This window comes from Methylobacterium sp. NMS14P (assembly GCF_028583545.1).
GTDB lineage: Bacteria > Pseudomonadota > Alphaproteobacteria > Rhizobiales > Beijerinckiaceae > Methylobacterium.
This window is the reverse complement of record NZ_CP087107.1, coordinates 115,343-322,500: the sequence shown is the minus strand read 5'-3', so window position 1 is coordinate 322,500 and position 207,158 is coordinate 115,343. Positions and strand designations below refer to the sequence as shown.

Annotated in this window: 201 protein-coding genes and 1 pseudogene (1 of these 202 cut by a window edge); 108 read left to right on the top strand and 94 right to left on the bottom strand. The window is 71.0% G+C overall.

Features of this window, described 5'->3' with window-relative positions; translation table 11 throughout:
• Positions 1 to 497 precede the first annotated feature (497 nt).
• The gene (locus LOK46_RS31355) at positions 498 to 2,882 is read left to right on the top strand and encodes a type IA DNA topoisomerase (protein ID WP_273564795.1); all 2,385 of its coding nucleotides are present in this window, start codon (positions 498 to 500) and stop codon (positions 2,880 to 2,882) included.
• 94 nt (positions 2,883 to 2,976) lie between these two features.
• Here the strand turns inward: LOK46_RS31355 and LOK46_RS31350 are convergent, their stop codons facing one another.
• Entirely contained in the window at positions 2,977 to 3,339 is a 363-nt protein-coding gene (locus tag LOK46_RS31350) for a DUF4186 domain-containing protein (RefSeq protein ID WP_273564794.1), read from the bottom strand.
• Positions 3,340 to 3,405: 66 nt separating this feature from the next.
• On the opposite strand from LOK46_RS31350, the gene LOK46_RS31345 reads away from it, so the two are divergent.
• A complete protein-coding gene (locus LOK46_RS31345; RefSeq protein ID WP_273564793.1) occupies positions 3,406 to 4,164 on the top strand; it encodes a DUF72 domain-containing protein in 759 nt (252 codons plus the stop codon).
• Between the two features lie 61 nt (positions 4,165 to 4,225).
• Here the strand turns inward: LOK46_RS31345 and LOK46_RS31340 are convergent, their stop codons facing one another.
• Positions 4,226 to 5,422 carry an FAD-dependent monooxygenase gene (locus tag LOK46_RS31340; protein WP_273564792.1) on the bottom strand — a complete coding sequence of 399 codons (1,197 nt, stop codon included), beginning with the start codon at positions 5,420 to 5,422 and terminating at the stop codon, positions 4,226 to 4,228.
• Between the two features lie 353 nt (positions 5,423 to 5,775).
• Here LOK46_RS31340 and LOK46_RS31335 point away from each other — a divergent pair, with 353 nt between their 5' ends.
• Positions 5,776 to 6,396, top strand: coding sequence for a hypothetical protein (locus LOK46_RS31335; protein WP_273564791.1), 621 nt, complete (start codon positions 5,776 to 5,778; stop codon positions 6,394 to 6,396).
• Positions 6,397 to 6,525: 129 nt separating this feature from the next.
• Positions 6,526 to 6,819, top strand: coding sequence for a hypothetical protein (locus LOK46_RS31330; RefSeq protein ID WP_273564790.1), 294 nt, complete (start codon positions 6,526 to 6,528; stop codon positions 6,817 to 6,819).
• A gap of 175 nt (positions 6,820 to 6,994) precedes the next feature.
• Here the strand turns inward: LOK46_RS31330 and LOK46_RS31325 are convergent, their stop codons facing one another.
• The 9 genes from LOK46_RS31325 to LOK46_RS31285 form a co-directional block, all read right to left on the bottom strand.
• Entirely contained in the window at positions 6,995 to 7,345 is a 351-nt protein-coding gene (locus LOK46_RS31325; RefSeq protein WP_273564789.1) for a hypothetical protein, read from the bottom strand.
• Positions 7,346 to 7,834: 489 nt separating this feature from the next.
• Positions 7,835 to 7,957 carry a hypothetical protein gene (locus LOK46_RS31320; RefSeq protein ID WP_273564788.1) on the bottom strand — a complete coding sequence of 41 codons (123 nt, stop codon included), beginning with the start codon at positions 7,955 to 7,957 and terminating at the stop codon, positions 7,835 to 7,837.
• A gap of 23 nt (positions 7,958 to 7,980) precedes the next feature.
• Positions 7,981 to 8,190: a hypothetical protein gene (locus LOK46_RS31315; protein WP_273564787.1), complete on the bottom strand. Its 210-nt coding sequence runs from the start codon at positions 8,188 to 8,190 to the stop codon at positions 7,981 to 7,983.
• 336 nt (positions 8,191 to 8,526) lie between these two features.
• Positions 8,527 to 9,039, bottom strand: a complete 513-nt coding sequence (locus tag LOK46_RS31310) for a hypothetical protein (RefSeq protein ID WP_273564786.1) — start codon at positions 9,037 to 9,039, stop codon at positions 8,527 to 8,529.
• A gap of 60 nt (positions 9,040 to 9,099) precedes the next feature.
• Positions 9,100 to 10,929, bottom strand: a complete 1,830-nt coding sequence (locus LOK46_RS31305) for a glycoside hydrolase family 15 protein (protein WP_273564785.1) — start codon at positions 10,927 to 10,929, stop codon at positions 9,100 to 9,102.
• 76 nt (positions 10,930 to 11,005) lie between these two features.
• Complete coding sequence (locus LOK46_RS31300; RefSeq protein ID WP_273564784.1) at positions 11,006 to 11,896, bottom strand: SMP-30/gluconolactonase/LRE family protein; 891 nt, start codon at positions 11,894 to 11,896, stop codon at positions 11,006 to 11,008.
• Positions 11,897 to 11,951: 55 nt separating this feature from the next.
• Entirely contained in the window at positions 11,952 to 12,194 is a 243-nt protein-coding gene (locus LOK46_RS31295; RefSeq protein WP_273564783.1) for a hypothetical protein, read from the bottom strand.
• A 549-nt stretch (positions 12,195 to 12,743) separates the two neighbouring features.
• Entirely contained in the window at positions 12,744 to 13,403 is a 660-nt protein-coding gene (locus LOK46_RS31290; RefSeq protein ID WP_273564782.1) for a response regulator transcription factor, read from the bottom strand.
• A gap of 6 nt (positions 13,404 to 13,409) precedes the next feature.
• Complete coding sequence (locus tag LOK46_RS31285) at positions 13,410 to 14,750, bottom strand: sensor histidine kinase (RefSeq protein ID WP_273564781.1); 1,341 nt, start codon at positions 14,748 to 14,750, stop codon at positions 13,410 to 13,412.
• A 178-nt stretch (positions 14,751 to 14,928) separates the two neighbouring features.
• Here LOK46_RS31285 and LOK46_RS31280 point away from each other — a divergent pair, with 178 nt between their 5' ends.
• Positions 14,929 to 15,834 carry an MBL fold metallo-hydrolase gene (locus LOK46_RS31280; protein ID WP_273564780.1) on the top strand — a complete coding sequence of 302 codons (906 nt, stop codon included), beginning with the start codon at positions 14,929 to 14,931 and terminating at the stop codon, positions 15,832 to 15,834.
• Between the two features lie 180 nt (positions 15,835 to 16,014).
• Here the strand turns inward: LOK46_RS31280 and LOK46_RS31275 are convergent, their stop codons facing one another.
• The 4 genes from LOK46_RS31275 to LOK46_RS31260 all read right to left on the bottom strand — a co-directional run bounded on the left by LOK46_RS31275 (position 16,015) and on the right by LOK46_RS31260 (position 21,068).
• Positions 16,015 to 17,220, bottom strand: coding sequence for an L-dopachrome tautomerase-related protein (locus tag LOK46_RS31275; protein WP_273564779.1), 1,206 nt, complete (start codon positions 17,218 to 17,220; stop codon positions 16,015 to 16,017).
• Between the two features lie 87 nt (positions 17,221 to 17,307).
• Positions 17,308 to 18,438 carry an epoxide hydrolase family protein gene (locus tag LOK46_RS31270; protein ID WP_273564778.1) on the bottom strand — a complete coding sequence of 377 codons (1,131 nt, stop codon included), beginning with the start codon at positions 18,436 to 18,438 and terminating at the stop codon, positions 17,308 to 17,310.
• A 154-nt stretch (positions 18,439 to 18,592) separates the two neighbouring features.
• The gene (locus tag LOK46_RS31265) at positions 18,593 to 19,669 is read right to left on the bottom strand and encodes a catalase family protein (RefSeq protein ID WP_273564777.1); all 1,077 of its coding nucleotides are present in this window, start codon (positions 19,667 to 19,669) and stop codon (positions 18,593 to 18,595) included.
• Between the two features lie 193 nt (positions 19,670 to 19,862).
• Positions 19,863 to 21,068 carry an MFS transporter gene (locus LOK46_RS31260; RefSeq protein WP_273564776.1) on the bottom strand — a complete coding sequence of 402 codons (1,206 nt, stop codon included), beginning with the start codon at positions 21,066 to 21,068 and terminating at the stop codon, positions 19,863 to 19,865.
• Positions 21,069 to 21,170: 102 nt separating this feature from the next.
• On the opposite strand from LOK46_RS31260, the gene LOK46_RS31255 reads away from it, so the two are divergent.
• Complete coding sequence (locus LOK46_RS31255) at positions 21,171 to 21,734, top strand: TetR/AcrR family transcriptional regulator (RefSeq protein WP_273564775.1); 564 nt, start codon at positions 21,171 to 21,173, stop codon at positions 21,732 to 21,734.
• Between the two features lie 86 nt (positions 21,735 to 21,820).
• Here LOK46_RS31255 and LOK46_RS31250 read toward each other — a convergent pair whose 3' ends face one another.
• Positions 21,821 to 22,906 (bottom strand): alpha/beta hydrolase family protein, encoded by a 1,086-nt coding sequence (locus LOK46_RS31250; RefSeq protein WP_273564774.1) that lies wholly within the window; start codon positions 22,904 to 22,906, stop codon positions 21,821 to 21,823.
• A 225-nt stretch (positions 22,907 to 23,131) separates the two neighbouring features.
• On the opposite strand from LOK46_RS31250, the gene LOK46_RS31245 reads away from it, so the two are divergent.
• A complete protein-coding gene (locus LOK46_RS31245) occupies positions 23,132 to 23,743 on the top strand; it encodes a TetR/AcrR family transcriptional regulator (RefSeq protein WP_273564773.1) in 612 nt (203 codons plus the stop codon).
• Between the two features lie 54 nt (positions 23,744 to 23,797).
• Here the strand turns inward: LOK46_RS31245 and LOK46_RS31240 are convergent, their stop codons facing one another.
• A complete protein-coding gene (locus LOK46_RS31240; protein WP_273564772.1) occupies positions 23,798 to 24,244 on the bottom strand; it encodes a type II toxin-antitoxin system VapC family toxin in 447 nt (148 codons plus the stop codon).
• 4 nt (positions 24,245 to 24,248) lie between these two features.
• Positions 24,249 to 24,488, bottom strand: a complete 240-nt coding sequence (locus LOK46_RS31235; RefSeq protein WP_273565221.1) for a type II toxin-antitoxin system Phd/YefM family antitoxin — start codon at positions 24,486 to 24,488, stop codon at positions 24,249 to 24,251.
• Positions 24,489 to 24,754: 266 nt separating this feature from the next.
• Here LOK46_RS31235 and LOK46_RS31230 point away from each other — a divergent pair, with 266 nt between their 5' ends.
• Positions 24,755 to 25,363, top strand: coding sequence for a PAS domain-containing protein (locus LOK46_RS31230; protein ID WP_273564771.1), 609 nt, complete (start codon positions 24,755 to 24,757; stop codon positions 25,361 to 25,363).
• Positions 25,364 to 25,451: 88 nt separating this feature from the next.
• Positions 25,452 to 26,777: a TAXI family TRAP transporter solute-binding subunit gene (locus tag LOK46_RS31225; RefSeq protein ID WP_273564770.1), complete on the top strand. Its 1,326-nt coding sequence runs from the start codon at positions 25,452 to 25,454 to the stop codon at positions 26,775 to 26,777.
• Between the two features lie 84 nt (positions 26,778 to 26,861).
• Here LOK46_RS31225 and LOK46_RS31220 read toward each other — a convergent pair whose 3' ends face one another.
• On the bottom strand, positions 26,862 to 27,137 hold the full coding sequence (locus LOK46_RS31220) for a GNAT family N-acetyltransferase (protein ID WP_273564769.1): 276 nt from the start codon (positions 27,135 to 27,137) through the stop codon (positions 26,862 to 26,864).
• 628 nt (positions 27,138 to 27,765) lie between these two features.
• On the opposite strand from LOK46_RS31220, the gene LOK46_RS31215 reads away from it, so the two are divergent.
• Together LOK46_RS31215 and LOK46_RS31210 are read left to right on the top strand one after the other, a co-directional pair.
• Positions 27,766 to 28,029: a hypothetical protein gene (locus LOK46_RS31215; protein WP_273564768.1), complete on the top strand. Its 264-nt coding sequence runs from the start codon at positions 27,766 to 27,768 to the stop codon at positions 28,027 to 28,029.
• Positions 28,030 to 28,654: 625 nt separating this feature from the next.
• A complete protein-coding gene (locus LOK46_RS31210) occupies positions 28,655 to 28,903 on the top strand; it encodes a DUF6894 family protein (protein ID WP_273564767.1) in 249 nt (82 codons plus the stop codon).
• 88 nt (positions 28,904 to 28,991) lie between these two features.
• Here the strand turns inward: LOK46_RS31210 and LOK46_RS31205 are convergent, their stop codons facing one another.
• Together LOK46_RS31205 and LOK46_RS31200 are read right to left on the bottom strand one after the other, a co-directional pair.
• Positions 28,992 to 30,056, bottom strand: coding sequence for a HoxN/HupN/NixA family nickel/cobalt transporter (locus LOK46_RS31205; protein WP_273564766.1), 1,065 nt, complete (start codon positions 30,054 to 30,056; stop codon positions 28,992 to 28,994).
• Positions 30,057 to 30,282: 226 nt separating this feature from the next.
• Positions 30,283 to 32,400: a TonB-dependent siderophore receptor gene (locus tag LOK46_RS31200; protein ID WP_273564765.1), complete on the bottom strand. Its 2,118-nt coding sequence runs from the start codon at positions 32,398 to 32,400 to the stop codon at positions 30,283 to 30,285.
• Positions 32,401 to 33,282: 882 nt separating this feature from the next.
• On the opposite strand from LOK46_RS31200, the gene LOK46_RS31195 reads away from it, so the two are divergent.
• The 3 genes from LOK46_RS31195 to LOK46_RS31185 are packed head-to-tail and all read left to right on the top strand — an operon-like array spanning position 33,283 to position 36,093.
• A complete protein-coding gene (locus tag LOK46_RS31195) occupies positions 33,283 to 34,317 on the top strand; it encodes an ABC transporter substrate-binding protein (protein ID WP_273564764.1) in 1,035 nt (344 codons plus the stop codon).
• Between the two features lie 13 nt (positions 34,318 to 34,330).
• Positions 34,331 to 35,206 (top strand): ABC transporter ATP-binding protein, encoded by an 876-nt coding sequence (locus LOK46_RS31190; RefSeq protein WP_443192919.1) that lies wholly within the window; start codon positions 34,331 to 34,333, stop codon positions 35,204 to 35,206.
• Positions 35,203 to 36,093: an ABC transporter permease gene (locus tag LOK46_RS31185; RefSeq protein ID WP_273564763.1), complete on the top strand. Its 891-nt coding sequence runs from the start codon at positions 35,203 to 35,205 to the stop codon at positions 36,091 to 36,093. The genes LOK46_RS31190 and LOK46_RS31185 overlap by 4 nt, the downstream gene beginning before the upstream one ends.
• Positions 36,094 to 36,184: 91 nt before the next feature.
• Here LOK46_RS31185 and LOK46_RS31180 read toward each other — a convergent pair whose 3' ends face one another.
• From LOK46_RS31180 to LOK46_RS31165, 4 genes are read right to left on the bottom strand one after another with little or no spacing between them, the layout of a single operon-like run.
• Positions 36,185 to 36,721, bottom strand: a complete 537-nt coding sequence (locus LOK46_RS31180) for a c-type cytochrome (protein ID WP_443192929.1) — start codon at positions 36,719 to 36,721, stop codon at positions 36,185 to 36,187.
• The gene (soxC, locus tag LOK46_RS31175) at positions 36,714 to 37,958 is read right to left on the bottom strand and encodes a sulfite dehydrogenase (protein WP_273564761.1); all 1,245 of its coding nucleotides are present in this window, start codon (positions 37,956 to 37,958) and stop codon (positions 36,714 to 36,716) included. Before soxC ends, LOK46_RS31180 begins: the two co-directional genes overlap by 8 nt.
• Before the next feature lie 23 nt (positions 37,959 to 37,981).
• A complete protein-coding gene (locus LOK46_RS31170) occupies positions 37,982 to 39,331 on the bottom strand; it encodes an LLM class flavin-dependent oxidoreductase (protein WP_273564760.1) in 1,350 nt (449 codons plus the stop codon).
• A gap of 7 nt (positions 39,332 to 39,338) precedes the next feature.
• Entirely contained in the window at positions 39,339 to 40,562 is a 1,224-nt protein-coding gene (locus LOK46_RS31165; RefSeq protein ID WP_273564759.1) for a monooxygenase, read from the bottom strand.
• 493 nt (positions 40,563 to 41,055) lie between these two features.
• On the opposite strand from LOK46_RS31165, the gene LOK46_RS31160 reads away from it, so the two are divergent.
• The 3 genes from LOK46_RS31160 to LOK46_RS31150 are packed head-to-tail and all read left to right on the top strand — an operon-like array spanning position 41,056 to position 44,453.
• Entirely contained in the window at positions 41,056 to 42,045 is a 990-nt protein-coding gene (locus tag LOK46_RS31160; protein WP_273564758.1) for an aliphatic sulfonate ABC transporter substrate-binding protein, read from the top strand.
• A 4-nt stretch (positions 42,046 to 42,049) separates the two neighbouring features.
• A complete protein-coding gene (locus LOK46_RS31155) occupies positions 42,050 to 43,102 on the top strand; it encodes an LLM class flavin-dependent oxidoreductase (protein ID WP_273564757.1) in 1,053 nt (350 codons plus the stop codon).
• A gap of 13 nt (positions 43,103 to 43,115) precedes the next feature.
• Positions 43,116 to 44,453, top strand: coding sequence for an LLM class flavin-dependent oxidoreductase (locus tag LOK46_RS31150; protein ID WP_273564756.1), 1,338 nt, complete (start codon positions 43,116 to 43,118; stop codon positions 44,451 to 44,453).
• On the opposite strand, the gene LOK46_RS32890 is transcribed toward LOK46_RS31150, so the two are convergent.
• Both LOK46_RS32890 and LOK46_RS31140 read right to left on the bottom strand, forming a co-directional pair.
• Positions 44,420 to 44,758 carry a tautomerase family protein gene (locus LOK46_RS32890; protein ID WP_337251979.1) on the bottom strand — a complete coding sequence of 113 codons (339 nt, stop codon included), beginning with the start codon at positions 44,756 to 44,758 and terminating at the stop codon, positions 44,420 to 44,422. The genes LOK46_RS31150 and LOK46_RS32890 overlap by 34 nt on opposite strands.
• A 59-nt stretch (positions 44,759 to 44,817) precedes the next feature.
• Complete coding sequence (locus LOK46_RS31140) at positions 44,818 to 45,588, bottom strand: SDR family oxidoreductase (RefSeq protein WP_273564755.1); 771 nt, start codon at positions 45,586 to 45,588, stop codon at positions 44,818 to 44,820.
• A 102-nt stretch (positions 45,589 to 45,690) separates the two neighbouring features.
• Here LOK46_RS31140 and LOK46_RS31135 point away from each other — a divergent pair, with 102 nt between their 5' ends.
• The 3 genes from LOK46_RS31135 (at position 45,691) to LOK46_RS31125 (ending at position 48,061) form a co-directional block, all read left to right on the top strand.
• A complete protein-coding gene (locus tag LOK46_RS31135; RefSeq protein ID WP_273564754.1) occupies positions 45,691 to 46,140 on the top strand; it encodes a winged helix-turn-helix transcriptional regulator in 450 nt (149 codons plus the stop codon).
• 213 nt (positions 46,141 to 46,353) lie between these two features.
• Complete coding sequence (locus tag LOK46_RS31130) at positions 46,354 to 47,700, top strand: MFS transporter (RefSeq protein WP_273564753.1); 1,347 nt, start codon at positions 46,354 to 46,356, stop codon at positions 47,698 to 47,700.
• 76 nt (positions 47,701 to 47,776) lie between these two features.
• Positions 47,777 to 48,061: a hypothetical protein gene (locus LOK46_RS31125; RefSeq protein WP_273564752.1), complete on the top strand. Its 285-nt coding sequence runs from the start codon at positions 47,777 to 47,779 to the stop codon at positions 48,059 to 48,061.
• Positions 48,062 to 48,587: 526 nt separating this feature from the next.
• On the opposite strand, the gene LOK46_RS31120 is transcribed toward LOK46_RS31125, so the two are convergent.
• The 9 genes from LOK46_RS31120 to LOK46_RS31080 all read right to left on the bottom strand — a co-directional run bounded on the left by LOK46_RS31120 (position 48,588) and on the right by LOK46_RS31080 (position 57,847).
• Positions 48,588 to 49,064 carry an SRPBCC family protein gene (locus LOK46_RS31120; RefSeq protein ID WP_273564751.1) on the bottom strand — a complete coding sequence of 159 codons (477 nt, stop codon included), beginning with the start codon at positions 49,062 to 49,064 and terminating at the stop codon, positions 48,588 to 48,590.
• Between the two features lie 47 nt (positions 49,065 to 49,111).
• Entirely contained in the window at positions 49,112 to 49,864 is a 753-nt protein-coding gene (locus LOK46_RS31115; RefSeq protein ID WP_273564750.1) for an ABC transporter ATP-binding protein, read from the bottom strand.
• Complete coding sequence (locus tag LOK46_RS31110; RefSeq protein ID WP_273564749.1) at positions 49,861 to 50,664, bottom strand: ABC transporter ATP-binding protein; 804 nt, start codon at positions 50,662 to 50,664, stop codon at positions 49,861 to 49,863. Before LOK46_RS31110 ends, LOK46_RS31115 begins: the two co-directional genes overlap by 4 nt.
• Entirely contained in the window at positions 50,658 to 51,680 is a 1,023-nt protein-coding gene (locus LOK46_RS31105; RefSeq protein WP_273565198.1) for a branched-chain amino acid ABC transporter permease, read from the bottom strand. The genes LOK46_RS31110 and LOK46_RS31105 overlap by 7 nt, the downstream gene beginning before the upstream one ends.
• Positions 51,677 to 52,576, bottom strand: coding sequence for a branched-chain amino acid ABC transporter permease (locus LOK46_RS31100; protein ID WP_273565197.1), 900 nt, complete (start codon positions 52,574 to 52,576; stop codon positions 51,677 to 51,679). The genes LOK46_RS31105 and LOK46_RS31100 overlap by 4 nt, the downstream gene beginning before the upstream one ends.
• 34 nt (positions 52,577 to 52,610) lie before the next feature.
• Positions 52,611 to 53,858, bottom strand: a complete 1,248-nt coding sequence (locus LOK46_RS31095; protein WP_273565196.1) for an ABC transporter substrate-binding protein — start codon at positions 53,856 to 53,858, stop codon at positions 52,611 to 52,613.
• Positions 53,859 to 54,076: 218 nt separating this feature from the next.
• Positions 54,077 to 56,461, bottom strand: coding sequence for a xanthine dehydrogenase family protein molybdopterin-binding subunit (locus LOK46_RS31090; protein WP_273565195.1), 2,385 nt, complete (start codon positions 56,459 to 56,461; stop codon positions 54,077 to 54,079).
• Complete coding sequence (locus LOK46_RS31085) at positions 56,458 to 56,985, bottom strand: (2Fe-2S)-binding protein (RefSeq protein ID WP_273565194.1); 528 nt, start codon at positions 56,983 to 56,985, stop codon at positions 56,458 to 56,460. Before LOK46_RS31085 ends, LOK46_RS31090 begins: the two co-directional genes overlap by 4 nt.
• On the bottom strand, positions 56,975 to 57,847 hold the full coding sequence (locus LOK46_RS31080) for an FAD binding domain-containing protein (protein WP_273565193.1): 873 nt from the start codon (positions 57,845 to 57,847) through the stop codon (positions 56,975 to 56,977). The genes LOK46_RS31085 and LOK46_RS31080 overlap by 11 nt, the downstream gene beginning before the upstream one ends.
• Before the next feature lie 98 nt (positions 57,848 to 57,945).
• Between LOK46_RS31080 and LOK46_RS31075 the strand changes: the two genes are divergently transcribed.
• Positions 57,946 to 58,638, top strand: a complete 693-nt coding sequence (locus LOK46_RS31075) for a TetR/AcrR family transcriptional regulator (protein WP_273565192.1) — start codon at positions 57,946 to 57,948, stop codon at positions 58,636 to 58,638.
• A 123-nt stretch (positions 58,639 to 58,761) separates the two neighbouring features.
• Positions 58,762 to 59,190 (top strand): hypothetical protein, encoded by a 429-nt coding sequence (locus tag LOK46_RS31070; protein ID WP_273565191.1) that lies wholly within the window; start codon positions 58,762 to 58,764, stop codon positions 59,188 to 59,190.
• On the opposite strand, the gene LOK46_RS31065 is transcribed toward LOK46_RS31070, so the two are convergent.
• From LOK46_RS31065 to LOK46_RS31020, 10 genes are all read right to left on the bottom strand, one after another.
• Positions 59,187 to 60,410 carry an FAD binding domain-containing protein gene (locus LOK46_RS31065; protein WP_273565190.1) on the bottom strand — a complete coding sequence of 408 codons (1,224 nt, stop codon included), beginning with the start codon at positions 60,408 to 60,410 and terminating at the stop codon, positions 59,187 to 59,189. The genes LOK46_RS31070 and LOK46_RS31065 overlap by 4 nt on opposite strands.
• A gap of 93 nt (positions 60,411 to 60,503) precedes the next feature.
• Positions 60,504 to 61,016 carry a 2-oxo-4-hydroxy-4-carboxy-5-ureidoimidazoline decarboxylase gene (gene uraD / locus LOK46_RS31060; protein WP_273565189.1) on the bottom strand — a complete coding sequence of 171 codons (513 nt, stop codon included), beginning with the start codon at positions 61,014 to 61,016 and terminating at the stop codon, positions 60,504 to 60,506.
• A gap of 5 nt (positions 61,017 to 61,021) precedes the next feature.
• Entirely contained in the window at positions 61,022 to 61,375 is a 354-nt protein-coding gene (gene uraH, locus LOK46_RS31055) for a hydroxyisourate hydrolase (RefSeq protein ID WP_273565188.1), read from the bottom strand.
• Between the two features lie 35 nt (positions 61,376 to 61,410).
• Positions 61,411 to 61,977 (bottom strand): hydroxyisourate hydrolase, encoded by a 567-nt coding sequence (gene uraH / locus LOK46_RS31050; protein ID WP_273565187.1) that lies wholly within the window; start codon positions 61,975 to 61,977, stop codon positions 61,411 to 61,413.
• Between the two features lie 25 nt (positions 61,978 to 62,002).
• Complete coding sequence (locus LOK46_RS31045; RefSeq protein WP_273565186.1) at positions 62,003 to 63,370, bottom strand: MFS transporter; 1,368 nt, start codon at positions 63,368 to 63,370, stop codon at positions 62,003 to 62,005.
• Positions 63,371 to 63,469: 99 nt separating this feature from the next.
• A complete protein-coding gene (locus LOK46_RS31040; protein ID WP_273565185.1) occupies positions 63,470 to 64,207 on the bottom strand; it encodes an aspartate/glutamate racemase family protein in 738 nt (245 codons plus the stop codon).
• Positions 64,208 to 64,432: 225 nt separating this feature from the next.
• Positions 64,433 to 65,929, bottom strand: coding sequence for an NCS1 family nucleobase:cation symporter-1 (locus LOK46_RS31035; RefSeq protein ID WP_273565184.1), 1,497 nt, complete (start codon positions 65,927 to 65,929; stop codon positions 64,433 to 64,435).
• Positions 65,930 to 66,105: 176 nt separating this feature from the next.
• On the bottom strand, positions 66,106 to 67,269 hold the full coding sequence (gene puuE, locus LOK46_RS31030; RefSeq protein WP_273565183.1) for an allantoinase PuuE: 1,164 nt from the start codon (positions 67,267 to 67,269) through the stop codon (positions 66,106 to 66,108).
• Between the two features lie 125 nt (positions 67,270 to 67,394).
• Positions 67,395 to 68,297 carry a LysR family transcriptional regulator gene (locus LOK46_RS31025; protein WP_273565182.1) on the bottom strand — a complete coding sequence of 301 codons (903 nt, stop codon included), beginning with the start codon at positions 68,295 to 68,297 and terminating at the stop codon, positions 67,395 to 67,397.
• 146 nt (positions 68,298 to 68,443) lie between these two features.
• Positions 68,444 to 69,352 carry a LysR family transcriptional regulator gene (locus LOK46_RS31020; protein WP_273565181.1) on the bottom strand — a complete coding sequence of 303 codons (909 nt, stop codon included), beginning with the start codon at positions 69,350 to 69,352 and terminating at the stop codon, positions 68,444 to 68,446.
• Positions 69,353 to 69,441: 89 nt separating this feature from the next.
• Here LOK46_RS31020 and LOK46_RS31015 point away from each other — a divergent pair, with 89 nt between their 5' ends.
• Positions 69,442 to 69,885 carry a PACE efflux transporter gene (locus LOK46_RS31015; RefSeq protein ID WP_012329577.1) on the top strand — a complete coding sequence of 148 codons (444 nt, stop codon included), beginning with the start codon at positions 69,442 to 69,444 and terminating at the stop codon, positions 69,883 to 69,885.
• 72 nt (positions 69,886 to 69,957) lie between these two features.
• Here the strand turns inward: LOK46_RS31015 and LOK46_RS31010 are convergent, their stop codons facing one another.
• Together LOK46_RS31010 and LOK46_RS31005 are read right to left on the bottom strand one after the other, a co-directional pair.
• Positions 69,958 to 71,811 (bottom strand): ATP-binding response regulator, encoded by a 1,854-nt coding sequence (locus tag LOK46_RS31010; RefSeq protein ID WP_273565180.1) that lies wholly within the window; start codon positions 71,809 to 71,811, stop codon positions 69,958 to 69,960.
• Complete coding sequence (locus LOK46_RS31005; protein WP_273565179.1) at positions 71,808 to 72,404, bottom strand: response regulator; 597 nt, start codon at positions 72,402 to 72,404, stop codon at positions 71,808 to 71,810. The genes LOK46_RS31010 and LOK46_RS31005 overlap by 4 nt, the downstream gene beginning before the upstream one ends.
• Positions 72,405 to 73,800: 1,396 nt before the next feature.
• Here LOK46_RS31005 and LOK46_RS31000 point away from each other — a divergent pair.
• The 9 genes from LOK46_RS31000 to LOK46_RS30960 all read left to right on the top strand — a co-directional run bounded on the left by LOK46_RS31000 (position 73,801) and on the right by LOK46_RS30960 (position 82,774).
• Positions 73,801 to 74,565, top strand: a complete 765-nt coding sequence (locus LOK46_RS31000; RefSeq protein ID WP_273565178.1) for a GntR family transcriptional regulator — start codon at positions 73,801 to 73,803, stop codon at positions 74,563 to 74,565.
• Positions 74,562 to 75,329: an ABC transporter ATP-binding protein gene (locus tag LOK46_RS30995; protein ID WP_273565177.1), complete on the top strand. Its 768-nt coding sequence runs from the start codon at positions 74,562 to 74,564 to the stop codon at positions 75,327 to 75,329. Before LOK46_RS31000 ends, LOK46_RS30995 begins: the two co-directional genes overlap by 4 nt.
• Positions 75,323 to 76,138, top strand: a complete 816-nt coding sequence (locus LOK46_RS30990) for an ABC transporter permease (protein WP_273565176.1) — start codon at positions 75,323 to 75,325, stop codon at positions 76,136 to 76,138. The genes LOK46_RS30995 and LOK46_RS30990 overlap by 7 nt, the downstream gene beginning before the upstream one ends.
• Before the next feature lie 64 nt (positions 76,139 to 76,202).
• On the top strand, positions 76,203 to 77,183 hold the full coding sequence (locus LOK46_RS30985; RefSeq protein ID WP_273565175.1) for an ABC transporter substrate-binding protein: 981 nt from the start codon (positions 76,203 to 76,205) through the stop codon (positions 77,181 to 77,183).
• 31 nt (positions 77,184 to 77,214) lie between these two features.
• Complete coding sequence (locus LOK46_RS30980; protein ID WP_273565174.1) at positions 77,215 to 78,231, top strand: SDR family NAD(P)-dependent oxidoreductase; 1,017 nt, start codon at positions 77,215 to 77,217, stop codon at positions 78,229 to 78,231.
• Between the two features lie 65 nt (positions 78,232 to 78,296).
• Positions 78,297 to 78,716, top strand: coding sequence for a PaaI family thioesterase (locus tag LOK46_RS30975; RefSeq protein WP_273565173.1), 420 nt, complete (start codon positions 78,297 to 78,299; stop codon positions 78,714 to 78,716).
• The gene (locus LOK46_RS30970) at positions 78,713 to 79,525 is read left to right on the top strand and encodes a VOC family protein (RefSeq protein WP_273565172.1); all 813 of its coding nucleotides are present in this window, start codon (positions 78,713 to 78,715) and stop codon (positions 79,523 to 79,525) included. The genes LOK46_RS30975 and LOK46_RS30970 overlap by 4 nt, the downstream gene beginning before the upstream one ends.
• A complete protein-coding gene (locus LOK46_RS30965; RefSeq protein ID WP_273565171.1) occupies positions 79,522 to 81,045 on the top strand; it encodes a class I adenylate-forming enzyme family protein in 1,524 nt (507 codons plus the stop codon). Before LOK46_RS30970 ends, LOK46_RS30965 begins: the two co-directional genes overlap by 4 nt.
• A 133-nt stretch (positions 81,046 to 81,178) precedes the next feature.
• On the top strand, positions 81,179 to 82,774 hold the full coding sequence (locus LOK46_RS30960; RefSeq protein ID WP_273565170.1) for an ABC transporter substrate-binding protein: 1,596 nt from the start codon (positions 81,179 to 81,181) through the stop codon (positions 82,772 to 82,774).
• Between the two features lie 59 nt (positions 82,775 to 82,833).
• On the opposite strand, the gene LOK46_RS30955 is transcribed toward LOK46_RS30960, so the two are convergent.
• From LOK46_RS30955 to LOK46_RS30935, 5 genes are read right to left on the bottom strand one after another with little or no spacing between them, the layout of a single operon-like run.
• The gene (locus LOK46_RS30955; protein WP_273565169.1) at positions 82,834 to 83,247 is read right to left on the bottom strand and encodes a VOC family protein; all 414 of its coding nucleotides are present in this window, start codon (positions 83,245 to 83,247) and stop codon (positions 82,834 to 82,836) included.
• A 37-nt stretch (positions 83,248 to 83,284) separates the two neighbouring features.
• Positions 83,285 to 84,319: a biotin-dependent carboxyltransferase family protein gene (locus LOK46_RS30950; RefSeq protein WP_273565168.1), complete on the bottom strand. Its 1,035-nt coding sequence runs from the start codon at positions 84,317 to 84,319 to the stop codon at positions 83,285 to 83,287.
• Positions 84,312 to 85,046 carry a 5-oxoprolinase subunit PxpB gene (pxpB, locus tag LOK46_RS30945; protein WP_273565167.1) on the bottom strand — a complete coding sequence of 245 codons (735 nt, stop codon included), beginning with the start codon at positions 85,044 to 85,046 and terminating at the stop codon, positions 84,312 to 84,314. The genes LOK46_RS30950 and pxpB overlap by 8 nt, the downstream gene beginning before the upstream one ends.
• Positions 85,039 to 85,812 carry a LamB/YcsF family protein gene (locus LOK46_RS30940; protein WP_273565166.1) on the bottom strand — a complete coding sequence of 258 codons (774 nt, stop codon included), beginning with the start codon at positions 85,810 to 85,812 and terminating at the stop codon, positions 85,039 to 85,041. The genes pxpB and LOK46_RS30940 overlap by 8 nt, the downstream gene beginning before the upstream one ends.
• A gap of 26 nt (positions 85,813 to 85,838) precedes the next feature.
• On the bottom strand, positions 85,839 to 87,095 hold the full coding sequence (locus LOK46_RS30935; protein WP_273565165.1) for a Zn-dependent hydrolase: 1,257 nt from the start codon (positions 87,093 to 87,095) through the stop codon (positions 85,839 to 85,841).
• 323 nt (positions 87,096 to 87,418) lie between these two features.
• Between LOK46_RS30935 and LOK46_RS30930 the strand changes: the two genes are divergently transcribed.
• The 5 genes from LOK46_RS30930 (at position 87,419) to LOK46_RS30910 (ending at position 91,761) form a co-directional block, all read left to right on the top strand.
• Positions 87,419 to 88,225 carry an amino acid ABC transporter ATP-binding protein gene (locus tag LOK46_RS30930; RefSeq protein WP_273565164.1) on the top strand — a complete coding sequence of 269 codons (807 nt, stop codon included), beginning with the start codon at positions 87,419 to 87,421 and terminating at the stop codon, positions 88,223 to 88,225.
• Between the two features lie 34 nt (positions 88,226 to 88,259).
• A complete protein-coding gene (locus LOK46_RS30925) occupies positions 88,260 to 88,943 on the top strand; it encodes an amino acid ABC transporter permease (RefSeq protein WP_273565163.1) in 684 nt (227 codons plus the stop codon).
• A 67-nt stretch (positions 88,944 to 89,010) separates the two neighbouring features.
• On the top strand, positions 89,011 to 89,820 hold the full coding sequence (locus LOK46_RS30920; RefSeq protein WP_273565162.1) for a transporter substrate-binding domain-containing protein: 810 nt from the start codon (positions 89,011 to 89,013) through the stop codon (positions 89,818 to 89,820).
• 67 nt (positions 89,821 to 89,887) lie between these two features.
• Positions 89,888 to 90,568, top strand: a complete 681-nt coding sequence (locus tag LOK46_RS30915; protein ID WP_273565161.1) for a GntR family transcriptional regulator — start codon at positions 89,888 to 89,890, stop codon at positions 90,566 to 90,568.
• 26 nt (positions 90,569 to 90,594) lie between these two features.
• Entirely contained in the window at positions 90,595 to 91,761 is a 1,167-nt protein-coding gene (locus LOK46_RS30910; protein WP_273565160.1) for a M24 family metallopeptidase, read from the top strand.
• Positions 91,762 to 92,018: 257 nt separating this feature from the next.
• Here LOK46_RS30910 and LOK46_RS30905 read toward each other — a convergent pair whose 3' ends face one another.
• A complete protein-coding gene (locus LOK46_RS30905) occupies positions 92,019 to 93,104 on the bottom strand; it encodes an acyltransferase family protein (protein WP_273565159.1) in 1,086 nt (361 codons plus the stop codon).
• Positions 93,105 to 93,245: 141 nt separating this feature from the next.
• Here LOK46_RS30905 and LOK46_RS30900 point away from each other — a divergent pair, with 141 nt between their 5' ends.
• Positions 93,246 to 94,256, top strand: a complete 1,011-nt coding sequence (locus LOK46_RS30900) for a glycosyltransferase (RefSeq protein ID WP_273565158.1) — start codon at positions 93,246 to 93,248, stop codon at positions 94,254 to 94,256.
• Positions 94,257 to 94,266: 10 nt separating this feature from the next.
• Here LOK46_RS30900 and LOK46_RS30895 read toward each other — a convergent pair whose 3' ends face one another.
• Complete coding sequence (locus tag LOK46_RS30895) at positions 94,267 to 95,553, bottom strand: hydantoinase/carbamoylase family amidase (protein WP_273565157.1); 1,287 nt, start codon at positions 95,551 to 95,553, stop codon at positions 94,267 to 94,269.
• 225 nt (positions 95,554 to 95,778) lie between these two features.
• On the opposite strand from LOK46_RS30895, the gene LOK46_RS30890 reads away from it, so the two are divergent.
• From LOK46_RS30890 to LOK46_RS30880, 3 genes and pseudogenes are all read left to right on the top strand, one after another.
• The gene (locus tag LOK46_RS30890) at positions 95,779 to 96,795 is read left to right on the top strand and encodes an LLM class flavin-dependent oxidoreductase (RefSeq protein ID WP_273565156.1); all 1,017 of its coding nucleotides are present in this window, start codon (positions 95,779 to 95,781) and stop codon (positions 96,793 to 96,795) included.
• A gap of 160 nt (positions 96,796 to 96,955) precedes the next feature.
• Positions 96,956 to 97,306: pseudogene (locus LOK46_RS30885) on the top strand (nuclear transport factor 2 family protein); the annotation flags it as partial.
• 316 nt (positions 97,307 to 97,622) lie between these two features.
• On the top strand, positions 97,623 to 98,096 hold the full coding sequence (locus LOK46_RS30880; RefSeq protein WP_273565155.1) for a YidB family protein: 474 nt from the start codon (positions 97,623 to 97,625) through the stop codon (positions 98,094 to 98,096).
• A 126-nt stretch (positions 98,097 to 98,222) separates the two neighbouring features.
• Here the strand turns inward: LOK46_RS30880 and LOK46_RS30875 are convergent, their stop codons facing one another.
• From LOK46_RS30875 to LOK46_RS30855, 5 genes are all read right to left on the bottom strand, one after another.
• Positions 98,223 to 98,564, bottom strand: coding sequence for an MmcQ/YjbR family DNA-binding protein (locus LOK46_RS30875; protein WP_273565154.1), 342 nt, complete (start codon positions 98,562 to 98,564; stop codon positions 98,223 to 98,225).
• Between the two features lie 43 nt (positions 98,565 to 98,607).
• Positions 98,608 to 99,144 (bottom strand): glyoxalase superfamily protein, encoded by a 537-nt coding sequence (locus tag LOK46_RS30870; RefSeq protein ID WP_273565153.1) that lies wholly within the window; start codon positions 99,142 to 99,144, stop codon positions 98,608 to 98,610.
• 337 nt (positions 99,145 to 99,481) lie between these two features.
• A complete protein-coding gene (locus LOK46_RS30865; RefSeq protein WP_273565152.1) occupies positions 99,482 to 100,147 on the bottom strand; it encodes a dihydrofolate reductase family protein in 666 nt (221 codons plus the stop codon).
• Positions 100,140 to 100,640, bottom strand: a complete 501-nt coding sequence (locus LOK46_RS30860; RefSeq protein WP_273565151.1) for a VOC family protein — start codon at positions 100,638 to 100,640, stop codon at positions 100,140 to 100,142. Before LOK46_RS30860 ends, LOK46_RS30865 begins: the two co-directional genes overlap by 8 nt.
• Positions 100,641 to 100,651: 11 nt before the next feature.
• Entirely contained in the window at positions 100,652 to 101,443 is a 792-nt protein-coding gene (locus LOK46_RS30855; protein WP_273565150.1) for a VOC family protein, read from the bottom strand.
• 99 nt (positions 101,444 to 101,542) lie between these two features.
• On the opposite strand from LOK46_RS30855, the gene LOK46_RS30850 reads away from it, so the two are divergent.
• The gene (locus tag LOK46_RS30850; RefSeq protein ID WP_273565149.1) at positions 101,543 to 102,235 is read left to right on the top strand and encodes a winged helix-turn-helix transcriptional regulator; all 693 of its coding nucleotides are present in this window, start codon (positions 101,543 to 101,545) and stop codon (positions 102,233 to 102,235) included.
• Here the strand turns inward: LOK46_RS30850 and LOK46_RS30845 are convergent.
• From LOK46_RS30845 to LOK46_RS30825, 5 genes are all read right to left on the bottom strand, one after another.
• Positions 102,222 to 103,475, bottom strand: a complete 1,254-nt coding sequence (locus LOK46_RS30845) for a hydantoinase/carbamoylase family amidase (protein WP_273565148.1) — start codon at positions 103,473 to 103,475, stop codon at positions 102,222 to 102,224. The two genes, LOK46_RS30850 and LOK46_RS30845, sit on opposite strands and share 14 nt — an antisense overlap.
• A complete protein-coding gene (locus LOK46_RS30840; protein ID WP_273565147.1) occupies positions 103,472 to 103,816 on the bottom strand; it encodes a hypothetical protein in 345 nt (114 codons plus the stop codon). Before LOK46_RS30840 ends, LOK46_RS30845 begins: the two co-directional genes overlap by 4 nt.
• Before the next feature lie 104 nt (positions 103,817 to 103,920).
• Entirely contained in the window at positions 103,921 to 105,960 is a 2,040-nt protein-coding gene (locus LOK46_RS30835; protein WP_273565146.1) for a YgiQ family radical SAM protein, read from the bottom strand.
• A gap of 144 nt (positions 105,961 to 106,104) precedes the next feature.
• The gene (locus LOK46_RS30830; RefSeq protein ID WP_273565145.1) at positions 106,105 to 108,417 is read right to left on the bottom strand and encodes a CHASE domain-containing protein; all 2,313 of its coding nucleotides are present in this window, start codon (positions 108,415 to 108,417) and stop codon (positions 106,105 to 106,107) included.
• A 135-nt stretch (positions 108,418 to 108,552) separates the two neighbouring features.
• Positions 108,553 to 109,185, bottom strand: a complete 633-nt coding sequence (locus LOK46_RS30825; RefSeq protein WP_273565144.1) for a phospholipase A2 family protein — start codon at positions 109,183 to 109,185, stop codon at positions 108,553 to 108,555.
• A gap of 273 nt (positions 109,186 to 109,458) precedes the next feature.
• Between LOK46_RS30825 and LOK46_RS30820 the strand changes: the two genes are divergently transcribed.
• On the top strand, positions 109,459 to 109,704 hold the full coding sequence (locus LOK46_RS30820) for a hypothetical protein (RefSeq protein WP_273565143.1): 246 nt from the start codon (positions 109,459 to 109,461) through the stop codon (positions 109,702 to 109,704).
• Between the two features lie 31 nt (positions 109,705 to 109,735).
• Here the strand turns inward: LOK46_RS30820 and bhcR are convergent, their stop codons facing one another.
• The gene (bhcR, locus tag LOK46_RS30815; RefSeq protein WP_273565142.1) at positions 109,736 to 110,584 is read right to left on the bottom strand and encodes an HTH-type transcriptional regulator BhcR; all 849 of its coding nucleotides are present in this window, start codon (positions 110,582 to 110,584) and stop codon (positions 109,736 to 109,738) included.
• Positions 110,585 to 110,772: 188 nt separating this feature from the next.
• Here bhcR and bhcA point away from each other — a divergent pair, with 188 nt between their 5' ends.
• The 4 genes from bhcA to bhcD all read left to right on the top strand — a co-directional run bounded on the left by bhcA (position 110,773) and on the right by bhcD (position 115,230).
• Positions 110,773 to 111,963: an L-aspartate--glyoxylate aminotransferase BhcA gene (gene bhcA, locus LOK46_RS30810; RefSeq protein WP_273565141.1), complete on the top strand. Its 1,191-nt coding sequence runs from the start codon at positions 110,773 to 110,775 to the stop codon at positions 111,961 to 111,963.
• Between the two features lie 11 nt (positions 111,964 to 111,974).
• Positions 111,975 to 112,922: a beta-hydroxyaspartate dehydratase BhcB gene (gene bhcB / locus LOK46_RS30805; RefSeq protein WP_273565140.1), complete on the top strand. Its 948-nt coding sequence runs from the start codon at positions 111,975 to 111,977 to the stop codon at positions 112,920 to 112,922.
• Between the two features lie 13 nt (positions 112,923 to 112,935).
• On the top strand, positions 112,936 to 114,114 hold the full coding sequence (bhcC, locus tag LOK46_RS30800; protein WP_443192925.1) for a 3-hydroxy-D-aspartate aldolase BhcC: 1,179 nt from the start codon (positions 112,936 to 112,938) through the stop codon (positions 114,112 to 114,114).
• Between the two features lie 150 nt (positions 114,115 to 114,264).
• A complete protein-coding gene (bhcD, locus tag LOK46_RS30795) occupies positions 114,265 to 115,230 on the top strand; it encodes an iminosuccinate reductase BhcD (RefSeq protein ID WP_273565138.1) in 966 nt (321 codons plus the stop codon).
• A 353-nt stretch (positions 115,231 to 115,583) separates the two neighbouring features.
• Here bhcD and LOK46_RS30790 read toward each other — a convergent pair whose 3' ends face one another.
• Positions 115,584 to 116,942, bottom strand: a complete 1,359-nt coding sequence (locus tag LOK46_RS30790; protein WP_273565137.1) for an 8-oxoguanine deaminase — start codon at positions 116,940 to 116,942, stop codon at positions 115,584 to 115,586.
• Positions 116,943 to 117,382: 440 nt separating this feature from the next.
• Here LOK46_RS30790 and LOK46_RS30785 point away from each other — a divergent pair, with 440 nt between their 5' ends.
• The 6 genes from LOK46_RS30785 (at position 117,383) to LOK46_RS30760 (ending at position 125,727) form a co-directional block, all read left to right on the top strand.
• Positions 117,383 to 118,774, top strand: coding sequence for a nucleobase:cation symporter-2 family protein (locus LOK46_RS30785; RefSeq protein ID WP_273565136.1), 1,392 nt, complete (start codon positions 117,383 to 117,385; stop codon positions 118,772 to 118,774).
• A gap of 11 nt (positions 118,775 to 118,785) precedes the next feature.
• Positions 118,786 to 121,638, top strand: coding sequence for a xanthine dehydrogenase family protein molybdopterin-binding subunit (locus tag LOK46_RS30780; RefSeq protein WP_273565135.1), 2,853 nt, complete (start codon positions 118,786 to 118,788; stop codon positions 121,636 to 121,638).
• Complete coding sequence (locus LOK46_RS30775; RefSeq protein ID WP_012329913.1) at positions 121,635 to 122,180, top strand: (2Fe-2S)-binding protein; 546 nt, start codon at positions 121,635 to 121,637, stop codon at positions 122,178 to 122,180. Before LOK46_RS30780 ends, LOK46_RS30775 begins: the two co-directional genes overlap by 4 nt.
• Before the next feature lie 8 nt (positions 122,181 to 122,188).
• Positions 122,189 to 123,517, top strand: a complete 1,329-nt coding sequence (locus LOK46_RS30770) for a c-type cytochrome (protein WP_273565134.1) — start codon at positions 122,189 to 122,191, stop codon at positions 123,515 to 123,517.
• A 25-nt stretch (positions 123,518 to 123,542) separates the two neighbouring features.
• On the top strand, positions 123,543 to 124,559 hold the full coding sequence (locus LOK46_RS30765) for a hypothetical protein (protein ID WP_273565133.1): 1,017 nt from the start codon (positions 123,543 to 123,545) through the stop codon (positions 124,557 to 124,559).
• Positions 124,560 to 124,797: 238 nt separating this feature from the next.
• Complete coding sequence (locus LOK46_RS30760) at positions 124,798 to 125,727, top strand: LysR family transcriptional regulator (protein WP_273565132.1); 930 nt, start codon at positions 124,798 to 124,800, stop codon at positions 125,725 to 125,727.
• Positions 125,728 to 125,737: 10 nt separating this feature from the next.
• Here LOK46_RS30760 and uraD (LOK46_RS30755) read toward each other — a convergent pair whose 3' ends face one another.
• The 3 genes from uraD (LOK46_RS30755) to LOK46_RS30745 are packed head-to-tail and all read right to left on the bottom strand — an operon-like array spanning position 125,738 to position 128,504.
• Positions 125,738 to 126,247 (bottom strand): 2-oxo-4-hydroxy-4-carboxy-5-ureidoimidazoline decarboxylase, encoded by a 510-nt coding sequence (gene uraD, locus LOK46_RS30755; protein WP_273565131.1) that lies wholly within the window; start codon positions 126,245 to 126,247, stop codon positions 125,738 to 125,740.
• On the bottom strand, positions 126,244 to 127,200 hold the full coding sequence (gene puuE, locus LOK46_RS30750) for an allantoinase PuuE (RefSeq protein WP_273565130.1): 957 nt from the start codon (positions 127,198 to 127,200) through the stop codon (positions 126,244 to 126,246). The genes uraD (LOK46_RS30755) and puuE (LOK46_RS30750) overlap by 4 nt, the downstream gene beginning before the upstream one ends.
• A 38-nt stretch (positions 127,201 to 127,238) precedes the next feature.
• Entirely contained in the window at positions 127,239 to 128,504 is a 1,266-nt protein-coding gene (locus LOK46_RS30745) for a urate hydroxylase PuuD (RefSeq protein ID WP_273565129.1), read from the bottom strand.
• Between the two features lie 275 nt (positions 128,505 to 128,779).
• Here LOK46_RS30745 and uraH (LOK46_RS30740) point away from each other — a divergent pair, with 275 nt between their 5' ends.
• The gene (uraH, locus tag LOK46_RS30740) at positions 128,780 to 129,133 is read left to right on the top strand and encodes a hydroxyisourate hydrolase (protein ID WP_273565128.1); all 354 of its coding nucleotides are present in this window, start codon (positions 128,780 to 128,782) and stop codon (positions 129,131 to 129,133) included.
• Between the two features lie 59 nt (positions 129,134 to 129,192).
• Here the strand turns inward: uraH (LOK46_RS30740) and LOK46_RS30735 are convergent, their stop codons facing one another.
• On the bottom strand, positions 129,193 to 130,092 hold the full coding sequence (locus tag LOK46_RS30735) for a helix-turn-helix transcriptional regulator (RefSeq protein WP_273565127.1): 900 nt from the start codon (positions 130,090 to 130,092) through the stop codon (positions 129,193 to 129,195).
• Positions 130,093 to 130,257: 165 nt separating this feature from the next.
• Between LOK46_RS30735 and LOK46_RS30730 the strand changes: the two genes are divergently transcribed.
• The 9 genes from LOK46_RS30730 to urtA all read left to right on the top strand — a co-directional run bounded on the left by LOK46_RS30730 (position 130,258) and on the right by urtA (position 138,552).
• Positions 130,258 to 130,839 (top strand): DUF308 domain-containing protein, encoded by a 582-nt coding sequence (locus tag LOK46_RS30730; protein WP_273565126.1) that lies wholly within the window; start codon positions 130,258 to 130,260, stop codon positions 130,837 to 130,839.
• A 163-nt stretch (positions 130,840 to 131,002) separates the two neighbouring features.
• Positions 131,003 to 131,797: an ABC transporter permease gene (locus tag LOK46_RS30725; RefSeq protein WP_273565125.1), complete on the top strand. Its 795-nt coding sequence runs from the start codon at positions 131,003 to 131,005 to the stop codon at positions 131,795 to 131,797.
• Between the two features lie 266 nt (positions 131,798 to 132,063).
• Positions 132,064 to 132,528: an urease accessory protein UreE gene (ureE, locus tag LOK46_RS30720; protein ID WP_273565124.1), complete on the top strand. Its 465-nt coding sequence runs from the start codon at positions 132,064 to 132,066 to the stop codon at positions 132,526 to 132,528.
• Entirely contained in the window at positions 132,522 to 133,205 is a 684-nt protein-coding gene (locus LOK46_RS30715; protein WP_273565123.1) for an urease accessory protein UreF, read from the top strand. The genes ureE and LOK46_RS30715 overlap by 7 nt, the downstream gene beginning before the upstream one ends.
• 10 nt (positions 133,206 to 133,215) lie before the next feature.
• Positions 133,216 to 133,911 (top strand): urease subunit beta, encoded by a 696-nt coding sequence (locus LOK46_RS30710; protein WP_273565122.1) that lies wholly within the window; start codon positions 133,216 to 133,218, stop codon positions 133,909 to 133,911.
• A 10-nt stretch (positions 133,912 to 133,921) separates the two neighbouring features.
• Positions 133,922 to 135,634 carry an urease subunit alpha gene (gene ureC / locus LOK46_RS30705; protein ID WP_273565121.1) on the top strand — a complete coding sequence of 571 codons (1,713 nt, stop codon included), beginning with the start codon at positions 133,922 to 133,924 and terminating at the stop codon, positions 135,632 to 135,634.
• Positions 135,635 to 135,676: 42 nt separating this feature from the next.
• Positions 135,677 to 136,303 carry an urease accessory protein UreG gene (gene ureG, locus LOK46_RS30700; RefSeq protein ID WP_273565120.1) on the top strand — a complete coding sequence of 209 codons (627 nt, stop codon included), beginning with the start codon at positions 135,677 to 135,679 and terminating at the stop codon, positions 136,301 to 136,303.
• A gap of 2 nt (positions 136,304 to 136,305) precedes the next feature.
• Positions 136,306 to 137,142, top strand: a complete 837-nt coding sequence (locus tag LOK46_RS30695) for an urease accessory protein UreD (RefSeq protein ID WP_273565119.1) — start codon at positions 136,306 to 136,308, stop codon at positions 137,140 to 137,142.
• A gap of 177 nt (positions 137,143 to 137,319) precedes the next feature.
• Positions 137,320 to 138,552: an urea ABC transporter substrate-binding protein gene (gene urtA, locus LOK46_RS30690; RefSeq protein ID WP_273565219.1), complete on the top strand. Its 1,233-nt coding sequence runs from the start codon at positions 137,320 to 137,322 to the stop codon at positions 138,550 to 138,552.
• A gap of 89 nt (positions 138,553 to 138,641) precedes the next feature.
• Here the strand turns inward: urtA and LOK46_RS30685 are convergent, their stop codons facing one another.
• The 3 genes from LOK46_RS30685 to LOK46_RS32885 all read right to left on the bottom strand — a co-directional run bounded on the left by LOK46_RS30685 (position 138,642) and on the right by LOK46_RS32885 (position 140,962).
• The gene (locus tag LOK46_RS30685) at positions 138,642 to 139,061 is read right to left on the bottom strand and encodes a RidA family protein (RefSeq protein ID WP_273565218.1); all 420 of its coding nucleotides are present in this window, start codon (positions 139,059 to 139,061) and stop codon (positions 138,642 to 138,644) included.
• 340 nt (positions 139,062 to 139,401) lie between these two features.
• Complete coding sequence (locus LOK46_RS30680; RefSeq protein WP_273565118.1) at positions 139,402 to 140,391, bottom strand: alpha/beta fold hydrolase; 990 nt, start codon at positions 140,389 to 140,391, stop codon at positions 139,402 to 139,404.
• 220 nt (positions 140,392 to 140,611) lie between these two features.
• Positions 140,612 to 140,962, bottom strand: coding sequence for a hypothetical protein (locus LOK46_RS32885; protein ID WP_337251982.1), 351 nt, complete (start codon positions 140,960 to 140,962; stop codon positions 140,612 to 140,614).
• Positions 140,963 to 141,251: 289 nt separating this feature from the next.
• On the opposite strand from LOK46_RS32885, the gene LOK46_RS30665 reads away from it, so the two are divergent.
• Entirely contained in the window at positions 141,252 to 142,106 is an 855-nt protein-coding gene (locus LOK46_RS30665; RefSeq protein ID WP_273565117.1) for an alpha/beta fold hydrolase, read from the top strand.
• A 13-nt stretch (positions 142,107 to 142,119) separates the two neighbouring features.
• On the opposite strand, the gene LOK46_RS30660 is transcribed toward LOK46_RS30665, so the two are convergent.
• The 3 genes from LOK46_RS30660 to LOK46_RS30650 form a co-directional block, all read right to left on the bottom strand.
• Positions 142,120 to 143,055 carry a site-specific integrase gene (locus LOK46_RS30660; RefSeq protein WP_273565116.1) on the bottom strand — a complete coding sequence of 312 codons (936 nt, stop codon included), beginning with the start codon at positions 143,053 to 143,055 and terminating at the stop codon, positions 142,120 to 142,122.
• A gap of 1,481 nt (positions 143,056 to 144,536) precedes the next feature.
• On the bottom strand, positions 144,537 to 144,746 hold the full coding sequence (locus LOK46_RS30655; protein ID WP_273565115.1) for a hypothetical protein: 210 nt from the start codon (positions 144,744 to 144,746) through the stop codon (positions 144,537 to 144,539).
• Positions 144,747 to 145,212: 466 nt separating this feature from the next.
• Complete coding sequence (locus LOK46_RS30650) at positions 145,213 to 146,835, bottom strand: Na+/H+ antiporter (protein WP_273565114.1); 1,623 nt, start codon at positions 146,833 to 146,835, stop codon at positions 145,213 to 145,215.
• A 526-nt stretch (positions 146,836 to 147,361) separates the two neighbouring features.
• Between LOK46_RS30650 and LOK46_RS30645 the strand changes: the two genes are divergently transcribed.
• The 13 genes from LOK46_RS30645 (at position 147,362) to LOK46_RS30585 (ending at position 160,860) form a co-directional block, all read left to right on the top strand.
• A complete protein-coding gene (locus LOK46_RS30645; protein WP_273565113.1) occupies positions 147,362 to 148,699 on the top strand; it encodes an adenylate/guanylate cyclase domain-containing protein in 1,338 nt (445 codons plus the stop codon).
• A gap of 39 nt (positions 148,700 to 148,738) precedes the next feature.
• A complete protein-coding gene (locus LOK46_RS30640; protein WP_273565112.1) occupies positions 148,739 to 149,260 on the top strand; it encodes a hypothetical protein in 522 nt (173 codons plus the stop codon).
• 2 nt (positions 149,261 to 149,262) lie between these two features.
• Positions 149,263 to 149,703, top strand: a complete 441-nt coding sequence (locus LOK46_RS30635) for a DUF421 domain-containing protein (protein WP_273565111.1) — start codon at positions 149,263 to 149,265, stop codon at positions 149,701 to 149,703.
• A gap of 209 nt (positions 149,704 to 149,912) precedes the next feature.
• Positions 149,913 to 150,314 carry an MHYT domain-containing protein gene (locus LOK46_RS32990; RefSeq protein ID WP_443192924.1) on the top strand — a complete coding sequence of 134 codons (402 nt, stop codon included), beginning with the start codon at positions 149,913 to 149,915 and terminating at the stop codon, positions 150,312 to 150,314.
• 512 nt (positions 150,315 to 150,826) lie between these two features.
• Positions 150,827 to 151,453, top strand: coding sequence for a GNAT family N-acetyltransferase (locus LOK46_RS30625; RefSeq protein WP_273565110.1), 627 nt, complete (start codon positions 150,827 to 150,829; stop codon positions 151,451 to 151,453).
• Between the two features lie 404 nt (positions 151,454 to 151,857).
• On the top strand, positions 151,858 to 152,850 hold the full coding sequence (locus tag LOK46_RS30620; protein ID WP_273565109.1) for an MsnO8 family LLM class oxidoreductase: 993 nt from the start codon (positions 151,858 to 151,860) through the stop codon (positions 152,848 to 152,850).
• A gap of 23 nt (positions 152,851 to 152,873) precedes the next feature.
• On the top strand, positions 152,874 to 154,217 hold the full coding sequence (locus LOK46_RS30615; RefSeq protein WP_273565108.1) for an LLM class flavin-dependent oxidoreductase: 1,344 nt from the start codon (positions 152,874 to 152,876) through the stop codon (positions 154,215 to 154,217).
• Positions 154,218 to 154,228: 11 nt separating this feature from the next.
• Positions 154,229 to 155,407 carry a M20 aminoacylase family protein gene (locus LOK46_RS30610; protein WP_273565107.1) on the top strand — a complete coding sequence of 393 codons (1,179 nt, stop codon included), beginning with the start codon at positions 154,229 to 154,231 and terminating at the stop codon, positions 155,405 to 155,407.
• Positions 155,408 to 155,432: 25 nt separating this feature from the next.
• The gene (locus LOK46_RS30605; protein ID WP_273565106.1) at positions 155,433 to 155,969 is read left to right on the top strand and encodes a GNAT family N-acetyltransferase; all 537 of its coding nucleotides are present in this window, start codon (positions 155,433 to 155,435) and stop codon (positions 155,967 to 155,969) included.
• Positions 155,970 to 156,005: 36 nt separating this feature from the next.
• Positions 156,006 to 157,772: an amino acid ABC transporter permease/ATP-binding protein gene (locus tag LOK46_RS30600; protein ID WP_273565105.1), complete on the top strand. Its 1,767-nt coding sequence runs from the start codon at positions 156,006 to 156,008 to the stop codon at positions 157,770 to 157,772.
• Between the two features lie 24 nt (positions 157,773 to 157,796).
• Entirely contained in the window at positions 157,797 to 158,726 is a 930-nt protein-coding gene (locus tag LOK46_RS30595) for an ABC transporter substrate-binding protein (protein ID WP_273565104.1), read from the top strand.
• A 107-nt stretch (positions 158,727 to 158,833) separates the two neighbouring features.
• Complete coding sequence (locus tag LOK46_RS30590) at positions 158,834 to 159,703, top strand: transporter substrate-binding domain-containing protein (protein ID WP_273565217.1); 870 nt, start codon at positions 158,834 to 158,836, stop codon at positions 159,701 to 159,703.
• An 86-nt stretch (positions 159,704 to 159,789) separates the two neighbouring features.
• Complete coding sequence (locus tag LOK46_RS30585) at positions 159,790 to 160,860, top strand: PLP-dependent cysteine synthase family protein (protein ID WP_273565103.1); 1,071 nt, start codon at positions 159,790 to 159,792, stop codon at positions 160,858 to 160,860.
• A 138-nt stretch (positions 160,861 to 160,998) separates the two neighbouring features.
• Here the strand turns inward: LOK46_RS30585 and groL are convergent, their stop codons facing one another.
• The 4 genes from groL to LOK46_RS30565 form a co-directional block, all read right to left on the bottom strand.
• Positions 160,999 to 162,621 (bottom strand): chaperonin GroEL, encoded by a 1,623-nt coding sequence (gene groL, locus LOK46_RS30580; RefSeq protein ID WP_273565102.1) that lies wholly within the window; start codon positions 162,619 to 162,621, stop codon positions 160,999 to 161,001.
• Between the two features lie 35 nt (positions 162,622 to 162,656).
• Complete coding sequence (groES, locus tag LOK46_RS30575; protein WP_273565101.1) at positions 162,657 to 162,947, bottom strand: co-chaperone GroES; 291 nt, start codon at positions 162,945 to 162,947, stop codon at positions 162,657 to 162,659.
• 217 nt (positions 162,948 to 163,164) lie between these two features.
• A complete protein-coding gene (locus tag LOK46_RS30570) occupies positions 163,165 to 163,437 on the bottom strand; it encodes an usg protein (protein ID WP_441012111.1) in 273 nt (90 codons plus the stop codon).
• Positions 163,438 to 163,646: 209 nt separating this feature from the next.
• The gene (locus tag LOK46_RS30565) at positions 163,647 to 165,047 is read right to left on the bottom strand and encodes an LLM class flavin-dependent oxidoreductase (protein WP_273565100.1); all 1,401 of its coding nucleotides are present in this window, start codon (positions 165,045 to 165,047) and stop codon (positions 163,647 to 163,649) included.
• Between the two features lie 531 nt (positions 165,048 to 165,578).
• On the opposite strand from LOK46_RS30565, the gene LOK46_RS30560 reads away from it, so the two are divergent.
• The 5 genes from LOK46_RS30560 (at position 165,579) to LOK46_RS30540 (ending at position 172,442) form a co-directional block, all read left to right on the top strand.
• A complete protein-coding gene (locus LOK46_RS30560; protein WP_273565099.1) occupies positions 165,579 to 167,165 on the top strand; it encodes an ABC transporter substrate-binding protein in 1,587 nt (528 codons plus the stop codon).
• Between the two features lie 19 nt (positions 167,166 to 167,184).
• Positions 167,185 to 168,807, top strand: a complete 1,623-nt coding sequence (locus LOK46_RS30555; RefSeq protein WP_273565098.1) for an ABC transporter substrate-binding protein — start codon at positions 167,185 to 167,187, stop codon at positions 168,805 to 168,807.
• Entirely contained in the window at positions 168,804 to 169,805 is a 1,002-nt protein-coding gene (locus LOK46_RS30550) for an ABC transporter permease (protein WP_273565097.1), read from the top strand. The genes LOK46_RS30555 and LOK46_RS30550 overlap by 4 nt, the downstream gene beginning before the upstream one ends.
• Before the next feature lies 1 nt (position 169,806).
• Complete coding sequence (locus tag LOK46_RS30545; RefSeq protein WP_273565096.1) at positions 169,807 to 170,670, top strand: ABC transporter permease; 864 nt, start codon at positions 169,807 to 169,809, stop codon at positions 170,668 to 170,670.
• Between the two features lie 143 nt (positions 170,671 to 170,813).
• Complete coding sequence (locus tag LOK46_RS30540; RefSeq protein WP_273565095.1) at positions 170,814 to 172,442, top strand: ABC transporter ATP-binding protein; 1,629 nt, start codon at positions 170,814 to 170,816, stop codon at positions 172,440 to 172,442.
• Positions 172,443 to 173,737: 1,295 nt separating this feature from the next.
• On the opposite strand, the gene LOK46_RS30525 is transcribed toward LOK46_RS30540, so the two are convergent.
• From LOK46_RS30525 to LOK46_RS30510, 4 genes are read right to left on the bottom strand one after another with little or no spacing between them, the layout of a single operon-like run.
• Positions 173,738 to 175,375, bottom strand: coding sequence for an ATP-binding cassette domain-containing protein (locus LOK46_RS30525; protein ID WP_273565092.1), 1,638 nt, complete (start codon positions 175,373 to 175,375; stop codon positions 173,738 to 173,740).
• Positions 175,372 to 176,289, bottom strand: a complete 918-nt coding sequence (locus LOK46_RS30520) for an ABC transporter permease (protein WP_273565091.1) — start codon at positions 176,287 to 176,289, stop codon at positions 175,372 to 175,374. The genes LOK46_RS30525 and LOK46_RS30520 overlap by 4 nt, the downstream gene beginning before the upstream one ends.
• Positions 176,286 to 177,218, bottom strand: a complete 933-nt coding sequence (locus LOK46_RS30515) for an ABC transporter permease (protein ID WP_273565090.1) — start codon at positions 177,216 to 177,218, stop codon at positions 176,286 to 176,288. Before LOK46_RS30515 ends, LOK46_RS30520 begins: the two co-directional genes overlap by 4 nt.
• A 4-nt stretch (positions 177,219 to 177,222) precedes the next feature.
• Positions 177,223 to 178,845 (bottom strand): ABC transporter substrate-binding protein, encoded by a 1,623-nt coding sequence (locus tag LOK46_RS30510; RefSeq protein WP_273565089.1) that lies wholly within the window; start codon positions 178,843 to 178,845, stop codon positions 177,223 to 177,225.
• A 555-nt stretch (positions 178,846 to 179,400) separates the two neighbouring features.
• Here LOK46_RS30510 and LOK46_RS30505 point away from each other — a divergent pair.
• The 6 genes from LOK46_RS30505 to LOK46_RS30480 all read left to right on the top strand — a co-directional run bounded on the left by LOK46_RS30505 (position 179,401) and on the right by LOK46_RS30480 (position 184,430).
• Positions 179,401 to 179,604: a hypothetical protein gene (locus LOK46_RS30505; RefSeq protein WP_273565088.1), complete on the top strand. Its 204-nt coding sequence runs from the start codon at positions 179,401 to 179,403 to the stop codon at positions 179,602 to 179,604.
• A 236-nt stretch (positions 179,605 to 179,840) separates the two neighbouring features.
• Positions 179,841 to 180,947 (top strand): ABC transporter substrate-binding protein, encoded by a 1,107-nt coding sequence (locus LOK46_RS30500; protein ID WP_273565087.1) that lies wholly within the window; start codon positions 179,841 to 179,843, stop codon positions 180,945 to 180,947.
• Positions 180,944 to 181,738: an ABC transporter ATP-binding protein gene (locus LOK46_RS30495; protein WP_273565086.1), complete on the top strand. Its 795-nt coding sequence runs from the start codon at positions 180,944 to 180,946 to the stop codon at positions 181,736 to 181,738. The genes LOK46_RS30500 and LOK46_RS30495 overlap by 4 nt, the downstream gene beginning before the upstream one ends.
• Positions 181,735 to 182,520 carry an ABC transporter permease gene (locus LOK46_RS30490; RefSeq protein WP_273565085.1) on the top strand — a complete coding sequence of 262 codons (786 nt, stop codon included), beginning with the start codon at positions 181,735 to 181,737 and terminating at the stop codon, positions 182,518 to 182,520. Before LOK46_RS30495 ends, LOK46_RS30490 begins: the two co-directional genes overlap by 4 nt.
• Positions 182,517 to 184,001, top strand: a complete 1,485-nt coding sequence (locus tag LOK46_RS30485) for an amidase (protein ID WP_273565084.1) — start codon at positions 182,517 to 182,519, stop codon at positions 183,999 to 184,001. The genes LOK46_RS30490 and LOK46_RS30485 overlap by 4 nt, the downstream gene beginning before the upstream one ends.
• 228 nt (positions 184,002 to 184,229) lie before the next feature.
• Positions 184,230 to 184,430 (top strand): hypothetical protein, encoded by a 201-nt coding sequence (locus LOK46_RS30480; protein WP_273565222.1) that lies wholly within the window; start codon positions 184,230 to 184,232, stop codon positions 184,428 to 184,430.
• Positions 184,431 to 184,492: 62 nt separating this feature from the next.
• Here the strand turns inward: LOK46_RS30480 and LOK46_RS30475 are convergent, their stop codons facing one another.
• Positions 184,493 to 185,131: a hemerythrin domain-containing protein gene (locus LOK46_RS30475; RefSeq protein WP_273565083.1), complete on the bottom strand. Its 639-nt coding sequence runs from the start codon at positions 185,129 to 185,131 to the stop codon at positions 184,493 to 184,495.
• 92 nt (positions 185,132 to 185,223) lie between these two features.
• Positions 185,224 to 185,481: a hypothetical protein gene (locus LOK46_RS30470; protein ID WP_273565082.1), complete on the bottom strand. Its 258-nt coding sequence runs from the start codon at positions 185,479 to 185,481 to the stop codon at positions 185,224 to 185,226.
• A gap of 329 nt (positions 185,482 to 185,810) precedes the next feature.
• Between LOK46_RS30470 and LOK46_RS30465 the strand changes: the two genes are divergently transcribed.
• Positions 185,811 to 186,197 carry a hypothetical protein gene (locus LOK46_RS30465; protein ID WP_273565081.1) on the top strand — a complete coding sequence of 129 codons (387 nt, stop codon included), beginning with the start codon at positions 185,811 to 185,813 and terminating at the stop codon, positions 186,195 to 186,197.
• Between the two features lie 224 nt (positions 186,198 to 186,421).
• On the opposite strand, the gene LOK46_RS30460 is transcribed toward LOK46_RS30465, so the two are convergent.
• On the bottom strand, positions 186,422 to 186,715 hold the full coding sequence (locus LOK46_RS30460) for a hypothetical protein (RefSeq protein ID WP_273565080.1): 294 nt from the start codon (positions 186,713 to 186,715) through the stop codon (positions 186,422 to 186,424).
• A 155-nt stretch (positions 186,716 to 186,870) separates the two neighbouring features.
• On the opposite strand from LOK46_RS30460, the gene LOK46_RS30455 reads away from it, so the two are divergent.
• Positions 186,871 to 187,047, top strand: a complete 177-nt coding sequence (locus LOK46_RS30455; RefSeq protein ID WP_273565079.1) for a hypothetical protein — start codon at positions 186,871 to 186,873, stop codon at positions 187,045 to 187,047.
• Between the two features lie 173 nt (positions 187,048 to 187,220).
• The gene (locus LOK46_RS30450; RefSeq protein ID WP_273565078.1) at positions 187,221 to 187,430 is read left to right on the top strand and encodes a cold-shock protein; all 210 of its coding nucleotides are present in this window, start codon (positions 187,221 to 187,223) and stop codon (positions 187,428 to 187,430) included.
• Between the two features lie 37 nt (positions 187,431 to 187,467).
• Here LOK46_RS30450 and LOK46_RS30445 read toward each other — a convergent pair whose 3' ends face one another.
• Positions 187,468 to 187,719 (bottom strand): hypothetical protein, encoded by a 252-nt coding sequence (locus LOK46_RS30445; protein ID WP_273565077.1) that lies wholly within the window; start codon positions 187,717 to 187,719, stop codon positions 187,468 to 187,470.
• 159 nt (positions 187,720 to 187,878) lie between these two features.
• On the opposite strand from LOK46_RS30445, the gene LOK46_RS30440 reads away from it, so the two are divergent.
• From LOK46_RS30440 to LOK46_RS30430, 3 genes are all read left to right on the top strand, one after another.
• Positions 187,879 to 188,547, top strand: a complete 669-nt coding sequence (locus tag LOK46_RS30440) for a spermidine synthase (protein WP_441011774.1) — start codon at positions 187,879 to 187,881, stop codon at positions 188,545 to 188,547.
• Positions 188,548 to 188,755: 208 nt separating this feature from the next.
• Positions 188,756 to 189,016 (top strand): hypothetical protein, encoded by a 261-nt coding sequence (locus tag LOK46_RS30435; protein ID WP_273565075.1) that lies wholly within the window; start codon positions 188,756 to 188,758, stop codon positions 189,014 to 189,016.
• 87 nt (positions 189,017 to 189,103) lie between these two features.
• Complete coding sequence (locus tag LOK46_RS30430) at positions 189,104 to 189,379, top strand: hypothetical protein (RefSeq protein ID WP_273565074.1); 276 nt, start codon at positions 189,104 to 189,106, stop codon at positions 189,377 to 189,379.
• A 51-nt stretch (positions 189,380 to 189,430) separates the two neighbouring features.
• Here LOK46_RS30430 and LOK46_RS30425 read toward each other — a convergent pair whose 3' ends face one another.
• A complete protein-coding gene (locus LOK46_RS30425) occupies positions 189,431 to 189,826 on the bottom strand; it encodes a TIGR02300 family protein (protein ID WP_273565073.1) in 396 nt (131 codons plus the stop codon).
• Between the two features lie 198 nt (positions 189,827 to 190,024).
• On the bottom strand, positions 190,025 to 190,219 hold the full coding sequence (locus LOK46_RS30420) for a hypothetical protein (RefSeq protein ID WP_273565072.1): 195 nt from the start codon (positions 190,217 to 190,219) through the stop codon (positions 190,025 to 190,027).
• 886 nt (positions 190,220 to 191,105) lie between these two features.
• On the opposite strand from LOK46_RS30420, the gene LOK46_RS30415 reads away from it, so the two are divergent.
• Together LOK46_RS30415 and LOK46_RS30410 are read left to right on the top strand one after the other, a co-directional pair.
• On the top strand, positions 191,106 to 191,489 hold the full coding sequence (locus LOK46_RS30415) for a hypothetical protein (protein WP_273565071.1): 384 nt from the start codon (positions 191,106 to 191,108) through the stop codon (positions 191,487 to 191,489).
• A gap of 812 nt (positions 191,490 to 192,301) precedes the next feature.
• The gene (locus LOK46_RS30410) at positions 192,302 to 192,568 is read left to right on the top strand and encodes a hypothetical protein (protein ID WP_273565070.1); all 267 of its coding nucleotides are present in this window, start codon (positions 192,302 to 192,304) and stop codon (positions 192,566 to 192,568) included.
• A 545-nt stretch (positions 192,569 to 193,113) separates the two neighbouring features.
• Here the strand turns inward: LOK46_RS30410 and LOK46_RS30405 are convergent.
• Entirely contained in the window at positions 193,114 to 193,383 is a 270-nt protein-coding gene (locus LOK46_RS30405) for a hypothetical protein (RefSeq protein ID WP_273565069.1), read from the bottom strand.
• A gap of 749 nt (positions 193,384 to 194,132) precedes the next feature.
• On the opposite strand from LOK46_RS30405, the gene LOK46_RS30400 reads away from it, so the two are divergent.
• The gene (locus tag LOK46_RS30400; protein WP_273565068.1) at positions 194,133 to 194,351 is read left to right on the top strand and encodes a hypothetical protein; all 219 of its coding nucleotides are present in this window, start codon (positions 194,133 to 194,135) and stop codon (positions 194,349 to 194,351) included.
• Positions 194,352 to 194,360: 9 nt separating this feature from the next.
• Here LOK46_RS30400 and LOK46_RS30395 read toward each other — a convergent pair whose 3' ends face one another.
• Positions 194,361 to 194,921 (bottom strand): PAS domain-containing protein, encoded by a 561-nt coding sequence (locus LOK46_RS30395; RefSeq protein ID WP_273565067.1) that lies wholly within the window; start codon positions 194,919 to 194,921, stop codon positions 194,361 to 194,363.
• A gap of 238 nt (positions 194,922 to 195,159) precedes the next feature.
• On the opposite strand from LOK46_RS30395, the gene LOK46_RS30390 reads away from it, so the two are divergent.
• The 4 genes from LOK46_RS30390 to LOK46_RS30375 all read left to right on the top strand — a co-directional run bounded on the left by LOK46_RS30390 (position 195,160) and on the right by LOK46_RS30375 (position 199,975).
• The gene (locus tag LOK46_RS30390) at positions 195,160 to 195,393 is read left to right on the top strand and encodes a hypothetical protein (RefSeq protein WP_273565066.1); all 234 of its coding nucleotides are present in this window, start codon (positions 195,160 to 195,162) and stop codon (positions 195,391 to 195,393) included.
• A gap of 782 nt (positions 195,394 to 196,175) precedes the next feature.
• Entirely contained in the window at positions 196,176 to 197,225 is a 1,050-nt protein-coding gene (locus tag LOK46_RS30385; RefSeq protein ID WP_273565065.1) for an ABC transporter ATP-binding protein, read from the top strand.
• Positions 197,226 to 197,307: 82 nt separating this feature from the next.
• Complete coding sequence (locus tag LOK46_RS30380) at positions 197,308 to 198,333, top strand: extracellular solute-binding protein (protein ID WP_273565064.1); 1,026 nt, start codon at positions 197,308 to 197,310, stop codon at positions 198,331 to 198,333.
• A gap of 16 nt (positions 198,334 to 198,349) precedes the next feature.
• Positions 198,350 to 199,975 carry an ABC transporter permease gene (locus tag LOK46_RS30375; protein ID WP_273565063.1) on the top strand — a complete coding sequence of 542 codons (1,626 nt, stop codon included), beginning with the start codon at positions 198,350 to 198,352 and terminating at the stop codon, positions 199,973 to 199,975.
• 427 nt (positions 199,976 to 200,402) lie between these two features.
• On the opposite strand, the gene LOK46_RS30370 is transcribed toward LOK46_RS30375, so the two are convergent.
• A complete protein-coding gene (locus tag LOK46_RS30370; RefSeq protein ID WP_273565062.1) occupies positions 200,403 to 201,170 on the bottom strand; it encodes a Crp/Fnr family transcriptional regulator in 768 nt (255 codons plus the stop codon).
• A gap of 282 nt (positions 201,171 to 201,452) precedes the next feature.
• On the opposite strand from LOK46_RS30370, the gene LOK46_RS30365 reads away from it, so the two are divergent.
• The 7 genes from LOK46_RS30365 to LOK46_RS30335 form a co-directional block, all read left to right on the top strand.
• Positions 201,453 to 202,880 carry an ABC transporter substrate-binding protein gene (locus tag LOK46_RS30365; RefSeq protein ID WP_443192923.1) on the top strand — a complete coding sequence of 476 codons (1,428 nt, stop codon included), beginning with the start codon at positions 201,453 to 201,455 and terminating at the stop codon, positions 202,878 to 202,880.
• A complete protein-coding gene (locus LOK46_RS30360; protein ID WP_273565061.1) occupies positions 202,877 to 203,731 on the top strand; it encodes an ABC transporter permease in 855 nt (284 codons plus the stop codon). The genes LOK46_RS30365 and LOK46_RS30360 overlap by 4 nt, the downstream gene beginning before the upstream one ends.
• Positions 203,728 to 204,567: an ABC transporter ATP-binding protein gene (locus LOK46_RS30355; protein WP_273565060.1), complete on the top strand. Its 840-nt coding sequence runs from the start codon at positions 203,728 to 203,730 to the stop codon at positions 204,565 to 204,567. Before LOK46_RS30360 ends, LOK46_RS30355 begins: the two co-directional genes overlap by 4 nt.
• A gap of 97 nt (positions 204,568 to 204,664) precedes the next feature.
• Positions 204,665 to 205,018: a DUF971 domain-containing protein gene (locus tag LOK46_RS30350; RefSeq protein WP_273565059.1), complete on the top strand. Its 354-nt coding sequence runs from the start codon at positions 204,665 to 204,667 to the stop codon at positions 205,016 to 205,018.
• A gap of 32 nt (positions 205,019 to 205,050) precedes the next feature.
• Complete coding sequence (locus LOK46_RS30345) at positions 205,051 to 206,796, top strand: fumarate reductase/succinate dehydrogenase flavoprotein subunit (RefSeq protein ID WP_273565058.1); 1,746 nt, start codon at positions 205,051 to 205,053, stop codon at positions 206,794 to 206,796.
• A 27-nt stretch (positions 206,797 to 206,823) separates the two neighbouring features.
• Positions 206,824 to 207,057: a 4Fe-4S dicluster domain-containing protein gene (locus LOK46_RS30340; protein WP_273565057.1), complete on the top strand. Its 234-nt coding sequence runs from the start codon at positions 206,824 to 206,826 to the stop codon at positions 207,055 to 207,057.
• A 5-nt stretch (positions 207,058 to 207,062) separates the two neighbouring features.
• Positions 207,063 to 207,158: the 5' portion of a HEAT repeat domain-containing protein gene (locus LOK46_RS30335; RefSeq protein WP_273565214.1), read on the top strand. The gene runs 864 nt beyond the window's last position; only the first 96 of its 960 coding nucleotides appear in the window; it begins with the start codon at positions 207,063 to 207,065; its stop codon lies off the right edge, out of view.

Sequence of the window (207,158 nt, the reverse complement as noted above, 5' to 3'; positions counted from 1 at the left end):
GCCTCGGTTTCACGTCAGCTAGATGCCCGCCCCGGCAGGCCCCAGGGGCGGGAACACCGCGTCGCGCAGCCGCGCGTTCGGAGCCTTCGGGGCGCCGAACGCGCGGCCGTCGATGGCGCGGCGCCGGGCGCAGGCGGGGTTCCGGCGACACGGGGTGCCGGGTTCCAGCCGGCGGCCTTGCCCGGCTCGGACTCTGGCGAGCGCGGACGGGAGCCACCGCGTGAGATGCCGCCGTACGACGGGTCGCGAAGACAGAGCATCCGGGCGTCCACGATGCGCTCGACCGATCCGCGTCGGCTCCGTAGACGGAGTTTCCGTGAATGGCGCCGCCGGCAACCGGTGCGGCGACCGCATCGTGGCCCGAACCGCGCACCCGGGTAATGCGGCGACGCGGCCCCGGCGGCCTCCCATTCCATGACGCCGGTTGCAAGCGGCGACGGACTGGAACAAAATGTGAACTGCCGCCCGGCGCGGCGACAGTCCTATCGGTCAGCGACATGTCACCTCCGAGTTCCGGTCGCACGCTGTTCTTCTTCGAGAAGCCCTCGGCGATGCGCCAGTTGCAGCGCTTCTTCCGCTCCCCGAGCACGGTCTGCGTGGCCGCGGAGGGACACCTGCTGTCGGCCGAGGAGCCGGGCAGCATCCGGCCCGAGTGGAAGCCCTGGCGCTTCGACGTCCTCCCGATCGTCCTCGCCACGATCCCGGTCGGCTACGGCACGAACCGGTCCGGCCAGTCGCACGGGCCGAAGATCGCCGCGATCCGGCAGGCGCTGAGCGGCGTGGACCGCGTGATCATCGCCACGGATCCCGGTCGCGAGGGCTCGATGATCGCCTGGGAAGTCCTCGAGCATCTCGGCTGGAACGGCCGGGTCGACCGGCTCAAGCTCGGCGCGCTCGACGAGGTCTCGATCCGGCGCGCCTTCGCGGCCCTGGCCAAGGACCCCGAGTCGGGCGAGCGCGACTACGCCGCCTACCTCGAAGCGCTGTGCCGGCAGTACGAGGACTATCATCTCGGCCTGAACGGCACGCGGGCAATCTCGCTGCGCCTGCGGCCGCCCGCCTTCCGGGAGCCCTGGCGCTTCGGCGGCGTGCAGACGCCCACCCTCGCCATCCTGGCCGACCTCGAGGAGCGGATCCGATCCTTCGTGCCGCAGGACTTCTTCAAGGTCGCGGTGCACTTGGCCACCGACGCGGGCGCGGAGATCACCCTGTGGCACGCCCCGAAGGAGCGGATCTTCGACGCGGCGATCGCCGAGACGGTCCGCACCGCCGCGGCGACGTGGTCGGGCCCCCTGGCGGTCGCGCACAAGGATGTCCGGCGCGCGCCGCCCCGGCTGTTCTCGAAGGACACCCTCGCGCGGCGCTGCGCCAAACGGTTCGGCTGGGACCCGCAGCACACGGCCGGCGTGGCTCAGGACCTCTACGATCAGGGTTACCTCAGCTACCCGCGCACGGAGTCCGAGCACCTGCCGGAGGGCCAGGCCGGCGATGCCGCCGCGATCGTCGCGGCCGTCACGACCGTCCTGACCGACCTGAGCGCGGTCGTTCCGCAGGACGCCGCGCCGCTGATCCGTCGCGGCCTCAGGGGCCACTACGTCGCGGATCCGGGCGAGCACCACGCCATCGTGCCCCTGCGCAAGGTGCCCGAGCGCGGCCGTCTCGGCGTCGATCAGTTCCGGTTGTGGGAACTCGTGGCGAAGGCCTATCTCGCCGCGCACCTTCCCGACGGTGTCGACGCGCGCACGAGCGTCACCGCGGATGTGGCGACACCGCTGGGCGTGAAGCGGTTCGCCGTCTCCGGCAGCGTCGTGCGCGCTCCGGGTTGGCGCGCGATCTACGGCAGCGAGGCCGAGGCCGAAGCGGATGCCGTGCCCGGCAAGGCCAAGCGCGAGGCGGAAGCCACCGCCACCCGCCTGCCGCTGGTGACCGACGGGGAGGGCGCCTCCGCCGCGACGGCGGACGTTGCCACCGCGATGACCGAGCCACCGCGGCGGATCACCCGAGGCGAATTGCCGGTGGTGATGGGCCGGCTGATCGACCAAGTGGACGATCCGGCCGCCAAGCGCGCCCTGGAGAACCCCGCCAACCCGAACGAGCCGAAGGGTCTCGGTACGGCCGCGACCCGCGACACGATCCTGCCCAAGCTCCTGAAGAGTCGCTACATCACGCTGTCCACGGGAAAGGATCCGGCCATCGAGGTCACCGAGGTCGGCCTGACCTTCATCCGCGCGGTGCGCGGCGTGTTCCCGGCCTACGGGGACCCGGTCGGGCGCGCCATGTTCGAGGCGGAACTCGCCGAGATCGGACGGGCGGCCACGCGTGCCGAGGCCGTCGCGCGCGCGAACGCCTTCCGGCAGCGCACCCGCGCGCGCCTCGACGACCTGATCGCCGCGATCGCGCAGGCGCCGGCGGTCAGCCTCGATCCGAGCCTGATCCCAGCCAGTCAGGGCGACCAGCGGCCGCCGACGCCGGCCATGATGGCGTTCGCGGTGAGCCTCTCCGAGCGGAAGGGCGTGACGCTGCCGCGCGGCTGCAAGAGCAGCATCAGCGTCTGCCGCGCGTTCCTCGACACCCATGCCGGACCGCGCGCCGCGCAGGAGGGCGACGCCGAACACCCCGGCGGTCGGCGGATCCCGAGCGCGGCGATGGTCGGCTACGCGCGCAGCCTCGCCCAGCAGCGCGGAATCCCGTGCCCTCCGGAAGCGGAGACGGATTTCGACGCGTGCCGACGCTTCCTCGACGCGCACGCCGCGCAGCCGCGGCAGGGGAGGGACGACGCGAGTTCCGGAGGGGCGAAGGCCAAGCGGCCCGCGGAGCGCGAGAAGCGGCGGGGCCGGGTGGCCCGGACGCCGCGACCGGCAGCGGCACGCCGCCGGGCCTGAAGCGCCCCGGCGCGAGGGACTGGCTTGCGGCGCTCGACCGCGACGGCGGCTTCGCCCCGTCTCGGTGCCCCGGCCGCCGAGTCCCGGGCGCGCCTCAGGCGGCCTCGGCGTCCTCGGAGCGCAGCCAGCGCGCGATCGCCGCGACCACGTGGGCCTGCTCGGCGGCGGTCAATTCCCGGCCGGTGGGGATCGCGTGCCACTTGGCCAGACAGCCCCGGCAGCAGGTCGCCGTCGCGTGCTGCGCCGTGAAGACGGGATGACCGCGAAAGGGCGTCTGCTTGCCGTCGTTCCTCGGCTCGGCGGGTGCGAGGCGTCGCCGAACGAAGTCCCGCGCGTGGTCCAGGACCGTCGGGAATCCCTTCTCCCGAAGGTAGACCCGATCGGCGGTCGCCAGCCGGAAGCGTCGACGGAGCGCGGATTGCGGGAGACGGTCGAACACCTCGTCGAGCGCTCGCATGCGCGCAGATCCCGGTCTACCGATCGCCGGTCGGGCCGGCCCGACTTCGGCCGCGAGCGGTATTCCATGTATCCATCAGACGCCATCGCCGTCGGGACCGCGGGCTGGAGCCTGCCCAGAGCCTACGCGCCGCGATTCCCAGAGGCGGGCAGCCATCTGGAGCGGTACGGACAGCGCTTTTCCGCGGTCGAGATCAACACCTCCTTCTATCGGCCCCACCGGGTGACGACCTACGCGAAATGGGCCGCGGCGGTGCCGGACGGGTTCCGCTTCGCCGTGAAGGTGCCGCGATCGGTCACGCACGAGCGGCGCCTCATCGGCGCGGACGAGCCCCTCGCGCGCTTCCTCGGGGAGGTCGCGGGCCTCGGGACGAAACTCGGGCCGCTGCTGCTCCAGCTCCCGCCGAGTCTGGCCTTCGACCTCCCCTCTGCGGCGACCTTCCTGACGGGATTCCGGCGGCACTTCCCGGGCGACATCGTCTGCGAACCGCGCCACGCCACGTGGTTCACCCAGGACGTCGATCGCCTGCTCGTCGGCCTCGCGATCGCCCGTGTCGCGGCCGACCCCGCGCCGGTCCGTGACGCCGCCGTCCCCGGCGGCTGGCCGAACCTCGTCTACTACCGGCTCCACGGCTCGCCACGGATGTACTACTCGGCGTACGAACCGCGCGTCCTGTCCCGGATCGAGGAGCGCCTCGGAGAGCACAGGGCCCTCGGCCGTCGCGCGTGGTGCATCTTCGACAACACCGCGGAGTTTGCGGCGATCGGTGATGCCCTCGCCATGCTCGCGCGCGTCGAGACCCGATTGGGATCCGATTCCTGCTGAGCCGCGGAGATCCGAGCGCGTGCGGGAAAGCCGCGCGGCGTTCGGGTGCCGAGGTGCCGGTTCAAGCCGATCGACCGACATAAGCGGCGAGATCGGGCTCGTCCGAGCGCCCGTCGAACAGCTTCGCGGTGGCGCGGCGAATGGCGGGCCAGCTCGCGACGTTCAGGGCCGTGTGGAGGAGGCGGATGCCGATCCGCGTGCGCGGGTTCATGAGTTTCGGCGCCAGTTTGGGGACATTCTGCGCCTTCTCGACATACGGGCGCATGACCCGTTCGTAAGCCGCGAAGGCCGCCGCGACCGTGTCCGTGCGCGCCAGCTCGCCGGCCAGCACGCAGGCGCCGGTGACCGCCAGGGTCGTGCCGATCCCCGCGAGCGGCGTCGCGCACCAGGCCGCGTCGCCGGTCAGCACGACGCGGCCGGACGACCAGCGCTTCATCCGCACCTGGCGCAGGACGTCGAGGTAGAAATCGTCCGTCCCGTCCAAACCCGCCACGACGCGCTCGGCCTGCCACCCGGCACCCTCGAAACGCGCCCGCAGGAAGGCCTTCTGCCGGGCGATATCCCAGTTCTGCTCGCCGCCGGGCGGCTGACGGAGCGTCAGCATCGCGCGCGTGGTGCCGTGCTGGTCCGGCCGCAGCGAGATGCTGCGCCCGCCCGTCGCGTTGAACCAGCGCCACATCCGGTCGTCGTCGGGGGTTCGGGGAATCGTGAAGTAGGCGATGGTCAGATCCATCCAGCGCGGCGCGTTCTCCCCGGGGAAGACGAGCTCGCGGGTCGATGAGCCCACGCCCTCCGCCACGATCACCGCCTCGTAGCGTTCCGTGTCGCCGCCCGCGAAGGTGACGGCGACCGCGTCCCCGTCCTCCGCGACGCGGGCCACGCGGTCGCCGAAGCGGTAGCGGGCCCGCTCCCGGGCCGGCTCGTAGAGAAGGCGGGCCAAGTCGCCGCGCAGGATCTCCATCTCGGCGGTCGGGCCGTCGCCCGCGGACCCGGCGACGTCGAATCGTGCGGCGACCCGCCCCTGATCGTCGATCCAGGCCGTCCCCTCCTCGCCGGTGCCGCTGTCGAGGGCCGCCCGCTCCAGGCCCATCCGGCGCAGCACCGCGCGGCCGACGCCGCGCACATCGATGTTCTGCCCGCCGTCCCGGAAGGCGGGCGCGCGCTCGACGACGGTCACGTCGAAGCCGCTGCGGCCGAGCCACCAAGCGGCGGTGTTGCCTGCGATGCTGGCGCCGGTGATCAGGATGCGACGCGCCATTCGGAAACGACCTCCGGGGGACCCAACACCCTCCGGCGGAACGGGTTGCCACCGCCGCGGCGGCGCGCGCCCGAGCCGCCACGGCGCCGATCCCCTCGACAGGTCCCGCCGCGCGCCCGACATCGGCGCCACGGACGCGCGCGGAACCTGGTCTGGCGGGCTCAGGGCTGACGTGAGACCGGCCGACGCGGGGAGCGCAGGGGATGACAGAGGATCACGGGAAATCCGTCGGCAATCCGGGGGCCGGCGCGCGGTCGGGAGACGCCGGTACGGAGACGCGCGGTCGGGCGTGCCGACGCCGGTGCCCCCGGTGGTGGCCGCGCGGGCCCGACGCGAGCCGGAGAGGCCTGACCATGCGAACACTGCTCGTCGGCGCGCTCGGCGCCTTCGTGATGACGGCGCCGACCTCGCCGCGCGCCGAACCGGTGCCGGCGCTCCTCCGGGACTGGAGCACGGCCAACGGCCTGTGCCGCGGCGGCTCCGGCGACGATCCGCGCACCCGGGCGGCCTGCGAACGGCGCGACGCCCTGGATCGCCGGCTCGCCGCCGCGGGCTGGTGCTACGGGCGCCCAGGCGACGTCGGCGCCCAGCGGACCTGGCAGCCCTGCGACGACGGCGCCGGACAGCCTGCACGGGCCGGGACGGAGACCCCGCAGGGCGCGGCGCGGCGCGCGCTGCTCGATGCCGCCCGGGGCCCCGCCGAGGCCGGGCGCGGACAGCCGGTGCAGTTCGTCGTGCACGCCCTCAACCGCGTCGGTCCCTGGGCCTTCCTGTTCGCGCGGATGCAGCGGCCCGACGGCCGCCCCCTCGCGCGCGCGGCGGACGATCTGGACTCGAACGACTACGCCGCGCTGCTGCGCCAGGACGGGAACGGCTGGCGGGTCGTCGATTTCGCCGTGGGACCGACCGACGTGGCCTGGGACGGCTGGGACCGGCGCTACGGGGCGCCGGCCTCCGTCTTCGCGGTTCGCTGAGGTTCGTCCATGCCGCCTGAACGGAGAGACGCCCGTGCGCCGACGCCTTCGGCTCTTCGCGTTCCGGCCGATCCGGGCCGCTGCTCCGGCGCCGGTGTCGGCTCCCGACAGGGCCCGCAAGGCCCGGGCATGATGGCTGCGCGGCGCTGGCTACGCGCGACGGCGCTCGCGCTGCTCCCGACGACCGCCCAGGCCGCCCTGCCGCCGTCCTGGCAGCGCGTGCGCGAAGTCCAGGCCGTCGCGGAGGCGGCCGCGCGGGTCTTGGGATCGCGCCCGATCGATGCGGTCGAGCGCGTCGACGAGGCGCGCTACCGCGTCCGGGCGGTTGAATGCCGGGTCATGGTCCGCCTCGTCGCCCGCTCCCGGACCCAGCCGGGACCGCAGGCCTTCGACGCGGTACCGGACGTGCCGGACTGTCCCTAGAGCCGTCACGGGCCTCGGACCTGCGCCGCGGCGTCGAGCGCCGCCGGGCACGCGGTCGGAGGCGCGCGGTGAGACCCGCGCGCCGACCGTAGCGGGGCGGCGACCGCGACACGGTCGGCCCCGGAGGGGTCTCGGAGAGGTCCCGGCCGCGCACCCGCGGCGCGGCGGGACCCCATCAGGCCGACCGGCCCGGCGCGCCGGCGTGCATCGCGCCGATCACGGCGAGCAGCCCGAGCAGAACCATCAGCACCGAGTAGTACTGCATCGGGATCCAGAACAGGGTGTGGCGCGGGCGCAGGATCACCGTCTGCCCCGTGCGCGGGTCGAGCAGCTCGCGGCCCGGCCGGCCGTTCAGCCGTGTGCCGAGCCACCAGTTGAAGCCCGCAGCCACGACCCACACGAGGATGACTCCCGTGGGCGTCGGGACGCCCAGGCGGGCGAGCGCCGGATCCAGCAGCACGCTGCCGATGAGGCCCGCCGCCGCGATCAGGGCCGTCAGCATTCCCCAGCCGGACCAGATGATCATTCCCGTACCTTCCCTGTGGTCGCGAGCGGTCCCGCCTCGCGGGCCGCGGCTCGTCCGGCAGGCGCCGGCGCGATGTTGCCGTGGGCGGCCCAGTCCCGTTCTCGCCCGTTCACCGGGACTGTCCGATGCCGAGACCGGTGTGGACCGGCATCCCGCTCTGGCCGGCGAACGCCATCCTGGCCGCGACAGCGGAGGCGCGGATCGGCGGTCGTCGGAGTGCGGGCGCGATCGAGCGTGCACGCACGGATAAGAGGGACGAGGATCGGGACTCGCGCGGTGAGCGTCCGGTCGCGGGCAGGCCCGTCCGCCACGGAGGCCTCGCTCGGTCCGCGCCGATCTTGCGTCTCGCCGCAACGGGGCCGCGCGCGGATCTGGTCGACGGTGCGGGTCATGTGATCGGCGGATCAACTCACGTCATGCAGTGTCGCACGCGACGCCTCGCACGGGCCGCCCCCCGCCGGCAAGTTGAGCTGTGACCCGCCGGCACGGTCACGGGAACGTCTGCTCGGCCATCGCCACGATCCCGACCGCAGGGCTCGCCTGGGCCTCAACGACCACCGCGTCGCTCCCGACCGGATCGGTCGACGACTGTGAGACTCGGTGCGCATCCATCGATATCCGATGATGCCGCCAATCTACTTGGAGCCCGATAATCCGAAAACGATCGCCGAGGTTGCGACCAGGAGCGGCGACCAGAAATGGACCAGGCCGAGGCCGCTCCAGACGGTGAACGTCTCCCGGCAACCCGTCGTGTTCATCGCACATCCCAGGGGGACGAAGTACATGAACCACACGAAGGTCGCGATGACGAGAAGGGTCCCGAGAACCAGCGCGGCGCCCCGCATCGACGACATCCTCGTGCCCCCACCTGTCGGCGCGCGCTCTGCATCGGCCCAGGGCCAGGATCTCATCCCACCCTGCCAGGACTGACGGCGTCTGTCGCGGTGTCGACGCGCGCGTTCGCGATTTTCGAGCGGGAGCTTCGACGGGGACCTCGCGCGATCCGCTCCGGCTCGGACCCCGAGGCGTAGGCCCGCGCTCGCGCCCGCGACCGGTCGGGGCCGGAAGAGCGGTGCGCGGCGGATCCGGCCTGTCCGCTCCCGGTGAGATGCCGCGGAGGCGGTGGCCGGAGGGAGAAGGGCTCAGCCCGGAGCGCTCGCGGGAGCCGGCAGGGCCTAGCGTTACCGCGGACCGCCGCCGCGACGCCGCGCGATCTCGTGCCCCGCGCTGTCGAGGGCACCCGACGGTGCGAGGCCGTCGTTGGGCACGGGCTGCATGCCATCGTGCGCGGTGCGCGTGGTCGGTCGCGCCAGTCCGTGATCGCCGGCGGCCTGCTTCAGCGCCAGCGCCCTGCGGGAGCTCGTGACCAGGCGACCGCGCGCCCGGGCGTTCCGCCTGCGCTCGCTCTCCTTGCTGGCGCGCTTCACCGCGGCCGCCAGCACCGCGGCCTTCCGGCGGGTCCCGGTGTTGTCCGCCGCGGCGCGCGCGCCGGACGGGGCGGCCTTGCCGCGCAGCTCGCGGCGCTGCCGGCGGGAGATATCCCGCGCGCGGTCGCGGCTTGCCCGAAGGCGCGCGACCAGCTCCGCCAAGCCGCCGTCGTCGGCCTCACCGAGCCTGGGATGATGGGAGCGCGCGACGAGATCGGCCTCGTCGACGCTCAGGAGACGGGCTTCGTGACGGCTGGATCGGGACATGGGCACTCCGGGTGACGCTCGAGGGGTGGCGATAGGGGAGGGGCGGGTGGTGCGCGGCGATCAGTCGGGCCCGCCGAGCGTCGGGGTCCGGCGCAGCGCCGTCTCGCGCAGGGACCGGTCGGCGTAGGTGCCCTGCACCGCCGCGCGACCGCCGTGGTCGAACAGGTCGAGCATCAGGGCGCTGTGGATGAAGCCGAGGTGGCTGAACGCCTGCGGGAAGTTCCCGAGGAACGCGCCGTCCGGCGCGACCTCCTCGGCGTAGAGGCCGACATCGTTCTGAAGGGCGCGCAGGGCGTTGAAGCGCAGCCGCGCCTCCGCGTCCCGGCCGAGCCAGAGCAGCGCGTCGACCAGCCAGAAGGCGCAGAGCAGGAACGTGCCCTCGTGGCCGGGCAGGCCGTCGTCGTTCCGGTAGCGGTAGACGAGGTGGCCGTGCCCGAGGCGCTCGATGACGACGTCCACGGTCCGGGCGAAAGCGGCCTCGTCGACCGGGAAGCCGACCATGGGCGCCATCAGCAGGGCGGCATCGACGTCGTCCCCGCCGAGGTATTGCGGGTAGTAGCCGTCCCGGTGGATCCCCGGGCCGTTCACGCAGGCGACGATGCGGTCGCGCTCCCGGCACCACGTCTCGCGCGGGCCGAACAGCCGGATCGCCCGGTCCAGGGCGACCCAGTTCATGATCGCCGCGTGGAGGTAGCGCTGCTCGGGCTTGCGCGGCTCCCAGAGGCCGGCGTCGGGCCGGTGCCAGTGCGCGGCGGAGATGTCGGCCAGCCGGGCACCGTGCCCGTGCATCGCCTCCGGGAGCGTGCCGCCCAGGCGTGTGTAGAGGTAGAGCAGGTCGAGCACCTGTCCGTACGCGTCCGCCTGATGCTGCTCGGCGGCCTCGTTGCCCGCCCGCACCGGCGCGCTGCCCCGCCAGCCCTCGAAATGCGCGATCGTGGCCTCGGCGAGATCGGCCTCGCCCGAGACGCTGTAGAGCGGTCGCAGCCGCCCCTTCGCCCGCGCGCAGAGTTCGGCCACGAACCCGAAGAAGGCCTCGGCCTCGCGCAGCATGCCGAACTTCTTCAGGACGTAGAAGGACAGGCACGCGTCGCGGATCCAGCAGAACCGGTAATCCCAGTTGCGGATCCCGCCGATCTCCTCCGGCAGCGAGGTCGTGGCCGCCGCCACCATCGCGCCCGTCGGCGCGTATGTCAGCGCCTTGAGCACGAGCGCCGACCGGATCAGCTCATCCGCCAGCGGCCCGGTATAGGCGGCGTCCCGCGTCCACAGCACCCAGGCGCTGCGCGTCCGCTCCATCAGGGCGCGCGCGTCCGGCGGCGTGTCCGGCAGAGCGTCGCCGTAGAGGCTGAAGCTCCGCGCCTGCCCGCCGTCCAGGATGAACCGCGCGGCGGCGCCGGCGCCGTCCCGCACGAGCTCGACATCCGCGACGAGGCCCGGGCATCCCGGTGCCGTCACCCGGCCGCCCGCGATCTGCGGCGGCGCGAAGGCCTCGGCGAAGCCCGCCAGCGGCCGGTAGGCGACCACCATCGGGACGCGGCCCGACACGCCGCTGACGTGCCGAACCAGCAGGGGCCGGTGCGGGCCGCCCTCCGGCCCGACCATGAAGTCGTGCAGGGTCACGAAGCCGTCCGGCGTGGTGAAGGTGGTCTCCAGGATGTTGCTGCGGCTCAGGTACTGCCGCGTCGTCTCGTAGCGACCCTCGGGGCGGATGGAGAATTGGCCGCCGCGTCGGCGGTCGAGCAGCCGGGAGAAGGCCGGGTCGGCGTCGAAGCGCTCCAGGCAGGCCCAGTCGATCGACCCGTCGCGGGCGACGAGCGCGCACCCCTCGCAGTTGCTGAGGAGAGCGTAGGCTTCGATCGGCTGATAGGGGCGCTCGCCCGATTCGGTCATGGAATCTCCTGAGGGTTGGGCTTCGACGCCCGGGCCGAGGGGGCGCGAGGGACGGTGTTCGGCCGGACACGCCAAGTCAGGCGCAGAGCCGGAAAGCCGGCTCCAGCAGCCCCCGCGCGCCCACGTCGATCAGGATGGTCCGGCCGTGCTCCGGATCCTCGGCGCGGTCCGCCGCGTCCATGCCCTCGTAGGCGGACGTGACCAGCAGGCGGTCGAGGTCGCGGCCCGCGAAGGTCGGACAGGTCGGCTGCCGCATCGGCACCGAGACGGTGCGGACCCGCTCGCCCGCGGGGCTGTAGGCGTCGAGGCAGCCGGCGCCGAAGCGCGCCGTCCAGATCAGGCCCTCGGCATCCACGGCGGCCCCGTCGATCGCGCCCGCGCCGCCGCGATGGTCGAAATGGATCGCGACCGGCCCCCGCGGCAGCCCGGTCCTCGGATCCAGCGGGACGCGGTGAAGCACGCCGACGTCGGTATCGACGAAGTAGCCGGTGGCGCCGTCCGGCGAGAAGCTGATGCCGTTGGGGATCGTCAGGCCACCGAAGAGGCGATGCACCTTCGTGCCGGCCACGTGATAGATCGAGCCGCGCCCTTTGGTGGCGTCGCGATCCATGGTGCCGATCCACAGCGCCCCGCTCGGATGGACGCGGCCGTCGTTGGAGCGGTTGTCGAGCAGATCCTCCTCGAGGGGGCAGAGCATCCGGATGTCCCCGTCCCGGATCGACCGGACGTAGAGGCCGTCCTCCGCCGAGAGCAGCTGGTGGGCGCCGTCGATCGCCGCGATGTCGCTGACCTGAACGGGCAGGACGTGGACCAGCGCCTTCTGGGCGCTGGCGATCGGTTTCTCGAACAGGCGCGCTTCCAGGATATCGACCCACCACGCCGTGCCGGTGCGCGGGTCGTAGCTCGGTCCTTCACCGAGGTGGCAGCGCACCTGGCTGAGGATGCGGATGTCGTGCGGAGGACGCAAATGATCGATCCCGTTCGTGCCAGTCGATAAGTGAGGCGGACCTGTCGCGGCGGCGTCAGCACTTGTCGCAGACGCTGCCGAGGACCGCGTCGAGGTCCTTCTGCCGCCGTGTCCGCTCGCGCGGGTCGTGCAGCGGCGCGGCCGCCGCGCCGGGCGGCACCGTCTGCCCCACCGACGAGCGGTACGGCGCGTTGATCGTGGTCTCGGGGCCGCCGCCCGTTCCCGTGAACGAGGCTGCCAGCGCCGCATTGATGCAGATGAACGGCGCGACCAGGCCGATGATCGCTCCGCGCGTCATTGTTGTTCCGACAGTCATGGCGAGCCTCCCGCTTCAATCTCCGCTTCGACTTTCCGGCGCTGTGAAACGCGGCCTTCCTCGGGGCGAGAACCGACGACCGACGGGAGATCCGCGAGCGACCACTCGGGCGTCGGCGTACGGTTGCGCCCGCGCAAGTCCGTGACCGCCCCCCCACCGAAGAGCAGCGACGCCGCTGCCATGTAATCGTCGTTTAATCCGCAGTCTCGGCAAAATCTCGAACCGTGACTTGGCACGTCATTTTACAGTGTGAAGGCAATGTAGGTAACGACGTACAATCGCGGGGTGCCCTCACGCACGCACCGGCGCGGATTAAACTCGCCGCGCCGTTCATCGATGGATGTTGGGAAGGATCAACCTTCGGTCAGACAAATCCTCGCGCGCGATCACGCTGCCCGAGATGCTGACCTCAGCGACCGGGACGGGCCGGCCGTCGACCGGCAAGCCGGCCCGGAGGACGCGCTGGCGGCGCACGCGACGGTTGCGGCGCGTGCGCCTTCGATGAAGGTCGGAGTGCACGCATGGCGCCCGTCACGCCCTGCCGGCCAGCTCCTCGGGCGGGGACACGAGCCCGGCGCCCACGGCGATCCAGACGAGGTGTGCATCGGTGCGAGCACCGAGCTTGGCGCGGATTCCGGACAGGTTGTTGTGCACGGTCTTCAGGCTCAGGCACAGTGCCTCGGCCACGGCCTGCGCGGTCATTCCCCCCGCGGTCAGGCTCAGGATCTCGACCTCCCGCGGGCTCAGCGCGTCGACGGCCGCGCGCCCGCCCGTGACGTCGTCCTGGGCGATCGCGTGGGCGATATCGGCGCTCATCGCCCGCTCGCCGCGCAGCACGGCCGCCACCGCCGCCAGCAACTCGCGCGGCGGGCTCGCCTTGCTGACGTAGCCGCACGCCCCCGCCGCGAAGGCTTGCCGCGCGACGACGGCCCCCGTGCGCATGCTGAAGACGAGGATGCGGGCCGCCCCGTCCCACTGGCGGATGTGCCGGATGGCCTCGATGCCGCTCGGTCCCGGAAGCGACAGGTCGAGGATCACGAGGTCCGGCCCGTGCGCCTTGTACTGGCGGTAGGCCTCCGCCGCGCTCGCCGCCTCTGCCGTCACGGCGAGTCCCGGCTGTCGCTCGATCAGGCGGCGATAGCCCTCGCGCACCACCGGATGGTCGTCGACGAGGAGGATGGACGTGGCCATGGCGCCTCAGCCCGCGGTCGGGACGGTCGCGCAGGCGCGGATCCCGCTGCCTGTGCCGGTCATCGTGAAGCTGCCGCCGAGGGCGGCGAGCCGCGCCCGGATGCCGACGAGCCCGCGGCCCGTCCCGGAGGCGGTGCGGGACACATCGCCCTTGCCGTCGTCGTCCAGCGTGAGCGTCACCGGCCGCGCCACGGTCTCCGCCCTGACGACCCGCAGGAAGATCCGGCTCGGCCTCCCGTGGCGGAGGGCGTTGGTCAGGAGTTCCTGCGCGATGCGGTAGAGACTCGCCGACACGGTCGCGGGTATGTCGGTGAGGTCGCCGGCCACGTCGAGATGGAGGGCCGGGCCGGACCTGAGTTGCGCCCGCCAATCCGCCACGAGGCCCCGCAGCGCGTCCTCCAGCCCAGTCTCGGCGAGGTCGGGCAGTTCGAGGCGCGCCAGCGCCCCGCGCAGGCTCTCCCGCATGGTGGCGATCACGGCCTCGATGCCGCGCGCGTCCGCGCGAAGATCCTCGCGATCGTCGGGCGCGGCGAGCTCGATCGCGGCCGCGCGCGCGCCCGCGGCGGCGAGGCACTGGCCAAAGGCATCGTGCAGGTCCCGCGCGAGCGCCTGCCGCTCCTCTTCCTGCACGGTGACGAGCCGTTGCATCAGCTCCGCGCGTGCCGCCTCGGCGCGGGCGAGCCGGTCGGCGAGGTCATCGCAGGCGCGGGCAATCCGATCGAACTCGGCGGCGGCGAAGCGCGGCAGCGGCGACCGGGTGCGGGCGGCGTCGAGGTTTCCCAGCCCGAGCACGATCTGCCCGGCGGGCGCGACGAGGCGCAGGACGGCGAGCCAGTTGAGAAGCAGTGTCGCCGCCGTCAGAGCGAGCGCGAGCCCGCCCGCGAGGCGCACCCGCTGCCAGACACGGGCCGCCGCGGCGGTCGGGTCGGGCCAGGCCGTGACGCTGCCGATCGCGCGCTCCCGATAGACGACGGCGCGGATCGTCGGCGCGGCCCCGGCGTCCGCCGCGAGCGCCGCCCGAAACCACCCGGGGGCGGCATCGAGGCCATCCCAGTCGCCGCAGACGCGCCGGGGTAGCTCGACGCCGAGCTGGATGTCGGCGCAGATCCCCGGCAGGATCGTGAGGATGGCCGGCGCGGGCTGCGGCGGCGCGGCGGGCATCGCGACCGGACCGGCGCTGCCGAGGCCCGGCTGACGCGCGAGCTGCGCGGCGATCCGATCCGCCGAGATCGCGGCCTCCCGGCGCAGGCTCGCGTGTGCCGCGAAGCCGGTCCAGGCGACCGCGCCGGCCAAGCACAGGGTGGCGACCACGAGGAGGCGTAAGCCGAGATGCGCGGGCAGGCTCATGGGGGCGAAACGGCCGGGCTCGAAGCGACGCGCCGATCTGGCACCGGGAACGTCCCGACGCGCAAGCTGGGCCGGGTCAACGCGGGAAGAATGCCCGGTCGCGGGCGGGAGGACATCCCTGGCCCGAGGCCGACCCGGTCCGCAGGATGGCAGCGTCCCGTCTCCCGCGGAGCCCGCCATGGCCCTTCGTCTCTCCCGCCGCGGCCTGCTCGCCGCCTCCGCCCTGCTGCCGCTCGGCCTGCGCGGCCCCGCCGCGGCCGCGCCCGGGCCCTATCGGGTCGGCACTCTCACCGTGACGCCCCTGCGCGACGGGCTGTTCCCGCTGGAGCCGCGCATGATGCCCGCGGTCGAGAGCCCGGCCGGGCGGGCCCTGCTGAAGGGTGCCGGTCTCGCCGCGGACGGTCCGTCGCCGGAGCCGGTCAACGCCTTCCTGATCCGGCGCGGCGCGCGCCACTGGCTGCTCGATGCGGGCTGCGGCACCGTCTTCGGGCCGGGCTTCGACCGGGTGACCGCCGCGCTGGCGGCGGAGGGCGTGCGGCCCGATCAGGTCGAGACCGTCTGGCTGAGCCACCTCCACGCCGACCACGTGGGCGGTCTCCTGACGACGGGCCGGCTGGCGCGGTTCGCGAATGCCGAGCTCGTGGTCCAGGAGCGGGAGGTCGCCTACTGGACGGATGCGGGGGCGCAGGCGTCCGCGCCCGCCGCCCTGCGCCCGATGTTCGAGACGGCGCAGGCCGTGCTCACCGCCTATCGCGATCGGATCCGCCGCGTCTCGGGCGAGGCGGAACTCGCCCCCGGCATCCGCGCGCTGCCGCTCCCCGGCCATACGCCGGGGCATATGGGCGTGCTGATCGCGGACGGCGCGGACCGGTTGCTGATCTGGGGCGACGTCGTCCACTCGCGGCTCCTGCAGATGCCGCACCCGGACTGGACCGTCATCTGGGACACTGATCCGGCGGAGGCGATCGCGACCCGCCGGCGCATCCTCGATCGCGCGGCGGCGGAAGGTCTGGTTGTGACCGGGATGCACCTTGCCGCCCGCGGGCGGATCGAGCGGACCGATGCGGGATACGCGCTGATCTAGAGGATCCGGTTCGCGGCGCCGCGGAGGGGGCGATCGCGGTCGGGCCCGGCCGGTGCCTCGCGGGCTGGGCGCCCGCCCGACGACGATCGCTCGGCAGCACGCGCACGGCCTCCACCGACCTGACCGGTCGAGGGAGGTCTGCGTCGGGAAGATCGGGCGCAGCCGGGGCGGCCCACACCCTCAGCGTGCGGTCCCGGGCGCCGTGGACCCGGTGACGTCGCCCGGCCCTGACCGGATCGCCCAGAGTTCCGTGGGAAGGCTGATCGGTGCGCCGGGCTTGTAGTCGGCCGAGTCCTGGATGTGCGACGTCGTCACGTAGATCGTTCCGTCCGGGCCCTCGCTGAACGTGTCCGGCCACCGCAGCTGCGGGTCCTGCACCAGGGTGGTGAGGCCGCTCCCGTTGCCGGTCAGGTCGCGGACCTTCACGGCGTTGTCCTGCGGCGAGGTCACGTACATCCGGCCGTCCTTGCGGGCGATCAGCAGGCCGTCGGCGGGACCGTTCTCGCCGACCGTCACGATCTTCGATTCCAGCGTCCGGTCGCTGAGCGTCTCGGGCACGAAGGCGGCGGTCGCCCAGCCGGTGAGCGCGTCGGTCGGCAGGCTGTAGAGCGTCTCGCCCTTGATGGCCTGCCAGTACAGCGTCTTCCCGTCCGGCGAGAGGGCGATGCCGTCGGCCGAGAACTCGACGCCGCGACCGTCCGGGCGGCGCAGCGGCTTGCCGTCGTACTGAACGGTCACGCTCTTGTCCGGCATGGTCGAGGCATGGCCGGACAGCACGCGCTTGGCGGACCCGCTGTCGAGATCCACCACGATCAGCGCCCCCTCGGCGCCGGAATCCGTCAGGTAGGCGGTCTTGCCGTCCGGCGCGATCCGCACGTCGTTGATGTAGGAGGCCTGCAGCACCGTGCTGGTGTCGAACGGGATCGTCTTCACGACCCGATTGGTCTTCAGGTCGATGCCGACGAGCTTGGGGCCGTCCTTGACGACGTGCGCCATGGCGGGTGCGGCCGCGTCGACCACCCAGAGACGGTCCTGGCCGTCGGCCACGACGCTCTGCACGCAGACGAAGTGGGTCTTCGGGTCGACCTCGTCCTTCTTGGCGTTGCGCCAGCTGTTCCACTCCGCGTCCGGGTAGGGGACAGGATTGCCGTCCTTCACCTCGGCCACCGAGACGGGCGCGTCCTCGCTCCAGCGGGGAAAGTTGACGAACATGCGCCCGTCGCGGCTGACGGTGATGCCGGTGACCTGATGGGCGAAGCCCGCCACCTTGGTGAGTGTCGCGGGCGCGGGCTTCGTGTCCTGAGCCGCGGCGGGACCTGCCAGCACGGCCGCGCCGGACATCAACGACACGGCCAGCCCGGCGCGAACGCCTCCTGCAAGCTTCATAGCGCGCACTCCATGACGACGATGGGGGATATGCCCGGCCAACGCCTCAGGGCGCGGCCGGGTCCGGGATGCGGCGGGATGACTCCGTCAGCCGCGACCCCACGCCCGGAGGTCCTGGACGAACAGGTCCGGGGCCTCCATGGCGGCGAAGTGCCCGCCGCGCGGCATCGTCTGCCAGCGCGAGACCGCGTAGCCGCGCTCCAACCAGTCCCGCGGCGGCGTGGGCGTGCGCGGATCCGGGTAGGCCGCGAAGGCCGTCGGCACCGTGACGCGCCGCCCCGGCGGCATCCGGCGCACGCTTTCCCGCTGCGCGCCGGCGTAGAACCACGTCGCCGTCGCGAAGGAATCGGTCAGGATGTAGAGCAGGGCGTTGGTCAGGAGCTGATCGTTCGAGAACACCTGCGCGAACGGCCGCTCCCGCAGGTCGGCCCAGTCGTGGAAGCGCTCGACCAGCCACGCCAGCTGCGCCACCGGCTCGTCCGCCATGGCGTAGCCGAGGGACAGCGGCTTGGTGCCCTGGAGCTGCGCGTAGGCCCCGAGCACCTGCTGGCTGGCCGCGGCCTCCTTCTGCCAAGCGCGCTCCGCCGCGCTCTCCGGCTCGGCATCGGGCTGCACCAGCAGGTAGTTCAGGTGAATCGCCTCCAGCGCGCCGGCGTGGTCGAGGCCGAGCCAAGCCGCGACCCCGGCGCCCCAGTCGCCGCCCTGAACCCGGTAGCGCGGGTAGCCCAGTCCCTCGCGCATCAGGCGGTCGAACAGCCGCGCGGCGGTGCGCGCGCCGATCGGCGCGGCGGGTTTCCCCGAGAAGCCGAAGCCGGGCAGCGCCGGGATCACGAGGTCGAACGCGTCCTCCGGCCGGCCGCCGTGGCGCGACGGGAAGGCCAGGGGCTCGATCACCGACCAGAACTCGTAGATCGAGCCCGGCCAGCCGTGGATCAGCAGCAGCGGGCGCCGGCCCTCCGCCTCGCCGACGACGTGGACCGCGTGCAGGTCGAGATCCTCGACGCGGACCAGGATCTGCGGGAAGCGGTTGAGCTCGGTCGCGGCGGCGGCCTCGTCGAAGCCGTCGAGCCAGTGGGCGCGCAGGGCGGCGAGGAAGTCCGGATCGCAGCCGTAGCGCCAGCCGGCTCCCGTCGGCAGGCGCGGCATGCGGTAGGCCCGCACGCGCTCCCGCACCCAGGCCAGCCGCGCCGCGTCCCAGGCGACGGTAAAGTCTCGCATGCATGCCTCCGCTCGAGTCCGCGTCCCGGGATCGCGCCGAAGCCGGCCGTCCCGTGTGCGCGACGCTGATCTGCTTCAACGCGGCCGGGCCGGGACGGTCACGCCGGTCTCGCGGCCGGCGGCGGGACCGCCGCATCCGCGCGCGACGACGCCCTCAGCGCGCGGCGGCCGGCTCGTGGATCGGGCAGCCGTTGAAGCGCTCGCGGAAGGCGGCCGAGTGCCTGTACGGCGCGTTCCGGGCGCGGTTGATGTTGCCGAGCGGCCGGTGCGCTTCGAGACCCGTCCAGACGCTGAACCGCATCGCCTCGTCGACCGCCCGCACGCGGGCCGGATCCCAGCTGTCCTGGGGGCGGACCGTGATCGTGGCGACCCGGTGAAACGGCGCCGCCGCCTCATCCCAGGCGACGGTCGGATCCTCGACGGGCTGGCGCTCCAGGTCGCGGCAGAGCTGCACCCGGAACTCCCACACGCCCTCCGTGCCGGCCATCTCGGACTGTACGGTCTCGCGGATCGCGTTCGGCCGGCCGGAGGCGTCGATCGCGGTGCCGGTGCGCGCGGTCAGCGCCGGCGCGACGGGCCGCAGGGAGAACTTGGCGATGTGGTCGCCGTAGCGGAACGGCGTGACGCTGTAATAGGTCTCACCGAGCGGATCGACGTTGGGCGCGCCGCCGAGGGCGGCGATCGTCGGGCTCTCGACGCCGACGGCCTGGAGCGCCCTGTTGACGCCGCGCAGGACCGTCGAGGCGGCGACCTTCAACCCCTCGGCGCGGTCGGCGGTGCCGGCCAGGAGCTTCAGGCTGCCGAGGAACGTCTCGGCGTTCGGCGCCTGGAAGACAGGTCCGTTGACCATGATGAAGTTCTGGGTCGTGCCCTCCGCGCCCGGCAGACGCTCGCCCGGGACGTCGAGGACCTTCAGGGCGAGGCCGCGCGGCAGCGACACCGCGTCCGGCAGGACGTCGCCGGCATTGGTCGACATGCGCATGTAGACCGCGTGCTCGCCCGCCTCTGCGAACAGGCCCTGGGCCAGCTCAGGCGGGAGGCCGTCCTCGATCCGCAGCACGCCCTCGAGGATCCCGTGGGCCTTGGCGTGCACCGACCGGACGGCGTGGCCGGAATCGTCGGCGACCCGCCGCAGGATCGTGTCGAAGGTCTCGCACAGTCCCGCGATGGTCTCCGCCTCGTTCGGCCTCACCGTCTCGACATCCGGGCCGTAGCGCACAGGTGCTTGCAAGATCTGTCTCCCGATCAGTCCGGACAGAACCGGTGGCGGCGCCCGGCGTTCCGGATTGCGCGGCACTCAATCGCGCGTGAACGTTTTGCGGGAGCTACGCGCTGCGGCGCTTGTCACCGCGTTCCGCGATCCTGCTCGGGGCGCCGGAACCGGACCGGCCGCTTCCGGCCCGCTGCGGCCACGGCACCAAGTATCAGCCGGGCAGGGCGCGTCGCGACGCCATCGCCCGCCGAGCCAGGAACCCGGCCGCGCTCATGGCGACGATGGCGGCCGCGTAGATGTCGGCGGTCGTCACGTAGCCGATCCGGCGCACGAGATATCCGGCACAGATCACCGGCAGGCTGAAGGCCAGGTAGCTCTCGACGTAGTAGGTCGAGAGAAGCTCCGCCCGCTCGCTCGGCTTCGCCAGCGGGACGATCGTCCCGAGGGCACCGAGGAAGCTCGTCCCGAAGCCGGCCCCGCCGACCAGGGTCCCGCCGATCAGGACCGGCACGCTCCCGCCGTGCATGCCGGCGAGCACGATGACGAGACCGGACGTCATGGCGAGCGTCCCGATGGTCAGGTTGGCCGCCGCATCCCTCCCGCGCCGCTGGACGACCGCGAAGGCGCCCGCGACCATCAGGGCCGCGACCATGACGCCGCTCGTCAACGGTGTCCGGCTGCCCGTCGCGGCGACGACCAGCGAGGGGACGATGGAGAGGTAGAAGCCCCCGAGCATCCAGGTCGCGATGTTGGTCGGCGTGATCGCGGCCAGCGGCCGTCTGGCCTGCGGCGGAACCACGACGCGCGGCCTCAGGGCGCGCAGGGCTCCCGTGCGGCGCTCCCCGGTCTCGGGCGTCAGCCAGAGGAGGGCGGCCTGCGCGGCGAACACCGCCCCCAGGATCGCGTAGACGAGGCGGAGCGGGTGCGGGCCGTACTGCACCAGCGCGCTGGTCCCGAGCGCGCCCACCGCCATCCCGATCAGCGGCATGATCGCGTTCACGAGCTGGGCCCGCCCCCGGTCGACGTCGACGAGCGCGGCGCCCAGGGAGCTCGCCGCGATACCGGTCGCCACACCCTGGACGAAGCGCGCCGCGATGAGCCCCCACGCGCCGTTGGCGGTCGTGAACAGGAGCATGGCCGCGAGTTCGAGAAGTAGCGCGCCGAAGATCACCGGCCGTCGGCCCAGGTGGTCCGAGATCGATCCGGCGACGAGAAGCGCCTTGAGGAGGGCCAGCGCGTAGACCGCGAACACCGCGGTCGTGAGCACAGGGGAGAGCGCGTAGGTCTCCTGATAGAACCGGTACAGCGGCGTCGGCGCGGCGGACCCGGCGAGGAAGGTGCCGAGCACCGCCGCGTGGAAGAACAGCGTGCCGCCGCCCGCGACAGCCACAACTTTCAGGTTGGTGTCGCTGGTCATGGGCAACCCTAAACGCTAATCCGTTGCGTTTGATGCGTAGTCCCTTGGCGCCACAAACGCAACATCTTTGCGTTTGTGGCGCCCTAGACGGCAGAGTGCAGGATGACGACGAGGCAGGGACCGCGCCCGGGCGGGCGCAGCGCGCGGGTGCAGACCTCGGTTCAGGCGGCCGTGCGCGAGCTCCTGACCCGGACGGACCGTTCGGAGATCACGGTGCCCCTGGTGGCCGCCGCGGCCGGCGTGACGCCGTCGACGATCTACCGGCGGTGGGGCACGCTCGCCGAGCTGTTCGCCGACGTCGCGGTCGAGCGGCTGCGTCCCGACGCCGAGCCGGCCGTGACCGGCAGCGGCCGGACCGATCTCGAGGCCTGGGCGGAACAGTACGCGGACGAGATGTCGTCCGCGCCGGGGCGGGCGATGATCCGGGACGTTCTGGCCGCGTCGGACGCGAACTGTGCCCAGCGATGCTGCAGCTTCACGCGCGATCAGATCGCGATCATCGCGGATCGGGCCCTGGCCCGCGGCGAGGCCTTCCCGGACCCCGAGGCGGTCCTGGACGGGGTCGTCTCGCCGATCCTCTACCGGATCCTGTTCGGGACCGCGCCGGACCGGGAGCGGATCCTCGAGCTGGTCGAGCGCACCCTGACGACGCGCGAGGCGACCTGACCCGGGGATCGCCGCCCCGGCGCGCCGACCTCGACGGCGAGAACGGGCTCACGGTTTCGGCTCCGAAGGGGGCGATGACCCGCCTGTCAGAGCGGCTGAACAGGGTGCGCGCGCGTCCGGTCCCGTCCGCGGGACGTTACGGAGGGTTGCGCCAGCGACGCGCTCGCGTAGCCCGCGGGCGCGACGGCGAGGATCGGGCTCCAGGTCGAGGACCACGCGCGCAGCGGCTCCGGATCGCCCCGGAAGGCCAGGTCGAGAAAGGCCAGCGTCCCGGTGGCGGTCGCCTCCTTCACTTGCGGGTTCAGGCTCAGACCGCCGGTCAGGGGACGGTCGGTGAAGATGCTGTGCGAGCCGCCCTGGAAGACCGCCAACGCCTTCCGGGGGGTCGCGATCGCCTCGTACACGGCGAGACGGTCGCTGAACGGCGAGGTGCGACCTGGCAGCTGGATGACATCTTCGGTCGCCGTCACGTGCAGGGTCGGGATCTCGACCGCGCCCAGGACGGCCCGCAGGTCGCGCTCGCCGTAGAAGGGCGGCGCCGAGATCACGATGCCGGCCGCGATCCGCGGGTCCCGCGCCTGAAGGGGGTGCCCGTCGCGGATGACGCGCGCGCCGGCCGCGATCAGCGTCGTGTTGGCACCGTAGGAGTGGCCGGCCGCCACGATCCGGCGCGGGTCGATCCGCTCTCCGAAAGCCCCCCCGTCCTGGACGAGGATCCGGTCCAGGGCGAAGCGCAGGTCGCGCGCCCGCGCGATCGCCTCCCGTTCCTGCGCCGCCCGCTCGATCCGGTCGAGCAGGGCCAGGGGATTGCCGGTCCACACGGTGGTGTCGCTGCCGACGTGCTGCAGGTGCAGACTCGCGACCCCGTGTGACGACCAGTGCCGACCGAGATAGCTGTAGCCGGTCCGGGACTGCCCGAGCCCGTGCGAGAACACGACGAGCGGGACGCGCCGCCGGAGCGACGACGTGTTCGGCCAGTACAGGCGTACCGGCACCGGTCGCTGGCGCGCCTCGTCGACCCAGTCGAAGTCGACGGTCCGGACGTCCTCCACGACAGGCTGCGCAGCGGCCGGACGGGTCACACCCGCTGCCAGGGTCCCCAGCAGCATGGCGCCGACCTGACGCCGGTTGTGCGTCGGCCGTGCCGCTGTCGGACTGGAGCGATCAAGCATGGGGCAGGGCTTTCGCGAGAGGAGCCGTGACAGGACGGCCCGCAGGGCTGCGCATCGCCGGTCACAGCGCGCCGGCCAGATTTCGGCCGCCGACGCGTGCGCCAACGGCAACCGAGCCCGCCAGAGACCCGGCGACGCCGTGCAAGAAAATCGCACTCGGTGCAAAAAATATAATTGCACCGCGTGCAACTTTGCAAGTGCGAAATCGCATGCGACAACGCCGGCATGGGAAGCCCGCCACCGAAGCCCGGCAGCCTGCGCGCGCGAAAGCGGCAGGAGACACTGGAACGGATCGCCGAGACCGGCCTGAGGTTGTTCAGCCAGCACGGCTACGAGGCCACGACCCTGGACTCCATCGCCGAGGCGGCCGGCATCTCGCGTCGGACGTTCTTCTACTACTTCAAGTCAAAGGAAGAGATTCTGCTGGATTGGCAGATGCGCGGCTTCGGTGCGTCGCTGCGCAAGGCTGTCCTGGCCCAACCGGAGGGCAAGGTCCCGGTCGAGGTCGTTCGCGACGCCCTGCTGACGCTGTCGACGGGGTTCCGGACCCGGGAGTTCATCAGCATCGACCGCGTCATGCGGTCCAGCGAGTCCCTGAAGGCCCGCAAGCAGGCGGCCTACGGTCTGCACGAGCAGGCCCTGCATGCCGCGCTGATCGAGCGCTGGCCGGATCCGGCCCGCAGCGCCGCGCTGCGCCTCGTCGCCATGGGGTCGCTCGGTGCGATGCGCCTCGCGATCGAGGCCTGGGTCCAGGCGGGCGGAGATCGGGCCGTGGACACCTTCCTGCAGGCAGCCTTCGCGGACCTCACGGCCGAGTTCCGCGCACCGCCCCGATAGCCCCGGGGTCGATCGGCACGCCGTCGCTGCCCAGTGGCGACAGGCGCAACGCCGTCACCGCCGATCGGCTGGCAGCGCCACGAAGGGATCGCACGCGGGAACGCCCAGCGGCGCGAAGTGCCGCACATTCCGGGTGAGAACCGTCCAGCCGTTGCAGCGCGCCGTGGCGGCGATCGCGAGGTCCGCGAAGCCGGGTGCGTGCCCCTGGCCGCGCGCCAGATCGGACAACCCGCCGATGTGGCGCGCGACGGCGAGATCGATCGGGAGAACCTTGGCGGCGTACAGGTGCAGCAAGGTCTCCAGCCACTCCGCCAAACGCTCCGCCTTGCGCGCGGCGCCCTCCCTGCGGCTCTTCGCGATGCCGTCCTCGATCTCGGCGATCGTGACGACGGAGAGGTGGAGCCCGGCGCTGTTCCGGTCCATCCAGTCGATCAGTTCGACGGCCGGAACGGCCTTGGTCGGCGCGCCGGCCGAGAGGACGTTGGTGTCGACGAGGTACACGGCGTCACAGCTCGGAGCTTCTGAGCCCACCGGACGGGGAGGGGAGGTCGTCCGCCGCGACGGGCGCGGCCATGAGCAGGCGGCCGAACGACGGGACGCGGGACAGCCTCTGCCAGTCCTCGAAGCTGAGCAGCACGGCCTCGGGCCGGCCATGACGCGTGATGATCGAGGGCTCGCCCTGCTTGGCCTGGTCGATGACGGCCGACAGCGTTGCCTTGGCGTCCCGAAGCTGAATCTCCTGCAAGGCACCCTCCGTGACCACTGTGGTCATGATGGGTGTTCTGGCTCGGATCGGCAAGTGCGGCTGGCGCGGGCAGCCGGCTCGGCGAGCCGCGTTTCACGGAACACGGCGACCCTAGGAGCTGAGGACGAAGCGAGCGGCCCCCGACAGCCCGTCGCGCGACCCCGTGTCCGGCACGCCACAGTTGTTTGCTATCAGAGCCACACCCCTTGCGGTTGCAGAATTTTGGGACCAACCTATGTTATAGTTAACAGAACACAGGTGCTCGGGTGGCAGCTTTTAAGCCCCTAGACGGGCAAACAACCACGGAAAGCTTCCAGACCGCGCTCGACGCGCTCGACGTCGTCGGCCGCTGGGAATGGGATGCGGGCCTCGACCGGGTGCGCGCCGACGCCTTCGTCGCCCTGGTCTACAACGTCGATCCGGTCGAAGCGGAGGAGGGCGTTCCGCTCGCCCGCTACCTCAACAGCATCCACGCGAACGACCGAGAGCGGGTCGAGGACCTGATCCGGCGCAGTGCTCGCGAGGGCACCCCGTACCTCGCCGAGCATCGGGTGACCTCCGTGGACGGTCAGACGCGCTGGGTCCTGGTGCGCGGCCGCTTCTCCGGCGACCATGTCGGACGGCCGCGGGGCGGCAGCGGCATCCTCCTGGACATCACCCGGATGCGGATGCTGGAGGACATCGCCGACGAGGCCGCGCCGTATCCGGAGGCGACACCCCTGGAACAGGCGGCGGATCACGCCATCGCGGCGATGTACGCGATCAGCGAGCTGGGGGACGCGGAGCTGAAGGTGCGGGCCGACGCGCTGCTGATGACGCTCGGCCGCAAGCTCGCCCTACAGGAGGTCCAGGACCGGCACCGCCACATGAACTGATCGCGGCGCGCCGCCGCCCGATCGATCACGGGGCGGGGCGTCGTCCGATCCTGTCGGCGCGCGGCAGACTGGGCCGCGCGATCGCGCTATGCTGGCGGATCGGCAGATCAGCGCGGCACGGATGATCCGGCGTTCCAGAACGACCATCATCGTCCTCGGGGTCATCGCCGGGGCCGCCATCGTCGCCCTGCTCGTCCATCTCCTCCTCGGCCTGCTCTCCCTCGACATCGCGGTCGCCAAGACCAGCACCGAGGACCGGGAGGCCGCCCAGGCCCTGACGCAGCTCTTCGAGACCCAGCATCCGCGGGTGCGCATCCGGACGATCTTCGAGCCGGATCGCCTCGGGGCGTCGGCGGCCCTGGACAAGGGCGAGACCCAGCTCGCCCTGGTGCGCAGCGATGCCGCGCCGAAGGACGGGCAGACCCTCGTCATCCTGCGCCGCGACGCGGTGGTCTTCGTCGCGCCCGGGGGCAGCGCCGTCGACAGCGTGGCCAAGCTGCGGGGCAGCACCATCGGGCTCCTCGACGGGCGGAAGCTCGACCCGCGCCTGCTCGACCTGATCCTGACGCATTTCGGCATCCCCCCGAGCAGCGTGCATCGCAGGATCCTGACGATCGATCAGCTGACGGAGGCCGCCCGCAGCCGCCAGATCGGTTCGGTGTTCGTGGTGGCCCCGGTCGGCAGCGCGCTGTGGCTGCCGCTCTTCACAGCGCTGCGCAAAGGCTCCGGGGCGGTGAAGCTGTTCGAGGTCGACGAGGCGGCGGCGATCGCCAAGGAGCACCCCGTGCTCGACACGATCGACGTGCCCAAGGGCGCGTTCCTCGGCTCCCTGCCGGCACCGGGCGACGACATCACCACGCTATCCGTCAGTCACCGGCTCGTGGCCCGCGGCGCCATGCCGGACTGGCTGGCGGGCGAGATCACCCGCGAGGTTCTCACCGGCAAGCCGCGGCTCGTCGCGCTCGACGACGATCTGGCCGGCATCGAGGCCCCCGACACCGACGACAAGGTCCAGGCGCTGCCGATCCATCCGGGCGCCACGGCGTACCTGACCGGAAACCAGCCCAGCCTGAGCGATCAGGCGCAGAACGCGGCCTACTGGGTCGGGCTCATGATCAGCGCGGCGGCCTCGCTCGGCGCGGCGGGCATCGGCCTGTATCGGCGCTTCCGGCCGCAGCAGCCGCCCACCCGGGTCATGCGCCTCCTGGAGATCTGGCTGTCCGTCTCGAGTGCCGATCCGGCCGAGCTCGATCAGCTGGAACGGGAGGCCGACGCGCTCGCGGCGGAGACGATCCGGATGGAGGCCCATCGGCGGACGGAGAGCGTCGAGATCCGCCTCGTCGCACTGCTCGTCACCCATGTCCGCGAGGCCGTCCAGCGCCGGCGGCGGCATGCGGCGCAACGGATGCCGTAAACCGGGCACCCGATCGCGGGCCGGGCGCGGCGGGCGGCGACGGGAACTCGGGCGAGCCGCCGTGGCGCGCGCCTGATCGCGCGCTCACGCGAGCAGGTCGCGATGCGCCCGGTGCCCGCGCAGCCACGCCCGGGCGTAGCCGCACAAGGGCACGATCCGATCGCCCTCGGCGCGCGCGTGCGCCGCAACCGCCTCCATGAGCCGCGCGGCGGCCCCAGTGCCGCGCAGGACCGGCGGCGCGTAGACGTAGCCGATGACGAGCCGGCCCGGTTCGCGCCGGTAGGTCGCGAAGGCGACGTCGCCGCCGACCTGCAACTCGAACCGGCCTTGCTCGACATTGTCGCGCACCGTCTCGATCATCCTCGTCCCCTGGCTTCGCGCGGCTCAGATCGGCAGACACCGCTTTGACCCACTGCTTCGCAGGATCCCCGCGCCGTCTCGGACGACGTCCCGGAGGCCCGCGCGTCCGCGAGGGTTATATGGGTCGCCGGTCCTCGTCGCGGACGCGCATCAGCACCGACGCGTCGGCATCGCCGCCGACGACGCGGACCTAGCGTGCGAGCGTCCCAGCACGACGAAACCCGCCGGACGACGCGGCCGGTGTGTTCGGCACGGCGGGCCGCTCCGCGCGGCGCGGATTAAGCGAGGCTCGCGATCGTCTAACTCTGGACATCCCGAGACCACCTGGACCGCCCGGCTTCGGCCGCGGCGGTTATTTTGTGCCGGCATCGTCGGCGCGCCGGTTCCACCGGTTCTCCGCACCGCTGTCAGCCCAGTCCGCCGCGTCGCGTCGGAAGTCCTGCGGGCGTTGCCGCGGGGAGTCCGGGATGCGCGCGCATGCGGCCAGCCGTCGGATGTTTCGGCAGGCTGACCCGCAATATTCAATAAGAAAAACATAACATCGTCAAATTCTGATCCGTATTCCGAGATGTTGCGGAACTTGTACAGCTCTCTGCGCTTGCTCAATGGTAGTTTTCAGGAGAGCATCATGACCTCAATCCGGATCTTTGTCCTCGTGTCGTCGCTCCTTCTCGGGGCGACCGGCGCGGCGACGGCACAGGGCGCCGCGGGAGGATCGACATCCGGGCCAGCTCCTTCCGGGTCGGGCGAGCAGCGGATGCAGCACGGTGATCAGATGAAGAGCGGAGAGAGGGGCGGAGGCTCGGGCAACACCGGCGTTCCGGGAGCCTCGCCGGCCGACGACGGGAACAAGACGCAGGACTCTCGTACCCTGAAGACGAGAGACCGCTGAGACAGTCCCGGGCGCCGCGACCGCCATTCCAAGGTCACGCGCCCGCCCCGGAGTTGCCGAAGCGGACTCGTCGTGCCGCGCGCCTTCGCGGCGCTCTGAGTTCGGATCCAGGCCGCGTGCGACGTGTCCGTTCGGGGGGATGACCCGGCTGCGCCACGACCTGTTCGACCGCCGGTCGACACGTCGGGACGCGCGATCCGAGACAGCACGGGATGCCCGGTCAATCCCGCCGCTCGCATCGTCCGACGATCCGTGGCGGAGGCGCGAGACACCGCCTTCCCGTCAGTCAAAGCGGACGCGGTCGCGAAGACGGTCCTCTGCGGTATAGACCCGGGTTATCGCGCCGTGAGGTCGGCGTCGGAACGGTCACGGCAATCCGAGAATCTGTCGGAGGAGGTGGCCGCTCTCTGACCACCGTGCGGGCCGCCTGAGGCGATGACGGCAGGGGCCCGCGCGACGCCCTCTCGGGTCGCCGCCGGACCTCTCGCCGGAAGCGCGACCGTGAGTTCCGCGCCGAACTCCCGCCCTGGCCGCGAGGACGGGCGCGGCGCGGATCGGGCACCGAGAACCGGCGTTTCTGATCCCGGTTAGCTTTCGTGAGGGGAAGCCAGTCACGGAGGCGTGGGTGCCGCGCTATTTCTTCGATATCCACGACGGTCAGCTGCAGCGCGACGTGGACGGGACCGAGTGCGCCGACTTCGACGCCGCGCGCAGAGAAGCGATGATCTCCCTCCCGGACGTCGCGCGATGGGAGATCCCGAGCGACGGGGACAGGCAAACCTACACGGTGGTAGTCCGGGATGCGGCGGGCGCGCCGATCTACACGGCGACGCTGACTTTCACCGGCCTGAGGCTGAGCGAGGCGGCCGAGTAGGTTCGGCCCGCGTCGCGCATCCGGCACGCCCCGATGTCGGTCCCGCTCACCGGCGCCGGACGTCCCGCGTGGGCACGGCCGACGACGGTCAGGGGATATCGGCCGGTTTGACCTCGATCCGGTCGAACCGGCCGAGGCGGTAGATGAGGAACGACAGGAGCCACGCCGCCGCGAAGAGCCCGACGATTCCGAAGCCGAGCACGCCGAAATGGTCGTTGACCGCGGCGATCCGCTGCCAGAGCCAGCCCTGAAGGTTGAGCTTGTCCGCCAGGAGGTTCAGCGCCTCCAGCGTTCCGACCACCAGCGCGACCGCCACCGATACCAGGGTGATGGTGAGGTTGTAGAACAGCTTCCGCATGGGCTGGACATAGGCCCAGCTGTAGGCGCCGAGCATCAGCACGCCGTCGGTCGCGTCGACCAGCGTCATCCCGGCGGTGAACAGCGCCGGGAAGACCAGGATCGTCCAGAGGTCGGTGCCCTGGCTGGCCTGGGCGGCCGAGAGCCCGAAGAGGCTCACCTCCGTGGCGGTGTCGAAGCCGAGCGCGAAGAGCAGGCCCAGCGGGTACATGTGCCAGGAGCGCGTCACGAGGCGGAAGAGGGGCCGCAGGATCCGGGCGAGAACGCCCTGGTTGGCCAGCAGCATGTCGAAGTCGGCCTCGACGTAGCGGCCGGTGCGGCGCACTTGCCGGAACGCGCGCCAGACGCCCGCGAGGACGACGAGGTTGACGAGGCCGATGAGGATCAGGAAGGCGGCCGAGACGCCGGTGCCGATCAGGCCGCCGAGTTCCCGGTAGCCCTCCGAGGCCGTGATCAGGCTGGTCGCGGCCAGCGCCACCGCGGCCGCGGCCACCACCACGACGGTGGAGTGGCCGAGCGCGAACCAGAAGCCGACCGAGACCGGCCGCTGGCCCGCCTGCATCAGCTTGCGGGTGACGTTGTCGATCGCCGCGATGTGGTCGGGATCGACCGCGTGGCGCAACCCGAAGACGTAGGCCAGCAGCGCGGTCGAGAGCAGCGCCGGCTGGCCGGCGAACAGGCTGTAGGCCCACATCCAGGCCGCGATGTTGGCCGCGATCAGGACGAGGTAGAGCAGACCGATACGGCGTCGCACGCCGCGGCGCGCCGTACCATCGGTCGGGACGATCGCTTCCATCAAACCCTTACCCACCCGACCATCGTCCCCTCGGCCCCGCCGCCCGGCCCTGCGCCGCCGCGCGCCATCCGACATAGCGCAGAACCGGCCAAGCTGCGGAGTACCGCGAGCGGGGCAGTCTCGCGGCGGCCCCGACGCGCCGGGTCACCCGGGCGCATCCGGCCGCTCTCTCGCCCGGGGGCCGCGCCCGGAACCTGCGCCCGGACAGGTGGCCGCGGGCTCGCCATCAGAACCGCACCGTCACGGAGCCGGTAATCCGCCGGGGCGAGCCCGGATAGACCCGGAACACGTTGAGCGAACTCTCGTAGTACGCGGTGTCGAAGATGTTCTCGACGTTGAGCGCGATCCGGGCATTGTCGAAGCGGTAGTAGGCGAGCGCGTCGACCGCGACGTAGGCCGGCAGCGTGAAGCCCGAGCCGGCCGCGTCGCCGGCGCGCGTGCCCACGCCCCGCACGCCGCCGCCGACACCGAAGCCGCGCCACGCGCCCTCCGGCTCGTAGACCGCGAGGAGGCTGCCGGAATGGCGCGGCACGTTGATGAGCGGGGCCCCGACCGGCAGCACGTTGTCCTTGGTCACCCGGGCATCGGCGTAGACGTAGCCGGCCAGGAGCTTCAGTTCCGGCGTGATCTGCCCCTGGGCCGTCAGCTCGAAGCCCTGGCTGCGGACGGCCCCGGCGGCGAGGGAGAAGCCGGTATTCGCGGGGTCGGGGGTCAGCACGTTCTCCCGCTCCACGCGGAAGGCCGCGGCGGTGAGGAGCAGGCTGCCGCCGAACAGCTCGGACTTGGCGCCGACCTCGTAGCCGAGGCCGGTCTCGGGCGGCAGGGCCGTGCCGCGGGTGACGGCGGCGGCGTCCGGACCGGTATTCGGCCGGAAGCTCGTGCCGACGTTGGTGTAGAGGGCGAGTTCCGGGATCGGCCTGTAGACGAGGCCCGCCCGGGGCGACGCGGCCACCCGCGACTGGTCGACCTGGCTGCGAACGGCGCGCTCGCGGAAGCTCTGCTCGAAGATGTCGAGGCGCACACCGACGAGCGCCCGCCATTCGGGGCTCAGGACGATCTCGTCCTGCGCGTAGAGGCCGGTGTTGGTGATCCGCTCCAGGTTGTTGCGCGGGATGGTGATCGGCGGCAGCGCCTGCCCGTAGACCGGGGCGTAGATGTCCAGGGCGAACGGGCTCGTGCGGAAGTTGGAGCGAAAGTACTGCGTGCGGCTGTCGGTGCTCTCCCGGTCCATGCCGAGAAGAAGCGTGTGGCCGATGCCGGCGGTATCGAAGCGCCCGACGAGGTCGGCTTGGCCGACGGCCACGTCCCAGCGGTAGTCGCGCACGTTGCGGTCGCGCGAGACCGTGCGGTTGTCGGCAGCGATGGCGCGGATCTCCGCCGATTCACCCGCGAGATCGCCCGTGTTGAAGTAGGTCGCCAGGCGAAGCTGCCAGTTCTCGTCGAACCGGTGGTCGACGCGAACCTGCAGAGTGTTGTTGTTCTGATAGGTGCTCTGGCCGGGCTCGCCGAGGAAGCGGGAGACGGGCAGGAATCCGAGCTGCCGGTTCAGCGCGATGACGCCCCGGTCGAAGACGATCCGGTTCTTCACGAACTCGGTCTCGACCGTGATCCGCGTGTCCGGGGTGACTTGCCAGCTGACCACCGGCGCCACGAGGAGCCGGTCGCTGTCCACGAAATCGCGGAAGCTGCCCGCGCCCTGGGCGGCGAGATTGAAGCGGTAGAGGACCGTGCCGTCCGCGCTCAGCGCGCCGCCGGCATCGATCGTGCCCCGGGTCAGGCCGAACGAGTCGACCTGGTTGCCGAACTCGACGAACCGCTCGGCGGTCGGCTGCTTGGTGATCAGGTTGACGAGGCCGCCGGGATCGCTGCGCCCGAACAGGGCCGCGCCCGGGCCCTTGAGCACCTCGATGCGCTCGATGTTCTGGGCATCCGGCGGCGGCGGCGTCCCCCGGTTGAGGGGGAAGCCGTTCTTGTAGATCTCGGAGGTCGTGACGCCGCGGATGGCGTAGCTGAAGATCGACAGGCCGCCGAAATTGTTCTGCCGGGCGACGCCGGGCAGGTAGTCGAAGACCCGGTCGACGCGGGTGGCGGCGATATCGGTGATCGTCTCGCGCGGCGCCACCGACACGGCCACGGGCACGTCGATCTGCGGCGTCGCCGTGCGCGTCGCGCTGACGGCGGTGCCCGCGCCGTAGCCCGGGGTCGGGCCGATCAGGCCGATGGTCCCGCGCCCGGACGCCGTCGTGAGACCGGCACCGTCGCCGACATGCTCGACCGACAGCTCCTCCAGGGTCACGCTCTCCTGCGCGCGGACCTCGACGACCGGCGCGCCGGCCGACAGCATGGCCGCCAGTGCCAGGCGCGGGCTGCCGCGGCGCGCCCGCGCAGGGCCGGCGTATCCCCGGCGCCGCCCGGGACTTTCGCGGAAGGACGGTCGTCCAGAACTCGCCACCACACACTCGCTGCTGCCGGCGCGCGGCCGCGCGGAGGCGAGCGGCGTCGCGCCCGGACGGGCGGCACCGCGCGCTCCGCTGGGGCACCGCGCCCGAGGAACGTCATCGCGCCGAAGGCCGGTCACCTGACGCGGGCCGCCGCCGCAGGACCGTCCCGGTGCGGGGCACCGGCGGCCGTGGATAGCGGGCACGCCCCGTCGACAGGTGCGGGGCAGATCCGGCCGCGCTCCGAAGAGCGCACCGAATGCCCGTCTCAGCCCCGGGCCTGGGCCAGGGAACCTTGGCGGGAGGATAGTTGCCGCGGTGCCCGGCCGGGTCAACGGCCAGACAGGCGAATGTAATAATGTTACGGCAGCCGTGGCCGAACGGACACAGCGGCGCCGCGGCGCCGCGACTGCTGTCTTGTTCTCGCGACCGCCGCCCGTGGAGGATGCGGGCCGGCAGGTCAGAGGCAGCCCAGGCCCATGGCCGGCCGGGGATCCGGTCTCTCCCTCGGTGTCATCCCGAGAGCCGCTACGCGCGTCAGCACCTCAGCTGCCCGGTACCGAAGCGACCGCACCGGATCGAACGTGGAGCGCGACCGGGTTGTCCGCTCCTCTGACGGAATGATCCTTCAAAGATGCGATTGATATGAGAACATCTATATCTCTCATGACGCAGATTGTAAAAGAAGGTTCTTGTTGACCGATCTCCAACAAAACGTCAGATCTTCGGTGCATTTCTTATAGTGGTACCCGCATCGATCCATCGACGCGGGCTTATCGAGGACGGACATGGTCGAGACACGGTGGAGCTTGGTCTCGCGCAGGCGGATTGCGGCCCTGGCCGGCGGCCTGGCGCTCGCCGGGCTGATGCTCGGCCCCGCCGCCGCCGCGGAGGGTCGGCTGCGCATCGCCAAGCAGTTCGGGGTCGTCTACCTGCTGCTGAACGTCATCGAGGACCAGAAGCTCGTCGAGAAGCACGGCAAGGCCGCGGGTCTCGACATCGCGGTGGAGTATGTGCAGCTCTCCGGCGGCTCGGCCGTGAATGACGCGCTGCTCTCCGGGTCGATCGACGTCGGCGGTGCCGGTGTCGGGCCCCTCTTCACCATCTGGGACCGCACCCGCGGCCGGCAGGGCGTCAGGGGCATCGCCTCGCTCGGCAACTTTCCCTACTATCTCGTCAGCAATCGGCCGGCGGTGAAGTCGATCGCGGACCTGACCGAGGCCGATCGCGTCGCCGTGCCGGCGGTCGGCGTGTCGGTCCAGTCGCGCATCCTGCAATGGGCCTCCGCCAAGCTCTGGGGCGACAAGGAGTTCGCCAAGCTCGACAGGATCAGCGTCGCCGTCCCGCACCCGGAGGCGACGGCCGCGATCATCAAGGGCGGCACCGAGATCACCGCCCATTTCGGCAATCCGCCCTTCCAGGACCAGGAGCTGGCCGAGAACCCGAACGCGCACGTCGTGCTGAGCTCCTACGACGTCCAGGGCGGTCCGGCCTCCTCGACCGTGCTGTACGGGACCGAGCGCTTCTACCGGGACAGCCCCAAGACCTACGCGGCCTTCCTCGACGCGCTCGACGAGGCGGCGAAGTTCGTCACCGAGAACCCCGAGAAGGCGGCCGACATCTACATCAAGGCGAGCAACAGCCGGATCGATCGCGACCTGCTCCTCAAGGTGATCAGGAACCCGCAGGTCAGCTTCAAGGTCGAGCCGCAGAACACCCTCGGCCTCGGCCAGTTCATGCACCGCGTCGGCGCCATCAAGACGGAGCCCAAGGCGCTGACCGACTACTTCTTCGACAGCCCGCGCACCGCGGCGGGCAGCTGAGCGGGCGGCCTCGATGACCCTGACCGACGCGCGCGCGAGGCCCGCGATGCCGGAGCCGGACGCGCCGGCTCAGGATGGCGGGGAGCCCGCGCCCGCCGCGCTGCCGCCGCCGCTCCTGCGCATCGCGGGCGTCAGCCTGGACTACCGGACCCCGACCCGCGTGGTCCGCGCCGCCCACCGCGTCGACCTCGACGTCTACGAGGCGGACCGCTTCGTCCTGCTCGGTCCCTCTGGCTGCGGGAAGTCCACCCTGCTCAAGGCGGTGGCGGGCTTCCTTCCACCGAGCGAGGGCACGATCACCCTCGACGGCAACGCGGTGCGGGGGCCGGGGCCGGACCGCATCGTCGTCTTCCAGGAATTCGATCAGCTTCCGCCCTGGAAGACCGTGCTGCAGAACGTGGCCTTCCCGCTGCGGGCCTCCGGCCTCCTCGGCCGGCGGGCGGCCGCCGAGCGGGCGCGCCACTTCATCGACAAGGTCGGCCTGACGCCGTTTACCGGGAGCTACCCGCACCAGCTCTCCGGCGGCATGAAGCAGCGCGTGGCCATCGCCCGGGCGCTCGCCATGCAGCCCCGGGTGCTGCTGATGGATGAGCCCTTCGCGGCCCTCGACGCCCTCACCCGGCGCAAGATGCAGGAGGAGCTGCTGGCGCTCTGGGAGGAGGTCCGCTTCACGCTGCTGTTCGTCACCCACTCCATCGAGGAGGCCCTGGTGGTAGGCAACCGGGTGGCGCTGCTCTCGCCCCATCCGGGGCGCGTCCGCAGCGAGGTCAACAGCCACGCCTTCGACCTGACGAGCCTCGGGAGCCGCGATTTCCAGGCCGCCGCCCAGCGCCTGCACGACCGCCTGTTCGAACCGGCGGCGGAGATTGCGGCGAGGGCCGCCCCGTGACCCCGCCGCTCGCCTCGGGAAGCCGCGCCCTGCCGCCGATCCGGCCGGAATACGACCGCCCCCTCCCGCCCTTCGCGGGGGCGCCGGTCGCCCGGGCGCTGCCGCTGTCGACACGGCTCTGGCAGCAGGGCTGGCTCCGCAAGAGCCTGATCCTCGCCGTCCTGGCGGCGGCCTGGGAGGCACTGGCGCGCGTCCAGAACAACGATCTCCTGCTGCCCAGCTTCACCGCGACCCTGTCGGCCCTGGTGGAGGGGCTGGCCGACGGGGAGCTGGTCGCGCGCGTCTGGATCTCCCTCGCGGTCCTGGCGCAGGGCTACCTGATCGGTGTCGTCCTCGCCTTCGGGCTGACGACGCTGGCGGTCTCGACACAGCTCGGCCGCGACCTGCTCTCGACGCTGACGGCGATGTTCAACCCGCTGCCGGCGATCGCGCTGCTGCCGCTCGCGCTGCTCTGGTTCGGCCTCGGCAACGGCAGCCTCGTCTTCGTGCTGGTCCACGCGGTCCTGTGGCCACTCGCACTCAACACCTTCGCGGGCTTCCAGGGCGTCCCGGACACCCTGCGCATGGCGGGACGCAATTACGGACTGGCCGGCCTCGCGTATGTCTGGCAGGTGCTGATCCCGGCGGCGCTGCCGGCGATCCTGTCGGGTCTCAAGATCGGCTGGGCCTTCGCGTGGCGGACCCTGATCGCGGCGGAGCTGGTCTTCGGGGCGGCCTCCGGCAAGGGCGGCCTGGGCTGGTACATCTATCAGAACCGCAACGAGCTCTACACCGACCGGGTCTTCGCCGGCCTGCTCCTGGTCATCCTGATCGGGCTCGTCATCGAGAACGGCGTGTTCGCCACCCTGGAGCGGGTGACGGTGCGGCGCTGGGGCGTCGTCCGCTGAGGGCCAGACATGTCGGCGCCGCGCCCCGCGATCCCGCCCCGGGCAGGCGCGGCGCGATCCGGCACCGGCTGCGGCGGGCATGCCGCTCCCGTCAGGGTTTCACGTCCGGCCTGGGATCGGGGACGAACCCGTCGCGGTTCGGCATCCGGACGGCGGCCAGGGTGGCGGCATCGACCACGGCGCTCTCCGGGACGAGCCCGTTCAGGTACAGGACGTAGCCAGAGACCGCGTAGACGTCGTCGGCGCTGAGCGATTGCGGTGCGTTCATCGGCATCGCTCGCCGGATGTAGTCGAACAGGGTCGGCGCGTAGGGCCAGAAGCTGCCGACGGTCTTGAGCGGCTTCGGCGAGGCGAGCGTGCCCTGCCCGCCGACGAGCCGCTCGCCGAGCCCGCCCTCGCCCCGGCCGCCGTGACAGGACGCGCACTGCGCGTCGAACACCGCGCGCCCCCGCGCGACGCTGCCGTTCCCCGGCGGCAGCTTCCGCCCGTCGCGGTCGATATCGATGTCCCAGGCGGCGATCTCGGCCTGCGAGGCCGGGCGACCGATCCCGAGGCGCTCGCCGGCCCGCGCCGGCCCGGCGCAGGCCAGCACCAGGGCCATGCCGACGGCGGCGCGGGCTTCACGCATAGCCATTGGCCACCTCGCCGTCCGCCGCGATGCGCCAGGGCACGACCGCGTTGTTGTGGTAGAAGGATTTGAGGCCGCGCACCGCCGTCAGCGCGTTGAAGCTCGGCTGGACGTACCCGGTCTCGTCGATCGCCCGGCTCGCGATGGTCGTCGGCGTGCCGTCCCAGTGCCAGGGCAGGCGGAAACGCGTCAGCGCCCGGTTGAGCACCGGCTCCTGCAGGGCCGCGTCGCGCCAGCTCGCGCCGCCGTCGGCCGAGACCTGCACGCCGCGGATCCGCCCGCGCCCGCTCCAGGCGAGGCCGGTGATCTCGTGGAAGCCGGGGGCGATCCGCTGCGTGCCCGAGGGCCGCGTGATGATCGACTTGGCCTCCATGACGAAGGTGAATTGCCGGGCCGTGCCGTCGGCCATCAGGTCCGTGTACTTCGCCGTCTCCTCGCGGGAATAGGCCGGCTCCGCCGTGACGTTGAGCCGGCGCAGCCACTTCACGCTCATGTTGCCCTCGTAGCCGGGCAGGAGCACCCGGAGCGGGTAGCCCTGCTGCGGGCGCAGCCGCTCACCGTTCTGGCTGTAGACCAGCAGGGCGTCGTCGAGGCACTTGGCGATCGGGATGCTGCGGGTCAGCGCGGCGGCGTCCGCCCCCTCGGCCACGACCCACCGCGCGTCCGGCTTGAGCCCGGCCTCCGCCAGCACGGTCGCGAGGCGCACGCCCGTCCATTCGGCGCAGCTGACGAGGCCGACGAGGTCCGACGCCGTCCGCCCCTTGATGGCCTCGAAGCCCGGGTTGCCCGAGCATTCGAGGAAGTAGATGTGCGACTCCGACGGGAAGCGGCGGATGTCCTCCATGGTGAGGATCAGCGGCGTCTCGACGAGCCCGTGGATCATCAGCCGGTGCCGGGCCGGATCGATGTCCGGGATGCCGCCGTGGTGGCGCTCGTAGAACAGGCCGTTGGGCGTCAGGATGCCGTCGAGATCCTGCAGCGGCGTGCGGCTCGACGCCGAGATATACTGCTTCAGACCCTTCGGGACGTTGCGGATCACGCCGTCCTCGAAGCGCGAGGGCCGGCCGTAGGTCTGGCTGCCGACATCGGCGCCCGGGCTCTTCATCCATTCGGGAACGGCCGGGGGCGACGCCTCCTCCGCCCGGCCCGGCCCGCCCGCGAGGACGGCCGCGGCCGCCGCCGCGCCCTGTGCGAGGAAGCGGCGGCGCGCCGGCGGGGGTTCATCGTCACGGCTCATCGGCACAGCTCATCGTCAATGGCTCATCCCCTGGCACTCCGCCACGCCCGGCCGGCCGGCCGGGGCAGGCCGAGATTCTCACGCAACGTCGCGCCCTCATAGTCCCGCCGGAACAGGCCCCGGCGCTGCAGTTCGGGGATGACGAGGGTGGCGAAATCGTCGAGGCCCCCGGGCAGTGTCGGCGGCATGATGTTGAAGCCGTCCGCGCCGCGCGCCTCGAAGCGCTCCTGCAGGGCGTCGGCGATCTGTCCGGGCGTCCCGACGATCACCCAGTGCCCGCGGGCACTGGCCGCGCGCAGGTACAGGTCGCGGATGGTCAGGCCCTCGCGCCGGGCGAGGCGCAGGAACAGTTCCTGGCGGCTCTTGCCGCCGTTGGTCTCGGGCAGGTCCGGCACGATCGCGTCGTCCGGGTAGGCCGAGAGGTCGGCGCCGGTGAGCTGCTCCAGGAGCGAGCGGCCGACGACGGGGTGGATCAGGGCCTGCAGGGCGGCGAACTTGTCCTGCGCCTCCGCCTCGGTCCGGCCGACCACCGGGAAGGCGCCCGGCATGATCTTCAGGTGGTCCGGGTCGCGGCCGTGCCCCGCCATCCGGCCCTTCACGTCGGCGTAGAACGCCACGGCGTCCTCGAGGGTTTGCTGGGCGGTGAAGATCACCTCGGCGGTGCGGGCGGCGAGCGCCTTGCCGGCCTCCGACGAGCCCGCCTGCACCACCACCGGATGCCCCTGCGGCGGGCGCGGGACGTTGAGGGGACCGCGGACCGAGAAGTGTTCGCCCTCGTGGGCGAGGAGGTGCAGCTTCGAGGGCTCGAAGAAGCGGCCGGAGTCCCGGTCGCGCACGAAGGCGTCGTCCGCGTAGGAATCCCAGAGGCCGCGGACCACGTCCACGAATTCCTCCGCACGGGCGTAGCGGTTGGCGTGGGCGAGGTGGCTCTCCCGGCTGAAGTTCCAGGCCTCCCGCGGATCGGCCGAGGTGACGAGGTTCCACCCGGCGCGGCCGCCGCTCAGGTGGTCGAGCGAGGCGAACTTGCGGGCGACGTGGAACGGCTCGTTGTAGGTGGTCGAGGCCGTCGCCACGAGGCCGATCCGCTCGGTCACGGCCGAGAGGTGCGACAGCAGGGTCAGCGGCTCGAACTGGCCGACGTAGCGGATCGCCGTGCGGCTCAGGGCGTCGAGATCGTCGCCCCGGATGCTGACGCCGTCGGCGAGGAAGATCAGGTCGAACTTCGCGGCCTCGGCGGTCCGGGCGATCTGCCGGTAATGGGCGGCGTTGATCCCGGCATCCGCCTGCGCGGACGGGTGCCGCCACGCGGCGACGTGGTGCCCGCCGGGGTACAGGAACGCGCCCAGGCGCATGCGGTCGCGGCGGCGCGGCACGGTCGCCTCACGCCGATCCGACGCGGTACTGGCGCGGCGGCGGCGCGCCGGTGACCGCGAAGGCCCCGACGATCCGGTCCCGGTAGATCCGCGGGTTGTGGGACGCGATGGTGCGGGCGTTGCGCCAGTAGCGGTCGAGGCCGAGGCCCACCTTCACCGCCGAGGCGCCGAGCGCGTCGAACAGGCTCGTCGTGGCCTGGAGCACGAGATCGGTCACCACGCTCACCGCCTGGTTGACCTCGACATCGGCGAGCGTCGTCGCCCGTTCCGTCGCCGCGCCGTCGCCGGCCCGATGCGCGTCGTAGACCCGCTGGAGGGATTCGGCGGCCTTCAGCACCACGGCGCCGGCCGCGTAGGCGTTCCCCCGGACGCGCCCCACCACCGCCTGGATCTGAGGGTCGTCCGCCGCGCGCCCGGCATTGCCGTGGCTGTAGACCCGGGCACGCTCGGCCACGAGCCGGGCCACGTCCTCGGCCGCGGCCCGGCCGATCCCGGCGAGCGTGGCGAGATGCACCAGCTGGAAGAACGCCATGGCGTAGGGGAAGCGCGCCGGATCCGGCTTGATCAGCGCGGGATCGAGCACGACGTCCTCGAAGGTCGCGGTGCCGCTGGCGGTGAGCGCCTGCCCGAACCCGTCCCAGTCGTCCACGATGGTCACGCCCGGGGCGCGCACCGGCACCGCGGCGGTCACGGCGCCGCCCGCCTCGTCCTCGGCCGAGAGATGGATGTAATCCGCGAACAGCGAGCCCGTGGTGTAGAATTTCCGGCCGTCGACGACGTGACTCCCGTCGCGGCGCCGGACCACCGTGTCGAAGGCGCCGACCTTGGCGGGACCCGTCTCGGAGACGCCGCTGCCGATCGTCTCGCCGGCACCGATCCGGGCGATCCAGGCGGTGCGCCACGCGGCCGACGCGGAGCACAGCGCGTCCTCGGTGAAGCCGAAATGGGCGCGCAGGGCGTTGGTGACGTTGGAATCCGCCTGGGACAGCTCGATCAGCAGCGCGAACAGCTCCGGAAGGCTGGCGCCGTGTCCGCCCTCCTCGGCGGCGAGGCGCAGGGTGGTGAAGTTCGCCTCCCGCAGCCAGCCGATCTCGGCATGGGGCAGGCCGCGGGTGCGGTCCCGCTCGACCGCGGTGGCGCGGATCTCGGCGAAGACCGGGCGGAACCGGTCCGCCAGCGCCTCGTAGCGCGCGCTCGGCCCCGCACCCCACCCCGCTTCCGTCTGCGACATGGCTTCCTGTTCCCGATCCGACCCGCGCCACCGGGCGCACGGCCATGGAATCGGTGAGATGATCTCCGTACTCAAGCTGAATCCCGACGCCGGCCAGGCATTTGGGACCTTCATCTCGGCAGATCTCCCTCGGAAATAGTTTTGATTTACGTGTCGATCCTTGGAGAAAATACCTTTCTTCACCCACAGAGACCGTCACGAAGATCCTCTGCGGCGCCTGGTCCGGCCCTGCCGTCGGGGCAGCCGAAGCCGCCGACGATACGGGACCGGCACACCCCTGCGATCGGGAGATGCCTTTGCTGCGCGCACCGTCATCGGGAGGACACGCTTTTCCATCCCGCGACGAAATAGAAATCCTATTCCATTGATCCGATCATCGGCGCCGGTCTTCAATAGTGCGCAGCGGGATGCGGCGCGGATCTTCGAAGAATCTCCGTCCGGCGCGCATATCCGGCCTCTCATTCAACTAGACCTTCCGATCCGTGAGATCTCGATGACCGACGACACGTTGAGCCGGATCGCCCCGTCCCGCCGAGCGGTGCTGCAGGCCTGCCTCGGCGGGGCCGCGACCGTGGCGCTCGGCGCACCGGCGGTGCGGGCCGGTCCCCGCGAGGTGAAGATCAGCATGCAGCGCTCCTCGGTGCTGTTCACCGTGCTGAAGGTGAAGGGGACGCTGGCCGAGCGTCTGGCCCCCCTAGGGTTCGCGCCGAGCTGGCACCTGTTCACCAGCGTGATCGAGCCCATGTCGGCCGGCGCCGTCGACATCCACGCCGACGTCGCCGACGCGGTGCCGATCTTCACGCAATCGGCCAGGGCGCCGCTGACCTTCTACGCCCGCGAGCGCGGCGCGCCCTCCGCCGAGGCGATCATCGTGCCGGCGGAGTCGCCGATCCGCACGATCGCGGACCTGAAGGGCCGCACGGTCGGCGTCTCCCGGGGCTCGGGCAGCCACTACCTGCTCGCCGCCGCGCTGAAGCGCGCGGGACTGAGCTTTTCCGACATCAAGCCGGCCTATCTCCAGGCGCCGGAGGGCGCGGCCGCCTTCGAGCAGGGCAGCCTCGACGCGTGGTCGATCTGGGACCCGTTCCTCGCCTTCGCGCAGGCCAAGCGCCCGGTGCGGGTCGTGGCCGACGCCACCGGTCTGACGAGCTATCACCGCTACTACCTCGTCAACGACAGCTTCGTCGCCGCGCAGCCCGAGGTCGTCGCCGTCGTCTACCGGGCGCTGGTCGAGGCCGGCGCTTGGATGCGGGCGAATCCGGAGGAGGCCGTGGCGCTCCTGGCCCCGATCTGGGGCGACCTGCCGCCGCCGGTCGTGGCCGCCGCCAACAGCCGCCGCACCTACGCGGTCGAGCCGGTGGATCGCGCCCAGCTCGGCGAGCAGCAGGCCATCGCCGACGTGTTCTACGAGGCCAAGCTCATCCCGCGCCGGATCGACGCCACCGACGTGCCGATCTGGCAGGCGCCGGCGGGGCGGGGCTGAGGCCATGGCCGGACCGACCCACGCGCCCCGCTTCGGCATCTGGGCGGCCGTCCACGGCTCCCGGGCCTCCCACCACGACCCCGACGAGCCGGACGACGCCAGCTGGGAGCGCAACCGCGCCCTGGTCCTGGAGGCGGAGGCCCTGGGCTTCGATTCCGTGCTGGTCGCCCAGCACACGATGAACCCCTACGACGGGGAACGCGACCAGCTCGAGGCCTGGACGGGGGCGGCGGCGCTCGCGGCGCTCACCCGCCGCGTCGAGATCATCGCGGCGATCAAGCCGGGGCTGTACCACCCGGTGGTGCTCGCCAAGATGGCGCTCCAGATCGAGCACATCAGCGGCGGCCGCTTCGCGCTGAACCTCGTGAATGCCTGGAACCGGGCCGAGTTCGAGCGGGCCGGCCTGCCGTTCCCGGCCCACGACGACCGCTACGCCTACGGCCGCGAGTGGATCGGCCTCGTGGAGAGGCTGATGCGGGGCGAGCGCGTCACCTTCGCGGGGGCGCATTTCCGCGTGGAGGATTACCAGCTCCGCCCCGCCGGCACCTTCCGGACGCGGCCGACCATCTATCTCGGCGGCGAGTCGGAGCCCGCCCGGGCGCTGGCCGCCGACCACGCGGATGTCTGGTTCATCAACGGCCAGCCGCTGGCCGACGTCGCGGCCCTGATCGCCGACGTCGCCCGCCGGCCCGCGTCCAACGCCCCGCTGCGCTACGGCCTCTCGGCCTTCGTGATCGCGCGGGACACCGACGCGGAGGCGGAAGCCGAGCACGCGCGGCTCCTCGCCCTGGCGCAGCGCGACGCGGACCTGCGCGCCGACACCCGCGCCCGGACCGACAAGGCCAGCGTGATGTTCGCCAAGACCGACGCGGCCGCCGGCCGGCATGTCGGCACCAACGGCGGCACGGCCGCCGGGCTGGTGGGCAGCTACGCGACCGTGGCGGAGCGGATCCGGGCGTTCCACGCGGCCGGTATCGACCTGTTCATGCTGCAGTTCCAGCCGTTCGAGGCGGAGATGCACCGCTTCGCCGAGCAGATCCTGCCGCGCGTCCGCTGACCCGGAGACTTCGATGAGCGGACGCACGCTGCATCTCAACGTCAACCTGCTGCATTCGGGCGTCTATCCGTCCGCGTGGCGGCTGCCGGACAGCCGGCCGGACGCCTTCGTCGACATCGACCACTTCGTGCGCGTCGCCCGCGTCGCGGAGCGTGGCAAGCTCGACGCGATCTTCCTGGCCGACACGCCGGCGATCAACGACCGGGTCGACTACCGGCCGTTCAACGCCCTCGAACCCACGGTGGTGCTGGCGAGCGTCGCGGCGGCGACCCGCCATGTCGGCCTCGTGGCCACCGCCTCGACGACCTACAACGAGCCCTACAATCTCGCCCGCCGCTTCGCGAGCCTCGATCTCGTGAGCCGCGGCAGGGCCGGCTGGAACGTGGTGACCACCGCAGACGCCGCCGCGGGCCGCAATTTCGGCTTCGCGGGCGCGTCGGAGCACGGCGCGCGCTACGCCCGGGCGCGGGAGTTCACCGAGCTGGTCCACGCCCTGTGGGACAGCTGGGAGGACGACGCGTTCGTCGGCGACAAGGCGGGCGGGCGGTTCGTCGACACCGGGAAGGTCCACGCAATCCGCCACCGCGGCGCCCACTACGCGGTCGAGGGACCGCTCACGGTGCCGCGCAGCCCGCAGGGGCGCCCGGTGACCTTCCAGGCCGGCGGCTCGGAGGACGGGCGCGAGCTCGCCGCCGCCACCGCGGACGCGGTGTTCTCCCTGGCCCAGACCATCGAGGACGGGGCGGCCTATGCCCGGGACCTGCGCGCCCGCGCGGCGCGCTACGGCCGCGGACCGGACGCGCTGGTCATCCTGCCCGGCCTCGCCACGGTGATCGGCTCCACGGAGGCCGAGGCGCGCCGACGTCAGGACGCGCTCTGGGACCTCGTGCCGGTCGAGTACAGCCTCGCGCGGCTCGCCGGGACGCTGCGGATCGATCCGGCGCGGCTCGACCTCGACCGGCCGCTGCCGGACCCGCTGCCGCTCCCGCCGGACGCCAACCACACGATGTTCCTCGGCACCGTGGCGCTCGCCCGGCGGGACGGGCTGACCGTGCGCCAGCTGCTGCGGGCGCTGGGCGGCGGCGTCGGCCACCGCATCGTCGCGGGGACGCCGGAGGCGATCGCCGACGACATCGAGGCGTGGTTCCGGGCGGGCGCGGCGGACGGCTTCAACCTGATGCCGGACGTGCTGCCGGACGGGCTCGAGACCTTCGTGGACGCGGTCGTTCCCATCCTGCAGCGCCGCGGCCTGTTCCGGCGCGACTACACGGGTGCGACCCTGCGCGACCATCTCGGGCTGGCGCGGCCGCCGAGCCGCTACGCCGCCGGAGAAGCCTCGCTCTCCGCCTGATCCGGGCCGCGGCCGGCCGGACCCCGCCCGTCCTGGCGCGCGAAGATCTCGCTGAGGCCAGGGCTCGGATCCGTCAGCGTGACCCCGGCTCCTGCTGCGCCTGCAGGCGTCGCAGGGCCGCGAGGTCGAACACCGCGTCCGCGCCCGTAGCCGCCGTCGACGACCTCATCGACCAGGACCATGGTGTGCGGGCGCGCGGCCTCTTTGAAGTAGGAGACCAGCAGATCCGTCGTGCGGTGAACCAGATCCGCCTTCTGCGCAGCGGTCATCATGCCCTGCGGGATCTTGAAATTGGCGAACGGCATCGATCGTCTCCAGGCTGAACCGACGAAACACTGACCGCGCCCGCGCGACGGCGCGGGCCTCACCGCTGCGCCGCGCGGGCCTCGCGGGCGGCCTCGTTCAAGGTCGCGACGGCCGCGTCGAAGCGGTGCTCGGCCTCGGCGTTGCGCTGGAAGGCGACGCGCTGCACCAGGATCTCGCGCGGCGTCGGCCGCTGCTGGAACAGGACCATGACCTCGTCGATGAAGTCGGCCAGCGGCAGGTAGCCCGCGCGGGTCGCCTGGCCGGGCGTCAGGTCCGTCTGCACCGCCGGGGGCACGAGCTCGATCACCTCGACCTTGCCCTCGAGAACCTCGCGCAGCGAGACCGTGTAGCTGTGGATCGCCGCCTTCGTCGCCGAGTAGGTCGGCGTCGTCGTCAGGGGCACGAAGGCCAGCCCGGACGACACGTTGATCAGCGCCGCGTCGGGGCGCGTGACCAGATGCGCGACGAGCGCATCCGTCAGGCGGATCGGGCCGAGCAGGTTGGTGGTGATCGTCGCCTCCGCGTCGGAGAGGTCGCGGGCCTGATCCAGCGCCTCGAAGCGCATGATCCCGGCGTTGTTGATCACCACGTTCAGGGTCGGGTGCTCGGCGATGACCCGCTCGGCGAACGCCGCGATGTCTCCGGCCTTCGCGATGTCGAGCGTCATCGCGTGCATGCCCGGACGGCCGGCCGTGACCCGGTCCAGGGCCTCCATTCGACGGCCGGCGATGATGACGGTGTTGCCCAGGTCGTGGAAGCGCTGCGCCAGCGCCGCTCCGATCCCGGATCCGCCGCCCGTGATGAGTACCGTGTTGCCTGAGGTCTTCATGATGGCGACCCTCGTTGTTGTCGCCGCAGAGAGTATGGCCCACACTCTCCAGCCTGAAGTAGGCACCGAAAAGATTTGTACTTACCGAAAGGAGAGTGTCGGATGCGCAGGTCCGCCCCTGACCCCGCGATCGAGGCGCAGCGGCGCGGGCCGATCCCGCAGGACGCCGATCCGGCGATCGAGGCCCTGGTGAACGACATCATCGGTCAGGTGGCCGACAAGTGGACCATGCTGATCCTCGAGGCCCTGGAGGAGCACGGCACCCTCCGGTTCACGCAGCTCGGCAAGGCCGTCGGCCGGATCAGCCAGAAGATGCTGACGCAGACCGTCCGGCAGATGGAGCGGGACGGTCTCGTCCGGCGGACGGTCCACCCGGTGATCCCGCCGCGCGTGGATTACACGCTGACGCCGCTGGGCCGGAGCTTGGGCGCCGCGTTCTGCGGCGTGTGGATCTGGGCCGAGACGCACCACGCCGAGATCGAGCGGTCCCGTCGGGCGTTCGCGGCGGCGGCCGAAGCTGCGGACCTCCCCGCCGGCGCCGGGACATCGTGAGAACCGAAAGCTTCTTGATCGCCGTCTGGCCGGGTTCGGCGGAGCAGAGTGCGGCTCCGCCGAACCCGCTTCCGCGAACGTCGATCGCAGGGTCGCCGCCAGCATGTTCCCTGTCGAACCGCGGGGCGATATCGCCTCTCTACTAATTTTCTCGCCAAGCTTGGCTTTCCGATCTAGCTTCAAGACTGATTTCAGCGGCAAGGCGGGCGCATCATGCAATTCACCCCTCCGTACGGTGAGCCGCCGCTCCCAATCCGTTCCGACGCGATCGGCGACGGCCCGAAGACGTCCGGCGCGGCGCGGCGTCGCTCCGTGATCGCCGGCGCCATCGGCAACACGCTCGAATGGTACGACTTCGCCACCTACGGCTATTTCAGCGCCGTCGTCGGCCGGAACTTCTTCCCGTCCGACAGCCCCGCGACGTCGCTGCTCTCGGCCTTCGCGGTGTTCGCCGCGGCCTTCTTCATGCGTCCGGTCGGCGGCATCGTGTTCGGTCACATCGGCGACCGCTACGGGCGGAAGACGGCGCTCCTGCTGTCGGCGGGCCTCATGGCCGTCTCGACCTTCCTGATGGGCTGCCTGCCCACCTACGCGTCCGCCGGGCTCCTCGCGCCGGTCCTGCTCGTGCTGTTGCGCCTCGGCCAGGGCCTGTCGGTCGGCGGCGAGTACACCTCCTCGGCCATCTTCCTGTCCGAGACCGCGGCCCCCGCGCGCCGCGGACTGACCGGCAGCCTCGCCTGCATCGGGGCCGCCGGCGGGATCCTGCTCGGCTCCATTTCCGGGACGCTCGTCACCGGCCTGCTCACCCCCGAGGACGTGCAGCTTTGGGGCTGGCGCCTGCCGTTCCTGTTCGGGATCGTGCTCGGCGTCTTCATCTTCGCCCTGCGACGGCATATCGACGACGAGCACGTCGAGACCGTGTTTCGCGAAGATCAGGCGCCGGCCGATCAGCGCTCACCGCTGCGCGCGGCCGTCGAGATCGACGGGTCCGCCATGCTGCGCGCCTTCGCGATGAATCTCGGGCTGGCGTGCGGCTTTTACGTCGTGTTCGTCTACCTCGTGACCTTCCTGCACACCGTGTCCGGCCTCCCGCAGCATACGGCGTTCCTCATCAACACCCTCGCCATGGTGGTGCAAGCGGTGTGCATCCCGATCGCCGGGGCCCTGTCCGACCGCTTCGGACGCAAGCGCGTTCTGGTGCTGACCGGGGCGGGCCTGACGATCCTGTCGTGGCCGCTGTTCATGCTGCTGACCACCGGCGACACGCTCCTGATCGTGCTGAGCCAGGTCGCGTTCGCGATCCTGATCGCCGGCAATGCCGCCGTGGTGCCGACCGCGTTCGTCGAGATGTTCCAGCGCCGCGCGCGCTGCACGGCCCTGGCGATCAGCTTCAACGCCTCGATGGCGCTGGTCGGGGGCACCGCACCGATGGCCGCGACGTGGATCGTCCACCACCTGGGATGGCCGACGGGACCGGGTCTCTACGTGGCCGTGCTCTCGGCCATCTCGCTCGCCGCGGTCGTGACGATGCGCGACCGCACCGGGGAATCGCTCGCCTGAGATGATCGGCGCCCGTCGCGCGACGGGCCGGGTCACCCGCGGGTGTCAGGCGACCGGTCGGATCGCCGGCGGTATCGTGGCCGACGACCAGGGCAAGGCGGGTCCGGCGCTCCTCGTGTCCCTCGCCTATCCCGATTGCCAGACGGCCGACAGGGCCCTCACGGTGCTGAAGGCGCGTTGGCAGGCCGGAATGGGGCTCGCGGCCTCCGTCGACGGCCGCTCGGTCGAGAGCCCGCAGCGCGGCTGTGCCGCCGTGCTTCGCGTCGATCAGGCACCCGGCGCGAGCACACCGCTCCGAGCGTTCCTCGAGACGTACAGGCAGCGCGGCTTCAACGTCCTGCAGATAGGATCGGAGCGATGACCGGACTTCGGCGAACCGGACCGGAGCGGAATCCGACTTTCCACCGCGCTTGAGGCGCGGCGCCGCCGGCCCATCAGGGTGCGCAGGTGACGCGTCACCGCGCCGCCGGCCGGACGTCATCCGCTCTCCGGCCGGTGGCAGGCGATGGTGCCGGCCGTGCCCCACGGCGCGATCCCAGGCCAGTCGGCGCGGGCGTCCGCCCGTCACCGCCGGAGGGCGCGAGGAAAGGGGATCTTAGAGCGGCCGATGTACAGCGCGCGGTGCCACGACACGGGCAGGGGACTCTGGACGCGGCTTACATCTCGGCGATGTTCGGCCTGGGTGGGGCGACGATCGGCGCCGCGACATCGGTGCAGTCCGAGAGCATGGGCCGTCCGGCCGCCAGAACCGCCTCGCCCACCTGAACGCCCCGGACGTTCTCGGATCGCGCGAGCGTCTTGCGATGGGTCTGATAGGCCCGGTCGGGCGGAGCGCGGCGCCGGAACGCCTGGGGCTCAGCCGGTCGCGACGACGCGCGCCGGCGGATCTAGGCCTCGGCCGAGCGGGGCGCGGCCGGGTCGCCGGTCGCCCCGAGCGCGGCGGCGAACTTGCCGAAGAACTCGTCGGCGAGCTTGCGCGCGGTCGCCTGCATGAGCCGGCCGCCCAGCGTTGCGATCTTGCCGCCGACCTCCGCCTTGGCGGTGTAGGTCAGGAGCGTCTCGCCGCCCTCGGCCGCGAGGCTGACCGCGGCGCGGCCCTTGGCGAAGCCCGCCATGCCGCCGTTGCCCTGGCCGACGAGGCTGTAGCCCTCGGGGGGACGCATGTCCTCCAAGCGGACCGTGCCCGCGAAGGTCGCCGAGACCGGCCCGACCTTGAGGGCGACCTTGGCGGTCATCTCCTCCGGGGAGACCTGCACCAGCTCCTTGCAGCCGGGGATGCAGCGGGCGAGCACCTCCGGATCGTTCAGCGCCGCCCAGACGGCCTCCCGCGCGACCGGGATCCGATACGCGCCAGCGATGTCCATCCTGGTCTCCTCCTGACACAGCGCCGCTCACCGACCGGCGCGGACGCTCAGACCGCGCAGTAGCGCGCCTGGATCTCGGGATCGTCCCGCAAAGCGGCCGCGGGGGCGTGGTAGACGACGGCGCCGCCGTCGACGATGTAGACGCGGTCGGACACGTCGAGGGCGAGTTCCACGTTCTGCTCCACGAGCAGGATCGTGGTGCCGGCCCGCTTCATCGCGACGAACTGCGCGAACATCTCCTCGACGAGGATCGGCATGATCCCCTCGGAGGGCTCGTCGAGGAGCACCATCACGGGCTCGGCCATGAGCGCCCGGGCGATGGCGAGCATCTGCTGCTCGCCGCCCGACATCGTGACCGCCTCCTGCTTCAGGCGCTGCTTCAGCCGCGGGAAGGTCTCGGCGATGACCTCGATCCGGCGCGCCTCGTCGCGGCGCGTCGCGCGCGCGCCCCGTCCCGCCCCCTTGGCTGCCAGGATCCCGAGGCGCAGGTTCTCCTCCACGGTCAGGCCCGGCACGATGCGCCGCTCCTCCGGCACGTAGGCGAGGCCTCGGTGGAAGCGCTCGTGGGGCGGCCGGTGGAGGATGTCGGCGCCCGCGAAGGTCACGCGCCCCTCCCGCTTCGCCACGAGGCCCATGATCGCCTTCAGCGTCGTGGTCTTGCCGGCGCCGTTGCGGCCGACCAGCGTGACGATCTCGCCGGGGCGCACCTCCAGCGAGAGACCCTGCAGGATGTGGGAGTGGCCGTACCACGCCCGCAGATTCTCGACGGCCAGGAGCGGTTCTGCGACAGTGGTGCTCACGCGGTCTTGCCCGCCGTGTTGCCCAGGTAGACGCGGCGCACCTCGGGATGCGCCCGGATGTCGTCGGGGCTGCCCTCGGCCAGGAGCTGGCCCTGGTGGAGGACGACGAGGCGGCGGCAAAGGCCCATGACGAGCTTCATCTTGTGCTCGACGAGGATCAGCGTCCGGCTCTCGGCGAGGCGCTGCACGAGATCCATCATCTCCCGCGTCTCCTCGGGGCTCATCCCGGCGGTCGGCTCGTCGAGGAGGAGGAGGCTCGGCTCGGCGGCGAGCGCCACCGCGATCTCCAGGGCCCGCTGCTCGCCGTGGGCGAGTTCGCGGGCGAGCCGGTCCATCCGGGCGCCGAGCCCGACCTCGCCGAGGAGTTCCTCGGCCCGCTCCGCCAGCTCGGGATAGGCCGCGCGGTCCCGGAAGAGCGCGAAGCGGACGCGCCGGGCCTGGGCGGCCACCCGCACGTTCTCGCGCACCGTGAGGTGCGGGAAGACGTTGGTGATCTGGAACGACTTGGCGATGCCCATCCGGGCGAAGGCGTGCGGGGCCGCGCCGGTGATGTCGCGCCCGCGGAACAGCACGCGGCCCTCGCTCGGCGGGAAGGCGCCGGAGATCAGGTTGAAGAAGGTCGACTTGCCCGCCCCGTTCGGCCCGATGATCGCCGTGATGCCGCCCTCCGGGAACGCGACGGTCACGTCGGACAGGGCGCGGAAATGCCCGAACCGCTTACCGAGCCCCTCCGTGGCGAGGATCGGCGCCGTACTCGGCGCCTTGGCCGGCGCGTCGGCGACCGGGACGGCGCTCACCATCCGGCCCTCCTCAGGCGCGCCAGCACCTCGCCCCAGATACCGAGCGGCAGGAACAGCACGAAGGCGATGAAGACGGCGCCGACGAAGAGCTGCCAGTGGCTCGTCACGGTGGCGAGCCCGTCCTGCAGGAGCGCGAAGGTCGCGGCCCCCACGAAGGGGCCGAAGAAGGTCCCCATGCCGCCGAGCAGCGCCATCATCACGGCCTGGCCGGAGGTCGAATAGTGCATCGTCTCGATCGGCACGATCGAGAGGTGGATCGCCTGGAGCCCGCCCGCGAGGCCGCACAGGGCCCCGGAGATCACGAAGGCCGCGAGCTTCATGCGGCGCACGTCGTAGCCGCAGGCCTGCGCCCGGCCCTCGTTCTCGCGGATCGCCTCGAGGGCGGCCCCGAACGGGGAGGACAGGAGGCGCGAGAACAGCCAGACCGCGACCCCGACGACCGCCAGCGCGGCGTAGTACTTCACCACCGGGTCGAGGAGATTGAGGCTGAAGCCCGGCAGGGCGAGCGACGGCACGTTGATGCCGCGCAGGCCGTTCTCGCCGCCGGTGAAGGCCTCCGCCTGGTAGAAGGCGTAGTAGACGCACATCGACAGCGCCAGGGTCGTCATCGCGAAGTAGATGCCGCGGGTGCGGATCGCCAGCACGCCCATGACGGCGGCGATGAGTGTCGCGAGCAGCGTGCCGGCGACGAGCGCCAGGGCCGGGTGCAGCCCGTAATGGACGATGGCGATGCCGCAGCCGTAGGCGCCGCCGCCCAGGAAGGCGGCGTGGCCGAAGGACAGGAGCCCGGTATAGCCGAACAGCAGGTTGAACCCGAGGGCGTAGAGCCCGAGCACCAGGATGTTCACGGCGAGCGCCTGGTAGGGCGCGATCCAGGGGAACACGAGGAGGAAGGCGAGCGTCAGGGCGACGCGGTGCCGGCCGCACCACGCCAGCCGGCGGCCGGCCCGGCCGGAGCCCGGCCGGGCCGCCGGCAGGGCGCCTCCCTTCGTGACGGCGGGGGCGCGGGCGCTCATCCGAGGGCTCCGGCCCGGCCGAGGAGGCCCCGGGGCCGCACGAGCAGCACCAGGGCCATGAGGGCGAAGATCGCCATCTTGGTCATGTCGGGGGCGACGAGCGACGTCATCGCCACCACGATCCCGACGATCAGCCCGGCGAGCACGGCCCCGGCCAGCGAGCCCATGCCGCCGACCACCGTGACCACGAAGGCCTCGGCGAGCACCGGGATCCCCATCTCGGGCGTGACGCCCTGGAGGGGCGCGGCGAGGATGCCGGCGAGCCCGGCGAGCGCGCAGCCCAGGGCGAAGACCGCGAGCCAGATCTTGGTGATCTCGATGCCGAGCACCTGCACGATCTGCGGGTCGCGGGCGCCGGCCCGGATCACGAGGCCGAAGGGCGTGCGCTCGATGAACAGCCACAGGGCGCCCACCACCGCCAGCGCGAATCCGATCAGGAACAGGCGGTAGAGGGGGAAGTAGCCGATCCCGATATCGACCGCGCCGCGCAGCTCGGGCGGCGCCCCGAAGGGCAGGCCGGTCAGCCCGAAGGCGATGCGCACGCTCTCGACCATCACGTACGACAGGCCGAAGGTGAGGAGCAGCGGGTCGTCGATGCCGCGCCCGTAGAGGGGGCGCACGAGCACGCGCTCCACGGCGAGCCCGAGGAGCCCCATCGCCAGCGGCGCCGCGACGAGACTGAGCCAGAAGCTGCCGGTGTAGCCGTACAGGAAGACGCCGACATAGGCGCCGACCATGAAGAACGCGCCGTGGGCGAAGTTGACGACGTTCATCAGCCCGAAGATCAGCGACAGGCCGATGCCGACGAGCACGTAGATCGCCCCCAGCGCGATGCCGGTCACGAGCTGGAGGGCGAGGAGATCGAGGGGGAAGCCGCCGATCGTGATGGCGCTCAAGGCCGCGCCCTCCCGCAGATCCGCACGGAGCGCCTCACGCCTTGTGGCCGAGTTCGTCGCAGCCGCGCAGGAAGCGTTCGTCGGGCCCCTCCGTGCCGAGGATCGTGAAGACGTCGTCCGGCGTCTTCATGTCCTTCGATTTCGCCTCGACGATCAGGACCGACTGCACCGACTGGTGGTCGCATTTCCGGAAGCTCTGCGGCCCCTTGTAGAAGTCGGCCTTCAGGGCCTCCATGGCGGCCACGACCTTGTCGGTCTCGACCGACCCGGCGGCCTTGACGCCCTCCAGCACCGAGCGGACGCCGGCATAGCCCAGCGCCCCGTAATCCGACGGGACGGCACCGTTGTAGGCGGCGCGGAACCGGTCATTGAACGCCTTGGCGGAGGGTACGCTGTCCTCCAGGCGCCAGTAGTAGGAGGTGCCGCCGATCACGCCGTCGAAGGCGTCGCCGCCGGCCTTGCGGGCGGTGAACAGCAGGACCGGCGCGACGAGCTTGGTGTTGCGCTTCAGGCCGAACTCGGTCGCCTGCTGGATCGAGACGACCTGGTCCCGGCCGAAATTGCACAGGCAGAGCACGTCGGGCTTGAGCGCGGCGATCCGGGGCAGGAAGGCCGAGTAGTCGGAGGCGCCGATCGGGTGGCGGATGTCCGCCACGACCTCGATGCCCGAGGCCTCGCCGGCGCGCTTGAAGCCGCGCATCATCTCGTGGCCGTACGCGTAGTCGGCGCTGAGGAAGGCGACCCGCTTGCCCGATTTCGGGAAGACGTAGCGGCCGACCGCCCCCGCGGTCATGTGCGGGTTCAGGGCCTCGTGGAAGGTGGTGCGGCCGAAATCCTTGGCCTCGTTGATCGCGTCGGACTGGCTGATCGAGTTGTAGATCACGCCGCGCTCGCGGGCGACGTTGTTGATCGACAGGGTCACGGCCGCCGAGAGGCCGCCGACCAGGAAGTTGACCTTGTCCTTCTCGATCAGCTCGAGGGTCCGGGTCGCCGCCTCACCGGGATTGAGCTTGTCGTCGCGCACGAGGAGCTCGGCCGTGCGGCCCTGGAAGCCGCCGGCCTCGTTGAACGCCTTGACGGCGAGCTGCGCGGCGCGGACCTGATCGTTCGCCTCGGCCCCGAAGGCCCCGGTGAGCGGCACCGGGAAGCCGATCCGGATCGGGCCTCCGGTCGAACCACCTTGCGCGATCGCGGAACGCAGGAGCGCAGGAGCGGCGAGCGCCAGCGCGGATGCGGCGGCGCTGCCCTGGAGCAGCCGGCGCCTGTCGAAGCCCGTTCCCATTCCCGTCCCTCCGTCGGCGTTTCCTGATCGAGACCGGTCTCTTCGATGGACCGTGTCATGTAGTGGTCGATGTGTCCTTATCGGAAAAAGCCATCCGTCTTTGCGAGCGCAGCGAAGCAATCCAGGGAGCCGCCACGTTCGGCAGCGTCCCCCTGCCCTGGGTTGCTTCGCTGCGCTCGCAAAGACGGGGAAGCCTATCCGGTTTATCCGTCCCGTGATCAGATCAGTCCCAGCGCCTCCAGCACCACCTCGGGCGTCACCGGCTGACGGGAGACACGCGCCTCGAACGGCCGAAGCGCGTCGTTGATGGCGTTGACGACCGCCGCCGGCGCGCCGGCCGTGCCGGCCTCGCCCGCGCCCTTGGCGCCGATCTCGGACGACGCGGTGGCCGAGACCACGTGGGCGACCGCGATGTCGGGCATCTCGCCGGCCATCGGCACGAGATAATCGGCCATCGAGCCGTTCAGGAGCTGGCCCTCGCTGTCGTAGAGGCAGTGCTCGAACAGGGCGCCGCCGATCCCCTGGACGATGCCGCCCCGGATCTGCTCGTCGACGAGGAGCGGGTTGAGCACCGTCCCGCAATCCTCGACGCACCAGTGCTTGAGCAGCCGCACGAAGCCGGTCTCGGTGTCGACCTCGACGTAGGAGGCCTGCACGCCGTTGGTGAAGGCGAAGGGGTAGTCCTTGGGCACGTAGTGCCGGGTCGCCACGAATTCGGGCTGCACCCCCGGCGGCAGCGTGTCGGGGCGGAAGTAGACGATGCGGCCGAGCTCCGCGAGCGGCATGCGCTCGGTCCCGGTGCCTGCGTCCACCACGGCGCCGTCGCGCACGTCGAGGCTCCCGGGATCGGCCTGCAGGATCGCGCCCGCCACCGCCAGGACGTTGCCGCGCAGCGCCTTGCCGGCCTGCCACGCGGCCTCGCCGCCGATGCCGGCCCCGCGCGAGGCCCATGTGCCGCCGCCGTAGGGCGTCGCCTGCGTGTCGCCGGAGATCACCCGGACCTTGTCCATCGGCACGCCCGTGGCGGTGGCCACGATCTGCGCGATGATGCCCTCGGTGCCCTGGCCCTGCTCGGTGACGCTGACCGACGCGACGACACCCCCCTGCGGATCGAGCCGGATCGTGCAGCCGTCCTGGGAGGAGATGCGCGCGCCGCCGACCCCGTAGAAGGCAGCCGACGGGTTGGTGATCTCGATGAAGGCCGCGAGCCCGATGCCCCGGTGGATCCCCCGCTGGCGCAGGTTTGCCTGCTCGGCCCGCAGGCCGTCGTAGTCCATCATCGCCTTGAGCTTGGCGAGCGCCGCCTGGTGGGACAGCTTCTCCAGCTTGATCCCCGAGACGCCCGCGCAGGGATAGGCGTCGTCGGGGATGACGTTCCGCTCGCGCACGGCCAGGGGGTCGAGGCCGAGGCGGGCCGCGCCCAGGTCCACGAGCCCCTCGGCGACCATCGTGGCGATCGGGTGGCCCACCGCCCGGTACTGGCAGGTCGGCGCCTTGTTCTGGAGCACGACGCGGGCGCGGGCGCGGTAGTGCTGGTGCCGGTAGGGGCCGCCGGTGAGGTTCACGACCTGGTTGGCCTCGACCGCGCTGGTGCGCGGGTAGACCGAGTAGGGCCCGATGCCCGTGAGGTCGTCCATGTCGAGGGCGAGGATGTCGCCCTCGGCCGAGAAGGCCATCCGCGCCGTGACCCGGTGGTCGCGGGCGTGGATGTCGCTCTGGAAGCTCTCCAGCCGGTCGGCGACGAACTTGACCGGGCGTTTCAGCATCAGCGCCAGCGCGCAGGTCGCCATCTCGTCGGGGTAGATGTGGACCTTGATCCCGAACGAGCCGCCGACATCCTTGCAGATCACCCGCACGGCGCCTTCCGCCAACGAGAGGTGCTTGCACAGGATGTCCTGCATCATGTGCGGCGCCTGGAAGGAGTGGTGGACGGTGAGCATCCCGTCCGCCGCCGCCCAGTCGGCCAGGATCGCCCTCGGCTCCAGGCACACGCCCGTGTGCCGGCCGAACTGGAAGGTCTCCTCGACCACCAGAGCGGCGTCGCGGAAGGCCGCGTCGACGTCGCCCACGTCGAGGACGCGCTCGAAGGCGAGGTTGTCGCCGAGCTCGGCGTGGATCGCGGGCGTCGCCGGATCCAGCGCCGTCTCCATGTCGACCACGGCGGGGAGCGGGTCGAACTCGACCATGATCGCCGCGAGCGCGTCCTCGGCCTCGGCCCGGCTGTGGGCGACGACCGCGCAGAACGGCTCGCCGACCCAGGTCACCCGGTCGATAGCCAGGGCGTGCTGGGGCGCCGAGCGCAGGCCCTTGAAGTGTCCGAGGACGCCGACCCAGGGCGTGCAGACCTCCGCGAGTTCGGCCCCCGTCACCACGGCGATCACGCCGGGCATGGCTTTGGCGTCCGCGGTGTCCAGCGCGACGATGCGGGCGTGGGCGTGGGGGCTGCGCAGGAAGGCGACGTGGCCGAGGCGGGCGACGGCCACGTCGTCCACGTAGACGCCCCGGCCCTCGAGCAGGCGCCGCGCGTTCGGACGCGGGACCGAGCGGCCGATATAGCTGTTCGGCCGGTCGAGGAAGGTGAGGCCGCCCGGGTCCGCGCTCATTCGGCGGCCTCCCGGCCGGCATTCGGGCGACCTTGCCGACGCGCCTCGGCGGTCGACGCGATGGCGTCGACGATGGCGTGGTAGCCGGTGCAGCGGCAGTAATTCCCCGCGATCGCCGCGCGGATCGCCTCGCGCGAGGCCGCCGCGTCCGCGTCGTCCAGGAGCTCGGCGGCCGTCACCAGCATGCCGGGGGTACAGTAGCCGCACTGCAGGGCGTTGCGGACGTGAAAGGCGTCCTGCAGGTCGCGGATGCGCCCGCTCTCGGTCAGGCCCTCCACGGTCTCGACGGTGGCGCCGTCGGCCTGGACGCCGAGCATCAGGCAGGATCGCACCGCCCGGCCGTCGACCAGGATCGTGCAGGCGCCGCACACGCCGTGCTCGCAGCCGAGATGCACGCCGGTGAGGCCGAAGGACTGGCGCAGCAGGTCGCCGAGATGCATCCGGGCGGGGACATGCGCCCGCACGGTCTCGCCGTTCAGCGTGAAGGCGACCGCGTGCGCGCGGTCGGGGCACTCAGACGCCATCGGGACCGCCCTCCTGCGCGCTGCCGCCGCGCATCTTCGCCGCCACGCGGCCGAGGATCACGCGGGCGAGGTGGAGCCGCGTCGCGGCCCGGGTCGTCGGATCGTCCGGCGGGTCGAGCTCGCCGGCGAGCGCCGCCTGGGCGCCCGCGAGGTCGCCGGCCTCCAGGGCCGCCGCGGCGGCGCGGGCGAGCACCGGCCGGTCGGCCACGCCGAAGAAGGCGAGGCGCAGGTCCGACAGGCCGCCCGCCAACCGCCGCCCGGTCGCCGCGAGGCCGACGAGGGCGTAGTCGCCGTGGCGGCGCGACAATTCCTCGAAGCCCCAGACCGCGTCGGCCCCCGGCACCGGGAACTCGATCGCCGTGACGATCTCGCCGGGCTCCAGGGCCGTCGTGTAGAGGCCCTGGAAGAAATCGTCCGCCGGGACGCGCCGCTCGGCCCCGGGCCCGCGCACCACGATCGAGGCGCCCGCGGCGAGGCAGCAGGCGGGCCACTCGGTGGCCGGGTCGGCCAGCGCCACCGAGCCGCCGATCGTGCCGCGGTTGCGGATCGCCGGATGGGCGATGTGGGGCAGGGCGGCGGCGAGCAGCGGCAGGCGCTCGCGCACGATCGCCGCGGTCCCGACGTCGCGGTGGCGCGTCATGGCGCCGATCCGCACGGCGCCGCCGGCCTCCGAGACGCCGGTGAGCTCGGGAATCGCGTTCAGGTCGACCAGCAGGCCGGGTGCCGAGAGCCGCATGTTGAGCGCCGTGACGAGGCTCTGGCCGCCCGCGAGGGGAACGGCGTCCTCCCCGTGCTCGGCGAGCAGGGCCAAGGCGGCGTCGAGCGAGGCCGGACGCGCGTAGGCGAAGTCGGGCGCCTTCAAGCCCTGGTCCTCCTCCCGACGGGCTTGCCCATGACCGCCCCGATGGGACAGGCTGGAAGCCTCTATTTATCGTTCGCTCAATAGAAGGCGAAACCGAGATGGCGTCAAGCAGGCCGGCGGACAGTGGCGGTCGCGTACCGACCGGCCGGCGGCTGACGCCCGAGGCCCGCGAGCGCCAGATCGTCGAGGGCGCGGTCGCCTACTTCGCCGAGGTCGGGCTCGACGGGCACACCCGGGAACTCGCCCGCCGGCTCGGCATCACGCAGCCGCTGCTGTTCCGCTACTTCCCGACCAAGGCGGCGCTGATCGAGCGCATCTACGAGGAGGTCTACCTCAAGCGCTGGGATCCCGGCTGGGAGGCCGCAGTGCGCGATCGCGCGCTCCCCGTCCTCGAGCGCTTCCGGCGCTTCGAGATCGACTACCAGCGCCGGATCGACGACTACGCGTGGCTGCGGATCTTCGTCTCGGCGGGTCTCAAGGGGTTCGATCTGCCGAGCCGCTACCTCGGCATGGTCCGCGCGCGCATCTTCGCGCCGCTGCTCGCCGGAATGCGCGCCGAGTCGAACCTGCCGGATCCGGAGGCGCAGCCGCTCGCCGCCGACGAGTTCGAGCTCCTGTTCGGCATCCACGGCGCCCTGGTCTATGTCGGCCTGCGCTCGCGGGTCTACGGCATCGACGGCACGGCCGACCGCGACGCGGTCCGCGCCGCGATGCTGGACGCCGCCCTGCCGGGGCTGCTCGCGACCCACCGCCGGGTGGTGACGGCGGCGGGTTCGGCCGGCGCGCTGTAGGTCCGTCCCGGGATCCCCGGATCACGGGACGCGCCGGGCGGGCCCGCCCGCGTCACCGGAGTAGGCCGCCGCGGCGATGACTTTCGCGGGAACTGCGTTAGCCTCGCGGGCCGGAGGAACGCCATGACCCAGGGAACGGAACCGGCGGCGCTGCCGCCCCACTTGGCACAGGAATACGCGGCGGCGCGGGACAACGGCTGCGTCGGCACCCGGCTGCTCTCGGAGGATGACCGCTGCCGGGTCTGGACCATCGTCCTGGCGCCCGGCGACCGGATCGGCTTCCACACGCACGTGCTCGACTATTTCTGGACCGCGGTGACGGCGGGGCGCGCCCGCTCGCACTACGGCGACGGGCGGGTCGCGGAGGTCGATTACCGCGCGGGCGACATCCAGCACCTGTCGTTCGGGCCGGGCGAGTCGATGACCCACGACCTCGCCAATATCGGCGACACCGAGCTGATCTTCACCACCGTCGAGTTCCTGGACAGCGCGAACCCGCCGCTCGCGCTCCCGGCCGCCGTGCGCGCCGAGGCGACCCGCCGCGCGGCTTAAGGGAGGCGGATATCGGGCGGCACCGCCGTCCCGGCCATCACCGCCTCGGGGCTGCGGAATCGCTCCGCCGCCGCCCGCTCGGCCGCGCCGCGCTGCTGCGCCTGCAGGTACGCGCCGAGATCGCGTCCCCGCGCCACGACGGCCGCGCCGTAGGCGCGTCGGCGCGCCTCGAAGGCCGTGAGCGCCGCGTCCACGTCGCCGCCAGCCGCGTCCAGGGCGTCCGCGAGGGCGGCGGCGTCCTCCATGGCCTTGGTCGCGCCCATCCCGACATGGGGGCGGGCCACGAAGGCGGCGTCGCCGATCAGGGCAACGCCGGGGGCCGGGATCATGGTCGGCGTCTCGATGTCCAGGATCGCCTGCAGGAACGGCTGATCGGCGCGCAGCATGACCTCGGCGAACGGCGGCGCGAGGATCCGCTCCGCGTCGGCGCGCATCGACTCCAGCACCGCGGCCTTGATGCGGCCCGGCGGGATGGAGAGGGCGTGGCGGACGCCGCCGGTATCGGTCAGCAGCGCGGCGAGCGCGGCCTCCTCGGTCGGCCGGTACCAGACCGCGTTGAAGGAGCGCGCGGCCGCGGCCCCGTCCGCGCGCCCGGGGACAGGATAGCCGAGGATCTGCTCGCCCGGCGGCAGGCAGAAGGCGAAATGGCCGCCGATTGCGTCGCGGGTCGCCGGCGAGAGGGCCGCCGCGTCGACGACCGCGCGCCACGCCACGTAGCCGGCGTAGCGCGGCGCGACACCGCTCAGGAATTGTGACCGCACCGTCGAGAACTGCCCGTCGGCGCCGACGAGGAGATCCGCGGAGATCCGGCGGCCGTCCTCGAAGAAGGCAACGACGCGCGCGCCGTCGGGCTCGACCGCGGCGAGCGCCGCGCCGTAGCGGACGCTGTCCGGGGGCACGGCGTCCAGGAGCAGGCCGTAGAGCCGTCCCCAGCTCGCCAGCACCTGCGGCAGGCTCCGCTCCGCGATCACGGCCCCGTCCCGATCGAGGACCCGGCGGCCCTCGACGGTGACGCCGAGATCGCCCGCCCCGGCCGGAGCACCGCAGCGCGCCAGCACCGCCCGGAGGCCGGGATGCGTGACGATCCCCGCCCCGCGGCCCGTGAGCGCGGCCGCCGACCGCTCGAACACCGTGACGGCGTGGCCGCTCCGCGCGAGCAGGCACGCCGCGGTCAGTCCGGCAATCGAGCCGCCGATGACGGCCACGTCCAGTCGCTTCATGCGGCCCTCGAACGGGGACGGCGGCCCCGACCGCGCCCAGCATGGACGCGCCCGACCGGCCGGCCAAGATCGAAATCGCCGCGGGGCGCCGCGCTACGCCGGCCGCACCAGCCGGTCGAGCCGCATCCGGGTGATCGCGCCGATCTCCTCCAGGGCCGTCGCCTCCTCGTCCGCGACCGCGCGCGCGAGGCGTTCCTCGAACAGCGCGCGGATCTCGCGCAGGTCCCGGCCGCGCACGGCGACGATGAACGGGAAGCCGAACCGGTGCCGGTAGGCGGCGTTCAGCCGGTCGAAGGCCGCGGCGTCCGCCTCCGTCAGCCGGTCGAGGCCGGCGCTGCCCTGCTCCTGCGCGGAATCGGCGGTCATCGCCCGGGCCCGGGCCTCGGGACCGGCGAGTTCCGGATGGCCGTTGAGGAAGGCCAGGCGCACGTCCGGCGGCGCCGCGCGCACGGCCGCCATCATCGCCCCGTGGAGATCGGCGAGGCTCGCGAAGGGCGCGGCGCCGTGGGCGGCTCGGGCAACCCAGGGCGCGTGCTCGAAGACGCCGCCGAGATACGCGACGAAGACGTCGCGCTCGAGGGCGTTGAGGCGGTCGAGGTCGATCATGCCGCTCAGCTTCCGCGATAGGTGGTGAAGCTCGACGGGGCGCACAGCATCGGCACGTGGTAATGCTGCTTGGCGTCGAAGACGGCGAACCGCACGACCGGGTTGTCGATGAAGATGTCGGACTCCGCGGTGCCGGCGCGAGTCTGGAAATAGGCGTCGACGAAGAATTCCAGCTGATACTGGCCGGTCTCGGCCTTGTCGGCCGGGAGGATCGGCGCGTCGGTCCGGCCGTCGGCGTTGGTGACGACGCTCTTCACGAGCCGCCACTGGCCGTTCTCCAGGACCGAGAAGTCGATGCGGACCCCCGCGACGGGGCGGCCGCGATCGGTGTCGAGGACGTGTGTGGTGATGCCCGCCATGCCGGGTCTCCTTGTCGCGTCGGGGATCGGACGGGTCAGCTGCCGCGGTAGTAGGAATAGCCCCAGGGCGTGAACAGGACCGGCAGGTGGTGGCGCTGGTTCGCGTCGCGGATCCGGAACCGGATCGGCACGAGGCCGAGGAAGTTCGGGGTCGGGAGCTTCACGCCCAGGGCCGCGAAATACGCCTCGAGGTGCAGCACCAGCTCGTAGCGGCCCACCTTGAAGGCCTCGTCGACCAGGAGCGGCTCGGCGGTCCGGCCGTTCGGCGCGGTGGTGACCGTCCGGATCGGCCGGTAGCCGGTGCCGTCGTGCATCGCGAGGTCGCAGACCATCCCGGCGCCGGGCGTGCCGTGGAAATTGTCGATGGCGTGCAGGGTCAGCCGCGGCGAGAGGCCGGCCTGCGAGACGGGCGCGGTGTTCAGCGTGCCGGGCTTGGTCGGGGCACCGGCCGGAGCATTGGCCGGAGCATTGGCCGGAGCCGCCGCCGGAGCGGGCGTGCCCTGCGCCAGCGCCGGGCCCGCGGAGACCGCGGCGGCGGCGCCGAGCCCCGTCGCGACGAGGCCGCGCCGCGTCAGAGCGTGTCGGTCGGGTCCGTGTTCCAAGAAAGCCTCCCTCTCGTGCTGCGGTTCACGCCGGCTCGTGCGCCGCGCGGGCCCGGGCGCGCCGCCCCATCTCCGGCGTCGCCGGCGGGACGAAGGCCAGGATCAGGACGAGCGCCGCGGCCTCGACGGCGGCGACCAGCCAGAGGCCGGTCGCGACCGAGCCGGTCTGCTCGCGCAGGTAGCCCATCGCCGCCGGCGCTCCGAAGCCCGCGAGGTTGGCCACCGAGTTGATGAGCGCGATGCCGGCCGCGGCCGCCGACCCGGCCAGGAAGCGGCCGGGGATCTGCCAGAACACCGGGATCGCGCTCATCGTGCCGACGATCGCCAGCCCGAGCATGAGCAGCGCGAGGACCGGGGCGCCCGCGATGAAGACGCCGGTGAGCGCGATGGCCAGCGCCCCGACGAGGGCCGGGACCCCGCAATGCAGCCGCGCCTCGCCGGTCCGGTCCGAGTGGCGGCCGTTCAGGATCATCCCGGCGCCGCCGCAGAGATAGGCCGCCGACATGATCCAGCCGACCGTCAGCGGGTCGGTGAAGCCGGCGTCGCGCACCACGCTCGGGCCGAAGAAGGTCAGGGCCGAGTTCGCCGTGACGATGCAGAAGAAGATCGCGATGCACTGCCAGACGCGCGCGTCCTTCAGCGAGGCGAGGATGCGGTGCTCGCGGTGGCCGAGGGCCGCGGCGTCGCGCGCGAGGTCGGCCTTGACCAGCGCCTTCTGCTCCGCCGTCAGCCAGCCGGCCTTGGCGGGCCGGTCCGTGAGGTAGAACAGCGTGACGATCCCGGCCAGGATCGACGGGATGCCCTCGAGCAGGAACACCCACTGCCAGCCGGACCAGCCGTTGACGCCGTGCATCCCCGACATGATCGCGCCCGCGAGCGGCCCCCCGATGACGCCGGCCAGCGCCGAGGCCGACATGAACAGCCCGAACACCTTGGCCCGGCGCTCGCTCGGATACCAGTAGGTCAGGTACAAGATGACCCCTGGATAGAATCCGGCCTCGAAGACACCGAGCAGGAAGCGCAGGACGTAGAAGAACGCCGGCGCGGTCACGAACATCATCGCCACGCAGCAGAGTCCCCACAGCAGGGTGATCCGCGCGATCGTCTTCCGGGCGCCGATATGCTCCAGCAGCAGGTTGCTCGGCACCTCGCAGAGGAAGTAGCCGATGAAGAAGATCCCCGCGCCGATGCCGTAGACGGTCTCGCTGAAGCGGAGTTCGGCCAGCATCTGCAGCTTGGCGAAGCCGATATTCACCCGGTCGATCCAGGACAGGATCCAGAGGACCATCAGGAACGGCAGCAGCCGCCACGTGATCCGCCGGTAGGCGTCGTCCAGGCGCGCGGTCGCCGCGAGGGCCGGCACGTCGGTCGCGTGGTGCGCCTGGATCGTCATGGCTGGCCCCACATGGCATGCCCCATCCGGGATGCGGCGTTGGATTCCGAGCGATGCAGGACGGCTGCCAGTCTCGCGCCGGCGGCCGCCCGCCCCGTCTCAGACGATGGCTTCGCGCGGCGCGAGCAGCGTCGCGAGGGCGGTGCCGAGACCGACATTGTCCGCGGCGACGGCGGGCGGGCGCCGGTAGGGCGCGGCCGCGGCGGCGACGACCGCCGTCACCCCCGACGTGACCGAGCACAGGACCGGGACCGGCACGTGCGGCTGCAGGCGGGCGGCGAGGCCGACCAGGGCGGCGCCGCCGAGGATCACCGCCTCGGCGCGATCCTCCTCGGCGCAGGCCCGGCAGGCCGACGCGAGGTCGGACAGCGCCGCCTCCGGGTCCTTGGCGATCTCGCCGCCGGTGCGCGCGATCGTCCGGATGCCCACGAGGCCGTCACCGACGCCGAGGCTCGCGACGCACTCGCGGAGCATGGGCTTCCACAGGGCCCCGCCGGTCACGATGGCGTAGCGCCCGGCGACCCGCTGGGCCTCGCGGCACGACGCTTCGAGCATCCCCACCACCGGGACCGGTGAGACCTCGCGCAGGGCCAGCAGCCCGGGATCGCCGAAGCAGGCGAGGAAGACCGCGTCGCAGCCCCGGCCGTGCTCCGCGAAGGCGTCGAGGGCGGCGTGGCCGGCGATGGCCAGGGCCGCCCGGCTGGCGATGTAGGCGGCGCCGAACCGCGCCGTGGCCGGGACGAAGGTCGCGGCCGCCCCCGCCATCGTCCCGACCTGCCCGGCCAGGAGGTCGGTCACAGACGTGCTGGTGTTCGGATTTAGCAGCAGGATCCGCATGGCGCCCTCAAGTGGCGGGAGCCGGCCGGACGGCCGGGCAGAGGCCCGCACGCAGCCGGCCGGGGATGGGGAGGTCGGGGGAGGCCCGGCGGCGCGGGTGAGGCCGCGCCGCCGGGCCGTTCGTGTCTCCGATCCGGACCGGGGCCGGCCCCGATCCGGACGGGCTCAGGCAGGACGGCCTCAGGTAGGACGGCCTCAGGCAGGACGGCCTCAGGCAGGACGGCCTCAGGCAGGACGGGCCGCGCCCGCCGGGCGGCGCATGAGGGTGGTGTAGATCGCGAAGCCCAGGGCGCAACCGATGAACCACGTGAAGTTCGCCACGCCCTCCAGGCCCGGCAGGATCACGCAGAGCACGGGGATCAGGGCCGAGGGGATCATGGCGGTCACCGCGGCGCGGTTGTACCCGCCACTGTACCAGTACGTCCCTGCGGGGCTCATCGTGTAGAGGTCGTCGAGGACCACCTTCTGCTTCTTCACGAAGTAGAAGTCGGCGATCAGGATCCCGAACAGCGGGCCGATGAACGCGCCGAGGACGTCGAGCGTGTAGTGGATCACCGCGGGATTGTTGTAGAGGTTCCAGGGCGTGATGAAGATCGAGCCGACGGCCGCGATCATGCCGCCCATGCGCCACGAGATCCGCCGCGGCGACACGTTCGAGAAGTCGAACGCGGGCGAGACGAAGTTCGCGACGATGTTGATCCCGATGGTCGCGGTCATGAAGGTGAAGGCGCCGAGCACGACCGCGAAGGTGCTGTCGATGCGGCTCACCGTCTCCACCGGGTCGGTGATCAGGTGGCCGAAGACCGGCACCGTCGCCGAGGCGGTGACGACCGTCAGGAGCGAGAACCCGAGGAAGTTCACCGGGAGACCCCAGAAGTTACCCTTCTTCACCGCATCGAAGCTCGCGCCGTAGCGCGAGAAGTCGCCGAAGTTCAGCATCGGCCCGGAGAAGTAGGAGACCACGAGGGCGACGGCGTTGATCATCACCGGCAGGGCGTCCCAGCCGGTGTACTTCACGGTGCCCAGGGTCAGCCCGATCTCGCCGATCCCGGCCTTGGCGACGAGGTACGCGGCGAGCGCGATCATCACCACGTAGACCGCCGGCCCCGCCCAGTCGATGAACACGCGGATCGCCTCCATGCCGCGCCAGAAGACCAGCGCCTGCAGGACCCAGAGCGTCATGAACGCGGCCCAGCCCAGGCTCGACAGGCCGGCGAAGCCGTACTGCTTGACGTCGGCGTAGACGGCGAGTTCGGGGTAGAAGCGGAGCGCCACCACCGTCAGCGCCGCCGAGGCGAGGTAGGTCTGGATGCCGTACCACGCGACCGCGATCAGCCCGCGGATGATCGCCGGGATGTTGGCGCCCTTGACGCCGAAGGAGGCGCGGCAGATCACCGGGTAGGGCGTGCCGGTCTGCTGGCTCGGCTTGGCGACGAGGTTGCAGAAGACCTGGACGATCACGATGCCGACGAGCAGGGCGATCAGCACCTGCCAGCTCACGAGGCCCAGCGAGAACAGGGAGCCGGCGGTCACGTAGCCGCCGACGCTGTGGACGTCAGACATCCAGAAGGCGAAGATGTTGTAGGTGCCCCAGGTCTGCTTGCGCAGCGGGGCCAGATCCTTGTTCACGAGATCCGGATCGTAGCTCGGCTTGATGACGACGGCGTCCCGTTCGTCCGACACGGCCGTGCTGATGCCGGCGGCCTCGACCTGTGCGTACATGGCGTTTCTCCCTGACTGGCGCAGCCCTGTTGCCGGGCTTTTTCCGTGACCCTGACGGCCCTTCGCGGCCCGTCAAGCAAAACCTACGACTCTCCGTCTCCTGACTCTCGAAACCGCGAAGCGAATACAGATAACGACCGACTTCGGACGTCCATGCCTCGGTAGAGGCGTCGGCTCTAGCCCCCGATGAGCGCTGCGAGTCGGCCCCGGAGGCCGCCCGCGTCGGCCGGGACACCCGCGGCCTCCGCGAGGAGCCGGGCCAGACCGGACGGGTCGTCCGCCTCCGCGGGGAGCCCGTCCGCGTGGACCCGCTCCGCCATCGCCGCGCCGGCCGCCGGCGACGCGCCGGACAGGCCGGCGCAGACCGGGCCGAAGACCTCGCCGAACAGGGCGCGGCCCATGCGGGCCGGCCGGTAGCCGCCGCGCGGCGGGTGGGCCGCGACCCAGTGGCGGGCGATGTCCAGCCGGGTGGTCACCCAGGCGTCGGGGTGATCGCCCACGTAGTCGAGGAACCGCTCCAGCGCGGCCATCCGCCCCGGACGCCCGACCAGGCGGCAGTGGAGCCCCACCGACATGATGCCGCCCCGGCCGGCCTCGCCCTCGCGGTACAGGACATCGAACGTGTCCTTCAGGTAGCCGAAGAACTGGTCGCCGTTGTTGAAGCCCTGGGCGGTCGCGAACCGCATGTCGTTGGCGTCGAGGGTGTAGGGGACGACGAGTTGCTGGCGCCCTCCGATCCGCAGCCAGTAAGGCAGGTCGTCGGCGTAGGAATCGGCGAGGTACAGGAACCCGCCCTCGGCGGCGCCGATCGCCAGCGTGTTGTCAGAGGTCCGCCCCTGGTAGAGGCCCAGCGGCCTGCTGCCCGTCAGCGACGCCTGCAGCGCGACGGCCGCGTCGATGTCGGCGCGCTCGGCCTCCGGGCTGTGGTCGCGGTAGTCGATCCAGCGGAGGCCGTGGCTGGCGATCTCCCAGCCGGACTCGACCATGGCGGCGACGGCCTCGGGGTTGCGCTGCATCGCCGAGGCGACGCCGAAGACCGTGACCGGGAGGTTGCGGCGCGTGAACGCGCGCCAGAGGCGCCAGAAGCCGGCGCGGGCGCCGTACTCGTAGATCGACTCCATGTTGGCGTGGCGCTTCCCCGGCCAGGGCAGGGCCCCGACGATCTCGGAGAGGAAGGCCTCGGACGCCGCGTCACCGTGGAGGATGCAGTTCTCGCCGCCCTCCTCGTAGTTGATGACGCACTGGACGGCGACGCGCTTGCCACCGGGCCAGGCCGGGTCCGGTCGATGCCGACCGTATCCGACCATGTCGCGGGGATAGTTCTGGTCGAGGTCGAACATGGCGTGATCCCTCGTTCCGACGCGAGATAGGCGCACGCCCGTACGTTGGTCCAATATCTTGTTCGGCTTGATTGATAGGCTGCACGTTTAGATGGCGCGACGATTGATGCGGTTTCCGGAGGGCGTCACCGCTTCTGGAAGCGCGCGATCAGGCCCGGGGCCTCCTCGCGGATCAGCCCGAGGAAATTGTCGATGACCGGGTTTCGTCGCGTATGGTGCAGCGCGTAGACGTCCGCCGACAGGAAGGGCGGCTTGATCTGCAGGACGACGACGTCCGGATGCCTCGGCCGGCCGACGAATTCCGGAATGATCGCGAGACCGAAGCCGGCCGCGACCAGGTTGATCAGCGACGAGGCCTCGCGGACCTGCTGCGAGATGCTCGGCGTGAAGCCTCTCTGGATGCAGGCTTGGTAGATATCGGCGGCGAAGCGCGAGCTGTCGAGGCCGAGGGAGATCAGCGGCTCGCTGCGGAAGACGTCGATCGAGACGCTCCGACCGGCGGCGAGGGCGTGCCCGCGCGGCACCGCCACGCAGAGCCGCTCCGGCCACGCCATGTGGGCGACGAGATCCGGGTCCTCGGGGGGGCTGCGCAGGAAGCTGAGATCCGTCCGGTTCGCCTTGAGGGCCGCGATCTGGTCGGCCGGCGCCATCTCGTGGATGCGCACGTCCACCGCCCGGAAGCGCTGCTCGAAGGCCCGGATCAGGCAGCCGGCCGGCCCCGCGAGCACGGAACTCGTCATGCCGATATTCAGGATGCCGGCCGTTCCGGTGCCGATCGTCCGCGCCCGGTCGACGGCGTCGGCGACCTGCGCGAGGACCGCCCGCGCGTTCCCGAGGAAATCCTCGCCCGCCGCGGTCAGGACGACGCGCCGGCTCGAGCGCTCGAACAGGTTGACGCCGATCTCCACCTCGAGATCGCGGATCTGCTGGCTCAACGGCGGTTGCGACACGCCCAGGCTCTGGGCGGCGGCGGTGAAGCTGAGATGCTCCGCCACGGCGGCGAAGTAGCGAAGATGCCGGAGCTCCATGGACCGAACCATAGGAAAAGCGAATAGATAGGAACACAGAGGGCTTTCAGCGTCTAGACCGGGTCGGGGACGCCCTCGTCGGGACTCGCGCCGGATCGTGCCCGCCGGCGGGCCCGTCCATCGCGGCTCGGTGCGGCACCGCTTCCTCAGCGCGGCCAGGTCTCGACCGGGAGGCCTCCGACGCGCTCCGCCGCGAACCGCTCCCGGAGCCAGGCGGCGGCGGGGCCGCAGGGCCGCTGCTTGTGCCAGACCAGTTCGAGGGCGATCGGCCAGTCACCCTGGTCGAACTGGAGGTCCGGCGTCACGAGGTACGGCGCCGTGAGGGACGCGGCGATGACGTGGTCGGTGACGAAGGCCCAGCCGATCCCGTGCTTCACCATCTCCAGGATGACCCAGTGGCTCTCCACCCACCACACCTCGGCGGCGACCCGCAGACGGCGCTTCTCCGCCCCGTCGCCGCGGGCGGCGACGAGGATCTGGCGGTGGCGCTTCAGCTCCTCCCACTCGACTCGCTCCTTCGCGAGCGGGTGATCGCGTCCGCAGACGAGCTTGAGCGGCACCCAGCCGATGGTCTGGAACCCGAGTTCCGTGGGGAGCCCCTCCTGGCGCCACATCACGCCCAGGTCGGCGGCCCCCGACTGAACCATGCGGCTGACATCCTCCATCAGCGGGAAGAGCAGTTCGAGCTCCACGAAGGGGAAGCGCTGGGCGAAGCTGGCGAAGAGGGCGCCGAGGGCGTGCTCGGGGTAGAGCTCGTCGATGGCGACCACCAGCCGGTTCTCGACGCCCTGCTCCAGGCTGCTCGCGACGCCGATCAGGTGCTCCCGCCGGTCGAGCACCACCCGCGCCTCCAGCAGCAGCCGCTCCCCCGCGGGAGTCAGCACCGGGTTCCGGCCCGCGCGGCTGAACAGCGCCAGCCCCAGATCGGTCTCGAGGTTGGCCACCTGCGTGCTGACGGCCGACTGCGCCTTCCGCAGAACTCGCGCCGCGCCCGAGAAGGATCCGGCCTCGGCCGCGGCCACGAAGGCCTGGAGCTGGTCCAGCGACACCGCCATCTATCGGATTCTCAGATACTTCCTAACTTGTGGATCGCCTTATCGCAGATAGAGAGCGGCCGACCAATCCGCCTCTCGAGAGCGAGACCATGCGCAGCACCCGCGACCGTATCCGCCACGCCATCCTGTTCGAGGTGATCGGCCTCCTCCTCATCGTCCCGCTCGGGACCGCGGCCTTCGGCCTGCACGCCGCCGACATGGGCGTGATCGGCGTCGGCAGCGCCCTCGTCGCGACGAGCTGGAACTACGTCTACAATCTCGGCTTCGACCGGGCGATGCAGCGGCTCGCCGGGCACACGCGCAAGAGCCTCGTCCTGCGGGTCTTCCACGCCGTGCTGTTCGAGGCGGGGCTGCTCATGATCCTGCTGCCGCCGATCGCGTGGTACCTCGGCATCGGCCTGGTCGAGGCCTTCTTCATGGATCTCGCGATCGCGGCCTTCTACGTGGCCTACGCCTTCGTGTTCAATCTAGCCTACGATCGAACCTTCCCGCTCCCGAGCTGGACCGACGCGGCCGCCGAGCCGTCCCGCTGACGCCCGCGCGCCGAGACCACGACGGTGGCGCGGCGTGCGTTCGAGGGTCCGCGGCGCTGCGTGAGGCGCCCGCTATCCCTCGGCGCGGACGAGAGTCGCCGGCTCCGGTCCGCGCCGAGCCTCCGCGCCCACGGGATCGACGGGTGGCTGATCCCGCGGGATCAGCGCGGCGAGCGCGTTCTGGAGAAGATCGGGCCGGACCGGCTTGTGGATCAGCGGGATCCCGCTGTCCAAGGCCTCCCGCATGCGGACGGGCGCGGTGTCGCCGGTGACGAGGATCGCCGGGACCGGCCGTCCCCAATGCTGCCGCAGCGTCGCGATGGCTTCCGCGCCGGTCTGGCCCCGTCTCAGGCGATAGTCGCAGATCAGCGCATCCGGCGGCGGCCCCTGCCACGGCAGTCGGGCGACCTCGGTCGGGTCCTCGAAGGCCCAGCACAGGCAGCCCCAGCCGGAGAGGAGTGCCACCATCGCGTCCCGGACGATGGCGTCGTCGTCCACGATCAGGATGCGGGCGCCGGCCAGTCCGCCGGTCTCCGGGATGTCCGCCGCGCGCGCGTCGTCGGCACCCGGGTCGAGCCCGGGGCCGAGATCGGTGTCGAGCGTCCTGGGCACGAGGATGCGGAAGACGCTGCCGCTTCCCACCCTCGACGAGAGGGACAGCGGGTGACCGAGCGAGGCGGCGATCCCGCGCGCGATCGCGAGCCCGAGCCCCAGGCCCTTGTGCCGATCGCGCTCGGGATTCCCGAGCTGGTAGAACTCCCGGAAGATGTCCTCGCGCTCGTCGACCGGGATGCCGATCCCGGTGTCGTAGACTTCGATCGACACGCCGGTGCCCCGCCGGCGGCAGCCGATGAGGACGCCGCCGCGCTCGGTGTACCGGATCGCGTTCAGGACGAGATTGCGCAGGACCAGCTCCAGCAGGGCCGCGTCCGAGACGATCGCCAGATCGGTCTGGGGGGTTCGATAGATCAGGCGCTTGGCGTCGGCCAGATGCGCCAGATCGTTCTCGATCTTGTCGAGGAGCGGCTGTAGCTCGAAGGCGCGGGGCCGCGGCGTGATGACCCCGGCCTCCAGGCGCGAGAAGTCCAGCAGCGTGTTGAGCATGTCCGTCGACGCGACGTTCGCGGTCTGGGCGTTCTGGAGGATCCGCCGCTGCGGCGCGGCGAGATCCGTCTGGCTCAGCGCCTGGAGGAACAGACCCTGGGCATGGACCGGCTGGCGCAGGTCGTGGCTGGCCGCCGCGAGGAATTGCGACTTCGCGGTGTTGGCGTGCTCGGCGTCGCGGCGGGCCCGGTGCGCCGCGGCGCTCTCCGCGCGCAGCTGCTCGACGAGGGCCGCGTTCTCGAAGCGGAGCTCGATGGATTCCCGCACGCGGCGGCTTGCGAGCACGACCTGACCGTACTGCCCGACCACGAAGAGGATCGAGCAGACCGCCAGGGCCCTGTAGGGCGCGCCGCCGAGCGACCAGAGGGTTCCGGCGGCCAGGACGGCGACGGGGACGACGAGGGCGAGATAGAGGTGCCGCCGCGGCGCCAGGAGCGAGACGCCGTTGCTGCAGGTCGCGCCCAGCAGCGACATGGTCAGGATGCTCACCGCCGGAATCTGCAGCGGGAGCGCGATCCAGATCAGAGATCCCAGGATCGCGCCCTCGACGATCTTGCTCAGGAAGACGACGCGCTCGACCCGGCGGGCGCGGTCGGGCTCGCCGACCGCGTCGCGCACGCGGCGCGCGTAGGCGGCCGCCCCGAACCGCTCGACGAGGAACGCACCGTACCAGCTCAGCAGGACGGCGTGGGGCACCAGCGTCCACAGCACGGCGAGCATGAGCGTCGAGACGAGGAAACCGACGGCGACCGACTGCGTGACGCCGTCCAGCACGAGGCGCAGCTGCTCGGCCGCGATCCGGTCCTCCTGCGACGGGCTCATCGGATCAGGCCGAGCTGCTGAGCCTTGAAGACCGCCTCCGCGCGCCGGGTGACCCCCAGGACCGACAGCAGGCCCTGCACGTGACCGCGGACCGTATGTTCCGACAGGCCGAGGTTGCGTCCGATCATCTTGTTGGACAATCCGCGCCCGACGAGGGTCAGCACCTCGGCTTGGCGCGGCGTCAGCGTCGGGCAGAGGGCGGCGCCGACCCGCGGGGCCGCGGACGACCGCGCGAGCATCTCGCGCAGGACCGTCATCATCCGGTCGGGACGGTCGGTCTTCGACAGGAACGCGCAGGCGCCCTGCGCGAGGGCCGTGCTGACGGTATCGGGCAGATCCAGGCCGGACACGACGACGATCCGGGCGGCCGGCCAGCGCTGCCGGAGCAGGCCCATACCTTCGAGCCCGCTGATGCCCGGCAACTGGATGTCGAGGAGGACGATCGTCGGGACGACGGCGACGATGGCGAGCGCCTCGTGCAGCGACGCGCTGTCGAGAACCGGAATCTCATCGAACGCCGTCGACAGCATCGAGACGATGCCGGATCGGAACAGCGCGTGGTCGTCGATGATGAGGATTGCTTCCTGCGCCATGCCGGACCCTGTCTAGAGCAACTGCACAGACGCCGTCACGGGTCATAGACCAGTCCATGTGGACTGGTCCACGAAGCCATTCTGATCGGCTAAGCTGCAGCTCAAGGAATTCAATCACACGCGCTCGGGCATGCAACAGAAGGCCACGCGGACGGGATCGGATGCTGAGCGAGCGCCCCCGCGATCCTTCGCGGCCCGCGCGGCATTCCGCGCCCGTCGCGCCGCCGCGGCGGTGGTCGGGTGATCGCGGGCGGTGACGTCCGGCGGACCACGCGCGAGCGGCCCTTCGAACTCGACTTGAGGGTATTCCATGGTTCATCGCCGTCATAGACGAGGCGTCGGCCGGACGGCGTCGGATCCGACGTTCGACGCGAAGCGTCCCTTGATCGTGCGGTGGATCGGTGCCGCGGCCCGCAAGCGCAGCCGAGCGGCTCGCCGTGAATCGGCGCCCGCTCCGAGCCCGGACAACGTGACGAGGCTGTGCTGGGCCGACACCTTCGGACGGGCGATCAGCCCGAATCCGCGGCGGGCGGAGGGGCCCGCGACCGTCGTCGCGATGCGTCCCCGCGTGAACAGAACCGAATGCGGCCCGATCGTCCGCACGCGACGCGCGCTGACCACCAAGATCACGACCTCACTGCCCTAGATCGAGACCTGTCGGCCGATCTCGGTCGCTTGATCGCCCTATCGCATATCCGGACAAGAACTCCGGGCTGCCGGAGGCGTGCGGCCGCAGGCGCGCGCTGTCCCGGGCGACGAGCCGGATCGTGCAGGAGCGCGGCGCGCGATCCGCTGAGGCGCGCACCGCGGCGCGATAGAGCCGGCGGCGCGGGCCGCGCACGCCGTGACGGTCGAGCCTCCCACCCGGAGGTGCCGGATATCCTGACCCGGCTCCTGCGCCGCGTCATCGCGGCAGACGAGCGACGGAGAAGCCAAGCCGGCATCGTGGAGGGCTTCGCGCACTCTGCCGGCGCGCAACAGGCACTCGATACCGGGCAGCCGTCATGCGCGCCCGGCGCCTCGCGCGGGCGGCCATCGCGGCAGGCGGCCGACACGTGCCCGAATGCTCGAAGAAAACGCACATTGTTCTGCGGCAGGCGGGCCCGGTAGCCGCATTATCCTAATATCTTCGGAAAAATTGGACGTGTATTTCATTTACAGGATCGGAGCCCGTTGCGCATAAATACGGCATGGAATGCCCACAGGGCGTGCTGAGCTGATCACGCGGCGAGTCTGAGCTTCCCTGCCCGCGACGAATGTCGGCATCCGACGGTCATTCCGTCCGCCGAGATCCAGCGCGCGCGGCCAAGCCGGCGCGGGGTTGGCACATGTCCTGCGAGCGGTGAGCAGCTCACAGCATCCTGTGGGAGCCTCAATGCCGGAACAGCGAGGTGCCATGACGACGCGCGATGACAGGTTCCGACCCGTTGGCCCGGCGGCGGACGTGCTCGCCGTCCCCGACGCCACGCGCAAGGGCAATCAGGCCTACGACCTGATGCGGCGCGAGATCGTCGCCTGTCGCCTCCTGCCCGGCACGCGCTTCACCGAGGCCGAGGTGATGGAGCGGTTCGAGATCGGGAAGGCGAGCTGCCGGATCGCGCTCCAGCGCCTGTCCCAGGAAGGCTTCGTCAGCTCGATGCCGCGGCACGGCTACCGGGTGAGCCCGGTGACGGTGAAGGATGTCGACGAGGTCTTCGCCCTGCGGATGGAACTCGAGCCCCTCGCGGCAAGAGGCGCCGCCGGCCGCGTGAACCGGGCGCACCTGGAACGCCTGGAGCAGGCCTGCCGCCGCAAGATCACGGTGGAGATGGGCAACCAGATCGACTTCTTCCTGGAGGCCAACCGGGGCTTCCACCTCGCGATCGCCGCGGCTTCCGGGAACGGGCGCCTGTACCGGACCCTGTCGGGCCTCCTCGACGAGATGACCCGCCTCGTCGCCCTCGGCTTCGGCGTGCAGGGCGTGCGGCCGAACATCGAGAACGACCACACCGCGATGATCGAGCATCTCGCGGCGGGGGATGCCGACAGCGCCGCCCTGGTGGCCCGCCGCCACGTCGAGACCTTCCGGGCCATGACGATGGAGAAGGTCATCGCCAGCCTGCGCGACACCGCGGTGGTGGCGCCGGTGCGGCCGTCCCGGGCCGACGGGGGCGAGCCGTGAACGCCGTCGAGCTCGACCATGTCAGCAAGTGGTTCGACCGGCGGGAGGGCGGGCCGCTCCACGTCCTCGACACCGTCGACATCGCGATCCCGCAGCACGCGATCGTCGCGATCCTGGGCGCGTCGGGCTGCGGCAAGAGCACCCTCCTGAACATGATCGCCGGGCTGGTCGAGCCCGACCAGGGCGCTGTCCTCTTGAACGGCATCCCGTCGCACGCCTTCCGCGACTGGCGGGCCATGACCTACATGTTCCAGGAGGACCGGCTGCTCCCCTGGCGCACCGCCGCCCAGAACGTCGCCTTCGGGCTCGAGGCCGGGCACATGGGCCGGGCGGAGCGGGCGCGGCGGGTCGACGCCACCCTGCGGCTCGTCGGCCTCGAGGCCTTCCGCGACGCCTACCCGCACGAATTGTCCGGGGGCATGCGCAGCCGGGTGGCGCTCGCGCGCAGCCTCGTCACCGAGCCGCGGATCCTGCTCCTCGACGAGCCGTTCTCGAAGCTCGATCCCGAGATCCGCGCGCAGATGCACGCGGAGCTGCTGCGCATCGCCGACCTGCGGGCGATGACCCTGGTCTTCGTCACGCACGACGTCGAGGAGGCGGTGGTGCTGGCGAGCCAGGTGGTCGTCCTGCACCCGCGCCCGGGCCGGATCGGCGCGATCCGGGCGATCGACCTGCCGTATCCCCGCGATCCCCTCTCCGCGGAGGTCGGCGAGGAGGTCCGGCGCCTGCGCATCAGCCTCTCCGCCGCGACCGCGCGATGCTAGTGCAAACCCCGCCGCGCCTGATCCGGCAGACACGGACGTCCGGCGCCGGGCGCCGGGCGGGCGTGCTGCTCCAGCGGCTCGCCCTGCTCGCCCTGGCGCTGGCCGCGTGGCAGCTCGGTTCGCTGCAGGCGCCGAGCTTCGTCCTGCCGAGCCCCGCGCGGGTCTGGCACGCGTGGCTCGGCCTCGTCGCCACGCCGAGCTTCGCCGCCGATCTCGGCATCACGCTGGGCCGGATCGGCGCCGGCCTCGCCTTCGCGGCCCTGGTCGGGCTGCCGCTCGGCCTGCTGCTCGGCGCGAGCCCCCGCCTCGGCCGGTTCTTCGAGCCGGTGCTGACGGTGACCAACACCGTCTCGTCCGCGATCTGGGCGATCTTCGCGCTGATCTGGTTCGGTCTCTCGAACTGGACCACGATCTTCGTGGTGTTCATGACCGCGATGCCGCTGATCCTGACCAACGTCTGGCAGGGCACGCGCACGGTCAGCGCCGAACATCTCGAGCTCGCCCGCACCTTCCGCATGCCGCGCCGCAAGGTGCTGACCAAGATCTACCTGCCGACGATCCTGCCCGCCTTCTTCTCGGGCGCGCGCCTCGCCATCGGCTTCGGGGCGCGGGTCGTGCTCGTGGCGGAATCGCTCGGGGCGAGCAGCGGCATCGGCTACCGCCTGCGGCAGGCGGCGGACCTCGTCCAGACCGATCAGGTCTTCGCCTGGACCCTCACCCTCGTCGCCCTGATGATCGGGCTCGAGACGCTCGTCCTGAAGCCCGCCGAGCAGCGCCTGTTCGCCTGGAAGAAGGTGGCGCAGCCGTGACGGCCGGCGCCAGCCGGGGACACGCCCGCCGCACGTCCTCCCATCGCAGCTCTCGGAGAACCCCTTGAAACGGATCCGCGCCCTCGCCGTCGCCGCGCTCTGCGCGGTCGGCCTGCCCGGCCTCGCGCGCGCCGAGACGGTGCGCATCGGCTACTGGAGCTCGGGCATCAGCCTCGGCTTCGGCGCCGTGCTGGAGGCCGGCAAGTTCATGGAGAAGGAGGGCCTGACGGCCGAGTACGTCAAGTTCCCGGACGTGAACGCGCCGACCAAGGCCATGGCCGCCGGGGCGATCGATTTCGCGATCGCGGCGAGCGCGGGGACGGCGCTCAGCGTGACCGCCGACGGTCTGCCGATGAGCATCGTCCTGGCGACGCAGGTGGCCGACCTCGACTTCGTCGTTCCGGAGGACTCGCCGATCAAGACGATGGCCGACCTCAAGGGCAAGAAGATCGGCACCTCGCCGGCCGGCAGCGGCACCGCCGCCATCGCGGCGGCGATCCTGGAGACCAATCACGGCCTCAAGCCCGCGGATTACCAGGCCGTGCCCGGCAACGATTCCCGGCTGGCGCAATTCCTCGTCCAGAAGGACATCGACGCCGCGGCCCTGCGCACCGTGACCCTCGCGCTCCTGCCGGACGTGAAGCTGCGCCGGCTCGGCACCTTCCGGGAGGAGTGGAAGCGCCTCACCATGCAGGACGCACCGCCGGTCCTCGGCGTCGGCCTGATGCGCAACGCCTGGATGACGCAGAATCCGGACGCGCCCGCCAAGGTCGTGGCCGCGATGCGCAAGGCCTACGCGTATGGCCAAGCCGACAAGCCCGGCGTGGCCAAGATCCTGAAGGCCGCCGCCAACCTGAGCGACGCCGACGCCGCCGCCTACGCGGGCCTCTGGGACGGCATCTACACGGTCAGCCTGGAGCCCGCCGACATCGCCTCGCTGAAGCGGGAGTTCGAGGTCTTCAAGGCGGTCGGCGCCGTCCAGGGCAGCCTGCCAGACACCGCCCTGGTTCCCGGCCCGTACGAGCGGTCGAAGTCGATCCCGTAGCCTTTCCGACCTGCAGAAGAGGGTTTCCACGATGGCTCAGACGATGAAGGCGCTCGTGCTGGAGGCGCACGGCGACATCGACACGCTGAAGGTGGTCAACGACTATCCGAGGCCGTCCCCCGGCCCGGGCGAGGTCCTGATCCGCGTCGGCGCGTCCTCGTTCAACTACCACGACGTCTTCACCGTGAAGGGCATGCCCGGCATCAAGGTGCCGATGCCGGTGGTGATCGGCCTCGACATGGCCGGGCAGATCGTCGAGCTCGGCGAGGGCGTCGCGGAGTGGCGCGTCGGCGACCGGGTGCTGGTCAACCCGCTCAACAAGGCCAAGGGCCTGATGGGCGAGATGCTCGACGGCGGCATGGCCGAGTACTGCCGGGTCTCGACGAGTCAGCTCATCGCGATGCCGCCGGACGTGAGCTACGCGGACGCGGCCTCCCTGCCGGTGGCCTACGGCACCGCCCACCGCATGCTGGTCACCCACAACACCGTGAAGGCCGGCGACACGGTCCTGATCCTCGGCGCCAGCGGCGGCGTCGGCACGGGCTGCGTGATGCTGGCCAAACAGCTCGGCGCCGAGGTGATCGCCTGCGCGGGCAGCGCCGAGAAGATGGCGGCGCTCAAGGCGCTCGGGGCCGACCACGTCGTCAACTACCGCGAGACCGACTTCTCCAAGTGGGCGATCCAGCAGTACGGCAAGCCGCAGCGCCGGACCTACGAGGGCGGCGTCGACGTGGTGATCAACTTCACCGGCGGCGACACCTGGGTGCCCTCGCTCAAGTGCCTGAAGCGCGGCGGCACGCTGCTCGTCTGCGGCGCGACCGCGGGGCACGATCCCAAGGAGGATCTCCGCTACATCTGGAGCTTCGAGCTCAAGGTGATCGGCTCGAACAGCTTCTACGACGACAACCTGTCGGCCCTGATGGACATGATCCAGGCCGGCACGCTGAAGCCGACCATCGACAAGCTCCTGCCCCTCGAGGAGGCCGCCGAGGGCCTGCGGATGATCCGCGACCGCGAGGTCATGGGCAAGATCGTCGTCACCCCCTGAAACCGCCCGAGGCCGGTTCGCCGCGCGTCGTCGTCCCCAGTCCCGCCCGAGGAGATCCCGAAGCCATGTCCGACACCCCCCTCACCAAGGAGCAGGTCGAGGCGCTGCTGCTGCGCGGCCCGTTCCACCAGTGGCTCGGCCTCTCCGTGGTCGCCGTCGGCGAGGGGACGATCGAGCTGAAGGCGACGTGGCGGCCGGAATGGGTCGTCAACGCCGAGCGCGGCTACGTCCACGGCGGCATCCTGGCGACGCTCGTCGATCTCACCGCCGACTGGGCGCTGGTCTCCAAGACCGGCCGGGGCGTCCCCACGGTGGACCTGCGGGTCGACTACCACCGGGCCGCGATGCAGGGCGATCTCACCTGCCGCGGCACGGTGGTGAAGTTCGGCAACCAGCTCTCGGTGGCCGAGGCGCAGATCCTCGACGACGCGGGGCGCCTGCTCGCGAGCGGCCGCGGCGTCTACATGACGGCGCCGGCGAAATGACGGGGCCGGCCCCCGGCGCCCCGGCGGACGGGGCCCTCGACCACGTCGTGATCAACGTGCTGCGGCGGATGGACGAAGCGGCGGACCTGTTCGCCGCCCTCGGCTTCCGGTTGACGCCGCGCGGCCACCACTCGCTCGGCTCCGTCAACCACCTGATGATGACGGCGGGCCCCTACCTGGAGCTCGTCGGCGTTCCCGAGACCGGCCCGCAGCGGCAGGACGTTCTGGACAGCCCGTTCGGCCTGAACGGGCTCGTCGTGGCGAGCCGGGACGCCGACGCGACGCATGCGCGGCTGGCGGAGGTGGGGCTGGCGGCCGGCCCCCCCGTCGCCTTCTCGCGCCCCGTGACCGTCGACGGCCGCGAGGACGCGGCCCGGTTCCGCACGGTGCGGGTGCCGGCCGACCGGTTCCCGGCGGGCCGCCTCTACCATTGCGAGCACCTGACCCCGGATCTCGTCTGGCGGCCCGAATGGCTCGACCATCCGAACGGTTTTTCGGGGATCGACGTTCTGACGATCCAGAGCCCCGCGGCCGAGGCCGACGCCCGTCTCTACGCGGCCGCCAGCGGCGCGCCCGCCGAAGCCACCGGCGACGGCTGGACCCTGCGGCTCGGGGAGACGCGGGTCGCGATCGTGCCGGGGCCGGCCGCCCGCTTCGCCGCCCTGGAACTGCGCTTCCGCGGCCTCGACGCGCTCGAGGCCCGCGCGGCCGCGCTCCCGGAGGCGGCCTGGGTCCGGCACGGGCCGGACGCGGCCACGCTGACGCTGCCGGCCTTCGACCTCCGCCTCGCGTGCAGGGCGGCCCCGTGACGCGCGCGGCCACGGCTCCGACCAATCTCGGCGACCTCGTCGACCGGTCCGGGCCGCCGGACAGGCCGCTGATCATCGGCGTCGGCCCGGATGGCGAGCCCGCGGTGATGACCCGCGCCGGCCTCGATGCCCGGGCCGACGCCTTCGCCCGCGGCCTGCTGCGCGGCGGGATCGCCCGCGGCGCGCGGGTCGCGATCCTCTCGGCCAACCGGCCCGACACGATCGCGGCGCTGCTCGGCGCGATGCGGGCCGGCGTGGTCCCGGTCCCAATCAATCACAAGTTTCCGCCGGCCACGATCGCCGCCGTGCTCGCCGATTGCGGGGCGCGGCTCGTGCTCTGCGACGGCCCGCGCCGGGCGATGCTGGCGGGGCTCGACCCCGATATCCGGATCGCCGGGTTCGACGATGGCGGGCCGGAGGGCTTCGCGGCCTGGCTCGATCCCGGGCCCTTCGCGCCGGTCGTGCCCGAGCCCGACGAGGCGGCCCTGTTCCTCTACACGTCCGGCTCCACGGGCCGGCCGAAGGGCGTGCGGCTCAGCCATGCCAGCCACCTCTGGGTGGCGCGGACCCGCGCCGCCGAGACGGACCTGCGCGACGACCGGCTGCTGGTCGCGGCGCCGCTCTACCACATGAACGCGCTGGCCCTGGCGCTCCTCGTCTGCGCGGCCGGCGCCACGATGGTGCTGCTGCCGCAATTCGAGGCGCGGGCCTACATCGCGGCGATCGACCGCCAGAGCTGCACGTGGCTCACCGCCGTGCCGCCGATGATCGCCATGATGCTGCGGGAGCCGGATCTCCTGGCGGAGGCCGACCTGACCGGCGTGCGGACGGTGCGGATGGGCTCGGCGCCGGTCAGCGACGCCCTGGCCCGGCAGATCCGCGCCCTGCTGCCGAACGCCCGCATCCTCAACGCCTACGGGACTACCGAGGGTGGCCCGGTCGTGTTCGGCGACCATCCGGACGGCCTGCCGACGCCGGTCGCGTCCGTCGGCGCGCCGCACCCCCGGGTCGCGGTGCGCCTCGTCGGGCCGGACGCGCCGGAGACCGGCGTCCTGCAGATGCGCAGCCCCGCGATCATGCTGGGCTACCACAACCGGCCGGACGTGCCCGTGCCGATCACCCCGGACGGGTTCTACGACACCGGCGACGTCTTCCGCCGCGACGCGGACGGGTTCTACTATTTCCTCGGCCGGACCGACGACATGTTCGTCTCGGGCGGCGAGAACATCTTTCCCGGCGAGGTCGAGCGGGTGCTGGAGCGCCACCCCGCGGTGCTCCAGTCCTGCGTGGTGCCCGTGGAGGATCCCATCAAGGGCACCAAGCCCGTCGCCTTCGTGGTCCGCCGGCCCGGCGCCACCGTCGACGAGGCCGCCCTCAAGGATCACGCGCTCGAACACGCGCCCGCCTACCAGCACCCACGTCGGGTCTGGTTCGTCGCGGCGCTGCCGCTCGCCTCGACCGGCAAGATCGACCGCGCGGCCCTGCGCCGGCGCGCCGAAGAGGCCGTCCGCGCCCCGTGACCGGTCCGGGCGGAATGGCCCTTGCAAGTTGTACTCCCGCGGTCTGCGCTTCCGCGGAAATCGGCCTCGCGAGAAGAGGCGCCCGGCGCACGCGTCCCCGCCCGCCTGACCCGGAACGCCAGGAGTGACCCCCATGCTGCGACGAACCTTCCTCGGCGGTGCCGCCGCCGCGGCCGCCGCGCCCCTCCTGCGGACCCGCCCGGCCCTAGCCCAGGGCGCCCGGGCGAGCGTCCTGCGCTTCGTGCCGCAATCCGACCTGACCATCGTCGATCCGGTGACGACCACCGCCTACGTCACGCGCAACCACGCGCTCATGGTGTTCGACCAGCTCTACGGCCTCGACGCGCAGTTCACGCCGCAGCCGCAGATGGTCGAGGGCCACACGGTCGAGGAGGACGGGCGGCGCTGGACCTTCCGGCTGCGCGAGGGGCTGAGATTCCACGACGGCGAGCCGGTGCGGGGCCGCGACTGCGTCGCGTCGATCCGGCGCTGGGCGCAGCGCGACAGCCTCGGGCAGGCCCTGATGGCGCGCACCGACGCCCTGGAGGCGCCGGACGACCGGACCTTCGTCATCCGCCTGAAGCGCCCCTACGGGCTGATGCTCGAGACCCTGGCGAAACTCGGCCCGCCAGTCCTCGTCATCATGCCCGAGCGCCTCGCCGCCACCGACCCGGCCCAGCAGATCCCCGAGCTGATCGGCTCCGGCCCGTTCCGGTTCAACACCAGCGAGCGGCTCGTCGGAGCCCGCGTGGTCTACGACCGCAACCCGGACTACCGGCCCCGCGACGGCGGCGCGGTCTCCTGGGTGGCGGGGCCGAAGCGGGTCCATTTCGAGCGGGTCGAGTGGCAGGTCATGCCCGACCCCGGTACCGCGGCCGCCGCCCTTCAGAACGGCGAGGTCGACTGGTGGGAGAACCCGATCAGCGATCTCGTGCCGACGCTGCAGGCTCACCCGCAGATCGCCACGCAGCTCGCCTCGCCGCTCGGCAACCTCGGCACCGGCGTCATGAACCACCTCCATCCGCCCTTCGACAAGCCCGCGGTCCGGCGGGTGGTCCTCGAGGCCCTGTCGCAGGCGGACTTCATGGCGGCGGCCGCCGGCGACGATCCCAAGCTGTGGCGCAAGGATGTCGGCCTGTTCACGCCGGGGACCGCGATGGCCACCGATGCCGGCCTCGACGTGCTCACCCGGCCGCGCGATCTCGCCAAGGCCAAGCGCGACCTCGTGGCGGCCGGGTACAAGGGCGAGCGCGTCGTGCTCATGTCGACGAGTGAGAATCCCGTGCTCGGCGCCCTCGGCGAGATCATGCACGACCTGCTCCAGCGCCTCGGGATGAACGTGCAGTACGTCGTGTCCGACTGGGGCACGCTGGTCACCCGCCGCGCCAGCAAGGCGCCGCCCGATCAGGGCGGCTGGAATATCTTCGCCACGACCTGGACCGGCCTCGACATGGCCAACCCGGTCGTCGAGCAGGTCCTGCGCTGCGGCGGGCCGAAGGGCTTCTTCGGCTGGCCGGACCTGCCCGAGCTGGAGAGCCTGCGCGAGGCCTGGATCGAGGCGCCGGACGAGGCGGCCCGCAAGGCGATCGCGGCCCGGATGCAGACCCTCGCGATGCGCGACGTCCCGTACCTGCCGACCGGCCAGTACTTCTATCGGACGGCCTTCCGACGCGACCTCCGGGACATGGTCGACGGCCAGTTCGTCTTCTGGAACGCCCGCCGCGCCTGACGGGCGTCGCGCCCCGCCCGTCGCCGCTCCGGCGACGGGCCGCTTCGCGGATAGGGGCCTCAGTGCGCGAAGACGCCGGCCAGATCCCGGAAACCCTTGACCTCGATCGGGTTGCCGCTCGGATCGAAGAAGAACATCGTGCGCTGCTCGCCGGGCTCGCCGGCGAAGCGGACGACCGGCGGGATGTCGAAGGCGATGCCGGCCGCCTCGACGCGGCCGGCGAGCGCCTCCCAGTCGTCGAGCGGCAGCACCACGCCCAGATGCGGCATCATCACCGCGTGGTCGCCGACCTTCCCGCTCCGGGTGGTGGCGAAGGGCTCGCCCAGGTGCAGCGACAGCTGATGGCCGAAGAAGTCGAAATCGACCCAGGTCTCGGTGCTGCGGCCTTCCTGGCAGCCGAGGACGCCCCCGTAGAAGCGGCGCGCCGCGTCGAGGTCGGTGACGTGGTAGGCGAGGTGGAACGGCGTGAGCATCGATGGTCCCTTGCGTCGTGGGGGAGGGGCGGCGGCCTCAGGGCGCCGGATCGGGGGCGCGCGCCGAGACGACGCCGCCGACGAGGTTGCAGGACAGCAGGAACGCGCTGTCGAGAGCGCCGCCGCCGGCCGGCACCAGCGCCGCCAGCCGCGCGGCCAGGCCGCGCCGCGCCGCGCGGGCGATGGCCTGGGCCTCCGCGACGGCGACGGCCGCGAACCGGATCGTCTCCCCCGGCCGCACCTGCGCGAGGCGGCCGAGATCCGCCGAGATCACGGTGGCGATCTTCGGGTAGCCGCCGGTGGTGTGGCGGTCGGCGAGCAGGATCAGCGGCCGCCCGTGGCCGGGCACCTGGATCGAGCCGTTCACGATCCCGTCCGAGACGATGTTGAAGCCGTCCGCGTGGGCGATCGGCGGCCCGTCGAGGTGGCAGCCCATCCGGTCCGCCCGCGCCGTGAGGGTGTAGGGCTCGGAGAGGAAGGTCCGCAGGCCGTCCGCGGTGAAGCCGTCGGCCTGCGGCCCGAGCACCACCCGGATCGGCCCGCCGAAGGTCGGCCGGTGGGCCGGCGGCAGGGTCAGCGGGCGGTCGCGGTGCGCGGGTGCCGCGAGGGGCAGCAGGTCGCCCGCGGCCAGGGGATGGCCGTCGAGGCCGCCGAGGCGGGTGCGGGTGTGCGTCGCCACGCTGCCGAGCATCGGCGCGACGGCGAAGCCCCCGGCGACCGCCAGGCAGGCGCGCAGGCCCTGCCGCGGGGCGCCGAAGGTGAGCCGGTCGCCCCGCCGCAGGTCGTGGGCCGTGAACGGGTCGAGGGCGCGGCCGTTCAGGCTCAGCGCGAAGGGCGCCCCGGCGAGGGCGACGCGGCAGGCCTCCGTCTCGCAGACGAGGGTCGGACCGACCATCGCCATCTCGATCACCGCGGCGTCGAGGGGGTTGCCGGCGAGGCCGTTGGCCAGGGCCAGCAGGTCCGGATCCATCGCGCCGGACCCCGAGATTCCGTAGCGCAGGTAACCCGGCCGCCCGGCATCCTGCAGGGTCGAGGCCACGCCGGGGGCGATGACGCGCAGGCCCTCAGGCATCGATCCGCTCCAGGGTCGCGACGGTCTCGCCGGCGCGGGCGGCCTCGCTGAGGGCGTCGAAGGCGGCGCGGTCGATCGGCTCGAACCGGATCAGGTCGCCGGCCGCGAACAGGAACGGCTCTGCCCGGGCCGGATCGTAGGAGCGCGCGGGCGTTCGGCCGATGAGCTGCCAGCCGCTCGGCAGTTCCAGGGGCGGCGAGACGCCGGTCTGGTTCCCGCCGATCGAGACGCTGCCCGCCGGGGTCTTGGGGCGGGGATCGGTGCGCCGGCTCGCGTGGAGCCGGGGATCGAGGCCGCCCAGATAGGCGAAGCCGGGGGCGAACCCGATCATGTAGACGCGGTAGTCGCGGCCGGAATGAAGGGCGATCACCGCCTCCGGGCTGAGCCCGGCCCCGGCGGCGAGGTCGTCGAGGTCGGCGCCGTGCGCGCCGCCGTAATGGACCGGCACCCGCCAGCGGCGCAGCGACCCCGCGGCCCCCTCCGGAGGCGGCCAGTGCGCGGCGATCAGCGCCGCGAGGTCGGCCCGGGGCAGCAGGTCCGGATCGTAGAGGACGAGGAGCGAGCGGTAGGTCGGCACGGTCTCCAGGAGGCCCGGGTGTCCGGCGCCGCGGAGCGCCGCGTCGAGGGCGATGACCCGCGCGTTGATCGCGGGATCGACCGCGCGGCCGAGTTCCACCGTGAGCGCCCGGTCGCCGCTATCGAGGAGGCGGTAGCCGGGCTCAGACACCGAGCACCTCGGCCATCGGGCGCAGGACGATGCCCTTGGCGGCGCAGTCGTCGCGCAGGCGGCGGGCCATGGCCACGGCGCCGGGCGTGTCCCCGTGGACGCAGACCGTGTCGATCCGGGTCGGGATGCGCCGACCGGACAGGCAGGTGATCGCCCCGTCCTCCAGCATCCGCGCCACGCGCTCCGAGACCGCGTCGGGATCGTGCAGCACGGCGCCCGGGAGCTTGCGCGAGACCAGGGTGCCGTCATCCGCGTAGGCGCGGTCGGCGTAGATCTCGCGCGCGATCGGCAGCCCGAGTTTCTCGCCGGCCCGCTCGGTCTCCAGGCCGGGCATGACCACGAAGATCAGGTCGCGGTCGAGGGTGCGGACCGCCCGGGCCACCGCCAGGGCGAGGTCGGCATCCTCGTTGGCCATGTTGCCCATCGCCCCGTGGGTCTTCACGTGGCGCACCGGGCAGCCGGCATCCTGCGCCAGCGCCAGCAGGGCGCCGACCTGGTAGAGGACCGCCTTCTCGATGTCGGCCGGGCGCTCGCCGTGGATCGGCCGCCGGCCGAAGCCCCAGAGGTCGAGGAAGCTCGGGTGGGCGCCGGCCTGCACGCCGTTGGCGGCGGCGCGGCTCAGGGTCTCGTGCATCACCAGCGGGTCGCCGGCGTGGAAGCCGCAGGCGATGTTGGCCGAGGTTGCCACGGTCAGCATCTCGGCGTCGTCGCCCAGGCGGTAGACGCCGAAGCCCTCGCCCATGTCGCAGTTCAGATCGACGATCATCGGTGCATCCCTTCTCTCGCGTGGGGTCAGGCTTCGGCGACCAAGTGGGCCACCAGGGTCGCGGCCGCGCCCAGATCCTCGATCCGCATCGCCTCGTCCGGGTTGTGGCTGCCGTTCTGGTTGCGGATGAAGATCATCGTGCTCGGCACGCCCTGGCCGGCCAGCGTCGCGGTGTCGTGCCCCGCCCCGCTCGCCATCGTGCGGAACGGCGTCCCGAGCCGGCGCGCGTGGCCCGACAGGGCCTCGACCAGCGCGGCGCTCATCCGCGCCGGGGTGCTGCCGGTGCGCTCGCCGAGGACGAAGCGCACTCCGCGGGCGGCCTCGACGGCGGCGGCGCGCTCGGCGAGCGCCGCCTCGACCCGGTCGAGAACGGCCGGCTCGGTGCTGCGCACGTCGAGGCAGAAGCGGACCTCGCCGGGGATCTTGGCGAAGGCGTGCTGGACCGGGTCGGTGGCGACCTCGCCCAGCGTGATCGTGGCCGGGCATCCCTCCGCCTCGAGCGCTCCCCAGAGGGCATCCAGGCCGGTGATCAGGTCGGCGAGGGCGAAGACGGCGTCGCTGCGCGCGCCCCGCGCCACGGCGCCGGAATGGCCGTAGCGGCCGAAGCAGGCGGCCTTGCGGTAGCGGAAGCTGCCGCTGATCGCCGTGACGAAGCCCACCGGGATCCCGGCCGCCTCCAGGACCGGACCCTGCTCGATATGCATCTCCACGAAGCCGTGGATCCGCGCCGGGTCGAGGAGCCGCTCGCCCCGCGCCACCGCCTCCGGCCGCAGGCCGAGCGCGGCCATGTGGTCGCGCAGGCTCCGGCCGGTATCGGCGCGGGGCAGGTCGAGCGCCTCGGTCGGCAGCAGGCCGAACGCGGCCCGGCTGCCGACATAGGAGGCCGGGAACCACACGCTCTCCTCGGCCCGGAACACCGCCACCGTCACGGGACGCGCCGGCACGATCCCCGCCCGGCGCAGGGCCTCGACGGCCGCGAGCCCGCCGATCACGCCCGCAGCCCCGTCGAAATTGCCCCCGTGGGGCACCGTGTCGACGTGCGAGCCGACCATCCAGGGCGCCAGCGCCGGGTCGCGCCCCGCCATCGTCAGGAACAGGTTGCCGGCCGCGTCGGTCTGGGCGGCGAGCCCGAGCGCCAGCCCGGTGGACCGCATCAGGGCGTGGGCGCGCTCCTCGCCGGTGCCGTAGGCCGCCCGCGTCACGCCCGGTGCGTCCTGGCTGAAGCTCAGGAGCTCGGCGAACAGCGCCGCGCAGAAATTCGGGTCGATCGCGAGGCCGGTCATGCGGGCTGCCGCGCCGGCCCGACCGGGTCCATCGGCTGAACAATGAGGCACGCGCCCGGCGCAGTCGCGAAGGGGATACCGGGATCCAGAAGCTCGATGACCATGTCGCAGGCAGCCATGCTCAAAAATACCGCTTGAATGCCGGCGGTATACCGGTTCTGCTAAGGCATCGAAGCGGTCTTGGCAACGTAAAACAGGTTTGATCACGAAATTAATACCGAGATACCGTAGCTTATATCATCAATCAGTCAGCAAACACGCGTCTATCTGGCGTGGATCGAAGCATAGATCCGCGACATGATCGCATCACATCGGGTTCGACGATGGCTCAGATCCAGACGGCCGCGCCTCCGCTCCTGAAGATCAGGAAGCTGCACAAGAGCTACGGCGCCAACGAGGTCCTGAAGGGCATCTCCCTCGACATCCACGAGGGCGAGGTCGTGTCGATCATCGGCGCGAGCGGCTCGGGCAAGAGCACGTTCCTGCGCTGCCTGAACCTCATGGAGACGCCGACTTCCGGCTTCATGGATTTCGAGCGCTTCGCCTTCGACTACGAGCAGGGCGCCCGCCGCCAGCCGACGCCGCAGCAGCTCTGCGAACTGCGCGCGCGGATCGGCATGGTCTTCCAGAGCTACAATCTCTGGCCGCACATGACCGTGCTGGAGAACGTCATCGAGGCACCGATCCGGGTGCGGCGGATGCCGCGCCGGCAGGCGGTCGCGGAGGCGGAGGCGCTGCTCCAGCGCATCGGCCTCTACGAGAAGCGCCACGCCTACCCGTCGCGGCTCTCGGGCGGGCAGCAGCAGCGCGTGGCGATCGTGCGCGCCCTGGCGATGGCGCCCAAGGTGATGCTGTTCGACGAGGTCACCTCGGCGCTCGACCCGGAGCTGGTGGGCGAGGTGCTGGCGCTGATGGGCTCCCTCGCGGCGGACGGGATGACGATGCTGCTCGTCACCCACGAGATGGCCTTCGCCCGGGAGGTCGGTACCCGCACCCTGTTCTTCGACGGCGGCGTGATCGCCGAGGACGGGCCACCGGGCGACATCATCGGCGCGCCCCGGAGCGAGCGGCTGCGCCAGTTCCTCCGGCGCGTGCTGCACGCGCCCGCCGCGCTCGGACAGACGGCGTGAGCCGCCGGCCCATCCTCGAGGAGATCGGACGGCGATGAGCGGCACGGCGTTGCAGGAGTGGTGGCTCGCCCTCTCGGACGAGGTCGTCACCTACGGCCCCGGCTTCGTCTCGGCGACCCTGGTGGTGCTCGGCGTCACGGTGGCGAGCATCCTGGTGAGCTGGGTCTGCGGCCTGCTCGGGGCGCTGGGCAAGCGCTCGTCCTTCGCGCCCTTCCGGGCGCTCGCGAGCTTCTACGTCTGGTTCATCCGCGGCACGCCGACCCTGATCCAGGTCTTCATCGTGTATTTCGGCATGCCGCAGATCGGGGTGAAGCTCTCGCCCGTGACCGCCGGCATCATCGCGCTGGGCGTCAGCAGCGGCGCCTACGTGGCCGAGACCATCCGGGCCGGCCTCGCGGCGATCCCGCGGGGCCAGGTCGAGTCGGCGCTCGCGCTGGGCATGAACCCGCGGATCATGATGGTGCGGATCGTCCTGCCGCAGGTGTTCCGCATGATCCTGCCGTCGCTGACCAACGAGGCGATCTCGGCGGTCAAGAACACCTCGCTCCTGTCGACGATCACGGTCGTTGAGCTGACGCTCTACGCGCAGCTCATGATCGCCACGACCTTCCGGCCGTTCGACTTCTACATCGCGGCGGCGCTGATCTACCTCGGCCTCACGTCGATCCTGTCGCAGCTCTCGGCCTATTTCGAGCGGCGCTACGCCCGCCTGTCCTGAGCCTCCCCCCGCCGCGGGACGGGCCGCGGCCGACACCTCCCGCCCCGTCCCGAGACCGGAGATCACCATGAACCGCCGCAACGTCCTCGCCCTCGCTGCCCTCTGCGCCAGCCTCGGCGCCGGCCTCCTCGCCGCCCCCGCGACCCGCGCGGCCGAGGGCAAGCTGGAGTTGATCGAGCCCGGCAAGCTCATCGTGGCGACGGACAGCACGTTCGCGCCCTTCAGCATGCGCACGCCGAGCGGCGAGCTCGACGGGCTGGAAGTCCGGGTGATGCGCGAGGTCGGCCGCCGGCTCGGGCTCGAGTACAGCCCGGTCAACATCAAGTTCGACGCCCTGCTGGTGGGCCTGATGGCCGATCAGTACGACATCACCAGCGAGTCGATGGACATCACCCCCGCCCGGCAGAAGCAGGTCGCCTTCGCGGACGGCTGGCTCGAATCAGGCGCGCGGATCGTCACCCGCAAGGACACCGGCATCAAGGGGCCGGAGGATCTCAAGGGCCGCAACGTCGGCGCCCTCTCGGCCTCGACCTTCGGCAAGCTCGCGGAGGAGCACGGCGCCACCCTGAAGAGCTACAAGACCGCCGCGGACGCCATGCAGGACCTCGTCGGCGGCAACATCGACGCGGTGATCAACGACGCCGTGGCCGGCAACTACGCCATCAAGGCGCGCAAGCTGCCGCTGGTGATGATCGAGGCGCCGCTGAGCACGGTCCAGAAGGGCTTCGCCATCAAGAAGGGCAAGCCGAACCTGCACGCCGCCGTCAACAAGGCCCTGGCCGAGATGGTCGCCGACGGTACCTACGCCAAGCTCGTCACGCCGCTGATCGGCTATGACCCGGCCCCGAAGGCGCCGATCCGCACGCCCGCCATGTGAGCGGGTACGGCGGACGCGCGAGAACAAGAATGGGGAGCGGCTCAGCCGGCCGCTCCGGGAGGACGCGATGAAGACCCTCGACGCCGCGTCGTACACGACGGCGCTCAGTGCCCGGCGCGAGCAGAGCCTCGGGCAGATGGCCTACGACCGGCTGCTCGACATGCTCGTCCGCCGCGACCTTCCGGCCGGCACCGTGCTGCACGAGCGCCGCCTCGCCGAGATGCTCGACATCTCCCGGACCCCGACCCGCGAGGCGATGTCGCGGCTGGAGACCGAGGGGCTGATCGAGCGGCAGCCCGGCGGGATGCTCGTGGTCAAGGAGTTCTCCCTGCGCGAGCTGATCGAGATCCTGCATGTCCGCCGCCTCCTGGAGCGCGAGAGCGTCGCGCTGGCCACCGGTCGGATCGCCGACGCGGTGCTGGCGGACCTGCAGCGGCAGATGGAGGCGCTGCTGGCGGCGGGCGACCCGGACGCGCCGGGCAACTGGGAGGTCGACCGGCGCTTCCACGACCTGATCGCGGATCACAGCCACAACGCGACCCTCGCCAAGACGATCAAGGACCTGCGGCTCAAGACGCAGATGTTCAACCTGAGCCGGATGCCCGAGCGGTTCGAGGCGGTCCATCGCGAGCACCTCGCGGTGGTCGCCGCCCTGCGGGCCCGGGACGCGGCGGCGGCGGCGGACGCGATCGCGGCCCATCTCGAGAACTTCAAGCAGGGCATCATCCGGCGCCTGAGCGAAGTCTGAGCGAAGTCTGGGGCGAGGGCGGCGCGATGCACGAGTTCACGGAGCTGCGCGGCCGCGAGGCGGCCTTCCCGGAGGCGGAGTTCGCCGCCCGGCAGGCGGCGGCCCGGGCCGCCATCGCGGCGGCCGGCCATGACGCTCTCGTGGTGACCGGCCCGGAGACGATCTACTGGCTGACCGGCCGCCAGACGGCCGGCTACTTCGCCTTCCAGGCGCTCCTCGTGCCGGTGGAGGGCGACCCGGCCCTCCTGGTCCGGCAGCTCGAACTGCCGGGCGCGGCCGCCAACACCTGGCTCGACGACATCCGGGCCTACCCGGACGGCGCCGACCCGGCCGCGGCGCTGGCGGCCCTCGTGCGCGGGCGCGGGCTCGCCCGGCCGGCCCTGGAGCGGGACGGCTGGTTCGTCGCGCCGGCGCTCGCGGCGCGGATCGACGCCGCCCTCGGAGACGGCCCGCTGCCCGACGGCTCCGGCCTCCTCGCCCCCTTGCGGGCGGTGAAGTCGGCGGCCGAGCTCGCGGCGATCCGGGCCGCGGCCCGGTACGCGCAGGCCGGGCTCGCCGCGGGGCTCGACGCCTGCGCCGAGGGCACCGACGAGAACGCCGTCGCCGCCGCCATGCTGGCCGCCGCGACGGCCGCCGGGTCCGAGGCCATGGCGATGGAGCCCCTGGTCGCGTCGGGCCCGCGCAGCGGTCTGCCGCACATGACGTGGCGGCGGCGGCGGCTGGAGCCGGGCGACGCGGTCTTCCTCGAGCTCGCCGGCAGCCACGCCCGCTACCACGCGGCGCTGATGCGCAGCGTCTGGATCGGCCCGCCGCCGGTCGAGGCGTCGCGGATGATGGACTGCGCCCTGCGCGCCCTCGACGCGGCGCTCGCCGCGATCCGGCCCGGCCATCCCTGCGCCGCCCCGCACGCGGCGGCGCAGGCCGTCATCGACGCGGCCGGCTACGGCCCGGCCTTCCGCAAGCGGATCGGCTACTCGATGGGCGTCGCCTTCGCCCCGGACTGGGGGGAGGGCGCTCTGCTCTCGCTCTTCACCGGACAGGACCGGCCGATCGAGCCCGGCATGGTCTTCCACCTGCCGGCCACCCTGCGCCGCTACGGCGCCTGGACGGTCGGCGCCTCCGAGACCGTCATCGTCACTGCCAGCGGGGTCGAGCCCCTGTCCGACCTGCCCCGCACCCTGTCGCTGCGGTGAGACGTAGCGGATCGTCGCGGCTTTGAGGGACGATCCGAAGGGCGCGACCTTCTTCAGGGGTGAAGCTCGACGGCGGTCGAACCGGGTTCACCGTCACCGCGCGCCGTCGTCCTGCCTCCTTCGATCGAAGGCCCGCTTTCCATCGCAATGGGTGACGGACACACGGATATCCCTTGATGCGGTGCGTGCTGGACGTCCCGACAGGACGACCGCATCCGCCAGAGCCTGACCCTGCACCGCTAGCACGAGGATCCTTTTCAGGGTCCGTGGGGCCGTTCTCGACCGTGCAGATATATGCGGAAGTCGCTCGGCCTCCGTGTCGCCTTGAGCAGGCGCGTGAGATGGTCGCGAACCGGTTTGTCGTAGAAGCGCAGCGCCAGATAACTCAAGATCAACGTTGTCGAGAAGAACAAAGTCGCCTCGATCCCGGCCGATTTCTCGCCATTCAGCTTCTGGTACAGGCCGTTGATCCAGGAGAAAATCGGGAAATGCAGGGCGTAGATCGGATACGACAGATCCCCGCCGAAGATCGAGAGGTCCTTCAACGGGGAGGACGGGGTCACGAATGATCCGCTGACGACGAGCAGCGGCGCGAGCAACAGCTTCCAGACCATCCGCTGATGGTGATTGAGCTCGTACGGCATGGCGAAGACCACGACCATCACGACGAGCAGGACGTAGAAAACCGGCCTCAGGTTGATCCGCCGGGCGAGCGCCGACTTCATCTGGTAGCAGAATACGCCGATGAAGAATGACGACCCGACGTGGCCGAATCCGCGCATGAAATTGTCCGTCTGATCGCCTCCGGTCCCGAAGGACAGCACGAAGCAGGACGATACGATATAGAGAGATGCCGACGCGTAGAGCGGATTGACGTGCCGGATGGACCACCAGAAAGCGTTGATCACTATCTCAAAAAACAACGAGAACTGCGGACCGTTGAGCGGGAAGACCTGAGAACCGCCGATCTGTGGCGGGGCATAGAAATAGGGAATGTTGAGGAGCCCGAGAAATACAGCGGCGACGATCTGGATAGCGAAGGTGCTATCGGACATCATGTAATTGCGCAGGGCGACGTACGGCGCGCTGATGAAGAGCGCGAGCGCAATGATGGGCATTAACCGCACCAAACGCTGCAGCAGAAAGTCGGTGTTGGACAGACGATCCCGACGATCTTTGTAGGCGCGAGCCAGAACGAATCCGCTCAACGTGAAGAACGTATCGACGGAAAGTCCGCCATTGACGGCGAGCCACGGAACATCCAGCCAGCGTCCCGTATGAAAAAGAAGCACGAATAAAGCTGACAGGCCGCGTATGCCGTCCAGAGCGGCGTAGTGTGCCACTTTGTCAGCAGGGGCTGGGACGGTCGAGCCGGATACCGTATTCCCTGCCGCCGCGCAGACTTGAAGGCGCAGCCAGGACGATAGCAATACTTTCCTCATGACTTAATGATACTGATTTTTCATCCGCTTTGGAAGAGCGTCATGCCATACGAACACGGTATATCGGTCGTTATCGCAACACATAATGGTTCGGCGTTCGTTCGCGAGCAACTGCACAGCCTGGTCACGCAGACCGTGCCCCCGCTGGAAATTATTGTCTCTGACGATAATTCGATCGACAATACACTCCAAATTGTTCAAGAATTTACATCTTTAAGCAACATTCCGTTCCGAATTTTTCGCAATTCCACTGCGCTCGGTTTTCGCGACAATTTCTTGCGGGGAGCACTGCGCGCGCGCGGGCATTTCGTGGCATTCTGCGATCAGGACGACATCTGGGATTCGACGAAGATCGCGATGTGCACGCGTTACATCGATGATCGCGCCGTCTCCATGATCGCCCATACCGCCTTGTGCGTTGACGCGAGCAATCGCCCGCTCCGATTCTTCTCGCAGGGCATCTCGCGCGACGGTGTGAAGCCGCCGCTGAGCTACGATCCCTGGCTGACGTTCTTCGGTTTCTCGATCGTCTTCCGCCGCGACCTCCTCGATCTGTGGGATATCGAAGACCGCTTCACCGATTTCATCGTGCCCGGCGAGAAGATCGCCCACGACCGGTGGGTGACATTCCTCGCCCAAATCGTCGGGCAGGTCGTCGAGGTCGATGTCCCGCTCGTCCGCTATCGGCAGCACGGCAACAATCTGTTCGGTGACGGCAAGCGCGCGCGGGATCCCCGGCCGCGGACCATGGCCGGCGGATCGGATCCCTACAGGGAGGCCACGGCCGCGATGATCGGGATCGTCATGCGTCTGCCGGATGCGACGACACGAACCTTTCCGCTCTTCGATCGGGCCCGCGCGGTCGGGTTCCTACAGCGCGCGCTGCACCAACTCGAGGCACGGGAAAACATCTACCGGTCGGCCTCACGCCTCGACGCGCTCAGGCGCCTGGCGGAGTTGGTGACCTCCGGGACCTACTGTGCCGTCCACGACGGCACCATCCGGTGGCGGTCGATCGCCAAGGACCTCAAGTTCACGCTCGTCCGTCGCTAACGCTGCCCTATCAGCCGCCGCAGGTCTCCGCCACCAGCCAGGCGGTGAGGATCGCCACGGCGTCGAGCAGGTCGTCGATCGCCATGGCCTCGCGCGGATTGTGACTGCCGTTGGCGTTGCGCACGAACAGCATCGCCATCGGCACGCCGGCCTTCGCGAAGGCGGCGGCGTCGTGGGAGGCCGGGCTGCCGAGGGGCCGCGTCGCGATGCCGAGCGCGCCCGCGGCCGCCGCGAACCCGTCGCGGATCCGCGGCGCGACCGCGCCGACGCCCGCCTCGGCGCGCGGGCCCAGCGTCACGGTCACGGCGCGGCGCGCCGACACCGCCGCCACCGCTGCCAGGAACGCCGCCTCCAGCTCGGCCAGCCCCTCGGCCGCGTAGGCCCGCATGTCGAGGCTGAACCGGAACTCGCCCGGGACCGTCGTCAGGCCGTGCGCCGCGGCGTCGGTGTGGAACCGGCCGAAGGTGACGGCCATCGGGCAGCCGGCCGCCTCGCGCTCCGCCCAGACCCGGTCCAGCGCCAGGGCGATCTCGGCCCCCGCCATGGCCGCGTCGCGCCGGAAGCGGCGCGGCGTCCCGACATGGTCGTAGCGGCCGGCGATGCGGACGTCGGGATAGCGGACGTTGCCGGGGATCCCGGTGCACAACCCGACCGGGATCCCGGCCTCCTCCAGGCTCGGCGCCTGCTCGATATGCACCTCCAGGAAGGCGTGGATCGCGGCGGCATCGAGGGCCGCTGGGCCGCGGGCGAGCGCGTCCGGGTCGCCGCCCTCCCGGGCGATGTGGTCGGCGAGGCTGAGGCCGCTGTCGATCCGCGCCGCGTCGAGCGCGCCGTCCGGCAGGGCTCCGAGGGCCGCGCGGCTCCCGATGTAGGAGACCTGGAACCAGACGCTCTCCTCGGCGCGGATGCCCAGGACGGTGATGTCCCGCTCCGGCTCCAGGCCGAGCGCGCGGATCGCCGCGACGGCGGCGAGCCCGGCCACCACGCCGGCGGCGCCGTCGAAGTTGCCCCCCTGGGCCACGGTGTCGAGGTGGGAGCCGATCAGGATCGGCGGCAGGGTCCGGTCCCGCCCCGGCAGCGTCATCGCGGTGTTGGCGGCGGCGTCCCGGCCGATCGCGAGGCCGAGATCCGCGGCGCAGCGCGCCGCCACCGCGTGCGCCGCCGTCTCCTCCGGGCTGTAGGAGGGCCGGGTGAAGCCGGGCTCCGTCCGGCCGCACCGGGCCAGCTCCGCGAACAGACCCTCGACCCGGCCGCGCTGCGCGCGCACGGCTGCCGTGATGGCGGACACGCGGTCCATCGCTACGCCTCCCCGGGCGCCGGTCTCCGGAACGGGCCCGCCGGTGCCCCTGCCACTATCGTGCCGACCCGCAGGAACACCGGCCCCGTCACGGAGACCGAGTCTGCCGGATCGCGGGGCGCGCGGCCAGCCGCGCGGGTCAGCCCCGCGGCGCGGGATCGTTGCCCGACCCGGCTCCGGCGGCTATCGCCGGTCCCGGCAGGCGGGCGGGCAGAGGTTCTGCGGATGAAGGCGATCGGGTTCCTGTCCTTCGGGCACTGGTCGCCGACCGGCGGGTCGGCGACGCGCAGTGCGGCCGACACACTCCTGCAGTCGATCGACCTCGCGGTCGCCGCGGAGGAGCTCGGGGCGGACGGCGCCTATTTCCGGGTCCACCATTTCGCGCGCCAGCTCGCCTCGCCCTTCCCGCTGCTGGCGGCGGTGGGCGCCCGGACGAAGCGCATCGAGATCGGCACCGGCGTGATCGACATGCGCTACGAGAACCCGCACTCCATGGTCGAGAATGCCGGGTCGGCGGACCTCATCGCGGGCGGACGCCTGCAGCTCGGGCTCAGCAGGGGCTCGCCCGAGCAGGTCGTCGACGGCTGGCGGCACTTCGGCTTCGCCCCGGCCGAGGGCGAGACGGACGCCGATATGGGGCGCCGGCACGCCGAGGTGTTCCTCGACCTGCTGAAGGGCACAGGGTTCGCCGAGCCCAACCCGCGGCCGATGTTCGCCAACCCGCCGGGGCTCCTGCGCCTGGAGCCGCATTCCGAAGGGCTGCGGGACCGGATCTGGTGGGGATCGGCCTCCGACGCGACCGCGATCTGGGCGGCGCGGCAGGGCATGAACCTGCAGAGCTCGACTCTGAAGGCGGACGAGACCGGCGAGCCGTTCCACGTCCAGCAGGCCCGGCAGATCCGCCGCTACCGGCAGGCGTGGCAGGATGCGGGGCACGCCCGCACGCCGCGGGTCTCGGTCTCGCGCTCGATCTTCGCGCTCGTGAACGACCGCGACCGCGCCTATTTCGGGCGCGGCGCGAGCAGCGACCAAGTCGGCATCATCGACAACATGCGGGCGGTGTTCGGCCGCTCCTACGCCGCGGAGCCGGACCGGCTGATCGACGAGCTGCGCGCCGACGAGGCGATCGCCGAGGCCGACACCCTGCTGCTGACGGTCCCGAACCAGCTGGGCGTCGCCTACAACGCCCATCTCATCGAGAGCCTGCTCACGCACGTGGCACCCGCGCTCGGGTGGCGATGATCCGCCCTGCGGGCGGCATCGTCGGCCTCGAAGACGCGCAGCCGCTCGGCCGGCCCGGTCCGTCGGCCTACCCAGCGCCGCGGCCGTGCGGTAACCTCCCCGTGGGCCCGGCCCGCGGTACCGGCGCGCTCGGGTCCCGGACCCGGAGGGGATTCCCGGGATGTCGCACCTGGACTGGAACGCCTTCGCGGACGAATGGTGCGCCGCCTGGAACGCGCACGATGTCGAGCGGGTGCTGGTCCATTTCCACGACGACGCCGTGTTCACCTCGCCCGGCGCCGCGCGCATCGTGCCCGCTTCGGGAGGAACGGTGCGGGGCAAGGATGACCTGCGCGCCTACTGGACGGAGGCCCTGCGGCGGATCCCGGATCTGCGCTTCGCGGTGGAGCAGGTCTTCGCGGGCATCGACACGCTGGTCATCCAGTATCGCAACCAGAAGGGCGTGAGCGTCAGCGAGGTGCTGCTCTTCGAGGACGGCCGGGTGCGCGCGGGGCACGGCACCTACCCGATCGGCGTCGACAACCCCGTCGGGGCGGCGCCGGCGCGGGAGACGCGCGCTTCAGGCCAAGGCAGCGACGACGTGCCCCCTCTCCCGAGCGGGAGAGGGCCGGGGTGACGGACAGGCCGCTTCCGGGGCCCGCGCCATCGCCGCTTCGCCACGGTGGGCCGTGTCCGGATCCCGATCGCGCGGGCAGGTCGGGCGCAGCCAGGCGCGCGCCGGCATCGGCATCGGCAGGGCCGCCTGCATCGCAACCGGGCCCGTGCGCGTTCGTTGGCGTCGCATGGCCGGCGGGCGCGTGCCCGCTGCCGGCTGCCGGAGACGAACCATGAGTGATGGCTACCCCTCGATGACGGCGCTCCTGGGCCTCCTCGCCCTGGCAGGCTACCAGAATCGCGACAAGCTCGCCGAACTGCTGGGCGGTGCCGGTCAGACCGCGCCCGCGGGCCCCGGCGGCCCGGGAAGCGGCTCCAGCAGCGGCAGCGGCGCGGGCGGGTTCCTCGGCGGCCTGCTGGGCGATCGGCGCGGCGAGGCCGCCGGCGGGTTCCTGCACAGCGGCCTGGGCGAGATGCTGGACCGCTTCCAGCAGGCCGGCCACGGGGCGGCCGCCCAGTCCTGGGTCGACCCGGGACCGAACCAGGAGATCGCGCCGCACCACCTGGAGCAGGCGATCGGCCCCGACGTCCTCGCGGCCCTCACGCAGCGCACCGGGCTGTCCCGCGAGGAGCTGATCTCCCGGCTGTCCCGCGAGCTCCCCCGGGCCGTGGACCGCTACACGCCCGACGGACGGATCCCGGCCTGACCTCTGGCCGGCGGACGGATCCCGGCCCCCGGGGTTTCGGGACTGTCACGGCCGTCGGGAACGCGTGAGCGCCCGACGGCGCACGGCCCGTAGACCGCCTCCGGGCGTGCGCGACCTGCGCAGGCCTCAGGCGCCGCCGCGCCGCGCGCGCGGTTTCGGTGCCGCGAGCCGGTGGGCCGCCGTGAGGGCCGACATCAGGGTCGCCTCGTCGACCACCGCGAGGTCGCACCGCGTCGCGCCCATCCGCCCCCAGCCGCCAGGAACGGGGCTGAACACCGCCGGCACCTGCTCGCAGAAGAAGTCGCGCAGGTCCGGGTCGAACATCAGGTTGATGTCGTGGGCGACCTCGTCCAGCGTCGCGAAGGTCTTGCGCGGCGTCCGGAAGGCCGTCCGGTGGAAGTGGGGGGCGGAGGTCACCGCCTCCAACGTCGCGATGAGCGCCTTCACGCGCGCGATATCGACGCCCATCGCGGCCCTCCTCCCTGGGTCGGCGGATCGGACCGCCCACCAGTCACCCGGTCCGGCGCTCGCAGGATCGCAGCCGGTTCCAGAATGGATCCGCCACCTCCAGCACCTCGCCCCAGGGCGCCGGCTCGAGCCCGGGCCGGGCATAGGCGTAGCGCGTGTCGATCAATGCCCGATGATGGGCACGGATGCCGCGCATCGGCACGAACACGGTCGAGCCGGGGCTGGCGTCGCCGTGGTGCTCGGACAGGTGCAGCCGCAATCCCGCGCGGGCGACCTCCATGTAGAGCGGCAGACCGGGCTCGAACCGGTGCTCGAACCCGGGCGTGAAGCCGAGAAAGCCGCAGTCGAATTCGCGCGCCTTGGCCTCGTCGAAGATGCGCAGAACCGGCACCGCCTCCAGGAAGCGGGGGCCGTCATCCGCGTCCCGGTCCAGGACGGCGCAGGCAGTGTTCCAGTCGTCGTCGCCCAGCCCGGCGGCGACGAGTTCGAGGGCGGCCGCGTGCGGGACGGCGCAGTCGCGGGCTGCCAGCGCGGCGCGCTGCCGCTTGGGCATGGTCTTGGCCCGGTCGACGGTCGTCATGGTCCTCTCACCGAGGCGGCGTCGGTCCGTCGGTGCCCGCGTTGCCGACCCGGCGCCGGTCAGGGACACGGTGGGGGTGGTCGTCCGCGATGCTTTCACCATCCCTGTCCCGGGGCGAGCGGCAGGCAGCATCGGCCTGGCGGCAGGCCACCCCGGCCGCGCCGCGGCCGCCAAGAGGCGGACGGGAACGCCGGCACGAGGGCCGACGACAAAGCTTCCAGCGCGCGGCCGGACCAGGCCCGGGACCGACGCCGATACCCGGCGTGCCGGGGCGGGCAGCCCCCTCAGGAGACCGCCGCCGCGGGTGACCGTCACAGAGCCCGGCTCCGGCGACGGTCTACCAGCGACCCGCCGCCTGGCGCGCGCGGAGCGCGAGCTCGTCCGCGCTCGGGGGCTTGCTGGCGAAACTGCCGGTCTGAACCGCCCCGTCCCGCGCGAACGCCGCGAAGTGGACGCCCTTCGGCGAGAGGGACTGCTCGACCAGCGTCCAGGTGCGCGCCGCCGCCGGGTCGTCCGCGTACCAGCGCTTACCGCGGCCGAGCATGACCGGGAAGGTGATCAGGACGATCCGGTCGATGAGGCCCGCCGGCAGCAGCGCCGGATAGAGCATGCTGCTGCCCTGGATGAGGAGGTCGGGGCCCTCGCTCTCCTTGAGGCGGGTGATCGCCGCGACCGGGTCGCCGGCGAGGCGCCGGCTGTTGTTCCAGCCGAGCGCCGCGTCGCTTCCGGTCACGACGTGCTTGCGGATCGCGTTGAAGGTCGCGCCGATCGGCTGGTCGGCGTTGTGCGGCCAGTAGGCGGCGAAGATCTCGTAGGTTCGCCGGCCGAGCAGCAGCTCGTACGCACCCCCGAGCAGCTTGCCCATCGGCCCGGCGAGCGACGCGTCGAAGTACGGGAAGGTCCAGCCGCCCTGCGCGAAGCCGGTCTGATCCTCCTCCGGACCGCCCGGTGCCTGGATCACGCCGTCGAGCGACTGGAAGAGGGAGCCGGTGATCTTACGCATGGGCGGAGTCCCCGCGGAGGGCGGCCTCGATCCGGGCGATGTCGATCCGGCGCATGGTCATCATGGCCTCGAACGCGCGCCGGGCCGCGACCCTGTCGGGGTGGCTGTTGGCGCGCAGGAGCGCGCGCGGGGTGATCTGCCAGGAGAAGCCCCAGCGGTCGGTGCACCAGCCGCACTGGCTCTCCGCGCCGCCGTGGCCCACGATGGCGTCCCAGTACCGGTCGGTCTCCGCCTGATCCTCGGTCAGCACCATGAAGCTGACCGCCTGATTGGCCCGGAAGGCGGGGCCGCCGTTCAGGCCGACGAACGGCCGGCCGAGCACCGTGAACGCGACCGTGAGCTCGTCGCCCGCGGACCCGCCCGGGTAATCCGACGGGGCGTTCATGGGGGCGCCGACATGGCTGTCGGGGAAGGTCGCGGCGTAGAAGTCCGCGGCCCTGCGCGCCTCGCCGTGGTCGAACCACAGGCAGGTCGTCAGCGTGTCGCTCGCCATGATCGGGCCCCTCACGACGCGCGGCGCGGGCCGGCCAGCCCGAGCCGGTTGCCCGCCGGATCGGCGATGTTGGCCGAGAAGCTGCCTCCGGGGATCGGGTCGGGCCCCTGGAGGACCGTGCCGCCCCCGTCCCGGACCGTCGCGAGCGCGGCATCGATGTCGGCGACGTGGATGTACCAGTTCCACCGGGCCGGCGCGCCGGTCGCTGCGCTCGACATCACCGCGCCGGGGCGCAGGTCGCCCCGGCCGATGAAGGCGTACTCGCCCATCTCGCCCATCGGCATGGCCCCGAGCTTCTCCCAGCCGAAGAGCGCCCCGTAGAAGGCGAGGGCCGCCGCGGGATCGGGGGTGGCGAGCTCGATCCAGACGCCGTGGCCGCGGGTCCGCTCCGTCCCGAGGGGCACCGGGCCGAAGGCCCGGCTCTCGCCGGGATTGGCCGGGTCCATCACGGCGAAGACCACGCCCTGCGGGTCGCTCACCATGGCGAAGCGGCCGACATGGGGGATGTCGACCGGCCCGAACCGGACCGCGCCGCCGAGATCGACCGCGCGGGCCGCGAGGGCGTCGACGTCCCGCGTCGCGAGGTAGACCGCCCAGCCCGGAAGACCGGGCGCCTCGGGCATCGGCTGCCGGATGCCGGCCACGGGCGCGCCGTCGGCCTCCGCGATCCGGTAGCCGCCGTGCTCGGGCATCGGCGACGGCGCGACGCGCCAGCCGGCGACCGCCTCGTAGAAGGCCTGCGCGGCGTCCGGGTCGGACGCGTTCAGCTCGAACCAGATCGGGGTCCCCTCGACGGGTGGCATCGGGCGCTCCTCCGTGACAATCGGCGCTGCGGCCGCTTCGCGGCGCCCCCTACGGCCCCGCTTTGCCCAGGCTCGCATTCTCGATTACACAAAGCAACCATGAAGTCAGAAAAAATAACCGAGCGGGCACCCGGGCCGCGCGAGCGCCTGTACGACGATGCCTGCGGCACGGCCCTCGCGCTGGAGTTCATCGGCGAGCGCTGGTCGCTGCTGATCATGCGCGAATTGGTCTACGGCCCCCGCCGCTTCGGCGAGGTCCGGGCGAACCTGCCGGGGATCAGCGCGAACGTGCTGACGCAGCGGCTCGAGAGCCTGGAGGCTGCGGGCATCGTCCTGCGGTACCGGCTGCCGTCGCCGGCCAACGTGCAGGTCTACGATCTCACCGACTGGGGCCGCGAGGCCGCGCCCCTGATGCGCGACCTGGGCCGCTGGGCCGCCCGCTCACCGCGGCACGACCCGAGCCTGTTCATGTCGGCGGCGTCGGCCATGATGTCGCTTCAGGCCCTGGTCGACCGCGGGCGGGCGGCGGCGCTGTCGGCGACGGTCGCGTTCCACTTCCCCGGCGAGGATTTCGTCGCGACGCTGGCGGGCGGCGAGATCCGCGTCCGCCGGGGCGTCGCGGAGGCACCCGACCTCGCTTTCACAGGCGACACGATGGCGCTGCGCCGCACGATCTACGGCAAGGCGCCCCTGGACCGGGACGGCGCCGGCGGCACGCTCGCCGTCGCGGGGTCGGTCGACTTGGCGCGATCTTTCATCGAGCTCTTCACCCTGCCGGTCAAAGCGGGCTGAAGCGTCCGCCCGCGAGCGCGCCGACGACCTCGGTCAGCACGTCGAGGCCGACCGCGACGTCTTGCGGGTCGACGGTCCCCGCCGCCCCCCAGCCGACGCCGCCGCGACACCGGATCAGCGCGAGGCCGATCGGTCCGAGCAGGGCCATGTGGGACGCGTCGGTGGTCACGCCCTGCGCCAGCCGCACGGCGCGGTGTCCCGAAGCCGCGACGGCCTCCTCGAACAGGCGGACCAGACCGGGATCGCACCGGGTGGCGTCGGGGTCGACGCTGCGCTCGACGGTGATCCCGAGCCGGCGCCGCGCCGCGACCGCCTCGAGCGCCGCGGCCAGCTCCGCCACGGCGGCGCGCCGCGCATCGTCGTCGTCGGAGTCGACGCGGACTCCCAGTGTCGCGGACCCCGCGACCACGAAGGTCAGCAGCGGCTCGACGTCGAGGCGCATGACCGTGACTGTGACCCGTTCCCGCGCCAGGCCGACGCGCTCGGCGGCGAGGACGCATTCGGCCGCCCCGGCCAGGGCGTCCCGCCGGCCCGGCATCGGGTTCGCCGCCGCGTCGACGGCGGCGCCCGTCAGCGTGACCCGGAGCATCGTCGATTCCGACAGGGCCGGCACGATCCCGACCGGCGCTCCCGATCGCTCCAGCACGGGGCCGGCCTCGGCGGCGATTTCGAGATAGGCCAGAATCGCGTCGGGGGCCCGGCGCGCGCTCGCGAGGCGCGCCGGGTCGAGCCCGTGCGCCTCCAGGGCGCGACGCAGGGTGACACCGTAGGCGTCGTCCCAGTTCAGCGCGTCCGGGGCGAGCCGCCCCACCACGGCCCGGCTGCCGAGCTGCCGGGGACCGAACCGGCCGGCCGCGTCCGCGACGAAGGCGACGACCTCGACCGCGTGGCGCGGCGGCGGTCCGTGCCGGAGCAGGCGCTCGACGGCGGCGATGCCGATCAGGACGCCGAGCGTCCCGTCGTAGCGGCCGGCATCCTCGCGCGTGTCGACGTGGCCCCCGACGACGACGGCCGGGCCGCCCGGGACCGCGCCCTCGATCCGGCCGACGAGGTTGCCGGCGGGATCGCGCCGGGCCGACAGGCCGGCCTCCGCCATCCAGCCGAGGACGAGCGCCTCGGCCTCGGCCTGCTGCGGGCTGTAGACGCGCCGCGTCAGGGTCCACGGGTACGCACTGATCCCGGCGAGCCGCGCGACGCGCGCCAGAACGATCCCGGCGGCGCTCACGGGCGCCGCCGTCACGGCGCCCTCGGCGTCACCGCGATCCCGGCCGCCCAGTAGCGGTTGGCGATCAGCTGCTGATTCCGGATGAGGCCGATCGCCGTCCTGGCATCGCCGCCCGCGAACGTGCCGACCGCCGCCCCGCAGAGCGTCAGGTACATCCGCTGGTGCACCACGGACTCGAAATAGGCCCGGGGCGGCGGGGCGAGGTCGAGGCCGGCGTCGAGATTCTGCTGGCGCACCCGCGCGGCGGCCTCCGCCACCGCCGCGTGCACCGTCTCCATCATCGCGCGCTGCGCGGCGTCCAGGATCTCGGACGCCTTGCGCTCTTCGGGCGTCAGAACAGGGCAGGCGACAGCCATCGCGACCTCCGTGTCGATCGCCGGTGAGGCTGACGGGTCGGCCGCGCGGCAATATGGCCGGCGCGTATCAATGCGTTACCGCGCGCCGGACCCGTCACGAACCGTCACTTGCGCAGCGGCACGCCCTTCGTGGTGAAGCGCTGGCCGCCGCCCGTGTAGCGGGGTCGCGGCTGGCCGCCCGTCCGGCCCGCACCGGCGCCGGTTCCCGGCGGCTGCGAGAACGGCACGAGCTGGTCCGGCCGCGGCCCGATGAGGTCGGCGCGGCCCATCTCCCGCAGCGCCTCGCGCAGCAGCGGCCAGTTCTCGGGGTCGTGGTAGCGCAGGAACGCCTTGTGCAGCCGGCGCTGGCGCAGCCCCTTGATCGCCTCGACCGACTCGCTGCCGCCGCGTTTCACGCCCCGCAGCGTGTTGATCTCGGTGTGGTACATCGCGGTTGCCGTCGCCATCGGCGAGGGCAGGAACGTCTGGACCTGGTCGGCGCGGTAGTTGTTCTTCTTGAGCCAGAGCGCGAGGTGCATCATGTCCTCGTCGGTCGTGCCCGGATGCGCCGCGATGAAGTACGGGATCAGGTAGTATTTCTTCCCCGCCTCCTTGGCGGCGGCGTCGAACATCTCCTTGAAGCGGTCGTAGGTGCCGATCCCCGGCTTCATCATCTTGTCGAGGGGCCCGCGCTCGGTGTGCTCGGGCGCGATCTTCAGGCGGCCGCCGACGTGGTGGGTGACGAGCTCCTTGATGTATTCGGGGCTCTTCACCGCGAGGTCGTAGCGCACGCCCGAGGCGACCATCACCTTCTTGACGCCCTTCACCTCGCGGACCTTGCGGTAGAGCCGGATCAGGTCGTCGTGGGAGGTGTTCAGGTTCGGGCAGACGTCCGGGAAGACGCAGGAGGGCAGCCGGCACGCCGCCTCGATCTTCGGGTCCTTGCAGGCCATCCGGTACATGTTCGCCGTCGGCCCGCCGACGTCCGAGATCACGCCCGTGAAGCCCGGGGTCTTGTCGCGGATCCGCTCGATCTCGCGCAGGATCGAGCCCTCCGAGCGGTTCTGGATGACGCGGCCCTCGTGCTCGGTGATCGAGCAGAAGGTGCAGCCGCCGAAGCAGCCGCGCATGATCGTCACCGAGAACTTGATCATGTCCCAGGCGGGGATCTTCGCGTCGCCGTAGGACGGGTGCGGGGCGCGGGCGTAGGGCAGGTCGTAGACCGCGTCCATCTCGTCGCTGGTCAGCGGGATCGGCGGCGGGTTCAGCCACAGGTCGCGGTCGCCGTGGCGCTGGACGAGCGGGCGCGCGTTGCCGGGATTGGCCTCCCGGTGCAGCACGCGCGAGGCGCGGGCGTAGGCCTCCTTGTCGTCCTTGACCTCGTCGTAGGCGGGCAGCCGGATCACGGTCTCGCCGGGCCGGCGGGTGGCCGCCTCGTCCGTCGAGTCGAGGTCGTCGGCGGGCAGCTCGGTGTAGTGGGCGGGGACGCGGCGGAACAGGGCGACGCCCCGGATCGCGTCGAGCTGGTGCGGCGTCTCGCCGGCCGCGAGGCGGTTCGCCACCTCGACCACGGCGCGCTCGGCGTTGCCGTAGATCAGCAGGTCCGCCTTGGCGTCCGCCAGGATCGAGCGGCGCACCTTGTCGGACCAGTAATCGTAGTGCGCGATCCGGCGCAGCGACGCCTCGATGCCGCCGAGCACGATCGGCACGTCCTTGAAGGCCTCGCGGCAGCGCTGCGTGTAGACGATGGTGCAGCGGTCCGGGCGCCTTCCGCCCTCGCCGCCGGCCGTGTAGGCGTCGTCGTGGCGCAGCCGCCGATCCGCCGTGTAGCGGTTCACCATCGAATCGAGGTTGCCGCCGGTGGCGCCGAAGAACAGGTTCGGCTTGCCGAGCGCCTTGAACGGCTCCGCCGACTGCCAGTCGGGCTGGGCGATGATGCCGACCCGGAAGCCCTGCGACTCGAGCAGCCGGCCGATGATGGCCATGCCGAAGCTCGGGTGGTCCACGTAGGCGTCACCCGTCACCAGCACGATGTCGCAGGTTTCCCACCCGAGGGCCGCCATCTCGGCGCGGCTCATGGGCAGGAACGGCGCCGCCGGCCCGCGCGGCGACGGCGTGCGGACGGGGGGCGCCAGGGGGCGGTCGGCGGTCGCTTGCAGTTCCATGGTGCCCCTGCATAGGCCTCCGGGGCCGCGATCTCAACGAATGGCAGGGCGGCGGTGGCCGCGGCCGTACCGACCGAGGGCACCCTGCGCCGATCCGGCGCACGTCCGAGAGCGGCGATGCGCCGCCGTCGAGGCCGGCCCGGCTCAGCGCGCGATCATCTCGCGGATGCGGGCGGCCAGGGCCTCCACGGCGAACGGCTTGGTCAGCACCGCCATGCCGGGCTCGAGACGCCCGTCGCCCGGCAGCGCGGTCTCGGCGAAGCCGGTGATGAACAGCACCTTCAGGTCCGGTCGGCCGACCCGGGCGGCGTCCGCCATCTGGCGCCCGTTCATGCCGCCGGGCAGGCCGACATCCGTGACGAGCAGGTCGATCCGCGCGCCGGACTGCAGCACGCTCAGCCCGCCCGCGCCGTCCGCCGCCTCGATCGCCGTGTAGCCGAGGTCGCTCAGCACGTCCGTCACCAGCATGCGCACCGTCGGCTCGTCGTCGACGATCAGCACGGTCTCGCCCGCCTCGGCCTGCGCCATCCGGCCGCTGCCCGGGTCGACCCCGTCCGCGTCCGCCTCGCCGAAGTGCCGCGGCAGGTAGATGCACACCTTCGTGCCCTGGCCGACCGCCGAGTTGATCCGGACCTGACCGCCCGACTGCTTGGCGAATCCGTAGATCATCGACAGGCCGAGGCCGGTGCCCTCGCCCATCGGCTTGGTGGTGAAGAACGGGTCGAACGCCCGGGCGACGACCTCGGGCGGCATGCCGATCCCGGTATCGGACACGCACAGCGACAGGTACGGCCCCTCCGGCATGTCCTGCGCCTCAGCCTGCTGCCGGTCGATCCAGCGGTTGTCCGTCTCGATGGTGATCCGACCGCCGCCCGGCATCGCGTCCCGCGCGTTGATGCAGAGGTTCAGGAGCGCGTTCTCCAGCTGGGACGGGTCCGCCAGGGCGGCCCAGAGCCCGTCCGCCCCGACGTGCCGCACCTCGACGCTCGGCCCGACCGTACGCTGGATCAGGTCGAGCATCCCGCGGACCAGCCGGTCGGCGTCGATGGCCTTGGGCGCCAGCGTCTGGCGGCGCGAGAACGCGAGCAGGCGGTGGGTCAGGGCCGCGGCCCGCCGGGACGCCCCCTGGGCGGCGGCGATGTACTTGCCGACATCCTTGGACCGGCCCTGGCCGATGCGGGCCTCGATGAGCTCCAGCGAGCCCGAGATGCCCGCCAGCAGGTTGTTGAAGTCGTGCGCGAGCCCGCCGGTGAGCTGGCCCACCGCCTCCATCTTCTGCGACTGGCGCAGCACCTCCTCCATGCGCGCCCGCTCCTCCCCGGCCTGCCGCAGGCGGTCGGCGGCCGCCCGGAGATCGCGCGTCCGCTCCTCGACGCGGGCCTCCAGCGACGCGTTGAGCTGGCGGATCTCGTCCTGCGTGCGGCGCTGCCGGTAGGCCGCGAAGGCCAGCAGGGCGGTGGCGAACAGGCCCCCGCCGCAGACGAGCCAGATCTCCGGCAGCGCCGAGCCGCGCCGGGGCGAGACGCGCTGCGCGAACGCCACGGTCCAGGTGCGGCCGCCGAGCTCGAGGTGCGCCTCGCGGGTGAGGCGCCCCGCCCCGGCGGCGGCGACCCGCGCCGACCGGTGCAGCAGGGTCGCCTCGCTCGGTGCGCCGTCGTAGATGGCGAAGGCCGCGTCCTCCTCGGCCTCGGCCGCCACGATGCTGTTGAACAGGTCGTCGGCCCGGAAGGCCCCGAACACGAAGCCCAGGAAGCGCCGCCGCCGGTCCTCGAGGTCCGGCGGCACGGCGCCGCCGGCATAGACCGGCATGGCGACGAGGAAGCCCGCCTGCTTGTTCGCGTCGATCTCCTGCACGAGCTGGATGCGGGCCGACGCGGCCGGCCGGCCGGTGTCGCGGGCGCGCTCGACCATGTCGCGCCGCACCGGGTCGGACATCACGTCGTAGCCGATGGCGGCGAGGTTGCGCGGGTTCGGCGGCTCGGCGAACAGGACCGGGCTGATCATCGGGTTGTCGGTGGGCGGCCGCACCCGGAACCTCTCGACGCCCAGGGCCTCGGCGCGCGCGGCGAACGTCTCGCGCGCCGAGGCGGGCAGGGTCGGCGTGAAGCCGATGCCGAGGAAGCCGGGATAGAGGCGCTGCAGCTCGATCCGCTGCACGTAGGCCCGGAACTGGGCCAGCGTGACCGTGTCGTCCTCGGCGGCGAACAGGCCGGCGGCGCCGCGCAGGAGGGCCGTGTAGGTGCGGAACTGGTCCTCGACCGTGCGCAGCTCGATCTCGGTGGCGTGCTCGAAGGTCAGGCGCTCGCGCAGCGCCGCCGCCTGCCAGGTGAGGGCGGTGCTCACACCGGTCGCGAGCAGGCCGGCGGCCAGGATCGCGGGCGCGATCCACCGCGCCGCGCCCGCCCCGCGGCGGGCCGCGCTCGCGACAGGACCCTGCGATGTGGTGAGGTGGGGCAAAGGGCGAGACCGGACTTCGACAGCGGCCCGTCAGAGCAGGCATGCGCCGGGATGCAAGTCCATGGTGGCGTCACCGGGGCGGTTTTGCGCGCCGCCGCGGGCCCGGCGACGGCAGGCCGGCCCCGCGCCGGGCGCTCAGGGCGCGCGGCACGCCATCGCGGCGGCGGCCTCGATCACGCTCAGAGCCCGGCGCCGCACTTCCAGCGCCGCGTCCGGGCTGTCCGAGACGGCGGAGGCCTCGCGCCTCAGCACCGCGTCGCAGGCGCACGAACGGTATCCCGCCGCGTCGTAGCAGGCGTCGTGGCGCATGCACGCCGCGTCGAGGGCGTCGGTCGGCGGCAGCCCCTCGCCGCGCTGACCCGTGCCGCAGTAATTGCCGTGGAACAGCTCCTTGCCGGCGATGACCCGACCCAGGTCGCCCTTCGGCGGTGCCGGTGTCTCGGCCCGGCCGCTCGGGTTGAGGTCGTTGGCCGGCCCGCCCGCCTTCGACCCCGAGGAGCGCAGGGCCTTCGGGATGCCCGAGCGCTCGCCGGGCTCGTTCAGGGCCTCGCCGGCCCGACCGTTCGGGTCCGAGATGTCCGGGAGCGGTGGGGGCGGCCCCGGGCGGGGCTCGCCCGGCTCGACGGTCGCGGCGGGCAGGTCCCGGACATCCTGCACGTCTTGTTGGACGCTCTGGACACCGCGTGGGTTCCCGGCATCCTGCGCCCTGGACGCGTGCGGGCAGGCGACGAGCAGCAAACCGAGCGTTGCGAGGAGAGACGGTCTCACGGATGGCCCCCGATTCAGCGGCCCCTCAACTCGAAGCTCGGCTTTCCCGTTCCGGAATTTTACCCGCCACGGTCACGGAGGCCGCGCGCGGCGGACGCGCGGCCGCGGGGCGGCACCGGACGGGTCGGCGCGGGATGCGCGACGCCGTGCGCGGGCGCACGGGGGCTAGCCCGCGCGTCGGAGCGCGTGTTGGACCGCGGGGCCGCGGATCCCACATCGCGGGGTAACGCGGCCGGGATGATCCCGGCGACAGATCAGAGCTGGACCTCCGCCATGACCTCTCGTCGACTGATCGGAGCCGTGATCGGGATCGGCCTGTCCGGGCCCGCCCTGGCGCAGAGCTTCACCGCCCCCGCCGGCATCCCGGCGGTCACGGCGCCCGGCGGCCTCCAGGGCCGCGCGGCGGTCGCGGATCCGCGGACGGCGCCGGACGGGCGCGCCGGCGTCCTCGACGCCGACGGCAGGCCCGCGTCGGCGGTCGGCACCGTCGATCCGCGCCGCCCGCATCTCGGGCGCTAGTCACGCCTCCCCGCACCGGGGGGCCCACCGGTCAGTCCCGGCCGGCGTCGTCCGGCGCGTCGGTCGACGCCGCGGGCGCGCCGAGGGCGCGCGAGACCGCGGCGGCGCCTCTCCGCATCCGCTCGCCGATCGCGCGCAGCTTCTCGTCGGACAGCCGGTGCGTCGGACCCGACACCGAGATCCCCGCGATGGCCTCGCCGTGGACGTTGAGGATCGGGGCGGCGACGCAGCGCATGCCGATGGTCCGCTCCTCGTCGTCGATCGCGTAGCCCCGGCGGCGGGTCGCCTCGACGTCGTCGCGCAGCTGGTCCAGCGAGCCGATGGTCTTGTCGGTGAAGCGCGCGAAGGTCTTGCCCCGGAACAGGCGCTCGGTCCGGGCCGGCGCGTAGGTGCTCAGCAGCGCCTTCCCGATGCCCGACGCGTGCAGCGGCGACAGGGAGCCCGGCGGGAAGAAGGCGCGGATCGTCTCGTGGGTCTCCACCTGGCTGACGAACAGGACGTTGCCGTCCTTCTCGACGCCGAGATTGGAGGTCTCGCCGGTCTCCTGCATCAGCGTCCACATCATCGACCGGCTCCGCTCGACGACGTTGTGGCGGCGCAGGAACGCCGAGCCGAGCCGGTAGGCGTCCGCACCGACGTGCCACTCCTGCTTGTCGGCGCTGATCTCGACGAGGCCGCGGCGCTCGAGCGTCGCGAGGACCCGGTGCATGGTCGCGACGGATTGCTCGAGCCTTCCGGCCAGTTCCGAGAGGGTCAGCCCGTCGCCCTCCGCCAGGACGTCGAGGACATCGAGGGCACGGTCGAGCGCCTGGATCGTCGCCGTCGGCTTGGCGCCGCCGAACCCCTTCGGCCGCCCGCGCCGCCGGTTTCCCGAATCCATGGCGTCCTCGCCCCTCGCGATCCCGGCCCTTCCGTAGGGTGGAAAAATTTTTCTCTCAACGGAAAAAGATAAGGCCTTGACGCGGCGAGCATTTCTCCGCCTCGCGAAGTTATGAAAAAGTTTTTCAAAAAAATATCAATACGGTGTTGGCGGTGCTATCGTTCCCGTATTGGAGGAGACCGCCGCCGATGTTCGCACAGAATCCCGTCTTCATTCCCGGCCCGACCAATATGCCGGAAGTGCTTCGCCGCGCAGCCGACATGCCGACACTGGATCATCGGTCGCCGCTGTTCGCACAGATCCTTCACCCGGCGCTGGCGGGCGTGAAGAGAGTGCTAAAGAGTGAGGATGCCGAGGTCTTCATCTTCCCGTCGACGGCGACGGGCGGGTGGGAGACGGCGCTCTCCAACACGCTCAGCGCGGGCGACACGGTGCTGGCCGCGCGCCACGGCATGTTCAGCCATCGCTGGATCGACATGACCCGCCGCCACGGGCTCGATGTCCAGATGATCGAGGCGCCGTGGGGGGAGGGTGTTCCGGCGGACCGCTTCGCCGAGGCTCTCGCGGCCGACAAGGCGCACCGGATCCGGGCCGTCCTCGTCACCCACAACGAGACGGCGACCGGTGTCCGCTCAGACGTCGCCGCCGTGCGCCGCGCCCTCGATGCCAGCAACCACCCCGCCCTGCTGCTGGTCGACGGCGTCAGCTCGATCGCCTCCATGGATTTCCGCATGGACGCGTGGGGCGTCGATGTCGCCGTCACCGGCTCGCAGAAGGGCTTCATGCTGCCCGCGGGCCTCGCCATCGTGGCCTTCTCGCCCAAGGCCATGGCCGCCACCGCGACGGCCACGCTGCCGCGGACCTATTTCGACATCCGCGACATGGCGAAGGGCTACCCGAACGGCGCCTATCCCTACACGCCGGCGGTCGGCCTCCTGAACGGCCTGAAGCTGTCGACGGAGCTGCTCCTGGCCGAGGGGCTGGAGACCGTCTTCGCTCGCCACCGCCGCATCGCGGACGGGATCCGCGCCGCCGTCGTGGCCTGGGGCCTGGAGCTCTGCGCCGCCCGCCCGGATCTCTACTCGGACACGGTGAGCGCGATCCGCACGCCGGAGGGCTTCGACGCCACGCGGATCGTCACCCACGCGGCGCGCCACTACGACGTCGCCTTCGGAGTGGGGCTCGGCGAGGTGGCCGGGAAGGTCTTCCGCATCGGCCATCTCGGCAGCCTGACGGACGTGATGGCGCTGTCGGGGATCGCCGCGGCCGAGATGGCGATGGCCGATCTCGGCCTGCGGATCGAGCTGGGATCGGGGGTCGCGGCGGCGCAGGCGGTCTATCGCGGCGCGGTGGCCTCCGGCCTGCGCGCGGCCGCCTGAGGGGGAGCGCCATGATCACGCCCACCCTCGACGACGTCCTGGCCGCCCACGAGCGCATCCGGCCCTACATCCACGAGACGCCGGTCCTGACCTCGCGGATCATCGACGAAGCGGCCGGTGCGCAGCTGTTCTTCAAGTGCGAGAACCTGCAGAAGGCCGGCGCCTTCAAGGCGCGGGGCGCCTCGAACGCCGTCTTCAGCCTCACCGACGCGCAGGCCGCCCGGGGTGTGGCGACCCACTCGTCGGGCAACCACGGCACCTGCCTGTCCTACGCGGCGGGCCGGCGCGGCATCCCCTGCACGGTGGTGATGCCACACACCGCGCCCCAGGCGAAGAAGGATGCGGTGCGCGGCTACGGCGGCCGGGTGGTGGAGTGCGAGCCGTCCACCTCATCGCGCGAGGCCGTGTTCGCGGAGGTCGTCGCCGAGACCGGCGCGGAGTTCGTGCACCCCTACAACGATCCCCGGGTGATCGCCGGTCAGGCGACCTGCGCCCGCGAGCTGATCGCGCAGGTCCCGGATCTCGACGCGGTGATCGCCCCGATCGGCGGCGGCGGCATGGTGTCGGGCACCTGCCTGACGCTGGCCGGGCTCGCCCCGCACATCGCCGTCTACGCGGCGGAGCCCGAGCAGGCGGACGACGCCCACCGCAGCCTGAAGGCCGGGCGGATCATCGCCGACGACGCGCCGGTGACGGTCGCGGACGGGCTCAAGGTGCCGCTGAAGGACCTCACCTGGCACTTCGTCCGCCACCACGTCGCCGACATCCTGACGGTCTCCGAGGCCGAGATCGTCGCGGCGATGCAGCTGATCTGGAAGCGGCTGAAGATCGTCATGGAGCCGTCGAGCGCCGTCGCCCTGGCGGCGGTGCTGAAGTACCGCCCCGTCTTCGCGAACAAGCGGGTGGGCGTGATTATCACGGGCGGGAACGTCGATCTCGACGCGCTGCCCTGGCAATAACGGGAGGCTCACGATGCACATGAACGCCCGATCCATGAATGCCCGGACCGCCGATCTCGAAGTCGGCTTCGACGTCCCCGCGCTGCCCGGCATGCGCGAGGACGAGATCCAGACGCCCTGCCTGATCGTCGATCTCGACGCGCTGGAGGGCAACATCCGCAAGATGGGCGACTACGCCAAGGCGCACGGGATGCGCCACCGCGCCCACGGCAAGATGCACAAGTCCGTCGACATCCTGAAGCTCCAGCAGAGCCTCGGCGGTGCCTGCGGCGTCTGCTGCCAGAAGGTCTCGGAGGCGGAGGTGTTCGCCCGCGCGGGGATCACCGACATCCTCGTCTCGAACCAAGTGCGCGACCCGGGCAAGATCGACCGGCTGGCGCGGCTGCCCCTCCTCGGCGCCCGCATCATCGTCTGCCTCGACGACGTCGCGAACGTCGCCGACCTCTCGGCGGCGGCGCAGCGATACGGCACGCGGCTCGACTGCTTCGTCGAGATCGATTGCGGCGCCGGCCGCTGCGGCGTGAGGACGGCGCCCGAGGTGGTGGCGATCGCCCAGGCCGTCGCGGCCGCGCCGAACCTGCGCTTCGCCGGACTCCAGGCCTACCAGGGCGCCATGCAGCACATCGACGGCTACGAGGAGCGGCGGGCCAAGCTCGACGCGGCCATCGCCCAGGTGCGCGAGGCCGTCGCGGCGCTGAACCGGGAGGGCCTAGAGCCGGAACTCGTCAGCGGCGGCGGCACCGGCAGCTACTATTTCGAGGCCGGATCCGGCGTCTACAACGAGCTGCAATGCGGCAGCTACGCGTTCATGGACGCCGATTACGGGCGCATCCGCGACCGGGACGGCAACCGCATCGACGCGGGCGAGTGGCAGAACGCCCTGTTCATCCTCACCAGCGTGATGAGCCACGCCAAGGCCGACAAGGCGATCTGCGACGCGGGCCTGAAGGTGCAGTCGGTCGATTCCGGCCTGCCCTTCGTCTTCGGCCGCGACGACGTGAAATACATCAAGTGCTCGGACGAGCACGGGGTGATCGAGGATCCCGAGGGCAGGCTGAAGGTCAACGACCGGCTGCGTCTCGTCCCCGGCCACTGCGATCCGACCTGCAACGTCCATGACTGGTACGTCGGCGTCCGCAACGGCCGGGTCGAGACCCTCTGGCCGGTCTCGGCCCGCGGCAAGGCCTACTGACCCACCCCGCACACCGTCCGTCATTGCGCGCGCAGCGAAGCAGACCGGGGACGCGCCGCGCCTGGACAGGGCCCGTTGCCCTGGGTCGCCGCGCGACGCCCGCGATGACGGCGGCGACACGCCGGCGCACGAACCGAGGACACATCCGCGATGATCATCGTTCCCGAGCACGCGATCGACGGGCTGTTGACCGAGGCGGAGTGCTTTACCGCCGTCGAGCAGGTCTTCGCCTCCATGGCGCGGCGGCGGGCCGGCAACTTCCCGGTCGTCCGGGAAGCCATCGGCCACGCCGACGCGCTCTACGGCTTCAAGTCGGGCTTCGACCGGGACAGCCTCGCGCTCGGGCTCAAGGCCGGCGGCTTCTGGCCCGGCAACGCCGCGAAGGGCCTGACCAACCACCAGTCGACGGTGTTCCTGTTCGACGCCGATACCGGCCGCTGCAAGGCGGTCGTCGGGGGCAACCTCCTCACCGCGCTGCGCACGGCCGCGGCCTGCGCCATCTCCGTCCGGCACCTCGCCCGCAAAGATGCGCGGGTGCTGGGCATGATCGGCGCGGGCCACCAGTCGGCTTTCCAGCTGCGCGCCGCGCTGGCGCAGCGGCCGTTCGAGCGGGTCCTCGCGTGGAACCTGCATCCCGGCATGTTCGGCCGGATGGAGGCGGTGGCGCGGGAGCACGGCGTGCCGTTCGAGGCGGTCGACCTCGACCGGCTCGGGGCCGAGGCCGACGTCGTCGTGACGATCACGTCCTCCTTCGCGCCGATCCTGAAGGCCGCGCAGGTCCGGCCGGGCACGCACCTCGCCTGCATGGGGACGGACACGCGCGGCAAGCAGGAGGTGGAGGCAGAACTGCTCGCGGGCGCGACGGTCTTCACCGACGAGGTCGCGCAGTCGGTCAGCATCGGCGAGGCGCAGCACGCCGTCGCGCGGGGGCTCCTCGCCGCGGATTCCATCGCGGAGATCGGGGCGGTGATCAACGGCGATCACCCCGGCCGCGTCTCGGAGTCCGAGATCACGGTCTTCGACGGCACCGGGGTCGGGCTGCAGGACTTGGCGGTGGCGTCGGTGGCCGTCGACCGCGCGGTGGCCAAGGGCCTGGCGACCGAGGTGGATTTCTGACGGGCTCGACGGGCGCCGCCCGAGGGCAATACAGTTTCCGGCCGAATGCTTCGGTTGACACACTCCTCGCCGTCATCACGAGCAAAGCGAAGTGACCCAGGGTCGCGCGATCTTTACAGGCGCTGCGCTGCTCTGGGTTGCTTCGCTCCGCTCGCAAAGACGGTCGCGCATAAATTATCAATCGAAGAAAGTATAAGAGGTCATTAACCTGGCTCCATCTCTGCGTGCCAGGATTTTCTCAAATCTCCAGCGGACATCGACGCTGATGGGGACGCGCGCCCGATCCTGGAGCCGCGCCGCCAAACCCGATGTCTGGATCCGCGAGCTCCTCTGCGGAGGATGAGTAGGGCGGCCTACGCCTCACCGCGCACCAGGGCCGCCGCGAGAGCGTTGTGGCGGGCGGCCAGCGCCCCGGTGTCGAGGGTCGTCAGGCGACCCTCGCGGACCACGATCCGCCCGTTGATGACGCTCCAGGCCACCGTCTGCGGCGCGCAGAAGGTGAGGGCCGCGACGGGGTCGTGCAGTGCCCCCGCCATGGCGAGGCCGCGCAGGTCGAAGGCGACGATGTCGGCCGCCATGCCGGGGGCCAGCGCGCCGATATCGTCCCGGTTCAGCACCTTCGCGCCGCCGAGCGTGGCGATCTCCAGCGCCTCGCGCGCATTCATGGCCGCCGGCCCGAAGCCGACGCGGGCGAGCAGCATGGCCTGCCGCGCCTCGCCCAGCATGTGCGACCCGTCGTTGGAGGCCGAGCCGTCGACGCCGAGCCCGACCGGCACGCCCTCGCACCGCATCTGCCGGATGGGCGCGATGCCCGAGGCGAGGCGCATGTTGGAGCAGGGGCAGTGCGCCACCCCGGTCCCGGTCCGGCCGAACAGCGCGATGCCGGCTTGGTCGAGCTTGACGCAGTGGGCGTGCCACACGTCGGGGCCCGTCCAGCCGAGGTCGGCGGCGTACTCCGCCGGCGTCATCCCGAATTTTTCCAGGCTGTAGCGGACGTCGTCGTCGTTCTCCGCGAGGTGGGTGTGGAGCGAGACGCCGTAGTGCCGGGCCAGCTCGGCGGCATCGCGCATCAGGCCGCGGCTGACCGAGAACGGTGAGCAGGGCGCCACCACGATCCGGCGCATGGCGAAGCGCTCCGGATCGTGCCAGCGCTCGATCAGACGGCGCGTGTCGTCGAGGATCGCCGTCTCGTCCTCGACGACCGAGTCCGGCGGGAGTCCGCCCGCGCTCTCCCCGACGCTCATCGCGCCGCGGGCGGCGTGGAAGCGCATGCCGATCGCCTCGGCGCCCTCGATGGAATCGTCGAGCCGGCAGCCGTTCGGGTAGATGTAGAGGTGGTCGCTCGACGTGGTGCAGCCCGAGAGGATCAGCTCCGCCATCGCGGTCTGCGTCGAGACGCGGACCATCTCCGGCGTGAGCCGGGTCCAGATGGGATAGAGCGCCTTCAGCCAGCCGAACAGCTCGGCGTCCTGCGCGGCCGGCACCGCGCGGGTCAGCGTCTGGTACATGTGGTGGTGGGTGTTCACGAGGCCCGGCAGCACCGCGTGGCCGCGCATGTCGAGGACGGTATCGGCCCGCTGCGGCACCTCAGCGGCGGGGCCGACGGCGACGATGCGGTTGTCCTCCACGTAGACCGCGCCGCCGGGGATCTCCCGGCGCTGCGCGTCCATCGTCACCAGGATGTCGGCGTTCGTCAGCAGCAGGGAGGTCATCGCGTCTCTCCGGGTGCGCCCTGGAGGCCGCGCCGGATGGGCCGCGCCGCCTCCCCACGGCCAGATGCCGCCCTCTGGCAGCAGGAACGCCGTGCCGGGCGCACCGTCTCGGGGCCGTCAGCGGGCCGCAGCATACGGCAGCCGTCACCGGCCACCTTGGCGATTTTTCGCAAACTGCTTCCGAAATCCCGGCATGGCGTTCGCGGCCAGCCATGCAAGGTTTGAGAGCCAGCCAAGTCGGCAGCGCATGACCCCGGAGCGGCCGCCGAGAGCCCGCTCCCCCGCCCCCGGGCGTGCCGTCACGGCCCGCCCTGCGACTGGCCCCACACCCGCTCCTGGCGGCCCGGACCCGGAAGAGGTCCGGCCACCGCTGCCGGGTCCCTGACGACACCATCACGGGACGACGCCTCGACAGGTCCCGGCTGGCGGAGGACACGCCCGTGACGTCTCACGACAGGACAACGCGCGAGGTGGACGCGGTCGACGCGATCCCGCCCCTTCCCAAGCTCCTCGCCTACGGCATGCAGCACGTGCTCGTGATGAGCGCGGGGGCCGTCGCGCCGCCGCTCATCCTCGGCGCGGCGATGAACCTGCCGACCGAGACGGTCGCCTACCTGATCAACTGCGACCTGCTGGTGACGGGCCTCGCGATCCTGATCCAGTCCCTCGGCCTGGGGATCTTCGGCATCCGCCTGCCGGTCATCATGGGCGTCAGCTTCGCGGCGGTCGGCCCGATGGTGGCGATGGCGCAGGACCCGACGATCGGCCTGCCAGGCATCTTCGGCGCGACCATCGGGGCGGGCCTGTTCGGCCTGCTGCTCCGGCCGTTCTTCTCCAGGCTCGCGAGCTTCTTCCCACCCCTCGTGACCGGCACGGTCATCCTGATCATCGGCGTCACGCTGCTGCCGGTCGGGATCAACTGGGCGGGCGGCGGCTTCGGGGCCCCCGATTTCGGCGCCCCGGTCCATCTCGGCGTCGCCGCCTTCGTGCTGGCGGTGATCCTGGTGGTCAGCCGCTTCGCCACCGGCTTCGTCGCCAACGTCGCCGTGCTGATCGGCCTCATCGCGGGCCTGTGCCTCGCCTGGCCGCTCGGCCTGTTCCGCCTCGACGGGCTGGCCGAGCGCCCGCTGCTCGCCCTCGTCACGCCGTTCCACTTCGGCTGGCCGACCTTCCACCTGACGGCCGTGGCGGCGATGTGCATCGTCATGATGGTCACGCTGGTCGAGTCGACCGGCATGTTCCTGGCTGTGGGCGACATCGTCGGGCGCCCGGTGGACAAGCGGACCCTGACCCGCGGCCTGATGGCGGACTCGCTCTCGACGCTGATCGCGGGCTGCCTCAACACCTTCCCGCACACCTCGTTCTCCCAGAACGTCGGCCTCGTGAACATGACGCGGGTGCGCAGCCGCTACGTCACGGTCGCGGCGGGCTTCATCATCCTGGGCGTCAGCCTCCTGCCCAAGGTCGCCTTCGCGGTGGCGTCGATCCCGCCCGCGGTGCTCGGCGGCGCCGGCATCGTGATCTTCGGGATGGTCGCGGCGGCGGGCCTCAAGATCGTGGGCGGCGCCGATCTCGGGGATCGCCGGAACCAGATCGTCGTCGCGGTCAGCATCGGCCTGAGCCTGATCCCGATGGCGGCGCCGAAGCTCTTCGCCGCCACGGCGCCGGACTGGGCCGGGCCGATCCTGCACAGCGGGATCACCCTCGGCGCGATCGGCGCGATCGTCCTCAACCTGCTGCTGAACTCGGACCGTCTCGGTGCCGGGGCCGAGCACCGCGTCGCCGACGCGGAGCCCGCCTTCCCGCACGCGGCCGCACTCGACCGGGCCTGAGGGGACACGCCATGAGGAAAGACGCCGTGTCGGCCGAGACCATCAAGGCGCTCTCGCGGCGCCACTTCCTGAAGGCCGGCGCGGCGGCGGGCGTCGCCGTGAAGGTCTCCTTCCTGGCGCCCCCGGCCCGGGCGCAGCTCGCCGAGACCGGCCTGTCCGCCGGCTCCCCGTGGGCCGCGCCGGGCCGGCCCCGCTACCGCCTCGACGCCGTCGCCAAGGTCACGGGCGCCAAGACCTTCTCCCGCGACTACCGGGCCCGCGACCTCGCCGGCTGGCCCGCCGGCCAAGCCCACGCCTTCCTCGTCGCGGCGACCCGCGCCGACCGCCGCTTCACCGGCCTCGACCTGTCGCGGCTCCCGGCCTCCCTGCGGCCGGACCGGATCGTCCGGCACGAGGACCTGGTGGCGGACGGGGTCTCGGTCCCGCACCCCGACTTCTTCGGCGACTGGTTCCTCGTGCCGCGGGGCGAGACGCCGCGCCTGCTCGGGCAGCCGGTGGCGATCCTGATCTACGCCGACTTCCCGCGCTTCGCCGCGGCCAAGCGCACCCTGCGCTTCGCCGACGACGTCGTGCAGTACGGCGCCGAGACCGGTCCCAGGCCGCCGGCCCATTACGGCGCCTCGCGCTGGGTGCGGATCGAGGGCGACGCGCCGGACGCGCCCGACCGGTTCTCGCCGTTCGAGCAGTCCCCGATCTTCGCCGGCTTCTCCGGCGACGAACCCGCCTGGCCGAAGGCCGGCGAGGACGGCCCCTTCGCCAGGGGCATGGCGGCGGCGGCCGCCATCGCGGCCGAGATCGACGGCGCCGGCGCGGACGCCCTGGTGATGCGGCGGACCTACCGGTCGCAGTCGACGGACGCCTCGGCCATGGAGGCCGACAACGGCAACGTCTGGTACGATCCGGACACCGGCACGCTGCGCCTGATGATGGCGACGCAGTCGCCCTACGACGTGGCCGAGGCCGCCGCCGCGCTGGTCTCGAAGTCCCGGTTCCCGCTCAGGGAGGTCGATCTCAAGGTCGGCTACACGGTCGGGTACGGGACGAAGGACCACCACATCTTCCCGTTCCTCTGCGTCGTGGCCGCGCTCTACGCGGGCGGGCGGCCGGTGCGCCTCGCCAACGACCGGTTCGAGCAGTTCCAGAACGGGCTGAAGCGCCACGCCTTCCGCATGGACAACGTCCTGCTGGTGGACCGGGCCAGCGGCCGGTTCCGGGCCATGACCGGGCGCTTCGCCTGCGACGGCGGCGGGCGCCCCAACTACTCCGTCGCGGTCTCCTTCGTCGGCGCCACCGCGGCGCAGTCGATCTACTACCTGCCGAAGAGCGACTTCCAGGCGATCGCCCTGGCCTCGCGGGCCGTGGAGGCCGGATCGACCCGGGGCTTCGGCACGCTCCAGACGATGTCGGCCACCGAGATGATGGTCGACGAGGCGGCGGCGCTTCTGGACATCGACGCGATCGAGCTGCGCCTGCGCAACGTGCTCCGCTCGGGCCAGCGCAACAGCCAGGGCGCGGTCCCGGCCGGGGCGCTGCGCAACGCGGAGATCCTGACGAAGGCCGCCGCGCACCCGCTCTGGCGGGACCGGGCGGCGCGCAAGGCCGCCTACGAGGCCGCCCATCCCGGCCGCCGCTACGGCGTCGGCTTCGCGCAGGTGCACAAGGATTACGGCACGGGCGCCGAGGCGGCGGTCGCGTCGCTGGAGCTCGACCCGCGGGGCCGCCTGAGCCTGCGCCACGTCGCCCACGAGATGGGCCCGGGCGTCACCACCTCGCAGGCGGTCATGGTGGCCGAGATCCTCGGCCGGGTGCCTTCGGAGACCGCGTTCGGCGTGGTGCGCTGGCCCGAGATGCCCCTCGAGACCTCCGACCAGCCCTACACGACGCCCCAGGAAGAGGAGGACCGCCGGGCGCAGAACCCCCGCTGGACCCCGCGCTTCACCTCGCCGATGAGCGCGACCAACTCCGCCTACTACCTCGGCCACGCCACCCGGACGGCCGCGCGGTTCCTCGTCGACCACGCCGTCTGGCCCGCCGCCCGCGCGCTCTGGGCGCGGGGCGGCGGCGGCGGGGCGCTGGCCTCCTACCACGTGGTCGCCCGCGATGAGCTGCGGCTGGTGGACGGGCAAGTGCTGGGCGGCGGCCTGCCGCCGCTGTCGCTGGAGCAGGTCGCCGCCGAGGCGCACCGGCTCGGGCTGCCGGTGGGCGTGACCCTCCACACCTTCAACCGCTGGCAATGGGCCGAGGCCGAGTTCGACCTGCCCGGAACGGGCCGGACGCGCCTGCCGATCGACGCCCTGTCGGTGCGCTACGGCGCCGGGGCCCCACCCGAGCGCCGCGCCCTGATGGCGAATGCGGGCTGGCACTTCGTGCCCCGGGCGGCGGTCTTCTACCCGCCGACCCAGCGCAACAATGTCGGCACGACCTACTATTCGCCGATGGCCACCCTGGCGGAGGTCGCGGTCGACACCGCCAGCGGCGACGTGACGATCCTGTCCCACCACTCGATCCTCGAGTGCGGCCGCCAGATCGTGCCCGAGCTGGTCTCCGGCCAGGTGCAGGGCGGCCTCGCCATGGGGATCGGCCACGCCCTCAAGGAGGTGCTGCCCCTCTACGAGGACGGCCCCGGCGACGGCACGTGGAACTGGAACCGCTACGAGCTGCCCCGCGCCCGCGACGTGGCCCCGTGGAACCAGACGGTGGAGATCCTGCCGCCGCTCTCCGAGACCGACCCGCCCAAGGGCATCGCCGAGGTCGTGATGATCGCCGTCGTCCCGGCGCTGGCCAACGCCGTCGCGCACGCGATCGGCCACCGCTTCCACGAACTCCCCATCCGGCCCGAGCGCATCCGCGAGGCACTGGCATGAGCGCCGCCATCGAGATCAAGGACCTCTCGCTCCGCGTGAACGGCGCGGCCGTCGGTCCGATCCCCGTCCCCGTTGGCACGAGCCTGCTCGACGTCCTGCACGAGTGGCTGGGCCTCACCGGCAGCCGCATGGGCTGCGGGCAGGGCATCTGCCACGCCTGCACGGTGATGCTGGAGGAGGCGGCCGGCCCGCGGGAGATGCGCGCCTGCATCACCGGCGCGCACTGGTTCGAGGGGCGGAGCATCCGCACCGTCGAGGGCCATGCCCGCACCGCGCCGGACGGCACCGTCGTGCTCTCGCCGGTCCAGCAGGCGTTCATCGAGAACTTCGCGTTCCAGTGCGGCTACTGCACGCCGGGCTTCGTCACCGGGGCGAGCGTGCTGATCGAGCGCCTGCGCCGCGAGCCGATCCGCCGCGACGAGGTCGAGCGGGTCGTCACCGAGGCCCTCGACCGCCACATCTGCCGCTGCACCGGCTACGTCCGCTACCATCAGGCGGTGCGCGACCTCGTGCTGGCGACCCCCGGTCTGGTGACCGCCTGAGGCGCGCCATGCGGATCCCGTCCCTCACCACCCCCGCGCGGCGCGTCGGCGCCGGGCTCGCGGCCGCCCTCGCGGTGGCCGTCTCGGCGGCCGGCCTCGTCGCCTCCGGCGCCCTGGAGCGCAGCGTCGTCGCGCGCGACGTCGAGACCCCGCTGAGCGCGGAGGCCATGCGCGGCCTCGCCCCCCGCGGCGCCAAGGTCGCCGCCGCGGCCGACTGCTTCGCCTGCCACACGGCCCGGGGCGGCGCCCCCTGGGCGGGGGGACTGCCCCTGGAGACGCCCTTCGGCACGATCCACGCCACCAACATCTCGCCGAGCCCGCAGGGCATCGGCGGCTGGAGCCGCGCCGACTTCCACCGGGCCCTGCGCGACGGGATCGCGCCGGGCGGCCGCCACCTCTACCCGGCGATGCCCTACACGTCGTATCGCGGCCTCGCGCCGGAGGATGTCGACGCCCTCTACGCCTACCTGATGACCCGCGCGCCGGTCGCGGTGGAGAACCGGGCCAACACCCTCGCCTTCCCGTTCGACCAGCGCTGGACCCTGGCGGCCTGGAACCTCCTGAGCCTGCCGGCCACGGTCGCCGCGCCCGATCCGGGCCGCTCCCCCCTGTGGAACCGGGGCCGCTACGTCGCCGACGCCCTCGGCCATTGCGGCGAGTGCCACACGCCGCGCACCGTGATCCAGGCCATGCGCCCGGACGCCGTCTATCGCGGCGCCACGATCGAGGGCGTCGAGGCGCCCGACATCACGCCGACGGGCCTCGCGCGGATGGGCTTCACCCCGCACGGCCTGCGCGACTTCATGCGCACGGGCCTCTCGGCCCAGGGCGGCGCGACGCACCAGATGTTCGACGTCGTGCATTTCTCGACGCAGCACATGGACGAGGCCGACCTCGCGGCGCTCTCGGCCTACCTGTTCGACCGCGACGCCCTGCCGGCCGAGCCCGAGATGCCGGTCGCCGCCACCCCCGCGGCGATCCCCGCGGCGGTCGCGGCCCGGGGACGGGCCAGCTACGCCGGCCTCTGCGCCGGCTGCCACGGCGGGGCGGGGGAGGGGATCCCCCACGTCTCCGTGCCGCTGCGGACGAACACCGCGATGCGGGTCGCGGGCGCGGGCGGTCTCCTGCGGGCGATCCTCGTCGGGCTCCCGGCGCAGCGCTTCCCGGGCAACGAGCGGATGGAGGCCATGCCGCCCTTCGCCGCCCTGATCGACGACGCGGCGCTCGCCGACCTCGCGACCTGGATGCGGGCCGAATGGGGCGGGCAGGGTCAGGCGGTCACGCCGGACGAGGTCGCGCGCCAGCGCGCGGGTTTGCGGGCCGACGCTTCGAACTGAAGGCGGCCGGGAGGAGGGGGCGGACATGACCATGGCTTGTCGGATCGCGGCCGCGCTGCTGCCGCTCGGGATGACGTGCGCGGCGGGGGCGCAGGACCTCGGGACGGCCTCCTCGGCGCCGGTGGCGCCCGAGGCCACGACGGTGGTGGAGGACGGCCCGTTCTTCCTCTTCGCCGACACCCAGATCAGCTACCGCTACCAGTTCCCCACCGTCTCGCCGGGCGTCCAGATCCAGCGCCCCGACGGCAGCTTCGTCTCCCGCGCGGCGCCCAAGCACATCCTGAACATCTCCCACGCCGATGCCTGGGCCTACGGGACGAACTTCTTCTCCCTCGACATCCTCAAGTCCGGGTCCCAGTTCCCGGCCGGCACCACCAACGCGCCGGGCTCCGTCGCCGCCCCGTTCTTCGCCGATTACGGCAACACCGAAGCCTACGGACTGTATCGCGGCACGCTGAGCCTCAACGCGCTCACGGGCACGAAGGCCTTCACCGTTCCCGGCCTCGTCAAGGAGGTGTCCCTCGCCTTCGGCTTCGACGCCAACGCCCAGAACGACGCCTTCGGCTCGAAGAAGCGCGACGTCGTCGGCGGCCTGAACTTCGCCTTCGACGTGCCGGCGGGCTTTCTCAACCTCTCCGTGCAAGCCTACAAGGAGTGGAACCGGAACGGGTTCAATCTCCAGCCGGACCGCGACCAGAGCTTCGACACGGTTCCGGAATTCGAGCTGGTCTACAACTTTCCCCTGACCTTCACGGGGCTGCCGCTCAGCCTCGTCGGCTTCAACAACATCGTGCTGCCGAAGGGGCGGGGCGTGAGCAACCCGGCCGCCTTCGCCTTCAACCCGCCCCGCGGGCTCGAATTCCTGTCGCGCACCAACCTCGTGCTCGATCTCGGCAAGCTCGTCTACGATCAACCCAACCGCGTCGATGTCTTCGTCGGGTTCCAGTACTGGCACAACAAGTTCGGAAACGTCGAGACCGCGACCTTCAAGGGCACCGAGGAGAAGAGCTTCCTCGCCGGCGTCGCGTTCCACGTCTTCTGATGCCGTTTCGGTCGATCAGATCGGTTCCGCCGTCTCTGCGAGCGGAGCGAAGCGATCCGGCCGGCACCACGTTCCCCGATGTCCCGCAGCCCCGGGTTGCTTCGCTGCGCTCGCAATGACGGAGCGGGCTGCACCGACCGGCGCGTAACGCCGCGGGGGATGATCGGGTCGGACGCCGAGTTCAAATTGTCGGGACAGTCCGTTGACAGTTCCGAACCGCTCCTGACGATCCCCGCCCATGATTTCTCTGGAGAGCATCCGCATCTTCCTGCGCTCGGCGGAGACGGGGAGCTTCTCGGCCGCCGGCCGCTCGCTGCGGCTGTCACCGTCGGTGGTGAGCTACCGGATCCAGACCCTGGAGGAGCATCTCGGCTGCCTGCTGCTGACCCGGACGACGCGGCGCATGAGCCTCACGGAGGCCGGCCGGATCTTCTACGACCGCTGCCTCGACATCACCGCGGCGGTCGAGCAGGCGGAGAAGAGCGTCGAGACCGCGGGCGCGGTGCCCCGCGGGGTGCTGAAGGTGACGGCGCCGCTCGGTCTCGGCCGCCGGGTCGTCGCGCCGCTCGTGCCGCGCTTCCGCGCCCGCCACGGCGAGACCGATGTCCGGCTGCGCCTGTCGGAGCACCTCCTCGACCTCGTGCAGGAGGCGGTCGACGTCGCGGTCCGCCTGTCGCAGATGCGCGATTCCACCTTCACCCTGCGGAAGGTCGCGGAGATCGAGCGGGTCCTGTGCGCGGCGCCGGCCTACCTGGCCGAGCACCCCGCGCCCGCCGAGCCGGCGGACCTGCTGCAGCACGCTTGCCTGCTGCTGCGCTATCCCGGCTCCGAGCAGTTCCGCTGGACCCTGGTCGACGGCCAGGAGACCGTGACCCTGCCGGTCTCGGGGCACATCGACGCCGACGACGGCGACACGCTCACCGCCTGGGCGCTCGCCGGCGAGGGCATCGTCCTGAAGCCGCTGTTCGAGGTCGCGGCGCACCTCGCCGAGGGGCGGCTCGTCCCGGTCCTGGAGCACACCCCGCCGACCAGCGTGACGCTCGGCCTGCTCTACCCGTCCCGCAAGATGCTGTCGGCCCGGACCAAGACCTTCGTCGACATGACGCACGAGGCGCTGCGCCAGCACGTGGGCGAGCAGCTCGCCCTGGTCGGCGGCCGGGCGGCCTGACGCCGGCGCGTCAGGCCGCGACGAGGGCCTCCAGGCGCAGGGCGGCGATCCGTCCGACCTGCCGCAGGGCCTCGTCGCGCTCGACCTCCGGCGGGTTGCCGAGCCGCTGCTCCAGCCGGGCGAGGATCGCGTCGCGGTCGAGGCCCCGGACGGCGATGATGAACGGGAATCCGAAGCGCTCGGCGTAGGCGCGGTTGAGGTCCCGCAGCCGCGCCACCTCCGGGGAGGGGCCGCCCAGCAGGCCGCTTCCCGCCTGCTCGCGGCTGGAATGCGCGGTGAGCTCGCCGCGCTGGGCGGCCCGCCCGGCGAGTTCGGGATGCGCCCGCAGGAGGGCGAGCTGGCGGACCCGGTCGGCGCCGGCCACCGTCGCCTCCATCGCCGCGTGCAGGTCCGCGCGCGCCGCGAAGGGCCCGCGGTCGAAGGCCGCCTCGGGGACCCAGGGGGAATGCTCGTAGACCTCGGCGAGGAGATCCACGAAGGCGTCGCGCGCGAGCGCGTTGAGCGCGGCGATGGTGATCACGGACCTGTCCTCTCCGGGGTCGGTCCCGCCGCCGGGGCGCCGGGAGGATGGTGGGCCGCCCAGTGCCGGGCGATGTCGATCCGCCGGGTCACCCAGACGTCGGGATGGGCCAGGACGTGGTCGAGGAACCGCGCGAGGGCCGGCAGGCGGGCGGGACGCCCGACGAGGCGGCAATGCAGCCCGATCGACAGCATCTTCGGGGCGCTCGCCCCCTCCTCGTAGAGGCAGTCGAAGGCGTCGCGCAGGTGCGCGAAGAACTGGTCGCCCGACGGGAAGCCGCCGGGGATCGAGAAGCGCATGTCGTTGGTGTCGAGGGTGTAGGGCACCACGAGGTGGTCCCGGCCGGCGACGCGGACCCAGTAGGGCAGGTCGTCGGCGTAGCTGTCCGAATCGTAGAGGAAGCCGCCCTGCTCGACCACGAGCCGCCGGGTGTTCGGGCTGTCGCGGCCGGTGTACCAGCCGAGCGGCGTCTCGCCGGTCAGGCTCCGGATCGTCTCGACCGCGCGGGCGAGGTGCTCCCGCTCGACCGCCTCCGGAACGTCCTGGTAGGGCAGCCAGCGCCAGCCGTGGCCGGCAATCTCGTGGCCGTCGCGGAGAAAGGCCTCCACGGCGGCCGGATTGCGGGCGAGCGCCTGCGCGACGCCGAAGACCGTGAGGGGCACGCCGCGCTCGCGGAACAGGCGCAGGATCCGCCAGACGCCCGCGCGCGCGCCGTACTCGTAGAGGCTCTCCATGCTCATGTGCCGCGCGGGGAAGGGCGTGGCCCCGGCGATCTCGGAGAGGAAGATCTCGGCGTGGGGGTCGCCGTCGAGGACGGAGCGCTCGCCGCCCTCCTCGTAGTTCAGCACGAACTGGACGGCGACGCGGGCGCCGCCGGGCCAGCGGGCGTCGGGCGGCGCCTCGCCGTAGCCGACGAAGTCGCGCGGCGGGCCGTCTGTATCCGGTGCGGTCACGGGCGGGATCCTGCGTTGGCGCGGAAGGGGTCCGACGGTTATCGCGCGTCGAGCCAGCGGGCGAGCGCCTCGCGCTCCTCGGGCTGCATGTCGGTGATGTTGTTCGGCGGCATCGCGTGGGTCAGGACGGCCTGCAGGCGGATGGCCGGCGCGAAGCGCGCGACGTGCTCGGGGCTGTCGAGGAGCACGCCCTTGGGTGGGCTCGTCATGCCCGGCCACAGGGGCTCGGCGGCGTGGCACATGGCGCAGCGCGTCCCGACCACGGCCATCACGGCGTCGTCGACCGCGGGGCCCTCGAGCGCGCCCGTCCCGGCTGCCGCGAGGCTGATCGCCGGGGCCGGGGCCGAGGTCGGGGCCGGCTCGGCGGTGGCCGACAGGCCGATCCGCTCGCGGGCGCCCGGCGAGGAGGCGACGCTGATCGCGACCGCCGCGGCCACGCAGGCCGTCGCGACGCCCCAGGTCCACCAGCGGTCGCCCCCGCCGGCGTTGCGCACGTTGAAGTAGTGGCGGACGACGCCGCCCGCGATCACCACGAGGCCGACGATGGTCCAGCTGTAGGGCGAGGACCACGCCATCGGGTAGTGGCCGGACAGCATGAAGAACAGCACCGGCAGCGTCAGGTAGTTGTTGTGGGACGAGCGGTTCTTCGCCTGCTTGCCCCAGGCGGGGTTCGGGACCCGGCCCGCGACCAGCTCGGCGATCGCCTTGCGCTGGTTGGGCATGATGACGAGGAAGACGTTGCCGGTCATCCAGGTCGCGATCACCGCGCCGGTGTGCAGCATCGCGGCCCGGCCGGAGAAGACCTGCTGGAAGCCGTACGCGAAGGCGACCACGGTGAGGAACACGGCGGCCGCGAGCAGCGGCGGCCGGTTGGCCAGGGGCGAGCGGTTGAGCCCGTCATAGATCAGCCAGCCGAGGGCGAGGGCGCCGAGGCCGATGGCCGCCCCGGTCATCGGCGTGATCACGCGGACCGCCGGATCGATCAGGTAGAGGTCGGCCTGACCGTAATAGACCCAGCACAGCAGCGAGAAGCCCGACAGCCAGGTCGCGTAGGATTGCCACTTGTGCCAGATCAGGTGCTCCGGCATCCGGTCGGGCGCGACGAGATACTTGCGCACCTGGTAGAAGCCGCCGCCGTGCACCTCCCAGGCCTCGCCGCCCTTGCCGGTCGGGATTGCCGGAATGGCGCGCAAGCTGGCGTCGAGATGCATGAAGTAGAACGACGCGCCGATCCAGGCGATCGCCGCGACGACATGGGTCCATCGAATGAGGAACCCGCCCCATTCGTGCAGGATCGGATACATGGGACGGATCCTCCGCGATCTGTCACGGGGCCGGGTTCGGCCTCGATCGCGGCTCGTGGTTCGGCCCGAGCCGCTGCCCCGGGTGTGCCCGGAACCGAGGCCGGCAGCGACCCGCCCCGGCGCCAAGGACCTTCAAAATCGTTCGGAAAATGCCGGGCGCTTTCCGGGTTGTCCGAGCCCCTGCCCCGTGCTCCTCTCGCCCGTCTCCTTCAGCCCGACAGACCTTCGCCCGCAGCGGGCCGCAGGCGCGGGCCTCTCCGTCCGGGAGGACGCCGATGGGCCATCTTTCGACACACGTCCTCGACACGGCCGCGGGCAAGCCGGCGGCCGGGGTCACCGTCGAGCTCCGGCGCCTCGCCGAGGACGGCACCGGGGAGACCGTCGCGTCGGCCACGACCGACGGCGACGGGCGGACCGACGGGCCTCTGCTTGCGGGCGACGCCCTGACGCCCGGGACCTACGAGCTCGTCTTCGCCGTCGGCGCCTACTTCGCCGGGACGGGTGCCGGCGCCCAGCGACCGTTCCTCGACCGCGTGCCGGTGCGCTTCTGCGTCTCGGACCCGGACGCCAAGTATCACGTCCCGCTGCTCATCACGCCGTGGAGCTACTCGACCTACCGCGGAAGCTGAGATTGCGGCCCCGGCCGGGATCGGCCGGCCCGTGCGGGACGTCGTCGGAGCGCCGGAACTCAGCTTTCCGGACGCGCCCCGGCGGCTCGACCGGTCGCCTCCCGGGGCGAATGGCCGAACAGCGCCTTGTAGGCCCGGCTGAACGCCGCCTCCGACTCGTATCCGACGCGCAGACCGATCTCGCCGACGCGCGCGTCGCCCGCGGCGAGCATGTCCCGCGCGAGGTTCAGGCGCCACTCGTTCTGGTAGCGCAGGGGTGAGCGACCGACGAGCGCGTTGAACCGCTCGCAGAAGCTCGACCGCGACATGCCGGCGACGTCCGACAGGGCCTCCACGCTCCAGCGCTGCAGCGGCCTCTCGTGCATGACCTTGAGGGCACGGGCGATGCGGGGATCGGCCAGGCCGGCCAGCCACCCCGACGTCCGGCCGAGATGAACCCAGGTCCGCAGCGTGCGTATGACCGCGAGGTCGATGATGCGCGAGATCATCAGGGCCGCGCCGGGTTCGGCGTCGGTCGTCTCGACCAGCAGGAAGTGCACGAGGCCGTCGAGCCATCCGGCGCCCTCCTCGCGCCGGATGCAGATCTGCCGCGGCAGGAGCGCGATCATGCTGCGGAGACTGTAGGGATCGAACCAGAACCGGCAGACGACGACGTCCGCACCCTCGAAGGCGACCAATCGCCCGGCTCCGAGGCCGTGGGGCAGGAACAGCAGGTCGCCGGCACCGAGAGCGAGAGGCTCCCCATCGCCTTCGAGGCGGAGGGCGCCCGCGACCACCACGAGGACGTGGCCTGCGCCGGCATCCAGATCCAGGCGCTCGCCCGGCGCGACCGGCCGGGACTCGACGCGGTCCCCGGTGAGGCGGATCTGCGCGAGCACGTGGGACAGCAGGTCACCGGACGCGGCGCTGCGCGGCCCGCCCTCCGGAAGATCGGTCAAGTTTTCCAGCGTTTCCGACATGGCTGGCGCCGGCTCCCGATCCTAAACGTGGGCCCATCGAAGCGCGTATTCGCTCGGCGCATCCGGATCTACGAAGCTATAAATCGGCATCTATCGTGTCCATCTGCCTTGTTCACGAATAGATCCGGTCCGTCGAGCCGCGCTCAGTACACGAAGGAGCCGACGATGAGAACCGACCCGCAGCGCGATCGCGGTCCTGCCTTGCCCTGGCTCAGCGCCTACTACTTCGTGCGTGCCGGGGTCGCTGCCGGCTGGGTGGCGGCCGCGCTCGCCTTCGGCAGAAGCATGCCGGCCGTCGCCGCGGCGCTCCTGGTCGCCTATCCCGCCTGGGACGCGCTCGCCAACCTGGCCGACGCGCGGCGCAACGGCGGCCTCGCGGACAATCCCAGTCAGGCCCTCAACGCGGCGATCAGCGCGGTGACCGCGATCGCGGTCGCCGTCGCACTCGGATGGGGCCCGAACGCGGTGCTCGCTGTGTTCGGCGCCTGGGCCATCCTCGCGGGCCTGTTCCAGCTTCTCACCGGCGCGCGCCGCTGGAGGGCCGGTGCCCAGTGGGCCATGGTCCTGAGCGGCGCCCAATCGGCGCTCGCCGGAGGCTTCTTCATCAAGCAGGCGGCCGGCGCCGCGGTGCCCGGGATCGTGGATGTCGCGCCCTATGCGGCGTTCGGCGCCTTCTATTTCCTCGTCTCGGCGGCTTGGCTGACGGTGACGCTCATGCGGGACGCGTCGCGGGCGCGCGCCGCCTAGGCGACGGTGCGGCCGAGCGCGCCCGACCCCGATCATCTGTTCGGCCCGTCCGGACACCGCGCCGAGGGACCGGGGACGGACGGCCGTCGCCCCTGAGAGAGCGTCGGACCAGCCGCACCACCGTCCCGTCCGACTGCCGTCGGACCAGCTGAGGCCATGTTCCATGGGCGAGCGATCGAGCGCGAAGCCGCGAAAGAGTCCGTTCGAGGCCTACCTGCACGTCCTGCAAGCACTGATCCTGCGCGACATGCGCACCCGCTTCGGCGCGTCGATGTGGGGCTACGGGGTCGTCGTCCTCTGGCCGTGCGTCCACGTCTTCGTGCTGATCACGATCTACACGGTTCAGAAGCTGGCCGCGCCGCTCGGCGACGACAGGGCCTTGTTCTTCGCGACAGGCGCCGTTCCAGTCCTCGTCTTCCAGTACATCTCGCGCGAAGTCATGAAGTCTGTGATCACCAATCGGCCCCTGACCTACTACCCGCAGGTGAGGCTGTTCGATCTGGTGTTCTCCCGCGTGCTCGTCGAGATCGTGACCGGCTTCCTGGCCCTGCTGGTCGTGAGCGCCGTGCTGGTCGCCCTCGGCACGAACCCGATCCCGGCGGACCCGCTGACGGCGGTGTGCGGCTATCTCGCCGCGATCACGCTCGGGATCGGGATCGGAACGATCAACGTGGCGATCATCGGCGTCTTCCCCGGGTGGCTGATCGGCTACGCCCTGTTCAGCATCATCCTGTACGTCTCCAGCGGCGTCCTCTTCCTGCCGAGCTACCTGCCGGAGAGGCTGTATCACTGGGCCAAGTTCAATCCGGCCCTGCAACTGGCCGAATGGATGCGGTCGGCCTACTACCCGGCCGCCGGACTTCAGGTCGACCACCTCTACGTCGTCATGTTCGGCCTGACGGCGGCGAGTGTCGGCCTGTGCCTCGTCGTGCGTGGCGGCGGACGGTTGCAGGGCTGAGCGGGGACGCGCCGCCGGAGCCCGTCCTCGCACGTCGCGCGGCTCCGATGCTGGCCGGCGGACCACCGCCCGGCGCCGCGGTCGGGACCGGTGAGGGTCCGGCCCGTCCCGCGCGGCCGCGACGGCCGCGGACCGGCATGGCCGCCCAGAAGATGCCGGTTCGGGCCGCCCGACTCAGACGGCGCCGCGTCGCCCGGACCGTCGACGGACTCGCTTTTGCTAGGCGCTCCCGAGAACGGATCCGGACGGGGGGAGGAGCGGCCGACATGCGCGTCATTCATCGCATCCTGGGCAGTCGGCAGGACACCGAGATGGCGCATCGCCTGCACCATCTGGCGCATCACGGCGCGGTGGACGTGCTCGTCGTGTCGAGCACCGACGTCGCCCGGCGGCGGATCCGCGCGACCACGCAGTCCGGCGAGGAGATCGCCCTCGCCCTGCCGCGGGACGAGCCGCTCTTCGACGGGGCCGTGCTGGTGCTGGAGGCGGATCGCGCCCTCGTCGCCCGGGTCGGCACCGAGCGCTGGCTCCGCCTCGTCCCGGCGAGCCAGGTCGCCGCCCTCGAACTCGGCTACCACGCCGGTAACCTCCACTGGCGCGTGCGCTTCGCCGACGGAGCCATCCTGGTGGCCCTGGACGGGCCGGCCGACGCGTACCTCGTCCGCCTCGGCGCCCTCGTCACCGACCGGCAGGTGACCCACACCATCCTCGACGAGGCGGCGCCGTGCTGAGCCGGCTCCTGTCCCTCCAGCAGGCCGACACCGCGTTCCCGAGCGGGAGCTTCGCCTTCTCCAACGGGATCGAGGGGCTCATCGCGAGCGATCCGGCCTTCGACACGGAGAGCCTGATCCGGACGCTCACGGCCCTGGTGCGCTTCCGCTGGGCGGAGAGCGACCGCGTCGCCCTGATCCTCGCCCATCGCGCCGGCCCCGATCCGGTCCCGCTCGGCCGCATCGACGCCGCCGTGGAGGCGGCCGCGCTCGTCGAGGCGATGCGCACGGGCAGCCGGCGCAACGGCGCCTCCCTGCTGACCACGCACGCGCGGCTCGCGACACCGGGTGCCGCGGATCTCCGCGCCGCCATCCGGTCCGGGCTCATGCTGGGGCACCTCGCCACCGTGCAGGGTGCCCTGTGGCGCGCGCTCGACCTGTCGGAACCGGAGGCGGCGGCCATCGCCGGCTATCAGCTCGTCTCCGGCCTCGTCTCGGCCACGGTCCGGCTCGGTCAGGTCGGCGCCATCCAGGGCCAGCAGGCCCTCCAGGCAGTGCTGCCGCTCGTCGCCGAGATCGCCGAGCGGCCGGTATCGGACGACCCCGAGGGCGCGATCGTCCTCACGGGCTTCACGCCGCTGATCGAGGTCGCCGCGATGCGGCACGCGCGCGCCGACCTGCGCCTGTTCGCCAATTAGGGAGCGCGCGATGCTGCTCACGCCCACCGAGCTGGAACGTCTCACGATCTTCACCGCGGCAGAGCTCGCCCGCAAGCGCCGGGCCCGCGGCCTCAAGCTCAACTACCCGGAGGCTGTGGCCCTCATCACCGACGAGATCCTGGAGGGCGCGCGCGACGGGCGCAGCGTCGCCGACCTCATCGGCTGGGGCTCCACGATCCTGTCGACCGGGGACGTGATGCCGGGCATCGCCGCCATGCTGCCGATCCTGCAGGTCGAGGGCGTCTTCCCGGACGGGACCAAGCTCGTCACGGTCCACGAGCCGATCCGCGCCCGCGCCGGCGCCCCGGCCGACACCCTCGAGCCCGGCGCGATCCTGCCGGCCGACGGCGCGATCGAGCTCGCCGCGGGCCGCCCGCGGGTCACCCTCGACGTCGTCAACACCGGCGACCGCCCGGTCCAGATCGGCTCGCACTACCACTTCTTCGAGGTGAACCGGGCGCTCGACTTCGACCGGGCGGCGGCCCTGGGACACCGCCTCGACATCCCGGCCGGGACGGCGATCCGCTTCGAGCCGGGCCAGCGCAAGACCGTGACGCTGGTCGGCTTCGGCGGCGCCCGGGAGCTGACCGGGCTCAACGACCTGACGCAGGGGACCCTGCCCGACGACGCGGCGCGGGCGGCGGCGCTCGCCCGCGCCAGGGCCCGCGGCTTCAAGGGCGCCTGAGGAGAACGCCATGGTGACGATCCCGCGCCGCGACTACGCCGCCCTCTACGGGCCGACCACCGGGGACGGGGTGCGGCTCGCCGACACCTCCCTGGTGGCGGTCGTCGAGCACGACCACGCCGTCTACGGGGACGAGTGCCTGCACGGCGGCGGCAAGACCCTGCGCGACGGGATCGGGATGGCGCCCGGGGTGACCGCCGCGCAGGGGGCGCTCGACTTCCTCCTCTGCAATGTCGTGGTGATCGACCCCGTCCTCGGCATCCGGAAGGGCGATCTCGGCATCAAGGACGGGCGGATCGTGGCGCTCGGCAAGGCCGGCAACCCGGCGATCATGGACGGCGTCGACCCGCGCCTGATCGTGTCGGCCGGGACGACGGTGCGGGACTGCGAGGGCCTGATCGCCACGCCCGGGGCCATCGACGTGCACGTGCACTTCGACTCCGCCGGCCTGCCGGACCACGCGATCGCGTCCGGCGTCACGACCCTGCTCGGCGGCTCGCTGGGGCCGATCACGGTCGGCATCGATTCCGGCGGCCCGTTCAACACCGGCCGGATGCTCCAGGCCGCCGAGGCCTGGCCGGTCAATTTCGGCTTCCTCGGGCGCGGCAACACCCACCGGCCGGCCGCCCTGAAGGAGCAGCTCGAGACCGGCGTCCTCGGCCTCAAGATCCACGAGGACTGGGGCGCGATGCCGGCCGCGATCGACGCCTGCCTGGGCTTCGCCGACGCCTACGACTTCCAGGTCCAGCTCCACACCGACACGCTGAACGAGTCGGGCTTCGTGGAGGACACGCTGGCGGCGATCGGCGGCCGCACCATCCACATGTACCACACGGAGGGGGCCGGGGGCGGCCACGCGCCGGACATCATCCGGGTCGCCGGACTGCCGCACTGCCTGCCGTCGTCGACGAACCCGACCAACCCCTACACGGTCAACACCTTCGACGAGCACCTCGACATGACGATGGTGTGCCACCACCTGAACCCGGCCCTGCCGGAGGACGTGGCCTTCGCGGAGAGCCGCATCCGCGCCCAGACCATCGCGGCCGAGGACGTGCTCCACGACATCGGGGCGATCGCGATGCTCGGCTCCGACAGCCAGGGCATGGGCCGGATCCACGAGGTCATCTGCCGGACGTGGCAGCTCGCCTCGAAGATGAAGGACCAGCGCGGCCCGCTCCCCGAGGAGAGGCCGGGCTTCGGCGACAATGCCCGGATCAAGCGCTACATCGCCAAGTACACGATCAACGCGGCGCGCACCTTCGGCATCCAGGACCATATCGGCTCGCTGGAGCCCGGCAAGATGGCCGACATCGTCGTCTGGCGGCCGGCCTTCTTCGGGATCAAGCCGGAGCTCGTGATCAAGGGCGGCTTCATCGCCTGGGGCGCGATGGGCGATTCCGCCGCCTCGCTCATGACCTGCGAGCCGGTGCTGATGCGCCCGCAATGGGGCGCCTTCGGGCGCGCCAAGCAGGCGCTCTCGGCCTGCTTCGTCCACCCCCTGGCGATCGAGGCCGATCTCGGCGGCCGGCTCGGCCTCCGCAAGGCGCTCCTGCCCGCCCGCGGGACCCGCACCCTGACGAAGGCCGACATGCTCTGGAACGACGCCTGCCCGGAGATCCGCGTCGACCCGCAGACCTTCGACGTCTTCGTCGACGGCGTGCTCGCCACCTGCGAGCCGGCCCGGACCCTGCCGCTCGCCCAGCGCTACATGCTGCGCTGAGCGGCGCCGAACCCCGACACCCCTCTCACGGCCCAGCTCCCCATGACCGACGTGACTCCCGCGAGCGCCGCCCGGATCGGGATCGGCGGCCCGGTCGGATCCGGCAAGACCGCGCTGATCGAGCGGCTGATCCCCGTGCTGCAGGCGCGCGGCGTCGATCTCGCGGTGATCACGAACGATCTCGTCACCAAGGAGGATGCCGAGCGGCTGCGCCGCTCCGGGCTGATCGATCCGAGCCGCGTCGAGGCGGTGGAGGCCGGGGCCTGCCCGCACACGGTGATCCGGGAGGACCCGACCCTCAACATCGCCGCGGGCGACGCGCTGGAGGCGCGCTTCCCGGGCCTGCAGCTGCTCGTCTTCGAATCCGGCGGCGACAATCTCGCCTCGACCTTCTCCCTCGACCTCGTGGACTGGTGGATCTTCGTGATCGACGTGGCCGGCGGCGACGACATCCCGCGCAAGCGCGGCCCGGGCGTGCTGCGCTGCGACCTCCTCGTGATCAACAAGATCGACCTCGCGCCGCATGTCGGCGTCGACCTCGACGGGATGCTCGCGGAGGCCGCGCGGGTCCGGGGCGGCAAGCCGGTCATCGCCACGAACGCGCGCGCGGGCCTCGGCATCGACCAGGTGGCGGATGCCATCGGCCGGGCCGTGCTGTTCACGCCCTAGCCGTGCCCGACGACGTCCAGACCGGCCGCCGCGCGACGGCCCGCCTCGGCTTCGTGCGCGGCGGCGGCACCAGCGTGCTCGCCGACCAGCACGTGCCGTACCCGTTCCACATCACGAAGCCGTTCCGCCTGTATCCGCAGCGGCCGGAGCTGATCACCCTGTACCTGCAGTCGGCCTCCGGCGGCCTCTACCGCGGCGACCGTCTCGGCCTCGACATCGCGATGGGCCCGGGGTCGGAGGCGCACGTCACCACTCAGGCCGCCACGGTCGTGCATCGCAGCGCCGATCAGCCGGCCCGCCAGGACACGCGGATCCGCGTCGGCGCGGACGCCTTCCTGCACTGCGTGCCCGATCCCCTGATCCTGTTCCCCGGCGCCGCCCTCTCCGCCTCGACCCAGATCACGCTCGAGCCCGGCGCCCGGGCCGTCGTGTCCGAGAGCATCGCCTGCCACGACCCGGAAGGCCGCGGCAGGCCGTTCGAGCAGGTCGAGCTCGGCCTCGGCATCGAGACGGCGGCGGGGGCAGTCCTGGTCCGCGAGCGGGCCCGCATCGCCGGCGCCGAGTTCCATGATCCGGCCTCGCCGCTCGGTCCGTGGCGGGCCTACGGCGCCCTCGTCATCCTCGGGCCGGCCCCGTGCCTGCCGGACCCCGGGGACGTCCAGGCCGCGGCCGACCGCACCGGCTGTCGGGCCGGACTCAGCCCGCTGCCGAACGCGGCCGGACTCGGCCTCCGGCTCCTGGCGCCCGACGGCGGCACCCTGGCGGCGGGGCTGGAGGCGGCCGCCGGCCGCGCCTTCGCGGCGCTGACCGGCCTCGCGCCGGCACGCCGCCGCAAATAGGAGGCCGGCGCTCGGGCAGGCCGCCGCCGATATGGGCAAGCTGCCGATGTTTTCATCTTGAGGAAATTTATTTTCTTTGGAAGAAATGTGCGCAAGGAGACGATCCCGTGCGTGACGGCTGATCCGGTGCGGATGGGGCGACCCACCTTCTCGAACGATCTGAAGGACCAGCCCGCCATGGCGACAGACGATCCCGCGCACTTCACCCTCCGCCGACGCCTGCTGCTCGGGCTGGCGGCGGCGCCGCTCGCGGCATCGCTGCCGCGCGTCGCGGCGGCCGCCGAGGCCGGCGCTCTGGCGGTGACCGACAGCGAGGTGACGGTCGGCATCCTGCACTCGATCACCGGCACCATGGCGATCTCCGAGACCGGGCCGAGCCAGGGCGAGAAGCTCGCGATCCAGCAGATCAACGAGGCCGGCGGCGTGCTCGGCCGCAAGATCAAGATCATCCAGGAGGACGGCGCGTCCGACTGGCCGACCTTCGCCGAGAAGGCCAAGAAGCTGCTGGTCAACGACCACTGCGCCGCCGTGTTCGGCTGCTTCACCTCGGCCTCGCGCAAGGCGGTGCTGCCGGTGTTCGAGCAGTACAACGGCCTTCTGTACTACCCGACCTTCTACGAGGGCCTGGAGCAGTCGAAGAACGTCTTCTACACGGGCCAGGAAGCCACGCAGCAGATCCTCGCCGGGCTCGACTGGGTCCACAAGGAGAAGGGCGGCGACAGCTTCTACTTCATCGGTTCGGACTACATCTGGCCGCGCACCTCCAACAAGATCGCCCGCCGGCACATCGAGACCGTGCTCAAGGGCAAGGTCGTCGGCGAGGAGTACTTCCCCCTCGGACACACGCAGTTCAACTCGGTGATCAACAAGATCAAGCTCACCAAGCCCAAGGTGATCTTCGCCACGATCGTGGGCGGCTCGAACGTGGCGTTCTACAAGCAGCTCAAGGCGGCCGGCATCGACCTGTCGAAGCAGGTGCTGATGACGCTGTCGGTCACCGAGGACGAGGTCGACGGCATCGGCGGCGAGAACATCGCCGGGGCCTACTCGTGCATGAAGTACTTCGAGTCGATCCAGAACGACAACAACAAGGCGTTCGTGGCCGCGTTCAAGAAGATGTGGGGCGAGAAGACCGTCATCGGCGACGTGACGCAGGCGGCCTATCTCGGCCCGTTCCTGTGGAAGATGGCCTGCGAGAAGGCCGGATCGTTCGACGTCGACAAGGTCGTGGCGGCCTCCCCGGGCCTCGAGTTCAAGGGGGCGCCGGAGGGCTACGTGAAGATCGACGGGAATCACCATCTCTGGTCGAAGACCCGGGTCGGCCGGGCCAAGACCGACGGCCAGTTCGAGATCGTCTACACCAGTCCCGAGCTGATCAAGCCCGACCCGTTCCCGAAAGGCTACCAGTGAGGCGCGCGACCGGGTGACCCGGCGAGAGCGGCGAGGCCGGGTCGGGCAGCGTTGCCGCGGGGCATCGCCCCCCGCGCGGAGGACGCGGCTCAGTCCGGTCGCGCGTCCGGCGCCGGGGACGCCGCGCCGCCGCGATGGGCGATCAGGTCGATCTCGACCAGGGCGTCGTAGGCGAGCCCCGTCGTGCCCACGCAGGTCCGGGCCGGCAGCCGGTCGGGCGGGAAGAAGGACTTGTAAGTGCTGTTGAAGGCGGCGTAGTCGCGCTTGAACTCCGTCAGGAACGCGCGCGCGACGACGACGTTCTCGAGGCCCAGACCGAGACCCGCCAGGACCGTTCCGAGATTGGCCATCACGTTGCGGGTCTGCGCCTCGATCCCGTCGGGCAGGACGCCGGGCCTGTCCGGGGTGTCGGGCATCTGGCCGGTGACGAAGACGAATCCGTCGACCTCGACCGCGTGGCTGAACGGGGCGACCGGCTGCGGCCCTCCGGAGACCATGTGAAACAGCATGGCTGACGAGGCTGAGTGAGGCTGCGGCACCGCGATCTCCCTTTCGACGGGCTCGACCTGCCCGATCACCCTGATCCAGGTCCGCGACCGTAGGGTCCCGCTCAGGCCCGGGCTAGTGTCGGACTCGGCGGCCGGATCCGAGCCGCCCCCGCGCATCCCGATCGCCCCAGACCCGATCGTGCCGGTCGGCGCGGATCGGACGGGTGCCATCGTCCGAAACGCGGTGGACGGCTTGCGGGGAGGGCGGTGATCTGGCCTGAGCCGGCGCCCGCCTTGGACGAGGCCTGCCGCACGCGAACGGCGAGCGATGGCGTAGCCCGTTCCTGGCCGGCGGCGAGGCTCAGAAGAAGCGTCGGATCTCCTCGGCGATCGCGTCGCCGTCCGTCTCGAGGGCGAAATGCCCGGTGTCGAGGAAGGTGACGCGCGCCTCCGGGATGTCGCGCCGGAACGCTTCGGCTCCGGGCGGGATGAAGAACGGGTCGTTGCGCCCCCAGACGGCGAGGAGTTTCGGGCGGCGCGCGCGGAAGAAGGCCTGGATCAGCGGGTAACGCTCGAGATTGCGCTTGTAGTCGAGCTTCAGCGTGACCTGACGGTCGGCATTGCCCGGCCGCGCCAGGATGGCCGCGTCGAGCGTGTACGCCTCGGGCTCGATGCGGGACGGGTCGGTCACCCCGTGGACATAGGCGGCCTTGACGCCGTCGAGGGTCATGCGGGCGCGGATCGCCTCGACGGCGGCCGCGTTCGGCGCGGCCCAGTAGGCCCGCAGCGGCGCCCAGGCCGCCTCGCCGAGCCCGTCCAGATAGGCGTTGCCGTTCTGGGACACGATGCCGGCGACGCGGTCGGGATGGGCGAGCGCGAGATCCCACCCGACCGGCGCCCCGTAATCGAACGTGTAGAGGATGTAGCGGTCGAGGCCGAGCGCGTCGACGAACGCCTCCATCGTGCGCGACAGCGACGCGAAGTCGTAGACGTAGGGGCGATCCTCCGGGACGTGCGTGAACCCGAAGGAGGGCAGGTCGGGCGCGATCAGGCGGAAGCGATCGGCCAGCTTCGGCATGAGGTGCCGGAAGTAGAAGGACGAATTGGCGAAGCCGTGCAGCAGCAGGAGGACAGGGGCGTCGGGGCGGCCGGCCTCCCGGTAGAAGACGTCCACGCCGTCGGCCCGGACGGTGCCGTGGCGGACCTCGCCGGCCCGCGCGGGGCCGGCCTCCGCCCGCGCGGCACCCACCCCGACGCCCGTCGCCAGCACACCGCCGGCGAGCAGATGCCGCCGCGTCGCGCCGGCAAATCCCCGCCCGGCCGCCTCGAATCCGTGCTCGTATCGCATCATGACGCGTCTCAGACTGGCGGGGCGGGATCCATCGGGATCGGCCGAACGGCGCGACCGTCGGTGGTAGCGGCGATGCGCCAGACCGGGCCGCGGCCTGGACGCGCGAACCCGACGGCGAGACCATGATGCAGGGACGCGGCGCGGATCAGAACAGGGTGTTGCTGCAATTCACCCTTCCGTGCCGTGAAACAATCGACGGACGTCGCGGCGAGGTATCCGCTTACGACAGACCGCCGATCCCCTCGAGGCCGGCGCGGATGCGCGGTATCGCGAAGTCGAGGAACGCCCGCACCTTGAGCGGGACCCGTCCGTGCCCGACATGGACGAGGCTGACCGGGATCGGATCGAGCTCGAACGGTCGCAGCACCAGCGCCTGCCGCCCCGCCGCGACGAGGGGGGCTGCCTGGTACGACAGAACCTGCGTGAGACCGACAACCGCGTGGCGCTGATCCTGACGGATTATCCCGGCCGGCAGCGGCTGAAGATCTACGCCGAGGCCGAGGTGAAGGCCCTCACCGACGATCCGGCCCTGACCGCGAGCCTCACGACCGCGCGGCAGGCCGGACGGCATCGTCGTCCTGCACCTTCGGGCCTTCGACTGGAACTGCCCGCAGCACATCACGCCGCGCTTCACCGAGGGCGAGATCGCCGCGGCGGTGAAGCCGTTACGGGACCGCCTGCAGGCGCTGGAGGCCGAGAACGCCGACCTGCGCCGGAGGCTCGATCAGGACCGCGCGGTTGCCGAACCGGCGGGAGCGGCCGCGGGCGGCTGACGCCGCCCCGACCCGCCGAACCGCTCGTCCCCGTCCGGGCCGGATCCCGGCGCCTGGCCCCCACCCGCACACCGAAGGATGCCGACCATGACCCAGATCGCGTACCGCACCGCCGACGTCGACGGCTTGGAGATCTTCTATCGCGAGGCCGGCGACCCGTCGAAGCCGACGCTCCTGCTGCTGCACGGCTTCCCGTCGTCCGGCCACATGTTCCGAGACCTGATCCCCCTCCTGGCGGACCGCTTCCACCTCGTCGCACCCGACCTGCCGGGCTTCGACCTCTCGGAGATCAAGCCGCGCGCCACCTTCACCTACAGCTTCGACGCGCTCGCGCAGGTCATCGGCCGCTTCACCGAGGTGATCGGGTTGAACACTTACGCGCTCTACGTCTTCGACTACGGCGCGCCCACCGGCTTCCGCGTGGCCACGGCGCATCCGGAGCGGGTCACGGCCATCGTCTCGCAGAACGGCAACGCCTACGCGGAGGGACTGAGCGAGGGCTGGAACCCGATCCAGCGCTACTGGCAGGACCCCAGCGACGCCAACCGGCAGGCGCTGCGCGCGCTGCTGACCCCGGCCTCGATCCGCTGGCAGTACGAGCACGGCGTGCCGGACACCGCGCTGGTCTCGCCGGACGGGAGTGCCCTCGACGCGTGGTACATCCAGCGGCCGGAAGTCGACGAGATCCAGCTCGACCTGTTCGGCAATTACGCCAGTAACGTTGCGCTGTATCCCGCCTTCCAGGCCTATTTCCGCGCGCAGCGGCCGAAATTGCTGGCGATCTGGGGCCGGAACGACCCGTTCTTCCTGCCAGCCGGAGCGGAGGCGTTCCGCCGCGACATCCCGGACGCGCAGGTGCACTTCCTCGACACGGGGCACTTCGCCCTGGAGACGCACGCCGCCGCCATCGCGGAGGCGATCGCGGGCTTCCTGAAGGCCTGAAGCGCCGCCCGCGCTAGAGGCCGAGGTCGCGGCCCGGATGCGCGTCGGCGAGCTTGGCCCGGCGGACGTAACCCCGCATCGTCTTGAGATCCCGGTGACGGGAATGCGCCATGATCTCCTCGTCGCGCGATCCGCGCTTGTACGCCTCGGTGATGAAGCCCGCGCGGAACCCGTGGGCGGAGATCCGCTCGCGGGGGCCGGCGACGAGCCCGGCTTCCGCCGCGCGCTTCTGAACGATGCGGCCCACCGAGTCCGGGTGCAGCCCGTCGTCCATCACGGTGCCGTCCGCCCGGACGGCCCGGAAGACGTAGCCGTCGGCCGGAGCCGCCTGCAGCCAGCGCTGGAGCGCGGCAACCGGACAGGTCGCGGGGCTCCCGCCCGCCAGGACGGTCACGATCGTGCCCTCTCCGTCCTGATCACCTTTCGAATACGGTAGGAACACATCGACGGCGCCGTCCCGGAAGGCGAGATCCTCGTGGCGGATCCGCGCGACCTCGGAGCGCCGGAACGCGCCGGCGAAGCTCATCAGGAACAGGGCTCGGTCACGGAGCGCGGCCACCGTCCCTTCGCAGGCGGCCACGATCCGGAGGGTCTCGGGCACGCCGAGCGCGGCGGCCTGCTTCTTCGGCCGGCCGTAACGCCGGAACATCCCGCGCAGGGCCGCCCGCACGGCCGGATGGGCCGGGATCCACGGCAATCCTCGGAGCTTGTGCGCCTGACCGATCGTGACGAGCCGACGCTCGATCGTCGCGCGCTTGTGTGTCTCGGCCATGGAGGTGAGGTAGGTCGCCACCTGCTCGGGGCCCGCCGGCAGGGGCTCGAGGGCGTGGGTGCGGCACCACTCCGTGTAGTGCTGCCAATCGGCGCGGTAGGCCCGGCGGGAGTTTTCCGAGAGCGCCTCATCGGCGAACGCGCGGGCGCGGGCGGCAAGCGTAGCGGGCAGCGTCATGGCTCTCTCCCTCGATCGGGCCCGAGCGTGACCCTACGTCTGATAAGAAAGGGTTATCAGACGCTGCCTCAGACGGCTTCGCCGTCGCGGGGCAGGGGGCTGCGGCGGATGGTGACGCCCGAAGTCCGCCGGGTCGTTTGAGATACGCGCATCGCGCCGCGTCTCGTCGGAGGAGCGGTCGCCCTTCTCGACCGGACCCGATGCAGCGTCTCGAGCATCTTGGTCGTCCGCGCGCGCGACCAGCGCGAACTCGGCCGCGTGACGCAGATCCTGCCCGCGGCGTTCGAGGCCGCGCGGGCCGGCAAGCTGTCGGGGAAGGGTAGGGCGGGCGCCTCCTGAATCTCAGGCTGTTTCGCTCGTGCGCGCGGGGCTCCTGGGTCGAGGAGCACGCCAGCGACCACAGCTCGGAATGCGACTTGTCGGTGGATGTGAATGGCCAAGCCTTCGCCGCGAGCTACGGCGCTGGCGGGCAGGCGAGGCCGCTGTCGGTCGAGGATCGCCGAGCCGAAGCGCGTTGGCACTTCGAGCACCGGCTCCCGTGTGCAACGCGCCGTTTCGCGCTAGCCCGAGAGACTTTTGGCACATGGTTGCGTCAACGCTGCCGTCTTCGATCTCTACCGAGTCACCGAGCGGTTCAACCACTGTCCGCTGGTGCTGACGCTCATGGCCCGAAGCTGCACCGCCTAGACCGGCGGCGCCTCTCCTGCGGAGAGCCTGAAGGCGCGGCTGATCGCGGCCTGATTTCGCGATAGGAAGTTTACCCGGCGCTACTTCGCTCAGTTCAGTCTGGCGTGAGTCTAGGCTCCCCACTCCTCGCACTGTAAAATTTCAGAGGAGACACCTGCTCAGTTGATCGACCGGGTGAATCGCTTTTTCTGGACAGCGACGACGGCCTGCGTCGACTATCTCAGCCACCCTCGTCGGCGTCGCGAAAAACGCCTCCACATCATCCGTGCGACCCACTGTCTGATCCGTACTCTCTCGATTGTTACACATCTTATGCTGCATAATGATCAAGTTTTTACTCAAGCAGCAGTGTCCGACTATCTCAATTTAGAGTTCGCATAACAAACATTATGGAATTAAGAGCACAGCCCCGGGCCTGATGTCGATCATAAACTGAGTCGGGGACAGTTCATGTGTCCGGCCTCCGCCATTTCCAAGCTCGGTTGAAGCAAAGGGAGAGGGCGACTGCAGCCGACCCGAGTGCCCTCCCCTCCCCTCTCCTGAAGGCCATGCGCCAAGCAGAGCGCACATTCGATCGGGGGCCATTCAGAGATGCTGCGTGAAACCGCCGTCCGGCAGGGATGAGCGGTAAGCAACCGACCGGATCCGGCCTCGAGCAGTCCGTGCGGTTCGGAGAAGGTCCGCCGTGAGAGCGGGCGCGCTCCTTCCGAGAGGGGCGGCCTCGATCACGGTGAGCTGCCGTTGAGGTAGCCTGCTGGACCGGCGTGGAACGCCGCGGCGCCGAGTCGCTGTTCCTACCGCAGGGTCGGCGATTCGCCTGGCTTCAGGTGGCGGTCCTCGCCGTCGGGACCACCGAGCGAGACATGGCTGTTCAGGCGGCCCAAGTGCTCGAAGATGTGCTCGAACGCGTCGATCACTGCTCGCTCGAACGTGCCGTCGCCCTTGCCCTGAGCCGCTTTCAGCGCGCTGAGGAGCACATGGTGCTTTTCGATGTCGCTCGACATGACTGTCTCCTTTGCCGGACGACTTCACCGGCTTGCCGAGCCAAACACCACAGGCGGATCGGGTTCCCGGAGGCCTGGACCAGACGGCGGCCATCGCTGCCGAACCGGGGCCACGACCGGCTGCAGGCGGTCTGAGGCGCGGGAGCTTTCTCGATCGTGTCGGTCGAGGCCTGCGGAGAGAACCACGGGCACTTCAGCTGATCGATGCCGATGGCATGGTCATCCGGGCTCACCGGCGACGCACGCCCCGCCGGACCAGACCGGGACGACCTCGGCGCCTGCGTACTTGAACATTCAGGTCGTCACGAGGCTGTCGAGGTCGATCACCGGCGGTCCGATCTCGCCTTGCTCACGCGAGGTGCTGTTCCCGTCCCGCGCGAGAGATCTGCCGCCTCGGTGAGCGCCGACAACGCGCGACCCGGATCCTCCAGCCTCACGGGCGCGTCCGGATCCGGTTGATCGGCCGCTAAATCACGAGCCGCGCTTCGATCAGGTCGATCTCTCGGACGAGGCGGCGCAGGAGCACGTCATCGATGACCTGCGAGCGTCGCAGGCGATAGAGCGCTTGGCGCTCGGCCTCGATGCCCGCGAGGCGCAAACGCTTCTCGGTATTCGCGAGCTGCCGGGCGCGGCTGAGATCTTTCCGCCGCTCCGAGGTCGGCGCCTCGATACCCTCGTACCGATCCATGGCTCGGGCGCCGGCCTCGACGGCGATCGATGCATCCTCCTGCTCTTCCACGAGGCGATGCTGCAGTGCCTCGATGGCCTTCACAGCGTCGTCGCGCGCCGCGGCGCGGGCCGCATCCTCCTCGGCATCGTGGCTGGGTTCGGGTGGCAGATGGAGCCCGCGGAGCAGCGGCGGCAGGACCGTGCTCGCCAGGACGAGGGAGGTCAGGATCACGCCCATCGCCAGCAGGATCGCGAGATCCCGAGCGGGGAACGGCGTGCCGTCCTTGAGGGTCAGCGGCAGCGTGAGGATACCCGCCAGGGTGATGGCGCCCTTCACGCCGGCCAATGTCGTGGCGGCCACGAGGCGCCAGGTCGGCCCTTCGCGCTTGTCGCCGCGCCGGCGCGCCTTCACGAGCGTGAACTGGAGGGAGACCCAGACCCAGACGAACCGGATCGCCATAAGGCCCGCGGTGATGACCAGGATCCAGGCGACCAGCCAGCCCGCCCCCTGCACGTCGGCCTGCTTCACCGCGTGGCCGAACACCTCCGGAAGCTGCTCGCCCAATAGGACGAAGATCGAGCCGTTGGCAGCGAGCGCGACGGTGTCCCACACGGCGGTCCGGCGGACGCGGGTGGTGCCGAGGCTGCGCCCTTGGATCTCGACATAGGTCATGGCGATGCCCGCGGCGACCGCGGCCAGGATGCCCGAGGCATGCACGTGCTCGGCGGCGAGATAGGCACCGAACGGCGTGAGCAGGCTGAACAGGATCTGAAGGCCCGGATCCTCGCCCGTGCGCCGCCGCAGGAGGTCCTGGGCCCCCATCAGCAGGAAGGTCGTCAGGGCACCGATCCCGAGGCCTCCGAGAGCCAGCCAGACGAAGGTGGTCGCGGCCTCGGGGAGCGAGAAGGTCCCGGTGAGAGCGGCCGCGATGGCGAAGCGCAGGCAGACGAGGCCGGTGGCGTCGTTCAGGAGCGCCTCGCCCTCGAGGATGTGCATCAGGCGCCGCGGTACGGGTGCCTGAGCCGCGACCGATGAGACGGCGATCGGATCGGTCGGCGACAGGACTGCGGCCAGCGCGAACGCCACGGCGAGCGGTATCCCGGGGATCATGCCGTGGATGAGCGTCCCGATACCGAGCACCGTCAGGACGACGAGCCCGAGCGCCAGCGCCAGCACGGCCTTGCCGTCGCGGAACAGGTCTCGCTTCGGGATGCGCCATCCGTCGAGGAACAGGAGCGGCGGCAGAAAGACGAGGAAGAAGATTTCCGGATCCAGCGACGTGCTGGGCAACGGCCCGAGGGCGAGCGCCACGCCGATGACGATCTGGATCAAGGGAAGCGGCAGAGGAAGCAGGCGACCGAGGGCACCACTCACCAGAACGGACAGCAGCAAGGCCAGTACAACGGTTACGCTTTCCATCTCTCTCTTTCGCTCGGGTCGAACCGCCATGGCGAGGGTCAACGGCACCGCTCACGCACGCCACGGTGCGCCAGTGATGGCGACCCAAACCAGCCGTCGAAGTCTGACGCTGGATGTCCAACGCCGGGGGGCTGCTTGCAGGGCACCACACAGGCCGCGGCGTCTGGCATCCTGTATCGGTTCTCAGGAGCGGACGCACATCCCATCGATCCTCAACCCGGGGTGGCGACGCCACCCGCGGGATCTTTGAGCCGGAGAGGCTTGAGCACGGCGCGGCTGATCCATCGGCGGCCGCGGCGGAGGTCGAGGGCGGCCCGGCCGAGGGGCAACGAAGCGAGAGCCGAGGCACTCCGTACTCGTCGAGTCGAAGGCCGGAGGCCTCAACGTCGCGTCGCGTTCGACGGCACGACCCGCAAGACCCTGCGCATCTCAGCCAGACGGGCGGCATGTCGAACCGTCGTGGAGCCTCTGGCGGACAACTTCGTTGAGGCCGCGGACGAACATGGGCGGCGCGCGGCCGACGGGCATGAGAGGCTTCTGGGACATCATGCTTCGTTTCGCCATCGTGCGGTCGAGCACCGTCACGTGGATGAGTGCCGGCTTCGCCGCCCTCATCGTGATGACCGTGCTGGCGATTGCCGGATTCCTGTATCGCCAGCACGGCAGCGACGCGGTGCGGCATACGGTGGAGGTCGATGCGCAGCTCGCGCGCGTCATGTCCGCCCTTCAGGACGCCGAGACCGGCCAGCGCGGCTACGTGATCAGCGGGAACGCGGCCTTCCTGGCGCCGTACCTGGCCAGCCGGGACGCGTTCGACCGCAATTTCGACCGGCTGCGGGCGCTCGTGGCCGACAACGCCGAGCAGGTCGCCCAGGTGTCGCGGCTGCGGGCGCTGGCGGCGCAGTTCGCGGACGAGCTCGACAGGAGCATCGCCCTCCGTCGCGCCGGCGATGCGAGCGGCAGCGCCCGGCTGGTGGCCGAGGGCGGGGGCAAGCCGACCATGGACGCCATCCGCAGCTTGGTCGGCGCGATGGAGGCGCACGAGGCAAGCCTGCTCGATGAGCGGCAGGCCGCGGTCTCGCGCGTCGCCCTGGCCGTGTGGGCGGCGGTCGCCGCCGTCGTCACCCTGCTCGTCGTGCTGGCCACCACGGCGGTTCGCGAGGCGGGGCGGCGCGCCAGCCTCGCACGGTTCCTGCCGGAGGAACTGTCCGACCGGCTCGCCGACGAGGACGACACGCTTCGGGCCGGTCGAAGGCAGAACGCCGCCGTCGCCTTCGTCGACATGCGCGGTTCGACGACGCTGGCCGAGAACCTCGACCCGCACGCCCTCTCGGTCTTCCTCACCTCGTTCCGGCGCCGGGTGATGCGGATCGCCCGCCTCCGCGGCGGCGTGGTCGACAAGTTCCTGGGCGACGGCGCGCTCGTGGTGTTCGGCCTCCCCGAGCCGCAACCGGACGATGCGGCCCGGGCGCTCGCCTTCGCCAGGGATCTTGTCGAGGTCATCGCTCGCTGGAACGTCAAGGAAGAGGGGCACCCAGCGATCCGCATCGGCGTCGGCATCCACTACGGCGATCTGTTCTGCGGCATCATCGGCGAGGATATGCGGCTGGAATTCACGGTTCTGGGCGACACGGTGAACGTCGCGGCCCGCCTGGAGCAGGCGACGAAGGCGCACGGCGTACCGATCCTGGTGTCGGAGGCCGCGCGCCGGGCGGCCGGCACGGGCGCCGGCCGGTGGCGCGAGGTCAGCCGCACCCCGCTCCGCGGCCGGACCGAGGCCATGGCCTACTTCACCCCGGCGGAACCGGACGCGCCGAGCGACCTTCACGCTCCGCGGCAGCATCTGGCCGGAGCCGGCGCCTGAGCGAAGACACTGGGCCGAACGACAGGGAGCGCGACCGCCTTGGAAGTCATCCACGACGACCCACCGATGCCGCAGGAGATCGCGCGCGGGTTCTACCCGGCGTTCGAGGAGCAGTGGCGGAAGGCTGAGCTCGCAGGGCGTCTCGCCATGCTCGCCTTCGTGCTGGTCTGCGCCTTCGGGCTGCTGGGCCATGGCCCGTTCAGCGAGCGGGGCCTGACCAACGCCGACGGATCGATCAGCATCCGCTACGAGCCGGTGGTGCGCTTCGGTGCCCCCACGATCATCCGCTTCGACACCCGGGTCCCGCCGGGCGGCGACAAGGTCGCGGTCACCATCGCCAAGGATCTCGTGGACCAGTTCGGCCTGGAGAGCATCACGCCCCGGCCCGCGACTTGGGAGGTTGCCGGTGGCGGCATCCGTCTCGTCTTCCCGGTGCAGGCGGGCGAGCGCCACGCCCTGATCCGCTTCACGGGGTCGCCGACCTTCGGAGGCGGGGTGAACCTGACAGCCCGGCTCGACGCGGGCGAGACCCTGTCCTGGTCTCAGTACGCGGTGCCCTGATCATGAACACCGTTCTCAAGGCCGCCGCGGCCTACCTCATCGTCCTGTTCGTCATCCGGTTGATCGGGCGGCGGACGGCGAGCCAGCAGGCGCCCATCGACATGGTGGTGCTGTTCCTGTTCGGCGGCCTGAGCGTCAGCGCCATCCTCGGCGGGGACCGCTCGTTCACGGGCGCGATGAGCGCCCTGTTCACCGTCGGACTGATGCACGTCTCGGTGTCGTGGCTGAAGCTGCGCTTCGTCTGGTTCGAGCGGATCGTCGACGGCACGCCCATCGTCGTCTACCGCGACGGCGACTGGGACGAGACCAACATGCGACGCCTGCGCATGCAGCAGGCCGACGTGCGCACGGCGGCGCGTCAGCAGGGCTTGGACGACTTGGATAAGGTCGCCGTCGCCATCGTCGAGAGAGACGGGAAAGTCTCGGTCATCGAGAAGGCGTGAGATTGCCCGGCGCCACGCACGCCTCGGAACAGGGACGCCTCGGAGCTGAAGCGAATGCGCGCGTGGGCGGACCGGTACTTGGCGAACGGCCATGTCCAGGATCGTGACGAGAATAATGACGCGCCTGGACTGAACACGCGAGACCTCGGACCTCATTTCACATCCTGCCAGCGCCGCACGACGCTGGATCCTCCGTCCAGCGCCTTTCCATGGTTCACACCGGCTACGATCCGGGCCTCGTCGCGCTGTCCGTCGTCACTGCGGTGTTCGCCTCCTATGCCGCCCTCGACCTCGGGGCCCGTTTGCGCAGGCCGGATACCGGACCGTCCTGGGCCTGCCGGCCACGATCTGCGGGAGGGTCGACTTGCCGGCGCCCGAGGGCCCAGGATCCCGACACGCGATCCGGCGGCGATCCGCAGCGTGACGCCCCGCAGGACGGGATGCGCGCCGCGCCGGAAGCTCACCTCTTCGAGACTGATCTGCAGCGCGGACACGGTTGCTCCGTCGCGGCCGAACGCGTGAAGGCGGCCGCGATCTGTCGACCGACCGTGAAGATGAGCAGGACTCGTTGCTTGCCGGAAGATGCCCAACAACCCGAAAGGTCGCAATGAAACAAAGTTCTATATTGAACGCGCGAAAGACACGAAAATTCGCTCCTTCGCGGCGGATCAAGGCAAGTCTAGCCTGACGCATGCGCGATTCGGTTCGCAAGACGCTGTCGATCCCGGATCTGACGGCTGGCGGGCCGGGCGCAGAGGTGCGGGCGCGGACTGTCCGGGCGACCAATCCGCGCCCCGACCGGACGTCGCGACGTGCGGGTCGCCGGACCGGACGTCTACCCTTCCCCGTCTTCGCCATGCTGTGAGGCCGTCATTCTCCAAGTCAGCCGAAAATCGAATGACGCTTTCATTGACGCACGATGCCCGGACGTCCGAATATTGATCTGCCACGGACGGCCAGAACATCTCCGAATGACGTCCTGTTGTTTGCGGCCGGCCTGAACGAGCGTGTGATCTCTGCGACCTCGCGTCGGACAGGCGGGAACCGGGCATGCCGGCCGATCCCGTTCCGCGATGGCGTGCCGACGCCCGGAAACCTCGATCGTCATCCACGGAGACTTGCCGTGACCGGCGTCATCATCCGATCGTCTCCCCTGGACGCCTCGGCGCAGCCGCTTCTCGAAGCGCTCGTCGCCGAGTACGACGGCCGCTACGGCACGGCGGCCCGGCCAGGGGGCGCATGGTCCGAGATCCTGCGCTATCCGGCCGAGGCCTATCGGCCGCCGCTCGGCGACTTCCTGCTGATCGTGCAGGACGGCGAGACCCTCGGCGGCGGCGCTTTCATGAGCCACGACGACGAGACCGTGGAGCTGAAGCGCATCTGGACCCGCGCCGATCTGCGCCGGAGAGGACTGGCGCAGCGCATCGTGGCGGCCCTGGAAGACAGCGCGGGCCGCCTCGGATACACGCGCGCCTATCTGACCACCGGATTTCGCCAACCGGAGGCGGCCGCGCTCTACCACGCGCTCGGCTATCGACCGCTGTTCGACCCGGCCACGGATCCCGCACTGTACCGCTCCCTGCCGTTCGAGAAGCGCATCGGGACCCGTGCCGGGGAGCCTGCAGACACGCCGGTCCACGCCGCCGCCGCGTCCTTCGAGGCGGCGACGGCGCGCGTCCTCGCCCTGAAGGAGGTGCAGGAGCGTCAGGTCTTGGCGCGCCTCGCGGGGCATCGCGCGACGGCGGCCTGAGAGGCGGCCGGCACCGCATCGGCCCGGACGGGTCGCGTGCGCGGCTCGACGGCGCCCTCCTCCCGCGCCGACGGGCGCGCCGGCCGTGGAAAGTCCTCTCGGTTCACCGGCGCCGCGCAAAGTAGATCCCTCCCCCGTCGGGCCTATCTTTGGGATCTGCTTTCATTGACCTCAGTCGAGATCGACTGAAAGATCAGATCATCCCTGGGGTGCGGCGATTTGTTTTGCGTCACATCTGCTGTCGCGTCTGCGATCATCCCGGGCAGCCCGCAGACGAGGTGGCAGCCATCCTCGGCGCCGGAAAGGTGACGGTCCATGGCCTCGATCGCGATCCGGACAGGGGACCTGGGCCCGAGGATCCGGCTCCCGCTTGCCACGGCGCGCGGCCGGGGCCCGGCTACCCGATGACCTACCGCCTCAGCATGCTCGACAAGAGCCCCGTGCTCGCTGGCGAGCCCGCGGGTGCGGCGCTTCAGCGGACCGTCGCACTCGCGCAGGCTGCCGAGCGCCTGGGCTACCGTCGGCTCTGGGTGGCGGAGCACCATGCCAATCCGAATCTCGCCAGTCCGGCGCCCGAGATCCTGATCGCGTATCTCGCGGCCCGCACGCAGCATATCCGGCTCGGCGCCGGGGGCGTGCTGCTCCCGCATTACAGCCCCTACAAGGTCGCGGAGACGTTTCACCTGCTGGCGACCCTGGCCCCGGGCCGGATCGATCTCGGGGTCGGCAAGGCGCCCGGCGGGTTGCCCGAGGCGACGCAGGCCCTGCGGCGGCGGCAGGATCCGGCGCGGATACCAGCCTTCGCGGATCTGCTCGCGGAACTCGACGGCTATCTCGGCGCCGAATCCGTCACCGGACGCCCGTCGGCCCTGCCGCTGCCGCCCGAGCCGCCGGAGCGCTTCCTTCTCGGTGCCAGCCCCGACTCGGCGCGCCTGGCGGCGCGGCGGGGCTGGACCTTCGTCTTCGCCGGGCAGCTCAACGGCGACCCGGCGGCGACCGAGGCGAGTCTCGACGCCTACGCGAAGGCGGGTGGCCGGGGAGCGCCCCTGCTCGCGGTGACGGCCTTCGTCGCTCCGACGACCGAGCAGGCCCGGGCGGTGACCGATCCCCTCACGGTGGTCCGGCTCACGCTCGACGACGGCCAGAGCGTCAATCTCGGCAGCGAGGCTCAAGCGGCCGCGTATGCCCGGCAGGCCGGTGCCGCCTCGTACCACACCGAGATCCGTCGGCCGCATCTGCTCACCGGAACGGCCGACGACGTCCGGGGCGCCCTAGAGAGCCTGCGGACACGCTTCGGGATCCGCGAGTTCATCGTGGACACGCCCGCCTCCGCGACGGCCGAGCGCCTCGCCTCCGTGACGCTGCTGGCCGGCGGTGCCGCGGCTCTGGCCGCCTGATCGTGTTCCGGAAAGGCTCCCCCATGTCGCAGACGCGCCTGACCTTCGGCCTCATGCTCCAGGGCGGCGGCAGCCACATGAACGCGTGGCGTCACCCGAGCAACCCGGCCGATGCCAGCGTCAACCTCGACTTCTTCATCCGGAACGCGCGCAAGGCCGAGGCGAACGGGATCGCCTTCGCGTTCGTGGCGGACGGGCTCCACATCAACGAACGGTCAATCCCGCATTTCCTCAACCGGTTCGAGCCGCTGACGCTGCTCTCGGCGCTGGCGACGAGCACGCGCAAGCTCGGACTGGTCGGCACGGTGTCGACCTCCTACAGCGATCCCTACACGATCGCCCGGCAATTCGCCTCGCTCGACCTGATCAGCGGCGGCCGGGCGGGATGGAATGCCGTGACGTCCCCGCTCGAGGGATCCGGGCGCAATTACAGCCGGCCCCATCCCGAGCACGCGCTCCGTTACGAGATCGCGCAGGAACATCTCGACGTCGTGAAGGGCCTGTGGGATTCCTGGGACGACGACGCCTTCGTCCGCGAGCGGGCAAGCGGCCGCTTCTTCGATCGCGACAAGCTGCACCGGCTCGACCACGCCGGGCGGTTCTTCCAGGTGGAGGGGCCGCTGAACATCCAGCGCTCGCGGCAGGGCCAGCCGGTCCTGTTCCAGGCGGGCGCCTCCGAGGCGGGCATCGGCCTCGCGGGCCGCCACGCCGACGCGGTCTTCGCCAACCACGTGCCCCTCGCGGAGGCGCAGGCCCTCTACAGCGCCATTAAGACGAGCGCGGTGGCGCAGGGTCGCCGCGCGGACGACGTGCGGATCTTCCCCGGCGCGGGCCCGATCGTCGGCCGCACGCGGGCCGAGGCCGAGGAGAAGTACCACGCGATCCGCGACCTGATCTCGGTCGAGGAGGCGCTGGCCTATCTCGGACGCTACTTCGACCACCACGATTTCGGCCGCTATCCCCTCGACGGTCCATTCCCGGATCTCGGCGATCTCGGTAAGAACAGCTTCCGATCCACGACGGACCGCATCAAGCGCAACGCGGCCGCGCAGGGGCAGACCCTGCGCGAGGCGGCGCTGGAGGCCGCGACGCCGCGCACCGACCTGATCGGCTCGGCCGAGGAGGTCGCCGACATCCTGATCGCGCGGGTCGAGACGGGTGCCGCGGACGGCTTCGTGCTGGGCTTCCCCGTCATCGGCCAGGGGCTCGACGACTTCGTCGACCTCGTCATCCCGGTGCTCGAGGCGCGCGGCGTCTACGACCGGACGCTGCCGGGATGGACGCTGCGCGATCATCTCGGGCTGCCGCGCCGCGAGAGCCGTTACGCGGCGCCGGGCGCGACCGCGCCGGCGCGCCGGGCCGGATGAAGGCGTCGCCAATGGGTCTCCACGCCACAATCGCCGATCCGGGGATCGATCCAGGCATCTGGGCCGCCCGCGACGCGTTCATCGCGCTGCGACGCGACCTCCACCGGCATCCCGAACTCGCCTTCCAGGAGGTCCGCACGAGCGGTCTCGTGGCGGAGCGTCTGCGCGGCTACGGATACGCCGTCACGACCGGGCTCGCCGGCACGGGCGTCGTCGGCGTCCTGCGCAAAGGCCGGGGCGAGCGCCGGCTCGGCCTGCGCGCCGACATGGACGCGCTGCCGATCGCCGAGGCGACCGACCTCCCCTACCGCTCGGAGGCTCCGGGTCGCATGCATGCCTGCGGGCACGACGGGCACACCGCGATCCTGCTCGCCGCCGCCCAGCGGCTCGCCGCTGCGGATTTCTCCGGGACCCTGACGCTGATCTTCCAGCCGGCCGAGGAGATCGGCGCCGGGGCGTGCGGGCTCCTCGAGGCCGGGCTGTTCGAGCGCTTCCCCGTCGACGCCGTCTATGGCCTGCACAACTGGCCCGGCGTCGCGCGCGGCCAGTTCGGCCTCATCGCAGGGCCGGCCATGGCGGCGGTGGACAAGGCCGAACTCCGGATCGTCGGCCGGGGCGGACACGGCGCCGCGCCCCACGAGGCGGCCGACCCCGTCGTCGCGGCGTCCGCCGTCGTCCTGGCGCTGCAGAGCATCGTCGCGCGCAACGTGGATCCGCGCGAGGCCGCAGTCGTCACCGTCGGCGCGATCCGTGGCGGGGAGGCCTCGAACGTCATCCCCGACAGCGTCGATCTCACCCTCAACATCCGCAGCTTTGACGCGGACGTCCGCAACCGGCTGGAGGCGCGCATCGCGGCGATCGCCCGGCATGTCGCGGAGGGGTACGGGGCGCGGGCGGACCTGCGCTACCGCCGCGGCATACCGGCCCTGGTCAACCACCCGGCGGAAACGGCGTTCGCCCGCGACGTGGCGCGGCACGCCTTCGGATCCGGGCGGATCGAGGCCGACTTCCGGCCGCGCATGGCGAGCGAGGACTTCGCCTTCCTGCTGGAGGCCCGCCCCGGCGCGTATCTCTTCGTGGGCAACGGCGACAGCGCGCCGCTGCACAGCGCCCTCTACGACTTCGACGACGCGATCCTCGCGCCGGCGGCGAGTCTCTGGGTCAGCCTCGCCCGAAGCTTCCTCGCCTGACGGCACGATCGGGGATCCCGCCGCCATGTCCGATCAGATGGTCTTCACGACACCCCTCGACCCGCTCGCCCGGCCGCTCCTCGATCAGCTGACCCGGGAATACCTCACGCGCTACGGCAGGCCTGTCGGAGACCTGCCGGGCGCCGCGATGAAACGCGATCCGGCCGAACTCCTCGCCCCGCCGGACGGCAATTTCGTCCTGCTCCTGCGCGACGGACGGGCCATCGCGGGCGGCGCGTTCAAGCGCCACGATCCCTACACGGCCGAACTGAAGCGGGTCTGGACCGATGCGGCGCTCCGTCGACAGGGTCTGGCGCGACAGATCGTCGAGACGCTGGAGACGCAGGCCAAGCGGCAGGGCTACGACCGCATCTGCCTGACGACGGGCTTCCGCGAGCCCGAGGCCCGGGAGCTGTATCTGCAGCTCGGCTACACGCCGCGCTTCGACGTGGCCGTCGATCCGGAGATCTTCAGGCTCCTGCCCTTCGAGAAGGTCCTGCGCCCCAAGGTCGTGCCGCTGCGGCGGCCGCCGGGGCATCGACCCATCCGCCACGCCTCCTGAGCGCGAGGCCCGTCGACCGTCCGAACGGAAGTCCCCATGACTCTCGCAAGCACCGCGGCGGCCCTCCCCGCTCACAGCGAGGTGGCAGCCCAGAGCCGCGATCTCAGCAGCCTTCGGGTCGTCCCGGCCCGCTATCCGGCGCGCATCCTCGGCAGCGTCGGCGCGGCGGCGGCGATCGGCACGATCCTGTACGCGGTCCTCGCCAATCCCCGGTGGGGCTGGGACGTCTTCGCGCAATGGTTCTTTGCCGAGCCGGTGCTGGTCGGGCTCGGGCGGACGCTGCTGCTGACCCTTCTGGGCTCGGTCCTCGGCTTCCTCCTGGGCACGCTCCTGGCCCTGGCCCGCCTGTCCGGATCGCCGCTTCTGGCCGCGCTGTCCTGGGGCTACGCTTGGCTGTTCCGCTCGATCCCGCTGATCGTGCTGCTGCTGATCCTCAACAATCTCGGATACCTCTACGCGACGATCCGGCTCGGCGTGCCGTTCACGGACTGGACCTTTGCGTCCTGGCAGACGACGCAGCTGATCACGCCGTTCCTGGCCGCCGTCCTCGGGCTGACGCTGAACGCCGCCGCCTTCTCGTCCGAGATCGTCCGCGGCGGCATCCTGGCGGTGGATCAGGGCCAGCACGAGGCCGCCGCAGCGCTGGGGCTTCCGCGCCGCCGCCAGATCACCCGCATCGTGCTGCCGCAGGCGATGCGGGCGATCCTGCCGGCCGCGTTCAACGAGGTCATCAGCATCGCCAAGGGCACTTCCCAGGTCTACATCCTGGCGCTGCCCGAACTGTTCTACACAATTCAGGTAATCTACAGGCGCAATCTGGAGGTCATCCCGCTGCTGATGGTGGCGACGGTCTGGTATCTGGTCATCCTGAGCGCGCTCTCCTTCGTCCAGCACCACATCGAGCGCTACTACGCCCGCGGCGCGCTCCGGGATCCGTCCGCCTCCCGCATCTCGCAGGTACTCGGATGGCTGCAGCCCCGACGGGACCGCCGCGCCGCGATCCCGGGAGCCCCCGCGATCGCGGCCGATCCGGTGTTCCGCCCGGGCGGCGAGATCCGGATCACCGGCGTCACGAAGAGCTTCGGTCGGCTCGCGGTGCTCGTCGACGTCAGCCTCGTCCTGCGGCCGGGCAGCGTGACCGCGATCATAGGCAGGTCCGGTTCCGGCAAGTCGACGCTGCTGCGGACGATCAACCATCTCGAGCGCGTCGATGCGGGCTTCGTCGCCATCGACAGCGCGCTGATCGGCTACCGGCAGGACGGCGAGACGCTCTACGAACTCAAGGAGGCGGAGATCCTGAAGCGCCGCGCTGACGTCGGCATGGTGTTCCAGACCTTCAACCTGTTTCCCCACCTCACCGCCCTCGAGAACATCGTCGAAGCGCCGGTGACGGTGCGCGGCGTTTCCCGCGCGCAGGCGCTGGCCGAGGCGCGCGCGCTCCTCGCCCGGGTCGGTCTCGCCGAGAAGGCGGACGCGTTTCCCCGCCAATTGTCCGGCGGCCAGCAGCAGCGCGTCGCGATTGCCCGGGCCCTGGCGCTCAAACCGAAGGTCCTGCTCTTCGACGAGCCGACCTCCGCGCTCGACCCCGAGCTGGTCGGCGAGGTGCTGGACGTGATCAAGGCGCTGGCCCGCTCGGGCACGACCCTGGTGATCGTGACGCACGAGATCGGCTTCGCCCGCGAGGTCGCCGACCACGTGGTCTTCATGGAGGAAGGCCGGATCCTGGAACAGGGCCCCCCGGCGCGCGTGCTCGCCGATCCGGACCATCCGCGGACCCGCGCCTTCCTCGCCAAGGTACTCTGACCCTCCTGCAGCAGGACAACGCCCGTGCTCACCCGTCGCGCCACGCTCGCCCGCCTCGCCGGCACGGCCCTCGCCTGCGCGCCCGTCCGGATCGCCGCGGCGGCCGGGATCGATCTCTCGCCGGGCCAGCCCGGCCGGGTCCGTGCCCAGCGCGACCCGGCGGCCATCGCGCGGGTGACCGCGGACGCGCGCTTCGCCCGGGACGGCGACTTCACGGTGGCGGTCAACCCGGCGCGCTTCCCCTTCGGCGGATATGCCACCGATACGCAGACGATCATCGGGTCAGAGCCCGACATGGCTCAGATCATCGCCGACGCGCTGGGGCGGACCTTGGTGATCGTGCCGGTCGCCTGGGCCGACTGGCCGCTCGGCGTGACCTCCGGCAAGTACGACGCGGTCATCGCCAACGTCACCGTCACCGAGCAGCGCAAGGAGAAGTTCGACTTCTCGACCTATCGCAAGGATCTGCTCGGCTTCTACGTCAAGTCGGACAACCCGCTGACCATCCGCCAGCCGCAGGACGTCGCAGGCCTCCGGATCATCGTGTCCTCCGGGACCAACCAGGAGCAAATTCTCCTGCGCTGGAACGAGCAGAACCGTCAGGCCGGGCTCAAACCTGTCGAGATCCAGTATTACGACGACGATGTCGTCCTGTATCTTGCTTTGGAATCCGGACGGGCGGACGCCTATCTGGGACCGAACGCGCTCCTGAGCTTCAATGCCGCGCGCGCGGGCAAGACGCGGCTCGCCGGCAATTTCAGCGGCGGCTGGCCGGTTCTGGCCGAGATCGCCGTGACAACGCGCAAGGGGGCCGGCCTCGCCGAGGCCATCACCCAGGCGATCAACACGCAGATCCGCAGCGGGAGCTACGCGAAGGCTCTGGAGCGCTGGAACCTCTCGGCCGAGGCCATCGCGGAATCCCGGACCAACCCGCCGGGCCTGCCGAGAGCCTGATGGGCGGGCCGATCGTCCCTCCGGAGCCGGTGACCGGACTGATCGCGCGGCGAACGGCGCTGTCGCTCCTGGCGGCCACCGTCGGAAGCTTCGGCCGCGGGCGCGCGATGGCGGCCGCCGAGACGCCGTTCGATCTCACGCCCGACCAGCGCGGCCGCGTCCGGTCCGGGCCGGATCCGGCTGCACGCGCCCGCCTCCCGGAGGCGTTCCGCTTCGCCGAGCCCGGTCTCTTCACCGTGGCGATCACGCCGGGTGGGCCGCCGCTCGCCACCTACGCGACCGATGCTCGGACCGTGGTCGGGGCCGACCCCGATTTCGCGCTGCTCCTCGCCGACAGCCTGGACCTGCGCCTGGACATCGTTCCGGTCGCCTGGGCCGACTGGCCGCTCGGCCTGTCCTCCGGCAAATACGACGCGGTCATCTCGAATGTCGGCGTCACCGAGCAGCGCAAGGAGAAGTTCGACTTCTCCACGTATCGGCAGGGCCTTCACGGCTTCTTCGTCCGCATCGACAGCCGCATCACGCGCATCTGCGAGCCGCGGGACGCCGCCGGGCTGACCATCAGCGTCGGCGGCGGCACCAACCAGGAACGCATTCTCCTCGCGTGGAACGCGCAGAACCGCGCGGCGGGGCTCCGGCCCCTCGACCTGCAGCTCTTCGACGACGAGGCCGGCCGCCTCGTGGCCCTGCGCTCCGGCCGGGCGGACGTGATCGTGCAGCCGCACGCGCAACTCGCCTTCGTGGCCGCCCGCGACAGGGACATCCGGCAGGTCGGAACGCTCAGCGCCGGCTGGCCGCTGCGGTCGGACGTGGCCGTGGCGACGCGCCGGGGCAGTGGCCTCGCCGACGCGCTGACGCGCGCCACCAACACGCTCATCGACGACGGGCGTTACGGCCGGATGCTGGCGCGGCGGGGATTGGCCGAGGAGGCGCTGCCGCGCTCCGAGACGAACCCGCCGGGACTTCCGAAGGACTGAACGATGCTTCGCCGCGCCTGTGTCGACGCGCGGCCGGACCGCGGTCCGGCCCGGCGCCGCACGACAGAACGGCACGAGAGGTCAAGATGACAGTCGCAGCCCGCCGGTTCACCGACCTCGTCGGCAACACGCCCCTGCTCGCCCTCGACCGCTTCGGCGCAGGCGCGCTGCACGGCCGCATTCTGGCGAAGATCGAGTATCTGAACCCGGCCGGCAGCATCAAAGATCGCACCGCCTGGGGTCTCATCCGTGCCGCCGAGACGGAGGGCCGTCTCGCCCCCGGACAGCTGCTCGTGGACCTCACCAGTGGCAATACCGGCATCGGCCTCGCTGCCCTGGCGGCCGCGAGCGGCTACCGCGCGAAATTCTACCTGCGCGCCTCCACGAGTGCCGAGAAGCGCGCGCTGATCCACCAGTACGGGGCGGAGACGATCCTGATCGACGACGCGGAGTTCCTCGAACCCGGCGCCGTGAACACCATCATCGCGCGCGTGCAGAGCGAGAATCCGGGCGCGTTCTACACCGACCAGCGCGGCAACCCGGCCAACCCGCGGATCCATTTCGAGATGACCGGCCCTGAGATCTGGCGGGATACCGCGGGTGCGGTCGACATCCTGGTCTCGGCCGTCGGCACCGGCGGCACGGTCTCGGGGACGGGACGCTACCTGAAATCGCGCAAGCCCGGCCTGCGGGTGGTGGTGGTCGAACCGGCTCCCGGATCGGTCCCGACCTTCGACCATCCGGATGTCGACGCCGTCGAGGGCGTGCACAGGGTGACGGGGGTCGAGCCGCACCTTCTTCCCGGAAACTACGATGTGCAGGTGGTCGATGAGGTCATCGCCTGCACGACCGTGCAGGCCCGAGCCCTGGCGCGGCGGCTCGCGCGCCAGGAGGGGCTCATGGCCGGCCCGTCGTCCGGCGCGGTGCTGTTCGCGGCCTCGGTGCTGGCCGCGCGGCCGGAGAACGCGGGCCGGACGATCGTCGCGATCGTCGCCGACAGCGGGGAGCGGTACCTCTCTCAGGCCGACGGGCTGCCGGCGGCGCAGCGGGCCACCGGATCGTGCGCGCTGGCCCCGGCCGCGCCTTCTCGGAACTCCCGCTCCGGCGCGGCCTCCGTCGGCCGGTCGTGGACGGCCCGAGACCTGCCCCTCGGTTGACCGTCGGCAGACCGCGATCGCGGATCGCGGTTCCGGTCACCCCAGCGGCGGCTGACCACCGCACGGCTTCGGCCCCGCGGCGATCCGCGGGGCCGGGCCGGTACGCTCCATGTTTGGGGTGGCTCCGGGTGCCCCCTCTCAGAAGTCGGGGCCGGCCGGCGCCGGAAGCGCGGCCTTGTCCTTCGGACGCTCGGTGATCAGCGCCTCGGTGGTGACGAGCAGGCCGGCGACCGAGGCGGCATCCTGCAGCGCGGTCCGCACCACCTTGGCCGGATCGACGATGCCGGCCTCGATCAGGTCGCCGTAGGTCTCGGTCTGCGCATCGAACCCGTAGGTGTCGGACCCGCTCTCGATGATCTTCGAGACCACGATCGATCCCTCGACGCCCGCGTTCGCGGCGATCTGGCGGATCGGTGCCTCGAGGGCCTTCAGCACGATGGCGATGCCGGCCTTCACGTCGGCATTGTCGGTCTTGAGCGATGACACGACCACCTTCGCGCGCAGCAGCGCGGTGCCGCCGCCCGGGACGATGCCCTCCTCGATCGCCGCGCGGGTGGCGTTGAGGGCGTCGTCGACCCGGTCCTTCTTCTCCTTCACCTCGACCTCGGTCGCGCCGCCAACGCGGATCACCGCGACGCCGCCCGCGAGCTTGGCCAGACGCTCCTGCAGCTTCTCGCGGTCGTAATCCGAGGTGGTCTCCTCGATCTGCGCCTTGATCTGGGCGATGCGGCCGGCGATGTCGGTCTTGTCGCCGACGCCGTCGACGATGGTCGTGCTCTCCTTGTCGATGCGCACACGCTTCGCCTGGCCCAGCTGCGGCAGGGTGACGTTCTCGAGCTTGATGCCGAGATCCTCCGAGACGGTCTGTCCCTTGGTCAGGATCGCGATGTCCTCCAAGATCGCCTTGCGGCGGTCGCCGAAGCCGGGCGCCTTCACGGCCGCGATCTTCAGGCCGCCGCGAAGCCGGTTGACCACCAGGGTCGCCAGAGCCTCGCCCTCGATGTCCTCGGCGATGATCAGGAGCGGCCGGCCGGATTGCACCACGGCTTCCAGGATCGGGAGCAGCGGCTGGAGCGAGGAGAGCTTCTTCTCGTGGATGAGGATGTAGGGATCCTCGAGTTCGGCGATGAGCTTCTCGGCATTCGTGACGAAATACGGTGAGAGGTAGCCGCGGTCGAACTGCAGACCCTCGACGACGTCGAGCTCGGTCTCGGCCGTCTTGGCCTCCTCGACCGTGATGACGCCCTCCTTGCCCACCTTCTCGACCGCCTCCGCGATGAGACGGCCGATCTCGGTGTCGCCGTTGGCCGAGATGGTGCCGACCTGGGCGATCGCGTCGGAGGCGGTCACCTTGCGGGCGCGGCCGGTGATGTCCTTGACGGCGGCCGTCACCGCCAGGTCGATGCCGCGCTTCAGGTCGAGGGGGTTGAAATTCGCCGCGACCGCTTTGGCGCCCTCGCGGACGATCGCCTGGGCGAGGACGGTCGCCGTGGTGGTGCCGTCGCCGGCCAGATCGTTGGTCTTCGACGCCACCTCGCGCAGGAGCTGGGCGCCGAGATTCTCGAACCGATCCTCGAGCTCGATCTCCTTGGCGACCGTCACGCCGTCCTTGGTGATCCGCGGCGCCCCGAAACTCTTCTCGATGACGACGTTGCGGCCCTTGGGACCGAGGGTGACCTTGACCGCATCGGCCAGAATGTCGACGCCGCGCAGGAGCCGTTCGCGCGCATCGCCCGAGAATTTGACGTCCTTGGCTGCCATGTCCGATCTCCGAATTACTGACGAGCGATGCCTGTTCAGGCTGCGATGACGCCGAGAATGTCGGCTTCCTTGAGGATCAGGAGGTCTTCACCATCGATCTTGATCTCGGTCCCGGACCACTTCCCGAACAAGACCCGGTCGCCGGCCTTCACATCGAGCGGCACGACCTTGCCGGTCTCGTCGCGAGCGCCGGGACCGACAGCGACGACTTCGCCCTCTTGCGGCTTCTCCTTGGCAGTGTCGGGGATGATGATGCCGCCCTTCGTCTTCTCCTCGCCTTCGAGGCGGCGCAACAGCACGCGGTCGTGCAGGGGTCGAAGGGCCATGGGTCTCTGAGCTCCGATCCGAATTTCCGCAGCGCGCCCTGATCGCGGCAGGCCGACATCGCCTATCCTGGCCCACGATGTTCTATAAAACAACTGATATGTTCTTTTAAAAGAACGCAGTCGGGTGGGAGGATGTTTTGGCGGCGGCGCGACGCTTGGGAGCCTCTCGCCCCGGCGACGCAGCGCCGGTCTCGTGATCCCTCCGCGCGGCGGCCGCTCAGTGGAGCCGGAAGTCGCCGGATACCGCGCGCAATTCGGCTGGCTTCAGGAGCTGGCAGTGCATGACCTTCACGGAATGCAGCGGCCCGTCGAGCTTGTCCTGCCAGAAGGCCAGGAACCGTCTCAGCTCCGGCAATTGGGGGAAAAGATCGTTCTGCTGCCACACGAACGTCTGCAGCAGGTGCGGGTAATCTGGCATATGGTAGAGAATCTCGGCCGTCGTCAGGCTGTAGCCCTCGATCCAGGACGATGTCATTCTCGCGAGGGGCATGACTTGAACTGCTCAAGATCGTCTGTCGAGGCACTACTCTGACTTGAGATAGTCGTTCTCTCAAGAGAAAGCTTCGCTATAATCGTCGGCCTCGCCGGACTCTTGGTCCCCCGCGAGGGGCGCTCGCAGCGTTGTTTCCCTGTTCCTGCAAGCGTTCGGCGCCGGGGCTGCCGTCGATGCCGGATCGCCTCGCGTCCCCGGGGACCGGTTCATGAGACAGCGCGCAGGACACGCGGCGGCTCGCCGACACGGAAGGCGGCACCCGGATGGGTGTCCTTCAGGTGAGCCCCGGCTCCGGGGAAGAGCTTCTCGCGCAGGGTGCCCTCGGCATAGCGCGTCTTGTAGGCGCCGCGGGACTGCAGTTCCGGCACCACCAGATCGACGAAGGCCTCGAGCGTCTCCGGCGCGACGGCGCGCGTGAGATTGAAGCCGTCGACATCGGCCTGCTCCGCCCATGCGAGCAACGCGTCGGCGACTTCGGAGGGCGCGCCGACGATGAAGGGCGCCCTGGCTCCGCGGGGGCCGAACTCGGCGAAATCGGCGCGCGTGAAGGGGCGCTCACCGGGCACGGTCAGGTTCTCCACCAGCGAGCGCATGGCGTTGGTCTCCTGATAGGCCAGCGGCTCGTCCGGCTCGAGCTTGGCGAGATCGATCCCGGTCCAGCCGGAGACGAGGGCGAACTGCCCTTCGGCGTCGATGTAGCGGGCATATTCGTCGCGCAGATCCAGCGCCTCGGCCCGGGTCGGGGCGACGATCACGGTGGCGCCGAGGAACATGCGGATGTCGCAGGGGTCGCGGCCGGCCGCCCGCGCGGCCTCGCGGATGGCCCGCACGGCCTTGCCGGCCAGCGCCGGGGTATGGCCGTTCAGGAAGATCGCCTCGGCATGCCGGGCAGCGAAAGCCTTCCCGCGGGCGGAGGTGCCGGCCTGATAGAGCACCGGCGTGCGCTGGGGCGAGGGCTCGCCGAGATGGCGGCCATCCACCTGGTAATACGGTCCGTCGTGACGGACCCGATGGACCTTCGCGGGATCGGTGAACACGCCGCGCTCGCGGTCGCGCCGTACCGCGCCGCCCTCCCAGCTGCCTTCCCACAGCTTGTAGGCGGCCTCCAGGAAGTCTTCGCCCGCTTCGTAGCGGACATCGTGGGCGCGGGCCTCGGCCAAGCCCATGCCCCGTGCTCCGCTCTCCAGGTAGCCGGTGACGATGTTCCAGCCGACGCGCCCCCCGGTGAGGTGATCGAGCGTCGTGATCCGCCGTGCGAACGTGTAGGGATGCTCGTAGGTGAGGTTCGCGGTCACGCCGAAGCCGAGATGGCGGGTGGCCGCCGCCATGGTCGGAACCACCAAGAACGGGTCGAGGCTCGGTGCCTGCGCCGCGCGCGCCAGGGCGGCATCGGCGTTGCCGCCGTAGACATCGTACTGGCCGATCACGTCGGCGAGGAACACGCCATCGAACAGCCCGCGCTCCGCGGTCCGGGCGAGCGCGGTCCAGTAGTCCAGCGTGTTGTAGCTGGCCGTGGTGTCCCGCGGATGGCGCCAGAGCCCCGCCCAGGTATGGCCCGGCGCGGCCATCTGGAAAGCGTTCAGCCGAAGTTCGCGGGATGAGGACATGTTCAGCCTGAGACGGGAGTGCGTCGCACGTGACGATGCGCGTATCGGAACGATATTCGGTGCCTCAACTCGGTCAACAAGAATGTACTTCCCTGTTGCGGATCGATTAGAGAATAACAACGGCCGATCCAACGACTTGAAAAGATGAACGTCCCGGAACGCTCGTGTCCATCCCGGTTCTCGACAGGGATCTGCCTGTCGCAAGTGTGAGGCGATCGGCGGGCGTCAGTCCGGAAGACCGGCGCCCCACGGGCTCGGCGACGCGGGCGCGGGCCGCGCCACGCCCGTGAACCCGTGCGCGGATCGCGGGAGAATCGGCCGGGCCGTTCGACACCGAGATCGCCGGGGCAAATCTCCTCTGATCCTTGCTGTCGACGATATAATACCGTCGTCACCTTCGCTTATATCAGGACGAACATAGCGATATTCCATCAAGTCAGACTGTATGCTTCATTCACGGTTGACGATCGTGTCCATGCCCAAGCTAATGATCATCCTGTTGCGGTGCGCGTGTGAAGGACGAAGCCTCGGATGAATAGCGTCTGGACGAGACGTTTGGTCGTCGCGGTGGGTCTCTTGACCGCCGTGCATCCGGCCTTCGCCCAGGGCGGCGGGGGAACGCTGACCGCCATCGTCCAGCCCGAGCCGGTCATCCTGACGGCGGCGCTGAATTCCGCGGCCCCGACGGGCGTGGTGAGCGGATCGATCTTCGACGGCCTCGTGGATTACGGGACGGACCTGAAGCCGAAGCCCGCTCTGGCGGAGAGCTGGGAAGTCGCGCCCGACGGACTCTCGATCGTCTTCCGTCTCCGGCACGGCGTGACGTGGCACGACGGCGTGCCGTTCACCTCGGCGGACGTGAAATGGACGCTCGAGAACGTCTGGCAGAAGATCCATCCGCGGAACCAGGTCACCTTCGCGAAGGTGACCCGGGTCGACACGCCGGACGACTGGACGGCGATCTTGCGTCTCAGCGAGCCGTCGGTGGCGATCCTCAGCTCGGTCAACAGCAACGGCGCGCAGATCCTGCCCAAGCACCTCTATGCGGGGACGGACATCCTCAACAACCCGCACAACAACAAGCCGGTCGGAACGGGCCCCTTCGTGTTCAAGGAATGGGTGAAGGGAAGCCACATCACGCTGGAGCGAAACCCGAAGTATTGGGACGCGGCGAAGCCGGCCCTCGACCGCGTCATCTTCAAGATCATTCCCGACGCAGCCGCGCGCTCGGCCGCTCTCGAGAAGGGCGAGGTTCAGTACGCGCCGCTCAGCCCGGTGCCGCTGCGCGATGCGGAGCGGCTATCCAAGCTCCCGGGCCTGCGCGTCGAGACCCGCGGCTACGAGTGGCTGTCGCCCTTCCTCTTCGCCGATTTCAACATCGACCGCCCGTACCTGAAGGACGTCAGGGTGCGCCGGGCCCTGGCCCTGGCGATCGATCGCGCGGCCTTAGCGAAGGTGGTCTGGTACGGGTTCGCCATCCCGGCCACGAGCCCGGTTCCGTCCTCGCTGCCCGAGTTCCACGACACGGCCGCGCCGCACTATCCGCTGGACCTGAAGCAGGCCGAAGCCCTGCTGGACGAGGCGGGACTCAAGCGCGGCTCCGACGGGAACCGGTTCAGCCTCAACCTCGACTACATTCCCTACGGGGACGATTTCAAGCGCACCGGAGAATTCATCAAGGCCTCGCTGAAGCGGGTCGGGGTCGAGGTCACCGTGCGCGGCCAGGACACCGCCGCCTACACCCGCCGCCTCTACGGCGACCGGGACTTCGACATCGCGATCACGTGGTTCGCGGCCTTCTCCGACCCGCAGGTCGGCGTCACGCGCGCCTACTGGTCGCACTCCGTCGGCAAGAACATCCCGTGGACGAACGCCTCGGGCTACCGCAACCCGGCCGTCGACACGATCATCGCCGCCGTGCAGGGCGAGCCCGACGGAGCGAGGCGCGTCGCGCTGTTCAAGCAGTTCCAGCGCACGGTGATGGAGGATCTGCCGACCCTGCCGCTGCTCGAGCTCCGGTTCTTCACGGTCGAGGCGTCCAATCTGCGCCACCCGATCAGCGGCGATCAGGTCTACGGCTCGTTCCGGGACTTCACGATCGAGCCGCGCTCCAACTGACCGCGATCGGACCGTGCCCATGATCTCCCGACGCAGCTTCGGATCGGCGGTCGCGCTGTCCACTCTCGTCCTCGCGGCAGGATTCCGGCAGCCCGGTTCCGCCCAGGCCGCCGAGGAGCCTCGCCGCGGCGGCACGCTCAACGCGATCATCCAGCCCGAGCCCGTCGCGCTCACGGCGGCCGTCCTCTCCTCGGCGCCGACCGGCATCGTCGGCGGCAACATCTTCGACGGGCTGATCAAGTACGACCTCGACCTGAAGCCGCAGCCGGAGCTGGCGACGCGTTGGGAGATCAGCCCCGATGGCCGCACCGTCACGCTTCACCTGCGCCGAGGCGTGACGTGGCATGACGGCCAGCCCTTCACCGCCGCGGATGTCGCGTGGTCGCTGGAGAACGTCTGGAAGCCGCTGAACCCGCGCAATCCCGCCCTGTTCCGGAACATCACCCGCGCCGAGACGCCCGACCCGCACACGGTCGTCTTCCACCTGGCGGAGCCCTCGGTCGCCCTGTTCGGTCTGCTGAACGGCAATGGCGCTCAGATCCTGCCGAAGCATCTCTACGAGGGCACCAACGTCCTCACCAATCCCTACAACCAGAAGCCTGTCGGGACCGGCCCGTTTGTGTTCAAGGAATGGGTGAAGGGCAGCCATATCCTGCTGGAACGCAACCCGCATTACTGGGATGCGGGCAAGCCCTATCTCGACAGGATCGTCTTCAGGGTCATGCCAGACGGTGCGGCCCGGGCCGCCGCACTCGAGAAGGGCGAGATCCACTACGCACCGCTCAGCCCGATCCCGCTCCGCGACGCGGATCGTCTGGCGAAGCTGCCGACCATCAGGGTGGGCACGGCCGGATACGCGTGGCTGACCCCGTGGCTCTACCTGGATTTCAACGTCCAATCGGAGGCGTTCCGGGACGTCCGCGTTCGCCGGGCGGTTGCGCACGCCATCGACCGCGACGCGCTGATCAAGGTTGTCTGGTTCGGTTTCGGCACGGCGGCGATCTCGCCCGTCGCGTCGAGCCTGCGGCCGTTCCACAATCCCGACGTGCCGCTCTATCCCTTCGACCCGAAGCGGGCCGAGGCCCTGCTCGACGAGGCCGGCCTGAAGCGGGGCCCGGACGGCATCCGCTTCGCGATCGTGCACGATTACCTGCCCTACGGCGAGGATTACCGGCGCACGGGCGAGTTCGTGAAGGCGGCGCTGAAGCGGGTCGGCATCGAGGTCACCCTCCGCGGTCAGGATACGGCCGCCTTCACCCGGCGCGTCTACGGGGAGCGCGACTTCGACCTCTCGAGTTCGTGGGCGTCCGCCTTCCCGGACCCGCAGCTCGGCGTCGCGCGGCTCTACAGCTCCGAGTTCGTCGGTCGGAACATCCCCTGGACCAATGGATCCGGCTTCCGGAACCACGAGGTCGACGCGATCTTCAAGGCCGTCGAGACCGAGCCGGATCCCGCGAGGCGCGTCGCGGCCTGGAAGCGGTTCCAGGTGATCGCGCAGACCGAATTGCCGACCCTGCCCTTGGTCGAGCTCAAGTTCTTCAACGTCTACGCGGCCAGGCTGCGCAACGCCGTGACGCGCGGGGACCAGATCTTCGGCCCGCTCACGGAGGCGTGGCTCGACGAGCCGGTCAAGAGCCAATGAGCGCCGGCGGGCTCTTCCGGAGGCTTGCGCCCGGTGCGCGCTGGGCACGCCGGCTCGGCCAGATCGCCTTCATCGTGGTCGGCATCGCGGTCGTGAACTTCTTCCTGCTGCGCCTCGCGCCGGGCGATGCCGCGGACGTGCTGGCCGGCGAGGCCGGCGCCGCGACGCCCGAATTCATGGCGGCGCTGCGCCATCAATTCGGGCTCGATCAGCCCCTCTATGTCCAGCTGGGCAAGTATCTCGGCAACGTCCTGACGCTGAACCTGGGCTACTCCTTCCGCCAGGGCATGCCCGTGTCCCGGCTGATCCTCGACCGTCTGCCCGCCACGGCGCTGCTGATGGGAGCGAGCATCGCCTTCGCGGTGATCGTCGGCGCAACGCTCGGCTTCCTGGCGGCCCGTCGCGCCGGCGGCCCGACCGACACGATCATCTCGGTGATCGCCCTGCTATTCTACGCGACCCCCGTGTTCTGGATCGGCGTGATGCTGATCGTCGTCTTCTCCGTCTGGCTCGACTGGCTGCCGGTCGGCGGCATGGCGACGATCGAGGCCGGCTATCGCGGCACCGCCTACGCGCTCGACGTCGCGCGGCACCTGGTTCTCCCGGCGGTGACGCTCGGCCTGTTCCACCTCGCCATCTACACGCGCCTGACGCGCGCCTCGATGCTTCAGGTCTACGGCCAGGATTTCGTCCGCACGGCTGTCGCGAAGGGCGTCTCGCCGGGTCGCATCGCGGTGCGGCACGTGCTCCGCAACGCGCTCCTGCCACTCGTCACGATGCTCGGAATGCAGCTCGGCTCCATCCTGGGCGGGGCGATCCTGGTCGAGACCGTGTTTTCCTGGCCGGGACTCGGCCGGCTCGCATTCGAGGCCCTGTTCCAGCGCGACCTCAATCTCCTCCTCGGCATTCTTCTCGCGAGCTCGATCTTGGTGGTCGTCGTGAACATTGCGGTCGATCTCACCTACGGTGCCCTCGATCCGCGGGTGGAGATTGACTGAGATGACGACGATCTCGACATTGCCCGCCGCCAGAACGGGGCCGGCTCGCCCGAGGACGCGGCGGCGCGTCAACGCCTCGGCCCTCGTAGGCGGCCTCATCCTCGTGCTGATCCTGTCCGGCGCGGCCGCCGCGCCGGTCCTCTATCCGGGCGATCCGCTCGACATGGTGGCGTCGCCCTTCATCTGGCCCGGAACGGATCCCGCGTATCCGCTCGGCACTGACATGCTGGGACGCGATATCGCGGCCGGCATCCTGCACGGGGCGCGGATCTCTCTTCTCATCGGATGGGTCGCGACCCTGGTGTCGCTCACGATCGGGGTCACGTTCGGCGCGGTGGCTGGGTTCTACGGCGGGCGGATCGATTGGGCACTGATGCGCGTCACAGAACTCGTCCAGACGATCCCGCCCTTCCTGTTCGCTCTCGCCATCGTGGCGATCCTTCGGCCTTCCGTGGCGACGATCGTGATCGCGATCGGCCTGACCGCCTGGCCGAGCCTCGCTCGGCTGGTGCGCGCGGAGGTCCTGCGGCTTCGCAACGGCGACTTCGTCCAGGCCTCGATCTCGGTCGGTGCGTCGCACGGGCGCATCCTCCTGCTGGAAGTTCTGCCGAACGCGCTGGCGCCGGTGATCGTCTCGGCCTCGATCCTGATCGCCAGCGCCATCTTGACGGAGTCGAGCCTCGCCTTCCTCGGTCTCGGTGACCCGAACGTGGCGAGCTGGGGCGGCATGGTCGGAGCCGGCCGCGAAGTGCTGCGGACCGACTGGTACATCGCCACGCTGCCGGGTCTCGCGATCGTCGCCGCGGTGCTCGGGCTCAACCTGCTGGGCGACGGCCTCAACGACCTTCTCGACATCCGGCGATAGCGCGGTCGGGCGACATGGATGCCGCGGAACAGCTTCATCGGGCCGAGCCCGGAGACGGCATCATCCCGGCTCCGACAGGCGGTCGTTTGGCTCGATCAGGGCCGCGCGCTTCAGCGACCCGCGCACAGAGACAAGGGACATCGATGCCCGGCCCCGTCCTCGAGATCGACGCGCTGAGCCTCGCGCTGCCGCCCGGATCCGACAGGCCCTTCGCGATCAGAAGCGTGTCGCTCCATATCGACGCCGGCGAGACGCTCTGCGTCATCGGCGAATCCGGGTCGGGGAAGTCGCTGACCGCGCTCGCGACCATCGGCCTGCTGCCCAAGGCTGTGCGTCCCACCGGCGGAGCGATCCGCCTCGCCGGACGCGATCTGCTCGGGCTGTCGGAGCGCGCCCTGCGCGGAGTGAGGGGCCGGGAGATTGGCACCATCTTCCAGGAGCCGATGACCTCGCTCAATCCAGTGATGCGGATCGGCGATCAGATCGCCGAGGCCTTCCAAGCCCACGGGGCGCTCGATGCCGGACGGCGCGTCGCGCGTACTCTCGCGCTGGTCGCCGAGGTCGGTATGCCCGATCCAGCCGCGATCGCCCGGGCCTATCCTCACGAATTGTCGGGCGGCCAGCGTCAGCGCGTCATGATCGCGATGGCGCTGGCCCTCGAACCGAAGCTCATCATCGCGGACGAGCCGACCACCGCCCTCGACGTCACCACGCAGGCGCAGATCCTCCGGCTGCTCGATGCGTTGCGGAGGAAACACGGTACGGCGGTGCTCTTCATCACGCACGATTTCGGTGTGGTGTCGGAGATCGCGGATCGCGTGGCCGTGCTCCAGCACGGGATCCTTGTCGAGCAGGGACCGGCGACGCAGGTGCTCCGCGATCCGCGACACGATTACACGAGACGCCTGCTCGCGGCGGTTCCCTCGCTGGTCCCGCCGGTGCCGAAAGATCTCGCCGGGACGCCCGCACTTCTCGTCGAGGGCCTCTCGAAGACATATCGCGGCCGGGGCTTCCTGCGACGTCGCGAAGTGAAGGCGATCGAGAGTGTCTCCTTCGACATCCGTCGCGGCGAGACGCTCGGGCTCGTGGGTGAATCCGGGTCGGGCAAGTCGACAGTCGGCCGGTGCGTCATGCGGCTGATCCAACCGGATACCGGAGCGATCACGATCGGCGAAGCTTTGATCAGTACCTTGACCCAACGCCAGCTCCGGCCGCTGCGCCCGCGCATTCAGATGGTCTTCCAGGACCCGTTCGCATCCCTCAACCCGCGCCGACGCGTCGGCCAGATCATCGCCGAAGGGCCGATCGCCCAAGGTCTGTCGAGACGCCGGGCGCTCGACGATGCGCGGGTCCTGCTCGGGCTCGTCGGCCTCGAGCCCGGCGTCGCGGAGCGCTACCCCCACGAGTTCTCGGGCGGTCAGCGCCAGCGCATCGGCATCGCCCGGGCGCTCGCACTTCGACCGGAGATCCTCGTGGCGGATGAGCCCGTCTCGGCGCTCGACGTATCCGTCCAGGCTCAGATACTCGCCCTCTTGCAGGATCTGCAGAAGCGACTTGGTCTCGCGATCCTGTTCGTGACCCACGACCTGCGCGTGGCGGCTCAGATGTGCGATCGCATCGCCGTCATGCACGGAGGACGGATCGTCGAGCTACAGCGGACGGTTGATCTATTCCGCGCGCCGCAGCACGCCTACACGCGGGCACTTCTCGACGCCGTGCCAGGCCAGTCGCTCCGATCCGGCGTCGCCGCGCGTTCCGCCGCGGCTGAGTGAATCCGACGAAACGGCCGGATTTTCCGGGCCCGATTACAAGCTCGCCGTCCAGGATGCGGAGATTGTTCGATCTGCACGCGGTCGATTCCGACGGCGACCTCGCCTGTCACAGATTCAAAGAAACTTCGTCTCGTGTCTACCGAGCACTGAAGACGATATTGCGATCGTTGATATAAAAAATGACACAAACTTCCATTGACGATTGCTTGTAACTGCTGGACCATGCTCACAAAGAGTTGTTGGATCTTCCGCCCGTCACGCGTACAGAGGTTGCCGGTGCCGAGCCAAGATTTGTCGATGGCGAGCCCGAGAATCTTCGCGCCGCGCGCGGACTGGCGCGCTGACCCGGCGACAGAGTCCGTGGCAATCCCTGTATTGTCACGCCCCGCGGTCGATATCGATGAGGCGCGCGGCCTCGCGATCTGTCCGGCGGGCCCGACGCATTCGCGACTTGGTGCCGACGTTCCAAGGGCATCGGGCTCCCTGGAAGGCTATGTCCGTTTCTCGATCGGGCTGGAGCACAGCGACGGCCATCTCGCCGACCTCGATCAGGCGCCGGCGTCTGCAGGCAACCGTGCTCGGTCGGCGTGACCGTGAGGCATCTTCTCACCCGACTCGTCCGCGCAATGGCCGCCGGATCCGCAATCGCGGCTCGCAAGGCCGCGCCTGTCGAGCCGACGATCCCGTTCCCGATGCTGGATGGAAGCGTGCTGGCCATGGTCGACCTCGCTCCTCACCTCGCTCTCCAGGTGCAGAATTTACCGACGCGCCGCCTGCCAGAAACCCGAAGGTGCACTCTGGAGGTGCGAAAATAATTGGCCCGAAGCCGCGCGACGAGACTCCGGTCGCTCAGCTGACGTGACACATGATGTGTCGCCACATTCGCGTCGGACGTCACTCACGGCTCGAATGGTCCAGACAAGACCAAATCTCATCGGTGGGAACAAAGTCAATTTTCAGCCAGGAGCAACCCGACCATGAAGATCGCTCTATCGACCGCCCTGATGTGTGCGCTGCTGACAGCGCCTGTCCTGGCGCAGGGCAACTCGCCGTACAATCGCTCCGGTTCCCAGGCAGGAGGACCACTCGGCGGCCAGGAGCGCCGTTTGGGCGCCCCGGGCGGCACTCCCGCGGTCGATCCCGCTCGATCGACGCAGGGGGCGGTGCGATCGAAGGGGCGAACGAAGGCCGCGAAGCATTTCCGACGCCGGCACGCGTTGTAGACTGGGCCTCCTTGCAGAACCGCAAGGCTTCATGCCCGCGCTGACGGTTTTGGGCCGCCTCGCCGCCCCCGATCAGGGCAGCCCGATCTTCGAGGTTCCGCGGCCGAAGACGTCCGCTACGTCGCCCCGATCGACGATCCGGCCGTCCTGGAACACGAGCACCCGGTCGGCGAGATGCTGGATCACGCCCCAATCGTGGGAGATGAATACGAGCGCGGTCCCGAGACGGCCCTGAAGGTCGGCCAGGAGATCGAGGATCTGCGCCTGGATCCCGATGTCGAGGGCCGAGACCGGCTCGTCGCAAACGATCATCGCGGGCTCGGCGGCCAGTGCCCGGGCGATCGCTACCCGCTGGCGCTGACCGCCGGACAATCCGCGAGGATGGCGATCGAGGACGCCGGCTCCGAGACCGACTTGGTCGATGAGGGCGCTCAGGCGCGCGCGCCGAGCCTCCTTGCCGCGAACCGGGAGATTCTCGGCAATGATGTCCTCGACCCTGTAGCGGGGATCGAAGCTGCTGAGGGGATCTTGCGGGATGTACTGAAGCTGCCGACGCAGGCGGCGTCGGCGCGCCTCGGGGATCCCCGACCAGCGCTCGCCAAGCAGCCGAACCTCGCCCGCATCCGGCTCTATCAGGCCCAGGATGATCTTGGCGCAGGTCGACTTGCCGGAGCCCGAAGCGCCGATGATCCCCAGCACCTCGCCGGCCCGCGCCGTGAAGCTGACCCCTTCGAGCGCGGTGAATGCGGTGGTCCCGCCGGTCGAAGCACGCAGTGCGTAGGACTTCGCGATGTTGCGCACCTCGAGCACGGCGCGCGGCTCGACGGTCACCCGCGGCGGAAGCGGGTCGCGCGTGATCGCGGCTAAGCCGCGCCCGGTTGAAAGCCGTGCCGAGGCGAGGCGACGGCCCCGCGAGGCGGTGGACGGGATCGCGGCCAGAAGCTGGCGCGTGTAGAGATGCCGTGGCTGCTCCAGGACATCCCGGGTCGGGCCGGCATCGACGATGCGGCCGCCCCGCATCACGATCACCCGGTGGGCGATCCGCGCCACGAGAGCCAAATCGTGGCTGATCAGAAGGAGGCCCGCCCCCTCGCGAACCCGGTCGGCCAGGACTGCGAGCACTTGGCTCTGGATACCGGGGTCCAGCGCCGTCGTCGGCTCGTCCGCGACGATCAGGTCCGGCTCGGCCGCGATGGCGGCGGCGATCAGAGCCCGCTGCCGGAGCCCGCCGGAGAGCTGATGGGCGAATTGCCGGGCCCGGTCGGCCGGCCGCGGCATGCCGACCTTCGCGAGCGTCGCGTGGACGCGGTCTGTCAGCGCGGCCCGGCCCGAGACCAGACGGTGCTCGGTGAGCACCTCGCCGACCTCCTGGCCGACCGTCCGCAGGGGATCCAGCGAGACTAGCGCGTCCTGCATCACGAGACCCGTGAAGGTGCCGCGCAGACGGCGCCATTCGGCCTCGCGGAAGCGACGCGCATCCCGATCGCGGATCCGGAAACGCGCGGCCTCGACCCGGGCCCCGTCGCCCGCGAGGTTCAGGAGGCTGCGCGCCGTGACGCTCTTGCCCGATCCGGACTCGCCGACCAAGGCGACGCATTCGCCCGGATGAACGGCGAGGTCGATGCCCTCGACCACGGGTTCATCCCCATGGGCCGGGAAAGCGATCGACAGCCCACGGACGTCGACGAGCGGTTCGCGGAGCGCGATCATGCGAGACGTCCCTCGAAGCGCTTCTGAAGAACGCCCCCGACGATGCTGAAGGCGATCACCGTCAGTGTGATCGCGAGCCCCGGGAAGACGCCGGGCCACCACGCCACCCGCAGCACGTCGCGGCTCTCGGCGAGCATCACGCCCCATTCCGGCGTCGGCGGCTGGGGTCCCAGGCCCAGGAAGCTGAGGCCCGACACGACCAGGATGGTGTTGCCGATGTAGATGGTGGCGATCACCGGGACCGCGACCAACACGTTCGGCAGAACGTGGCGCAGGAAGACCTGGAGGCGCCCGAGCCCGTAGATCGTCGCGTGGGTCACGTAGTCGGCGTCGCGCACGAGCTGCGTCTGCGCGCGCACGACCCGGCCGAACTTCGGGATGCCGGCGATGCCGACCGCGAGGGCGATGTTGGCCATACCCTGCCCCAGGAAGGTGACGACCAGCATGGCGAGCAGCACGCCCGGAAAGGACGAGAGCACGTCGAAGAGGCGCGAAACCGTCTCGTCCAGCAAGCGGCTGCGCAATCCCGCCAGGACGCCGAGAAGCACGCCCGCGGCGGCACTGACCGCCATGCCGGCCAGCCCGATCAGGAGCGAGTAGCGCGTGCCGTAGAGGGTCCGGGCGAGCACGTCGCGCCCGAGGCGGTCCGTGCCGAAGGGATGGACCCAGCTCGGCGCCTGCAGGGTCTCGGATACGTCTCCGGCGAGGGGATCGTAGCCGGTGAAAAAGCGCGGCCCCAGGGCGACGAGCGCCAGCAGGACGAGGAATCCGATCGCCAGAGTGAAGCGCGGTGGATGACGCTGCCCGGAAAGGGTCGCGCGCGTCGTCGCGGCCGGAGCGCCGACCGTGGCCCCCATGAGATCTTCGGTGGAGAGCGCGACCGTGGCAGGCGCGGGGTGCGGGGAGGCGGTCATGCGGCCCTGAGCCTCGGATCGATCAGGAGGTAGAGGATGTCGAGGAGCGTCGAGGCGGCGACGTGGATGAGCGCGGCGAGCAGCACCACCGCCAGCACCACCGGTACGTCGTGGGTCAGGACCGCCCCGAGCGTCACCGTGCCGAGCCCCGGCCGGCCGAACACCTTCTCGGTGATCACGGCGCCGCCGAGCAGGCCGCCGATCAGCCAGCCCCCGAGGGTCACGGCCGGGAGCAGGGCGTGGCGCAGCACGTGGCGGGTCCGGATCGCGGTCTCACCGACGCCGCGGGCCCGGACCGTGGTGACGAAGGGCTGATCGAGGGCCTTCTCCATCGCCTCGCGCAGGACCTGGGCCAGGAGCCCGGCCGTCGGCAGGGCGAGGGCGATGGCCGGCAGCACGAGGGCGTTCCAGCTCTTGGCGCCCGCCACCGGGAACCAGCGCAGGGAGAACGAGAACGCCATCAGCAGAAGGATGCCGAGCCAGAACACTGGCGTGGAGGCGGCGACGAGTTCGAGGCTCGAGGCGAGGCCGCGGGCGATGCGCCCCCGTCCGGCCGTCGCGAGGGCGAGCCCGGCCGCCAGCACGACGGCCAGCAGCCCCCCCGCGAGTGCGAGCTCGACGGTCGGCCGCAGCTGCGAGCCGACGACTTCGATGACCGGCCGGCGCAGCACGTAGGAGGTGCCGAAATCGCCCTGGGCGATCCGGAGCAGGAAGTCGGTGTACTGGGTCGGCAGGCTCCGGTTCAGACCCCACTCGGCGGCGATCGCCTCGCGCAGTCCCGGGAAATCGACATCGCCCGCGAGGATGTCCTCGATCCGGCCCGGCAGGGCGTGCAGCGCGACGAAGGTCGCGGTGACGCTCGCCCAGGCGACCACGAAGCTCGTGGCGAGACGGCTCAGGATGCGGACGGTGATGGAGCGCGCCGCCATCGACCTACTCCCCGGCGAGCCAGACGTCGTAGGCGTTCGCAGGCGAGTCGAGGCCGGCCTCGAAGCCGAGGCCCTCGACGCCCTTGCGGGCGGCCAGAAACCAGCTCGGCGCGAAGAGCGGGACGATGTACGCCTTGTCGATGCCGAGCGCCTGGATCCGGTCGGTCAGCGCGCGCTTGCGCGCGGCATCCGTGGCCGCGAGCGCCTCGTCGACCAGGCCGGTTATCTCCGGGTCGGAATGCGCGATGTTGGTATAGAGAAAGCCCTTCGTGCCAAGCATGTCCCAGAGTTCGCGAGCGGCGTCCGAGGGATTGTCGGTATTCGGGTAGATTGACCAAGTCCCGGTGGCGTTGCCCTTGGCGTACTCGCCGGCCGTGACGATGCGCAGATCGAGGTCGAGGCCGATGTTCTTGCGCAGGGCCGACTGGATGCCCTGGATCAGCACTTCGCGGTTGTCGCGCACGTAGGGCTGCGGGTAGCCCACCTCGAGCGTCAAGCGCTTGCCGTCGCGGGTCCGGAAGCCGGCAAAGTCGCGCCCTGTCCAGCCGGCCTCGTCGAGCAGACGGTTGGCGCCGGCGACGTCGCGGCCCCAGGCGCCGACGAGCGCGGGGTTGAAGGCCGGGTTGTCCGGGCCGATGATCGACCACGCGCGCGGAACCGTGCCGAGATAGACTTGGCGCACGATCGGTTCAGGGTCGAAACCGTCGCGCAGGGCGCGCCGCACCCGGACATCGTCGGCGGGCGCGCGAGTGTAGTTGACGTTGAGGGTGAAGGCCGTGCCGGCGCCGAGCGGCCCTTTGAGAAGCGTGAAGTCCGGCTGGTCGGCGAAGAGCGGGGCATCCGTCGGTTGCACGCCCTCGATGACGTCAACCTGTCCCGAGGCAAGGGCGCCGGCCCGCACGGCCGCCTCCGGCAGGAAGCGGATGGTCAAGCCGTCGAGATGGGCCGGACCTGAGTGGGCGGCGTAGCCGGGTGGCGACGTATAGGTCGCGTTGCGGGTAAACCGCGCCGACTGGCCGCGGACATACTCCGCGAACACGAAGGGGCCCGTGCCGGCGAGCGCGGGGCCGCCGCCGCAGAGATCGCCGCTGGCCAGAGCCTTCGGTGAGATGATCCCGAGCTTCACGTTGGAGACGGATTCCAGGAAGCTCGAATCCGGGCGGGCGAGGACCAGCCGAACCACGTGCGGGGCGACGATCTCGGCCCGCGCGTACCGATCGAGCAGAGCGGCGGCATTCGCGGCGTTCTCGGGCTTCTTCACGAAGTCGAAGTTCGCCTTCACCGCCTCGGCGTCGAGCCGCTCGCCGTCATGGAAGGTCACGCCTTCGCGGAGCGTGAAGGTGTAGGTCAGGCCGTCCGGCGCGATCGACCACTGCGTGGCGAGCCAGGGGGCGAAGCTCCCGTCCGCCCGCTTGGCCACCAGGGAATCGATGTAGTTCCGGGCGACGAAGAAGGCTGCCTGCTGGGAGGAGCGATGCGGATCGAAGCAGCTCGGCTCGGTCGCGACACCCCAGGTGATGGTGCCACCGGATTTGGGGGGCGCGTCGGGAGAGGCCGCACGTGCTGGCCCGACCAGCCAAACCGCGCAGGCCGCCGCCGCCAGACTGCGATGAAAGATCTTCCGCATGCATGATCACCGAAATACGTTCAAGCGCAGCGGATTACTCGCCCGACTCGGGCATAAATCGCGAAGGTATCAATCCCGATACTGTCAATGAGAGCTGCGCGCCTTGACTTGCACGGAAACTTAGGGGCTACGGCTCGCGTTTGGCAACGCGGAAAGTCCTACTTTCACTGCGCTGCCATTATTTTGTATTCTCTTGCGCGTCGCCGGCCCGATTCAGAGATCGAAATGCTACATCGGCCACGCGGCCAGGATATTTCGTTTGCGGCCCGTACCCTTTCCCGCGGCGACAGGACCAGTTCTGGACCCCGAGGCGACAGAGTGAGGCCTCGCGCGGCTCGCCCGGGCGCTGCGGATCAATCCCGTGCGGCTCGATTTCGACGACCTGCTGTCGGCTCCGCCGCCCCTCCGGCCGGAGACCAGCCTTGGACCGTTGCTCGGCACCTCTGCGCTCGGCTGGCGAAAGGGCTGGCCGCGTCCCAGCCGCTACGGGCGCCGGGCTGCGTCGGCCACCGCATCGTCGGCTGGAGACCGGAGGCGATCGCCGACGCCTCCGAGGTGGCGTTTCGGTCCGGCATGGTGGACGGCTTCGAGCTGATGCCGGCCGTGCCGGAGACGATCGTGGATCTGGCGGTGTCGATCCTTCAGCACCGTGGCCCGCTCCGACGAGCCTACGCGGGCACGACCCTGCTCGACGAGCGCGGACTGAAGCGGCCCCCAACCCGCTCGGCGGCGGCCCATGACGGCTCGCTCTCCGCCTGAAGCGACGCGCCGTCGCCGACGTGCCGTTCGCAGGCTGTCCGACGCGCCACACGCGAGTACGCGGAGCAGCCATCGCTGCTTGCGGCACTCGGCGCGAGATCGGCTCTCATTCAGCGCTCAAAAATAGGACATATGAGTCGATAAAACGGACCTAATTGGAAATAATTTCCCCATCTGTCGAACTGTATTTCGTATATACAGATTGAAATTCGTAGCCGTCGCAGGTATTCCCGCTTGTGAAACCACGATTCCGGACTCGTCTCGCCGCACGGCAGCTCCTCGGCCTGCTGGCGGGGATCGTCGCGCTCAGCTTCTACCTTCCACCATTTGCCCATGCGCAGGACCGCGTTAAAGTCGGCCTCGCTATCCCATCGACGGTGACCGACGGCGGCGTTCAGGCAGTCGCCGAAGAGCTCGGCTTCTTCAAACAGGAGAATCTGCAGGTCGAGTACGTCGTCCTTCCCGGTGCAGGCGCGCTACTGCCGCAATTGCTGCAGAAGACCATCACGGTCGCGTTGCCTCTGCCCGAAACGCTGCTCGCCTCTCACAAGCCCGCCGAACCGCCGCTCCCGGTCGCGTACTTCTACAATGCAGGGCCGCGCAACACGCTCGAACTCGCCGTCCGGGCAGACTCCGACATTCGCAGCCTCGCCGACCTGAAAGGCAAGCGGATCGGCGTCGGCGCGCTGACCTGGGGCACGATCCCACAGACACGCGCCCTCATGCGCTCGGTCGGCTTGGAGCCCGGGCGGGACGTCAGCATCGTAGCCGCCGGGGTGCTCGGCGCCGGCTTTCACGCCCTCCGGGAGGATCGTGTCCAGGCTCTCAACTTCAACAGCACCTGGATCGACATCATGGAGGATCAGGGCATCCCGGCGCGTCGGCTGGACTACCCGCCGGTCTTCCGAAGCATGGTCGTCAACGGCTTCCTCGCTCACCGATCGACGCTCGAGCAGGATCCGGCGCTTCTCGAGCGCTTCGGTCGGGCTTGGACGAAGGCCCTGATCGTCTGTGACGCCAATCCCGAGGCGTGCGTCGAAGCGTTCTGGCGTCGAAGCCCGTCCATGGCGCCCCAGTCGGACCGCGAAAAGGCCCTGGACGCGAGTGCACGGCTGCTTCGGCGGTGGATCGAGCCCATCATGCGCGACGAGGCCGGGGCCGCACGCGTGCCCGGTGCGTTCGATCTGACGCGCATCGGCGCGTATGTCCGCGAGATGCATCGGTACGGCGAGTTCGCGACGGCCGACTTGCCCCTGGAGGCCTATTTCTCGAACGCACTCGTGCCGGGCTTCGCGCGGTTCGACCGGGCCGCCCTCGAGGCACAGGCGCGGGCGCTTCGATGACGGCCTTGCCGGCTTCCGAGCACGTCCGCATCGACGCCGTCCGGTTCGCCTATGGCGGATCGACCGGAGCGCCGATCCTGCAGGACCTGTCGCTCTCGGTGCAGCACGGCGCATTCGTCGCCATTCTCGGACCGTCGGGCGGCGGCAAGTCGACGGTGCTGAAGCTCCTGTCCGGCCTCGTCACCCCCCTAGGGGGGACCATCCGGATCGACGACACGCCGGTAACCGGTCCGCGGCGCGACGTCGGGACGGTGTTCCAGAAGCCGAAGCTCCTGCCCTGGCGGACGGTGCGGGACAACGTCCTCCTACCGGCCGGCTTCGCGCGCGCGGCCGCCGCCCGCGAAGTCGCGCGCGCCGACGCCTTGCTGGCAACCGTCGGCCTGTCTGACAGTGCGAGCCTCTATCCAGGTCAGCTCTCCGGCGGAATGGCGCAGCGGGTCGGCCTGGCCCGGATGCTTCTGCACGATCCGCGCCTGCTGCTGCTCGACGAGCCCTTCTCGGCCCTCGACGCGATGACCCGGGAGCATCTCTCCCTGGAGTTGCAGCGGCTCTGGATGGAGGAGCGCCGCACGGCGCTCTTCGTCACCCACTCCATCCCCGAGGCGCTGTTCCTGGCCGACCGGGTCGTCGTGCTCGCCGGGCGGCCGGGCCGCATCCTCGCCGACATGCCGGTTCCCCTCCCCCGTCCACGCACCCTCGAGACGATCAGCGAGCCGCGCTTCGGCGCGCTCGCGCTCGAGCTTCGCCGGCTCTTCGACACGGCAGCCCGCCACGGGATCCTGGCCGCATGACGATCCTGCGCAGCGTCGTCCCGCCGCTGATCACGCTGGTCCTGGTGCTGGCGGTCTGGGCCTACGCGACCAGATCGGGAGGGCTCCCGAGCTATCTCCTGCCGGACCCGCTCTCGGTCGGCAGAGCCTTGTGGGCCGGGCTCGCCAGTGGCGAGTATGCGCCGCACATCCAGTTCACCCTGACCTCGACGCTCCTCGGCTACGGCGTCGGATCGGTCGCGGCCGTGGCCGCCGGCATCCTCGTCGCCGAAAGCCGGGCTTTCGAGCGCTTCGTCTTCCCCTACATCGTGGCGATCCAGGCGATGCCGAAGGTGGCACTCGCGCCGTTGATCCTCGTCTGGTTCGGCTTCGGCCTCGCCTCCAAAGTCGTACTCGTCGCACTGATCTGCTTCTTCCCGCTTCTCGTGAACACGATCGCGGGTATTCGTCGGACCGACCCCGAACTGATCGACATGGCCCGGTCGTTCTCCCGGCCGCCCTGGTGGATCTTTCTGCACGTCAAGCTCCCGGCCGCCGCCGGTGCGATCTTCGCCGGCCTCGAGATCGGGATCGTGCTGGCGCTCATCGGGGCGATCGTCGGCGAGTTCGTCGCCGCCGAGAAGGGCGTCGGTTACCTGATCGGCTCCGCGACTGTGAACATGAACGTGTCCACGATGTTCGCGGGCGTCCTGATGCTGGCCGGCTTCGGCATCGTCGGGAGCGCGCTCGTGCGCCTCGCCCAGCGGCGCATCGTGTTCTGGGAACAGTCGACCGGTCAATCGGCAAGGGGGGAACGCGCATGAGCCTGGACGTCAAGCTGCCGGACGCGCTCGCCTTCGCCTCGGCAACCGAGCTGGTACGGCGACTGGAAGCCCGCGAGTTCACGGCCCGCGCCCTGCTCGAGTTCACCCTCGACCGCGTGCACCGCCTCAATCCCGAGATCAACGCGATCGTCTTCACCGATCTTCCAGCGGCGCGCGAACGTGCCGACCGGGCCGATGCGGCGTCGGCCCGCGGCGAGAGCTGGGGAGCGCTTCACGGGCTACCGATGACCGTGAAGGAGACGAACAACGTCGCCGGATGGCCGACAACCTACGGCGATCCCGCCCAGGCGGGCTTCGTCCCGACGCGGAGTGCCGTCATCGTAGAGCGGCTTCGGGCGGCCGGCGCGATCATCTTCGGCAAGACCAACGTTCCGATCAACGCGCTCGACTGGCAGAGCTACAACGCGATTTACGGGACGACGCGCAATCCCTGGGATCTCGACCGGACCCCGGGTGGCTCGTCCGGCGGCTCGAGCGCGGCGCTCGCCGCAGGTCTCGTCCCCCTGGAAATCGGGAGCGACGCGGGCGGCTCCATTCGCTTTCCGGCTCATTTCTGCGGCGTCTACGGCCACAAGCCGACACCCGGCATCGTCCCCGTCTCCGGCAACGAGCGCGGGGAGAGTCTCCTCGACAACGATCTGGTTGTGAGCGGTCCACTCGCTCGGACCGTCGCCGATCTCGAGCGCGCGCTCGACGTCATTGCAAGACCGGCGGGACCGAACGCCAAGGCCTGGCGTCTGGATCTCCCGCCGCCACGCGCGACGCGCTTGGCCGACTTCCGCGTCGCCTACGTGACGAACTCGCCTGTCGCCGAAGTGGACGAGCCGGTCCAAGTGGGGATCAGAGCGTTGGTCGAGCGCCTGAAGAGCCTGGGAGTCAACGTCACGGCGGATGCGCTCCCGTTCGAGGATCACGTCGCGCACCACGCGACGTATCTTCAACTCCTGCGTGGATCGGCTTCGGCCCGCCTCCCGGAGGCAGTCTTCGAAGATGCCGTTCACCGCCTCACCGAACCGGGTTCGAACGCGACGCCGTACGTCACGCGGATGGCCCAGGCGCATGCGCAGCGCCATCGCGACTGGATCCTGGCGGAAGAGCGGCGCGCCGCGCTGAAGCGGGACTGGGCGACGTTCTTCGAGCGCTACGACGTGCTTCTCGCTCCCGCCACCGTTTGCGCCGCTTTCCCGATCGACGAGGCCCGACCCCGCGAGGAGCGCGTCCTGCAGATCAACGGACACGCGGTCGACTACAACGACCAGCTCTTCTGGGCCGGGCTGGCGACGCTGCCGTCCCTGCCTGCGACGGCGGTTCCGATCGGCTACGACGCTCACCTGCCCATCGGGATTCAGGTGATCGGGCCGTATCTCGAGGATCGGACGACACTCGCGTTTGCCGCGGAGATCGAGCGTCTGCAGCCGTTCGTGCCACCTCGGCGGTTCGCACCGTCGGCCGATCGGTGAGCGAGCAAGATCACGTTGCCGACGACCCGTGCGGGCGTCCAAGAAGCGGCGCTGGCGTCCGCTGGCGCTGATCGAGCGACGATATGGGAGGCCACTCTTCGGCCTCGCGAAGCTCGAACACCGGCCTCCGCCGGGGGCAGCGGCGCGATCTTCCGATCATCGCTGGCGTCCGTCACCGCGTCGGGCAACGCGCATCCGACGTGGCGCGCGTTATACCGGAAGCCCTTCGTGAACCTGATCAGCCCGGTCCAGGGCCAGCCGGTCAGGTCGACGGGCCAGCGCCTCGCCTTCGACGCCACCGGGCATGGGGCCTTCCCGGTCCTCCGCGACCGTTGGGGCGATCCGGAGCTGCTTGCAGCCATGCGCGGCGAGACCGTGGAGACCGCTCCCGAGATCGACGTGGACGGGGATATCGCCGAGCATGCCTGATTCTGCACGCGATGGACGGTGAGCCACATCCAGGTCGTCTGAGGGTGGCGGGGCTGACCGCGTTACCGCGGGATAGGGCGGACCGCCTGCTGGGCAACGCGCTCTCCGGCCTCGGCTGTCCGGCCCGATCGCGACCGGCCAAAGCGTCCGCCGTTCCAGACCAAGTAGCCGAGACCGGCCGCCACGCCGGCGAGCGTCGCGACGAGGGCGAACTCGCTCGACATGCCCCCCGCCACGGTGCCGCGCCGCCGAGACTGAAGGGCGCTCGTCTTGGCCCGCACGAACGCCCGTGTGGCCGCGGCAACCTCCTCGGGCGCGAGGAGCATCTGCGCTGCGGGGATCAGTTCATGCACGTGACGGTGCAGGTGCTGATCTACGAGGAACGTGACATCTTCGAAGGTGTCGAGCCAGCCAGCCGAGGCCGCCTTGCGGCGACGGGCGAGCTGCTGGAGCTGTCGCCTGAACTCCGCGTGGCCGCGGTTCAAGTCCTCGATCAGCGGGCGTGTCCGGGCCTCCCGGCTCAGCGGGCCATACAAGCTCGCACCGAGGCCGATCGCGTGCAGATCAAGCTCGTCCATGAGGTCAGCCAGCATTCGCTCGCGGCTGCCGACCGCTCTGGGATCGTTGAGAGCGTATGGAATCTCACGGATCAGGCCACCGATGTTCTCGTGGTCGCGCTCAATGAGTTGCCAAACGTCCATGCACGTCTTCCTTGCCGGTGAAACTACCAGCTCTGAACACCGTGCGCCCGCTGAGCGTTCCTGATCGCGGTCGTGCCGACCCGAGCCACCGCTCAGATGAGTGCCTGAGGATGCGGCGACGGCGTACCGGAGTACCGCTTCGGGTCCTGCGGGCAGCCGGTATGCACCCTGCGATGGCTGAACTTCCGATTGCCGTTCCCGGCGTACGATCCCGAGAGCACCAGGGCGCCGTGACAGGACGGGCAGCGCTTCGGCGCCATCACGTGGGCGCTCTTGGCCTCAGCGACGCTGATCTGACGCCAGACACCCTCGATTTTCGCCTCACAGGTCTGATCGTCAAGCGTCGCCATGCCTATGAGGTGCCACGGCGAGACGGATCGCGCCAGCCCGCGATCGGGCGAACCGGCGCGACAGAATGCCGGCGCTCAGCTCATCCGCCGACGCCGTTCCCGTACTTCCTCCCGGGCGAGCGTACGTCCGACTGCGGGGCGCTGCTGCCCGCAGGCGTATCCGTGTCCGAACGGAGCGGCAGAGGCTTCTGACCATCCCGCGACCGGATGGAGGGCGGGCCTGACTTGTCGGAGCACCCGGGAACGGGTGCGGGACCGCCCTCCCCCTCGCAAGGCAACCCCGCTTCTGGCCGCATGGCCCAACGGTCACGCTTGCCGTAGCCCGTGGGATGGCTTCCAGTTTCGCACCCACCATGCTTCCCGACGCCGCCGCCCTGTGGCGCAGCGCGATCGAGGACCTGTCTCCGCACGCTTCGCCCTGCCGCTATCTCGTCCCGGCGCGCTGGGCGCCGATGCGTGAGGCCGCCATCGACTTCTGCGACCGGCTCGGCGCCGAGGCGCACGCGCTCGGCTGGACGGCGGCCGAGCTGTTCGCGCTACACCCCGAGCACGGGACACTGCGGATCGAGGTCTGCGGGGTGATGATGATCACCGGCAATCGGGCCCAGGCTGTCGAGCCGAGCCGCGTGGTGTTCGAGCGCGGCTCGGCCTATCGGACCAAGCAGGGCCAGGTCTGGGGCATTCCGGTCTGGGAGTTCGCGAAGAAGGGCCGCTGATGCCTGACGAAGCGGGTGCTCCGCGGCCCCGATCGCCGCGCCCGGACGCGCACAGCCCTCGTCGTCCTGATCGTGCCCGTTCGCTTCGGCCCCGACCTCGTGCACGCGGCGAGCGCCCCGCTTCCGCGGCCGGGCCCGGCGCGCCGGACGACGGCACCGGAGTGGATCGTCAGCCCGCCGGCGGTGGTGGCGATCCGGCCACCGCACCGAGGACGCTCACCCCATCAGTCGCGCCGCGCCTCGGCGGACGCGCGCTCCACCACGGCCCGCAACGCCGCGCTCCCTTCCACAGCGAACCAAGCGCGCAGCATGCTGGACGTTTCGGGTGTGTCGTCCGGCCGCTCGCGAAACAGGTCGGCGTAGCGGGCCAATTCGCGCTCCACGAACATGTCGAGGTAGGCGGCACCGCGCGTCCTCGCGGGATCTGCCAGAGCGTCCGCGAGAACGCGCTGCATCATCTCGCCGACCATGGCCGAGACGTAGATCGCCTCCTCGCTACCCTGTTCGAGCTCTTTCAACTGGGCCTCCTCCTCACGCGGAAGCCCGGTCCTAAGCTTGACCGAAGGCACGATGCAACGCTGGCTAAGCGGACCGGGGGTGAAGCGGGTCGCCGGCAGCGGCACCCTCAGGCCCGCCCCGCGGGTTTCCAGGTCGAAGAGCGTGCGTGAAGCCCATGACCTACACCGTCGAGCAACTCGCGCCCGGCAGCTACGACGTGCTGCTGGATGGCGTCGTGATCGCAGCGCTGGTCCGGGTCGTCTCGCGCACCGGACCGAGCGACACGTGGCAGATCGAGTTGCTCGATGAGGTGCCACAGGCAGAGCGGCCGGCGCCGTTCACATCACAGTGACACACCTTCAAATCGCAGGCCGCCGCGCTGGAGTGGCTCGGCACCGGCGAACGTCACCGGGATCAGAACTGCGGCCCCTGATCGCGGGTGTCTCGGGAACAGGGGGCCGCGGCGGCCCGTTCAGGCGTCACGGCCCGCCACGTTGGCGAGCCGGTGACGACCAGGATACAGCCATGGCTACAGGCACCGTGAAGTGGTTCAACGAGACCAAGGGCTACGGTTTCATCCAGCCCGACGATGGCGGCAAAGACGTGTTCGTTCACATCTCGGCCGTCGAGCGTGCGGGCCTTCGCTCCCTCAACGAGGGTCAGAAGATCTCCTATGACGTCGAGGCGGACCGCCGCAGCGGCAAGGAGAGCGCCGCCAACCTGAAGGCGGACTGATCACCGCGCGACGAGTGGCCTGCCTTGGGGCCGCTCGTCACATATCGGGCTTTGCGCTCGGAGCCGGAGACCGCGTCAGGCGCTCGATCTCGCGCTTCGGCCTCCCCGACTTGCGGGCAATCTCCTCTTCCTGCTCGCTGATGAGAGCGCGCGCCGGCTCATCGCCGTCGAGCCCCCCCAGGATCTCGGCCGGCACGCGTCGGTTCGAGGCGCGGCTGCCGTCGGCGTAGGTGACGTCGAACAGCACGAACCCCTGCACCTTCGGCAGAGACTTGGTACGCTTGGCCATGAGGAATGATACCGGCTTCTCGGACGAGGCGAATGCCGTCGCGACCCGCGCTTATCGCGAGCGCGGCGCGCGGTCAGGAGCGCGTCTCATAACCCATCCTTCCCGTGCGCCGGAATATCCAAGGAGCCGGCCCACAGAGGGACGCCTGTGACATCTTGGATGCATATCGACACCGGCATCGTTCCCGGCGGGACACCGTTGCACCTGATGCAGCGGGGCCACGAGTTCTCGATCGTCGCCGACACGATCGAGTTGATGAACAGCACCCGCGGGGCCTCCGAAGAGGCGCTGGCGATCCTCGCCTGCGGCCGGGTGCGCGGCCGGGGTGCAGCGCGCGTGCTGGTCGGCGGTCTCGGGATGGGGTTCACCCTGCGGGCGGCCCTGCGCAACCTCGGGCCCGAGGCGAGCGTCACGGTTGCCGAGTTGGTGCCGACGGTGGCGGCTTGGGCGCGCGGACCGCTCGCGGGCGTCTTCGCCGGCTGCCTTGACGACGCGCGCGTCGACCTGCGCGAGGCCGATGTCGACCACCTCATCCAGTCCGGCCCGGCCGCCTGGGACGCGATCCTGCTCGATGTCGACAACGGTCCGGAAGGGTTTGTGCGCCCGGAGAACGATCGCCTCTATAGCAGCCACGGATTGGAGTTGGCGCGGCGGGCGCTGCGACCGGGCGGCGTGCTCGGCGTCTGGTCGGCGACGCCCGACCGCAAGTTCAAGGCGCGCCTCCAGCGCTCGGGTTTCGTCGTCGAGGAGGTTCGCCCCCACGCTAACGGGCAGAGCGGCCCGCGGCACGTGGTATGGATCGCGACCTCCGGCGGCCCAGCAGCCTGACCCTCCCGCCTCCCTACATGGAATCGCATACATGGAATCGAGCGCGCTGCTGCGCTGACGGCATTGCCTCGGCAGCGAGAGTGCGTCTTTCGCACCCTATCCTTCGCGTCCCCGCCATCTCACACTGCAGGCATCGCCGGATGGGCTCGATTTCAGGCTCCGGCGGCTGAGGGACGCGTGCCCCCGCCTGCGGAGCCGTGAGCACGCGATGGCCGACCTCATCGATTTCCCCGGGAAGCGCCGAGGACCCGTCACGGCCTACCGGCTGCACCGGTTCGCCGCGGACGGCAGCGACCGCGGCACGGTCCTCATCCGGGCCCGCGACGACACGGAGGCGAGGCATCAGGCCGACAGGCTGGCCGAAGGGTTGCTGGCCGAGCTGTGGTCAGGGGATCGGCTTCTGGATCACCTCGCGCCGGCCGACCACCCGGTCGCAGCTTGCATCGGCCCGCTATGCGACGGGCCCTGAGCCCGCAGACGCGCCGGCCTGCCGGCGACGCGAGCGAGGCCTTGTTACATTGTTGCATGGTTGCGCGAGAGGTGCGATACGCCGCGGATGTCCGCTGAGGCCACGCTCTGGGATCTGGTGACCGCCGAGCGTATCGCCATCGAAGATGTCGGCGCCGCCGTCGACGCCTATCTGGCCGAACCGACCACCCAGGACCACTCGATCGGTCCGGACCACGTGCTCGATCTCGCGGCGGCTGTCGCGGCCCACCCCTCCGCGCCCGCGATCGTGGTCGACACCGAGGCCGACGAGCCATCGCGCCGCATGGCAGTCAGGGCGGCCCTACTCATGAGCCGCCCCACCACCCGATCAAGCAGCGACTAAGAGCGCACCGACGATTGACCGCCCACCAGATGTCCGGTGGCGGAAGCGCGGCTATTGATCGTCGTCGTCATCGTTGACCTCGACGAGATCGCTCGTATCTTCATCGTCCTCATCGACGACAAGATTATCGTCGTCGACTTGCTCACCATCGTCCTCGATGTCGAGCGCGTCTTCGTCCTCAGCATTGCTGTCCGTGTCTTTGTCGGCCTCTTCAGCCTCGACCTCGTCCAGCGACACGAGTTCGGGGCCCTCCGTCTCATCCTCTTCGTCGCTCGGCGCCTCTTTGCGCGCAACGACGGGAGCGCTGCCCCTGGAGTACGATGTCGCCGCAGCGATCGGCACGACCTCGCCTGAATAGGGCGAGATCACAGGGTTCTTGCCGAGGTCGTAGAACTTTTTACCCGTCGTCGGGCATATACGCTTCGTACCGAGGTCCGGACGCGCCACTGCAACTCTCCCTGAGGGCCATCAGACGCTGGATCGCCAGCGTGCATGCGGTGACGTCTACCACAGTCAGCGGCCCGCTGCCCGGCATCTTCACACCGATCCGAGGCGCCTCTCGAGCGTGCGGCTGTGTTCCGTCGAGGCTGAACGGTCGCCGGACGCCGCCCACGCCCACTTCGCGGCGCGGACCGGGCGGTCTCGTCAGGCCGAACGCCGGGGCGCGATCTGAGCCCGGGCCCATGCTGCCCGCGCCCTCTGGGCAGCAGCCAACTCGGCGAAGGCCCTGGCGGCACCTGTGGCTTCCATGGCCCGCATCTTCTCGGCCAGGATCGCCGCCTTCATCGCTTCGGTCTCGGCCACGATAGCTTGGGCAACGAACGGGTGAGTCTGGGGCATCGGCGTCCTTCGGGCTCGGCCGGCCCGGAGGTCTGCGCGCGGATGGTTAATGAGACGTTGATCGGCCTCGGTTACAGGACCGCCCGCAGGAACAGGCAGGCGAGCCATGGGGTTGCCCGGACAGTTCCTGGAGTAGAGACATGCTGACTGGTAGCCTGCTGTGGCTCTTGGGGGTGCCGATCCCTGTCCTGATCCTGATCTGGTTCTTCTTCCTGCGCGGGCGGTAACGCGCAGCATCGCACGAAGAAGCCCGCGCCGGAGGACCGGGCGGGCTTGCTAGGATCAGCTCAGCGGGGCGTATCAGAAGCCGCCGCGGCGCCCGTATCCATAACCATGGCCGTGCCCGTATCCGCGGCCGTAGCCACGACCATAGCCTCGCCCATAGCCGTAGCCGCGCCCACGGAAGTGCGGGCCACCGTAGCCCCGGCGACCGTAACCGAAGCGCGGGCCGCCGTAGCCATACTGGACTTCCTGCACCGTGGAACCGGCCTCCGGAACGGCTCCGATGCCGATCTGAGCCGCAGATGCCGGGGCGGGGGCGAGAAACATGCTGGCTGCGAACAACCCAGCCGTCAGTGCGGGTACTTTGAACAAGGGCTATCTCCTGGCCACAGCCGCGAGCCTGCGGCAGTCGCTTCAGGCCAACCGGACGGGCGCGGACACTGTTCCGCATTCCCTGCCCGCCTTCGCCTCGGACACCCGTGGTTCCGCACGATGCCGCGGACGCGGCGACTCGGCGACCCCGCTGTCCGCCCCGCGGGCCGAGCGTCATCCAAATAGGGGTAGTGTTCTGGAGCACGTCGCGAAGTCATGTGCGGTGCTTAACCAAGTCTCGCACCGTCATCGCCGATGGGACTATGCGGCGAGGTGCTGGAGGGTCTCCACCATGTTGACTCGCACCGTCATCAGCCTCGCCGCCCCCGCCTTCCTCGCCGCCGCGTGGGCCGCTCCGTCCTGGGCACAGCCGGCCGCCAATGGCGGGCCGAAATTTCTCATTCACGGCAACTACTGCGGCCCCGGCAACAACGCCCCTCTGCCGCCTATCGACGCCCTGGACGCGGCTTGCGCCCGCCACGACGCCTGCACGCCAGATGTCGGCCTCCCGACAAAGGCCTGCAACCTTCGGCTGGAACGCGAGGCCGCCGCGGTTGCTCGAGATCCGCGGCAACCGGACGATGTGCGGTCGCTAGCTGGCTTCGTTGCCTCGTTCGCAGCGTCGAATGCGTCCCGCACGGCGCCGACGGTGCTCCCCGCGAGACTGGCTCACTGAGAGGCCGACGCATCGGCCGCCCTTCGCCCGCGCGATCGTCGGGTCTCGGCGCACATCAGATCCCGGTGAGATGGCCGGGAGCTGATGTTCATTCCGCCTTCGCCATCCTCCGCCACGGTCCTGCACGCTGTCGCAGAGCAGGGGTCCGGTGGCGGAGACATCGTGCGGGGAAGTACGGGGAAGCCCGCCGCGGCTGCCGGAGCGGGCCGCGATACGCGAGAGTGCGAGCCTACCTTCCGCTGGGCGCGGCGTAGCTGCCGGTGACCCCATTGCCCCGGCTGCTGCCGCCCGGAGCGCCGGGAGTCTTGTTCCGGACGAAGCTCGCGCCGGGATACCGCCGCTGGATCCGCGACATCGAGTGGCGCCGCACGTGATGGCGCCGCATCCGAACGGTGGTGAGCATGTCGGACGGCGACGAGATGCCAGTCACGGGGCCGGCCGGCACGGCCGAGGCGGGGACGGCCAGCACGCCGAGGCCTACACCTGCGAGCGCGGCAAGAACTAGAATACGCATAGAGCTCCTCCGTGCCTCAGCGAAGAGAGATCGCGTCGGCTCGTAGGGAAGACCTGAAGCACTCGTCTGGTTCAATCATCGGAGCCTGCGAGCGCAATCTGCCGCGCGGTCTCGATGCCGGCGGCAAAGGCAGCCCGTTCACGCAGGGCCACAGCAGCGCCTCCGTCCCGCTTAATCCCGGACGCTGCGTGCGCAGCGACACGTCGCAACGAGATAGCCAGCCCCATATCGGTATCACGCAAGAGAAAATGGACCGAATAGCTCGGACTGTACTGCGTAAAGGAGTAAGAATTAGCCCATGAAGACCCGTATCGCCGCTGCCGTCGCTGCCCTCGCACTTGCCGCAGCACCGATCTCGTCCGCGATGTCCTACGACCGTCCCGCCTGGACGGGCTACACGCCCTACGATGTTGAAACCACGGGCTCGTTCGGCGCCCCGTTCGGCAGCCGCTACGACCGCAACCCCACGACCTGCCCGCAGAGCTCGGCGGCCGAGGGCAATGCCAACCAGCAGAACTTTCCGGTCAAGCAGTATGGCCAGACCGCGGGCGGCAACCGCTGCTGAGTTCGGGGCGATCCGATGCTCAAGGCCTTTTCCTACGCGATGATCGGCGCCTTCGCGGGCGGCCTCGCGATGACGGTCGCGGGCTCGGCTGGGGTGCTCTTCGGTACCTAGGCCCGACCGGATGGCCGGCGATGCGCTTCTCGGCGGCGGGGTGCGATCCGCCGTGAGGAGCGCCTCCGCGCGGACGATGACGACGAGGACCGCTTTTCACTCAGCGCAAGCCGCCGCGACCACCCACTGAGCAGCTTGCGTCGACGCCATCGTGAGAGCCGCCACGGCGTCCTGCCCGATCGCGCACGCGCAGTGCACGATCCTGCCTCGGCACCTTGTCTGTGGACTGCGAGCCGACCCGAGGTCCCAAACTCTTCAATCGCGCGAAGGCAGGCGCGAGACGGCCATGCCCGCGCGTCCACCTCGCTCGCCGGTTCCACCGTCTGCTGGTCGTGAGGCGGCGCCGCTGCGTTCGCGGAACATGCCGTGCCGTTGCGGCGCGCAGAGCCGAACCCCGCGACCGAAATGCTGACCTCCGAGTCGCGCGTGACCCGTTATTGGTGGTTGTTCGCGGGTCGGCCCTGAACCACCTCCGGTGGCAGTAGCGCGAGATCGATCAGTTCCTTCACGGCAACTCCGGCGACACCACGAGGGTCCTCGCTGCCTACTAGCTTCAGGTTGTCAGCCAGCATCTTGATGATCGCGACGCGCTGCTCGTCGGCCAGCAACGAGATGGTCATACCGAGCGTCGACTGCAAAACCTCGACCCGTACCGTCAGGTCGCGGAGTTCTTCGAGCAGGATGTTTTCGAGTGGCGAGGACACAGGCAGCTCCACCGATACCGGTGGCCCCGATCTAGCGCACTTGCCGGTGATCGCCCGCCCGAGAACCTACTCCCTTCGGAGATGGGAGGTCGGCGGCTCCAGCCCGTGGCTGATGCGGCGGAGCCCGACGGAGCGCGCGCGAACCGCGACGCACGGAACTCGGCAGACGGTGGTTGGCCGTTCCGACGAGGCGAAAGTCGCCCACGAGTTCTGTGTGGGGGCCGAGCCGCGAACCGGTCGGAACGCAGGTGCCGGAGAGCCGATGACTGTCTGAGTCCGGCGCGCGACGACGGGATCGGCGCGGCTGGCCCGGGTCGGCATGAGCCCGCCCGCCTCATCGGCGGATCCTCTCAGGAGCGCCGGCGCGCCCCCCGGCGGCATCCCGCGGCCGGCGTGATGGGGACACCCTCGCCATCCTCACCCCGGAACCTCGATCGAGGGCTGGCCGGTGAGAGGCGGCTATTCCGGACTGGCATACGCTGAGGAACGCCGCGCGTCAGTGGCGAAGATCGTGATGGCCACGCGCGCGGCGCCCGTCGCGGGTCGGTGCGCCATGCTCGCTGTCGATGCCCGGCGTGCCGCAACCGATCACCTGCAGGCGCATTATTACAACTGTGCGCCCGCATAGGTTGCAGGCGCCGGATACCGGGCGGTGTCCATCCACATACCTTAGGCAGGTTCGGGTGTTCGTTTCGCTTCCTCCAGCGGTCGCGTACCTGCGACCGTTTACCTGGGGCTGGAGCGCAGCGATGACCGAAGAACGAACCAGAAGCAGCAGCATTCTGCAGCGTATCGCTGCAGCGCTCGGGGACGACGTTGCGATCTTCCGGGACAAGCCCGCAAACGTCAGCGCGGTCGAAGACGCTCTCGAGCTCTTGACCGCCTTCGAGCGCGTCGTGGACCGCGACGATCGCCGCTCCTGTATCGACTTCGTCCGCTCTGTCGCCGCTGGTCAGGACAGAGCTTAGGGAGATTTATCAATTTAGCTGGCGCTCAGTCTGCTTCATTTGACTGGCCAGAAGCCTACCGAATTCCAGGAGGGTCGCGTCGATCAGCGTACGCAGAAGCGGTGAACCAACTTCTGCAACCAGCGGCCGGACAGCAATCAACGCGTCGACGACCCGATCGATCGCTCGAAGCCGCTGGGCTGAGACGGTGAGGTCGTCGTGGCCGCCGTCCCCGAGATCCAGAACGACACCGAGGCAGCGTTGACCCTGGCCGCACGCGTCGACCTCGACCCGACCGCGCGCAGCGACGCGACGCACACCGCCAGGACCATCGTTGGTATGGAACTCGGCCTCGAAGCGTCCCGCCGTGCGGTGTGCCTCATGCACGAGATGTGCGACCCGCTCGCGGTCGTCGGGATGAACACCTTCCAGGAACGCGGACACTGGAACGCCCGCCGCGGCACGCTGCTCGTCGAGGCCGAGCAGGTTGGGCAGAGCCCCAGTCATGGCGACGATCTGTGTGGCGAGGTTCGTTTCCCAGAAGCCGACATAGCCCGAGGCGGCCAAGGCAGATTGCAGGGACGGCGTCACGGGCGATCTCCCCGGTTGTTCTGATTCAGGAAACGCAACCTGAGGGTTCAACGAGCTTCGATCTCCATCCGTTCCCGCCCATGCGGTCGCGCGGAAGCGGGATGAGGTCACAGCCGCGACTGACGTCTCGACGATCGCTCCGACGTTGCCCTTGCTCGTGCGATTGCAGACACTGCCGTCACTCCCGCCGGTCGATCGCAAGCATCGATTTCGTCGCTCGCAGGTTCGGAGGCCAGCCATGAGGACGTCGATACCGCTCCCAGCCTCCGTCGGCACGGTCGTCACGGACTTCATGCGGCGTCTCTACGCAGAGCGGGCGCCGGTTCTCCGAGGCCTGTACCTCGTCGGATCGATCGCGCACGACGACGTCCGGCTGGGTGCGAGCGACATCGACTTCGCTGCGGTGTTGGACCGCGCGCCCGCCGAACAGGACTGCACCACGCTCGGCCGCATCCATGCCGGCCCGCTCTGACCGGTTCGATCAGGCACATCGCTCTGGATTGGTCTCACCGGACAGCCGGACCCGACCCATGGCCGTGGCTCGCCGCGACGAGACCCGCGATGGACGGGCATCAGGTTTGTGGCCGGGATCACCGCGCGCTGGATCGAACAGCGACCGGGTGACGTTCCTCATCGCCTGAACTGGCCAAACAGGAGGAACACTCATGCGTATTCGCTCACTGCTGCCGCTCGTCGGGTTGCTCACGCTCACGGCCTGCAAAGACGAGAAGAAGGCCGAGGCCCCCGCGCCTCCTCCACCTCCTGCGAGCACGGCGCCGGCAAACCCCGCGCCACCGGCAACGACCACAAACCCGGCTCCAGCCAACAAGCCGTAGCCGAAGTTCCTCGAAGGTGGCGGGCCCTGTCGCGTCTTCCGAGACCACAGGACCCGCCATTCGCAACCGGGGCCGATGGCGCCGCTCCGGTCACGGAACGCGCCCCCCGAGGCCCGCGCCGCCCCCAGGCAGACACTCGCGAAACCGCTCGACCTGTGACACCCGGCGGCCCGTGAACGCCGTCAGAGCCTGCCGGAAGGGACTCATCCGCTTCGGAGAAGGTGTCCGGAGAAGATGGTCACAGGCAGCTCGTCAGCCTGGGCCACGCGCGATCAGCGCGGCTGGATGAGAAGGACGGTGTCGGCCGTTCTCCTGCAAGGCCCGCCTCCGGGATTGCCCATCCTTGTTTCGACGACGCAGGGTTCCGACGCCCGCCACTGCCTCTTGTCCCGCCGCCTCGCGGCTGGTGGTCTCGGGCGTGAGCCGGCGGTTCGGCCGGACGCTCGCGCTGGATCGCGTCTCGCTGACCCTCGTGCCGGGCGAGATCCTGGCGGTGCTCGGCGCCTCCGGCTGCGGTAAGAGCACGCTGCTGCGGCTCATCGCCGGCCTGGACGCGCCGGATGCGGGCGAGATCACCATCGGGGACCGGCGTGTCGCCGGCCGCGGTCGCAACGAGTCGCCCGCGACCCGCGGCGTCGGGCTCATGTTCCAGGACTACGCGCTGTTTCCCCATCTCACCGTGCTCGCCAATGTTCGCTTCGGCCTCGCCGATCTCGGCGGCGCGGAGGCGGAGCGCGTCGCCCGCGAGCGGCTCGAACAGGTGGGCTTGGCGCACCGGGCCGACAGCTATCCGGGCACCCTGTCGGGCGGCGAGGCGCAGCGGGTGGCGCTCGCCCGCGCCCTGGCCCCGCGCCCGCGGGTCCTGCTCCTCGACGAGCCGTTCTCGAACCTCGATGCCGGCACCCGCGATCACGTCCGCGCCGATACCCTCGCCGTCCTGCGCCGGGACCGGACCGGCGCGCTCCTCGTGACCCACGACGCTGCGGAGGCCGTGGCCTTCGCGAACCGCATCGTCCTGATCCACCGGGGCCGGATCGTCCAATCCGGCACGCCCGAGGCGATCTACGGCAAGCCGGAGACGCCTTTCGCCGCCAGGGCGCTCGGCGAGATCATCGAGATTCCGGGCTGGGCGGCGGGCGACCGCATCGCGACGCCGCTCGGTCCCCTGCCCCGGCCCGGCGCCGTGCCGGACGGGGGTGTGACGGTGTGCCTTCGCCCGGAAGCGATCCGCCTCGGGCCCCCGCCCGGACCGGCGGGGGACGGGGCGCGCGCCGCCGTCCTCGGCCGCACCTTCGCGGGACCGCGCCTGCGCCTGGATCTCGCGGTTGCCGGTCTCGACGCGCCGCTGCGTCTCCACCTCCCGCCGGCGGCCGTTCCCGGAGACGAAGTCGGCATCCACCTCCTGCCGGAGCAGGTCCATATCTTCCCAGCGAGAGGAGCGCGCGAAGACGATCCCTCGATGAATTAGAATATTTAAAAACAAAACTTTCTTGCGATGCAATGCTTCCATGTATAACCCCTATGCATCGTTCGATGAAGGGGGTTTTTCCGTGTCACCTCTCTCCAGAAAGTGTGCCTGGTCCGGCCTCGCTCTCTCGCTCGGCCTCGGCGCGACTGCCCACGCGGCGGAGGTGAACCTCTACACGACGCGGGAACCTGGCCTGATCCGCCCCCTGCTCGAAGCCTACACCGCCAAGAGCGGCGTCAAGGTGAACACGGTTTTCGTGGAGAAGGGCCTCGCCGAGCGCGTCGCCGCCGAGGGCGCCCGCTCCTCCGCCGACATCCTCATGACGGTCGATATCGGCAACCTGATCGAACTCGTGGACCGCGATCTCGCCCAGCCGGTGCGCTCGCCCGCGCTGGAGGCGGCGGTGCCCGCGCCCCTGCGCGACGCCGGAGGCCGGTGGTTCGCCCTCTCGATGCGCGCCCGCGTGCTCTATGCCGACGAGAACCTCTCGGGCCTCACCGCCGCGACCTACGAGTCCCTCGCCGATCCGCAGTGGAAGGGACAGGTGTGCCTACGCTCGGGACAGCACCCCTACAACACCGCGCTGATCTCGGCCTTCCTCGTCCGCCACGGCGCGGAGAAGACCGAAGCGTGGCTGCGCGGGCTGAAGGCCAATCTCGCGCGGAAGGCGGCGGGCGGTGACCGCGACGTGGCCCGGGACATCGCCGCCGACCTCTGCGAGGTCGGTCTCGGGAATTCCTACTATGTCGGGCTGATGCGCTCGGGGCGCGGCGGACCGGACCAGCAGAAATGGGGCCAGGCGATCAAGGTCGTGCTCCCGACCTTCGAGGACGGCGGCACCCATGTGAACGTCTCGGGCGCCGTCGTCGCCAAGGCGGCGCCCAACCGCGAGGAAGCGGTGAAGTTCCTCGAATACCTCGTCTCCGACGAGGCGCAGGCGGTCTACGCCAACGCCGACTACGAGTATCCCGTGAAGGCCGGCGCCGCGATCGACCCGCTGCTCGCGAGCCTCGGCACCCTGACCATCGATCGGACGCCGCTGCTGGAGATCGCCCGCAGCCGCAAGGCGGCGAGCCTGCTCGTCGACAAGGTCGGTTTCGACAACTGAACCCGTGCGGACGAGGATGGCGGCGGCGCGCGGTCTCGGCTGGGCGGGCGCGACGGCGCTGGCGGCGCTGCTGCTCTCGCCGGTCATCTCCCTGGGGCTCGCGGCCCTAGGTGGCGGCAGCGAACTCTGGCCGCATCTGGCCGCCTACGTGTTGCCGCAGGCGATCCGCGACACCGCCCTCCTGCTGGCGGGCGTCGGCCTCCTGGTGATCGGGCTCGGGACCGGGACCGCGTGGCTGGTCTCGGCCTTCGACTTCCCCGGCCGCCGCGTCCTGGAAGGCGCTCTGCTTCTGCCGCTGGCGATGCCGACCTATGTGGTGGCCTACGCCTATCTCGACCTGCTGCATCCCCTCGGGCCGCTACAGGGCGGGCTGCGGAGCCTGCTCGGCCTGCCGAGCCCCCGCGACCTGCCCCTACCGGACCTGCGGTCGCTGCCGGGCTGCATCCTGCTCCTCGGCTTCGTCCTGTATCCTTACGTCTACCTGCCGACGCGGGCGCTCTTCCTGATGCAGGCGGGCACGTTGCTGGAGGCCGCGCGGATGCTCGGCGCCGGGCCGTACCGCAGCTTCCTGCGGATCGCCCTGCCGCTTGCCCGCCCGGCGGTGGCGCTCGGCACCGGCCTCGCCCTGATGGAGGCGCTGAACGATGTCGGCGCTGCCGAGTTCCTGGGCGTGCGCACCTTGACCGTACAGGTCTACGCGACCTGGGTGAACCGCTCCGATCTGCCCGGCGCGGCGCAGATCGCGCTGGTGATGCTCACCTGCGTCGTCGCCCTCGTCGGCCTGGAGCGGCTGGCCCGGGGCGGGCGCGGCTACGCCGGCAGCGCCCGCCGGAACGCGGCGGTCACGCGGCGCGGGCTCTCCGGCTGGCGCGCCGGAACCGCCGTGGCCCTCGGCACGGCGCCGGTCGTCCTCGGCTTCCTGCTGCCTGCGGGCTACCTCGCCTTCGAGGCATGGCGGCGGATCGCGGGCGCCGGGTGGCCCGACACGCTGGCGGTCCAGACCCGCAATACCATCCTCTACGCGAGCCTCGCGACGGGGGTGACGGTGCTGGTCGGCCTGCTGGTCGCGGCGGCGCCGTTCCTGTTGAGCGCCCGAGCCGGGCGCGCGCTGATCCGCGCGGCGGGGCTCGGCTACGCCATGCCCGGCACCGTGCTGGCAGTGGGGTTGCTCGGCCCCCTGGCGCTGATCGATTCCGGGTTGTTCGAGGCGGGCCTCGCCACCGTCTCGGTGGGGCTCGGTACGGGCGCCGCGCTGGTCATCGCCTACACTCTGCGCTTCCTGACCGTGACGGTCGGCGCCAGCGAGGCCGGCCTAGCGCGGATCCCGCACACCATATCCGACGCCGCCCGGGTCCTGGGGCGCGGGCGGCTCGCCACGCTCGCCACCGTGCAGATCCCCCTGGCGTGGCCTGCGGTGCTGAGCGGCGGGCTGCTGGCCTTCGTCGACATCGCCAAGGAATTGCCGGTGACGCTGCTCCTACGCCCGCTCAACGTCGAGACATTGAGCACGTATCTCTACGGCGAGGCGGCACGCGGCACTTACGAGGATGGCGCCGTCGCCGCCGTTCTCATCGTATCGATCGGTCTCGTGCCAGTCACGCTGCTCCTGAGGATTGACCAGAACGCGATATGGCGACGGTGATAGGTCGTCCTCAGGGGATCGGCGGCGCTCGACCAGGGTGACCATCCGCGGCCTCATGCTCGCGAGACGGTCCCGGCAACGCGCGGGACGAGGGGCGCACGGCGCGCGCGGGCCAAGGTCGAGGCACCGTTCACCTTCGCGATGGCCGCCGACAAGGCGGTGGGGCCGCCCGGGCTGCCGGCATCACCGGCCGCCCGACCGGGCGACGCCACCCCCAGCACGGCAGCCGGGGTCCCACCGACGGCCGTCGCCGCCGCCGTCGAATCGGGACTTCTGCAGCCCTCTGCCGGGTCCTGGTTGCAACGTGCTCCCATGCGCCGAACCGGTGCCCGCTTCGGTGAGGAGCGCCCTCGGCGAAGGTCTCCAATACTGTCGGCCATCGCCGAGAGGCGAGTTCGTGCTCCAGCCCCACCGGCGCCGATCGAAGTCAGGCGATCGCCTGAACGATCTCCGTCAACCGTTCGGGGTGTAGGATCCGGATCGATGCCTTGTCGACCACGACGATGCCGTCCGCCTGGAAGCGCTTCAGCATCATGGTCACCCACTGACGCGTCGAACCGATGAGGGCGGCGATCTCGTCGTGGGTGATCCGGCGCTCGATCACGCGGGCGCCGGCTTCCTGGCGCCCGTAGAGATCGCCGAGGTTCAGAAGAAGCTGTGCCAGACGCTCGATCACCGAGCGCGTGCCCAGCATCTGCGCCATGGCGGTGTAGCACCGCCCCTTGGCCTCCAGCGCCTCGATCAGGCAGAGGGCGAAATCCGGCATCTGGCGGATCAGCTGGCGCAGGGTCGCGGCGGAGAGCACGCGGACCGTGCAGGGCTCGATCGCCTCGCCCGACCATTGGTGCACGCCGCCGCCGGTCAGGCTCGGGCCGCCGATGAAGTGCCCGGGCGTCCAGTAGGCCAGCGTGATCTGCCGGCCCGACGGACCGGTGTAGAACACGCGCACGCGCCCGGTCTCGATCAGGAAGATGCCGCCATGCGGCTCGCCCTGGCGAAAGACGCTCTGGCCGGGTCTCAGGGACAGCGTGCGCCCGGCCGCCCGCAGGCGCGCGATGTCGGCCGGTGGAAGGGCGTCGAGGAAGCCGGCGCCCTCGTCCAGACCCTCGATGCTCTCGCTCAGGAACAGGGCGCTGACGATCAGCGGCGCGGGCGCGCGCGGCGAGGTCGGCAGGGGGGCGAGCGCGGGCGACATGGTCCGACGATCCGGAATCGAGCGATGGAGCGATCTACTATGCGCGCCGCATCACTTCGAACCATTCCAAACATTGGCCCAAGCAGAGAATACCGTCTCCCCGCCGCCGGGTAATGGAGATGTATTTTTCGCATCGGTTCGCCGCCGCGATTTCAGCAACCAACTCGCTCGGGCGCGCAATTAATTGCTGTTTCGCAGCGCGGCTCTCGGACGAACATTCGCTCGTTCCGACACCGCCGCTGTCCGCTTCCGGTGTCTCCCCTGATCGACGGAGCCGCCCGCGTGATCGCCCTTCGCCGCTTCGCCGCCTTCCTGGCCGCCTCCGCCCTCGTGACGGCGGCCCAGACGGCGGCCTTTGCCGAGACCATCCGCGTCGCCGTAGGCACCCAGGACACCACGATCAACTGCGCGACCGGCGGCCTCCTGATCCGCGAGCTGAAGCTCCTGGAGAAGTTCCTGCCGCATGACGGCAAGTACAAGGACGCCACCTACGACATCCAGTGGCGCAACTTCACCAGCGGCGCGCCGCTCACCAACGAGATGGTCGCCGGCAAGCTCGACCTCGGCGCGATGGCCGATTTCCCGGGGTCGCTGAACGGGGCCGCCTTCGCCAAGGCGGGCCGGCGCAGCCTGTTCCTAAGCGTGCTGTCGGGGAGCATCAAGGGCAGCGGCAACGGCATCGTGGTACCGGTGGCCTCGCCGGTGCAGTCCTTCGCCGAGCTGAAGGGCAAGACCGTCTCGGTGCCGTTCGCGTCGACCGCCCACGGCCTGCTGCTGCGCGCCGTCAAGGCTCAGGGCTGGGATCCGGAGCGCGACGTCACCATCATCACCCAGGCGCCCGAGGTGGCGGGCTCGGCGCTCAAGGCCGGCAAGATCGACGCCCATGCCGATTTCGTGCCCTTCGCCGACCTGTTCCCCTGGCGCGGTATCGCCCGGAAGATCTACGACGGCGCCCAGTCGAACGCCCCGACCTTCCACGGCGCCCTGGTCGATGCGGCCTATGCCGAGCGCTACCCCGAGATCGTCACCGCGTATCTGCGCGCCACCATCGAGGCGGACCGGCTGATCGCGGCCGAGCCCGAGCGCTACGCCGAGCTGATCGAGCGGGTGACCGGCATCGAGGCGGAGGTCGCCTACCTGTTCCACGGGCCGCTCGGTCTGCAGACCCGCGACATCACCTGGAAGCCCGAGTACCGGCAGGCGCTGAAGACCTCGATCGAGACCCTGACGCTCCTGAAGAAGGCCGACGGCGACCTCGATGTCGATCGCTTCATCGACGACCGTTTCGTGCGCGCGGCCGCCCGGGAGGCCGGGATCGACTACGAGGCGCGCCTCAAGGACTACGCGCAGACGCCGCTCCAGGCCGCCGATGCCGCGACCGGCCAGCCGATCATCGACGTGACGCGCGTCGCCCAGATCTGGGTGAAGGGCGAGCCGAAGGTCCGCCCCTACGCCTCGCCTGAGGGCGCGTTCGCCGCCCTGGCCGCCCTCGAACAGGCGGGCGGCAGCGCCCGGGTGGTCTACGCGCAGGACCGGGACAGCGGCATCAAGCTGTTCGCCGCGCAGGCCTGGTACGTGCGCGACCCCGAGCGGCGCCTGAGCGCCTTCCTGCTCAAGGGCGAGGCCGAGGCGTTCGCCAAGGCCCACGGCGGCGACGTGCTCGACTACGATGCGGCCCGGGCGGCGGTGGCGCGGGTGAGCGCCCGATGAGCGCCGGAGCGCTCGGCGCGCCCACCCTCGCCGCCGATCCGGGCGTGGCACCGCGGCGCTGGGCGGTCCGGCCGCGCCTGCCCCTGCGCCGCCTCGCGACCCGGGCCGCCTCGCTCGGCCTCGGCCTCCTGGCCTGGTATCTCGCCACGCGGCTCAAGCTCGACCTCGGCCCCGTCACGTTCCGCAACGTGCCGACGCCCGCCGAGGTGGCGCGGGCGGCCTGGGCGCTGGCGCAGTCGCCGAAGCTCGGGGCGCATGTCGGGGCGAGCCTCGCGCGGGTGCTCACCGGCTTCCTGGCGGCGCTCGCCGCCGGCATCGCGCTGGGCCTCGCCATCGGCCGCTCGCGGCTGGCGGGCGACCTGCTGCTGCCGCCGCTGGAGGTCCTGCGGCCGATCCCGGCCGTGGCCTGGATCCCGCTCGCGATCCTGATGTTCCCGTCCTCGGAGGCCTCGATGGTGTTCATCACCTTCACGGGCGCCCTGTTCCCGATCCTGCTGAATACCGTGCACGGGGCCGAGGCCGCGAGCCCCCGGCTCGTCGCCTCCGCCCGCAGCCTCGGCGCCGGCCGGGCGGCGATCCTGCGCGAGGTGGTGATCCCCGCCGCTCTGCCCAGCATCGTCACCGGGGCGGCGATCGGCATGGGCACGGCTTGGTTCTGCCTCGTCACCGCCGAGATGATCTCCGGCCAGTACGGGATCGGCTACTTCACCTGGGAATCCTACACCCTGCAGAACTACGACGACATCGTCGTCGGCATGCTGCTGATCGGGTTGCTCGGGATGGGATCGAGCCTCGCCGTGCGCGGCCTCGGCCGGTTGGCCATGCCGTGGACCCGGGGAGGCCGCCCGTGAGCGCCGATCCGATCCCGGCCGCCGGCCGCATCGACATCGCGGGCGCCGCGATCCGCCTCGGGGCCGGCGCCGCCGCCTTCGAGGTGGTGCGGGACATCGACCTCGCCGTCCCGCCGCGCCAGTTCGTCTGCCTGCTCGGGCCCTCGGGCTGCGGAAAATCGACCCTGCTCGGGGCGCTCGCCGGACATCTCGGCCTCGCCCGCGGCCGCATCGCCCTCGACGGGCGGCCCGTGGCGGGCCCCGACCCGGAGCGCGGCATCGTCTTCCAGCAGCACACCCTGCTGCCCTGGCGGCGCGTGGTCGACAACGTCGCCTTCGGCCCGAAGATGCGCGGCGTCGCCAAGGCCGAGCGGCTGGCGCTGGCCCGCGACTTCCTGGCCCTGGTGGGGCTGGCGGATTTCGCCGAGCGCTACCCGTCCGAATTGTCGGGCGGCATGCAGCAGCGGGTCGAGATCGCCCGGGTGCTGATCAACCGGCCGCGGATCCTGCTGATGGACGAGCCGTTCGGGGCGCTGGACGCGCAGACCCGGCTGATGATGCAGGAACTGCTGCTCGACATCTGGACGCGGCTGCCGACCACCGTGGTGTTCGTGACCCACGACATCGACGAGGCACTGTTCCTCGGCGACCGGGTGCTGGTGATGTCGGCCCGGCCCGGGCGCATCCTGGAGGACATCCCGCTGACCTTCCCGCGCCCGCGCGGACGCGACCTCGTCACCGATCCCGACTTCGTCGCGCTGAAGCGCCGCTGCCTCGACCTGCTGCGCCCGCGGGACGGCCGACCGCCGCTGCCGCGCCTGACCCCGCTCGGGCTGCCGCTGCCGGGGGCGGCGTGAGCGGCGAGATCCGCAGGACCTCGACTGAGCGACCGGCAAGGAATTGCTATCGCGCGGCCGCCGCCCGGTCTCCTATCGGCCGATGACGGATCCAGCCATGCCCCTATTCTCCGAACCGCCCTTCGATCCCGACGCGGCCCCGAGCGAGATCGTGCTCGCGGCCGGCGGTCAGGCTCTGCGCCTGACCTGGGCGGACGGCAGCGCCGCGACCCTCGGCGCGGAGGCCCTGCGCCTCGGCTGCCGCTGCGCCTGGTGCACCCGCGACCGGATCCAGGGCCACCTCCCGGCGGCGTTCGAGGCCGTGGCGGTGACCCAGGTGGCGCCGATGGGCGGATACGCTCTCCATCTCGGTTTCTCGGACGGGCACGCCCGCGGGATCTACCCCTTCGTCTACCTGCGCGATCTCGCCCGCGCCACAGCCACCGCCGAGCCGACGACCCGGGCCGCCTGAGCCCGCCCGTCCCATCCCGCACGAGGGCCCGCATGCGCGCGACCGACCCCCAACCTGAGATCATCGAGGCCGACATCCTGGTGATCGGCGGCGGCACCGGCGGCCCGATGGCCGCCATCAAGGCCAAGGAGGCCGACCCGAAGCTGCGCGTCGTCCTGATGGAGAAGGCGAACGTCAAGCGCTCGGGCGCGATCAGCATGGGCATGGACGGGCTGAACAACGCCGTCGTGCCGGGCTACGCCACGCCCGAGCAGTACGTGAAGGAGATCACGGTCGCCAACGACGGCATCGTGAACCAGCGCGCCGTGATGGCCTACGCGCAGGGCTCCTTCCCGATGATCCAGTACCTCGACCGGCTCGGGGTCAAGTTCGAGAAGGACGGCGCGGGCGAGTACAACATGCGCAAGGTCCACCACATGGGGACCTACGTGCTGCCGATGCCCGAGGGGCACAACGTCAAGAAGGTGCTCTACCGGCAGCTCCGCCGCCTCCAGGTCGGCGTGACCAACCGCTACATGGCGACCCGCCTGCTGAAAGGTGCCGACGGGCGCGTCGCGGGCGCGGTCGGGGTCAACACCCGCACGAGCGAATTCCTGGTGGTGAGGGCCAAGGCGGTGATCCTCGCCTGCGGCGCGGCCGGGCGGCTCGGCTTGCCCGCCTCGGGTTACCTGTTCGGCACCTACGAGAACGCGGCCAACAGCGGCGACGGCTACGCGATGGCCTACCACGCGGGCGCGCAGCTCGCCAACCTCGAATGCTACCAGATCAACCCGCTGATCAAGGACTACAACGGGCCGTCCTGCGCCTACGTCACCGGTCCGTTCGGCGGATACACGGCCAACAACAGAGGTGAGCGCTTCATCGAGTGCGATTACTGGTCGGGCCAGATGATGCTGGAGTTCTGGCGCGAGCTGCAGGGCGGCAACGGCCCGGTCTTCCTCAAGATGGACCATCTGCGCGAGGAGACGATCGCCGAGATCGAGACGATCCTCCACACCAACGAGCGGCCCTCGCGCGGCCGCTTCCACGAGCGGCGCGGCACCGATTACCGGAGGCGCCCCGTGGAGATGCACATCTCCGAGATCGGCTTCTGCTCGGGCCACTCGGCCTCGGGCGTCTTCGTCGACGAGCACGCCCGCACCACGGTTCCCGGCCTCTACGCGGTCGGCGACATGGCGAGCGTGCCGCACAATTACATGCTCGGCGCCTTCGTGAACGGCGGCATCGCGGGGACGGACGCGGCCGCCTACTGCGCGTCCACCAGCCTCGCCGACTACGCGGCGGCCGACCTCCTGGCCGAGCAGGACCGCGTGCTGGCTCCGACCCGGCGGGCGGACGGCCTCACGCCGCACGAGATGGAGTTCAAGACGCGCCGCCTCGTCAACGACTACCTGGAGCCGCCGAAGGTCACGGCCAAGATGGAGATCGGCCAGCGCCGCTTCGCCGAGATCCGCGAGGATCTCGACCATCTCTGCGCCCGCGACCCGCACGAATTGCTGCGCGCCCTGGAGATGCAGACGATCCTCGACTGCGCCGACATGGCCGCGGCGGCCTCGCTCTACCGCACCGAGAGTCGCTGGGGCTTCTACCACCTGCGCACGGACTATCCCGGGACCGACGACGCGAACTGGAACTGCCACACCGTCCTCTACAAGGACGCGCAGGGCCGGATGACCCACGCCAAGCGCGCCGTCGACCCCTTCATCGTGCCCGTCGCCGCGGCCGAGATGGGCGCCTACCACCAGCTCCGCATCAAGACGCCGGCCGCTGCCGAGTAAGTCGTCCGCATATCCGGAGACGTTCACATGCCGATCATCACCCAGGCCAAGAGCGCCGCCGTCGTCGTGGACGACGAGAAGTGCATCGCCGAGAAGGGCTGCCGCGTCTGCGTCGACGTCTGCCCGCTCGATATCCTCGCGATCGATGAGGACCGGCAGAAGGCCTACATGAAGTACGACGAGTGCTGGTACTGCATGCCCTGCGAGGCCGACTGCCCGACGAACGCCGTCAAGGTCAACATCCCCTACCTGCTGCGGTGAGTGTCATGCCGGTATTCGATACGTTCGAGGACGACCTCGATGATCTCGCGGAGCGGTGCGCCGACCCCGATCCCGGCATCCGCCGCGTGGCGATGATGGAC

Excerpts from the sequence above, each read along its gene's own strand:
- LOK46_RS31355 (WP_273564795.1), top strand. The coding sequence starts at position 498 with ATGTCACCTCCGAGTTCCGGTCGCACGCTGTTCTTCTTCGAGAAGCCC.
- LOK46_RS31350 (WP_273564794.1), bottom strand. The coding sequence starts at position 3,339 with ATGCGAGCGCTCGACGAGGTGTTCGACCGTCTCCCGCAATCCGCGCTC.
- LOK46_RS31345 (WP_273564793.1), top strand. The coding sequence starts at position 3,406 with ATGTATCCATCAGACGCCATCGCCGTCGGGACCGCGGGCTGGAGCCTG.
- LOK46_RS31340 (WP_273564792.1), bottom strand. The coding sequence starts at position 5,422 with ATGGCGCGTCGCATCCTGATCACCGGCGCCAGCATCGCAGGCAACACC.
- LOK46_RS31335 (WP_273564791.1), top strand. The coding sequence starts at position 5,776 with ATGCGAACACTGCTCGTCGGCGCGCTCGGCGCCTTCGTGATGACGGCG.
- LOK46_RS31330 (WP_273564790.1), top strand. The coding sequence starts at position 6,526 with ATGATGGCTGCGCGGCGCTGGCTACGCGCGACGGCGCTCGCGCTGCTC.
- LOK46_RS31325 (WP_273564789.1), bottom strand. The coding sequence starts at position 7,345 with ATGATCATCTGGTCCGGCTGGGGAATGCTGACGGCCCTGATCGCGGCG.
- LOK46_RS31320 (WP_273564788.1), bottom strand. The coding sequence starts at position 7,957 with ATGGATGCGCACCGAGTCTCACAGTCGTCGACCGATCCGGTCGGGAGC.
- LOK46_RS31315 (WP_273564787.1), bottom strand. The coding sequence starts at position 8,190 with ATGCGGGGCGCCGCGCTGGTTCTCGGGACCCTTCTCGTCATCGCGACC.
- LOK46_RS31310 (WP_273564786.1), bottom strand. The coding sequence starts at position 9,039 with ATGTCCCGATCCAGCCGTCACGAAGCCCGTCTCCTGAGCGTCGACGAG.
- LOK46_RS31305 (WP_273564785.1), bottom strand. The coding sequence starts at position 10,929 with ATGACCGAATCGGGCGAGCGCCCCTATCAGCCGATCGAAGCCTACGCT.
- LOK46_RS31295 (WP_273564783.1), bottom strand. The coding sequence starts at position 12,194 with ATGACGCGCGGAGCGATCATCGGCCTGGTCGCGCCGTTCATCTGCATC.
- LOK46_RS31290 (WP_273564782.1), bottom strand. The coding sequence starts at position 13,403 with ATGGCCACGTCCATCCTCCTCGTCGACGACCATCCGGTGGTGCGCGAG.
- LOK46_RS31285 (WP_273564781.1), bottom strand. The coding sequence starts at position 14,750 with ATGAGCCTGCCCGCGCATCTCGGCTTACGCCTCCTCGTGGTCGCCACC.
- LOK46_RS31280 (WP_273564780.1), top strand. The coding sequence starts at position 14,929 with ATGGCCCTTCGTCTCTCCCGCCGCGGCCTGCTCGCCGCCTCCGCCCTG.
- LOK46_RS31275 (WP_273564779.1), bottom strand. The coding sequence starts at position 17,220 with ATGAAGCTTGCAGGAGGCGTTCGCGCCGGGCTGGCCGTGTCGTTGATG.
- LOK46_RS31270 (WP_273564778.1), bottom strand. The coding sequence starts at position 18,438 with ATGCGAGACTTTACCGTCGCCTGGGACGCGGCGCGGCTGGCCTGGGTG.
- LOK46_RS31260 (WP_273564776.1), bottom strand. The coding sequence starts at position 21,068 with ATGACCAGCGACACCAACCTGAAAGTTGTGGCTGTCGCGGGCGGCGGC.
- LOK46_RS31255 (WP_273564775.1), top strand. The coding sequence starts at position 21,171 with ATGACGACGAGGCAGGGACCGCGCCCGGGCGGGCGCAGCGCGCGGGTG.
- LOK46_RS31250 (WP_273564774.1), bottom strand. The coding sequence starts at position 22,906 with ATGCTTGATCGCTCCAGTCCGACAGCGGCACGGCCGACGCACAACCGG.
- LOK46_RS31245 (WP_273564773.1), top strand. The coding sequence starts at position 23,132 with ATGGGAAGCCCGCCACCGAAGCCCGGCAGCCTGCGCGCGCGAAAGCGG.
- LOK46_RS31225 (WP_273564770.1), top strand. The coding sequence starts at position 25,452 with ATGCTGGCGGATCGGCAGATCAGCGCGGCACGGATGATCCGGCGTTCC.
- LOK46_RS31220 (WP_273564769.1), bottom strand. The coding sequence starts at position 27,137 with ATGATCGAGACGGTGCGCGACAATGTCGAGCAAGGCCGGTTCGAGTTG.
- LOK46_RS31215 (WP_273564768.1), top strand. The coding sequence starts at position 27,766 with ATGACCTCAATCCGGATCTTTGTCCTCGTGTCGTCGCTCCTTCTCGGG.
- LOK46_RS31205 (WP_273564766.1), bottom strand. The coding sequence starts at position 30,056 with ATGGAAGCGATCGTCCCGACCGATGGTACGGCGCGCCGCGGCGTGCGA.
- LOK46_RS31200 (WP_273564765.1), bottom strand. The coding sequence starts at position 32,400 with ATGCTGTCGGCCGGCGCGCCGGTCGTCGAGGTCCGCGCGCAGGAGAGC.
- LOK46_RS31195 (WP_273564764.1), top strand. The coding sequence starts at position 33,283 with ATGGTCGAGACACGGTGGAGCTTGGTCTCGCGCAGGCGGATTGCGGCC.
- LOK46_RS31190 (WP_443192919.1), top strand. The coding sequence starts at position 34,331 with ATGACCCTGACCGACGCGCGCGCGAGGCCCGCGATGCCGGAGCCGGAC.
- LOK46_RS31180 (WP_443192929.1), bottom strand. The coding sequence starts at position 36,721 with ATGCGTGAAGCCCGCGCCGCCGTCGGCATGGCCCTGGTGCTGGCCTGC.
- soxC (WP_273564761.1), bottom strand. The coding sequence starts at position 37,958 with ATGAGCCGTGACGATGAACCCCCGCCGGCGCGCCGCCGCTTCCTCGCA.
- LOK46_RS31165 (WP_273564759.1), bottom strand. The coding sequence starts at position 40,562 with ATGTCGCAGACGGAAGCGGGGTGGGGTGCGGGGCCGAGCGCGCGCTAC.
- LOK46_RS31160 (WP_273564758.1), top strand. The coding sequence starts at position 41,056 with ATGACCGACGACACGTTGAGCCGGATCGCCCCGTCCCGCCGAGCGGTG.
- LOK46_RS31155 (WP_273564757.1), top strand. The coding sequence starts at position 42,050 with ATGGCCGGACCGACCCACGCGCCCCGCTTCGGCATCTGGGCGGCCGTC.
- LOK46_RS31150 (WP_273564756.1), top strand. The coding sequence starts at position 43,116 with ATGAGCGGACGCACGCTGCATCTCAACGTCAACCTGCTGCATTCGGGC.
- LOK46_RS32890 (WP_337251979.1), bottom strand. The coding sequence starts at position 44,758 with ATGCCGTTCGCCAATTTCAAGATCCCGCAGGGCATGATGACCGCTGCG.
- LOK46_RS31140 (WP_273564755.1), bottom strand. The coding sequence starts at position 45,588 with ATGAAGACCTCAGGCAACACGGTACTCATCACGGGCGGCGGATCCGGG.
- LOK46_RS31135 (WP_273564754.1), top strand. The coding sequence starts at position 45,691 with ATGCGCAGGTCCGCCCCTGACCCCGCGATCGAGGCGCAGCGGCGCGGG.
- LOK46_RS31130 (WP_273564753.1), top strand. The coding sequence starts at position 46,354 with ATGCAATTCACCCCTCCGTACGGTGAGCCGCCGCTCCCAATCCGTTCC.
- LOK46_RS31120 (WP_273564751.1), bottom strand. The coding sequence starts at position 49,064 with ATGGACATCGCTGGCGCGTATCGGATCCCGGTCGCGCGGGAGGCCGTC.
- LOK46_RS31110 (WP_273564749.1), bottom strand. The coding sequence starts at position 50,664 with ATGGTGAGCGCCGTCCCGGTCGCCGACGCGCCGGCCAAGGCGCCGAGT.
- LOK46_RS31105 (WP_273565198.1), bottom strand. The coding sequence starts at position 51,680 with ATGAGCGCCCGCGCCCCCGCCGTCACGAAGGGAGGCGCCCTGCCGGCG.
- LOK46_RS31095 (WP_273565196.1), bottom strand. The coding sequence starts at position 53,858 with ATGGGAACGGGCTTCGACAGGCGCCGGCTGCTCCAGGGCAGCGCCGCC.
- LOK46_RS31090 (WP_273565195.1), bottom strand. The coding sequence starts at position 56,461 with ATGAGCGCGGACCCGGGCGGCCTCACCTTCCTCGACCGGCCGAACAGC.
- LOK46_RS31085 (WP_273565194.1), bottom strand. The coding sequence starts at position 56,985 with ATGGCGTCTGAGTGCCCCGACCGCGCGCACGCGGTCGCCTTCACGCTG.
- LOK46_RS31075 (WP_273565192.1), top strand. The coding sequence starts at position 57,946 with ATGGCGTCAAGCAGGCCGGCGGACAGTGGCGGTCGCGTACCGACCGGC.
- LOK46_RS31070 (WP_273565191.1), top strand. The coding sequence starts at position 58,762 with ATGACCCAGGGAACGGAACCGGCGGCGCTGCCGCCCCACTTGGCACAG.
- LOK46_RS31065 (WP_273565190.1), bottom strand. The coding sequence starts at position 60,410 with ATGAAGCGACTGGACGTGGCCGTCATCGGCGGCTCGATTGCCGGACTG.
- uraD (WP_273565189.1), bottom strand. The coding sequence starts at position 61,016 with ATGATCGACCTCGACCGCCTCAACGCCCTCGAGCGCGACGTCTTCGTC.
- uraH (WP_273565188.1), bottom strand. The coding sequence starts at position 61,375 with ATGGCGGGCATCACCACACACGTCCTCGACACCGATCGCGGCCGCCCC.
- LOK46_RS31045 (WP_273565186.1), bottom strand. The coding sequence starts at position 63,370 with ATGACGATCCAGGCGCACCACGCGACCGACGTGCCGGCCCTCGCGGCG.
- LOK46_RS31040 (WP_273565185.1), bottom strand. The coding sequence starts at position 64,207 with ATGCGGATCCTGCTGCTAAATCCGAACACCAGCACGTCTGTGACCGAC.
- LOK46_RS31035 (WP_273565184.1), bottom strand. The coding sequence starts at position 65,929 with ATGTACGCACAGGTCGAGGCCGCCGGCATCAGCACGGCCGTGTCGGAC.
- puuE (WP_273565183.1), bottom strand. The coding sequence starts at position 67,269 with ATGTTCGACCTCGACCAGAACTATCCCCGCGACATGGTCGGATACGGT.
- LOK46_RS31025 (WP_273565182.1), bottom strand. The coding sequence starts at position 68,297 with ATGGAGCTCCGGCATCTTCGCTACTTCGCCGCCGTGGCGGAGCATCTC.
- LOK46_RS31020 (WP_273565181.1), bottom strand. The coding sequence starts at position 69,352 with ATGGCGGTGTCGCTGGACCAGCTCCAGGCCTTCGTGGCCGCGGCCGAG.
- LOK46_RS31015 (WP_012329577.1), top strand. The coding sequence starts at position 69,442 with ATGCGCAGCACCCGCGACCGTATCCGCCACGCCATCCTGTTCGAGGTG.
- LOK46_RS31010 (WP_273565180.1), bottom strand. The coding sequence starts at position 71,811 with ATGAGCCCGTCGCAGGAGGACCGGATCGCGGCCGAGCAGCTGCGCCTC.
- LOK46_RS31005 (WP_273565179.1), bottom strand. The coding sequence starts at position 72,404 with ATGGCGCAGGAAGCAATCCTCATCATCGACGACCACGCGCTGTTCCGA.
- LOK46_RS31000 (WP_273565178.1), top strand. The coding sequence starts at position 73,801 with ATGACGACGCGCGATGACAGGTTCCGACCCGTTGGCCCGGCGGCGGAC.
- LOK46_RS30990 (WP_273565176.1), top strand. The coding sequence starts at position 75,323 with ATGCTAGTGCAAACCCCGCCGCGCCTGATCCGGCAGACACGGACGTCC.
- LOK46_RS30980 (WP_273565174.1), top strand. The coding sequence starts at position 77,215 with ATGGCTCAGACGATGAAGGCGCTCGTGCTGGAGGCGCACGGCGACATC.
- LOK46_RS30975 (WP_273565173.1), top strand. The coding sequence starts at position 78,297 with ATGTCCGACACCCCCCTCACCAAGGAGCAGGTCGAGGCGCTGCTGCTG.
- LOK46_RS30970 (WP_273565172.1), top strand. The coding sequence starts at position 78,713 with ATGACGGGGCCGGCCCCCGGCGCCCCGGCGGACGGGGCCCTCGACCAC.
- LOK46_RS30960 (WP_273565170.1), top strand. The coding sequence starts at position 81,179 with ATGCTGCGACGAACCTTCCTCGGCGGTGCCGCCGCCGCGGCCGCCGCG.
- LOK46_RS30955 (WP_273565169.1), bottom strand. The coding sequence starts at position 83,247 with ATGCTCACGCCGTTCCACCTCGCCTACCACGTCACCGACCTCGACGCG.
- LOK46_RS30950 (WP_273565168.1), bottom strand. The coding sequence starts at position 84,319 with ATGCCTGAGGGCCTGCGCGTCATCGCCCCCGGCGTGGCCTCGACCCTG.
- LOK46_RS30940 (WP_273565166.1), bottom strand. The coding sequence starts at position 85,812 with ATGATCGTCGATCTGAACTGCGACATGGGCGAGGGCTTCGGCGTCTAC.
- LOK46_RS30935 (WP_273565165.1), bottom strand. The coding sequence starts at position 87,095 with ATGACCGGCCTCGCGATCGACCCGAATTTCTGCGCGGCGCTGTTCGCC.
- LOK46_RS30930 (WP_273565164.1), top strand. The coding sequence starts at position 87,419 with ATGGCTCAGATCCAGACGGCCGCGCCTCCGCTCCTGAAGATCAGGAAG.
- LOK46_RS30925 (WP_273565163.1), top strand. The coding sequence starts at position 88,260 with ATGAGCGGCACGGCGTTGCAGGAGTGGTGGCTCGCCCTCTCGGACGAG.
- LOK46_RS30920 (WP_273565162.1), top strand. The coding sequence starts at position 89,011 with ATGAACCGCCGCAACGTCCTCGCCCTCGCTGCCCTCTGCGCCAGCCTC.
- LOK46_RS30915 (WP_273565161.1), top strand. The coding sequence starts at position 89,888 with ATGAAGACCCTCGACGCCGCGTCGTACACGACGGCGCTCAGTGCCCGG.
- LOK46_RS30910 (WP_273565160.1), top strand. The coding sequence starts at position 90,595 with ATGCACGAGTTCACGGAGCTGCGCGGCCGCGAGGCGGCCTTCCCGGAG.
- LOK46_RS30900 (WP_273565158.1), top strand. The coding sequence starts at position 93,246 with ATGCCATACGAACACGGTATATCGGTCGTTATCGCAACACATAATGGT.
- LOK46_RS30895 (WP_273565157.1), bottom strand. The coding sequence starts at position 95,553 with ATGGACCGCGTGTCCGCCATCACGGCAGCCGTGCGCGCGCAGCGCGGC.
- LOK46_RS30890 (WP_273565156.1), top strand. The coding sequence starts at position 95,779 with ATGAAGGCGATCGGGTTCCTGTCCTTCGGGCACTGGTCGCCGACCGGC.
- LOK46_RS30880 (WP_273565155.1), top strand. The coding sequence starts at position 97,623 with ATGAGTGATGGCTACCCCTCGATGACGGCGCTCCTGGGCCTCCTCGCC.
- LOK46_RS30875 (WP_273565154.1), bottom strand. The coding sequence starts at position 98,564 with ATGGGCGTCGATATCGCGCGCGTGAAGGCGCTCATCGCGACGTTGGAG.
- LOK46_RS30870 (WP_273565153.1), bottom strand. The coding sequence starts at position 99,144 with ATGACGACCGTCGACCGGGCCAAGACCATGCCCAAGCGGCAGCGCGCC.
- LOK46_RS30865 (WP_273565152.1), bottom strand. The coding sequence starts at position 100,147 with ATGCGTAAGATCACCGGCTCCCTCTTCCAGTCGCTCGACGGCGTGATC.
- LOK46_RS30860 (WP_273565151.1), bottom strand. The coding sequence starts at position 100,640 with ATGGCGAGCGACACGCTGACGACCTGCCTGTGGTTCGACCACGGCGAG.
- LOK46_RS30855 (WP_273565150.1), bottom strand. The coding sequence starts at position 101,443 with ATGCCACCCGTCGAGGGGACCCCGATCTGGTTCGAGCTGAACGCGTCC.
- LOK46_RS30850 (WP_273565149.1), top strand. The coding sequence starts at position 101,543 with ATGAAGTCAGAAAAAATAACCGAGCGGGCACCCGGGCCGCGCGAGCGC.
- LOK46_RS30840 (WP_273565147.1), bottom strand. The coding sequence starts at position 103,816 with ATGGCTGTCGCCTGCCCTGTTCTGACGCCCGAAGAGCGCAAGGCGTCC.
- LOK46_RS30835 (WP_273565146.1), bottom strand. The coding sequence starts at position 105,960 with ATGGAACTGCAAGCGACCGCCGACCGCCCCCTGGCGCCCCCCGTCCGC.
- LOK46_RS30820 (WP_273565143.1), top strand. The coding sequence starts at position 109,459 with ATGACCTCTCGTCGACTGATCGGAGCCGTGATCGGGATCGGCCTGTCC.
- bhcR (WP_273565142.1), bottom strand. The coding sequence starts at position 110,584 with ATGGATTCGGGAAACCGGCGGCGCGGGCGGCCGAAGGGGTTCGGCGGC.
- bhcA (WP_273565141.1), top strand. The coding sequence starts at position 110,773 with ATGTTCGCACAGAATCCCGTCTTCATTCCCGGCCCGACCAATATGCCG.
- bhcB (WP_273565140.1), top strand. The coding sequence starts at position 111,975 with ATGATCACGCCCACCCTCGACGACGTCCTGGCCGCCCACGAGCGCATC.
- bhcC (WP_443192925.1), top strand. The coding sequence starts at position 112,936 with ATGCACATGAACGCCCGATCCATGAATGCCCGGACCGCCGATCTCGAA.
- bhcD (WP_273565138.1), top strand. The coding sequence starts at position 114,265 with ATGATCATCGTTCCCGAGCACGCGATCGACGGGCTGTTGACCGAGGCG.
- LOK46_RS30790 (WP_273565137.1), bottom strand. The coding sequence starts at position 116,942 with ATGACCTCCCTGCTGCTGACGAACGCCGACATCCTGGTGACGATGGAC.
- LOK46_RS30780 (WP_273565135.1), top strand. The coding sequence starts at position 118,786 with ATGAGGAAAGACGCCGTGTCGGCCGAGACCATCAAGGCGCTCTCGCGG.
- LOK46_RS30775 (WP_012329913.1), top strand. The coding sequence starts at position 121,635 with ATGAGCGCCGCCATCGAGATCAAGGACCTCTCGCTCCGCGTGAACGGC.
- LOK46_RS30770 (WP_273565134.1), top strand. The coding sequence starts at position 122,189 with ATGCGGATCCCGTCCCTCACCACCCCCGCGCGGCGCGTCGGCGCCGGG.
- LOK46_RS30765 (WP_273565133.1), top strand. The coding sequence starts at position 123,543 with ATGACCATGGCTTGTCGGATCGCGGCCGCGCTGCTGCCGCTCGGGATG.
- LOK46_RS30760 (WP_273565132.1), top strand. The coding sequence starts at position 124,798 with ATGATTTCTCTGGAGAGCATCCGCATCTTCCTGCGCTCGGCGGAGACG.
- LOK46_RS30745 (WP_273565129.1), bottom strand. The coding sequence starts at position 128,504 with ATGTATCCGATCCTGCACGAATGGGGCGGGTTCCTCATTCGATGGACC.
- uraH (WP_273565128.1), top strand. The coding sequence starts at position 128,780 with ATGGGCCATCTTTCGACACACGTCCTCGACACGGCCGCGGGCAAGCCG.
- LOK46_RS30735 (WP_273565127.1), bottom strand. The coding sequence starts at position 130,092 with ATGTCGGAAACGCTGGAAAACTTGACCGATCTTCCGGAGGGCGGGCCG.
- LOK46_RS30730 (WP_273565126.1), top strand. The coding sequence starts at position 130,258 with ATGAGAACCGACCCGCAGCGCGATCGCGGTCCTGCCTTGCCCTGGCTC.
- LOK46_RS30725 (WP_273565125.1), top strand. The coding sequence starts at position 131,003 with ATGGGCGAGCGATCGAGCGCGAAGCCGCGAAAGAGTCCGTTCGAGGCC.
- ureE (WP_273565124.1), top strand. The coding sequence starts at position 132,064 with ATGCGCGTCATTCATCGCATCCTGGGCAGTCGGCAGGACACCGAGATG.
- LOK46_RS30710 (WP_273565122.1), top strand. The coding sequence starts at position 133,216 with ATGCTGCTCACGCCCACCGAGCTGGAACGTCTCACGATCTTCACCGCG.
- ureC (WP_273565121.1), top strand. The coding sequence starts at position 133,922 with ATGGTGACGATCCCGCGCCGCGACTACGCCGCCCTCTACGGGCCGACC.
- ureG (WP_273565120.1), top strand. The coding sequence starts at position 135,677 with ATGACCGACGTGACTCCCGCGAGCGCCGCCCGGATCGGGATCGGCGGC.
- urtA (WP_273565219.1), top strand. The coding sequence starts at position 137,320 with ATGGCGACAGACGATCCCGCGCACTTCACCCTCCGCCGACGCCTGCTG.
- LOK46_RS30685 (WP_273565218.1), bottom strand. The coding sequence starts at position 139,061 with ATGCTGTTTCACATGGTCTCCGGAGGGCCGCAGCCGGTCGCCCCGTTC.
- LOK46_RS30680 (WP_273565118.1), bottom strand. The coding sequence starts at position 140,391 with ATGATGCGATACGAGCACGGATTCGAGGCGGCCGGGCGGGGATTTGCC.
- LOK46_RS32885 (WP_337251982.1), bottom strand. The coding sequence starts at position 140,962 with ATGCCGTCCGGCCTGCCGCGCGGTCGTGAGGCTCGCGGTCAGGGCCGG.
- LOK46_RS30665 (WP_273565117.1), top strand. The coding sequence starts at position 141,252 with ATGACCCAGATCGCGTACCGCACCGCCGACGTCGACGGCTTGGAGATC.
- LOK46_RS30660 (WP_273565116.1), bottom strand. The coding sequence starts at position 143,055 with ATGACGCTGCCCGCTACGCTTGCCGCCCGCGCCCGCGCGTTCGCCGAT.
- LOK46_RS30655 (WP_273565115.1), bottom strand. The coding sequence starts at position 144,746 with ATGTCGAGCGACATCGAAAAGCACCATGTGCTCCTCAGCGCGCTGAAA.
- LOK46_RS30650 (WP_273565114.1), bottom strand. The coding sequence starts at position 146,835 with ATGGAAAGCGTAACCGTTGTACTGGCCTTGCTGCTGTCCGTTCTGGTG.
- LOK46_RS30645 (WP_273565113.1), top strand. The coding sequence starts at position 147,362 with ATGAGAGGCTTCTGGGACATCATGCTTCGTTTCGCCATCGTGCGGTCG.
- LOK46_RS30635 (WP_273565111.1), top strand. The coding sequence starts at position 149,263 with ATGAACACCGTTCTCAAGGCCGCCGCGGCCTACCTCATCGTCCTGTTC.
- LOK46_RS32990 (WP_443192924.1), top strand. The coding sequence starts at position 149,913 with ATGGTTCACACCGGCTACGATCCGGGCCTCGTCGCGCTGTCCGTCGTC.
- LOK46_RS30620 (WP_273565109.1), top strand. The coding sequence starts at position 151,858 with ATGACCTACCGCCTCAGCATGCTCGACAAGAGCCCCGTGCTCGCTGGC.
- LOK46_RS30615 (WP_273565108.1), top strand. The coding sequence starts at position 152,874 with ATGTCGCAGACGCGCCTGACCTTCGGCCTCATGCTCCAGGGCGGCGGC.
- LOK46_RS30610 (WP_273565107.1), top strand. The coding sequence starts at position 154,229 with ATGGGTCTCCACGCCACAATCGCCGATCCGGGGATCGATCCAGGCATC.
- LOK46_RS30605 (WP_273565106.1), top strand. The coding sequence starts at position 155,433 with ATGTCCGATCAGATGGTCTTCACGACACCCCTCGACCCGCTCGCCCGG.
- LOK46_RS30600 (WP_273565105.1), top strand. The coding sequence starts at position 156,006 with ATGACTCTCGCAAGCACCGCGGCGGCCCTCCCCGCTCACAGCGAGGTG.
- LOK46_RS30590 (WP_273565217.1), top strand. The coding sequence starts at position 158,834 with ATGGCGGCCGCCGAGACGCCGTTCGATCTCACGCCCGACCAGCGCGGC.
- LOK46_RS30585 (WP_273565103.1), top strand. The coding sequence starts at position 159,790 with ATGACAGTCGCAGCCCGCCGGTTCACCGACCTCGTCGGCAACACGCCC.
- groL (WP_273565102.1), bottom strand. The coding sequence starts at position 162,621 with ATGGCAGCCAAGGACGTCAAATTCTCGGGCGATGCGCGCGAACGGCTC.
- groES (WP_273565101.1), bottom strand. The coding sequence starts at position 162,947 with ATGGCCCTTCGACCCCTGCACGACCGCGTGCTGTTGCGCCGCCTCGAA.
- LOK46_RS30570 (WP_441012111.1), bottom strand. The coding sequence starts at position 163,437 with ATGCCCCTCGCGAGAATGACATCGTCCTGGATCGAGGGCTACAGCCTG.
- LOK46_RS30565 (WP_273565100.1), bottom strand. The coding sequence starts at position 165,047 with ATGTCCTCATCCCGCGAACTTCGGCTGAACGCTTTCCAGATGGCCGCG.
- LOK46_RS30560 (WP_273565099.1), top strand. The coding sequence starts at position 165,579 with ATGAATAGCGTCTGGACGAGACGTTTGGTCGTCGCGGTGGGTCTCTTG.
- LOK46_RS30555 (WP_273565098.1), top strand. The coding sequence starts at position 167,185 with ATGATCTCCCGACGCAGCTTCGGATCGGCGGTCGCGCTGTCCACTCTC.
- LOK46_RS30550 (WP_273565097.1), top strand. The coding sequence starts at position 168,804 with ATGAGCGCCGGCGGGCTCTTCCGGAGGCTTGCGCCCGGTGCGCGCTGG.
- LOK46_RS30545 (WP_273565096.1), top strand. The coding sequence starts at position 169,807 with ATGACGACGATCTCGACATTGCCCGCCGCCAGAACGGGGCCGGCTCGC.
- LOK46_RS30540 (WP_273565095.1), top strand. The coding sequence starts at position 170,814 with ATGCCCGGCCCCGTCCTCGAGATCGACGCGCTGAGCCTCGCGCTGCCG.
- LOK46_RS30525 (WP_273565092.1), bottom strand. The coding sequence starts at position 175,375 with ATGATCGCGCTCCGCGAACCGCTCGTCGACGTCCGTGGGCTGTCGATC.
- LOK46_RS30520 (WP_273565091.1), bottom strand. The coding sequence starts at position 176,289 with ATGACCGCCTCCCCGCACCCCGCGCCTGCCACGGTCGCGCTCTCCACC.
- LOK46_RS30515 (WP_273565090.1), bottom strand. The coding sequence starts at position 177,218 with ATGGCGGCGCGCTCCATCACCGTCCGCATCCTGAGCCGTCTCGCCACG.
- LOK46_RS30510 (WP_273565089.1), bottom strand. The coding sequence starts at position 178,845 with ATGCGGAAGATCTTTCATCGCAGTCTGGCGGCGGCGGCCTGCGCGGTT.
- LOK46_RS30495 (WP_273565086.1), top strand. The coding sequence starts at position 180,944 with ATGACGGCCTTGCCGGCTTCCGAGCACGTCCGCATCGACGCCGTCCGG.
- LOK46_RS30490 (WP_273565085.1), top strand. The coding sequence starts at position 181,735 with ATGACGATCCTGCGCAGCGTCGTCCCGCCGCTGATCACGCTGGTCCTG.
- LOK46_RS30485 (WP_273565084.1), top strand. The coding sequence starts at position 182,517 with ATGAGCCTGGACGTCAAGCTGCCGGACGCGCTCGCCTTCGCCTCGGCA.
- LOK46_RS30475 (WP_273565083.1), bottom strand. The coding sequence starts at position 185,131 with ATGGACGTTTGGCAACTCATTGAGCGCGACCACGAGAACATCGGTGGC.
- LOK46_RS30470 (WP_273565082.1), bottom strand. The coding sequence starts at position 185,481 with ATGGCGACGCTTGACGATCAGACCTGTGAGGCGAAAATCGAGGGTGTC.
- LOK46_RS30465 (WP_273565081.1), top strand. The coding sequence starts at position 185,811 with ATGGCTTCCAGTTTCGCACCCACCATGCTTCCCGACGCCGCCGCCCTG.
- LOK46_RS30455 (WP_273565079.1), top strand. The coding sequence starts at position 186,871 with ATGACCTACACCGTCGAGCAACTCGCGCCCGGCAGCTACGACGTGCTG.
- LOK46_RS30450 (WP_273565078.1), top strand. The coding sequence starts at position 187,221 with ATGGCTACAGGCACCGTGAAGTGGTTCAACGAGACCAAGGGCTACGGT.
- LOK46_RS30445 (WP_273565077.1), bottom strand. The coding sequence starts at position 187,719 with ATGGCCAAGCGTACCAAGTCTCTGCCGAAGGTGCAGGGGTTCGTGCTG.
- LOK46_RS30440 (WP_441011774.1), top strand. The coding sequence starts at position 187,879 with ATGCATATCGACACCGGCATCGTTCCCGGCGGGACACCGTTGCACCTG.
- LOK46_RS30435 (WP_273565075.1), top strand. The coding sequence starts at position 188,756 with ATGGCCGACCTCATCGATTTCCCCGGGAAGCGCCGAGGACCCGTCACG.
- LOK46_RS30430 (WP_273565074.1), top strand. The coding sequence starts at position 189,104 with ATGTCCGCTGAGGCCACGCTCTGGGATCTGGTGACCGCCGAGCGTATC.
- LOK46_RS30420 (WP_273565072.1), bottom strand. The coding sequence starts at position 190,219 with ATGCCCCAGACTCACCCGTTCGTTGCCCAAGCTATCGTGGCCGAGACC.
- LOK46_RS30415 (WP_273565071.1), top strand. The coding sequence starts at position 191,106 with ATGTTGACTCGCACCGTCATCAGCCTCGCCGCCCCCGCCTTCCTCGCC.
- LOK46_RS30410 (WP_273565070.1), top strand. The coding sequence starts at position 192,302 with ATGAAGACCCGTATCGCCGCTGCCGTCGCTGCCCTCGCACTTGCCGCA.
- LOK46_RS30400 (WP_273565068.1), top strand. The coding sequence starts at position 194,133 with ATGACCGAAGAACGAACCAGAAGCAGCAGCATTCTGCAGCGTATCGCT.
- LOK46_RS30390 (WP_273565066.1), top strand. The coding sequence starts at position 195,160 with ATGAGGACGTCGATACCGCTCCCAGCCTCCGTCGGCACGGTCGTCACG.
- LOK46_RS30375 (WP_273565063.1), top strand. The coding sequence starts at position 198,350 with ATGGCGGCGGCGCGCGGTCTCGGCTGGGCGGGCGCGACGGCGCTGGCG.
- LOK46_RS30370 (WP_273565062.1), bottom strand. The coding sequence starts at position 201,170 with ATGTCGCCCGCGCTCGCCCCCCTGCCGACCTCGCCGCGCGCGCCCGCG.
- LOK46_RS30360 (WP_273565061.1), top strand. The coding sequence starts at position 202,877 with ATGAGCGCCGGAGCGCTCGGCGCGCCCACCCTCGCCGCCGATCCGGGC.
- LOK46_RS30350 (WP_273565059.1), top strand. The coding sequence starts at position 204,665 with ATGCCCCTATTCTCCGAACCGCCCTTCGATCCCGACGCGGCCCCGAGC.
- LOK46_RS30345 (WP_273565058.1), top strand. The coding sequence starts at position 205,051 with ATGCGCGCGACCGACCCCCAACCTGAGATCATCGAGGCCGACATCCTG.
- LOK46_RS30340 (WP_273565057.1), top strand. The coding sequence starts at position 206,824 with ATGCCGATCATCACCCAGGCCAAGAGCGCCGCCGTCGTCGTGGACGAC.